Origin of the sequence: Paenibacillus sp. JMULE4 (assembly GCF_013337105.1) — a bacterium.
GTDB lineage: Bacteria > Bacillota > Bacilli > Paenibacillales > NBRC-103111 > Paenibacillus_G > Paenibacillus_G naphthalenovorans.
In genome coordinates, this window is the sequence record NZ_SGWF01000010.1 from 230686 (window position 1) to 461371 (window position 230686).

At 48.9% G+C, this 230686-nt stretch carries 226 protein-coding genes, 13 pseudogenes and 1 riboswitch (1 of these 240 cut by a window edge); of the genes and pseudogenes, 110 read left to right on the top strand and 129 right to left on the bottom strand.

From position 1 onward, the window contains the following. Both EXW96_RS03330 and EXW96_RS03335 read left to right on the top strand, forming a co-directional pair. Nucleotides 1-199, top strand: the 3' end of a protein-coding gene (locus EXW96_RS03330; RefSeq protein WP_027093557.1) for an IS1380 family transposase. Its footprint begins 1139 nt before the window's first position; 199 of the gene's 1338 nt are visible here — the last part of the coding sequence; the start codon falls outside the window, past its left edge; its stop codon occupies nucleotides 197-199. Nucleotides 200-475: 276 nt separating this feature from the next. Further along, the gene (locus EXW96_RS03335; RefSeq protein WP_174349874.1) at nucleotides 476-838 is read left to right on the top strand and encodes a hypothetical protein; all 363 of its coding nucleotides are present in this window, start codon (nucleotides 476-478) and stop codon (nucleotides 836-838) included. A gap of 72 nt (nucleotides 839-910) precedes the next feature. On the opposite strand, the gene EXW96_RS03340 is transcribed toward EXW96_RS03335, so the two are convergent. From EXW96_RS03340 to EXW96_RS03350, 3 genes are read right to left on the bottom strand one after another with little or no spacing between them, the layout of a single operon-like run. Continuing rightward, the gene (locus EXW96_RS03340) at nucleotides 911-1474 is read right to left on the bottom strand and encodes a class I SAM-dependent methyltransferase (RefSeq protein WP_174349875.1); all 564 of its coding nucleotides are present in this window, start codon (nucleotides 1472-1474) and stop codon (nucleotides 911-913) included. Between the two features lie 45 nt (nucleotides 1475-1519). Continuing rightward, the gene (locus tag EXW96_RS03345) at nucleotides 1520-2062 is read right to left on the bottom strand and encodes a glycosyltransferase (protein WP_174349876.1); all 543 of its coding nucleotides are present in this window, start codon (nucleotides 2060-2062) and stop codon (nucleotides 1520-1522) included. After that, complete coding sequence (locus tag EXW96_RS03350) at nucleotides 2020-2514, bottom strand: glycosyltransferase family 4 protein (protein WP_174349877.1); 495 nt, start codon at nucleotides 2512-2514, stop codon at nucleotides 2020-2022. The genes EXW96_RS03345 and EXW96_RS03350 overlap by 43 nt, the downstream gene beginning before the upstream one ends. A gap of 253 nt (nucleotides 2515-2767) precedes the next feature. Here EXW96_RS03350 and EXW96_RS27215 point away from each other — a divergent pair, with 253 nt between their 5' ends. Together EXW96_RS27215 and EXW96_RS03360 are read left to right on the top strand one after the other, a co-directional pair. Further along, nucleotides 2768-4273 (top strand): transposase, encoded by a 1506-nt coding sequence (locus EXW96_RS27215; RefSeq protein ID WP_254611197.1) that lies wholly within the window; start codon nucleotides 2768-2770, stop codon nucleotides 4271-4273. Between the two features lie 274 nt (nucleotides 4274-4547). Continuing rightward, a complete protein-coding gene (locus tag EXW96_RS03360; RefSeq protein ID WP_174349878.1) occupies nucleotides 4548-5405 on the top strand; it encodes a glycosyltransferase family 2 protein in 858 nt (285 codons plus the stop codon). A 120-nt stretch (nucleotides 5406-5525) separates the two neighbouring features. On the opposite strand, the gene EXW96_RS03365 is transcribed toward EXW96_RS03360, so the two are convergent. Continuing rightward, complete coding sequence (locus tag EXW96_RS03365; protein ID WP_174349879.1) at nucleotides 5526-6353, bottom strand: hypothetical protein; 828 nt, start codon at nucleotides 6351-6353, stop codon at nucleotides 5526-5528. Nucleotides 6354-6650: 297 nt separating this feature from the next. On the opposite strand from EXW96_RS03365, the gene EXW96_RS03370 reads away from it, so the two are divergent. The 4 genes from EXW96_RS03370 to EXW96_RS03385 are packed head-to-tail and all read left to right on the top strand — an operon-like array spanning nucleotide 6651 to nucleotide 10227. After that, the gene (locus EXW96_RS03370; protein WP_062408287.1) at nucleotides 6651-7619 is read left to right on the top strand and encodes a metal ABC transporter solute-binding protein, Zn/Mn family; all 969 of its coding nucleotides are present in this window, start codon (nucleotides 6651-6653) and stop codon (nucleotides 7617-7619) included. Nucleotides 7620-7643: 24 nt separating this feature from the next. After that, a complete protein-coding gene (locus EXW96_RS03375) occupies nucleotides 7644-8405 on the top strand; it encodes a metal ABC transporter ATP-binding protein (RefSeq protein ID WP_174349880.1) in 762 nt (253 codons plus the stop codon). 5 nt (nucleotides 8406-8410) lie between these two features. Further along, the gene (locus EXW96_RS03380) at nucleotides 8411-9340 is read left to right on the top strand and encodes a metal ABC transporter permease (RefSeq protein WP_174349881.1); all 930 of its coding nucleotides are present in this window, start codon (nucleotides 8411-8413) and stop codon (nucleotides 9338-9340) included. Further along, nucleotides 9337-10227 (top strand): metal ABC transporter permease, encoded by an 891-nt coding sequence (locus EXW96_RS03385; protein ID WP_174349882.1) that lies wholly within the window; start codon nucleotides 9337-9339, stop codon nucleotides 10225-10227. The genes EXW96_RS03380 and EXW96_RS03385 overlap by 4 nt, the downstream gene beginning before the upstream one ends. A gap of 61 nt (nucleotides 10228-10288) precedes the next feature. Here EXW96_RS03385 and EXW96_RS03390 read toward each other — a convergent pair whose 3' ends face one another. Then, complete coding sequence (locus EXW96_RS03390) at nucleotides 10289-10636, bottom strand: hypothetical protein (protein WP_054817263.1); 348 nt, start codon at nucleotides 10634-10636, stop codon at nucleotides 10289-10291. 213 nt (nucleotides 10637-10849) lie between these two features. Between EXW96_RS03390 and EXW96_RS03395 the strand changes: the two genes are divergently transcribed. The 3 genes from EXW96_RS03395 to EXW96_RS03405 are packed head-to-tail and all read left to right on the top strand — an operon-like array spanning nucleotide 10850 to nucleotide 14892. Then, nucleotides 10850-11392, top strand: a complete 543-nt coding sequence (locus EXW96_RS03395) for a GrpB family protein (RefSeq protein WP_054817264.1) — start codon at nucleotides 10850-10852, stop codon at nucleotides 11390-11392. Beyond that, entirely contained in the window at nucleotides 11389-13107 is a 1719-nt protein-coding gene (locus tag EXW96_RS03400; protein WP_174349883.1) for a stalk domain-containing protein, read from the top strand. Before EXW96_RS03395 ends, EXW96_RS03400 begins: the two co-directional genes overlap by 4 nt. A gap of 24 nt (nucleotides 13108-13131) precedes the next feature. Further along, nucleotides 13132-14892: a stalk domain-containing protein gene (locus EXW96_RS03405; protein WP_062408291.1), complete on the top strand. Its 1761-nt coding sequence runs from the start codon at nucleotides 13132-13134 to the stop codon at nucleotides 14890-14892. 131 nt (nucleotides 14893-15023) lie between these two features. On the opposite strand, the gene EXW96_RS03410 is transcribed toward EXW96_RS03405, so the two are convergent. After that, nucleotides 15024-16178 (bottom strand): glycosyltransferase family 4 protein, encoded by a 1155-nt coding sequence (locus EXW96_RS03410; RefSeq protein ID WP_309225004.1) that lies wholly within the window; start codon nucleotides 16176-16178, stop codon nucleotides 15024-15026. Between the two features lie 120 nt (nucleotides 16179-16298). Then, nucleotides 16299-17057 carry a cysteine hydrolase family protein gene (locus EXW96_RS03415; protein WP_082660732.1) on the bottom strand — a complete coding sequence of 253 codons (759 nt, stop codon included), beginning with the start codon at nucleotides 17055-17057 and terminating at the stop codon, nucleotides 16299-16301. A gap of 313 nt (nucleotides 17058-17370) precedes the next feature. After that, a riboswitch (cyclic di-AMP (ydaO/yuaA leader) is annotated at nucleotides 17371-17538 on the top strand. Between the two features lie 152 nt (nucleotides 17539-17690). Here EXW96_RS03415 and EXW96_RS03420 point away from each other — a divergent pair. From EXW96_RS03420 to EXW96_RS03430, 3 genes and pseudogenes are all read left to right on the top strand, one after another. Beyond that, nucleotides 17691-18086 (top strand): annotated as a pseudogene (locus tag EXW96_RS03420) (amino acid permease); the annotation flags it as partial. A gap of 17 nt (nucleotides 18087-18103) precedes the next feature. Further along, on the top strand, nucleotides 18104-19342 hold the full coding sequence (locus EXW96_RS03425) for a DUF445 domain-containing protein (RefSeq protein ID WP_174349884.1): 1239 nt from the start codon (nucleotides 18104-18106) through the stop codon (nucleotides 19340-19342). 189 nt (nucleotides 19343-19531) lie between these two features. Beyond that, a complete protein-coding gene (locus tag EXW96_RS03430) occupies nucleotides 19532-20626 on the top strand; it encodes an ABC transporter substrate-binding protein (RefSeq protein ID WP_174349885.1) in 1095 nt (364 codons plus the stop codon). 85 nt (nucleotides 20627-20711) lie between these two features. Here the strand turns inward: EXW96_RS03430 and EXW96_RS03435 are convergent, their stop codons facing one another. Next, the gene (locus EXW96_RS03435) at nucleotides 20712-21611 is read right to left on the bottom strand and encodes a LysR family transcriptional regulator (protein ID WP_174349886.1); all 900 of its coding nucleotides are present in this window, start codon (nucleotides 21609-21611) and stop codon (nucleotides 20712-20714) included. A gap of 401 nt (nucleotides 21612-22012) precedes the next feature. Then, nucleotides 22013-23257, bottom strand: coding sequence for an IS110 family RNA-guided transposase (locus tag EXW96_RS03440; protein ID WP_074730232.1), 1245 nt, complete (start codon nucleotides 23255-23257; stop codon nucleotides 22013-22015). 461 nt (nucleotides 23258-23718) lie between these two features. Here EXW96_RS03440 and EXW96_RS03445 point away from each other — a divergent pair, with 461 nt between their 5' ends. The 27 genes from EXW96_RS03445 (at nucleotide 23719) to EXW96_RS03570 (ending at nucleotide 50719) form a co-directional block, all read left to right on the top strand. After that, the gene (locus EXW96_RS03445; protein WP_212741239.1) at nucleotides 23719-25026 is read left to right on the top strand and encodes an FAD-dependent oxidoreductase; all 1308 of its coding nucleotides are present in this window, start codon (nucleotides 23719-23721) and stop codon (nucleotides 25024-25026) included. Nucleotides 25027-25094: 68 nt separating this feature from the next. Next, nucleotides 25095-26801 (top strand): dihydroxy-acid dehydratase, encoded by a 1707-nt coding sequence (ilvD, locus tag EXW96_RS03450; RefSeq protein ID WP_174349887.1) that lies wholly within the window; start codon nucleotides 25095-25097, stop codon nucleotides 26799-26801. Then, a complete protein-coding gene (locus tag EXW96_RS26900) occupies nucleotides 26798-27370 on the top strand; it encodes an aconitase X (RefSeq protein ID WP_217437233.1) in 573 nt (190 codons plus the stop codon). The genes ilvD and EXW96_RS26900 overlap by 4 nt, the downstream gene beginning before the upstream one ends. After that, entirely contained in the window at nucleotides 27297-28082 is a 786-nt protein-coding gene (locus tag EXW96_RS26905) for an aconitase X (RefSeq protein WP_217437234.1), read from the top strand. Before EXW96_RS26900 ends, EXW96_RS26905 begins: the two co-directional genes overlap by 74 nt. Before the next feature lie 10 nt (nucleotides 28083-28092). Then, nucleotides 28093-28503 (top strand): aconitase X swivel domain-containing protein, encoded by a 411-nt coding sequence (locus tag EXW96_RS03460; RefSeq protein WP_217437235.1) that lies wholly within the window; start codon nucleotides 28093-28095, stop codon nucleotides 28501-28503. A 28-nt stretch (nucleotides 28504-28531) separates the two neighbouring features. Further along, nucleotides 28532-29638, top strand: coding sequence for an ABC transporter substrate-binding protein (locus tag EXW96_RS03465; RefSeq protein ID WP_174349888.1), 1107 nt, complete (start codon nucleotides 28532-28534; stop codon nucleotides 29636-29638). Nucleotides 29639-29641: 3 nt separating this feature from the next. Continuing rightward, the gene (locus tag EXW96_RS03470) at nucleotides 29642-30421 is read left to right on the top strand and encodes an ABC transporter ATP-binding protein (protein ID WP_062408301.1); all 780 of its coding nucleotides are present in this window, start codon (nucleotides 29642-29644) and stop codon (nucleotides 30419-30421) included. A 1-nt stretch (nucleotide 30422) separates the two neighbouring features. Next, nucleotides 30423-31256, top strand: a complete 834-nt coding sequence (locus EXW96_RS03475; protein ID WP_174349889.1) for an ABC transporter permease — start codon at nucleotides 30423-30425, stop codon at nucleotides 31254-31256. Nucleotides 31257-31790: 534 nt separating this feature from the next. After that, on the top strand, nucleotides 31791-32459 hold the full coding sequence (locus tag EXW96_RS03480; protein ID WP_054817275.1) for a GntR family transcriptional regulator: 669 nt from the start codon (nucleotides 31791-31793) through the stop codon (nucleotides 32457-32459). A 6-nt stretch (nucleotides 32460-32465) separates the two neighbouring features. Next, nucleotides 32466-32963, top strand: coding sequence for an enolase C-terminal domain-like protein (locus tag EXW96_RS03485; protein WP_254611198.1), 498 nt, complete (start codon nucleotides 32466-32468; stop codon nucleotides 32961-32963). Between the two features lie 321 nt (nucleotides 32964-33284). Further along, nucleotides 33285-34028 (top strand): cysteine hydrolase family protein, encoded by a 744-nt coding sequence (locus tag EXW96_RS03490; RefSeq protein ID WP_062408303.1) that lies wholly within the window; start codon nucleotides 33285-33287, stop codon nucleotides 34026-34028. A 308-nt stretch (nucleotides 34029-34336) separates the two neighbouring features. Further along, nucleotides 34337-35029, top strand: coding sequence for a gluconate 2-dehydrogenase subunit 3 family protein (locus EXW96_RS03495; protein ID WP_171006051.1), 693 nt, complete (start codon nucleotides 34337-34339; stop codon nucleotides 35027-35029). 202 nt (nucleotides 35030-35231) lie between these two features. After that, nucleotides 35232-36896, top strand: coding sequence for a GMC family oxidoreductase (locus EXW96_RS03500; protein WP_174349891.1), 1665 nt, complete (start codon nucleotides 35232-35234; stop codon nucleotides 36894-36896). Between the two features lie 343 nt (nucleotides 36897-37239). Then, nucleotides 37240-37992: an N-acyl homoserine lactonase family protein gene (locus EXW96_RS03505; protein WP_174349892.1), complete on the top strand. Its 753-nt coding sequence runs from the start codon at nucleotides 37240-37242 to the stop codon at nucleotides 37990-37992. Nucleotides 37993-38071: 79 nt separating this feature from the next. Beyond that, nucleotides 38072-38509 (top strand): GlcG/HbpS family heme-binding protein, encoded by a 438-nt coding sequence (locus EXW96_RS03510; protein ID WP_062408306.1) that lies wholly within the window; start codon nucleotides 38072-38074, stop codon nucleotides 38507-38509. A gap of 157 nt (nucleotides 38510-38666) precedes the next feature. Further along, nucleotides 38667-38951 (top strand): ATP-binding cassette domain-containing protein, encoded by a 285-nt coding sequence (locus EXW96_RS03515; protein ID WP_217437236.1) that lies wholly within the window; start codon nucleotides 38667-38669, stop codon nucleotides 38949-38951. Continuing rightward, nucleotides 38930-40192, top strand: coding sequence for a sugar ABC transporter ATP-binding protein (locus tag EXW96_RS28230; RefSeq protein ID WP_309225022.1), 1263 nt, complete (start codon nucleotides 38930-38932; stop codon nucleotides 40190-40192). Before EXW96_RS03515 ends, EXW96_RS28230 begins: the two co-directional genes overlap by 22 nt. Beyond that, complete coding sequence (locus EXW96_RS03525) at nucleotides 40189-41184, top strand: ABC transporter permease (protein ID WP_174349894.1); 996 nt, start codon at nucleotides 40189-40191, stop codon at nucleotides 41182-41184. Before EXW96_RS28230 ends, EXW96_RS03525 begins: the two co-directional genes overlap by 4 nt. Before the next feature lie 50 nt (nucleotides 41185-41234). Continuing rightward, the gene (locus tag EXW96_RS03530) at nucleotides 41235-42242 is read left to right on the top strand and encodes an ABC transporter permease (protein WP_174349895.1); all 1008 of its coding nucleotides are present in this window, start codon (nucleotides 41235-41237) and stop codon (nucleotides 42240-42242) included. 110 nt (nucleotides 42243-42352) lie between these two features. Next, nucleotides 42353-43465 (top strand): sugar ABC transporter substrate-binding protein, encoded by a 1113-nt coding sequence (locus EXW96_RS03535; RefSeq protein WP_062408310.1) that lies wholly within the window; start codon nucleotides 42353-42355, stop codon nucleotides 43463-43465. A gap of 320 nt (nucleotides 43466-43785) precedes the next feature. Further along, the gene (locus EXW96_RS03540; RefSeq protein WP_335338490.1) at nucleotides 43786-43977 is read left to right on the top strand and encodes an FCD domain-containing protein; all 192 of its coding nucleotides are present in this window, start codon (nucleotides 43786-43788) and stop codon (nucleotides 43975-43977) included. 27 nt (nucleotides 43978-44004) lie between these two features. Continuing rightward, the gene (locus tag EXW96_RS03545; protein WP_174349896.1) at nucleotides 44005-45180 is read left to right on the top strand and encodes a mandelate racemase/muconate lactonizing enzyme family protein; all 1176 of its coding nucleotides are present in this window, start codon (nucleotides 44005-44007) and stop codon (nucleotides 45178-45180) included. Nucleotides 45181-45304: 124 nt separating this feature from the next. Next, the gene (locus EXW96_RS03550; protein WP_062408303.1) at nucleotides 45305-46048 is read left to right on the top strand and encodes a cysteine hydrolase family protein; all 744 of its coding nucleotides are present in this window, start codon (nucleotides 45305-45307) and stop codon (nucleotides 46046-46048) included. 88 nt (nucleotides 46049-46136) lie between these two features. Beyond that, the gene (locus EXW96_RS03555; RefSeq protein WP_054818554.1) at nucleotides 46137-46679 is read left to right on the top strand and encodes a type 1 glutamine amidotransferase domain-containing protein; all 543 of its coding nucleotides are present in this window, start codon (nucleotides 46137-46139) and stop codon (nucleotides 46677-46679) included. Nucleotides 46680-46870: 191 nt separating this feature from the next. Beyond that, a complete protein-coding gene (locus EXW96_RS03560) occupies nucleotides 46871-48541 on the top strand; it encodes a GMC family oxidoreductase (protein WP_074729904.1) in 1671 nt (556 codons plus the stop codon). A gap of 19 nt (nucleotides 48542-48560) precedes the next feature. Beyond that, complete coding sequence (locus EXW96_RS03565) at nucleotides 48561-49301, top strand: gluconate 2-dehydrogenase subunit 3 family protein (RefSeq protein WP_174349897.1); 741 nt, start codon at nucleotides 48561-48563, stop codon at nucleotides 49299-49301. A gap of 203 nt (nucleotides 49302-49504) precedes the next feature. Next, nucleotides 49505-50719: an IS256 family transposase gene (locus tag EXW96_RS03570; protein WP_127607660.1), complete on the top strand. Its 1215-nt coding sequence runs from the start codon at nucleotides 49505-49507 to the stop codon at nucleotides 50717-50719. Nucleotides 50720-50880: 161 nt separating this feature from the next. Here the strand turns inward: EXW96_RS03570 and EXW96_RS03575 are convergent, their stop codons facing one another. The 6 genes from EXW96_RS03575 to EXW96_RS03600 are packed head-to-tail and all read right to left on the bottom strand — an operon-like array spanning nucleotide 50881 to nucleotide 55337. Then, nucleotides 50881-51519 carry an ABC transporter ATP-binding protein gene (locus EXW96_RS03575; protein ID WP_074729906.1) on the bottom strand — a complete coding sequence of 213 codons (639 nt, stop codon included), beginning with the start codon at nucleotides 51517-51519 and terminating at the stop codon, nucleotides 50881-50883. Between the two features lie 17 nt (nucleotides 51520-51536). Next, a complete protein-coding gene (locus EXW96_RS03580; RefSeq protein ID WP_174349898.1) occupies nucleotides 51537-53021 on the bottom strand; it encodes a hypothetical protein in 1485 nt (494 codons plus the stop codon). Further along, nucleotides 53018-53800 (bottom strand): ABC transporter permease, encoded by a 783-nt coding sequence (locus EXW96_RS03585; protein WP_174349899.1) that lies wholly within the window; start codon nucleotides 53798-53800, stop codon nucleotides 53018-53020. Before EXW96_RS03585 ends, EXW96_RS03580 begins: the two co-directional genes overlap by 4 nt. 46 nt (nucleotides 53801-53846) lie before the next feature. Next, a complete protein-coding gene (locus EXW96_RS28750) occupies nucleotides 53847-53951 on the bottom strand; it encodes a hypothetical protein (RefSeq protein ID WP_483874531.1) in 105 nt (34 codons plus the stop codon). Further along, nucleotides 53951-54844 carry an anti sigma factor C-terminal domain-containing protein gene (locus EXW96_RS03595; RefSeq protein ID WP_174349901.1) on the bottom strand — a complete coding sequence of 298 codons (894 nt, stop codon included), beginning with the start codon at nucleotides 54842-54844 and terminating at the stop codon, nucleotides 53951-53953. Before EXW96_RS03595 ends, EXW96_RS28750 begins: the two co-directional genes overlap by 1 nt. Continuing rightward, nucleotides 54837-55337, bottom strand: a complete 501-nt coding sequence (locus EXW96_RS03600) for an RNA polymerase sigma factor (protein ID WP_062408318.1) — start codon at nucleotides 55335-55337, stop codon at nucleotides 54837-54839. Before EXW96_RS03600 ends, EXW96_RS03595 begins: the two co-directional genes overlap by 8 nt. A 329-nt stretch (nucleotides 55338-55666) precedes the next feature. On the opposite strand from EXW96_RS03600, the gene EXW96_RS03605 reads away from it, so the two are divergent. The 12 genes and pseudogenes from EXW96_RS03605 to arsC all read left to right on the top strand — a co-directional run bounded on the left by EXW96_RS03605 (nucleotide 55667) and on the right by arsC (nucleotide 64968). Further along, nucleotides 55667-57007 carry an ISLre2 family transposase gene (locus EXW96_RS03605; RefSeq protein WP_174349902.1) on the top strand — a complete coding sequence of 447 codons (1341 nt, stop codon included), beginning with the start codon at nucleotides 55667-55669 and terminating at the stop codon, nucleotides 57005-57007. Nucleotides 57008-57135: 128 nt separating this feature from the next. After that, nucleotides 57136-57225: pseudogene (locus EXW96_RS28455) on the top strand (His/Gly/Thr/Pro-type tRNA ligase C-terminal domain-containing protein); the annotation flags it as partial. A 186-nt stretch (nucleotides 57226-57411) separates the two neighbouring features. Next, nucleotides 57412-58143: a response regulator gene (locus tag EXW96_RS03615; RefSeq protein ID WP_174349904.1), complete on the top strand. Its 732-nt coding sequence runs from the start codon at nucleotides 57412-57414 to the stop codon at nucleotides 58141-58143. Continuing rightward, nucleotides 58140-59221 (top strand): annotated as a pseudogene (locus tag EXW96_RS03620) (sensor histidine kinase). Before EXW96_RS03615 ends, EXW96_RS03620 begins: the two are co-directional and overlap by 4 nt. A 129-nt stretch (nucleotides 59222-59350) precedes the next feature. Next, nucleotides 59351-60667: a cell wall-binding repeat-containing protein gene (locus EXW96_RS03625; RefSeq protein ID WP_174349905.1), complete on the top strand. Its 1317-nt coding sequence runs from the start codon at nucleotides 59351-59353 to the stop codon at nucleotides 60665-60667. 187 nt (nucleotides 60668-60854) lie between these two features. Further along, nucleotides 60855-60989, top strand: a pseudogene (locus EXW96_RS28460) (IS110 family transposase); the annotation flags it as partial. A 27-nt stretch (nucleotides 60990-61016) separates the two neighbouring features. After that, nucleotides 61017-61109: a hypothetical protein gene (locus EXW96_RS28465; protein ID WP_375256438.1), complete on the top strand. Its 93-nt coding sequence runs from the start codon at nucleotides 61017-61019 to the stop codon at nucleotides 61107-61109. Nucleotides 61110-61255: 146 nt separating this feature from the next. Beyond that, nucleotides 61256-62410, top strand: a pseudogene (locus EXW96_RS03640) (transposase). 66 nt (nucleotides 62411-62476) lie between these two features. Continuing rightward, the gene (locus EXW96_RS03645; protein WP_174349906.1) at nucleotides 62477-62614 is read left to right on the top strand and encodes a hypothetical protein; all 138 of its coding nucleotides are present in this window, start codon (nucleotides 62477-62479) and stop codon (nucleotides 62612-62614) included. 260 nt (nucleotides 62615-62874) lie between these two features. Next, nucleotides 62875-63189: an ArsR/SmtB family transcription factor gene (locus tag EXW96_RS03650; protein ID WP_074729217.1), complete on the top strand. Its 315-nt coding sequence runs from the start codon at nucleotides 62875-62877 to the stop codon at nucleotides 63187-63189. Further along, nucleotides 63180-64511, top strand: a complete 1332-nt coding sequence (locus EXW96_RS03655) for an arsenic transporter (protein WP_217437238.1) — start codon at nucleotides 63180-63182, stop codon at nucleotides 64509-64511. Before EXW96_RS03650 ends, EXW96_RS03655 begins: the two co-directional genes overlap by 10 nt. A gap of 31 nt (nucleotides 64512-64542) precedes the next feature. Further along, nucleotides 64543-64968, top strand: coding sequence for an arsenate reductase (thioredoxin) (gene arsC, locus EXW96_RS03660; protein WP_174349907.1), 426 nt, complete (start codon nucleotides 64543-64545; stop codon nucleotides 64966-64968). A 230-nt stretch (nucleotides 64969-65198) separates the two neighbouring features. Here arsC and EXW96_RS03665 read toward each other — a convergent pair whose 3' ends face one another. After that, entirely contained in the window at nucleotides 65199-65816 is a 618-nt protein-coding gene (locus tag EXW96_RS03665) for an RraA family protein (protein WP_074729221.1), read from the bottom strand. Between the two features lie 562 nt (nucleotides 65817-66378). On the opposite strand from EXW96_RS03665, the pseudogene EXW96_RS03670 reads away from it, so the two are divergent. Both EXW96_RS03670 and prpF read left to right on the top strand, forming a co-directional pair. Continuing rightward, nucleotides 66379-66666: pseudogene (locus EXW96_RS03670) on the top strand (hypothetical protein); the annotation flags it as partial. A gap of 22 nt (nucleotides 66667-66688) precedes the next feature. Continuing rightward, on the top strand, nucleotides 66689-67858 hold the full coding sequence (prpF, locus tag EXW96_RS03675; protein ID WP_174349908.1) for a 2-methylaconitate cis-trans isomerase PrpF: 1170 nt from the start codon (nucleotides 66689-66691) through the stop codon (nucleotides 67856-67858). A 93-nt stretch (nucleotides 67859-67951) separates the two neighbouring features. Here prpF and EXW96_RS03680 read toward each other — a convergent pair whose 3' ends face one another. Together EXW96_RS03680 and EXW96_RS03685 are read right to left on the bottom strand one after the other, a co-directional pair. Then, nucleotides 67952-69022, bottom strand: a complete 1071-nt coding sequence (locus tag EXW96_RS03680; protein WP_174349909.1) for a sensor histidine kinase — start codon at nucleotides 69020-69022, stop codon at nucleotides 67952-67954. Beyond that, nucleotides 69019-69711: a response regulator transcription factor gene (locus EXW96_RS03685; protein ID WP_054818584.1), complete on the bottom strand. Its 693-nt coding sequence runs from the start codon at nucleotides 69709-69711 to the stop codon at nucleotides 69019-69021. Before EXW96_RS03685 ends, EXW96_RS03680 begins: the two co-directional genes overlap by 4 nt. Nucleotides 69712-69905: 194 nt before the next feature. Here EXW96_RS03685 and EXW96_RS03690 point away from each other — a divergent pair. From EXW96_RS03690 to EXW96_RS03700, 3 genes and pseudogenes are all read left to right on the top strand, one after another. Further along, nucleotides 69906-70580 (top strand): annotated as a pseudogene (locus EXW96_RS03690) (DJ-1/PfpI family protein); the annotation flags it as partial. A gap of 116 nt (nucleotides 70581-70696) precedes the next feature. Continuing rightward, entirely contained in the window at nucleotides 70697-71329 is a 633-nt protein-coding gene (locus EXW96_RS03695) for a DUF2306 domain-containing protein (RefSeq protein WP_174349911.1), read from the top strand. A 48-nt stretch (nucleotides 71330-71377) separates the two neighbouring features. Further along, nucleotides 71378-71599 (top strand): hypothetical protein, encoded by a 222-nt coding sequence (locus tag EXW96_RS03700; protein WP_174349912.1) that lies wholly within the window; start codon nucleotides 71378-71380, stop codon nucleotides 71597-71599. Nucleotides 71600-71658: 59 nt separating this feature from the next. Here EXW96_RS03700 and EXW96_RS03705 read toward each other — a convergent pair whose 3' ends face one another. Beyond that, nucleotides 71659-71868 (bottom strand): hypothetical protein, encoded by a 210-nt coding sequence (locus EXW96_RS03705; protein ID WP_145862507.1) that lies wholly within the window; start codon nucleotides 71866-71868, stop codon nucleotides 71659-71661. Between the two features lie 264 nt (nucleotides 71869-72132). On the opposite strand from EXW96_RS03705, the gene EXW96_RS03710 reads away from it, so the two are divergent. Then, nucleotides 72133-73191, top strand: a complete 1059-nt coding sequence (locus tag EXW96_RS03710) for a nitric oxide synthase oxygenase (protein WP_062408341.1) — start codon at nucleotides 72133-72135, stop codon at nucleotides 73189-73191. Between the two features lie 508 nt (nucleotides 73192-73699). Here EXW96_RS03710 and EXW96_RS03715 read toward each other — a convergent pair. Next, nucleotides 73700-74893 carry a transposase gene (locus EXW96_RS03715; protein WP_174350067.1) on the bottom strand — a complete coding sequence of 398 codons (1194 nt, stop codon included), beginning with the start codon at nucleotides 74891-74893 and terminating at the stop codon, nucleotides 73700-73702. 114 nt (nucleotides 74894-75007) lie between these two features. Here EXW96_RS03715 and EXW96_RS03720 point away from each other — a divergent pair, with 114 nt between their 5' ends. Then, nucleotides 75008-75292, top strand: coding sequence for a hypothetical protein (locus EXW96_RS03720; protein ID WP_174349913.1), 285 nt, complete (start codon nucleotides 75008-75010; stop codon nucleotides 75290-75292). Between the two features lie 228 nt (nucleotides 75293-75520). Here the strand turns inward: EXW96_RS03720 and EXW96_RS26915 are convergent, their stop codons facing one another. From EXW96_RS26915 to EXW96_RS03730, 3 genes are all read right to left on the bottom strand, one after another. Further along, a complete protein-coding gene (locus EXW96_RS26915; protein WP_217437239.1) occupies nucleotides 75521-75733 on the bottom strand; it encodes a hypothetical protein in 213 nt (70 codons plus the stop codon). Nucleotides 75734-75773: 40 nt separating this feature from the next. After that, nucleotides 75774-76160 carry a transposase gene (locus EXW96_RS26920; protein ID WP_217437240.1) on the bottom strand — a complete coding sequence of 129 codons (387 nt, stop codon included), beginning with the start codon at nucleotides 76158-76160 and terminating at the stop codon, nucleotides 75774-75776. 77 nt (nucleotides 76161-76237) lie between these two features. Continuing rightward, the gene (locus EXW96_RS03730) at nucleotides 76238-76642 is read right to left on the bottom strand and encodes an IS630 family transposase (RefSeq protein WP_309225024.1); all 405 of its coding nucleotides are present in this window, start codon (nucleotides 76640-76642) and stop codon (nucleotides 76238-76240) included. Nucleotides 76643-76800: 158 nt separating this feature from the next. Between EXW96_RS03730 and EXW96_RS03735 the strand changes: the two genes are divergently transcribed. The 3 genes from EXW96_RS03735 (at nucleotide 76801) to EXW96_RS03740 (ending at nucleotide 79130) form a co-directional block, all read left to right on the top strand. Beyond that, complete coding sequence (locus tag EXW96_RS03735) at nucleotides 76801-77148, top strand: hypothetical protein (RefSeq protein WP_254611199.1); 348 nt, start codon at nucleotides 76801-76803, stop codon at nucleotides 77146-77148. Nucleotides 77149-77364: 216 nt separating this feature from the next. Beyond that, complete coding sequence (locus tag EXW96_RS28015) at nucleotides 77365-77865, top strand: CBO0543 family protein (protein ID WP_301554599.1); 501 nt, start codon at nucleotides 77365-77367, stop codon at nucleotides 77863-77865. Between the two features lie 221 nt (nucleotides 77866-78086). Next, nucleotides 78087-79130 carry a YkvI family membrane protein gene (locus tag EXW96_RS03740; protein ID WP_174349915.1) on the top strand — a complete coding sequence of 348 codons (1044 nt, stop codon included), beginning with the start codon at nucleotides 78087-78089 and terminating at the stop codon, nucleotides 79128-79130. A 220-nt stretch (nucleotides 79131-79350) separates the two neighbouring features. Here the strand turns inward: EXW96_RS03740 and EXW96_RS28470 are convergent, their stop codons facing one another. The 3 genes from EXW96_RS28470 to EXW96_RS03750 all read right to left on the bottom strand — a co-directional run bounded on the left by EXW96_RS28470 (nucleotide 79351) and on the right by EXW96_RS03750 (nucleotide 80637). After that, on the bottom strand, nucleotides 79351-79602 hold the full coding sequence (locus EXW96_RS28470; RefSeq protein ID WP_375256434.1) for a DUF421 domain-containing protein: 252 nt from the start codon (nucleotides 79600-79602) through the stop codon (nucleotides 79351-79353). Continuing rightward, nucleotides 79496-79966: a phospholipase D-like domain-containing protein gene (locus tag EXW96_RS27235; protein WP_302621102.1), complete on the bottom strand. Its 471-nt coding sequence runs from the start codon at nucleotides 79964-79966 to the stop codon at nucleotides 79496-79498. The genes EXW96_RS28470 and EXW96_RS27235 overlap by 107 nt, the downstream gene beginning before the upstream one ends. 464 nt (nucleotides 79967-80430) lie before the next feature. Continuing rightward, complete coding sequence (locus tag EXW96_RS03750) at nucleotides 80431-80637, bottom strand: DUF1657 domain-containing protein (protein WP_007781230.1); 207 nt, start codon at nucleotides 80635-80637, stop codon at nucleotides 80431-80433. Between the two features lie 210 nt (nucleotides 80638-80847). Between EXW96_RS03750 and EXW96_RS03755 the strand changes: the two are divergent. The 4 genes and pseudogenes from EXW96_RS03755 to spoVAE all read left to right on the top strand — a co-directional run bounded on the left by EXW96_RS03755 (nucleotide 80848) and on the right by spoVAE (nucleotide 83598). Continuing rightward, nucleotides 80848-81706 (top strand): annotated as a pseudogene (locus EXW96_RS03755) (DUF421 domain-containing protein). Nucleotides 81707-81750: 44 nt separating this feature from the next. Further along, nucleotides 81751-82230 carry a stage V sporulation protein AC gene (gene spoVAC, locus EXW96_RS03760; RefSeq protein WP_005832062.1) on the top strand — a complete coding sequence of 160 codons (480 nt, stop codon included), beginning with the start codon at nucleotides 81751-81753 and terminating at the stop codon, nucleotides 82228-82230. Between the two features lies 1 nt (nucleotide 82231). Further along, the gene (gene spoVAD, locus EXW96_RS03765) at nucleotides 82232-83251 is read left to right on the top strand and encodes a stage V sporulation protein AD (protein ID WP_174349916.1); all 1020 of its coding nucleotides are present in this window, start codon (nucleotides 82232-82234) and stop codon (nucleotides 83249-83251) included. Further along, complete coding sequence (gene spoVAE, locus EXW96_RS03770) at nucleotides 83248-83598, top strand: stage V sporulation protein AE (protein WP_005832063.1); 351 nt, start codon at nucleotides 83248-83250, stop codon at nucleotides 83596-83598. The genes spoVAD and spoVAE overlap by 4 nt, the downstream gene beginning before the upstream one ends. 174 nt (nucleotides 83599-83772) lie before the next feature. Here spoVAE and EXW96_RS03775 read toward each other — a convergent pair whose 3' ends face one another. Continuing rightward, nucleotides 83773-83946 carry a hypothetical protein gene (locus EXW96_RS03775; RefSeq protein ID WP_153784608.1) on the bottom strand — a complete coding sequence of 58 codons (174 nt, stop codon included), beginning with the start codon at nucleotides 83944-83946 and terminating at the stop codon, nucleotides 83773-83775. 237 nt (nucleotides 83947-84183) lie between these two features. On the opposite strand from EXW96_RS03775, the gene EXW96_RS03780 reads away from it, so the two are divergent. The 9 genes from EXW96_RS03780 to EXW96_RS03820 all read left to right on the top strand — a co-directional run bounded on the left by EXW96_RS03780 (nucleotide 84184) and on the right by EXW96_RS03820 (nucleotide 91347). Then, entirely contained in the window at nucleotides 84184-84387 is a 204-nt protein-coding gene (locus EXW96_RS03780) for a hypothetical protein (RefSeq protein ID WP_023559066.1), read from the top strand. A gap of 827 nt (nucleotides 84388-85214) precedes the next feature. After that, complete coding sequence (locus tag EXW96_RS03785) at nucleotides 85215-85601, top strand: hypothetical protein (RefSeq protein ID WP_309225006.1); 387 nt, start codon at nucleotides 85215-85217, stop codon at nucleotides 85599-85601. Nucleotides 85602-85663: 62 nt separating this feature from the next. Then, nucleotides 85664-86200: a CBO0543 family protein gene (locus tag EXW96_RS28235; protein ID WP_254611200.1), complete on the top strand. Its 537-nt coding sequence runs from the start codon at nucleotides 85664-85666 to the stop codon at nucleotides 86198-86200. A gap of 127 nt (nucleotides 86201-86327) precedes the next feature. Next, nucleotides 86328-86534, top strand: coding sequence for a DUF1657 domain-containing protein (locus tag EXW96_RS03795; protein WP_029197844.1), 207 nt, complete (start codon nucleotides 86328-86330; stop codon nucleotides 86532-86534). Between the two features lie 79 nt (nucleotides 86535-86613). Continuing rightward, entirely contained in the window at nucleotides 86614-88128 is a 1515-nt protein-coding gene (locus EXW96_RS03800; RefSeq protein WP_174349917.1) for a phospholipase D-like domain-containing protein, read from the top strand. 163 nt (nucleotides 88129-88291) lie between these two features. After that, complete coding sequence (locus tag EXW96_RS03805; protein ID WP_174349918.1) at nucleotides 88292-88606, top strand: YunC family protein; 315 nt, start codon at nucleotides 88292-88294, stop codon at nucleotides 88604-88606. A 37-nt stretch (nucleotides 88607-88643) separates the two neighbouring features. Next, nucleotides 88644-89570, top strand: coding sequence for a dipicolinate synthase subunit DpsA (gene dpsA, locus EXW96_RS03810; RefSeq protein ID WP_174349919.1), 927 nt, complete (start codon nucleotides 88644-88646; stop codon nucleotides 89568-89570). 365 nt (nucleotides 89571-89935) lie between these two features. Further along, nucleotides 89936-90091, top strand: coding sequence for a hypothetical protein (locus EXW96_RS27240; RefSeq protein WP_254611201.1), 156 nt, complete (start codon nucleotides 89936-89938; stop codon nucleotides 90089-90091). Nucleotides 90092-90372: 281 nt separating this feature from the next. Further along, nucleotides 90373-91347 carry a tyrosine-type recombinase/integrase gene (locus EXW96_RS03820; RefSeq protein ID WP_174349920.1) on the top strand — a complete coding sequence of 325 codons (975 nt, stop codon included), beginning with the start codon at nucleotides 90373-90375 and terminating at the stop codon, nucleotides 91345-91347. Nucleotides 91348-92188: 841 nt separating this feature from the next. Here EXW96_RS03820 and EXW96_RS03825 read toward each other — a convergent pair. Together EXW96_RS03825 and EXW96_RS03830 are read right to left on the bottom strand one after the other, a co-directional pair. Continuing rightward, nucleotides 92189-92734, bottom strand: a complete 546-nt coding sequence (locus EXW96_RS03825) for a MerR family transcriptional regulator (RefSeq protein WP_254611241.1) — start codon at nucleotides 92732-92734, stop codon at nucleotides 92189-92191. 206 nt (nucleotides 92735-92940) lie between these two features. Continuing rightward, nucleotides 92941-93699 (bottom strand): SDR family NAD(P)-dependent oxidoreductase, encoded by a 759-nt coding sequence (locus tag EXW96_RS03830; protein ID WP_062408343.1) that lies wholly within the window; start codon nucleotides 93697-93699, stop codon nucleotides 92941-92943. A 214-nt stretch (nucleotides 93700-93913) separates the two neighbouring features. Between EXW96_RS03830 and EXW96_RS03835 the strand changes: the two are divergent. Together EXW96_RS03835 and EXW96_RS03840 are read left to right on the top strand one after the other, a co-directional pair. Then, a pseudogene (locus EXW96_RS03835) lies at nucleotides 93914-94057 on the top strand (IS110 family transposase); the annotation flags it as partial. A gap of 250 nt (nucleotides 94058-94307) precedes the next feature. Next, nucleotides 94308-95951, top strand: a complete 1644-nt coding sequence (locus EXW96_RS03840; protein ID WP_174349922.1) for an S-layer homology domain-containing protein — start codon at nucleotides 94308-94310, stop codon at nucleotides 95949-95951. An 80-nt stretch (nucleotides 95952-96031) separates the two neighbouring features. Here the strand turns inward: EXW96_RS03840 and EXW96_RS03845 are convergent, their stop codons facing one another. The 4 genes from EXW96_RS03845 to EXW96_RS03860 are packed head-to-tail and all read right to left on the bottom strand — an operon-like array spanning nucleotide 96032 to nucleotide 99401. Beyond that, complete coding sequence (locus EXW96_RS03845; RefSeq protein WP_174349923.1) at nucleotides 96032-96505, bottom strand: hypothetical protein; 474 nt, start codon at nucleotides 96503-96505, stop codon at nucleotides 96032-96034. A 33-nt stretch (nucleotides 96506-96538) separates the two neighbouring features. Then, nucleotides 96539-97066 (bottom strand): NAD(P)H-dependent oxidoreductase, encoded by a 528-nt coding sequence (locus EXW96_RS03850; RefSeq protein ID WP_174349924.1) that lies wholly within the window; start codon nucleotides 97064-97066, stop codon nucleotides 96539-96541. Nucleotides 97067-97110: 44 nt separating this feature from the next. Beyond that, nucleotides 97111-98739 carry a DHA2 family efflux MFS transporter permease subunit gene (locus tag EXW96_RS03855; protein ID WP_174349925.1) on the bottom strand — a complete coding sequence of 543 codons (1629 nt, stop codon included), beginning with the start codon at nucleotides 98737-98739 and terminating at the stop codon, nucleotides 97111-97113. Then, complete coding sequence (locus EXW96_RS03860) at nucleotides 98715-99401, bottom strand: HlyD family secretion protein (RefSeq protein WP_174349926.1); 687 nt, start codon at nucleotides 99399-99401, stop codon at nucleotides 98715-98717. The genes EXW96_RS03855 and EXW96_RS03860 overlap by 25 nt, the downstream gene beginning before the upstream one ends. A 164-nt stretch (nucleotides 99402-99565) precedes the next feature. On the opposite strand from EXW96_RS03860, the gene EXW96_RS03865 reads away from it, so the two are divergent. Both EXW96_RS03865 and EXW96_RS03870 read left to right on the top strand, forming a co-directional pair. Then, the gene (locus EXW96_RS03865) at nucleotides 99566-100045 is read left to right on the top strand and encodes a MarR family transcriptional regulator (RefSeq protein WP_254611202.1); all 480 of its coding nucleotides are present in this window, start codon (nucleotides 99566-99568) and stop codon (nucleotides 100043-100045) included. Between the two features lie 51 nt (nucleotides 100046-100096). Further along, on the top strand, nucleotides 100097-100726 hold the full coding sequence (locus tag EXW96_RS03870; RefSeq protein WP_062408349.1) for a TraX family protein: 630 nt from the start codon (nucleotides 100097-100099) through the stop codon (nucleotides 100724-100726). A gap of 69 nt (nucleotides 100727-100795) precedes the next feature. Here the strand turns inward: EXW96_RS03870 and EXW96_RS03875 are convergent, their stop codons facing one another. From EXW96_RS03875 to EXW96_RS28245, 4 genes are all read right to left on the bottom strand, one after another. After that, the gene (locus EXW96_RS03875) at nucleotides 100796-101041 is read right to left on the bottom strand and encodes a hypothetical protein (RefSeq protein ID WP_062408350.1); all 246 of its coding nucleotides are present in this window, start codon (nucleotides 101039-101041) and stop codon (nucleotides 100796-100798) included. 35 nt (nucleotides 101042-101076) lie between these two features. Continuing rightward, nucleotides 101077-102261 (bottom strand): hypothetical protein, encoded by a 1185-nt coding sequence (locus tag EXW96_RS03880; protein ID WP_254611203.1) that lies wholly within the window; start codon nucleotides 102259-102261, stop codon nucleotides 101077-101079. Between the two features lie 63 nt (nucleotides 102262-102324). After that, a complete protein-coding gene (locus EXW96_RS28240; protein ID WP_309225009.1) occupies nucleotides 102325-102561 on the bottom strand; it encodes a translation initiation factor in 237 nt (78 codons plus the stop codon). Then, a complete protein-coding gene (locus tag EXW96_RS28245) occupies nucleotides 102549-102773 on the bottom strand; it encodes a hypothetical protein (protein WP_309225011.1) in 225 nt (74 codons plus the stop codon). The genes EXW96_RS28240 and EXW96_RS28245 overlap by 13 nt, the downstream gene beginning before the upstream one ends. A 69-nt stretch (nucleotides 102774-102842) precedes the next feature. On the opposite strand from EXW96_RS28245, the gene EXW96_RS03890 reads away from it, so the two are divergent. After that, nucleotides 102843-103154, top strand: coding sequence for a hypothetical protein (locus EXW96_RS03890; RefSeq protein ID WP_054818597.1), 312 nt, complete (start codon nucleotides 102843-102845; stop codon nucleotides 103152-103154). Nucleotides 103155-103313: 159 nt separating this feature from the next. Here the strand turns inward: EXW96_RS03890 and EXW96_RS03895 are convergent, their stop codons facing one another. The 3 genes from EXW96_RS03895 to EXW96_RS03905 all read right to left on the bottom strand — a co-directional run bounded on the left by EXW96_RS03895 (nucleotide 103314) and on the right by EXW96_RS03905 (nucleotide 107818). Further along, nucleotides 103314-105170: a sensor histidine kinase gene (locus EXW96_RS03895; RefSeq protein WP_137671086.1), complete on the bottom strand. Its 1857-nt coding sequence runs from the start codon at nucleotides 105168-105170 to the stop codon at nucleotides 103314-103316. Beyond that, nucleotides 105163-106689, bottom strand: coding sequence for a response regulator (locus EXW96_RS03900; RefSeq protein WP_160327354.1), 1527 nt, complete (start codon nucleotides 106687-106689; stop codon nucleotides 105163-105165). The genes EXW96_RS03895 and EXW96_RS03900 overlap by 8 nt, the downstream gene beginning before the upstream one ends. Before the next feature lie 163 nt (nucleotides 106690-106852). Then, the gene (locus EXW96_RS03905) at nucleotides 106853-107818 is read right to left on the bottom strand and encodes a sugar phosphate isomerase/epimerase family protein (protein ID WP_174349927.1); all 966 of its coding nucleotides are present in this window, start codon (nucleotides 107816-107818) and stop codon (nucleotides 106853-106855) included. Nucleotides 107819-108226: 408 nt separating this feature from the next. Here EXW96_RS03905 and EXW96_RS03910 point away from each other — a divergent pair, with 408 nt between their 5' ends. Further along, on the top strand, nucleotides 108227-109465 hold the full coding sequence (locus EXW96_RS03910; RefSeq protein WP_174349928.1) for an IS110 family RNA-guided transposase: 1239 nt from the start codon (nucleotides 108227-108229) through the stop codon (nucleotides 109463-109465). Between the two features lie 203 nt (nucleotides 109466-109668). Here the strand turns inward: EXW96_RS03910 and EXW96_RS03915 are convergent, their stop codons facing one another. The 5 genes from EXW96_RS03915 to EXW96_RS03935 form a co-directional block, all read right to left on the bottom strand. Further along, complete coding sequence (locus EXW96_RS03915) at nucleotides 109669-109962, bottom strand: hypothetical protein (protein ID WP_254611204.1); 294 nt, start codon at nucleotides 109960-109962, stop codon at nucleotides 109669-109671. 13 nt (nucleotides 109963-109975) lie between these two features. After that, a complete protein-coding gene (locus EXW96_RS03920) occupies nucleotides 109976-110818 on the bottom strand; it encodes a carbohydrate ABC transporter permease (RefSeq protein WP_254611205.1) in 843 nt (280 codons plus the stop codon). Continuing rightward, nucleotides 110815-111759: a carbohydrate ABC transporter permease gene (locus EXW96_RS03925; RefSeq protein ID WP_062410911.1), complete on the bottom strand. Its 945-nt coding sequence runs from the start codon at nucleotides 111757-111759 to the stop codon at nucleotides 110815-110817. Before EXW96_RS03925 ends, EXW96_RS03920 begins: the two co-directional genes overlap by 4 nt. Nucleotides 111760-111815: 56 nt before the next feature. Beyond that, on the bottom strand, nucleotides 111816-113087 hold the full coding sequence (locus tag EXW96_RS03930) for an ABC transporter substrate-binding protein (protein ID WP_174349929.1): 1272 nt from the start codon (nucleotides 113085-113087) through the stop codon (nucleotides 111816-111818). Between the two features lie 127 nt (nucleotides 113088-113214). Then, entirely contained in the window at nucleotides 113215-114135 is a 921-nt protein-coding gene (locus EXW96_RS03935; RefSeq protein WP_254611243.1) for a Gfo/Idh/MocA family protein, read from the bottom strand. 288 nt (nucleotides 114136-114423) lie between these two features. On the opposite strand from EXW96_RS03935, the gene xerS reads away from it, so the two are divergent. Further along, nucleotides 114424-115509 carry a tyrosine recombinase XerS gene (gene xerS, locus EXW96_RS03940; RefSeq protein WP_054819846.1) on the top strand — a complete coding sequence of 362 codons (1086 nt, stop codon included), beginning with the start codon at nucleotides 114424-114426 and terminating at the stop codon, nucleotides 115507-115509. A 30-nt stretch (nucleotides 115510-115539) separates the two neighbouring features. On the opposite strand, the gene EXW96_RS03945 is transcribed toward xerS, so the two are convergent. Then, nucleotides 115540-116811 (bottom strand): Stk1 family PASTA domain-containing Ser/Thr kinase, encoded by a 1272-nt coding sequence (locus EXW96_RS03945; protein ID WP_174349931.1) that lies wholly within the window; start codon nucleotides 116809-116811, stop codon nucleotides 115540-115542. Between the two features lie 201 nt (nucleotides 116812-117012). Further along, nucleotides 117013-118542, bottom strand: a complete 1530-nt coding sequence (locus tag EXW96_RS03950) for a bifunctional ADP-dependent NAD(P)H-hydrate dehydratase/NAD(P)H-hydrate epimerase (RefSeq protein WP_062408360.1) — start codon at nucleotides 118540-118542, stop codon at nucleotides 117013-117015. Nucleotides 118543-118729: 187 nt separating this feature from the next. On the opposite strand from EXW96_RS03950, the gene EXW96_RS03955 reads away from it, so the two are divergent. Then, entirely contained in the window at nucleotides 118730-118921 is a 192-nt protein-coding gene (locus EXW96_RS03955) for a hypothetical protein (protein ID WP_054819842.1), read from the top strand. A 127-nt stretch (nucleotides 118922-119048) separates the two neighbouring features. Beyond that, nucleotides 119049-119990, top strand: a complete 942-nt coding sequence (locus EXW96_RS03960) for an aldo/keto reductase family protein (protein ID WP_074729257.1) — start codon at nucleotides 119049-119051, stop codon at nucleotides 119988-119990. An 80-nt stretch (nucleotides 119991-120070) separates the two neighbouring features. Here the strand turns inward: EXW96_RS03960 and EXW96_RS03965 are convergent, their stop codons facing one another. Beyond that, nucleotides 120071-120751 (bottom strand): SOS response-associated peptidase, encoded by a 681-nt coding sequence (locus EXW96_RS03965; protein ID WP_062408362.1) that lies wholly within the window; start codon nucleotides 120749-120751, stop codon nucleotides 120071-120073. Nucleotides 120752-120944: 193 nt separating this feature from the next. Here EXW96_RS03965 and EXW96_RS03970 point away from each other — a divergent pair, with 193 nt between their 5' ends. Continuing rightward, nucleotides 120945-121814, top strand: a complete 870-nt coding sequence (locus EXW96_RS03970) for an aldose epimerase family protein (RefSeq protein ID WP_062408363.1) — start codon at nucleotides 120945-120947, stop codon at nucleotides 121812-121814. Between the two features lie 194 nt (nucleotides 121815-122008). Here EXW96_RS03970 and EXW96_RS03975 read toward each other — a convergent pair whose 3' ends face one another. Then, the gene (locus EXW96_RS03975) at nucleotides 122009-122677 is read right to left on the bottom strand and encodes an NUDIX hydrolase (RefSeq protein WP_054819839.1); all 669 of its coding nucleotides are present in this window, start codon (nucleotides 122675-122677) and stop codon (nucleotides 122009-122011) included. A gap of 118 nt (nucleotides 122678-122795) precedes the next feature. Between EXW96_RS03975 and EXW96_RS03980 the strand changes: the two genes are divergently transcribed. Next, nucleotides 122796-123053, top strand: coding sequence for a DUF2533 family protein (locus EXW96_RS03980; protein ID WP_054819838.1), 258 nt, complete (start codon nucleotides 122796-122798; stop codon nucleotides 123051-123053). A gap of 70 nt (nucleotides 123054-123123) precedes the next feature. Here EXW96_RS03980 and EXW96_RS03985 read toward each other — a convergent pair whose 3' ends face one another. Then, the gene (locus tag EXW96_RS03985; protein ID WP_217437241.1) at nucleotides 123124-123813 is read right to left on the bottom strand and encodes a hypothetical protein; all 690 of its coding nucleotides are present in this window, start codon (nucleotides 123811-123813) and stop codon (nucleotides 123124-123126) included. Between EXW96_RS03985 and EXW96_RS03990 the strand changes: the two genes are divergently transcribed. Continuing rightward, on the top strand, nucleotides 123788-124357 hold the full coding sequence (locus tag EXW96_RS03990) for a hypothetical protein (protein WP_174349932.1): 570 nt from the start codon (nucleotides 123788-123790) through the stop codon (nucleotides 124355-124357). The two genes, EXW96_RS03985 and EXW96_RS03990, sit on opposite strands and share 26 nt — an antisense overlap. Here the strand turns inward: EXW96_RS03990 and EXW96_RS03995 are convergent. From EXW96_RS03995 to EXW96_RS04005, 3 genes are all read right to left on the bottom strand, one after another. After that, on the bottom strand, nucleotides 124354-125127 hold the full coding sequence (locus tag EXW96_RS03995) for a (S)-benzoin forming benzil reductase (protein WP_137671092.1): 774 nt from the start codon (nucleotides 125125-125127) through the stop codon (nucleotides 124354-124356). The two genes, EXW96_RS03990 and EXW96_RS03995, sit on opposite strands and share 4 nt — an antisense overlap. A gap of 74 nt (nucleotides 125128-125201) precedes the next feature. Continuing rightward, nucleotides 125202-125726, bottom strand: coding sequence for an ADP-heptose synthase (locus EXW96_RS04000; protein WP_174349933.1), 525 nt, complete (start codon nucleotides 125724-125726; stop codon nucleotides 125202-125204). A 207-nt stretch (nucleotides 125727-125933) separates the two neighbouring features. After that, nucleotides 125934-126308 (bottom strand): helix-turn-helix domain-containing protein, encoded by a 375-nt coding sequence (locus EXW96_RS04005; RefSeq protein WP_174349934.1) that lies wholly within the window; start codon nucleotides 126306-126308, stop codon nucleotides 125934-125936. 359 nt (nucleotides 126309-126667) lie between these two features. On the opposite strand from EXW96_RS04005, the gene EXW96_RS04010 reads away from it, so the two are divergent. Both EXW96_RS04010 and EXW96_RS04015 read left to right on the top strand, forming a co-directional pair. After that, complete coding sequence (locus tag EXW96_RS04010; RefSeq protein WP_174349935.1) at nucleotides 126668-127594, top strand: DMT family transporter; 927 nt, start codon at nucleotides 126668-126670, stop codon at nucleotides 127592-127594. Beyond that, entirely contained in the window at nucleotides 127594-128508 is a 915-nt protein-coding gene (locus EXW96_RS04015; RefSeq protein ID WP_054819833.1) for a DMT family transporter, read from the top strand. Before EXW96_RS04010 ends, EXW96_RS04015 begins: the two co-directional genes overlap by 1 nt. A gap of 55 nt (nucleotides 128509-128563) precedes the next feature. On the opposite strand, the gene EXW96_RS04020 is transcribed toward EXW96_RS04015, so the two are convergent. The 13 genes from EXW96_RS04020 to EXW96_RS04080 form a co-directional block, all read right to left on the bottom strand. Further along, on the bottom strand, nucleotides 128564-129046 hold the full coding sequence (locus EXW96_RS04020) for a C40 family peptidase (RefSeq protein ID WP_062408370.1): 483 nt from the start codon (nucleotides 129044-129046) through the stop codon (nucleotides 128564-128566). Nucleotides 129047-129212: 166 nt separating this feature from the next. Then, nucleotides 129213-130574, bottom strand: coding sequence for a sensor histidine kinase (locus tag EXW96_RS04025; RefSeq protein ID WP_174349936.1), 1362 nt, complete (start codon nucleotides 130572-130574; stop codon nucleotides 129213-129215). Next, entirely contained in the window at nucleotides 130571-131260 is a 690-nt protein-coding gene (locus EXW96_RS04030) for a response regulator transcription factor (protein ID WP_174350069.1), read from the bottom strand. Before EXW96_RS04030 ends, EXW96_RS04025 begins: the two co-directional genes overlap by 4 nt. A gap of 100 nt (nucleotides 131261-131360) precedes the next feature. Continuing rightward, the gene (locus EXW96_RS04035) at nucleotides 131361-131909 is read right to left on the bottom strand and encodes a hypothetical protein (protein ID WP_254611206.1); all 549 of its coding nucleotides are present in this window, start codon (nucleotides 131907-131909) and stop codon (nucleotides 131361-131363) included. Beyond that, nucleotides 131909-132205, bottom strand: a complete 297-nt coding sequence (locus EXW96_RS04040; RefSeq protein ID WP_174349937.1) for a hypothetical protein — start codon at nucleotides 132203-132205, stop codon at nucleotides 131909-131911. The genes EXW96_RS04035 and EXW96_RS04040 overlap by 1 nt, the downstream gene beginning before the upstream one ends. 76 nt (nucleotides 132206-132281) lie before the next feature. Then, nucleotides 132282-134585 carry a thiamine pyrophosphate-dependent enzyme gene (locus EXW96_RS04045; protein ID WP_174349938.1) on the bottom strand — a complete coding sequence of 768 codons (2304 nt, stop codon included), beginning with the start codon at nucleotides 134583-134585 and terminating at the stop codon, nucleotides 132282-132284. Nucleotides 134586-134619: 34 nt separating this feature from the next. Continuing rightward, on the bottom strand, nucleotides 134620-135624 hold the full coding sequence (locus tag EXW96_RS04050; RefSeq protein WP_062408374.1) for a 2-oxoacid:acceptor oxidoreductase family protein: 1005 nt from the start codon (nucleotides 135622-135624) through the stop codon (nucleotides 134620-134622). A 396-nt stretch (nucleotides 135625-136020) separates the two neighbouring features. Next, on the bottom strand, nucleotides 136021-136389 hold the full coding sequence (gene uraH / locus EXW96_RS04055; protein ID WP_174349939.1) for a hydroxyisourate hydrolase: 369 nt from the start codon (nucleotides 136387-136389) through the stop codon (nucleotides 136021-136023). Next, entirely contained in the window at nucleotides 136386-137921 is a 1536-nt protein-coding gene (pucL, locus tag EXW96_RS04060) for a factor-independent urate hydroxylase (RefSeq protein ID WP_174349940.1), read from the bottom strand. The genes uraH and pucL overlap by 4 nt, the downstream gene beginning before the upstream one ends. Nucleotides 137922-138013: 92 nt before the next feature. Then, nucleotides 138014-139063 (bottom strand): ABC transporter substrate-binding protein, encoded by a 1050-nt coding sequence (locus EXW96_RS04065; RefSeq protein WP_137671096.1) that lies wholly within the window; start codon nucleotides 139061-139063, stop codon nucleotides 138014-138016. A gap of 27 nt (nucleotides 139064-139090) precedes the next feature. Next, a complete protein-coding gene (locus EXW96_RS04070) occupies nucleotides 139091-140437 on the bottom strand; it encodes an amidohydrolase family protein (protein WP_174349941.1) in 1347 nt (448 codons plus the stop codon). A 49-nt stretch (nucleotides 140438-140486) separates the two neighbouring features. After that, complete coding sequence (locus EXW96_RS04075; protein ID WP_137671097.1) at nucleotides 140487-141815, bottom strand: FAD-binding oxidoreductase; 1329 nt, start codon at nucleotides 141813-141815, stop codon at nucleotides 140487-140489. A 371-nt stretch (nucleotides 141816-142186) separates the two neighbouring features. Next, on the bottom strand, nucleotides 142187-143137 hold the full coding sequence (locus EXW96_RS04080; RefSeq protein WP_054820020.1) for a helix-turn-helix transcriptional regulator: 951 nt from the start codon (nucleotides 143135-143137) through the stop codon (nucleotides 142187-142189). 164 nt (nucleotides 143138-143301) lie between these two features. Between EXW96_RS04080 and modA the strand changes: the two genes are divergently transcribed. The 4 genes and pseudogenes from modA to EXW96_RS04095 all read left to right on the top strand — a co-directional run. Further along, nucleotides 143302-144153 carry a molybdate ABC transporter substrate-binding protein gene (gene modA / locus EXW96_RS04085; RefSeq protein WP_174349942.1) on the top strand — a complete coding sequence of 284 codons (852 nt, stop codon included), beginning with the start codon at nucleotides 143302-143304 and terminating at the stop codon, nucleotides 144151-144153. An 11-nt stretch (nucleotides 144154-144164) separates the two neighbouring features. Next, a complete protein-coding gene (modB, locus tag EXW96_RS04090; protein ID WP_373864992.1) occupies nucleotides 144165-144833 on the top strand; it encodes a molybdate ABC transporter permease subunit in 669 nt (222 codons plus the stop codon). Between the two features lie 133 nt (nucleotides 144834-144966). Further along, nucleotides 144967-145110: pseudogene (locus tag EXW96_RS28475) on the top strand (alcohol dehydrogenase catalytic domain-containing protein); the annotation flags it as partial. Continuing rightward, nucleotides 145111-145368: pseudogene (locus EXW96_RS04095) on the top strand (zinc-binding dehydrogenase); the annotation flags it as partial. A 24-nt stretch (nucleotides 145369-145392) separates the two neighbouring features. Here the strand turns inward: EXW96_RS04095 and EXW96_RS04100 are convergent. The 15 genes and pseudogenes from EXW96_RS04100 to EXW96_RS04175 all read right to left on the bottom strand — a co-directional run bounded on the left by EXW96_RS04100 (nucleotide 145393) and on the right by EXW96_RS04175 (nucleotide 160381). Next, nucleotides 145393-145905 (bottom strand): (2Fe-2S)-binding protein, encoded by a 513-nt coding sequence (locus tag EXW96_RS04100; RefSeq protein ID WP_174350071.1) that lies wholly within the window; start codon nucleotides 145903-145905, stop codon nucleotides 145393-145395. Nucleotides 145906-145910: 5 nt separating this feature from the next. Further along, nucleotides 145911-148199 (bottom strand): xanthine dehydrogenase subunit D, encoded by a 2289-nt coding sequence (gene pucD / locus EXW96_RS04105; protein ID WP_174350072.1) that lies wholly within the window; start codon nucleotides 148197-148199, stop codon nucleotides 145911-145913. Nucleotides 148200-148225: 26 nt separating this feature from the next. Continuing rightward, nucleotides 148226-149131, bottom strand: a complete 906-nt coding sequence (locus EXW96_RS04110) for an FAD binding domain-containing protein (protein ID WP_062408384.1) — start codon at nucleotides 149129-149131, stop codon at nucleotides 148226-148228. A 40-nt stretch (nucleotides 149132-149171) separates the two neighbouring features. Next, complete coding sequence (locus tag EXW96_RS04115) at nucleotides 149172-149372, bottom strand: hypothetical protein (RefSeq protein WP_174349943.1); 201 nt, start codon at nucleotides 149370-149372, stop codon at nucleotides 149172-149174. A 28-nt stretch (nucleotides 149373-149400) separates the two neighbouring features. Next, nucleotides 149401-150732, bottom strand: a complete 1332-nt coding sequence (locus EXW96_RS04120; protein ID WP_174349944.1) for a 5'-deoxyadenosine deaminase — start codon at nucleotides 150730-150732, stop codon at nucleotides 149401-149403. Nucleotides 150733-150762: 30 nt separating this feature from the next. Further along, entirely contained in the window at nucleotides 150763-152349 is a 1587-nt protein-coding gene (locus tag EXW96_RS04125; RefSeq protein WP_062408387.1) for a PucR family transcriptional regulator, read from the bottom strand. A 199-nt stretch (nucleotides 152350-152548) separates the two neighbouring features. Then, on the bottom strand, nucleotides 152549-152854 hold the full coding sequence (locus EXW96_RS04130; RefSeq protein WP_174349945.1) for a hypothetical protein: 306 nt from the start codon (nucleotides 152852-152854) through the stop codon (nucleotides 152549-152551). Between the two features lie 71 nt (nucleotides 152855-152925). Then, nucleotides 152926-154209: an efflux RND transporter periplasmic adaptor subunit gene (locus tag EXW96_RS04135; RefSeq protein ID WP_074729703.1), complete on the bottom strand. Its 1284-nt coding sequence runs from the start codon at nucleotides 154207-154209 to the stop codon at nucleotides 152926-152928. A 1-nt stretch (nucleotide 154210) separates the two neighbouring features. Then, on the bottom strand, nucleotides 154211-154873 hold the full coding sequence (locus EXW96_RS04140; protein ID WP_174349946.1) for an HlyD family secretion protein: 663 nt from the start codon (nucleotides 154871-154873) through the stop codon (nucleotides 154211-154213). A gap of 70 nt (nucleotides 154874-154943) precedes the next feature. Further along, nucleotides 154944-156520, bottom strand: a pseudogene (locus EXW96_RS04145) (DHA2 family efflux MFS transporter permease subunit). A 49-nt stretch (nucleotides 156521-156569) separates the two neighbouring features. Beyond that, on the bottom strand, nucleotides 156570-157448 hold the full coding sequence (locus EXW96_RS04155) for a TetR/AcrR family transcriptional regulator (RefSeq protein WP_174349949.1): 879 nt from the start codon (nucleotides 157446-157448) through the stop codon (nucleotides 156570-156572). A 256-nt stretch (nucleotides 157449-157704) separates the two neighbouring features. Beyond that, on the bottom strand, nucleotides 157705-157944 hold the full coding sequence (locus EXW96_RS04160; protein WP_054820207.1) for a YkuS family protein: 240 nt from the start codon (nucleotides 157942-157944) through the stop codon (nucleotides 157705-157707). Nucleotides 157945-158079: 135 nt separating this feature from the next. Continuing rightward, nucleotides 158080-158463, bottom strand: a complete 384-nt coding sequence (locus EXW96_RS04165; protein ID WP_062408392.1) for a hypothetical protein — start codon at nucleotides 158461-158463, stop codon at nucleotides 158080-158082. Nucleotides 158464-158662: 199 nt separating this feature from the next. After that, on the bottom strand, nucleotides 158663-159091 hold the full coding sequence (locus EXW96_RS04170; RefSeq protein ID WP_062408393.1) for a GNAT family N-acetyltransferase: 429 nt from the start codon (nucleotides 159089-159091) through the stop codon (nucleotides 158663-158665). A 78-nt stretch (nucleotides 159092-159169) separates the two neighbouring features. Continuing rightward, complete coding sequence (locus tag EXW96_RS04175) at nucleotides 159170-160381, bottom strand: MFS transporter (RefSeq protein WP_174349950.1); 1212 nt, start codon at nucleotides 160379-160381, stop codon at nucleotides 159170-159172. Nucleotides 160382-160507: 126 nt separating this feature from the next. On the opposite strand from EXW96_RS04175, the gene EXW96_RS04180 reads away from it, so the two are divergent. After that, complete coding sequence (locus EXW96_RS04180; RefSeq protein ID WP_174349951.1) at nucleotides 160508-161383, top strand: LysR family transcriptional regulator; 876 nt, start codon at nucleotides 160508-160510, stop codon at nucleotides 161381-161383. 50 nt (nucleotides 161384-161433) lie between these two features. Here the strand turns inward: EXW96_RS04180 and EXW96_RS04185 are convergent, their stop codons facing one another. The 7 genes from EXW96_RS04185 to EXW96_RS04215 form a co-directional block, all read right to left on the bottom strand. Then, nucleotides 161434-162492, bottom strand: coding sequence for a tartrate dehydrogenase (locus EXW96_RS04185; RefSeq protein WP_174349952.1), 1059 nt, complete (start codon nucleotides 162490-162492; stop codon nucleotides 161434-161436). 20 nt (nucleotides 162493-162512) lie between these two features. Continuing rightward, on the bottom strand, nucleotides 162513-163196 hold the full coding sequence (locus EXW96_RS04190) for a haloacid dehalogenase type II (protein ID WP_062408397.1): 684 nt from the start codon (nucleotides 163194-163196) through the stop codon (nucleotides 162513-162515). A 109-nt stretch (nucleotides 163197-163305) separates the two neighbouring features. Then, the gene (locus EXW96_RS04195) at nucleotides 163306-163989 is read right to left on the bottom strand and encodes a GntR family transcriptional regulator (RefSeq protein ID WP_062408398.1); all 684 of its coding nucleotides are present in this window, start codon (nucleotides 163987-163989) and stop codon (nucleotides 163306-163308) included. Between the two features lie 115 nt (nucleotides 163990-164104). Continuing rightward, nucleotides 164105-166198 (bottom strand): methyl-accepting chemotaxis protein, encoded by a 2094-nt coding sequence (locus EXW96_RS04200; RefSeq protein ID WP_174349953.1) that lies wholly within the window; start codon nucleotides 166196-166198, stop codon nucleotides 164105-164107. 129 nt (nucleotides 166199-166327) lie between these two features. Beyond that, nucleotides 166328-167848 carry a tripartite tricarboxylate transporter permease gene (locus EXW96_RS04205; protein WP_174349954.1) on the bottom strand — a complete coding sequence of 507 codons (1521 nt, stop codon included), beginning with the start codon at nucleotides 167846-167848 and terminating at the stop codon, nucleotides 166328-166330. Between the two features lie 21 nt (nucleotides 167849-167869). Continuing rightward, entirely contained in the window at nucleotides 167870-168316 is a 447-nt protein-coding gene (locus EXW96_RS04210; RefSeq protein ID WP_062408399.1) for a tripartite tricarboxylate transporter TctB family protein, read from the bottom strand. 97 nt (nucleotides 168317-168413) lie between these two features. Further along, nucleotides 168414-169451, bottom strand: coding sequence for a tripartite tricarboxylate transporter substrate binding protein (locus EXW96_RS04215; protein ID WP_174349955.1), 1038 nt, complete (start codon nucleotides 169449-169451; stop codon nucleotides 168414-168416). 354 nt (nucleotides 169452-169805) lie between these two features. On the opposite strand from EXW96_RS04215, the gene EXW96_RS04220 reads away from it, so the two are divergent. The 4 genes from EXW96_RS04220 (at nucleotide 169806) to uraA (ending at nucleotide 174881) form a co-directional block, all read left to right on the top strand. After that, on the top strand, nucleotides 169806-171290 hold the full coding sequence (locus tag EXW96_RS04220) for a spore germination protein (protein WP_174349956.1): 1485 nt from the start codon (nucleotides 169806-169808) through the stop codon (nucleotides 171288-171290). A 4-nt stretch (nucleotides 171291-171294) separates the two neighbouring features. Next, nucleotides 171295-172410 carry a GerAB/ArcD/ProY family transporter gene (locus EXW96_RS04225; protein ID WP_174349957.1) on the top strand — a complete coding sequence of 372 codons (1116 nt, stop codon included), beginning with the start codon at nucleotides 171295-171297 and terminating at the stop codon, nucleotides 172408-172410. Between the two features lie 2 nt (nucleotides 172411-172412). Beyond that, the gene (locus EXW96_RS04230) at nucleotides 172413-173489 is read left to right on the top strand and encodes a Ger(x)C family spore germination protein (RefSeq protein WP_254611207.1); all 1077 of its coding nucleotides are present in this window, start codon (nucleotides 172413-172415) and stop codon (nucleotides 173487-173489) included. Between the two features lie 111 nt (nucleotides 173490-173600). Then, nucleotides 173601-174881 (top strand): uracil permease, encoded by a 1281-nt coding sequence (gene uraA / locus EXW96_RS04235; RefSeq protein ID WP_174349958.1) that lies wholly within the window; start codon nucleotides 173601-173603, stop codon nucleotides 174879-174881. 69 nt (nucleotides 174882-174950) lie between these two features. Here uraA and EXW96_RS04240 read toward each other — a convergent pair whose 3' ends face one another. From EXW96_RS04240 to EXW96_RS04270, 7 genes are all read right to left on the bottom strand, one after another. After that, nucleotides 174951-175346, bottom strand: a complete 396-nt coding sequence (locus EXW96_RS04240; RefSeq protein ID WP_174349959.1) for a hypothetical protein — start codon at nucleotides 175344-175346, stop codon at nucleotides 174951-174953. A gap of 296 nt (nucleotides 175347-175642) precedes the next feature. Then, entirely contained in the window at nucleotides 175643-176368 is a 726-nt protein-coding gene (locus tag EXW96_RS04245) for a response regulator (protein ID WP_254611208.1), read from the bottom strand. A gap of 6 nt (nucleotides 176369-176374) precedes the next feature. Beyond that, nucleotides 176375-178000, bottom strand: coding sequence for an ATP-binding protein (locus tag EXW96_RS04250; protein WP_174349960.1), 1626 nt, complete (start codon nucleotides 177998-178000; stop codon nucleotides 176375-176377). 121 nt (nucleotides 178001-178121) lie between these two features. After that, nucleotides 178122-179648 (bottom strand): tripartite tricarboxylate transporter permease, encoded by a 1527-nt coding sequence (locus EXW96_RS04255; protein ID WP_062408406.1) that lies wholly within the window; start codon nucleotides 179646-179648, stop codon nucleotides 178122-178124. Nucleotides 179649-179679: 31 nt separating this feature from the next. Beyond that, nucleotides 179680-180144 (bottom strand): tripartite tricarboxylate transporter TctB family protein, encoded by a 465-nt coding sequence (locus EXW96_RS04260; RefSeq protein WP_137669665.1) that lies wholly within the window; start codon nucleotides 180142-180144, stop codon nucleotides 179680-179682. A gap of 97 nt (nucleotides 180145-180241) precedes the next feature. Next, a complete protein-coding gene (locus EXW96_RS04265; RefSeq protein WP_174350075.1) occupies nucleotides 180242-181291 on the bottom strand; it encodes a tripartite tricarboxylate transporter substrate binding protein in 1050 nt (349 codons plus the stop codon). A gap of 191 nt (nucleotides 181292-181482) precedes the next feature. Continuing rightward, nucleotides 181483-182403, bottom strand: coding sequence for an MATE family efflux transporter (locus EXW96_RS04270; RefSeq protein ID WP_217437243.1), 921 nt, complete (start codon nucleotides 182401-182403; stop codon nucleotides 181483-181485). A 177-nt stretch (nucleotides 182404-182580) separates the two neighbouring features. Here EXW96_RS04270 and EXW96_RS27245 point away from each other — a divergent pair, with 177 nt between their 5' ends. Next, nucleotides 182581-184086, top strand: a complete 1506-nt coding sequence (locus EXW96_RS27245) for a transposase (protein WP_203237022.1) — start codon at nucleotides 182581-182583, stop codon at nucleotides 184084-184086. Between the two features lie 59 nt (nucleotides 184087-184145). On the opposite strand, the gene EXW96_RS04280 is transcribed toward EXW96_RS27245, so the two are convergent. Continuing rightward, a complete protein-coding gene (locus EXW96_RS04280) occupies nucleotides 184146-185663 on the bottom strand; it encodes a flotillin lipid rafts scaffold protein FloT (protein WP_074729696.1) in 1518 nt (505 codons plus the stop codon). Nucleotides 185664-185676: 13 nt separating this feature from the next. Further along, on the bottom strand, nucleotides 185677-186213 hold the full coding sequence (locus EXW96_RS04285) for an NfeD family protein (RefSeq protein WP_062408635.1): 537 nt from the start codon (nucleotides 186211-186213) through the stop codon (nucleotides 185677-185679). Nucleotides 186214-186545: 332 nt separating this feature from the next. Here EXW96_RS04285 and EXW96_RS04290 point away from each other — a divergent pair, with 332 nt between their 5' ends. Then, a complete protein-coding gene (locus EXW96_RS04290) occupies nucleotides 186546-187529 on the top strand; it encodes a YpdA family putative bacillithiol disulfide reductase (protein WP_174349961.1) in 984 nt (327 codons plus the stop codon). Between the two features lie 63 nt (nucleotides 187530-187592). Here the strand turns inward: EXW96_RS04290 and EXW96_RS04295 are convergent, their stop codons facing one another. From EXW96_RS04295 to EXW96_RS04305, 3 genes are all read right to left on the bottom strand, one after another. Beyond that, on the bottom strand, nucleotides 187593-188324 hold the full coding sequence (locus EXW96_RS04295; RefSeq protein WP_062408636.1) for a phosphonate ABC transporter ATP-binding protein: 732 nt from the start codon (nucleotides 188322-188324) through the stop codon (nucleotides 187593-187595). A gap of 78 nt (nucleotides 188325-188402) precedes the next feature. Beyond that, nucleotides 188403-188885 (bottom strand): DinB family protein, encoded by a 483-nt coding sequence (locus EXW96_RS04300; protein WP_074729695.1) that lies wholly within the window; start codon nucleotides 188883-188885, stop codon nucleotides 188403-188405. Nucleotides 188886-189006: 121 nt separating this feature from the next. Further along, on the bottom strand, nucleotides 189007-189153 hold the full coding sequence (locus EXW96_RS04305) for a hypothetical protein (RefSeq protein ID WP_174349962.1): 147 nt from the start codon (nucleotides 189151-189153) through the stop codon (nucleotides 189007-189009). A 186-nt stretch (nucleotides 189154-189339) separates the two neighbouring features. Here EXW96_RS04305 and EXW96_RS04310 point away from each other — a divergent pair, with 186 nt between their 5' ends. The 3 genes from EXW96_RS04310 (at nucleotide 189340) to EXW96_RS04320 (ending at nucleotide 191197) form a co-directional block, all read left to right on the top strand. Further along, nucleotides 189340-189510 (top strand): aspartyl-phosphate phosphatase Spo0E family protein, encoded by a 171-nt coding sequence (locus EXW96_RS04310; protein WP_074729694.1) that lies wholly within the window; start codon nucleotides 189340-189342, stop codon nucleotides 189508-189510. A 185-nt stretch (nucleotides 189511-189695) separates the two neighbouring features. Continuing rightward, a complete protein-coding gene (locus EXW96_RS04315) occupies nucleotides 189696-189881 on the top strand; it encodes a hypothetical protein (RefSeq protein ID WP_054818404.1) in 186 nt (61 codons plus the stop codon). 131 nt (nucleotides 189882-190012) lie between these two features. Continuing rightward, complete coding sequence (locus EXW96_RS04320; RefSeq protein ID WP_174349963.1) at nucleotides 190013-191197, top strand: M20 family metallopeptidase; 1185 nt, start codon at nucleotides 190013-190015, stop codon at nucleotides 191195-191197. A gap of 83 nt (nucleotides 191198-191280) precedes the next feature. Here the strand turns inward: EXW96_RS04320 and EXW96_RS04325 are convergent, their stop codons facing one another. From EXW96_RS04325 to EXW96_RS04340, 5 genes are all read right to left on the bottom strand, one after another. Then, complete coding sequence (locus tag EXW96_RS04325; RefSeq protein WP_054818402.1) at nucleotides 191281-192003, bottom strand: amino acid ABC transporter ATP-binding protein; 723 nt, start codon at nucleotides 192001-192003, stop codon at nucleotides 191281-191283. Continuing rightward, nucleotides 191996-192676, bottom strand: coding sequence for an amino acid ABC transporter permease (locus EXW96_RS04330; RefSeq protein WP_174349964.1), 681 nt, complete (start codon nucleotides 192674-192676; stop codon nucleotides 191996-191998). The genes EXW96_RS04325 and EXW96_RS04330 overlap by 8 nt, the downstream gene beginning before the upstream one ends. A 105-nt stretch (nucleotides 192677-192781) precedes the next feature. Then, on the bottom strand, nucleotides 192782-193399 hold the full coding sequence (locus tag EXW96_RS04335) for a transporter substrate-binding domain-containing protein (protein WP_309225026.1): 618 nt from the start codon (nucleotides 193397-193399) through the stop codon (nucleotides 192782-192784). Continuing rightward, nucleotides 193375-193638: a hypothetical protein gene (locus EXW96_RS27250; RefSeq protein WP_254611209.1), complete on the bottom strand. Its 264-nt coding sequence runs from the start codon at nucleotides 193636-193638 to the stop codon at nucleotides 193375-193377. Before EXW96_RS27250 ends, EXW96_RS04335 begins: the two co-directional genes overlap by 25 nt. Before the next feature lie 200 nt (nucleotides 193639-193838). Further along, entirely contained in the window at nucleotides 193839-194300 is a 462-nt protein-coding gene (locus EXW96_RS04340) for a protein-tyrosine phosphatase family protein (RefSeq protein WP_171005798.1), read from the bottom strand. A 210-nt stretch (nucleotides 194301-194510) separates the two neighbouring features. Between EXW96_RS04340 and EXW96_RS04345 the strand changes: the two are divergent. Continuing rightward, nucleotides 194511-194870: pseudogene (locus EXW96_RS04345) on the top strand (YheC/YheD family protein); the annotation flags it as partial. A 19-nt stretch (nucleotides 194871-194889) separates the two neighbouring features. Here EXW96_RS04345 and EXW96_RS04350 read toward each other — a convergent pair. The 3 genes from EXW96_RS04350 to EXW96_RS04360 form a co-directional block, all read right to left on the bottom strand. Continuing rightward, nucleotides 194890-195723: an alpha/beta hydrolase family protein gene (locus tag EXW96_RS04350; protein WP_174349966.1), complete on the bottom strand. Its 834-nt coding sequence runs from the start codon at nucleotides 195721-195723 to the stop codon at nucleotides 194890-194892. A 156-nt stretch (nucleotides 195724-195879) separates the two neighbouring features. Next, nucleotides 195880-196335, bottom strand: coding sequence for a Fur family transcriptional regulator (locus EXW96_RS04355; protein WP_054818399.1), 456 nt, complete (start codon nucleotides 196333-196335; stop codon nucleotides 195880-195882). A 66-nt stretch (nucleotides 196336-196401) separates the two neighbouring features. Further along, nucleotides 196402-197406 (bottom strand): CobW family GTP-binding protein, encoded by a 1005-nt coding sequence (locus EXW96_RS04360; RefSeq protein ID WP_174349967.1) that lies wholly within the window; start codon nucleotides 197404-197406, stop codon nucleotides 196402-196404. Between the two features lie 214 nt (nucleotides 197407-197620). Here EXW96_RS04360 and EXW96_RS04365 point away from each other — a divergent pair, with 214 nt between their 5' ends. Then, nucleotides 197621-199006, top strand: coding sequence for an N-acyl-D-glucosamine 2-epimerase (locus tag EXW96_RS04365; protein ID WP_174349968.1), 1386 nt, complete (start codon nucleotides 197621-197623; stop codon nucleotides 199004-199006). Between the two features lie 115 nt (nucleotides 199007-199121). Continuing rightward, complete coding sequence (gene trhA, locus EXW96_RS04370; protein WP_054818397.1) at nucleotides 199122-199757, top strand: PAQR family membrane homeostasis protein TrhA; 636 nt, start codon at nucleotides 199122-199124, stop codon at nucleotides 199755-199757. 56 nt (nucleotides 199758-199813) lie between these two features. Here the strand turns inward: trhA and EXW96_RS28480 are convergent, their stop codons facing one another. From EXW96_RS28480 to EXW96_RS04385, 3 genes are all read right to left on the bottom strand, one after another. Beyond that, nucleotides 199814-200215: a DUF4395 family protein gene (locus EXW96_RS28480; protein ID WP_483874530.1), complete on the bottom strand. Its 402-nt coding sequence runs from the start codon at nucleotides 200213-200215 to the stop codon at nucleotides 199814-199816. 37 nt (nucleotides 200216-200252) lie between these two features. Further along, on the bottom strand, nucleotides 200253-202403 hold the full coding sequence (locus EXW96_RS04380) for a DNA topoisomerase III (RefSeq protein WP_174349969.1): 2151 nt from the start codon (nucleotides 202401-202403) through the stop codon (nucleotides 200253-200255). Between the two features lie 82 nt (nucleotides 202404-202485). After that, a complete protein-coding gene (locus tag EXW96_RS04385; protein ID WP_174349970.1) occupies nucleotides 202486-203088 on the bottom strand; it encodes a YkoP family protein in 603 nt (200 codons plus the stop codon). Nucleotides 203089-203545: 457 nt separating this feature from the next. Here EXW96_RS04385 and EXW96_RS04390 point away from each other — a divergent pair, with 457 nt between their 5' ends. Beyond that, the gene (locus EXW96_RS04390; RefSeq protein WP_174349971.1) at nucleotides 203546-204658 is read left to right on the top strand and encodes an MGDG synthase family glycosyltransferase; all 1113 of its coding nucleotides are present in this window, start codon (nucleotides 203546-203548) and stop codon (nucleotides 204656-204658) included. A gap of 160 nt (nucleotides 204659-204818) precedes the next feature. On the opposite strand, the gene EXW96_RS04395 is transcribed toward EXW96_RS04390, so the two are convergent. The 5 genes from EXW96_RS04395 to EXW96_RS04415 all read right to left on the bottom strand — a co-directional run bounded on the left by EXW96_RS04395 (nucleotide 204819) and on the right by EXW96_RS04415 (nucleotide 216762). Further along, complete coding sequence (locus tag EXW96_RS04395; protein ID WP_174349972.1) at nucleotides 204819-205676, bottom strand: metallophosphoesterase; 858 nt, start codon at nucleotides 205674-205676, stop codon at nucleotides 204819-204821. A gap of 285 nt (nucleotides 205677-205961) precedes the next feature. Next, nucleotides 205962-206534 carry a YkoP family protein gene (locus tag EXW96_RS04400; protein WP_254611210.1) on the bottom strand — a complete coding sequence of 191 codons (573 nt, stop codon included), beginning with the start codon at nucleotides 206532-206534 and terminating at the stop codon, nucleotides 205962-205964. Between the two features lie 537 nt (nucleotides 206535-207071). After that, on the bottom strand, nucleotides 207072-207299 hold the full coding sequence (locus EXW96_RS04405; protein ID WP_062408650.1) for a hypothetical protein: 228 nt from the start codon (nucleotides 207297-207299) through the stop codon (nucleotides 207072-207074). Between the two features lie 43 nt (nucleotides 207300-207342). Then, nucleotides 207343-208227 (bottom strand): UTP--glucose-1-phosphate uridylyltransferase GalU, encoded by an 885-nt coding sequence (galU, locus tag EXW96_RS04410; RefSeq protein ID WP_054818392.1) that lies wholly within the window; start codon nucleotides 208225-208227, stop codon nucleotides 207343-207345. Nucleotides 208228-208347: 120 nt separating this feature from the next. Beyond that, the gene (locus tag EXW96_RS04415; protein ID WP_174349974.1) at nucleotides 208348-216762 is read right to left on the bottom strand and encodes a glycoside hydrolase family 94 protein; all 8415 of its coding nucleotides are present in this window, start codon (nucleotides 216760-216762) and stop codon (nucleotides 208348-208350) included. A 363-nt stretch (nucleotides 216763-217125) separates the two neighbouring features. Here EXW96_RS04415 and EXW96_RS04420 point away from each other — a divergent pair, with 363 nt between their 5' ends. After that, nucleotides 217126-217986: an alpha/beta fold hydrolase gene (locus EXW96_RS04420; protein WP_137669680.1), complete on the top strand. Its 861-nt coding sequence runs from the start codon at nucleotides 217126-217128 to the stop codon at nucleotides 217984-217986. Between the two features lie 2 nt (nucleotides 217987-217988). Here EXW96_RS04420 and EXW96_RS04425 read toward each other — a convergent pair whose 3' ends face one another. The 10 genes from EXW96_RS04425 to EXW96_RS04465 form a co-directional block, all read right to left on the bottom strand. Further along, nucleotides 217989-218738: a sulfite exporter TauE/SafE family protein gene (locus tag EXW96_RS04425; protein WP_174349975.1), complete on the bottom strand. Its 750-nt coding sequence runs from the start codon at nucleotides 218736-218738 to the stop codon at nucleotides 217989-217991. Nucleotides 218739-218800: 62 nt separating this feature from the next. Further along, nucleotides 218801-219148, bottom strand: coding sequence for an XdhC family protein (locus EXW96_RS04430; RefSeq protein WP_174349976.1), 348 nt, complete (start codon nucleotides 219146-219148; stop codon nucleotides 218801-218803). Between the two features lie 129 nt (nucleotides 219149-219277). Continuing rightward, nucleotides 219278-219931 (bottom strand): RraA family protein, encoded by a 654-nt coding sequence (locus EXW96_RS04435; protein ID WP_174349977.1) that lies wholly within the window; start codon nucleotides 219929-219931, stop codon nucleotides 219278-219280. After that, the gene (locus EXW96_RS04440) at nucleotides 219932-220423 is read right to left on the bottom strand and encodes a (2Fe-2S)-binding protein (protein WP_054818381.1); all 492 of its coding nucleotides are present in this window, start codon (nucleotides 220421-220423) and stop codon (nucleotides 219932-219934) included. A gap of 18 nt (nucleotides 220424-220441) precedes the next feature. Then, nucleotides 220442-222502 (bottom strand): xanthine dehydrogenase family protein molybdopterin-binding subunit, encoded by a 2061-nt coding sequence (locus EXW96_RS04445; protein ID WP_217437244.1) that lies wholly within the window; start codon nucleotides 222500-222502, stop codon nucleotides 220442-220444. Continuing rightward, nucleotides 222432-222803, bottom strand: a complete 372-nt coding sequence (locus tag EXW96_RS26925; protein WP_254611249.1) for a hypothetical protein — start codon at nucleotides 222801-222803, stop codon at nucleotides 222432-222434. The genes EXW96_RS04445 and EXW96_RS26925 overlap by 71 nt, the downstream gene beginning before the upstream one ends. Nucleotides 222804-222808: 5 nt before the next feature. Further along, the gene (locus EXW96_RS04450; protein ID WP_174349978.1) at nucleotides 222809-223681 is read right to left on the bottom strand and encodes an FAD binding domain-containing protein; all 873 of its coding nucleotides are present in this window, start codon (nucleotides 223679-223681) and stop codon (nucleotides 222809-222811) included. A 28-nt stretch (nucleotides 223682-223709) separates the two neighbouring features. Then, a complete protein-coding gene (locus tag EXW96_RS04455; RefSeq protein ID WP_174349979.1) occupies nucleotides 223710-224171 on the bottom strand; it encodes an SRPBCC family protein in 462 nt (153 codons plus the stop codon). A 16-nt stretch (nucleotides 224172-224187) separates the two neighbouring features. Next, entirely contained in the window at nucleotides 224188-224892 is a 705-nt protein-coding gene (locus EXW96_RS04460; RefSeq protein ID WP_174349980.1) for a cyclase family protein, read from the bottom strand. An 82-nt stretch (nucleotides 224893-224974) separates the two neighbouring features. Next, nucleotides 224975-225784: an IclR family transcriptional regulator gene (locus EXW96_RS04465; RefSeq protein WP_074726914.1), complete on the bottom strand. Its 810-nt coding sequence runs from the start codon at nucleotides 225782-225784 to the stop codon at nucleotides 224975-224977. Nucleotides 225785-226075: 291 nt separating this feature from the next. On the opposite strand from EXW96_RS04465, the gene EXW96_RS04470 reads away from it, so the two are divergent. Beyond that, nucleotides 226076-226999 carry a S66 peptidase family protein gene (locus EXW96_RS04470; RefSeq protein ID WP_062410927.1) on the top strand — a complete coding sequence of 308 codons (924 nt, stop codon included), beginning with the start codon at nucleotides 226076-226078 and terminating at the stop codon, nucleotides 226997-226999. A 137-nt stretch (nucleotides 227000-227136) separates the two neighbouring features. Here EXW96_RS04470 and fumC read toward each other — a convergent pair whose 3' ends face one another. From fumC to EXW96_RS04485, 3 genes are all read right to left on the bottom strand, one after another. Then, a complete protein-coding gene (fumC, locus tag EXW96_RS04475) occupies nucleotides 227137-228525 on the bottom strand; it encodes a class II fumarate hydratase (protein WP_062408661.1) in 1389 nt (462 codons plus the stop codon). A gap of 198 nt (nucleotides 228526-228723) precedes the next feature. Beyond that, the gene (locus EXW96_RS04480; protein ID WP_074726913.1) at nucleotides 228724-229935 is read right to left on the bottom strand and encodes a CynX/NimT family MFS transporter; all 1212 of its coding nucleotides are present in this window, start codon (nucleotides 229933-229935) and stop codon (nucleotides 228724-228726) included. A 7-nt stretch (nucleotides 229936-229942) separates the two neighbouring features. Continuing rightward, a complete protein-coding gene (locus tag EXW96_RS04485; RefSeq protein WP_137669687.1) occupies nucleotides 229943-230638 on the bottom strand; it encodes a FadR/GntR family transcriptional regulator in 696 nt (231 codons plus the stop codon). Nucleotides 230639-230686 lie beyond the last annotated feature (48 nt).

A 230686-nucleotide genomic window follows, 5' to 3' on the forward strand; every position in this document is an offset into this window, starting at 1 on the left:
CATGGGGCAGGAAAGCTTGCGCCAAGACGATGCTCCGATTCGGGGAGGCGTACAACGTCGCCGCATCCGCACCGTGATTCAAAACATCGTGTACATCGCGGCTAGAGTCAGCCGACACGCTCGTCAAACGATTTTCAATTTTGGGCGATACAGTCCCTGGTTTCAGACCGTACGACGAGTGTACCAAGCGTTTGCCTGAATCCATTTTTCGCCATCCAGACCAACCCAAACTGCTCTTCCCTGTTCCGGCCTTACCGTAAACAGCAAGGCTTATTGAGCATGCCTTGCTTGATGGATTCTGTCATTTGTAGATTTGTTTTCATCACGAATCTTTAGCTGATGGGGGGATTTCCGATTACTTTTTTCCATATACTGCCCTCTCTGGCGGAGTGGACTTAAGTTTGTCACGGATTCAGGGCATAGAGAAACGGGGCTTCTTTTTGAAAAAGGAAGCAGCGTAGAGCTGGCGGAGCAATTGCTTGAATTAATGAACAATCCATCGCTGCGCCAACAATTGGGAGGTCATGCGCAAACATGGGGGATGACGCAATGGAACAACCGCAATATACTAACGAAAACGATCGACATCTATCATCGCGCGTTAGAGCAAATCCAAACCATACAGCCAACGACGGACACGATTCCAGAAGGGGAATATGGTCTGATCCGCCAACCGGGTATTCACCGGGATGATGTGGAAAGCATATTCAGGTTTGAGGTCGATATCCTTTTTTATACCCGGATTTGGAAAGAGCTCTTGCTGTATTTGCCCCGCGATTACTCGATACCGGATACCGCCGTCATGAAAACATTAGCCAACACTGGTTTGCCCGAATGACAGTACATCGTATCGCAATATGCCATCAGCATCAAAAATGACCCGGTTCAACCCCGGGTCATTTCCTATTTTTTAAAGCTTTCGCAGAACTAATAAGCTGTCATATATCATTACATACTCAAAATGTTCAGGCTTACAAAGTTCATTCACTGCATGGAGGACGCCTGGCCAATAATCGCAATAATCATGGAAAACGACCAATCCGCCCTGTACAACTCTGGGGGTATAATGAATAATGTCTTTTTTCACAGCAGCATATTCGTGGTCCCCATCAATAAATATCGCCGCTATGGATTTGGGGCAATCATCTAAAGCATGTTCACTATGCTTCTTTATGGGAATAATGACATGTTCAAGCCCATGATGCTTAACATTATCCCAAAAATACTGAAAAGGGGGGACAACAAACGGGTCAATCGCATAGATCGGGCGTTTCTTAGAACTGATGAACGAACTTCCGAGAGCTAATGCAATGGTACTCTTTCCTTTAAATGATCCGATCTCGACGATATCTCCGGACAGATGGTCAACGGACGGAGGCAAGTGTAATAATGCAAGCTGCTCATATGCTGTCAGCCACCCCTCGATACTGTCTACGATGGATAAAAGCTCTTTGATGCTTTTGATGGATTTCATATTTCATTGAGCCTCCTTATTGCAAACCGGCAGCCAAAGGATCGGTTATAAAGAATCGATTTGCTCCTTCAGCTTTTTCGCAATTCCTTCCCAGCTGTATGTTTGGTTTACATAGCTCTGCCCATGGAGGGCGATTTTTTCCAGTAAAGCTTTATTTCCTGATATTCGGTTTAAAGTCATTGCAAAATTCTCCTTTTCAGCATGGAGATAATGTGTTCCCTGGACGAGATGTAAACCTCTTACACCCACTTGGGTAGAAACCAATGGAATTCCGGCAGACAAAAATTCCAATGTTTTTATATTTGTCCCAGTACCAAAAGATGCGGGATTAATAGCGATATTCACTTCGGAAAATAGCTGTAATTTTTCTTTTTCATCAATTTGACCCAATAGGTTTATATTTTTCTTATCCACATGGGAAAAATCATCACCACATGGACCGGCGATGATAAAATCCATATGTCCGCACAGGTCTGCCAATTGAGAAATAATAAAATGTACAATCTCAATATTCGGTTGATGCATACTCCCGATAAAAAAGGCTGTTACCCTTGCATTGCCGGTCCGCTTCTTTTTCTTGGCTTCCATGCTCCGGGATGAATTCCATTTGGCGCAATTTTGATTTTGGAAGGATCGGATGAAAAGGCCTTGATAAAGCCGTCTCTTTCCTGTTCCGACGTTGCGAAAACCAGCGTGGCCTGCCGAACCAGTGTTTCTTCCAGCCGGGTTACGAGTTTAATATAGTCATGAGAACGCGCTCTATACCAAACATGCTTTGCAAATTCGGATTCGAGGTTATGGCTGTTGTATATCCTCGGTTTGTGATCCGAACCGAAATGAACGTCATGTTTCAGTAAGAAAGGGGAGTCATGAATGATGATATCCGCGGTTGGATAAAGGCGATGATAGTAGTGGAGGAATGTACGTGCAGGTTCGTCGATGAGGGCACAACACAGAGCGGCATGAGTAGAGAATTCCGGTCCTGTACCTTCAGACTTCAATTGTTCGGTAATCCGATAATGAGCATCTTCCACAGGCATTCTGAACTCTCTAAACGTATCGGAGTAATGGATAACCTCCACCTTGGGTGTAAATTTCTGGGATAATAATGTAATATCTATGATCTATGCAGTTCGTGTCATTAACTGGTAAACGGTGGTTTTTGCTGCACAAATGTCACTAATTTCTCGAAATTAGGACGAAAAACCACTTGACATTTTGGAAACACCCCCATAATCGCGAAGGATACCTCTATTTGCAGGGTATATCTTCTAGATTATAGGTGGTTTGCCAATGTCAGCGTTACAAAAACTGAGATTTACTGAGCTCAATCATAGTGAATGCGCGGGAGCCCCCGTCCTAAAAAGTTTGTGGGATCGTTTTGACTTCTCTCTGCTGCTCTCCCAATCCGGCATGATGAAGCGTAGTGGAACACCGTCTTGGCTCCTTTGCTTCCTTTATGTCGTCGGTCTCGTTTCCAATTGTTCATCCGTTGTTCAAATGGCACAGTTAGCCGACAAGGATGCCTTGCTGAAAGTCATGTTCCAGCCCTGGAAGCTCACTCAGTATACGTTGAGCCGCTTCTTCACGACTAGCTTTGCCTGGATGACCTTTGGAAAAAAGCGTGTCGAGCGATTGCAGCAAGATACCCTGACCCGACTCTCCGATGGGGATGTGGTCAATCTCGATGATACGCATAGTGCGCATCCCTACGCCAAACAACTTCCGTTTCTCAGCTGGCTCTACGACCATTCCACAAAAACATATGCATGGGCGATGAATCTTGTGGTCCTGCAAGCTGTCCTAAAAAGCGGATTGGAATATCCGTTGTTTTACCGCGTGTGGCATAAGCCGGAAACGAAGGGTGAGGGTCTTACGAAGCTGGATCTGGCCAGACAGATGCTTTTGATGCTGCGTGAATCCGTCACATGCCGACTGTGGGTGGCGATGGACCGGTGGTATCTGTGCAAGAAATTTTTCGTATTCCTAGAAGAAAACAACTTTGATTGGGTAACCAAGGCCAAGCGCAACACCGCTTTATTCCGTAAAGTCATTGAACCCGGTACCCGTCGAGAACGCTTCGTGCCGCTGACTCCGGTCATGCTCATCCGCGAAGTGTTCAAGGATTTGACTCGTCAAGCGACATCCGGATTGAGTTCCATTTCCATTCCGGGTATTTACATGAAGCGCCCTTACACCACTATAAATCGAAAAGGAAAGCAAGTGACCAAACAACGATTTGTACCGATCGCCGCTGTTGTCGCCATGCGATTAAAGGAAGATGAACAACCCGATTCGAATCCCGTCCAGACAGAAGAGGAAGAGTCCCCTGCCACTTACAGAGGCGCGTACTTGCTCATCAGTAACCGCTTTGATGCGCCGGAGCAAGCATTGCAGACCTACGTAAAACGCTGGCGGATCGAAGTGTTCTTTCGTGCAGCCAAGCAGGAACTGGCTTTTGAAAAGTGCCATGCCCAATCCGAAGCGCATCACCATGCTCATTTCGAGCTATTGTTCGCCGCTGAGACATTATTAGCCGTTGCGCTTTTCGAACTGAACAAAGAAAAAACGAGTGATGAAGGCTACACCCACGGCGAAATGGTTCGTGGCCTCTTCCACACTCGTTGTCAGGTTCGCGTGAAAAACCACAAGGGCATTCAGCGAATCTCTATTGATTGTGACATACAAGTGCGGCAATTTGCAAGACTAATTGAATTGTTTTGGCCAGAGCATTATTTAATGCTTCTTTGGGTTACACCCAGACCAGAACTTTACCAGGTCTTACCACGAACTGCATAGGTCATGTAATATCATAGCATTGGCTTAATTGATGGTAAATGTGAAAATATCGAAGCACGCCGCCGGTATCCGGAGGGAAAATGGTGGGGAAATGATTCATCACCAACAGGTTTCTCAATGAGCACACCTCGCAATGCATGTCGTTTATTCCTTGTTTAAGGCTGGCATACCAGGCATGGTTAATGGAATTAGGCATCGATTGGCGGGTTGTTACGTCTCCTTCCACTCATTTATTTCATATCATATTACACATCAAAGAAAAGGTGAGGATGGCATGGGTCCAACAACACAATCCATCGAACGGTTATTCAAAAGTATAGTTGCCATTAAATCTGCTGAGGATGAAAAAAAGAGTATATCAGAGCTTTTGGATATTCCGGATTACGGCAAATGTTTCTTGATGGGGTTAAGAGACAGATTTTCAAAAGGCCCTATGGAAGGTGTTACGATGATCACTTGTACGAATAAACCGGATTTTATAGGTAATATATTTCAGAATTATCAAAATCAATGTTGGAGCATCAAAGAGCTCATTATCATCTTAAACCGGGATGATATGGACGTCCATAGGTGGAAGAGAAGGGCCAAGAGATATGATCATGTATCCGTTTACCAATTGCCTCAAGAAGCCTCTTTGGGATATTGTTACAATTTTGCCGTAGAAAAGGCCCGTTATGATTATATTGCCACCTTTGATGACGATGATTTTTATGCTCCGCATTATTTGACCGATCTGATGCATGCCTTTCAATACACGGATGCCGATATTGTCGGGAAGCTCACCTATTATTTATATCTGGAAACCAAACAAATCCTTGCCATCCGGAACAGATTTCAAGAATATAAATATTTGGATGCCGATTCATTCTTAGATGGCGGGAAAAAAATCGTAAAAAGAAAAGTGTATGATCACGTTCGGAATCGGGATGTTTCCATTAACGAGGATGTATATTTTTGTCAAGACAGCATGGAAAAAGGGTTTAAAATCTTTTCGGCAGATAAGTATAATCTGGTTTATCTGAGAAGAAGCAATAAAGATAGCCATACATGGAAAGAAGATGACGATACCCTTTTAGGCTGGTGTTCCGTTGCCGCACGCACCAAACGCTATAAATCCAGAGTCATTATATAAACGCCGGTTCAACTTGAATCCCGATATGACAGGCCGCCGAGGGGAGCCCTTATACAGTCTGTCATATTGGGATTTTTATCGTAAAAACGATCCCTGGTTTATCTGAAGACTAAGGCCGCTTCAGCATGATTGCGAATGATTTCCCAAGATCTCATTCACCTTGCTTATATATTGATCCGGCACGGTCATCCCCGTCGTTTTCAGCTTCCCATCCTCGGTTACATTGTGGTGGTAACTGAGAATATATGGATGAAGCTGATCAGCCCAGCCTTGATAAGCCCCATTAATATGAATGTTAAATTCAGCAGGCAGCAATTGTACGTCTGCTTTTAGATCTGCCAAAGCCATGGAGAGCGCGAATTGATCCGTGTAGTATTTGTGTTGGGCAAACCTGGACCATTGCTCGTTAGAATGAAACGTGTCGGTAATCAAGTTGGCATAATGCAGCCATGCATTTCTTAGATTGCGTACATCCTTTCTTGGGATGAAAAGGACCGCGCTGTTGGCATGAACGGCCATTTCATCATTTGGCATGGCCAGACCAAAATAACCATACATATATTTCCATTCATTGATATCGAGCGGATCGAGTAACGAATCGCAGCGACGGATCGTATCTGCAGAAATTTCTGCAGAAAAATCCCGGGTTACGGCAGTATCACAGTCCAGCGCCACCATAACATCATAGTCGTCCTCGATTTCAAGCATTCTAATTTTGTTGCAGTGCCGTTGTAAATTGCTGTGGTAGGGTTTCACGATATGGATATGAACGCCCATCTTGTCCAGCTCATGAGAAATGGACTGATCCGCCTCATCAACGAAACAGGCTGCTAATTTTGCTTTTGCTAATTCTCCTCCAAAGGTTTTAATCGTTTTAAATAACGTGAGCATTCTAAAGTGAAATAGGCGATTATTTTCTCCGACACAAGCAATTAACCATTTTGGCAATGTTATTCCTCCCCGTTTGCCTCCAAAGGGAAGCAGGTCTTTGATTTCTTTCGGATGTGTTTAATCCAATGTATTGGCTTTACCACCATCATATGCGATAGTGGCTCGAAATCATTGGGTGTGTTCGATTTTTAAAGCGAAAATTTCTCCATCGTTCATATGACCATGTAAATTTTAACAAATATATTGCACAAAGGCAAAAATATTGTGTATACTCTATATTGTCGACTTAGGGCAATTTAATTGCCTGAATAAAAAAGTTTGTCCTACATAAACATTTGAGGGAGTGGATGAAACATGAATTCGGTACGAAGATTTCGCAAATCATTGGCGAAGCTGGCTTTTGTAGTGACCGTGCTTGCGGCAGTGGTCGTTCTGAATGCTTGCGGAGCCAAAGAGACCACGACAGACGAAGCCTCTTCCGGGGGAAAAGTGAAGGCGACGACTACGATCGGCATGATTACGGACATCGTTAAAAACGTCGGAGGAGAACATGTGGAAGTTACGGGAATCATGAAGGCGGGTGTGGATCCCCATCTGTACAAGGCATCCGAAGGAGACATTGGCAAGCTGGATCAAGCACAAATCATTTTCTATAACGGCCTGCATCTGGAAGGGAAAATGGTTGAGATTTTCGAAAAGATGGCCAAGGATAAGCCGACGGTTGCGGTGTCGAAAAACATCCCGGTTTCAAAGCTCAGAGCGGGCGACCCGGAGCAAGGAACCGAGCACGATCCGCACATCTGGTTCAATGTCCGGCATTGGATGACCGCTGCAGAGACGGTTCGTGACGAACTGGTCAAGTTCGATCCGGCCCATGCTGACGCATACAAGAAAAACACAGAAGAATATTTGGCGAAGCTTAAGGAGCTGGATGCCTATGCCAAGGAACAAATCGCGTCCATTCCCGAGGGGCAGCGTGTGCTCGTGACGGCTCACGATGCGTTCGGTTATTTCGGCGATGCCTATTCGATCAAAGTGATGGGCCTGCAGGGGATCAGCACCGCTTCGGAAGCCGGAACCAAAGATGTGACCGAATTGCGGGACTATCTGGTCAATAACAAAATCAAAGCGGTCTTCATCGAATCGAGCGTACCGCGCAAAGCGATCGACGCCGTCATTCAGGGCGCGAAGGAAAAAGGCCACACGATTGTGATCGGCGGGGAACTGTTCTCCGACGCCATGGGTGAGGAGGGAACGCCGGAGGGAACCTATATCGGCATGGTTCGGCATAACGTCGATACGATCGTGAAAGCTTTGAAATAAACAAATAGGAGGAGAAGCAGCAATATGAGACATTCGCCTTTGGTGGTAAGCAACATGTCCGTCGCTTATCAGAAAAAGCCGGTTCTTCGCAATGTAACGTTCGAAGCGCCGGAAGGAAAGCTGATCGGCATCGTCGGTCCGAACGGGGCGGGGAAATCGACGCTGATCAAAGCGGCGCTCGGTCTGATTCCCCGGCTTGCCGGAGACGTGACGATTTACGGCAAACCCTATAAAGATCAAAGGATGCTGGTCGGCTATGTACCGCAGCGGGAATCGGTAGATTGGGATTTTCCGACGAATGCGCTGGATGTCGTGATGATGGGAAGATACGGGCATCTGGGGTGGTTTAAACGTCCCGGTGCGGAGGAAAAACGGATTGCGCTCGAATGTTTGGCCAAGGTTGGGATGACCGATTACGCCGACCGGCAAATCAGCCAGCTCTCCGGCGGACAGCAGCAGCGGATCTTCCTGGCGAGGGCGCTCGCGCAGGATGCGCAGCTGTACTTTATGGATGAACCGTTCGTCGGAGTGGATGCCGCTACCGAGAAAGCGATTATTACGCTGCTTGGCGAGTTGAAGCGGCAGGGGAAGACGGTTCTTGTCGTCCACCACGACCTGGCTACAGTCAAAGAATATTTCGACTGGGTCATGCTGCTTAACGTTCATATAATCGAGTTCGGTCCGACGGAAACGGTCTTCACCAAGCCTAATCTGCAGCGGACGTATGGCGGCAAGTTAACCATTTTGGATCGCGATGACGAACCGATACTGATCCAATCGAGGTGACAGGAATGAACAGTTGGTTGAACATGTTTGCCGATCCGAACACCACATGGATTCTGCTGGGGTGCATGCTTTTGGGCCTGGGCAGCGGCATCATCGGCAGTTTCGCCTATTTGCGCAAGCAATCGCTCATGGGCGACGCGCTGGCGCATGCGGCTTTGCCGGGCGTATGCATCGCCTTTATGCTGACCGGTTCGAAATCGATTTTCGGCTTCCTGATCGGGGCGGCGGTCGCCGGCGTGGTTGCCACGCTCGCGATCGGCTTCATGACCCGCTACACACGCATCAAACAGGACTCGGCCATCGCGGCGGTTTTGTCCGTATTTTTCGGTTTCGGCATCATGCTGTTGACTGAAATTCAGCACAGCGGCAGCGGCAATCAGAGCGGACTGGACAAATTCTTGTTTGGGCAGGCGGCCACGATGGTATTATCCGACGTATATACGATGACGATCATCTCTGTTCTGCTCATCGGTATGTGCACGCTTCTGTTTAAGGAGTTTAAGTTGATCAGCTTCGATCCGGGATTCGCCAGAGGACTCGGCTTGCCCGTCGGGCTGCTCGATCAGGCCATTATGGTTATGATCGTCGTAGCCGTTGTTGCCGGAATTCAAGCGGTCGGCGTCGTTCTGATGGCTGCGCTGCTCATTACTCCGGCGGTGTCGGCCCGTTATTGGACAGAAAAGCTCGGCGTAATGATGTGCTTGGCCGGCGTGTTCGGATCGGTTTCCGGTTTGGTCGGCACATGGATCAGCACGGCAGGCGCCAATTTGCCGACGGGACCGCTCAGCGTCCTTTGCGCGACCGGATTGTTTATCGTATCGGTTGTTTTTGCTCCCCGAAGAGGGATGCTTTCGAAACTGCTGACCCGTCTTGCGGTGAAACGGAGGATGATGATCGAAAGTCCGATCACAGTCCGGGAGGGGGAATCGGCGTGAATACGTTGTATGTCATTCTGACCAGCGTATTGGTGGCGAGCGCTTGCGGTGTCGTCGGCTGCTTTCTTGTGCTGCGCAAAATGGCGATGATCGGCGATGCCATCAGCCATTCGGTTTTGCCCGGCATCGTCATCGCTTTTCTCATCAGCGGAAGCCGGGATTCCGTGGCGATGATGCTCGGAGCTGCCGCACTCGGGCTGCTGACCGTATTCCTGATCCAGATGTTCCAACAGAGCGGCGTGCAATCGGACGCCTCCATCGGAGTGGTATTTACGGCATTATTTGCGGTAGGTATCATGTTGGTGAGCTTGTACACACGCAATATCGATCTGGATCTCGACTGTGTTCTCTACGGAGAAATCGCCTATGTCCCCTGGAATACGATCGAGCTGTTGGGCGTCGACATCGGACCCAAAGCCGTCTGGCTGGTCGGTTTGGCTCTGGTGCTCAATGTGGCTGTCATCGGATTGTTTTACAAGCAGTTCAAGGTGTGCTCGTTCGATCCGGGACTCGCTGCGGCAGTCGGCATTCCGGTAGCGTTGTTCCATTACTTGCTGATGGGGCTCGTCTCGGTGACGACGGTCGCCTCCTTCGAGAGCGTCGGGGCCATCCTTGTGGTCGGCATGCTCGTCGTACCGCCATTGGCCGCTTATTTGATAACGGAAGTGCTGAGCCGGATGATCGTATACAGCGTTCTGATTGGCTCGGCCAGTGCGGTTGCGGGGTACTACTTGGCCAAATGGCTGGACGCTTCCATCGCGGCCAGCATGATTACGGTAGCGGGCGCGTTCCTGCTGCTTGCGATCCTGTTTTCGCCTACCCACGGGGTGGTGCCAAGAATCCTTCGCCAAAAACACCGGCTGCAGCAAGCAAACTCTGAGATATAACACGAACCCCCGTATCGAAAGATGCGGGGGTTCGTGTTTTGCGGCGGCCATTGCATTGCTTTTATTTGATTTTGGCAATAGCAAAACCGGCAAGGACAAGAGAAAGGCCTATCCATGTTTTCCAAGTCGGTATTTCTTTCAATAAGATAAACCCGATCAATAGGGAGATGAGGATTTCGAGGCCTTTGGATGCGACAAGCACGTAAGAAAGGTTTCCTATGGCCTTGTAGCCAAATTTAATGCCATACCCGATACACAGATTAATGAACAGGAACAGAGGGAGCACAAGCAATTGATACTTTAAAGTAGCCCAAAAATGCGGATCGATATGTTTGCTTTGATAACCATAGATAAAATTGACGCTGAATAATCCAGTTAAGAGTAAAAGCCCGCTGTATAAATAATACATTGTGAACCTCCTTGATTGGGATGAAGAAGAAGCCCGGCCTCATCTTTACTGTACCCAACAAAATTGCATTTATACAAAAAACACATGTTATGTAAAATAATGCCACAATTTCTTGCCCCTTGTTAAAAAAATGTAACGATTGCCGCCGCAATAAACCAAATTCATGGTACAATCTAGTGGGACTAATACAGAGAACATGGGATGGAGGCGTATATGCGGAAAACAGATATCGTTGCGTGGACTGAACGTTGGAACGAAATGTACCGTTCGGAATCGGAAAAAATCAAACGCATATTCATAGACGAAATGATAGACATCTATCATATCGGGAGTACATCCGTTCCGCAAATAGGATATGCTAAACCGATTATTGATATATTGGTAATCGTCAGAGATATTCATAAGGTCGACTTGTACAATCATGAAATGGCTGCGATCGGATACGCCTGCAGGGGCGAGCAAGGAATTGCCGGAAGACGCTATTTTACAAAGGGAGGGGATGCCAGAACCCATCATGTACATATATACGGGAATGGAAATATACATATTGATAGACATCTGAATTTTAAAGAATACTTACTTGCACACCCGGAAGTCGCGAAAAAATACGGTGAGCTAAAAAGAACATTGGCTGAAGCGTTTCCGGATAATGTACATAAATATCAAGAAGGCAAGGAATCATGGGTTGCGCAAATCGTGGAGCAATCCATGAAATGGGTTTTGAAGCAAAACACGAAAGGAGAAATAGGTTCTTGAACAAGAAACACCTGCTATCATTGACTCTGATCTTAGCGCTTTTGGCGGCCCGGGAGCATCCGGCGTCAGCTCAAGTATCCGGCACCAAGCTGCATTTGCAGCTGCAGGATGAGCAATTATCCGCGGCGGTCAACGGTTCGGCCGTATCTTTAGAGACGGCGGCTCGGATCGTGGACGGAAGCTTCTACATCCCGGTTCGTTGGGCTGCGCAGCAGCTTGGACTGGAGTTGAAGTGGAACGAGGAGCGCAGGACGGCGGGACTTACCACGCCAAGCGCCTATTTGGAGTGGGACTTGGTGCGCCAGACGGTCCGTGTCAACGGAGCTTCGATGCCTTTGAAGGAGACAGCCTTTATAAGTGATGGAGCACTGCTGGTCAAGCTGAGCTGGATCGCGCCCTACTTGCAAGTGCAATATGCATTTCAACCGGATCCCGGCCGTGTGGACATCGTCTACGTGCAGCCGACGGATACCGCCTATCGGGAATCGGGCTACTCCGAGGACACCTTGCCGAATTCACGTCCCATCGCTGTATTTACTACCGATAAGCCGTCTTATCGGCTCGGCGAGCCGGTTTCTTATATTGATTTGAGCTATGACCCCGACGCCGAAGGGCTTCCGGAATATCGATGGACCGGCAACCAGCCGGCCTTCTTTGAACCGGGGATCTACTCCGTTACCTTGCAGGTGCGCGACGGGAACGGGAATTGGAGCGAGCCTGCAGTCCAGAGCGTGAAGGTGATCGATGAGCCCTATTTAAGCGCATCGGAATTTCCCTGGTATACCCGGCCGGCAGGCAGCGTCATCAAGGATGAAGCCGAACAATGGAATCGTGCGCTATCCGGTGCCCCTCAGCTACCGGCTATGGTGACGAAGTCCACGGAGAGAAAGCGAATTATCAGCGGGGAAAGTCAAATCATTCGAAATCCGGGACTCATTGGGAAGCAATCCGTAAACGGTAAAGCACGCCTATTTATGCACCACAGCAACGGAATGGAGGAAAAGGTGCAGTTCGCAGCGGTCATACATAATCCGGACCCAAGCCAGACTCGAACGGTACATATCACGCGTGAAGGACTGCTTCAGCCGACCCTCTTGCATCGGGCTAATACCAAAGAAGCGGCGGTCAATTATATGACCCAGCCGGCCTTGAAGGAAAGCATCGAGGTGAAACCGGGGGAAACGGCGGTATTAAAACAGGTCGCTCTTGAGCCGGGGCAGGGCTTTGCTGCGATTCAGGACATCGAGGCGGACGGTCTGGCGGAAATCAGCTTTGTCGTCATGAAGGCGGACAAAACCGAAACCATGCAACCTTATGACTCCTATTTCGGAGCAGGTGCCGTCGGGACCGTTAATGATGCAGCTGATATACGTCTTGACGCGGATATCGACGGGAAGAGCTTGCCGGTGTTGTCCAAATGGACGCCGGACACCCCTCAGACCTCCAACAGAGGTACGGTGTATTCCTTGTACTTGTACCAACCGCATCAAGCCGTCATTGCCTTTCGGGCGAAGGATGGCTATGTCGACGGCATCTTAAAAGTAAATGGCCGGGTGCTGGCTTTGCCTCAAGGCGGCCTCACGGATCAGGACGGCATTTTTGTGGTTTACCGGCCGGAGGGCAGGGAGTCCGAAGTACATATCGAATGGTTGGCCGCTCCCGGCAGCACGTCTCCGGTCGAATGGATTTTTTATCCTTTGAAAGATAATAAGTAAACATAGAAAGGAATTCATGCGCTGATGCAACCATTACGTCAACTGTGGCTGACATTTGCTGCCGCTATCGCGATAGGGGTCGTGAGCGGACAAGCCTCGGCTGCCCCGGAGGACAGTCACTTGATCCTTTATCCCGGCAGTACGGCAGTTTATATCAACGGATCGAAAACGCAGGCTCAAGCGGCAACGCTTGAACTCGACGGAAGGATTTACTTGCCTGCCGCAGAGCTGAACAACTGGTTTGGCATTCCGGTGAAGTGGGACGGAGACAGGCAGGCGGTGCAAATCACGACGCCGAAGGCTTATCTGGAGTACTCGCTTGCCGACCGGACGGTTCTTGAGAACGGTACAGGCCGCAAGTGGGGCACCGATGCCGAGCTTCAGGGAAATCGGCTGTACATTGAAATGGCCGCGCTGCAGCAATATATTGCTTTTCATGGCAAGGTCGATCATGAGCTGAAACGGGTCGAGCTGCGCTATGTCAAGCCGGAGGCGAACCGGACGCGGTTTACCAACGATGCGGCGCCGAATGTCAAGCCTGTTGCCAAATTCACCGTGGACAAGGAAGCGTACCGGATCGGCGAACCGATTCATTACAGCAATCTCAGCTATGATCCGAAGGGAACGGAACTAAGAGACATTCAATGGATCGGTAATGCGCAGGCGATTTTCACTCCGGGACTGTACAAGGTTTCTCTCACGGTAAAAGACAGCCTTGGCAATGTCAGCGATACGTATTCCCGCAATATACTCGTCAAGAACGAGCCTTACTTGGATGCGTTTGAGCACAAGGTATATTACGCGCCTGTTGGGACCTACGTCCGGGAGGAAGAAGCGGTGCTTCGCAAATATTTGCGCGGCATCCCGCAGATTCCCAAGCAGGAGCAGAAGCCTGCGGACCGTCCTCTGATTGTGAGCGACAGTCCGGAGACGTTTACGGAGAAAGGCTTTTTGTACCAGGAGAAAGTCAACGGGAAAGCCCGGTTGTATGCAACCCATGTCAACGGTACGGATCGAAAAATGAAATTTGCCATCATTGTACGAAATAGCGATCCTGTCCGCAGTGTTACGATCAAGACGACCAATCAAGGGGAGGTGTACCCTTCGATCTACGCTAACCTGATGGGCAATGAACCGACGATTGAGTTTCTGCAAGGGAAAAGGGCTGTGGAAACGATGGTGCTCAGGCCGTACGAAACGGCTTATTATAAAGTCATGCCTGATTTCTACCCTGGACAAGGGATGAATGTGCTCTATGATGTAGAGACGGACGGTGAGGTGTATTTTTCTTTCGCAGCGATGGAGCAGGAGGATGGGCTCGATACGATCGGCGTATTCCCGAGATTGGCTTATAAAGGGAATGTCCGAGGGACGTTCAGCGGTTCGGAAGTGCAATGGAACATCGATGCTTCCTCGATCCGGAGGCCTTCGAGCTTCGCGATCGGCGACGGCACGTCGGATCAATTTGTGACCGGAACGGACTTCTTCAGCCAGAAGCCTGCGCTCAATCTGGGCAACTACGGGGTGGTTTACAAAATCCATATCGATGCTCCGCCGAAAATGTCCGTGCTGATTCTTCCGCGCGGCGGCGTGTTTAGAGGTCCGTTCCTGGTGAATGGCAAAATCGTTCAAGCCCCGCCGTCGGGCGTCATGATGGATTATCAGGGATATACGATCATTGCCAGGACGAATGGGACCGAACCGTCGCTGGATCTGGAATTTTCTCCGGCCTCGGGATCGGCATTCCCGATCGACGTCATTTTTTATCCGCTTAATCGTAAATAAAACAAGGGTACCGCCTCTAAACGGTGATAAAGGAGTGCCGACCTCGGGTCAGCGCTCCTTTTTTAGTCGAATATACAGACCGCGGGAGGTCCGTGAGATTTCCGCATATCGTTTTCTTATCTCCCCTATAATCAAGCGGAAAAGGTTTTTCGTTTTGTGGGGTCAGCGTTCAGGATTTCAATGTATCGGAGGAGGAGATCGTCAAAAATAGCTTCCCACGATTGGGAAAGGGCGTAAAGCCTGCTTTCCTGGCCAAAATCCCATAACCGGTCCGGATATTCCAGCATAGATGTAATCGCATTTGCGAAAGCATCGGAATTACGGGGAGGACATAACAGGCCGGTTTTGCCGTGTTGAATGATTTCCTGTACCCCGCCAGCTTTGGCTCCGATGACGGGAGTGCCTGATGCCATAGATTCCAGTACCACATTGCCAAAGGTTTCGGTGCCGGAAGGGAATACGAACAAGTCGGCCGACGCATACAGTTCGGCTAGATTCTCTCCTTTCATATAACCGGTAAAAGTAACATTCGATGGGGCTTCCGCTTTCAAATCTTTCAACAGCGGGCCGTCGCCGACCAACAGCCAGCGGACATTGCCGCTAACATAAGCGGGTAATTTCTTCATCGTTTCAAGCAAAATGTCCAAATCCTTCTCAGGTGCCAAACGGCCAACATATAGGAAAATATAACGTTCGTCGATCTTATATTTTTCGCGGATCAATCCGGTTTTTTTATCGGGGTTGAAAAGACGGCAGTCCACTCCGCGCTTCCATAAGGCCACGTCTCGAATTCCATGTTCTTCCAATTTTTCGGCCGTTTCAACGGACGGAACAAAGGTGGCCAGACACGATTGGTGGAACCAGCGGATATAGCGCCATAACAGGGAAGAGGCGAATTGCAGGTGATAATAATTCAGATAGCGGTCAAAGTGCGTATGGTAAGAGGCAACGTGAGGAATAGCATATTTTCTCCCATAATAAAGTCCGCAAAGCCCTATATTAAAGGGCGTGGCGATATGGATCAGGTCGGGTTGAAATTGCTGGAGCTGGCTGTGGATCGTGAAATAATTGGGAAGCGCAATCCGGCATTCCGGATAGAGGATGAAGGGGAGGCTGCTAAAAGACAGGATATTGCTTGTGAAAAAATCCTCCTCCGTGCATTTGGGCACAAAAATCCGGAGTGAAATATTTCGTTTTTCCAGATGTTCGACCAGTCTTTTTAACGTCAATGCAACCCCGTTCATTTGGGGCCAAAAGGTGTCGGAGAATAAAGCAATTCGCATCATACCCCTCCTCAACAATTGGATATAGGTTTAAAATACCTCATATTTATCAATCCATTGTCAGAGGAATATTAATTCGGAGTTAAATTAGCTGCGGGATATGGCAGCCTCCAAACTGGAGGCTTATCTTTGAATGGATTTCATTTTCTCTATAGTCTCCCTGGTTGACCATGAAGCGTTGGCAATCATGCGAAAATTGGTTTTTGCAGCCTTATCCCCATCCAAGCCGTTTATTTTTGCGGAAGCTGTGGCATCGTGAACCACGGCCACTTCAAATCCTTGTTCAATGAGTTCGCGCATATGAGATTCAATGCACAGATTTCCGGACATACCTGCAAGAATGACGCGGGTTATTCCCTGTTTTCGCAGCTGCAAAACCAAGTCGTTGGCTTCGGGTCCGAAAATTTTATGCGGACTGGTGATAATGGTTTGTCCATCTTCTAGATAAGGCTTATATTTATCCAGAAAGTCGGCACCCGAACCTTGAAAGCCTTCAAGCGATAATGGACCTTTTCGCTGATACATTTTGATATCGTGCATCACATGTTCCATAGCACCCCCAAATAACCATTTTTGGTCATAGGGATAATAGTAATGAGGGGACACAAATACTTTAAACTTATTCTTTTTTGCTGTTTTTAATAATAATTCAATGTTCTCAATCGTGTGATTTTCAGCAACGCTGTCTTTCACTAAATTCCATGCTGCACCTTTCGGGCTTAAAAAGTCATTTTGCGGATCTGTGATCACCAAAGCGGTATGGCTTTGATCCACCTGCATTCCCGGCGATGAAAATGGTGCGGTTTGTGCTGCTGCAACACCATAAAGATCAACAAAGACAAGAAACGAAAACACAAAGGAACACTGCAGTATTTTTCTCATGAGGATTCCCCTTTCATGGGTATACTTGGTATACGCACCCTATTATGTGCTTTATTCCATGGCTTATTCAAATTCAGCTGGGAACAAAAAGGAATGGGAAAACAACTCCAATCCATTGGTTTTCAAGCATCCGCAACAGCCCGCAAACGCAAAAATCCTGAAATATAAAGAAAATCCATGAGATTTGAAGTAAAACAAAGAAAGCGATCTATAAAAGCGTCTCATTTACAAAGCAATTTATATCTAGCAAAGGTTTTATCCGATTTCTTGCTTTGCAATGTTGTCCTGTAAGGTGTAAGATTCAACCATTGAACATATCACCTTGCTGAATTTCCAAACAGGAAAACGGGGGAACCAATAAGGACATATATTTGGATGTCCATGGGGTGAATCGTGCAGGAACATGTTTATTCCGCACGTAGGGCTGCTCTCATAGCCCGAATCCGACAGCTAACCTCGTAAGCGTTGTATGAGAGAGGAGTTGAACGTGCTGTCTGCTGATAGGCAAACACAGAGCTCAAGCCTCTGTGTTTTTTTGTTGTCTAAAAACGGGATAGGTTGGAGGATGATTGATTAACAACACATTTGGAAACCATAAGTAAAGTTTCTTCCTGGAGATTTAAGGGTTTTTTTGTTGTGATGATCTTGTTTACAAAACTCCTTAATAACTACCTGAACATATCGGACGAACTGCGAATCGACATGGATGAGGAAAAACCAGTGATAAAAGGCAGCACGATCGTCGTTCCCGTAGCCGGCATTACCCGGGTGGTTATGAATTCGCTCAGCTATGCCAAGTCTCTAACCAATCATGTTGTCGCCGTATATGTCGGATTTGACGATGAGGATATCGCACGGATGGAGAAGAAATGGGAAACGGATCATATTACCATATTAATTCCGCAATTCATTACCAGGCATTGGTGGCATTATTTCCTCCATAATCAGACCGGGTTACTGTTAAGGGCTTACTTATTCAATCATAAAGACGTCGTGATCGCTACAGTGCCTTACCATCTCCATAAATAACCGGAAGGAGGCCGCAGATGAACTCAAGATATTTGGCCGGACTGTCATTGGCCTTTATGACCGGCGGCTTTTTAATCACTTTATTTCTTCAGGAGACTCCTTTGGTTGCTCTGTTGAAAGGCGGCTTTGAAGCCGGTTTGGTCGGCGGCATTGCGGATTGGTTTGCCGTGACCGCTCTTTTCCGTCATCCTTTCGGCATACCGGTGCCGCATACATCCTTACTCCTTAAGAATAGGGACAAAATTATCCAATCCTTGATTTTGGCGTTGGAAAATGAGCTGCTCAACAAACAAAGCATCGAAAACAAACTCCGGCAGCTCCAGCTTTTGCAGCTCGCTTCATCCTCTCTGGCTAAGCTGCTTGGCAAACGGAAGGTACGGGTAGGCCTATTGGATCTGTTGATCCGATGGGTTTACCGGTTGCCGCTCGAGAAAGCGATTCCTTATCTTCAGTCGGAAATAGCCGCTGCGATCCGAAGAGCGGATGTGGGATCTGCAGCCGATGCCATCCTGACGAAGGTGATCGAGAACAGATTCGACGAAAAGGCGTTGAATTACGTCCTGCATAAAGCATCCGACTGGGCGAAACGTCCGGATACCGGGATGATGTTGGGAAAGTTCGCAAGCGAAAAGCTCTCCGAAGTAAAAGCGGGGGGCTTAACGGGGTTTGCTTTACAGGCATTTGTCGGCTTCATGGATGAAGAAAAGCTTGGCAGCTTCCTCCAAAACTTGATGCTTTCAGGAATTCGGGGTCTCCAACATACAGATAATGCTTTCCGGAAGACCCTTGTTCAGGAAATCCGCATCCAACTGTCTCAACTAGCGGATAACGAGTTGCTTGTAGCGAATATGAAGGAATGGATCGTAAACCAATTGGAAGGAGCTCGCGGCGCTGTCTTCCTGCATGAGCGTTTGAGTGAAATCCGCAATCAATGGCTGGACAAGCTGGAGGAAGACCGTTTGAAGGGCAGCAGGGCGGTAATTACTGCTTACCGCTGGATCGTGCGCAATTTCAATCCCGAACAGGATTCGATGGCCGTTTGGGAAAATCGCTTGTTAGCTTACTTGATTGAATGGGTGGAAGCGAATCATTATCGCATCGGTCAACTCGTGAAAGAAAATTTGGATCAAATGGATGATGTAGCCTTGGTACGCATGCTGGAACACAAAGTCGGAAAGGACCTGCAGTGGATTCGGGTGAACGGAGCGCTGTGCGGTTTTGCGGTTGGCATCGTACTTTCGCTGATCCAGTTATAGAATATCTTCGGCGGCAGGCGTATTGAACGAGTCAGACTCCTGATGCGCAACTATGGTCCGATACGCCGCGCTTTTTTTGTCACCTTTTATCGATGTTAGCAATAACCGCTATCGTTAATAACGATTGAATGGATCCCAAGCATAAGCTACAGTAAATTTATTAAAGCGCTTTCATTAGGGGGTGGTGGTATGGGTAAGGTTTATCATGTGAAAAAAGGGTCCATATCGGCAGTTGCTGTTCTCTTGCTTCTAGTGACAATGTTTTTCGGTTGCGGGAACAGGGAGGAAGTCCAGGGAACCTCGACAGAACCGGCCAAACCAGAGCCGGCTAAAGCCGAACCGGTTTCTTTGAACATGGGCATGCTTAAGTTTACAAGCAATTCGCCTCTGTTTATCGCTTTGGAAAAAGGGTTCTTTAAAGAAGAGAACCTGGAAGTTCATGTGAAATGGTTCGAATCCTCCAATGCCGTCAATGTGGCTGTAGTATCGGGCGATTTGGACGTAGGCGGGGTCGGTTTTACCGCAGATTTGTACAACATGATGGCGGCCGGACAAAAAGTGACTATTGTATCCGACAAAGGAAGGGAACAGAAGGGCTACCCTTTCTCCGCAGTCATCGTGCATAAAGATTCTCCTTACCGGTCGGTGGAGGAATTGAAGGGAAAAAAAGCCGCTGTCACTACGATAGGCAGTACCAACCATTACATGCTGGGGCGTGTATTGGAGAAGTATGGATTGACCACAAAGGACGTTCAGTGGGTGCCGATGAACACCACTAGCGGTGTCATGGAAACCTTAAGGGGCAAGAACGCCGATGCCGTCATCCTTAGTGAGCCCTATGCTTCGATAGCGATCAATCAGGGCTACGGCAGGGTGCTTGCGTGGGTGGCGGATGAAATCGACTATCAATCGTCGGGAATATTCTTTTCGCCGAAATTCATGACGAACAAGGATGCGGGCATCCGTTTTTTAAAGGCATATATCAAAGGAGCGCGTTACTATTACGATGCAGTGCTGACTCAAAAAGACGGCAAAAGGGTAAAAGGAGGGAATTATGACGAAGTGATCAAGATCGTGGCCAAATATACGGGGCAGAAGGAAGATCTTATTATGGGCTCATTGTCGTTCATTGACCCTGACGGCAGGATGAACGTGGACGATATCAAGACGCAGATCGACTGGTATGCCAAGGAAAAGCTGATCACCAAAGCCGTGGATACGAAGGAAATCATTAACACTGAAATGCTGGATGAAGCATTGAAGCTGGTGGGAAATAAACCATGAGAATCGACGTCTACTCTATTGAACATTGCCGGGGACTGTTGTCCCCCGGCAATGGTGAAACTTATTTCGACGGGCCGCAGCACGCTCACCACGAATTTAAAGTCCGGCTCATTTCCTTTAGGGTAAAGTCCCGGAAGAGACTGGCAGCCAAAGGCGGCCGTGTGGATTTTGGAATGGCCAGACCGCTTTGTCGTTCAAACATTTGTCTAATAGGCACAATAGAATTGTTAGGGTTGGACATGCAGCGGGCAACGCGGTATCCCATGAGCGCCACCCCAACGCCATCTTCCGCAAAACTTCGTACGATCTCGACATCGTTGGTATCAAAAATAACATTAGGCTCGAACCCTGCATCGTTACATGCATGAATCAAGGTATTACGAAACCAGGCATTCGTTTTTATCATCAAAAACTTTTCTCGTGATAAATCGCTCAGATCGACAAACGATTCATTGGCAAGCGGATGTTGGGAGGAAATAAGCATTACAATATGATCATTCATCAAGGGAAAGAAATCGATTTCAAAATGATTGGGAAAAGGCGAGTTAATAAAAGCAACATTGACCTTTTTTTCGCGTAACCCCTTCAGCAAATCATCCGTATTGGCCGTATGTATTTCAAAATCAATACCCGGATAAGTTCTAAAAAAGCTGGTAATAATTTTGTTCAAACCCAAACACGCCATATTAGGAAACACACCAATTTTGATGCTCCCCTTATCAAAACTTATATACTTCTGAATCGTTTCCCTGGATTGTTGAATCTCCGATACGATTCGCTGCGCATGAACAAGGAAATCCTCGCCGGCAGGGGTTAGTCGCACCGAACGGGAATAGCGTATGAATAATTTGACTCCCAATTCATCCTCAAGTTTCTTGATCTGCTGCGACAAAGTTGACTGGGATACGCATATTTCCAGTGAGGCGGTAGAAAAATTGCGGTATTTTTCAACGGCCAGAAAATATTCCAACTGATGAATTTCCATCTCGGTCACCCCTTATCGCAATTTGGGATATACGATTACGAGCACAATGCGCGGCCTATCTGATAAGGCCTCCCTGGGCCGGCTCTTTTCACAATGATAAATACCATTTATGGTAGCTTATACTATGTATACTAATTGAACCTATCTGTTTTGACAATATTTTGTATAAGAAAAACAGATTGATACAAAGGGATGGTTTTTGATAAATTCTCACTATCCCTTAGGAACAAAAAGTCCAGCGGTAATATGTCAAGTCCCTGATTCGTGGAAATTGGAAATTATTTTGGCCCAAAACGCGATGACTCAGGGAAAAAGGCAACACCAAACTAAACCCAGTCGAAAATCGAGTTAATTACCAGATTTTAACTGGGAATCCGTGAAGGACTTTGGCAAAGGAGGCGTTAATCCTTCGCAGTTGTCACCTTCCTTCCAGGCGTGTAGAGTTGGCCGTTGCGTAGCAGCACATCGACCAGACGCACAAGTTTTCTTGCCGTTAAGACGAGGGCGCGTTTGTGTTGATGCTTAGGCACTTCAACGTACTTCTTCCGGTAATACTCGCCGAATTCCGGTTCGCGGTTTTTCACCGAGTTGGCAGCTTCAACAAGGTAATAACGAAGGAATCGGTTGCCGGAACGAATGCGTTTGGTATCTTCGGCCTCAAAGCCCCCGGACTGATGTTTACGCCATGTCAGGCCTGCATATTTAGCTACGGCGGCCTGATCGCTAAAGCGTTCGATGTCGCCGATCTCCGCCAGAATGCCGGCGGCGTACACCCGGTCGATGCCCGGAATGGAGCGCAGGCACTGAGCGCCGGGGATGCCAGCCAGAATGCGTTCGATCGCCTTGTCCAGCTCTTTCAGTTGGCTCTGAATACTCCGGATGGCCTGTATGGAAGTGCCGAGAACCAGATCAATGGAATCCTCTACGACCTTTGAAAGGCGGTAGGACGCTCGTGCAGCCTTCTGGATGCAGCGGGCGACATGCTCCGGGTCAGGGAAACGGTTCTTTCCCTTCTCCTTGAGATAGTCGGCCAAGTCGGCGACTTCCATGTCGGCAATCTCATCGAGGCTGAACTTTTCCGAGAGCATCTCCATGATGGCGTGGCCGAAAACGGAGCTGTCGACTTCGGAACGAAACGCATTGCATTTGTAGAACAGATTCTGCAGGAAGTACTGCTTCTCGCGTGTCAGGTTGTGAACCAGATGGTACCGCATGCGCGTCAGGCGCTGAAGCGCGATGTACTGCTCCTGCATGACGATGGTCGTCGTGAGACGGCCGAAGCGCAGGCGTTCGGCGATGATCCAGGCATCGATCCGATCGGTCTTGTCCATATCCGCGTAGGCTTCCCGGAACTTGTTGATAAGCTTCGGGTTGATCGTGAACACCTTGGTTTTCCGCTCTTGAAGCGAGGCATCCTCATGCAGGTACATAGCCGGATGCCAGCTATAGACCGAGGTTGCTTCAAGGCCGATATGGATTTCGGAAGCCGGCAGCTTGTCCGCAGCAGCCACGATGCGGTCGCGCAGATGCGAGGCACCGTGTAGATTGTTTTCTACCTTGAGCGTTTCAAGCGTATCGCCTTCCGGATTCATGAAACACGCTTCCAGTTCTTCTGAACTGACGTCAATACCGACAAATAATTTCAAGGGTGATCCCTCCCTTCTGGATTCGGGATTTAGGGAATTGGACTCTTCGGGATGCCCCCAGCGCGCTCGCCGATCAGTCACCCTCGCATATGAGAACTTCCTTCGGTCCATGAGCTGCCTCGAAGCTGCTATCTTCGAGCATGGGTTGCCGAAGGGGACAGCCAGCGGGTAAGAAGTTCAAACGAGTGCTGGGGAAACAGACTTTAGATGTAGTCGAACTACAGGAGTGAGACGAATTTCCCCAAATGACCCTAAGCTCATTGTCTGGGAACATCACGAAAAGTCCAAGACCCTAATTGTATTTTTTAAAGTTGTCAAAGAGCGGTTTTCTCTCTGGACCCCGACTTCCGCTCCTTGCCCTTCGGGCTGCGGTGCGGGTCGGCTACGTCCACCATAGTTTCACTGCAGATTAACTGGAAATTCTTCAAAAAGAAGATTCTAAACATACTATACGAGGAGTGATGATGGTGAATCATTCGGAATTTAGAACGGATACACGCGTGATTCGAAAAGGTACCGGAAGTTCTTTGCGGGAATTGAAAGCGGATACCTGTATCGTGGGAGCAGGTATCGCCGGCGTTTCAGCTGCTCTGGAGGCAGCACGTCTGGGACACCACGTTGCCTTGGTTGACAGCTTGCCTGCTCTGGGGGGCCAAGCGGTAAACTCGATCATCGGTGCCTTTTGCGGTCTGTTTGCCAACGGCCGCGACGGCTACCAATTGACCCATGGCATCGCCGACGACATTCTCCGTGATCTGGGCACCGCGGGGGCGCTGCATTATCGCAAAAACGGATTTTGGACAACAGTTGTGTATGATGAGGTAGCCTTGTCCCGTTGGATTGAAAATGCAGTATATTCTGCGGGAATCACATTGATTCTTGGCGCCGTCTTACGGGGAGTGAGCAATGAAGACAGACGCATACGTTATATTGATCTTGCCACGCGTTATGGTGACGTACGCCTGACTGCAAACGCTTTCGTTGATGCGACGGGGGATGCGGCTCTGGCTTGGCATGCGGGACTTCCATGCCGTGAGCCGGAGAAGGGTACGGTTTACGGTTCCCATATGGTGGTCGTTGAAGGAATCAACGAAGAAAAGTATCCGGAAAGAGAAGAAATTTCAAGACGGCTTAAGGAACGGGCCGGGGATTACGGGCTAATACGCAGGGATGGTTTCGCCTTTGCCTTCCCGGGACGCGGTACGGCGCTTGTGAACATGACACATGTGGAGACACCGTTGGAACCTGTGGCGGCAGCTGCGAAAGCTATCGAAGGAAAGGCTCAGGCTGATAAAACCGTGCAATTTTTAAAGCGTGAATTTCCTGAAGCTTTCGGCAATGCCCGCGTGCGCAGTTACGGGCTTCCCGGGATTCGCCAAACGCGCTGGATCGTCGGGAGGCAGCAGCTCACGATCGACGATGTGCGCACAGGCAGGCGTTTCCCGGATGCCATTGCACGAACGGGATGGGCTCTTGAGCTTCATGACCGGCTGGAAGGCTACGCTTGGGAGGCATTTTCTGAGGACCATGTTCATTACGTGCCAATGGGGAGTTTGACACCACCCGACGTTGACAATCTGGTCGCGGTTGGCCGCTGCATCGACGGGGATCTTGCCGCTTTATCCAGCGTTCGGGTAATGGGACCTTGTATTGCAATGGGTGCTGCAGCGGCACACGCGCTAGACCTTGCGGGCACAGGCAGCGTGCATCAAATCGACAACGCTGCTTTGCAAGAGCGGGTAAAGGATAACGTGATACGAACCGATTGAATAAGCGCAGCAGAACCAATGGGGCTGAGCCATTTTCTTAATATAGTAAGCAAAGGGGAAGCTATCCTATGAAAAAGAAGCTGAGGAGTACTTTTGAGCCTGGAAGTGCAAGATGGGCATTAAGGCGGGCAGAATGGGGAGTGCTCGGTGTCACAGAGGAGGACATGGAAAAGCCGAAGATTGCAATTGTGAACTCCTCTTCCGATCTGGCGGCCTGCTTTGCCCATCTTGACGGTATTGCTGCGAAGATGAAAGAAGCCATCCGCTCCGCTGGCGGAGTCCCGTTTGAGGTACGCACGGCGGCGCCCGTCGATTTCGTCACTAGCGCGGGCCACAGAGGCGGTTATATTCTTTCTGCCCGGGATTTAATCGTAAACGACATAGAGGTCGCAGTGGAAGGGGCGATGTTGGACGGCATGGTTTGCCTGGTGTCATGCGACAAAACGGTGCCGGGGCAGTTGATGGCGGCAGGACGGCTTAACATTCCAACCATCGTAGTCGCTTGCGGTTATCAGCCGAGCGGACGATATCGGGGCGAACATATGGATATTGAGGATCTTTGGATAAATGCCGTACATCGGGAAACCGGACGAAATCAGATAACAGTATCGGAGCTGAACGAGATGAGTGAGAACGCCATTCTTGGACCTGGAGTATGTGCAGGAATGGGAACTGCAAATACCATGCATATCGTTTGCGAGGCTCTAGGGATGGCTCTCCCCGGAAGCACACCTGTATTAGCCAATAGTCCGAAGATGTGGAACACGGTGCGGCAAGCTGGCGAAAGAATTGTGCAAATGGTATGGGACGACGACTTGAAGCCCCGCGATATCCTCACACCGGAAGCCTTTGCAAATGCTGTGATGGTGGTGCTGTCGGTGAGCGGTTCGATCAATTCGGTAAAGCATCTTCAGGCATTGGCCAAAGAAGCTCAGTGCGAAGTGGATGTTTACCGTTTGTTCGAACAGTATGCCGATAACATTCCGCTTCTGAGCGCCATCCGCCCCAACGGTGAGCATACGATCGAGGAGTTTGAGGCTTCCGGCGGCGCAAGAGCGGTAATGAAGCAGCTTGAACGGTTTCTTTGCAAAAACGCAATGACGGTAACGGGCCAAACCGTGGAAGAAAACCTCCGTAATGCAGTGGTGGCCAACGAGAAAATTATCCGTCCGGTGGATAGAGCGCTCGCCGAAAGGCCCTCTATTGTACTTGTACGGGGATCTCTCTCGCCGGACACCGGAATCGTCAAGCTCGCGGTTGCCGATGATCGAAAACTTCAGTTTACCGGTCCGGCGATCGTGTTCAATTCAACTCAGGAAGCTGTCGACGCCGTGAACAAAGACGAGGTCAAACCGGGTCAAGTGGTCGTACTCAGAGGGCTCGGCCCCAAAGGTACTCCTGGGATGGGAGTGGTCACCGCCCTGGTCTTCGCTCTTGATGGAAAGGGGTTAGGAGAACAGGTGGCGCTAGTGCATGACGGACAGCAATCGGGATTGTCCAACAAGGGAATCGTGGTTGCCGAAGTTTCCCCTGAGGCGGCCGATGGCGGGCCAATGTCGCTTGTGGAAAATGGAGATATGATCTCGATCGATGTGGAAAAGCGATTCGTCAATCTCGATGTGCCGGAAAGTGAGCTTGCGGTGAGGCGTTCGCGCCTGGAGAACAAACCCGTGACGGACGAACGCGGATGGCTTGCAATCTATCGGCGCTTAGTCCAGCCATTGCCCCAGAGTGGCGGCATTCTCGCAGATCATAGAATGGAGGCCATAAAATGAAACTGACCGATGACGAAAAAGCAATGCTTGATGGCAAGGAAGGCCCGGCCAAACAGAAGGCGATGGACTTACTCGTCCGTTACGGGAACGCTTTGGGAGCGGAGAGGCTGGTCGACACCAACAACGTGTGCGGTACGGTAGTGGCGACAAATCCCTTTATGCGGGAATTTGCGGCCAAAGCAGGAGGCTTTGATGCGGTATTCTCCGAGTTCAACCTGGATAGTTCAGAGGTCGTCGAAATTCCTATGGTCAAGGCCCACACCTGCCAGCTTATTCAGTCTTTTGATCAGGATCTCTGGGAAATCCAGGGAATTTCCCGAGATCGTTACGAGTTAAGTCAAAAAAATGAGGCCTTTAGCGCCGGGATCGGCGTACAACTGATGAGTACCTGTACGCCATATCAGGTTGGGAATGTGCCGGTTAAGGGCGAGCATTGCGCATGGATGGAATCCTCCGCGGTTGTGTACATTAACTCGGTGCTGGGGGCTCGCTCCAATGTGGAAGGACGAGAAAAGCACCGGAGCCGCCATGCTAACCGGAAAGATCCCGTATTGGGGCTATCATCTTGACGAAAATCGCCTGGGTACGGATTTGGTGGAAGTCGAATGGGATGTCCAAAGCATGATGGATTGGGGACTCCTGGGTTACTACATTGGCGAGGTGGTGGGGGAACGGATTCCGGTCTTAAGCGGTGTCCGGCATGTACCGAATCTTTACCGGATCAAGCATTTCGGGGCGTCGGCCGCATCATCGGGCGGAGTCGAGCTGTTCCACATCCCCGGAATAACGGCAGAAGCCAATTCGCTGGAGGAGGCTTTCGGAAAAAAGAAGCCAAAGTTCAGCTTCAAGTTTGGGAAGGCGGAAAGGCAAAAAGCATACGAACATTTAAATCACTCGGCAAAGGATAAAGAAGTAGATTTTATTATGCTTGGCTGTCCACACGCGTCGATTGAACAAATTTGGGAAATCTGCAAGCTGTTGAATGGCAAACGCGTAAACCGCGATACGATGCTATGGATTTTCACGCCGAGATCCATTAAGCAGTTGGCCGACCGAAACGGGTATACCAAAATCATAAGCGACGCCGGAGGGGTCTTGATGAGCGATTCTTGTCCGGCTGTAGGGCAACTGCTGCCCAAGGGAACAAAGGTGGTTGCCACGGATTCAGCCAAGCAGGCACACTATTTGCCGGCGATCATGGGGGTTCAAACTTGGTTCGGGTTCCTGGAAGACTGCATCAATGCTGCAATAACGGGCAAATGGAGCGGTGAATTAAGATGAAAAAATTATTTTGCGTGGAAGAAAAGTTGTAGGCGGGTGCGCGGAAGGTGAAGCCCTTGTCACCAAAGATACGATATCCGGCTGGGGTGGACTCAATCCGCTGACGGGTACGATTACCGAATTGCGGCATGAACTGTACGGCCAAAGCTTTAAAGATAAAGTGCTTGTATTTCCCGGAGCCAAAGGGTCGTCGGGATGGTCCGTCAGTTTTCATACCGCCCGGCTCGCGGGTGCGGCACCCAAGGCCATGATTTTCAACGTCGTAACGACAAAGGTAGCCTTGGGAGCGGTGGTAACCCGGGCGCCAGCGGTTACCGATCTCGATCAAGATCCGCTCACGATTATCGAAACCGGTGATTGGATCAAGGTGGATGCCGATAACGGCATTGTAGAAATAACAAAATTGGCTAATCCTTCATAACCATTATCCTGAGCTGGAGGTTTGAACCATGAAAAAGGTGTCCGTATCGCTGCTGTTTGTCGTAGTTCTTCTATCGACTGTACTGTTGGGTTGCGCGAAAAACGGGGCCGTGAAAGGGAACGCCTCAGAATCCGGGACGGATAAATCACAAACCGGCAAAGCTGAATCGGCCAATACGGCGCCTCCTAAATCGGAAACGCTTTCTTTAAGCGTGGGTATGCTGAAATATACGACGAATGCGCCGCTGTATATTGCAATGGAAAAAGGTTTTTTTAAAGACGAAAACATAAATGCGGAATTTAAATTTTTTGATGCGTCCAAGGATGTCAACGTGGGTGTGGCGTCAGGCAGTGTGGACGTAGGGGCGAGCGGTCTTTCCGCGGATTTGTACAATATGATCGCTTCGGGTCAAAGGATTGTTATCGTGGCTAATAAAGGCAGCGAACAGAAAGGATATTCTTATGGCGGTGTAGTGGTGCATAAAGATTCTACGATCCGTACGGTGGAGGATTTGAAGGGGAAGAAGATCGGCGTCACGTCGATTGGCAGCACCAATCATTACAATATGGGACGTATTCTGGAGAAGCACGGTCTGAACACCAAGGATGTTCAGTGGGTATCCATGAACTCCGTGAGCAGTCTCATGGAAACATTGAGAAGCAAGAATATGGACGTCGTTGTACTGAGCGAACCGACCGCTTCGATTACGGTGAACGAAGGCTTCGGAAAAGTGTTGACATGGGTTTCGGATGAGATAAACCCTGAATCGGCCGCGATTTTTTATTCGCCGAAATTTGCGGTTAACAAAGAGGCAGGCGTACGCTTTCTCAAAGCCTATATCAAAGGAGCGCGTTACTATTACGATGCTGTACTTACGCAAAAGGACGGCAAGTTGGTGAAGGGGGAGAATTTTGACGAAGTAACGAAGATCGTCGCCAAGTATACGGATCAACAGGAGGACGTGATTAAGGGAACCTTCTCATTTATAGCTCCTGACGGTAAGCTGAACGTTGACGATATTAAGGCGCAAATCGATTGGTATGTTAAAGAGAAATTCGTGACGAAGGTCATCGATGTGAACGATTTCGTTAACACCGGAATGTTGGATGAAGCGTTGAAGTTGGTGGGGGAATAAACTATGAGAATCGTTGTCGAAAATGTGGAGAAACGCTTTGGCGATCCGCGCAAGCGGGAGTTGACCGCCCTGAAAAACATCAACTTTACCATAGCGGAGCAGGAGTTTGTGGTGCTTGTGGGCCCGAGCGGATGCGGGAAATCTACTCTATTGAACATTGTGGGGGGACTGTTGTCCCCCAGCGATGGTGAAGTATATTTCGACGGGCTGCAGGGGGATAAGGTTCCGAGAATCGGGATTGTGTTTCAGGAAATCGCTTTATTCCCCTGGAGAAGCGTATACGAAAATGTGGTGTTCGGCCTGCAGGAGCTGGGTGCAAGCAAAGAGGAGCTGCAGGAGAAAGGCAGGCATTATATTGAAATGGTAGGCCTGACCGGGTTTGAGTCTGCTTATCCGAAGCAGCTGTCCGGAGGCATGAGACAGCGTGCCGGGATTGCCAGGGCGTTGTCCGTTGAGCCGGATCTTCTGCTGATGGATGAACCTTTCTCGGCACTTGACGCGCAGACGCGGACGATTATGCAAGAAGAGCTGCTGGCCATTTGGAACCGTACCAAACTCAGCACGCTTTATGTCACCCACAACATCCCGGAGGCTGTTTATTTAGCGGATAGGGTCATTGTCATGTCAAGACATCCTGGGCAAATCAAGAGCATTATCCGCATCGATCTGCCAAAAGCCGGACGCAATCAGGAGGAATACCGCATGGAATTTGACCGTTATGTGGATCAAATCTGGCAGCTCATCCGTCATGATGCGCAAGAAGCGCTGAAGGATGGTGAATAATATGGAGCAAGCACAAGCGCAAACAAAAGCAAGCAAACCAGCAGTTCCGGCTCGACGGCAAATGATTCGCAACCGGGTAGCCTTTCTGGAGAACCGGACCCCGGCTTATGCTTCGGCGCTCGGGATCGTCGGCATTGTGCTCATGTGGGAGGCGCTTTGCCGTACGGGCGTGGTGCCGGAGTTGTTTTTGCCCTCGCCTTCGGCAATTGTTACAGTTGGATGGGGAATGCTGATGACGGGGGAAATCCTTGAAAATGTGTTGGCAAGCTTATTCCGGATTGCAGCGGGTTATGCCCTAGGGTCATTTGCCGGTATTGTCATCGGGCTATTGCTCGGTTTCTTCCGTTGGGTAGATTCGGTGTTAACGCCGGTCGTTTATTCGATATACCCGATTCCGAAGATCGCCCTGCTGCCCTTGTTTATTCTGTGGCTGGGCATCGGCGAAATGCCCAAGCTGACGATTATCGCGCTGGGCGTCTTCTTTCCCGTAGTGATCAACACGTATGCCGGCGTGAAAAACGTTGACCCGATACTAATCAAAGCGGCGGTAACGTTCGGTTCAAATCATTTAAGTGTCATCCGCAAGGTCACTCTGCCTGCGTCATTGCCCACCATTTTTGCAGGGTTAAAGCTGGCTGCGGGAAATTCCCTCCTGTTGCTCGTTGCAGCGGAAATGATCGCGGCGGATAAAGGGATAGGTTCGATGATTCTGCATTATGGCAATCTGATGATGACGACGAATTTGATGGTTGGAGTCTTGCTTCTTTCCCTGCTTGGCCTGGTGTTTAACCGATCGTTGGAACGGTTGGAGCGCAAACTGCTGCCTTGGAAATAACCTCCTGTAAAGGATAACATGTCATTGGGGAAGGTTTTCGATGAAAACTGATCGTCTGGACTAGTATTTGAAAAGGAAAAAAACGGGAGACAGGGAAAACCGGTCTCCCATTTTTGTTCAATGACCTTTGCGGGAATTTTTGTGGCAAGAACATCAAAGGGGGGGATTGTTGAGACATCATTGTTTGTGTCATTGGACTTGTATGATGTCGGGGACAAACAACATAAATACATTAAGATCCGCGCGCTGCGCGGCTTTTTCAGATTAAGGATATCTTTTTGTCCTTAGTGTCTGCATAATCCGCTTTTAGAAAAAGTTGTTGATTATTTTGGAAAGGTGTGTTAAATTGAAATCGTCAAGAGATATTGTATACAATTATATATAATTAATGTCATTAAAACAGATATTACAGTATACAATTTGAAAATGGATCGAATGATATTTCGTCAACATTGGTTAAAATGAAGAATTTAGAACATAATTGTATACATGAGTTGAAATTCAAATGGAGTGTGTAAAGTGAAGAGAGAAGCAATGGCTAACAAAGATCAGGGCAATTCGAGGTTTAGTGTGGTCTATGAAACATTAAAGAAAAAGATTGTGGAAGGCGATTTGCCTTCGAATACACCCTTGGTCGAGGAAAAACTGGCCAAGGAATATCAGGTGAGCAGGACGCCCATCAGGGAAGCGATCAGGCATCTGGTCCAGGATGGTTTGGTCGAGTTTTTTCCAAGAAGAGGGGCCTTGGTTAAAGAAATAACGGTAAAAGATCTTGAGGAAATTTTTACTGTAAGAGAAGCGCTTGAAGGGATTAGCGCCAGAATTGCGGCAAGTGTGATCAATGAACAAAAGATAGCCTTGTTGCAAGAGACGCTGGAAAAGGCCGATCAAGAACTTGAAAGCGGAAACAAGGAGCAGTCATTTGAGTTGGGAAACCAGTTGCATGAGATTGTCCTTGACGTGGCGGGCAACCAGAAGGTTTTGACGATCGTTTCCGATTTTAAAAACCAAATTCAGAGATTTCATTATTTTTCCAACCATATTCCCGGAAGATTGGAATTATCCAATAAGGAACATTGGGAAATATTTGAGGCTATTCAAGCCAGAGATGGTGAGCTTGCGGAGCGCAGAATGAGAAAACATGTGAGAGGAACCAAAGAATCCATCCTATTTGCAGTGAAAAATAATATTAAAACCATATGAAATGGAATGCCCCCCCAACTCTGTATCGTAAAAGTGGAAACGGACGATGGGCTTGTGAGGTGGGGGGAGGGATATGGTCCTCCCGAACCCGTGGTGTCGGAGGACCGAGCGGGTTACCGCGAGGTCAGATCTTCAACAAGCATTGCCATTGCGGGAGGTGAGTGCGAGTTTACTGGTGTGGATATAGCCCAACCGGATATTTGCGTTTCTGGAGGTTTTTCCGAATGGATGAAAATACAGGCACTGGCCTCCAGCTTCGGCGTAACGGTTATCCCCCATGTATGGGGGTCGGGAATCGCCCTGGCAGCGGCGCTTCATGTATTGGCATCGATCCCGCCAAGTCCGCATACGGCACATCCCGTTCCGCTGCAAAATAAACCGATCGTCGAGTACGATCGAAACCCTAATCCCCTCAGAGATGAACTTTTAACAACACCGCTCACCTTGCAAAAGAAAAACTGCCGGTTCCCCATAATCCCGGACTGGGAATTGAAGTCAATTTAGATGTGGTATCAATCGTTGTCACCTTGAAATGAAAGGGCTTACAATCCAAACTATTTTTTTTAAAGCGGATTCTTGTGAACCATGTCTGACGGTGAGAACAAGCAAACGGCCATGAAGCCCTGATCAAGGCATCCTGGCTCGCCGTCCGTCGGCGGTCCGCAAGGCGGCTGTAGAGCATCGTCCCGATGCGGAAGAATGTGAAACCGTAGAGCATTTTAAGGAGGTGGAAGTCATGTAACCGCAAGGAATGACCACGTCCATAACGGGAAGTAAGGCTCGAACTCAACTCTAAATTTCTAAAATTCAGGAGGAGGAATTCGCATGTCGTCTTTGAAATTCACGCTGGAAAATATTGATAAGGTCATTGACAGAAGTGTTATGGTTGCGCCGGAGATCGATCCGAAGCGCGCGACGTTGCTCGTAATGGATATGCAGCCCGTATGCACCGATCCCGATGGTGCGCTGGCCATTCCCAGCGTGGGGGGCGCCCCGAGCGGAAAGGACACGGTCGAACCGGTCGAGCGGGTCGTCAAGCGGTTCCGTGAAGAAGGCAGTCCGGTCATCTGGTCTCAGTGGGGCCTGAGTCCTGAGGGTCTGGATAAGGGTATCTGCGCTTTGAAATGGCCGGCCTTGAATCCGGGCACGCCGGAGTCGGCCGCAAGCTGGGGGAACCCTCAGACAGACCATTTTGCAGGCGAGCTGGAACCCCGGGAAGGCGAACCGGTCTTGCGGAGAAGCCGCTTCAGCGTCTTCGTGGGCACGCAGCTTGAAGAATACCTGCGGGAGCTGGGAACGGAGTTTCTGGTGATCGCCGGGATCACCTCGGCGAACTGCGTCCACGCCACCACGATCGACGCATGGAACAGAACTTACAAGGTTATCGTGCTGGCAGACTGCACGACCGCGGTCCCTAGTCCCCATACGCACGATGTGCCTCTGGGGTACGGGCAGCACTGGGAAGCGCTGCGGAATATCCAAATGAACTACGGCGACGTGATCACAAGCGGGGAGCTCTTCGAAAGGCTGGAAGCTGCCAAGAAGCCCGGCAAATACCAGAGAGCGTAATGCTCACCCGGACGGGGAACGGCAACGGTCTTATGGTTTGATAATGAAAGTTGATAAAATCGTCAAGTACCTGGAACGGGCGTCGATGAGCAGCAGCGTCTAAGCTGGTACGCAGGACGGCGCACGTGGCTGCGATGAACCGAGACGAGGACTGGTACCAAGCAGTGGGCGCAGCTGTGAAATAACAGTTGAAGATTGACCGAAGATGATCACCATCACCGGCGAAATCGATGGGGGCGCAGCGAGAACCATCCCTTTCGCGGGGATGGTGACACAAGTAACTCTAGCATTTGGAGGGAGGAGTTAGCGTGTCGTCTTTGTCTTTTCCCGAGGAGGAACTAGGAAATACAAATGTTGGACCAACGAAGGAGCCACAGGAACAATTCGCCCCGCTCAAGCCGCGTCTAGGCGGTTTTGTGAAGCTGATCGAGTTCACGGAGGTGCAAGTGGCGGTCCTGAATGCGGCGGCTGATCGAATCATTCCCGGCGGCGAGGGGTTTCCTTGGCCCAGCGAAGTCGGGATAGTGCGCTTTATCGCGCGCTACATCACGCCGAGCGGCGAGGAGCCTAAATGGTTTCCTTTCGCCGGGGAGGATAACTTCAAGGCAGAATTGGATAAGCTCGGCGGAGACTTTCTCCAGGCAGACGCGGCCATGCAGGTCGAAATTCTCAAACGTATCGAGCAGGAGTCGCCAACCTTCTTCTCGCAGTTCAGAGATCTGGTCTACTATGGGTACTACTCGCGGCCCGAGGTCACGAAGGCAATAAACGAGAATCTCGAGGCAGGCCGTGATTACCGGAGCTCTCCGCAGCCCTACGGCTATTTGGACGTGATCGAACCGTGGGATGAATCGTTGTTCTCGCAAGTAAAAGGCTCGTATATCCGGACAGAAGATGTCAAGTATGTGAACGTCCGGACTCCGGATCAGCCGGGAGCTGCAGGGGGCAAGCCACCATCAAGTGAGGAGCATTCCAAGCCTTCCTGTAATGAAGAAAAATAGATACCGGGTTGCATTGGCCCCTAATGAAAACAAGCATGAGACGCATGTCATCCTTGGCCGTGAGCGGATAGAACCCTTCTGGCTCCAGCCTGCCGATTTTGCCAAGGTAAAGGCCATCCCGTTTGTTGAGGTTAATCCGTCGTTATGAAATGGTGAGTAGAACGAGCATGTCGGAATAAATGACTCTGGAGGAGGGATCAAAATGGCGAAACATGTAGAAACGAACGTGCTGGTAATCGGCGCGGGCGCGGCCGGTGGCGCAGTCAGCAAACGGCTGAGCGACGCAGGGATCAAAGTCATGTGCCTGGAGCAGGGCGATTGGGTACACCCGCTCGACCACCCGCATTTCCACCACGAATGGGAGATCGAGAGGAAACGAGGTTGGGATTTCGACCCGAACAAGCGCAGGCTTCCGGAGGACTATCCGACCACGGGCAACGCAACTCCGTATGTATTTAACGCTGTTGGCGGCTCAACCAGACACTTCGCGGGCGCTTGGCCGCGTTTCAAACCGGTTGACTTTCGTAAGGGGACGGAGCACGGGCTGGAAGGAACGATCGACTGGCCAATCAGCTACGAGGAACTGGAGCCGTTCTACAATATCAATGACGCGGAGCTCGGGGTGGCGCGTGTAGTCGGCGACCTGGGGAATCCCAAAAAGCTGAAGGGATATGGTCCTCCTATCCCCCCGGGAAAGCTCGGCTTGAAGATGGCAAAGGCGTTTGGGAAACTCGGGTGGCACTGGTGGCCGGCAGACTACGCTATCCTGACCCGGCATAAAGACGGCCGTCTCCCCTGCAATGCGTGCGGACCCTGCTTAAGCGGGTGCCCGCGCGGCTCGATCGGCTCTACTGATGTCACTTACTGGCCCAAGGCCATCCGAAACGGTGTCGATCTGCGCACCAACGCGCGGGTTGAGCGGATTAACGTTGGCAAAGACGGGCGTGCTACTGGCGCGACTTACATCAACCGGATCACCGGCGAGCGGCACGAGGTTCGTGCCGACATCGTCGTGATGTGTGCGAATGCCGTCGGTACCCCCCGCTTGCTCCTGATGTCCGCCCAGAACGGACACCCGGACGGTTTGGCGAACAGCAACGGACTTGTAGGCACGCACCTCATGTTCCACAGCTGGGCTTTCGAAGATTTTTGGTTCGACGAACCCATAGAAGATTTCAAGGGCCCCGAACCAGCGTCCCTGTACAGTCAGGAGTTCTACGACACGAATCCAAATCATAACTTTGTCAACGGATTCTCATTTCAAGTCGGGCGGGCAAACGGTTCAGCCTATACGGCGATGGGAACGACGAGTGGTTATCTTGCGCCGTGGGGGGCGGATCACCGGAAATTTTTCAACGAACACTTTGGTCGGCATGTGCTTGTCTATGTGCAGGGAGAGGATCTCCCGGTAAAAACAAACAGGGTCACGCTGGACCCCAAAGTCACCGATTCAAGCGGGCTTCCCGCGCCGCACTTGCACTACAAGCTGCCCGAAAACGACGCTCGACTCATCGAGTTCGGCAGGCAAAGGGCGCGCGAGGCTGCCGAGGCCGCCGGCGGCCTAACCGATTCAAGCAGTACGGGGGTTACAGGCGTTACGAAACCACCGCCAGGATGGCACATTATGGGCACCTGCCGGATGGGAAATACGCCGGAAGATTCGGTAACCAACAAATACAATCAGACCTGGGACGTACCTAACCTGTTCATCGTCGACGCCAGTTCGCTGCCGACCAGCGCCGCCGTCAATCCGACCAGTACCTTGCAGGCGCTTGCCGTCCGCTGCGCCGAGTACATCAAGAGGCGTCATTCCCACATCCTGTCGCAGAAGGTCACACCCGGCAATGCGGATGCACCGGGTTTTTGAACTAGCGCGAGTCAGTACCGTGTTCGAAAAGGTTCGATCATAGCTTAACGTCATTGGCAACGGTGAGAGTTTAGCGGGTATAGGGAAAGCGAGGTTCTCGGCAGAGTACTTCTCGACAGTCGGTCCATGCTCACTGAATAACTCGCCCTCGCCCTCCTGCTGTCGGGTTGACACGTACGGTGACCGGGCGGGAAGAGCGGATGAAAGACCCGTGAGCACGCCTTCTGAGCGTCCGGGTTTGGTAGAGCCGGCAGCCGACGCGGAAGAGAATTTTACCGACTCGTTAGCCGAGGCCGATACTCGTAAAAGGGTCGCAAAACAGCAGAAAGGGTGAACAGAGCTCATGTACACCGTGACCATCTTGAACAACGGGGAGTGGGTCGCGCCGGGAACCGTGATCTACCTGCACGCCTTCGGTCGACACGATCCGGTCAAGATCGTGCAAAATTTCTTTCTTGTCCAAGGCAGAGGACACACGATTCTCATCGATACCGGCATAGACAATTTAGAAGGCTACCTGACCGAAGAGCAAATAAGGCGCTGCGTTTCCGCTCCAAGCCGTACGACGGAAGCGCTGCTGCGACAAGCCGGCGTGGCGCCAGAGGACGTGGATACGCTGATCCTGACGCATTTGCATTTTGACCATTACATCAATGCCCGCCTTTTCCCGAATGCTCGCATCATCCTCAACCGTCGCGAGTGGCTCTATGTTCTTATGCCCGAAAACAAGCGTTACGCTCCCCGGGTTGGTTTCCCGCGCGAGGCGTTCGGCTGGCTGGCGAACGAGGCGTGGGAGCGCCTTGAGCTAGTCGACGGCGAAGTGGAGGTACTGCCGGGCATCCGGGTGATCTGGACCGGCGGCCACAGCCCCGGCCACCAGATGGTGACCGTCGAGACCGCTCAGGGAATCGTCATCATCCCCGGCGACGAAATCTATATGTACGAGAACCTCGAAGCCGACATTCCCATCGGTTACTACTATAACTTCGAAAATGTGGTTGCCGCTATGGATCTGATACGCAGGATGGACGCGATCGTGCTGCCGGCCCACGACCCTAAGGTACACGAGCTTTATCCGTCCTCGCAGATCGGGTAAACTAATGCATTCTCATTTACTACCTATCAAATGGCTTTGATCTTTTTAATCTATAACCATAACGAAAGGATTGAAATCGATGTCCATACCGAAAAAAACGATTTTGCCGCAAGAAGTAGTGAGTAAAATGTTAAATTATGCCATGGACAAAGCGAAAGAGCTGGATATACAAATATGCGTTGCTATTCTGGATGACGGCGGGAATTTAGCAGGATACATAAAAATGGATGGAGCCCAGCTTATTCCCAGTCAACTTGCCCAAAACAAAGCTTATACAGCCGTTGGCTTTGGCATCCCTACAGCGGATTGGTACCCGATCATTAAAGACACCCCTTCATTATTGCATGGACTTGTACACGCCGACAGAATGACGATTTTTGGAGGGGGCTGCCCCATATATATCGAGGAGCAATTGGTAGGGGGGATTGGAGTTTCGGGCGGTACGGCAGATCAAGACGCCGAATGTGCGCAAGCGGCGCTCCTGGCCATCGAAGAGCTTGAAATGAGTACCCCTTAAATTTTATTTCAATATTGTTTTTGGTGCAGCAAAAAAAGAGTCTTGGCCTTATTCTTGTCCCAATAAGACTGGGACTCTTTTAGATGAAAGAAGATGAACTTTTGTTATGCTTAACAGCTTCAGCTGCCCGGGAATTTATAGGAACGGAGGATCGCAAATGGGAGTAGCAGATGATGGCGTGCTTATTTCGATGACCGGAATTACCAAGGAATTTCCCGGTGTGAAGGCGCTTGAAAACGTTTCGCTCGAAGTGCGAAAGGGCGAAGTGCTGGCGCTGGTAGGAGAAAATGGTGCCGGCAAGTCTACTTTGATAAAGATTTTATCGGGTTTATATCGCAAGGATAGCGGGGAAATCCGGGTTCGGGGGAAATCTGTAGAAATAAAGATGCCAGACATGCTCAAGAACTTGGGATTAGTACCATATTTCAAGAGCCGACGCTAGCCCCTCATTTAACTGCAGTGGAGAATGTATATCTCGGACGGGAAATTTATAACTCGTATCTCGGCGGTGCAGTGGAAATTCTAAATGAAAAAGAAATGTACCGGGAAACGGAGAAGCTTTACCGGAATTTCTTTTCTACCGTAGAGGATTTGAAAAGGCCGGTAGCCGAGCTTGGCGCTCTGAAAAATCGCGTTATCGAGATTACGAAAGCACTTTCTGTCAAGGCCTCTGTCGTCATTATGGATGAACCAACAGCTGCTCTTGCCGAACACGAACGCGAAGTTTTATTCGACTTTATTCGTGCCCTAAAGGAACAAGGCGTATCGATCATTTATGTATCCCATCATCTCAAAGAGCTGTTCTTGCTGGCCGACCGCTTTCATGTCATGCGTGACGGAAGGCACATAGCAACAGTGAATGCCGAAGAGACTGATGTTGACCGGCTCGTTTCCATGATGGTAGGGCGTGAGATATCGAATTTCATTGCAAAAGAAACCGTTCCAATCGGCAAAGAAGTTTTGCGAGTGACAGATGTAAACCAGCCAGGGGTTTTAAAAAATATCCGTTTCCATGTGAAAGAAGGAGAAATTGTAGGGATAGCCGGGCTTGCCGGTTCAGGACGAACGGAAACCGTACGGGCAGTTGCAGGTGCTGATCCAATCCGTTCAGGAACCATAGAAGTCAATGGGAAACCCATTCGAATTCAGTCTCCGCGTGATGCCATTCGTGCCGGTATCGGCTTGCTCCCGGAAAACCGGAAATTGCATGGGGCGTTAATCGAAATGTCAGTCAGCAAAAATATAACCATCGCTTCGATGAAACAAATTCTTTCAAAAAAGTTTATTTTAAAGAAAAAAGCAGAATTAGATATCGCATCGGATTATGTAAAACGTTTAGGCATTAAGACCCCTTCTGTGCATCAAAACGTAAGGTTCTTAAGTGGCGGCAACCAGCAAAAAGTCATTCTGGCTAAATGGCTCTTCACCAAGCCCAAAGTGTTGATTTTTGACGAACCGACGGTAGGAATTGATGTAGGCGCAAAGGTCGAGGTTTATCATTTAATGGCAGAGTTTGTACGTAATGGGGGAGGAATACTGATGGTTTCCTCCGACCTGCCTGAGCTTATGGGACTCTCCGACCGGATCTATGTAATGCATAAAGGAGAATTTGTACATGAATTTTCACGTGAGGAAGCTACAGAGGAGAACATAATGTACTACGCTTCAGGAGGACATAAATGATGATGAATCCTAAAATTTTAACCCATTCCTATAAAGCAGCTCATTCTAAAAATCGTTTTTTTATCCTTATGACACGCGACGGGGTTGGCGTATCCGTTATCCTCGTCCTGTTATTTCTGTTTTTGGCCGTGACGGCGCCAAACTTCCTGACGGTCGGAAATTTATTAAACGTATTGGTGCAATCGTTATTCGTTATGCTGGTTGCTTTTGGAACCGTATTTGTGCTTTCAACGGGCGGCATTGATTTATCTGTCGGGTCGGTGCTTGGACTCGCTGGCGGAGTTACCGGTTGGTTAATGATGAGTGGCTCAACCATGTGGATCGCCATCCCGGCAGGATTATTTGTAGGTTTACTCATTGGGACCATCAATGGGCTCATCATCACTAAATTGGGGGTTTCGGCCTTTTTGGTGACCTTTGCCATGCTATATATCGCACGGGGACTGTTATTCCTGCTCACGAAAGATGAACCCATTCGTAATTTTGTCACTCCGGAGTTTGCCTTTCTTGCTCAAGGAAAAGTGCTGGGAATTCCGATGCCGGTTTTGATCACATTGGTCATTTTTCTGGTATTGTATTTTATCTTCAAATCTACCAGTTACGGACGCCTTGTTATAGCCACAGGCTCCAATACAGAAGCAGCACGCTTATCCGGTGTGTCCACGGATAGAATCAAAATCAGTGTGTATGCCATTTCGGGATTGCTCGCAGCAGCAGCCGGTATCCTTCTGACTTCACGTCTAACGTCTGTGCAGCCATTAATGGGCTCAGAATATGAGCTGAATGCGATCGCTGCAGCCGTCATTGGCGGCACAAGTTTGTTTGGCGGCAAGGCAAGTGTGGTTGGGGTGGCGATTGGCGCTTTAATCCTTGGACTTGTATCCAACGGTTTGGATCTTCTTTCCGTGAACCAGTTTTATCGTTTAATCATTACCGGGCTGATCATTATTATTGCAGTAACGATTGAACGTTATTTAGCCGCCAAAAACTGATATGAGCCATACCGTCGAAAATAAAGATACGTCAAGAGGAGGGTGTGACATTGGAAAATAAGGGTTTGGAAATGATGGGCAGGCAACACGCCTTCGGGTTTTCCCTAAAAATCGACCGGCATCTCCTGGGCCTCTTCATAGTCCTGGGAGTAATCATAATAGCGATGTCGTTTTTCTCGGAAAAATTTTTAACTCATACGAATCTTTTCAACGTGCTGCAGCAGGCTTCATTCGTCATGATATTGGCTTTTGGCATGACCTTTGTCCTTTCAACGGGCGGTATTGATTTATCGGTTGGATCTATATGCGGTATATGCGGTGGAATGGCTGCATGGTTGCTTAAACAGGATGTTCATGTTGTCATAGCGGTTGCAATGGCCTTAATCCTTGGGGTATTTATTGGTGCCGTAAACGGGCTTACCATTACTAAATTAAATATATCTCCTTTTATGGCTACGTTAGCCATGATGATTATTCTGCGAGGTATCTTATACGTTTGGACTGGAGCCATTCCTTTCCGTTCATATATGACCAACGGTTTTCAATTTCTTGGCTCGGGACGCATTTTTGGCGTGCAGTTTCCTGTGATTATAGCGATTGTTCTGCTTATCGCGCTCCTAATCGTATATCGGAAAATGAAATTTGGCCGCCATATTCTGGCTCTGGGAAGCAGTGAAGAGGCGGTTCGTATATCGGGCATCAAGGTCGATAGGCTGCGCATTAAGGTCTATGCACTATCCGGGCTTACCGCCTCAATAGCAGGTGTTCTTCTGGCTTCGCGTCTTACCACGGTAAATCCTGAAATGGGCAAGGGCTACGAGTTGGAGGCTATTGCTGCTGCGATCATCGGAGGAACGGCAATAGCCGGCGGGAAAGGAACCTTAATCGGAACTGCGCTCGGGGCCATTATTTTATTTATGATCAAAAATGCCATGAATCTTAACAATGTGAATCCGTATTGGGAGACCATAGTTATAGGCTTCATTATTCTTCTTGCCGTATCCGTACCGATTTTGGCCGGTTACTTCAAAGACAAAGTGAAAGCTGAAAGGGGGTGAGACAAAGAGACAAAAAACGTTTAATCCTTGATATTTCTTAGAAGGTGAGCGGGGACGTGTGAAGCTGTACAGAAAAAATTCCATTAAAATGAAGGAGGCAGGTCTATCTTATGTCGTTCAAAAAATTGAGATGGAGTATTTTATTTTTATCTTTATTTGCCATTTTGACAGTGTCAGGTTGCGACAATTCTTCTGCGCCTCAAGAGAATTACAGTCTGCCATCTGGCAGCGTTTATCAGTGGGGAGACAGCCATTTTGAACAATTTGTGAGAGAAGCAGCAAACGGGACTACACTTAAAATCGGATTTTCACCGCCGGCCGCTTCCGAGCATTATGACATTTTTGAACATGCCGCCAATACGATGATGAATGAATTAAGTGACCGATTTGGTGTGAAATTCGAGTTTCAGATGGCAGCACCGGGTAATTTTCAGTCGGTAGAGTCGCAAGTGGCAACCATCGAAAACTGGACGTCACTAGGATTTGATGCCATATTTGTTTGTACTACCGGTGATTTTGATTCTATGAACGCCGTCTATGAGAAGGCGATGAAACAGGGAACCATGATTTATTTGTTTAATATGCCGGCTGAAATGTGGGATGAAAACGATTTGAAGGCGGTCTCGGTAATCAGTTACAACAATCATTACCAGGCAGGGTATCTTGTAGGTCAATATGCAGCTGAAAAGTTAGGCGGAAAAGGCGATATTTTGTTGGTATGGGGTTTACCCGGTTACTTTGCTACTTCACGTAAAAATGGTTTCTTGGAGGCGATTTCAAAGTATCCCGATATGAAAATCGTAGGAGAACAACGCGGTGATTACGTTCGGGACAAAGGGATGCAGGCTGCCGAGAACCTGCTGCAAGCACATTCGAATGTCGATTTAATCTATGGAGAGAATGAGGAAATGGCTCTGGGCGCCGTGCAGGCCGTCGAAGGACGCGGTCTAAAGCTGTGGGATGGCAAGGAAGGCATTATGGTTATCGGTGCGGACGGCCTGAAGTCCGGTTTTGAGTCGATCCGTCAAGGGAAGCTGACAGCTACTGTTGATGTCGGTACGGTTGATATGGGGCGTGAATTAATTAAATCTGTTTTTATGCACCAAGTTCTGGGCTTCTCTATTGATAAGATTCAGAATGTTCCGACGGTTATTGTTGATAAAGATAATGTGGATATGAGAGAAGCTTATGTAGACTGGGCGCTTGGCACAAAACGTAAATAAACGGATTGGTGGGCAGCGACTAAAATGACGTCCCAAGTGAAGAATGATTCACTTGGGATCGTTCCGCCACCAAACAAACGGCTTTTACTTCATGCCTGCCCGTAATCAGAACCCTATTGCTAAATTTTGAAAAAGATGTTGATTAATTTTAAAAGCTGTGTTAAATTGGAAGCGTTGACATGATTGTATACAATGAAATCCAATTTGAGTCATGAAAACGAATATTGCAGTATACACTTTGAATATGAACCATACGATATTCAGTAAATGTCGAATTATATAACGAATTTCAACATCATTGTATACATAATATTATGATTATGTTAAGCGCCGGAATTGCGGCAAGTGTAATGAATGATCAAACGATAGACTTGCTGCAGGAGGCACTGGAGAAGGCCGCTCAAGAACCTGAAAGCGGAAACAAGGAGCAGTCCTTTGAGTTGGGAAACCAATTGCATGAGCTAGTCCTTGACGTGGCGGGCAACCAGAAGGTTTTGGGAAATATGGAATGAACCCCCAACTTTGTGAGGAGGAACGATATGAAAATAAAAAGTATCCAAACGTATATATTGCGAACGCCGTTGGGTAATGAACGTTTTTACTCTTCCCAGTGCTCTTTTCCGGAGAGAAACAGTTTCATCGTAAAAGTAGAGACGGACGATGGGCTCGTGGGGTGGGGGGAGGGAGGGCAATACGGTCCTCCCGAACCCGTCGCAGCTGTTGTTAAACACGTCTTGGCACCCAAATTAATCAATCAAGAGCTGCAAAATCCGATGAAAATTTGGGAACAGCATTATGCAGATACGCGGGATTTCGGACAAAAAGGAACGTATATTGAAGCGTTAAGCGCAATAGATATCGCTTTATGGGATATCTATGGCCAGATGCTGCATCAACCGGTACATAACTTGATTGGAGGCCCGTTTCGGAAAAGCATAACGGCCTATGCCACAGGCTGCTACTACAGAGGCGAGGATGTTCTCAATTACAAGGCATCACTGCCCAAATTGGCTGAAGAAGCTCGTTCTTACGTGGACGCGGGATTTCAGATTTTAAAAATGAAAGTAGGCTTGTTCTCCATAGAAGAGGATATAGAGCGGGTGAGAACCATTAGAGAGGCCATCGGGCCCGACACTTGCCTATTGGTGGATTGCAACCATGCCTATAATGTTTTTACGGCAGTGAAAATGGCGAAGGAACTTGAAAAATTTAATGTCAGGTGGTTGGAAGAACCCGTGGTGCCGGAGGACCGGGCGGGTTACCGCGAGGTCAGATCTTCAACAAGCATTGCCATTGCAGGAGGTGAGTGCGAGTTTACCCGATTTGGTTTCCGGGATTTATTTGTAGGGGGCTGTGTAGATATAGCCCAACCGGATATTTGCGTTTCCGGAGGTTTTTCCGAATGGATGAAAATACAGGCACTGGCCTCCAGCTTTGGCGTAACGGTCATCCCCCATGTATGGGGGTCGGGAATCGCCCTGGCAGCGGCGCTTCATGTATTGGCATCGATCCCGCCAAGTCCGCATACGGCACATCCCGTTCCGCTGCAAAATGAACCGATCGTCGAGTATGATCGAAACCCTAATCCTCTCCGAGATGAACTTTTAACAACACCGATCACCTTGCAAAAAGGAAAACTGCCGGTTCCCCATAATCCCGGACTGGGAATTGAAGTCAATTTAGATGCGGTATCAAAATATGGCAGCGAATTTTAAAAAGAGAATGTGAAACCGTAGAGCATTTTAAGGGGGTGGAAGTCATGTAACCGCAAGGAATGACCACGTCCATAACGGGAAGTAAGGCTCGAACCAACTCTAAAATTCAGAAGGAGGAATTCGCATGTCGTCTTTGAAATTCACGCTGGAAAATATTGATAAGGTCATTGACAGGAGTGTTATGGTTGCGCCGGAGATCGATCCGAAGCGCGCGACGTTGCTCGTAATGGATATGCAGCCCGTATGCACCGATCCCGATGGTGCGCTGGCCATTCCCAGCGTGGGGGGCGCCCCGAGCGGAAAGGACACGGTCGAACCGGTCGAGCGGGTCGTCAAGCGGTTCCGTGAAGAAGGCAGTCCGGTCATCTGGTCTCAGTGGGGCCTGAGTCCTGAGGGTCTGGATAAGGGCATCTGCGCTTTGAAATGGCCGGCCTTGAATCCGGGCACGCCGGAGTCGGCCGCAAGCTGGGGGAACCCTCAGACAGACCATTTTGCAGGCGAACTGGAACCCCGGGAAGGCGAACCGGTCTTGCGGAGAAGCCGCTTCAGCGTCTTCGTGGGCACGCAGCTTGAAGAATACCTGCGGGAGCTGGGAACGGAGTTTCTGGTGATCGCCGGGATCACCTCGGCGAACTGCGTCCACGCCACCACGATCGACGCATGGAACAGAACTTACAAGGTTATCGTGCTGGCAGACTGCACGACCGCGGTCCCTAGTCCCCATACGCACGATGTGCCTCTGGGGTACGGGCAGCACTGGGAAGCGCTGCGGAATATCCAAATGAACTACGGCGACGTGATCACAAGCGGGGAGCTCTTCGAAAGGCTGGAAGCTGCCAAGAAGCCCGGCAAATACCAGAGAGCGTAATGCTCACCCGGACGGGGAACGGCAACGGCCTGCTTGGGGGCGTGCTAGATGAATTGATAATGAAAGTGAATGGAAGGGAGCGAAAGCTATGAGGTTAAACGGCAGGCGCGTTGCGCTGCTGATCGAGGATGATTACCAGGAGCTGGAGGCGTGGTATCCGGTACTCCGGCTGCAAGAGGAGGGTGCGACGGTCGTCATCGTCGGATCGGGCAGGAAATCTACTTATCACAGCAAGCTCGGCTATCCAATCACAGCGGACCGGTCCGCGGATGAGGTCAAGGCGGATGAGTTCGATGCGGTGGTGATTCCCGGCGGGTTCGCCCCGGATCACATGCGGCTCTCCCGGCCGATGGTGAATCTCGTCCGCAAGGCGTACGAGTCCGGGAAGCTGACGGCGGCGATCTGCCATGGCGGATGGATGCTCGCGTCGGCGGGTGCGGTGCGCGGGCGGCGGGTGACGGGCTATCTGCCGATTCGCGACGACGTGGTCAACGCCGGGGGCGAGTGGGTAGATGCAGAGGTCGTATGCGACGGGAACGTGATTACGTCCCGAACGCCTGAGGACCTGCCGGCCTTCGCCCGGGAAATCGTCAAGTACCTGGAACGGGCGTCGGTGAGCAGCAGCTTCTAAGCTGGTACGCAGGACGGCGCACGTGGCTGCGATGAACCGATGGACGAGGACTGGTACCGCCATCCGTCCGAGGCAGTGGGCGCAGCTGTGAAACAGTTGAATGATCACCATCACCCGCGAAATCGATGGGGGCGCAGCGAGAACCATCCCTTTCGCGGGAACGAATTCGTCTGCAAAGGGGAAGATAGGATATGACGTATGTGAAGAAGCCCGAACCGGTCGACGTGTGTATCGTGGGGGCAGGTGCAACCGGCGCCACGACCGCTAAGGTTCTGGCAGAAGCAGGATTGAAAGTCGTGGTGTTGGAGAAAGGTCCCCGGATGAAGCCGGAGAACTTCTCGGGTGACGAACTTAAGTATGTTAACCGGAACTACCTTTGGCCGGACCCGAAGATCAGCCCGAGGACCGTGCGGCCGGATGAACACACGAAAGCGAAACGGTTCCAGTTTTCTCCTACGCCGCAGATGGTCGGCGGTGGTACGGTGCATTGGGCCGGATGGGTCCCGCGTCCGTTGGAATGCGACTTTAAAATGCACACTTTGCATGGCGATATTGAAGGCGCCAGCCTTGCGGATTGGCCGATCACCTATGATGATCTCGAGCCCTACCTCACCAAGGTCGAGTGGGAGTTCGGTATCTCCGGCCTTGCTGAAGCAAACAAGTATGAACCGCGCCGGAGCAAAGGATATCCTACCCCGCCGCTGCCACCGACGAGGTTTGGGAAGAAATTCTACGAGGGGAGCAAGAAGCTCGGGATCAATGCGTTCCCGATTCCACATGCCATCATCACGAAACCCCATAAGGGGAGGACTCCGACGAACTGGACGGGATTCTGGAATCAGTACGGCGACCCGGGAACCACTCGGTCGAGCACATTGACTACCTTTATCCCCGAAGCTCTGGCGACGGGACGGTGCGATCTGCGAACCGGATGCTACATCCGTGAAATCACCCTGCATAAAGACGGTCGTGCCAAAGGGGTAATCTACTTCGATTCGGAAGGGCGCGAGGTCGAACAGGAGGCCGGCATCGTGGTTTTGTGCCCTGGTGCCATAGAATCGGCACGGCTGCTGCTGCTGTCCAAGTCCAACCTGTTTCCGGACGGCTTGGCGAACAGCAGCGGACTGGTCGGAAAGAACGCCACCTTCCACGAATACGCGTTCGCGACCGGCCTCTTCGACAAAGAAGTGCACGATCCTCTTTACGGGTTTGCCGGTCACTACATCAGCGGAGGCTCGATGCAGTTCTACGAGACCGATGAGAAGAGAGGGCACATCGGCGGTTGTATCCTCGCTGCGTCGCAAGTAGGACACCCGATCAACTGGGTTTTCCCGGGCAGGCCGGAGTGGGGGATGGCCATGAAGGATGCGGACCGCGACTTCTACAACTACTCCATGAAGATCGGGATTATCCTTCAGGATCTGCCTCAAGAATCCAACCGAGTGGACCTGGACCCCGAGGTCAAGGATGCTTGGGGAATGCCGGTTGCGCGGATTACGTACAAACCGCACTCGAACGATATTCGCATGGCAAAATGGATGATCAACAAAAACGCGGAGATCCTTGAAGCTGCAGGGGCGTCGAAAACCATCAAAGTCATTCCCGAAAACTCGTTGACCGGCAACACTTGCCACCAGCATGGTACCGCGCGGATGGGCAATGATCCCTCCAAGAGCGTGCTCAACAAGTGGTGCCAAGCCCACGATGTCGAGAACCTCTACATCCTGGACGGGAGCAGCTTCCCAACGTCCCTGGGGGTTAACCCGACGCTCACGATGATGGCTAACGCCTGGCGGTGCTCCGAGTATATCGCCGAAATCCATGCCAAAGGCCGCCAGAAACGGCAAGCCGCCGGGTTATAACATAGAGGAGGTAGGTTTCATGACAAGCAAAGCAGATTGGCCCGTCATGGGGTCTCCAGTGGATCACGAATCCAACAAGCCCTTGTTCTTCGAGCAGCATGAGTGGGAGACGATCGAAGCCGCGACTGCCCGGATCATCCCAACTGACCACGACCCCGGCGCTCGGGAGGCTGGCGTGGTCCGCTTCATCGACCATTACCTTTCGGGCATTGAATACATCTATGCAGCTGCCGACGGAAGCGGATTTCTGATGCTGGAGGGCAAAGAGGCCGATGCCTGGCGGGAGCGTATCGCCGAAATGCAGGAGAACTACCGTCAGGGGATCCGGAAACTGGACGAAATCTCCCGCGAGAAGTTCGGCGCCGCTTTCAAGGACTTGAGCGACGACCGGCAGGATGAGGTTCTGGTGGCCCTTTCTGGGAGGCCGAAGCCGCAGCCCATTTCCCTCACTACGGAAGGGGACCACAGTACCTTTCTTCAGGGCTCGTTCGACGAGGGCATGGACTTCTTCAGTGCTTTGGTGCTCCACACCCGGCAGGGGTTTTATTGCGACCCGGTCTACGGGGGCAACAAGGATCATGTCAACTGGAAGGTCATCGGGTTCCCAGGCCCTAAATCCTTGGCCGACACCAACACCTGCAAGTACAGCGTCCAGGAGTACTACGTCGAAGATTACGACTGGGCCGATCTGATCCCTTACCTGAAAGAGAGGGAGAATTCAGCAAAAGGCGAAGAAGAAAAGCAAGGAGAGCAGCAATGAAGCTTCCTGTTGAAACAGCCTTTCAGATGGGGTGGCACTAGAGTGGCCGTTGCGCGGGTATGGCAGCGAGCCGGGAAATGAGAAGCCACTCGGGAGAAGAGTGGCTTCCTCTATTTCAGTGGGACTGTAAAATATTTTGTGTAAACTCTCAAACCTAAATCTATTACAATGGAGATTAACGAAAGGTTGAGGGAGAACACATCATGAAATTACTACCAAAAGATCAACTGCGCCAATTCATCAAAGACAATAACTTGAAAACCGTCGAAGACGTACAGAAAACGTTGAAGGAACTCTTTGCGGAGACACTTCAGGAAATGTTGGAAGCCGAACTGGAAACGGAACTCGGCTACGCCAAGCATGATATAAAGAATAAGGAGACTCGCAATAGCCGCAACGGACATAGCAAGAAAACAGTAACGTCGGAGTATGGTGAGGTCGAAATTGAAGTCCCACGTGATCGACTCGGCGAATTTGAACCGATGGTTGTCAAGAAGCATCAGACACAGGTCACCGGCATCGAGGATCAGATCATATCCATGTACTCCAAAGGAATGAGCACAAGAGATATCCAGGATCATCTAAACCAGTTGTACGGCATCGACGTCTCCCCAACACTCATTTCCAATGTAACGGCTAAAATTATGCCGCTTATCAAAGAATGGCAGAATCGCCCTTTACAAAATGTCTATTCCGTCGTCTTCATGGACGCCATTCACTTCAAAGTGAAGCAGGACGGGCAAATTATCAACAAAGCCGCTTACATGGTCGTAGGCATTGATTTAGAGGGTTACAAGGATGTACTAGGCATTTGGATTGGCGAGAACGAGTCCGCGAAGTTCTGGCTGAGTGTTCTAACCGATCTGAGGAATCGCGGCGTCCAAGACATTCTCATCATCTGCGTCGATAATCTGAAAGGATTTAGCGATGCCATTGCCGCATGCTACCCGCAGACAGAGATTCAGAAGTGTATCATCCATCAAATCCGCAATTCAATCAAATACGTATCCTACAAAGATTTGAAGAAGGTTACTGCCGCGCTACGCCCGATTTATACCGCTCCAACGGAGGAAGCTGCTTTGCAGGAATTGGAACAATTTGAGGCGGTTTGGGGCAAGCAATATCCACTGATCATACGTTCATGGCGAAACAATTGGGATGAACTCGCAACGTTTTTTAAATACTCGCCAGAACTGCGTAAATTAATCTACACGACGAATATGATTGAAAGCTACCACCGCCAGCTTCGTAAAGTCACAAAAGGAAAAAGTATTTTTCCGAACGATGAATCGCTGCTCAAGATGCTGTATCTTGCGACAATGGACGTTCTTCGCAAGTGGACAGGTCGTGTTCAAAACTGGGGACAAATCTTGCTGCAACTCACGGTGCACTTCCCTGACCGCGTACATGTCCGCTAAAGGACTTTACATGGAGAGGCGGGCATGATAGGCTGGTTAGCCACGCGATACCGACTTTCCAGTATCGCCCAATCGCGAAAAGTCATGCCCGCTGGAGGCTCCATGTCAAGTCCGGCACCAAACTTTGGCATAACCGAGTTTACACAAAATTCTTGACAGACTCATTTCAGTTGTTCTAAAGTACAATTTCTCACTCTAAACACATGCTCACAAAGAAGCTCTATATCTTCGTTATGATGGCTGGTTAAGATAATGGTTTTCCCTTCTTGATTTAAACTTTTTAGCAGATTCCTAATATTTTCTACACTATCCACGTCTAACCCGTTAAATGGTTCATCCAGAAGCAAGACATCCTGGTCTTCCATGATCGCCTGTGCAATAGCTAATTTTTGCTTCATTCCAAGGGAATAATGTTTAACCTTTTGTTTTAAAGTGTATTGAAGTCCTACCATTTCCAACGTTTCTTTGATCTTCTCATCAGATATTTTATTTTGTATAGCAGCCAGATACTTCAGGTTTTCAAACCCGGTTTTATCACCTAAGTATCCAGGCTTATCAATGAGGATTCCAAAGTTCTCAGGAAACCTTTTATTTTTCCCAAGCTCTATTCCATTGACCAAAACACTTCCCTGGTCGGGGAAAACAAAACCGCACATCATTTTAAAAAGCACAGATTTCCCGGAACCATTGTGGCCCACAATTCCATATATTTTTCCTTTTTCAAAAGACACGGATACATTCTCAAATAAAGATAATCCTTTGAATGATTTGCTTACATTTCTTAATTCTATTCCATTCATCACTTTCACCTTTCTTTTTATAGGGTATAGTCTTTCTTGTTTAACAGAAATAATAAAATGAAGATTTCAGCCGCAACAAAAGCTGCTAACTGAGCTGACGTTAAATAGATTGAAGAGCTTTCAAGGAGATAACCCATGCTATTTAACCCCATCGGAATGATATTGTGGATTCGAAAGCCCGGCAGCATAAAAATCGTCAGCACTAACATAGTAATAAAGCTTTTTAAGACATCTTTTGTAACAAAAGAGATGAGGATGACTAAAAGCACATAAAAAAGCAGCTGCAAAAACCCGTTAACCATAAAATGATACAGAATTTGGTATACATTCTCCGGAACGGTAAGAGAATATCCTTTTAGCATCGCTATGAACATGGTTACAGCAAGCAGTGCCAGCAATAATAGGATGATTGATTTTAATATTTTGGGGAACCAACTTAAAAACCACTTGTTCATAAAGTGATATCTTATCATGGTATAAAAACTCATTTCCGATAGATGCTGCTGCAATAACAATTGAACAAGATAAACCGCCCCTAAGAAAACGACTACGTAATAAGTAAAGGAGAGAAGGCTAAACCTTTCATTGGTCGTTCCCATAAATGTGCCTATAAAAATGTCCCAAATGGACAAACCCTCATTTGCGTATTTGCCTGTATTCAACCATATCCCCATTAAGCAGAGTAATCCATAAATGAATATTGGCGATTTTTTTATTGCATATTGTTTTATGCTGCTGTGATTTAAATCGATCTTGTTGGCAATAAAGACTAACATCAGCAGAGTTAAGGCGATGATCCCAAAAGGCGCGATTATACTATGAAAAGAAAGTACCCCGTGAAATAAACTCAAATAGTTTACAACGGAAAACCATTTCATGGAGGATGGCAAAACTTTAAAGCCAATAATACCCCATAGGAACAGCAGTACATTCAAAATATGCAGGATGGACTGCTTCCTATATATTGTAAAAAGGATGCACAGCATAAGCTGAATCGTGATGAGTGTAAACATAAACAAAACAATTTGTAACAATGCTGCGATAAATGGTGTTGCAAAATGTAATTGCAAATGATAAAGAATGTCATTACCAGCTACATTCATTGTGCCAACATCGCTCCAATTCATTGAAAACGGCGTATTTATTGAAGTGATGAGCAAAGATCCAATGAGTATAGCCATAAAGAAAATATTAATAAAGAGCAGTTCCCATAACTTTTTAGAAATCCACTTCCTATATGAGCCCAACCGTATAAGCATCGTGTATTCAAATGTATTATTGATATAAAGCGTAGATACGAACACAATGAGTGGGAAAAAATAATACAGGATAAAGTATGGATGACTTGCCGGTATCAATACATAATCCCAAAAGTTAGCGGAAACGTTGTATTCCTGCTCGAAAAGCGGCATCGACAGTCTGTCACTTAAGGAATATAGGATAATCGGGATAGCAGCAAACAACCATTTCCATGAAATTAATTTCACTTGAACTTTCATCATTCATCAGCCCAAACGATCTGCTTCGTTTTTATCAGAGTTAGCAAAATAACGATGACTAGAATCAAAGCTGTCAAAGGAACAAATACTGTCCAGATCGGCTGAGGAGTTATTCCAAATGGAAAAACGGTATAAATCGGTGAAAATTTTTCTAATCCGGATATCCCGGTAACATAGTGCCCAACAAACCACCACAAAAATGGAATGGATAAAGCAACGAACTTGTTATTAATGTATATTGAAAGCAAATAACCCATCGTTACATAAAGTGCCCCATGGATGGCAACCCATAGTGAATACACTGCGCCATAAAGAAAAAAGGATTTTTCAGCTAAAAATTCAAACGTTCCGACCCGAACACGTTCGAAATATTCTGTTGTATACTGGATCATATTAAAAAGCGGGTCTACATATTGAATGAATAAAAAGGGAATAAATATCATCAGGAAAGCGACAACAAAAGCCACAATAGCACTTGCAAGTCCCTTTGCAACAACATAATCGGATAAATCAGTCCTTGGCTGTACATAGGAAAGGAAATGATCTTTCTTTTCCTTGGCATAGGAGCTCGCAAGCAGTGGAACTAACAATGCCGGAAATAATAACGAGATGGCCGAGGTCTCAAATAACCGGGAATGTACCTCCATAGGTCTAAAAAAGACGTATACGCCGTTGATTAAAGGTAAACCGACGAGAAGCGGCAAAAATATAAAAGCCAGGCTAATCATTACAACCTTAATCGATAACCTTTTTTTAAGTTCGATGGCTAATAAATGTTTCAACGTATTCACTTTCCTTTCTGCAGCCATGTTTGCTTTTCAAAATAGATCAAAATTGATCTACTGTAGCGCCCAATACGGCTGCTCTGATAAATGGTTGATCTTTAAGCGTAAGAAGGCTTTCTCTAGTCCCTGTCACTACGGCTCCAATAATTAAACCGTCTTTTTTGTTTTTTCTATGGCGTTATAGATCCTTTGATATTCAGAAATATAATAATCCTTTTGTTCTATAGCCATTTTGACGAATCGGATAAAATCCTCTTCGCTTTGTTTTTGTGCCGGATCATTGGCGGTTAAACCATCTCTATAACGATCAAACCCGTAACTGGTTTCCGCTCTTAACGGTTGTTGATCGTCATGAAATCCTGCCAATTCTTCAGCATCCATCGTATTAACCCAATACCAGGTCACATGAACTTCATCCGGCAATAAGCGCTCCACTTCCTCCAAGGCATACGATTTATCGAAAGATAATCCGATTTCAATGTATTTGTCATTTGGAATAGCCGGAAGTACCGTCAAATCGTTAATCATCGATGTATACGGAAGAGAGGGATGATAAAACAGCAGTTCCCGTTCTCCGGTTTCTTTGTTGAAAACCCTGCTTGTACCATTGGATTCATAGATTTGTACATCTTCATGGCTGCCGAACCTTTTCGACATCGTTCCAAAAATGGAGTATTCCATATTCACGGTACCCCAGGGGATGATCCGGTCTTCCATTTTTTTAACTAACATGTATTCCATCTCACCTTTAAACAAACGTGGCTGAAATTGCGCACTTATAATATAGGTGTTCGGTCCTGAAATTTTTTTCAAATGTTCTCTGCTTGCCAGCGCATGATAGCCTTGTTCATTTAAAGTATTTCGAATGATAATGTACCCAATGAACAGGAGAATGGCCGCTGCAAAAAAAACTACCGTTGAAGTTATAGCCGTTCGAAGCAGGCTTTTTCGCTGCGCTTTCTTCACGATCGTTTGCAGTTTCTGTGTATCGAACGGTTCGTCCGCTGCGTCAGAGTGATCGTTGTAATGTTCGTTACTCATGGTAGTACCTCCCAAATCTTTTTTTAAAGTGCTGTCTGGCTCTTGCCAAATACGTCTTCACCTTTTCTTCTTTCATATCCAATAAACTTGCGATTTCCTTGTACGATAAATCCAAATCATATTTGAGCAGCAGAAGGTGCTTGTATATATCGCTCATTTGCTGCAGTACTTCATAAATCTTTTTCTTTTCTTCTTGAGCAAGCAGCATGTCCTCAATCAGTTTTTGGTTGGCCGTTAAATTTTCTTCCAATTCGATATGGCTTATTTTTTTCGTTTTCCTTCTCAGATCGTAAAATTGATTCGTCGCGACTTTAAACATCCATGAAGAAAATTTATCCGGTGGAATGGTTTCGATATAAAGGATTGCTTTGTAAAAAGAATCTTGAACGATGTCTTTTGCATCCTCCGGGTTCGCTCCGATTTTCACAAGATAATGATATATCTTGTTCATGACCATTTTGATGACTTCTTCATTGAATCCTTGAACCACCATCCTCATCCTTTCGTTATTACAACGAATCAGAGCTTAAAATGTAAACAAGGGGAGCAAAAAAATAAATTTCATGTCCTATCCAGTATTTCCAACGGGCATTTTCTTTACAACTATAAATCTATAAGAGGGAAGGATGGAGGTTAAATAAATGGGGAAGGTCTGTGGAATGTGGGAAGCGAAGACGTGACTGTCCTAAAGGTACAAATGAGTTGTCAGTTAGTGTAAAATCTCCGTGGGTGTAGGAATTGGAAAAAGCGAACATAGAAAAAGAGCTTCTCCCTTGGTAAAGTGAGTTTGCCGAAACACGCACCAAGAAGGAGGAAGCTCCTGTGAGCCACTTTACCACAATAATGCCGACGATGAAAGAGCTTGAGCAATGGATATTTCGGAAAATGCAGGAGGAGTTCGCCAGTGCCATGAAAAAGGTGCTGGAGATGCTGGATCAGCAGATCCTGGAGCAACGAGATCGTGAGCGTTACCGAGTGAAAGATGAGCGAGAAGCAAGTGTCAATACCGTGTTTGGGAACATACGCTTCAAGCGGAGATTGTACCATGACCGACAGAGCGGCAAGTATGTGTATTTGATGGATCGAATGCTTCAATTCGAAGGGCGCGGGAAAGTAAGTCCGCATTTGGAAGAGACGGCTATTGTATTCGCAAGCCAAGGTCCGTCCTACCGCGACAGCGCGAAACGGCTGGAGCAACTGTTAGGGTACAGCGTGCTAAGCCATCAGGCCATTCGAGAGATGTTACTGGTTCATGCAGAGCGGGAAATGCACGCTGTAGAACGACGCGCGGCGCGCGTGTTGTTTGTGGAAGTGGATGGCCTGTACACGAAACTGCAGCGGAGCAAGAGGCGTGGAATGGAAAACGCGATTGCCGTTGTACACGAAGGCTGGGAGAAAAACGGCAAGCGTGTGGAACTGAAGAACAAGCAATATTATTTGCATACGACCAGCGGTGACTTTTGGGAAGGATTCGGGGACTTTTTGGTGGAGCGATACGAGATTGATGAAAATACATGGCTTGTCGTCAATGGAGACGGAGCGGCGTGGATAGGGGAAAGCGAATCGTATTTTCATCAATGCTTGTACATGCTGGATCGATTCCACGTAGCCCGCGATTTGAAACGATTTGTCGGTCATCTGCCGAGCGTATGGGAGGCCGTAAGACAATCCCTTGCCAAGCAAGATGCAGCCGCATTGATGACGGCTGTGGAAGGCGTGACGGAGCAAGAGATTGCGGCAGAATACCGAAAGGATTGGAAGCAGTACAAGAGCTATCTGAAGCGGCACCAGAAACATTTGGATGACTACCGAAAAACGCTTCAAGCCAAAGGAATCGACACGAGCGCCATGCGTCCCATGGGAAGCGCAGAGTCCCAGATGAGGGTATTTGCCAAGCGAACGAAGCGAGGCGGCTACAGCTGGAGTGAGCGGGGTGTCAGGGCGATGTTGCGAACCATGATGAGAAGCAGGGAAGCCCATGTCGTCCAGATTTCGAAGCAAAGGCATGAGAAAAAGCAGCTAGCGAAGCAAGTTAACATGCGGCAATTGATGAGAAATGTAACGCGGCAGGTGAAAGGCTGCGTAACGGGGATGATCCGGCTTTTACAAGGGCCAAAGCAAAGCAGCACAACTGGAATGGCCCTCAAAGGGCTTAGAGGATAAACATACAAATTTTGTAAAATACAAACGGATTAAAGGATGAAGAAGGCAAAACGCTTTCAAGACAAGGGGGGCTTTTAGAAATCGTAATTCAATGCCTAAGTTGGGTGCCCACACTAGCTTGACACTGACAGGTCGACGGGAGTAACGAAAAATTGGGCTACAAAATCCGCGAGGCTCAGTTGGAGAAAATTCCTATTATGCTGATACTCGGTGAAAACACAGATCTGCAAAGAAATTCGCGAAAAAAAGTGACGGCTGGCGCGCTGTTTCACACGAAAATAGGATGAGCAGGGAACAAGGTTATTATCAAAATATAAGCGAATGGAAAGAATTGTTGGAAGCCTACATCATTTCTTCACAAGTCAGTGGTAAAGTAATCAAAGAAACGTGTTTGGAGGATGGTCATGAAAACGATTTTGGTGGTGGATGACGAGGAGAAAATTCGCGATGTCATGGTGTCCTATCTTAACAAGGAAGGGTTTAAAACATTAGAAGCGGCAACCGGAAAAGAGGCATTGTATACTCTGCAAAACCTGCCGGTCGATCTCGTCATACTCGATCTCATGCTGCCGGATATGGAGGGGGAGCTTGTATGCCAAACCATACGTCAAAACCATTCCGTTCCAATTCTCATGCTTACCGCCAAAGTGTCGGAAAACAATCGAATCAAAGGCTTGTCCATTGGCGCCGATGATTATGTGACCAAGCCTTTCGATCCGCGCGAGGTCGTGGCCAGGGTCCGGGCGATCCTGCGCCGAACGGATGACCGTCATTTGCTTGCTGACCGCATAGCCTTCAACAATGGCCATTTGGTGATCGATTCGCTGAAACGAATCGTCCTTCGCAATGGAGAACCGGTGAATTTAACGCCGAACGAATACTCGCTGCTCCTTGCTTTGGCCAAATATCCGCAGCGGCATTTTTCACGTGAGGAATTGGCAGATAAAGTGCTCGGTTATGAATTCGAAGGCGATATTCGGACCATTGACCAGCATGTTAAAATATACGCCACAAAATGGAGCCGGATCCGAAAACCCCAAAATATACGCCACAAAATGGAGCCGGATCCGAAAAACCCCCGATATATCGTTACAGTTTATGGTTACGGTTATCGCTTTTCAGGTGGTGCCCGATGAATAAGCGATTGCACACCCGTCTGGCGATGCTGATCATTGCAATAGCGACGGGCATTTTATTGATTTCGACGGTCAGCATTATTTGGGGAACCCATTATCATATTTCCATGTATCAGGCACAGGCTGCAGGCGGGCATCATGATTTTCCGCAGCTGGGTTATCACTTGGAACAGGCGCTCATTCAATCGATCTTGTGGACGTTTGCCGGTTCCATCGTCCTTTCGGTTTTGATCGGTTTTATACAGCGAAACGTATTTCGGCCCCCCTTGTCGACATGAAACGGGTCGCGGAACGGATGTCGGACGGCCAGCTGGACGCCAGGGTGAAACTCGACGGCAAGGACGAGCTTGCGGAATTGGGCAGTTCGCTAAACAAACTGGCCGAGCAATTGCACAAACAAGAGCAACTTCGGGTCACCATGACCGAAGACATCGCGCATGAACTTCGAACGCCGCTCGCCACTTTAAAAAGCCATATGCGGGCGTTTGAAGACGGCGTTTGGGAACCGACTCCGGAACGCATCCATTCCTGCTACGAGGAGATTGAACGGTTGACGGACATGGTAGCAGAACTGGAAGACCTGACCCATATGGAATCTCAGGCATTTCATTTGGAACGAAAAGAAGAGCCTCTGGTTTCCATGATTGCCAAAGGGGTGGACTTGGTTTCCGTCGCTTATCTTGAAAAAAAGATTAAGCTTTCGTTTAGCTGCAGTCCGGACATCCGGATTGTTGCGGACCGCAAACGCATGATTCAGGTGTTGGTCAATCTGCTTGGCAATGCCCTCAAATACACTCCGGAGAGCGGGGAAGTGCGAATTGAAGCTGTAGAGGAGGAACAACACGTACTTATTGCCGTTCAGGATTCGGGCAGCGGTATTGCGCGGGAGGATTTGCCGTATATTTTCGAGCGGTTTTACCGGGGGGACAAGTCGCGAAACCGGAAAACCGGCGGCAGCGGTTTGGGGTTAACCATCGTAAAGAAGCTGGTTAACGCTCACGGGGGACAGATTTGGGCGGAAAGCAGTCAGGGGACCACGTTTTATATCCGAATTCCTAAAGTAAGCCGTTCTTTTTAACCGGCAAATCATCATTCTTCACAAGATCTTCAAAAGCGGTGGTTATTCTTATTGCAGCGGATTGGTTTGGACATTAGCGGGCACAATCTCGCAAAATGAAAAACCATAAAGACAGGAAGGTGGAGTGTAATGAACAAAACAATGAAAGTCGGAATTGTTTCCGTGGTTACGGCCTTGGCCTTAACGGGATGCTTCCATGCTACGGATTCTTCCCCGCAGCACGAGGGGCATAACATGGGGAATGCGGAGCAGCAGGCCGGTTCCGGACAAAGTCAACCGGTCTTGGCGGTTAACATGCCGTGGGTGGGATCGAAAAACACGACACGCATCAATACGAGTGATCCCGCGGAGGCGGCCGTGCTGGTTTCGCGAACGTTGTGGATGGCTACCGGCGACGAGAACAGACCGGGCGGTGTCGTGCTCGCGAATCCGGACGATTGGCAAACGGCGCTTGTCAGTGCGAATCTGATTCATCATCCGAATAACGGCCCAGTGCTTTTCGTGGATAAAGACGGGATTCCCGAAGTCACCTTGAACGAGTTGAAGCGGTTAAAGCCTGCAGGTGTGCCCATGAACAACGGTATCCAGGTCATTCTGGTCGGCGATCTCGATCCAAAGGTAGAGGAACAGGTGAAGGAGCTTGGGCTGAAAACGGACAAGATTGCAGGCGGAAATCATGCGGCGGTGGCCAAAGCGGTTGATGCCTATTATGCGAATGTCACTAAAGAGAATCCTCCTTCAGTGATCGTGGGTTCGAAGGATAGCCAGGAATATACCATGCCTGCCGTAAACTGGATCGCCCATATGCCGGAACCGCTGCTTTATGTCACAAAAGACGAAATTCCGCAGGAAACCGTCGATGCTTTAAAGACGCGGGGAGGCAAAGCAAACATCTATATCCTTGGACCGGAATCGGTGGTATCGGCCAGTGTGGAAACCCAATTGGGGCAATTCGGAAGGGTCGTCCGGATCGCCGGGAAAGATCCTTACGAAAATGCCGTTGCCTTCGCGAAATACAAAGATCCCGTTACGGATTTTGGGTGGGGAATGACAACACCGGGACACAACTTCTCTTTCGTGAGCAAGGATTCCCCGGCTTTGGCCCTGGCTGCCGCACCGTTCTCCCATTTGGGCAAACATGCGCCGATGCTTTGGACGGATAAGGACAGCATGCCGGAGGCCGTCATGTCCTATGTCATGTCGATTCAGCCGAAGTATAAGAGGACTCCTGCGGAAGGACCTTACAATCATGCCTGGTTAACAGGGGGCGAAGACGTGCTGAGCGCCGCGGCACAAGGGGAAATAGATGCCATGCTGGAGATCGTCTCCGAATCCGGAGCAGGCCATGGAGGACATGGCAGCGGCAATGCCCATGCGGGAACGCAGCCTGATACGGGTGGAGGAAACGGACACGATATGGGCAGCATGCCTGGAATGAAGCATTGAATAAAAGCAGCTTGAAACGGCGAAAATACGCAATCGATAAGAAAACATAACGCCTTTTACATGCTATGATATAAGGAGCCATTCCTGTAATGAATGAATTCGAGGTTTGAATGAAAAAAGCGCCTCCTGTATGCTGGGTCTCGGAATGATGCACATTCACTGCCCTAATTGAAGGAGGACGCTCTACATGAAGTATAAGCAATCCAAAAAGCAGAATCAACGCATTCTACAAATTACCGAATCGACCCTTGTGGTCGGAGCCGACATTGCCAAGAAAACGCATGTCGCCCGAGCCGTCGATTACCGCGGAATCGAGCTCGGAGTCTTAGCGAAATCCAATGCGGAGTTTGTGAACAGAACGAAGCGTATTGTTGCCGAATTAGGCAAGGAAATCGCAACCCCCGATGAAGCAAGAAAGATTTTGAAATTAACCAAGAATTAGTTCTTTGAATTTTCTTATGTGAGCCTTTTGCAGTAATTTGAGGCCTTGAACCGTAAGGATTTTCAGACATAAAAAAGGGACTTCACCCCAACTTGGAGAAGTTTTCAAGTGACCAAACCCGAAAACAACCAAGGGAGGAAGTCACTTTGTATATTCTCCAAGTATGCCTGTTTTCCTTCGAAGAACTATTAAAAATACAACCCAAGGAGCGATTGCCCATCTTATTCAGCTCTCTCGATCTGAGGCCGTATGCCAAGGAATTGAGGAGCCGTTCACCCCGAGGCGCTGACGGATACTGCAGACAAGGTATTCTACGAGCACTCTTGGCTGCGCCACTTGAAGGAATCGATACCTTTACGGGATTGCATCATCGTTTGGATACGGATCTCCGGTTTTGTTATCAGTGTGGTCTTCCGCTGGATCGGGAAGCTCCCTCTATATCCACATTAAGCCGAGTTTTCGCGGAACTGACGAAAAAGGGCTTGGCAAAACAGCTTTTTGAGGATTTGGTCACACGCTGTCAACAGGAAGGCATCCTGGATGGCAGTAACGTCGCCATTGACAGCGCCGCTCTCCGTGCTTACGAGAAAAAGCAACCCAAACGCAAAAGCGCGCAAACGGGCAATTGCAAACTGGGGCGCAAAATTAGATTCCTTCGGTAATAAAATCACATGGTTTGGTTACAAAATTCATCTGGCGGTCGATACGAAAAGTGAATTGCCGATCGCCTTGGAAGTAACGCCGGCGCACGTCAATGATGGAGAAATGGCGCCGAGCCTAATCGAGAAAGCAGCGTCCAGGACGAGCACGCGCTTTTTCGTACTCGATGCGGGCTACGACCAAATGAAAGTTTATGAGGCCGCCCGCAACGTCAATGCACAAGCCATCATTCCCCTTAATCTTAGGGGGGAGAAGGAACCGTCTGCTGGCATGACCTCGAACGGAACACCGTGCTGTTCCATGGGCTATGCGATGACATACTGGGGAAACGACGCGATATGCTTAAATTTCGCTGCCCGCATGCCACGGGTAAAGTCGACTGTCCGCTTGGCATGGCTGCCTGCTCGTCATCAAATTATGGAATGGTCGTCAAAGTCAATGCCAAGGATGATCTCCGGCGATACAGTGTTCCTCATCGGGATACAAAGCGTTGGAAGGAACTTTACGACGAACGCACCAGCGTAGAACGCTGCAACTCCCGATTGAAAACCTATTTGACGGCAGACGCCGCACACGTCCGGGGCATTCAGAAATTCACAACTCATCAGTATTTGAATGCTATTGTGGATCGGCTACACTAAGTTGGACAGAAAAAATAAGGGCTTGTAGAGCTTGGTGATACCATTCGCGAGAGCGAACTGAAGGTATTGAAGCAGCTCAGGCCCGGGATGCGGACAGAGCGGATTCAGGGAGTGGGACACATGATTTACAAGGAAGCTCCCGCGTTGACGGCCGAATACATCATTTCGTTTATAGAAGGGCTGGACATTGCGGCAGCACAGTAACGAAAAGGGCGAGATGGTTTCAAACAAATTGGGAGAGGTGTTTGCATTACAATTCAACGTCAAGAATCTGTTCCGATTCCTGATTTAGGCCAAGAATGTAGTCCGCTGAAGTTCAGTTATGGTAAGGGGGATTTAAACTCATTGCTGATTCGGTAGGGGGTAAATGATAAACTTCTTTACAATCTTTTTAAAATATAATCAATTGATTATATAATTGAATTATTATATATTTATTTTATCATTCTTATTGGAGGTTCTCTATGGAACAAATAAATGAAATGTCGGAAAGCTTTAAAATGCTCGGAGACAAAACACGGTTAACGATCATGGCTTTATTGAAAGAGCGGCCGCTTTGTGTATGCGACATCGTTGATTTGTTGGAAACGTCTCAACCGAATGCAAGCCAGCATTTGCGCAAACTAAAATCAGCCGGGCTTGTCAACGAAACACGTAAAGGCCAATGGGTTTATTATTCATTAAATATTGATGATAAACCATATATTCAGACAATTTTAGAATATATCCCGTCATTAAAACTAAAGATCGATCAGAAGAAAAACGACTGTTGCGAATAAGTGGGGGACAACATGGCGATCATCGCATTTCTCATTTTTTATTTACCTTGACGTTGGTCATCTGGCAGCCGCGGGGACTGAATATCGGCTGGTCGGCGAGTGCCGGAGCTATTCTCGCTTTATTGTTCGGGGTGGTCAGCTTTACGGACGTGGGCACCGTAACCGGTATCGTATGGAATGCAACATTGGCCTTTGTGGCTATCATTTTAATCTCGCTGATTCTTGATGAAATTGGTTTTTTCGAGTGGGCAGCCTTACATATGGCACGGCTAGCACGCGGAAACGGACTCCTTATGTTTGTTTTTATCATTCTGTTGGGATCGGCGGTCGCTGCCTTGTTTGCCAATGACGGTGCAGCCCTGATTATCACGCCGATTGTGCTTGCAATGGTTCGGGCATTGAAATTTGATGAAAGGATGATTTTGCCGTTTATTATGGCCAGCGGTTTTATTGCCGATACAGCATCTTTGCCGCTTGTCATCAGTAACTTAGTCAATATCGTATCCGCGGATTATTTCAACATCGGTTTTGCCGAATACGCCAGCCGTATGATCGTTCCGAATTTCTTTTCTATCATCGCAAGCCTCGTTGTGCTCTATCTGTATTTCCATAAAAGCATCCCGGTAAACTATAATCTGACCTCATTGAGAAGACCGGAGGAAGCCATTAAAGATCCGCGGCTATTTAAACTATTTTGGGTCATTTTAGCCGCACTGCTCGTCGCTTATTTCGTCAGCGAATTTTTCTCGCTCCCTGTATCCTTGATTGCAGGCATCGCTGCGATTGCGTTTTTGTTTGCTGCGAGAAAAAGCCCTGCAATCCATACATGGAAACTGGTGAAGAATGCTCCTTGGGCAGTTGTGGTCTTCTCCGTCGGTATGTATGTAGTCGTATATGGCCTTCGAAATGCCGGACTTACCGATGCGCTCGGCAGTGTCATTCAAACGGTCTCAGACCAAGGACTTTTTGCGGCTACCGTAGGTACGGGCTTTATTGCCGCAATCCTGTCCTCCATTATGAACAACATGCCAACAGTCATGATTAACGCGCTGGCGATCCAGGGCACTCAAACCGGCGGATTTATTCGTGAGGCGCTCATCTATGCGAATGTGATCGGTTCGGATTTAGGTCCGAAAATCACACCGATCGGCTCATTGGCTACGCTGCTTTGGCTGCATGTGCTTTCTACGAAAAACGTAAAAATTAGTTGGGGTTATTATTTTAAAATCGGCATTCTGCTAACCGTACCTACATTGTTCATTACGCTTACCGGTCTTTATATATGGCTGTATGTTCTGCAGCATCTGCAGATGAATGCATGAATAGTTCAATTTAAAAGGGAGATTGTTCATCATGGAGAAAAAACCGTTAGTTTACTTTTTGTGTACCGGCAATTCCTGCAGAAGCCAGATGGCGGATGGCTTTTTAAAAGCATTAGGTGGTGATAATTACGAAGTAAAAAGCGCAGGGCTTGAAGCGCATGGGGTAAATCCTCGGGCAGTACAAGTAATGAAGGAAGCCGGTGTGGATATTAGTCACAATACCTCGGACGTGATCGATCCCGATATTTTGAATCGGGCCGACTATGTCATTACCTTGTGCGGCCACGCCGATGAGCATTGCCCCGTAATCTCCAACAAGAACGTTACAAAATGGCACTGGGGGTTTGATGATCCGGCAAAAGCTGTTGGAACGGAAGATGAAATAATGAGCCAATTCCGTACTGTTCGCGATTCCATTAAAAGCCGGATTGAGCGGTTCGTCAAAGAAGGGGAATGAGCCGAATTCGAATGGAGGATATGGAGGTGGAAGGGGAACTTGATACGATAATCATTGGAGGCGGATAGGCGGCAAAGCTATATTGTTTCCGCCGTTACATAACCTGAGCGGATCGTGCAGGGAATCGGGCGAATGAGGGAATGAAGCCCAACATTTACGGTAGAGGATAGAGACAAAAATAAAAGCTGATTTCCGCATAGGAGATCAGCTTTTCTCTTTGCCCATAAGTCTTACTTGGAGAGTATTGAATCAAGATGCTTTCTTATTGCTTCCTGATCCCCGGAAACAAGCTCTTCTCGCTCTTGATCCTTTTTCAACTTATCCAAAGCTTTATGGAGAATCGTTGTTTCTATGTCCTTAGGGACAACGACAACCCCGTCCACATCCCCGACAATGATATCACCGGGTTGGATCGAAACCCCGCCGCAAGAGATAGGTACGTTAATTTCCCCTCCTCCCGCTTTGCCGCTCGCAGCAACCGTGGTCCCTTTGCAAAAGACCGGATAATTCAGCTCCCTGATCCCATGAATATCGCGGATGACTCCGTCAACAACGATACCTTTTATTCCTAAGGTTTGTGCCATGCCCACGACAAAGTCGCCGGCCACTGCACGGTACGTATCTCCTTTAGCATCGATGACAAGAATATCATCGGGTTTAGCTTCGGATATTGCCCGAAGTACAGCGTGATTGTCTCCGACAGGCATTTTAACTGTAAAAGCTCTGCCCGCAACTCTATACTGCTCCTTTAAAGGTTTAATGCCGGGATCCAGGTTATTCATTCCTTGCAAAGCATCGGATATACAAGTGGTCGGAATTTCTTGAAACAAGCTCACAATATCCTTCATCTATGTTCCTCCGTTCTTAACATGAGTAGCTGCCTATTAACATTTAATCATAGAAGTATAATGAATTAAAAATACTAATTTTGCATGGTTAGACATAACCAACTTGCATATCTGATTCGTTCAGCTATAGTATGTTATTTATAGATTGGAAGAGGGGGCTAAGACATTGGAGGAACAAGATTGGCTCATATTTCCGCCGGGAGAAAGTAAAAAGCATGGATCGCCAAGTGTCCGGAACCTTAAGGATCCGCGTCTCCAATTACTTTTCAAAATATAAACTTCCGGGCATTTTGAAGCAGTTAAATTGAAATATCCGATGGTAGAGTTTCAAGTCTTTAAAGCAGCGCTGGATAATTGGTGGATGGATAACTATTCTGAACCGCCTTTTATCGGAATAAAAGTGGATAAAGTCGACACGTGCAGAGAAATGATTATCAACGGGTTAGGATATGCCATCGTGCCGAGCTCATTGTAGCTAAGGATGCGGAGATCAATAAAGTAGACATCACAGACAAAGAGGGAAACCGCATCATAAGACAAACCTGGATGTTATACTATAATGAAGCGCTTCCATCGCAGCAATCTCGCTCTAATGGGCGTACTTCCTCTTCAGTTTAAAGAAGGGGAAACTGCTAAAGAAGAATATCAAATCCTCATTTTCGAAGACATCAAGCCGCGGCAGCTTGTTAAAGTAACGGCAGCGGACGAGGATGGAACGCAAAAAACGTTTGAAGCGGCGGTAAGATTCGATAGTGAAGTCGAGATTGATTACTATCGCCACGGTGGAGTGTTGCAGATGGTGCTGCGAAATAAACTGGCGTTGAGTCAAAAAGAAGAGAGGCAAAGATAAAGGAAATGGAGGTACAACGGTCATGAGTAAATGGGGAAAACAAATCAAAATCCCGGCAATATATATGCGTGGCGGAACAAGCAAGGGGGTGTTTTTCGTACCGGATGATTTACCGGCCGATCCAACTGAGCGTGATGGAGTATTATTACGTATTATAGGTAGTCCGGATCCGTATGGTCAGCAGATTGATGGTATGGGCGGGGCTACATCGAGTACGAGCAAGGTCGTCATTATCAGTAAAAGTAATCGGCCGGGATGTGATGTAGATTATTTATTCGGACAGGTTGCCATCGGACAACCGTTGGTGGACTGGAGCGGGAACTGTGGAAATCTTACTGCGGCTGTAGGGCCTTTTGCCATACATAGAGGCCTGGTAGACACTCCGCGGGATGGAGTGGCTGCAATAAATATCTGGCAAGCAAATATCGGCAAGAAGATTATTGCTCATGTCCCGATGAAGGATGGAGAGGTGCAAGAGTTGGGTGATTTCGAGCTGGATGGTGTCACTTTCCCCGCAGCGGAAATTAAATTGGAATTTCTAGATCCGGGTGCGGGCGATGGGGATGAGGAGGGAGGAGCCATGTTCCCTACAGGAAATCCAATAGATGTACTTCCGGTACCAGGTGTGGGAGAGGTGGAGGTCACCTTAATGAATGCCGGAAACCCTGCTATCTTTGTCTCGGCATCATCCTTGGGATTAACGGGAACGGAGCTGCAGCAGGATATCAACGGTAATGCGGAGCTTCTTGCCCGCTTTGAAGCGATTCGGGCTCATGGAGCTGTGGCCATGGGTCTGGCCGATAACGTCGAATATGTCATGACGAAGCGTCAGCACACGCCGAAAATCGCATTTTTCGGAGAACCGGCGAGCTACACGGCGTCCGACGGAAAAGAAGTGCGAGCGGAGGGGATTGATATTTTGGCACGCATTCTTTCCATGGGTAAACTTCATCATGCCATGACCGGTACGGGTGCTGTTGCGATCGCCGCTGCAGCTGCAATTCCGGGAACGATTGTCAGTAAGATTTTAGGTGACACCAAGTCAGCACTTTGTTTTGGTCACCCCTCCGGTACCTTAACGGCAGGTGCTGATGCCGCACAAGAGGAAACAGGCTGGATCGTGAAAAAAGTGGTCATGAGCCGCAGTGCTCGAAGACTCATGGAGGGATCCGTGCTGATCCCTTCTAAATAGTAAAATTGCTGGGACGATGAACGATAAGCGAAGGATACCGAATATTTGCTGGCAGCCTTCGCTTGCTTCCTTGGTTATTTGGAGCCGGTCTTCCTATCGGTTAGCGACAGGAATCCAGCCTGAGAGGATGGCTCCTCCCTCCGGGTGGTTGCTTGCAGCAAGCTCGCCTCCATGCCGGCGGATGATTCGCTGGGATATGGTCAGCCCCAATCCGGCTCCTCCCGTCGCACGATTTCTCGATTGCTCTCCCCGATAAAGAGGCTCAAAGATACGTTTGAGCTCATCCTGCGCAAAGCCCGGCCCTGAATCTTGGATCGTGAACGCTGCCCGATCTCCCTGCTGGCGGCACTGAACGAGAATGCGGCCATGAGCAGGCGTGTGCCGCACGGCATTATCCAATAAATTGCTCAACGCGCGCTCCATTAAGTGCGAATCTGCTCGAATCAAACAATCATCCGGCGCATAATGGGCGACGATCGAGATGTGCTTCTTCTGCGCTTGCGGCTCCAGGCTGTCAATCGATTTCTGAACAATTTCGTTAAAACCTGCTGTGTTCTTGCTTAACTCCGTTTCCAGGTACTCCAACTTCGTAAAGGTGAAAAGATCCTCGACCAACCGGTCCAATTGCGCCGATTTCTCCTTGCAAACATCCACATACTTTGCGATTTGTTCCGGTGTTTGCGCAATGCCTTGCTCAACCCCGTCCAAATAACCGCGCAAGGCAAATAACGGTGTCCGCAAGTCATGTGCGACAGCAGCGATAACGAATCTCCGTTCCTCCTCCAGCTCCGCTTGCTTCCGGTGCGAGCTTAGCAGACCGTTCACCATGACTTCGAATCCCTCTCGAACCTCGGCAATCTCTTTGATGGTCGATGGGGGCAGCTGAACGTCCCAATCGCCTTCGGCAATTTGCCGAGCTGCCTGGCTCATTTTCTCAAGGGGCATAAGAAGGAGCCTTCGCATGCGAATGCCTACAATAAAGAAAGCGAGCAGCAGCCCTGCAAACGCAGCCACAATGGGAACCGCATAGGAATCCGGCCGGCCCGCTCCAATATGCAGCGATTGGGTCGTGATGAAGTGAGCTGCCACAAAGAAAACCCATGGCAGCAGCAGAAGGAGCACCAAGCTGAACAAGGCATAGGTACGAATACGAAGCTTCCTCATGTTATACGCCCCTCGAAGCGATAACCAACGCCCCATACGTTGGTTAAATATTGCGGCTGATCCGGATCCAGCTCGATCTTCTCGCGAAGACGACTCAGATGGACGCGAATCGTATGCTTATCGCCGATGCCATCCCAGAATTTCGCGAGCAATTGATCATAGGTAAACACCTGTCTCGGATGCTCCGCAAACAATCGCAGCAGCTCATATTCCTTCGGCGTGAGCGAGACTCTCCTTCTATCGACGAACACTTCTCTAGTAGACAAATCGAGCTTAAGACGGCCATAATCCAACACCTTGGCCGCACTTGCTTGCTGGTTGCCGGCGCGTCGCAGAACAGCCTTTACGCGGGCAACGATCTCGCCGGGTGAAGCGGTTTTGACGATATAGTCATCGCCGCCAAGTGTCAGCCCGCGAATCTTGTCTACATCATCGCTGCGGGCACTCAAGAACAGGATCGGAACAGGGCTTTCCGTCCGAACGCGCCGGCAGAAATCAAATCCGTTTTGTCCCGGCATCATAACGTCCAGGATGATGCAATGAACCGTGTTCTGTTGAAACGCTGTCCATGCTTGCGCCGCGTCATTAGCCATTACGACCTGAAAATGATCATTCTCCAAAAAGTCTCTCAATAGTTCAACGATGCTCCGGTCATCGTCCACGACCAAGATCGTAGGTCTTTCATTCATATCGATCCCGCCTTCATTCCGAGGATTGATCCTTTCCGAATATATATAAGTGTATCATCTCTTCCGCCAAAAAAACGAGTTCCGCGCATATTGTGACGGTTTGTTTATGGTTTTGTTACCTTTTTGGTGCTACGTTTGAGAGATTCTTTTGGTATTCTACCTATCAGTGGAGTGAATAAAAGGAGGTTATATGGATGTTGACTGTACAAATCGTGCTGTTCGATGGCTTCGATCTTCTGGATGCTATTGCACCTTACGAAGTATTTTGCGCGGCCGGAATGGTTGCCGATCATGCGTTGTGTGTGGAATTCGTCACTGCAGAAGGGCCAAGGCTCGTCCCGAGTGGCGTAAACGGGTTAAAAATTGAAGCGGCCGGCAGGCTGAGCCCATACCGAAAGGGCATCATTCTCGTGCCTGGCGCGTCCGGTGAGATAGAAGGAGACAGCCCAAATTCCATTCCTGCCATTCTTGCCCGTGCCGTGAACACGGAACTGACCGGAATACTTAAGCAAGCACTCGGGCATCCGGATATCGTAGTGGCTACCGTATGCGGGGGTTCCTTGGTGCTGGCCATGGGAGGACTGCTGGAAGGAAGGCCGGCGGTAACGAATTACTTGGGAATGGATGTGCTTGGGGCGACCGGTGCGATACCTGTTCCGGCTCGCGTAGTCGATGACGGCAACCTTGTTACCGGAGGCGATGTAACCTCGGGGCTGGATATCGCGCTCCATCTCGTAGAGCGGGAGCTGGGGCCTCGGATTGCACATGCAGTAGAGCAATTGTTCGAATTTGAACGGAGAGGAACGGTCTGGCGTAACATCGGTATCCCCCCGCGTAAGGGATCGGCGGTCCGTGACCCAAACGCCGCGATGGATCTTGCACGCCTTCAAGGCACATCGGTGAATGACATTATGACCGGTATAGCCAAAACCGATGTATTGCCGGCCTCCAAATTAACAGGGAAGCGAATATAAGGGGTAAAAGCATGAACAGACGCCAAACCTTCTACAAGCTGATCGCGTGCGTTAGTATGATTTACATCCTTTATGTCTTGGTCAACAATTTCGTTGTCGATCCGGGTGCCGAGACGTTTTTAAGTCATAAAGCAGGTCTGGAGTATGAGCTTAAACCTCGGATCTGGCTAATGGTCATGTATATTCATGCAGGTTTCGCCTGTATTGCGATGGGCTCGGGTCTCATCAATTGTTCAAGGCGCAGCTATGAGAAGTACCGTGGTTTTCATCGCGTGAACGGCTGCGTCTATGTTTCGTCCGTGCTTATTGCCGTGCTGACATCCGGATACATGGCGCCCTATGCCACGGGAGGAAAAATAAGCAGTATAGGCTTTAATGTTCTCAATATTCTCTGGCTGGTCATAACGGCAACTGCTCTTGTCCACATCTTTAAAAAACGGATTCTTCAGCATCGTCGGTGGATGATTCGAAGCTATGCCTTTTGCTATACGAATATGCTGATCCATCTGCTCACCTTTGTGTTTCACCAGATCATCGGCTTCGCTTACGTGACCAGCTACACGATTGGATTATACGGCTCGATGGTGCTGCTGATGATTGCTCCGGAAGTGCTTTTTCGAGTGAAAAAACCTAAGTGCGCATAGGCCTGCTCGATTCAAAAATTCAAAAATGAAAATGGGGGCGGTCAGCCTGTGGATTTTGGTTATATCGAAACGGTTGCCGCTTTATATGTGTTCAACGGACTTGCCGCCATGCTGATCGTAGGCGGTCAAAACATTATCCATTCGCTCAAGACAGAGGTTTTCCCTACCCGAATGCGTTCGACCTTCGTCGGTTGGGGGCTTGGCGTCGGCCGCATCGGTTCTATTCTCGGACCGACAATAGGCGGTTATTTATTGGCTTTGAACTTTTGAATTCAAAACCTACTTCATTTTGTTCAGTATCCCATTGATTTTAGTTTTCCTGATCATACTTACGTTTCCCAAGCACGTGGAGGAATCAGAAGGGGACAAGCAGGAATATCTCCCCAATACAGCGGAACAAATTCATTCAAGCATCTAAGAGTCATGCCGTCAAAAAGGCAGCCTAACCCAATTTTGAGAACGTGTCTTTTTAAAATTGGCAGGTGCAGGTTGAGAGGAATGATCTGCTTAAGCTGGTCCCGCTTGTCCTTTTGACTCACGTACCAGGCCTCCATGTGTTGGCAGATCATAATGCCATAAAGTTTACATAATAATTATTATGTAAACATTGAATGTGAATGTACCACAACATTGTAGAGCGATGTCGATCGGATTCCAACATTAGACTAAGAGAATAAATATTAGACTGGCAAAGTGTATTAGGCTAACGGGCAGAAGAGCTCAATAGTAAATGGGTATAATTTGGAGTATACTATACAGTGGAAAAGTATATCTACCGGCGGACTTGAAAGGAACATTTCAGCATGGAACTATACGAAGAATCAAGAAAATTCATTATCACTTGCTATGAGGAACTCGGAAAGGGGATAGACGAAACTCACGAAAGAATATCGGAAATATGGAACATGATCAAACAGGATGGAACCTATGAGCATTCATTTGAGGAATTGGAACACGGGGCTAGAATGGCTTGGAGAAATAGCAATCGATGTATAGGACGATTATTTTGGCAGTCACTCAAAGTGTTTGACGAAAGAAGTCGACAAACCGCTGAGGAAGTTGTGACTGCTCTTTATCGCCATATTGAATATGCAACGAACGTAGGAAAAATCAGGCCAACCATCACAGTGTTCGACCCTAAGATTCGGATCTGGAATCACCAACTCATTCGCTACGCCGGTTATGAAACAGATCAAGGTATCGTGGGCGATCCACATTCAGTGCGTTTTACACGTATTTGTGAGGAGTTAGGATGGCGAGGTAAACGAACGGCATTTGATGTGTTACCATTAGTTATTCAAGTAAATGGGGAAAAGCCTGTATGGTTCCCTATTCCTGACGACTTAGTAATGGAAGTCGATATTCGTCATCCGGATTTACCTCAATTCATTGAATTAGGACTCAAGTGGTACGCTGTTCCAATGATTTCAGACATGGCATTAGAAATAGGCGGCATTACCTATTCAGCAGCACCGTTCAATGGTTGGTATATGGAAACAGAGATCGGTGCACGTAATTTCGCCGATACTCAGCGGTACAACATGTTACCCAAGGTGGCTCATTTAATGGGGCTTAATACCAAAACGGACACATCCTTGTGGAAGGACAGGGCACTGATCGAGTTAAACATCGCTGTGTTGCACTCTTTCAATGAACAAGGTGTCACCATTGTCGATCACCACACTGCAGCGAAACAATTTCAACTTTTTGAGCAGATCGAATCTGACGAAGGACGAAATCTTACTGGGGATTGGTCATGGCTAATACCTCCGGTTTCACCGGCAACGACACACATTTTCCACAGTCATTACGATGATACAATCACTAAACCCAATTTCTTTCGGCAATCCACCCTTTTTTGACAAGCAATTAGACATTCATCCTTTATTATCAGACAATTTATTTTATAGACAAAATCTACCAATTATAGATAATGGGTGAGGATACTGTTGAGCACATTAAAAGGATCAATATTCAGATCGAACATAGATTGGTTGGATTTGTCTCAGGCATTCCATTCAATATTCCTTTTTTTGTAGAATTATATATAAAACTAAGGAAAGAAGTCGTTGTCATTATCTTGTTAATGCCAAGTGCAGTAAGAAATAATAGAGGGGGTGTGGTATAAATTAGGGAGAGCAGAAGAAAGTCAGTTCGAGTTCCGGTAAATATGTGAAGGACATGAAAATATCTTACCCAAAAAAAGCTGGCCAAATTGGTCGACTTTTTTTGTTTGAGCATTTTGCATAATTCCTCTTTTTGAGAATCGACAACAGATTTTCGTAGACAGTTATGGGTTTAAGTATCGTGAGGCAACAGCATTTTCGAAAAATGGGCAGACCTGCAGAATTTTCGTCTATGCCGAAAAATTTAAGCTGCGGCTTTGCTTGAATGCTTAACCATGGCTAGTGCAGAAGCCAGCAATACAATGGCGTTAAGGTACTGGTGCGTTGTGACTTTCCGAATTCCCCAAACGTGCATCGCATCGGCAGTTAGATAGGTTTTCAAGCGGGAATTGCATCGTTCCACGCTAGTTCTTTCGTTGTACAGTTCTTTCCAACGCTTGCTCTCCCGATGCGGTGTGGAGTAGCGGCGCAGATCACTGGTTGTATCCACCTTAACGACCATCCCATAATTGGAAGACGAACAAGCGGCCATTCCGAGCGGGCAGTCTACCTTGCCTGTAGCATGGGGACAGCGGAATTTCAGAACATCGCCATCCGCTCCCCAATAGGTCATCGGAAAACCCATGGAGCAGCAAGGCGTTCCGTTTGATGTCATGCCGGCAGGCGGCTCTTTCTCATTGCGAAGATTCATCGGGATGATCGCCTGTGCTTTCAAATTCCGGGCTGCCTCATAGTTTTTTAGTTGGTCGTACCCAGCATCGAGGACAAAGAAGCTGACTTTGGTTTTTGCCGCGACTTGTTCCATCAGATCTGGCGCCATATCGCCGTCATGGACATGAGCCGGTGTCACGGCGAGCGCCATCGGCAGTTCGCTTTTGGTATCGACGGCGAGATGAAGCTTGTAGCCAAACCACTTCACCTTATTGCCGAAGGAGTCGAACTTGGCACCCCAGTTTGCATTGCCTGTGAGCTCGCTTTTACGTTTCGGCTGTTTCTTCTCGTAGGCATGGATCGCGGCACTATCGATGGCCACATGACTTCCATCGACGATGCCTTCTTGCTTGCAGCGTGTGACCAGATCCTCAAAAAGTCGCTTGGCCAGGTCTTTGCTCGTAAGCTCGGCAAAGACGCGGCTCAACGTTGCCACGGAAGGAGCTTTCCGATCAAGCCGAAGTCCGCATTGATAGCGAAAACGAAGATCCATATCCAGCCGACGATGTAGGCCAGTGAACGTACTGATATTCTCAAGCGGAGCTGCAAGCAAAGCCCGAAGAATTCCTTGTCTGCAGTGACCGTCAGCGCCACGGGGTGAACGGCTTCTCAGTTCTTTGGCGTAAGGACGTAGGTCAAGAGCGCTGAAAAAGATAGGCAATCGTTCTTTGGATTCAAGTTTTTGCAGTTCCTCGAAGGAAAACAGACTTTCTTGGAGAATATACAAGGTGACTTCCTCCATTCTTGAAGTTTTGGGTTTGGTCACCGAAAAACTTCTCCAAGTTGGGGTGAAGTCCCTTTTTTATGTTCAGAAATCCTTGTGCCATAAGGGCTCAGATTTTTGCAAAATGCTCATCCAGAAATTATGGAAAACGAAACTCCGGTTTTTGCTTTTTCTTTTCCGGAAGCACCTGATCTTTCTGTATCATTTATTTCTAGACCGGATGAAGAAGAATTGAACTGGTTACTACAAGCCAGTAACATCATTTGTCCTTATCCAACAATAAGAAAACGCAGAAAAAAGCCGACAGAAATTTCACATCATCCTTTACGCCTTGCAATGGAAAAAATAAATGAAGCGGACCGAGCTTATATGGAGAAAAATAAAAAATTTAAGTCAATTTAAATGTGTCTTAAGTCTGTCTGTCAAAAAATAAGGATTCTTTGTGGTTTTCTGATAAAATAGAGCAGCGGTACGATGTCAAGCCCCTAAGATAACATAACTTTTGCCAGCTGCTTAATTTTTAGGGGTGACCCGAAAATAGGCAACACCAAGCTAGACCCACCCTACCTAGAAAATTAAAGATATTTCCATCAAAACTAGGAACTGGTGGATAAGTAAAATGAAGTTATGTCAAGCATTTTGTCGGATCACCTCTTGAGGTTCGTAGAGTCGGTTGGTTCGCATCAGATAATCGACCAACCGCACTAATTTACGAGCTGTAAGCGCAAGGGCACGTTTTTCGGCGTATTTCGCCGGCTCCGCTTTTTTGAGGTTGTAGTACTGCGCAAATACTGTGTCGTGCACCTGGACACTCTTTGCGGCTTCGGTGAAGTAGTACTTCAACTAACGGTTGCCGGACTTAATAAGCCGAGATTCAACGCCTTTAAAAATTACCGGACTGGTTTTCCGTCCATGCGAGTCCGCCGTACTTGGCTAGTTTCATATGGTTTGGAAAACGCTGAATGTCTCCGATCTCTGAAAGGATGCCAGCTGCGAAAATGGGGCCGATTCCGGGTACAGACGTGAGGGTCTGTGGAATGGTCACCAAATTTTCTTCGATCGCCTTTTGTAGCGATTTGGGCTGCTCTTGAAGAGAACGGATGATTCGAATGTTCGAAGCCATCGCAAAGTTAACGGCATCAGCCATGGCCTTAATCAAGCGGTAGGAAGAACGCGCCGCTTTCTGCAAAGCCTGAACCACTTCTTTCGGGTTCTCAAAGCGATTCTTGCCACACTCGATGATGAAGGCCGTTAGGTCTTCGACAGACATGTTAACGACGTCCTCGACGCTACGGAAATTGCTCGATGACGGCCAGACTAGTAGAACGTTCCTAAAGTATCGTTAGATTACGAAACCGACCCATCCAAACCATATTTCCAACGAAACGGAACCGGATTGGCGTTCACTTCCTGCAGGTATTGTTCAATGCGTTCCTTCAATTCTTCTTTTGATTGAACACGAATATGCCGCAGCGCCTGTTTGGTCATTTTAGCGAAGAACACTTCGATGATGTTGAGCCATGAACCATGTTTAGGCGTAAATATAAACTCGAACCGCCCAGGCACGGTCTCCAAATATGCCCTGGTTTCCTTCGAAGTATGGGAGGAGTGGTTATCCAAAATAATTTGGATTCGTAATCCCGGTTCGTAGGTGCTGTCCAACTTTTTGAGGAAGTTCACAAATTCCTTGCTGCGATGGCGATCTTCTACTGAACCGACCACTTTACCTGTAACCAGATCGATGCCTGCCAGTCAGCTAAGCGTACCGTACCGCTTGTACTCCGGGTCACGTCCGATCGTCGGGTGTTCGCTAGGAACGGGCGGCAAATCTTCTGCCGTGTTGCCGATCGCTTGAATGCCGGCCGAGGACGCATATAATGACGTGATCCAACTTTGAGGAGTGATGAATTATGTCCATCGCGGCTCAAACAAGTACAAAGAGTTTACCTCCCTTTTCCATATGGGGAGTTCATGCATCTGTCGCCGAAAGACCGGTTGTGTGGGGCAAACTCGTGATGTGTGCTTTGCCGGACCAACAAATTCAAGGCACCATCCAATTCCGCGGAACACCGATTCCGATTGAAGGAAGCTGGAATGAAAGCGCTCAGCAGATCGTGTTTCATTACTCCTACGCCGCTTACTCCGGCCATTTAACCATGTATGACGATGTCCAGATTCAACTTCGGCATCTGATTCTCACCGGACGCCTGCAGATGCTCCCCCCTCTTTACAGGCGGGCGAATATGGAACCTGAGTAGCGACAACTGATATAAGCTTGGCGGGTTATAGCGGCTATGTCCCACCGCAACCGCCTTCAACTTCTTTGCCGCCGGTTGGCGTATTTGTAACGTCGAATATACTGTATGAAATGATCGGTACCCGGATAACGGAAAGGGGTGGCATCGGTGGACGAAAATTAGATTCATCATGTAATCGAACAAGCCTATCAATTGATTGTCTAAGTACACCGCAACATGACTGACATTTGGCGCACTCACGTACTATTTACGCGGCAATGGTGGTTGGGAGTAGGTTTATCGATATGCCCCTGGCTATTTTGGATCGGATTTCGGGATAAGAGAGCTACGGGACAGTTTCTCCTATCCGGGTTTATGATGATTATCGTGTCGTCGTGGCTGGACCAGCTTGGGATTGCCATGGGACTTTGGCATTATCACTGGGAAGTCATACCATTCATGCCCGCTAATTTTCCATGGAATTTTTCACTTCTTCCCGTCACGGTTATGTTCTTACACCAGTACAAGTCTGGCATACATCCGTTGTTCAAAGCTCTCCTATTTGGGGGATTTTCCGCTTTTGTGGCCGAGCCGGTCTCACAAATGGCCGATTTATACCACCCCGTTCACTGGAAACATACATATTCGTTTCCTATCTATGTGGGGCTATATCTGCTGGCTTCGAGCATCGCCAAGCGGGGCGTTGATTGCACAGATTCATCCTCGGTAGATAAATAAAGGCCAAAACCATAAGTTTACCGATTCCAAAAATCATGCCCAGATTCATGAGCTGCATATTTACCATGTCATTGTTAAAGACTCAAGTTTGTTAATTGATGATCTACCGGACCACTATCGATTCTCGTCATAACGGCTGACAACGAGTTCCTTTTGGAATAAGCATTTTTTTTAAGCATAGAATTTAATGATTCTATTCTCTACCAGGACATGGGTGAAATATGAAGAAAAATACAAATATGATAATACAAATCGCCGCAACATATACGGGAACCGTGGTGGGAGCCGGATTTGCTTCAGGACAGTCGATTATGCAGTTTTTCACGGTATACGGAGCCTATGGGGTATTAGGCATTTTATGCAGCACCTTTCTTTTTGTGTGGATCGGCACTAAAATGATGATTCTAGCTCACCATATCAAAGCATTTTCATATCAGGAGTTTAATGTTTATCTGTTTGGCAAGATTTTCGGCAAAGTCGCAAATGCCTTGACTTTTATTATTCTATTTGGGGTAACGGCCGTGATGCTTTCAGGAACCGGTACCATTTTCGAAGAACAACTCCGTCTACCCTATCAACTGGGTATTATCATCAGCATCGTTTTGTGTTATCTGGTGATGACGAAGGAAATCAGCGGAATTATGTTCGTAAACTCGTTAGTTGTTCCCATGATGCTTTTTTTCACTATTCTCCTTGTCGTAAAGGTTGTCAGAATAGACAATATTTTTGATATAGTCGGTTGGCAGAACCAACAACTGTACAATTTGAAGTGGTTCGTGAGTCCGTTTGTGTATGCAGGATTGAATTTTGCTTTTATTCTAGCCGTTATGGTTCCTCTGGGGAGTGAGGTGGATGACGAAAGCGCATTAAAATGGGGAGGGTTTTGGGGAGGCATTGGTCTTGGTTTTATGCTTCTTGTCAGCCATTTTGCAATGAGCTCAAAGATGCCCGAGATTCTTCAATACGATATTCCGATGGCCGAGATTATTCGAGATTTCGGGCGGTTTTTTCATGTATTGTTTTTGCTCGTAATCTATGGAGAAATATTCACCACATTGATAGGCAATGTTTTCGGAATTTCTCGTCAAATCCAAAGTCTATTTAATCTTCCTAAAAGTTGGTTAGTTCTTGGCATATTACTTGCTAGTTTTTTGATTAGTCAAGCCGGTTTCACCTCCTTACTTACTTATCTTTATCCGCTATTTGGGTATATGGGTTTGATACTTCTTATTTTTTTAGCAGCTCAACGGATGCCCAGGGACTAAGTCTCCATATTTTTATAAGTTGATTCGGCACGAAATCCAACTATTGGGTAATTATGCTACTATCGGAATTAAGGCACAGGGTTCCATCGATCCAACTTCTTATTTCCAAGACTTTTGGCCTGCCGTCTTAATAGCTAACATAAATGACCTCCATAAGAATAAAGAATACAGCATAGGGTAGACAGTTGCATGTCATATAGAGTATTTCCAACGACTTCACCTAAAAAATAGCTGAAATGAAGTCAAACGGTGTTACTTGACTAAATTGGTTTTTCCCTAACATCTTTGTAATGATGGACAATCCTACAAAATCTAGCAAGAACTCAATTGAGAATTGAAGAAACAACTTTTCATTTCCTCTTTCATCAAATGATTGGTGAAAGCAAGCACGCCGTTTGATCGAGAATCCGCTGCAAATGCGTGCGTTGAGGCGGGACTTCCATCCGTAAGGGAATGGAGTCCGCAAGATCATGCTCGAATTGTTCCGCCAGTTTTCGTGCTACTTCAGAACTGTACACAACTTCGCACACTTCATAATTCAGACGGTAGCTTCTTAAATCAAAATTTGAGGAGCCTATCTCGGCAATTTCTCCGTCAATGATCATTAACTTCGCATGCAACACGCCTTTATTGTAGAGGTAGATATGAACCCCGGCTTCCAAAAGTTCTCCATAGTAGGTCCGACTTGCAGCTCCAACGATGATCGATACCACGTGGCGGGGAACTAAGCGCACTCGGACACCGCGAACCAAAGCTGCTTTAATCGCCATAATAATGTCTGCATCTGGCACAAAGTAAGGCGCGATATTCCAGTGGGCGTCGAAGACTGCTTGCAGTTCGTTTGCAGGTTAACCCACTATTCGAATATGGGTGTCGCGTCAAAAGCCGACATTCGACTTTAATCCGGTATATTCATCCCCGATATTGATGCCTCCAGTAAAAGCTTCCTGACCATCGAATACAACAATCTTACAATGATTTCGGCAACTCCAATAGGACAGCGCCCAAGGGAAGCGAATGGGGAAAAAAGATCGGCATTCAATTCCAACCTTCATCATTTGGCGGCCGTAGCCATGGGCGTGCGTTGGGCCGAGGGGGAACTTGGATACTGTCAACTTTAGCAGTGGCGATGGGGGCGGCAGTGTTTAGGTTTATCCAAGGTTAGCTGTCTAAACAAAAGAATATTAGCGAAAAGAGATCAAACCCTACTCAACTTGTAGGGTTTGATCTCTTTTCTAATCTGTTCACCGATGAAAACAGACAAGCCATGTCCTCAATATTCATGGTTTGTCTGTTTTTCTTAAAACCCCTTATATTGAGGCTCTTCATTTTCCAACTGTTGTACGCGGCTTTCTACTTGCTGCACGATTTGTTGGGTTTGTTGGGCCGCATTCGTAAAGAGCGATTTTGCTTCTTGATTTTGTGTTTCCAAAGCAAATTGTTCCAGACTCGCCTGAGCACTTTTTAAAGATGCTACGCACGTTTTCACTTGAGAAGCAACTGTCACGGAATGTCACCTCCTTTACCTTAGGATAGGATAATGTTTCACGGGTAATAGGAATAGATGCTTGCATTCTCCCAATACCGAAATTATTATTTCCGTCTCGCAACAAAAGCATACGTTAGAAAAATTTTCAGATGGAAATGCATGAAAATAATGGAATAGGGACATATTAACCTTTGTCGATTAATGTGATTGGAAAGGAATGGTAATATTATGCCGGATTGGGTAGAAATCGCTTTGCGAACGTTATTGGCTATGGGGGTTCTTTTTGTCCTAACGAAGATATTGGGTAAACGACAGGTATCACAGCTTTCATTGTTTGAGTATATCACCGGCATCACGATCGGCAACCTTGCAGCTTACGTTTCGTTGGATCTGGAGTCCAATTGGTATCTGGGCTTGGTTTCGATGACTATTTGGACCGTTGTTTCTTTAGGGATTGAACTTTTACAGCTGAAAAGCAAAACGGCAAGAGACCTATTCGACGGCAAAGCAACAGTACTCATTAAGGACGGCAAGATCATGGAGGATAACCTAAAAAAGAAAGGATTACCACGGATGAACTTATGAAACAGCTTCGAAAAAAAATGTGTTCAAAGCTGCCGATGTTGAATTCGCCATCATGGAGTCAAGCGGTGACGTTAGCGTTCTTTTAACCAAGGAAAATCAACCGTTTACGCCTAAACACCTGGGGATAAATGTCGGGCCAGAACAAGAACCTCAATCGGTCATTATGGATGGAAAAATAATGGACGAACCGCTTGCCACGATAGGTCTAAACAGGAAATGGCTGGATACGGAACTGGAGAAATTAGGTGTTTCGATTGATAACGTATTTCTTGGACAGGTGGATTCCTATGGCCAGCTATACGTTGATTTATTTGATGATCAGATCAAAGTACCGAAACCCCAGAAAAAAGCCGCGTTGCTTGCAACATTGAAAAAGTGTGAAGCGGATCTCGAAATGTTTGGCTTATCTACCAAAGAACAAAATACAAAGCAGATGTACGAGCAATGTTCAAAAGCGTTAGAAAAGATTATTGATGAAGTTAAACCATTGCTGATTCGTTAACAATTCGCCAATTATACGTCAGCTGAAATTCGAGGAGGATGTTCATGGCAAATAATATAAAGAAAAATTTAACGCGGGTACAACAGGAATATAAAGAATTGGCGCAAAGCGTCGAACCTCCGAGGCCCATACTCAAAAACTTCATTCGTGCGTTTATAGCTGGCGGGGCCATTTGTTTGGTTGGACAAGCCATCCAGGAAATGTTTGTGCATTGGGGCGGCTTTGATGAGAAAAAAGCTGGAGACCCTACCGTGGCGGTTATGATACTCCTTTCTGTCATTCTGACCAGCATGGGGGTGTACGATAAGTTTGCCCAATGGGCTGGTGCAGGTTCCGCAGTGCCTGTGACGGGATTTGCGAATTCGATGGCATCCGCTGCGATTGAACATCAGAGTGAAGGTATGGTGCTCGGTGTTGGCGGTAAAATGTTTAAACTGGCTGGACCGGTTATTGTATTTGGTACAGTCGCCGCCTTTGCGGTAGGAATTGTACATTTGCTGATCAAAGGCGGGGGAGGCTCTTAATATGTTAAAGGGACACCAGAGTTGGCTATTTGAGAACAAGCCGTTCATCCGATCAACAGCAACGGTAGTGGGTCCATTTGAAGGAAGAGGCCCGCTGGCCAAAGATTTTGACATTGTCCATGGAGAATCCATGATGGGACAAAAGAGCTGGGAGAAAGCAGAAAAGGCATTGATTGAAGAAGCGGCAAAACTGGCTATTGAAAATGCGGGGTTGACAAAGGAACAAGTACAGTTTTACATAGGCGGGGATTTGATGAATCAAATCATTAGCAGCAGTTTTGCCGCGCGAACATTATCGATCCCTTACCTCGGTGTGTTTGGCGCTTGTTCAACCTCGATGGAAAGTCTGGCATTAGCAGCTAACCTTGTAAATTCCGGTTCGGCGAAATTTGTGTTGGCGGGGACATGCAGCCATGATTCCAGTGCGGAGAAACAGTTCCGATATCCGACCGAGTACGGTTCGCAAAAACCGCCAACCGCTCAATATACGGTAACCGGGGCCGGTGCTGCCATCGTATCCATGGAAGGTGACGGACCGGTTGTTACATCTGCCACCATTGGCCGGGTTATCGATATGGGCATTAAAGATCCGTTTAATATGGGCGCAGCGATGGCTCCTGCAGCGGTAGACACCATTGAGGCGCATGTTCGAGATTTGGGAATTGAACCGGGTTATTACGATTTGATCGTTACCGGCGATCTTGCGAAAGTCGGATATGAAATCGCCTGTAAATTGTTTAAGAAACATAACTTTCCCATCGAACAAACCGAATATTCCGATTGCGGGATGATGATTTACGATTATGAAACCCAAATGGTTCAAGCCGGAGCAAGCGGCTGCGGTTGTTCGGCAGTTGTTACCTATGGACATTTGCTAAATCGGATGCGAAGAGGTGAACTGAAACGAATCCTCGTTGTCGCTACGGGGGCGCTGCTATCCCCGATTTCATTTCAACAAGGGGAAAGCATTCCTTGTATCGCTCATGCCGTATCCATAGAGGCAAGGAGGGAGATATTATGATTTTTCTTTGGGCTTTTTTGGTGGGAGGTGCAATCTGTGTTTTCGGACAATTTTGTTTTGATGTCTTGAAACTTACACCGGCCCACACCATGACCCTGCTTGTTGTATTGGGCGCGATTGTCGACGGAATTGGATGGTATGATCCGCTGATTGAATTTGCCGGGGCAGGAGCATCGGTCCCGATTACAAGCTTTGGTAACGCGCTTGTCCATGGTGCGCTTCAAGAACTAAAGAGCAATGGCTGGATTGGGATCATCACCGGAATTTTCGAAGTGACCAGTGCCGGAATATCCGCAGCGATTATTTTTTCGTTTCTCGCTGCATTGTTCGTAAAACCCAAAGGATAATACGGGGCCCAATCCGAATTTCGTTGGCTAAAATACACTGTAACGGTCGGTCAGGGCGATCCCTAACCGGCCGGTTTTGATTATGAGAAACATTTACTTGTTCCAATCTGTACGGAATGTCCCCATCGATAATCTCAAAGGTTACGTTGACCAAGCTATAAAAGCCATATACTGTCAGACGCTATTTATTTCGGTTCCTATATTCTCCATCACTTCTTTGGTTCGCTCCATTAAACTCGGCTCGGTTGGAACATTTTCACTTGCTTTTCCATCCAAGATTATTGGAGATTTGTTACTTGTCGTTTTGATTCGCTGTTTAAATTGTGATTTAAGTTCGCTTTTTTCCATACTTTCTCCTTTTCATTCGCCATTTTCAGAATATGCAACTGATATTATTCCGATTTTCATATCCTTTATGCATCATAGGAGTCAGGTCCCCAAAAGGCTGTGTTTCCGCCTGCATATAGACAACCAACCCGATAAAATGACCGGAAACCGGGCGGATGCCGTTGTCGCTTCTATGCGTCTGCCATAGACTAATGCTGTAAGTTCAACTTTACCTAACCCAAGGAGGAATGTTTTCAAATGCAGTTTATCAAACAGGCAATGCCCATGTATACGCATGACCAGGCCGCTTATGTCAGGCAAATGTACGATTGGCACATGAAAATGGCTCAGTATCACGAACAATTACGTACCTTTCATCTGGAAAGGGCGAAACAATTTCAAAAGCTCTCCGAAGAAAAAGCGAAAACGTCAGAAATATCCAGCGACACCAGCGCCGCTTAAAGGCGAACCGACATGGAGCGATGTGATGAATTGGCAGCATTCCGAATCAAAATCTGGGACCGCTATGTAACCCTTCGTTCCCAATATGGAACCCGGATGCCCTTGTCTTTCGACCAGTTCTGGTATGACTTTTTGGTCAGGCACATGCTATCCGACTGTGGCGTAGAGCAAGTATATGAGGACTTCTGCAACAACTGGGAGAATCGGTGTGTGAAAAATGTTTGCGATTCGAGCCATCGGTAGAATGCCTGCGAAATAGGACCAAATGGCCGGCAGTTGCCCAAAATGGGTTGCTCCGGCCTTTGATATTTGTATGCAGGGGACAAGGGTAGATGGGATCAAATCCAAGCGGACTTTCACGATGCGGATAACTGCATAGGATGATTCGTTTCTGGACAACTTAAATGCTTTTTGCATAAATTTGGAAAGGCGGTTGCCTGCATGTTACCAACATTCAGTACAAGCATTAAAAACTGGACTACCTCTGCCCCAAGACAACCAAATCGATGTAAAAATTGCATCTGGGGCAACTGGGATGGGTTGAAACAATTTTGTTCGAAACCTGTCTGCATTAAGAAACAACCAGTATATCTGCATTAAGAAACAACCAGTATAAGAGAAAGTCCATCTTCTTTTACTTGATCATGTTCGGTTATCTGCAAAGAATTCTTGCCCAGTGACTGGCATTTTTTCCGAGGACGCATATAATGACGTGATCTAACTTTGAGGAGTGATGAATCATGTCCGTTGCGGCTCAAACAAGTACAAAGAGTTTACCTCCCTTTTCCATATGGGGAGTTCATGCATCTGTCGCCGGAAGACCGGTTGTGTGGGGCAAACTAGTGATGCGTGTTTTGCAGGACCAGCAAATTCAAGGCACCATCCAATTTCGCGGAACGCCGATTCCGATTGAAGGAAGTTGGAATGAAAGCACGCAGCAGATCATGTTTCATTCCCCCTACGCCGCCTACTCCGGCCAATTAACCATCTATGACGATGTCAAGATTCAACTTCGGCATTTGGTTCTCACCGGACGTCTGCGGATGCTACCCTCTTCTTTACAGGCGGGCGAATATGGAACCTGGGTAGCGACAACTGATATAAGCTTGGCGGGGTATAGCGGCTATATCCCACCGCAACCGCCTTCAACTTCGCTGCCGCCGGTCGGCGTATTTGTAACGTCGAATATACTGTATGGAAACTCGCGTATATAAAACAGGCACATATCGGATGAAAAATGATCGGTAAGCGGATAACGGAAAGGGGTGGCATATCGGTGGACGAAAATCAGATTCATCATGCAATCGAACAAGCCTATCAATTGATTGTTGAAGCACACCGCAACATGACTGACATTTGGCGCACTCACGTACTGTTTACGCGGCAATGGTGGTTTGGAGTAGGTTTATCGATATGCCCCTGGCTATTTTGGATCGGATTTCGGGATAAGAGAGCTACGGGACAGTTTCTCCTATCCGGGCTTACGATGATTATCGTGTCATCGTGGCTGGACCAGCTTGGGATTGCCATGGGACTTTTGCATTATCACTGGGAAGGCATACCGTTCATGCCGGCCAATTTTCCATGGAATTTTTCACTTCTTCCCGTCACGGTTATGTTCTTACACCAGTACAAGTCTGGCATACATCCGTTGTTCAAAGCTCTCCTATTTGGGGGATTTTCCGCTTTTGTGGCCGAGCCGGTCTCACAAATGGCCGATTTATACCACCCGTTCACTGGAAACATACCTATTCTTTTCCTATCTATGTTGGGCTGTACTTGCTGGCTTCAAGCATTGCCAAGAAGGGCATAGATTTCGGTAAGTCTTTTCAGAAAGACTCTAACCCCTGACAATAGCCAATCATCAAATTTTACCATTCATTATTTTTCTGACGGGTTGACATATTACATATGGATGCCATTTCAGGAGGTGATTCAACATGACGGTAGCTTCTCAAGTGAAAACAGCTGTAGCTTCATTAAAAAGCGCACAGGCCAGCTTTGAACAGTTTGCGTTAAATACACAAAACCAGCAGGCCAAAACCACGTTCACAAATGCAGCGCAACAGACACAAAACATCATTGACCAGGTCACTCCACGGTTACAACAAATTGAACAGGAAGAACCGCAGTATAAAGGGTTCTAAAAAAGGCCATGCCGATCTTTTCTCGGCATGGCTGTCCCTTTATTCCCTCGTAGATGACTGGATTGGGAGGCTGATTTTCTTGGCATGGATAGCAGGATTATGGCTAGTAAATACGGCACTGTTGATCATTATTGCGGTTCGGGAGGTGCGCCGCCCCGCCAAAGCGTTGACTTGGATATCAGTCGGACTTGTATTACCGATTATCGGATTCGTTTGTTACCTGTTCGTCACGAATCCTGTGAAAATGCAGAGGGACAAGCTCGTTTCTTCGCACAATAGCCCGATATCATTACCCCCAGAATATGGTCACTCCGCATTTGTTATCGCTCGGGCTTTGCAACCTTTGTCTGTCAGTGGCCTTCGTACCGGTTACGTCCAAATCCTCACGAACGGGATGGAAACCTACGGAAAACTCCTTCAATCAATTCAGGCCGCACAAAAGTCAATCGATCTGGAATATTACATATACCGGAATGACCATATCGGTAAACGTATCACAGATGTGCTGATTGACCGGGCTTTATCCGGTGTGAACATTCGTTTTATAAGGGATGGCTGGGGAAGCCGGTCGTTTCTCAAACATGTGATTCGCCGGATGATAGAAGCAGGCATTGAATGCAGGACCATCTTTCCCTTGCGATTCCCCTGGGTACTATCCAACTTGACATACCGGGATCATTGCAAGATCGTCATCGTCGACGGAAAGGAAGCCTTCATGGGAGGAATCAACGTTGGGGACGAGTATACCGGAATGAAGCCGGATGTCGGTTTTTGGCGCGACACTCATATGCGGTTAACCGGCGAAACAGCGGATGATGTGAAAGCCGTTTTTGAGGCTCACTGGAAAATGGCGTCACCGGACATGCTCCATTCAACGAGAAAGGCAAAATTTATCCCTGAATCGGCTCAACTTTCTGACGATAAAGCCATTCATCCATTTCCATCCGGCAAAACAGAACGAGGATACGGATGGGAATGGGGATCGGAGCTGGGAACGATGGAAGGCACCCACATGGGAAAAGCTTCCCCATCCAAGGATTCGCATAACGTCTATATACAGATATTCGAAGGCAATCCCGGGCTGCCTACTCCGGTCATTCGGGAAATGCATTTCATCTGCCTGACGCAGGCGACCCGAACCATCGACGTGACCAACCCTTATTTTATACCCGATGCGGATATCATTATGGCCATCAAAACAGCCGCAGCGCGTGGCGTTCGAGTGAGATTACTGGTGCCGCGCCAAGTGATTCCTAAAGTTGCAGGAGCTGCAAGCCGTACGTATTATGGCGAACTCGTGGAAGCAGGGATCGATGTGTATCAGTACAACAAAGGGGTGCTGCACGCGAAAGTCATGATTATCGATGGCGAGATTGCCGAAGTGGGTTCTTCCAACTACGATCTCCGTAGTTACCGTTTAAACTACGAAGTGTGTGCAGTGATGTATCATACCGATGTGGCCCGGGAGCTTACGGAACAATTCGAACGGGATCTCGCCGAGGCGACTCCTTATCGTTTGGAAGATCATGTGCATCGTTCTTCTTCCAAGCGCATGCTTGATCAAGCAGCGCGTTTGTTATCTCCTTTGTTATAAATTTCAAAAATTACATGGAATTGAATCGAAGTCCAATTACACATGTATATGGCGAAAGGGGAGAAGGCTTCCAACGAATACAAGTAATATCGAATTTGGGCAACAGTCTATGGTGCAAATATCACGCCCGGCATATAGTGTAAAAAAAGGAGCTGCATCATAGATGATCATGATGAAACCGATTGAAGTGGAAGGTCATCAAGTTATAAGTATCGAGGTCGCCCTGCCCCAAACAACACTTCTTGCCATCACAACCGATCACGGATATATCATGTGCGGCGCGCTGGATATCCGTTTGTTAAATGAGAAATTAAAAGATCGCCGAATTGTCGCAGGACGCGCAACCGGGGTACGAACAATAGAGCAACTGTTGGATGCCCCGCTCGATATGGTAACCATAGAGGCAGAATTACGCGGAATTTGCCCTGGAATGAAAGGAGCAGATGCGCTTTTAAAGATGGTAAACGAGGTCAGGTAATTGTTGAGTCCATACTTAAGGAAAGTAGGGGGATTTTTTGTTAACGGGTCTGCATATTGTCTTCCTTGGAGGCGATGCCCGGCATCTTGAAATCATTCGGTCATTTACTGACCTGGATGCAAATGTTGCGGTAATCGGTTATGAAGATTTGCACGAACAACTTCATGAAGTTCAGCATTCCAAGCTTACGAGGGAGGTGCTTCGCAAAGCTGACGTATTGATATTACCGGTTGTCGGTACAGACGACCATGGCCGAGTAGAGTCTTCATTTTCATCTGAAACGTTATTGCTGAACAAGGAATATATGTCTTGCTTGCCGAAACACGCAAAAGTCTGTACTGGCATAGCCAAGTCTTACTTGAGGAACCTTTGCGCGGAACTAGAGATCGATCTGATAGAATTATTTAGCAGGGACGATGTTGCCATATACAATTCCATTCCCACTGCGGAGGGCGCCTTAATGATGGCCATTCAACAGACGGAAATTACCATACATGGTTCGCGTTGTATGGTGCTGGGTTTGGGGAGAATCGGTCTTACGTTAGCCGGTATGCTTCAGCGCCTGGGTGCACACGTCAAAGCGGGGGTGCAGAAACCGGAGCAGTTTGCACGTGCATGGGAGATGGGGATTGAGCCGTTTCATACGAAAGATTTGTACGATGAAGGCGTAAATGTGGATATTATTTTTAACACGGTTCCGGAGCAAATCCTTACTTCTCGTGTGTTGACCCGTATTCCGCATCACGCTATTATTATTGATTTGGCTTCCAAACCAGGTGGAACCGATTTTCGTTTTGCCGAAAAACGTGGAATCAAGGCCTTGTTGGCACCAAGTTTACCGGGATTGGTCGCGCCAAGAACGGCTGGACGTATATTGGCGAGAACGTTATGTCAATTGATCCTGGACGAACGGAGTCAAAATCGAGAGCAATTGGATATACTTGCTTTTTCTTCCGGGTTATGAGATCGCGAACGCTGTAAAACGAATTATTTAGAGAGACATCATTACTTGTTTATACCGGCACTTTGCCGGTCTCCGTCTATTTCCGTACGAATCGGATAATGAAGCGCGTGGTGGAACGGCTCTTTCGTAGATCAGAAGTCGGTTTCCAAGGCTAGAGTTCGGAGAACTCCAAGTTAAGCTGGTCTCAGTAGCCCCCGGAGAAGAATTCCCTGAACACTCGGCATTACAATCGATCGTAGGGGAAGTTTGGCAGGATAAAAAGAATTACTCGGGAGTACTCGTGCAAGAGAGGTTAGATGGCAAATTGCGATCCATGAATGATCACCTATGTATACCCGCAGCTAAAAGGGGAATGTTTTGTTCTAATGGCCGATATCCAAGATTTTCAACAGTACGTGCAAATTCAATGTGAGAAAGAAAGAAGGGAAACCATTAGGCATATGGCGGCGGGCACAGCCAATATCATCCTGAATCCTTTAACGGTAATCAAAGGAACGCCTCAACTTCTGGAAAAAGTTTGAAGGAGCATGTTTTCATTTTGCAATTTGCGGCATCTCCAAAGAAAAATGACAAGATAGTGTTATCATAAATTCGATCTAATGAGACTTCTTTTTGTCAAAGAAAACAATGATATATATCGTCACGAATGATAACAGTTTAATGTCATTAGACACCATACGATAAATCCGCACAAGCCAACTCCAAAAGTAAGAGAAAAACAAATATACTTCACAAAATAACCGTTTCGTGAAGTATTAAATTAATGTTATAATTTGGACGAAGAGGGGAGGGCGATGCGATTATGACAAAGCGCTGCATCGATGATTTAATAGATTCGTTTACGGTTTACCTTGAAATCAACAGGAACTATTCGAAGGGAACCGTTGAAAATTACAACCGCACGATGGTAAGGCTTGCTTCCTGGCTTAAAGAAACAAGAAACATTACATACATCGAAGATATAACGGCTAATGACCTTCAATTATTTTTAGGTACATTAAAACATCCCAAACACACAACGAATACGAATAAAAGGCATCCAAAATTGGGCACCGTTTTTGCAGCCACGACGAGAGCACGCATCATTTCCTCAATAAAACAGTTTTTTAAATGGGCTGTTAAACAACAATACCTTCGATATGATGTTTCCCAGTATATAGAGAACCTTAAACTCGGTGAACGGCTTCCTAAAAGCCTTTCTCTACAGGATGCCATGACATTTGAACAATACGCCGCGAAGCGCAAATTTAAAGAAAGAGACTCATTAATCACTACGCTGTTTTTATTGCTCGGACTTCGGGTCTCTGAGCTTGTAAGTATTGATCTCAAGCATTTTAACGAAGATGACGGATCGCTAACAGTCATTGGCAAGGGGAATAAAGAAAGAAAACTCGTGATGACACCGAAAATTATTCGGGCCCTGGAGAATTATAAGCCAGTTCGGCAAATGATCCTACAAAAACGCAATAGAATTGATGAACCAGCGTTGTTTATTTCGGAAAAACGAGGGCAGCGGCTAACAAGAAGAGCTGTGGGATTAATCATCGAGGAAATTGCAAAAGATGCCGGTGTTCGAGCAAATAATTATAAAGTAACGCCTCATAAGCTGCGCCATACTTGCGCAACCGTTCTATATAACGACGGTGAGGGAGCTGATTTGTTGGCAATTGCTGATCTATTGGGCCACGCGGACCCCAAAACAGCCACGATTTATACAAAAGTGAATATAGAGAAAATGCGAAAAATCGTGACATCAAACCCTTTGGAATTAACCTAAATTGGATCATGGCATGTTTGTGTCACTAGCGGCATAAAAGGAGATGTTTGTGTCACTGAGAGTATTTCCATTCAGAACTTTGTAAGGAGATGTTTGTGTCAAAAATCCATCCGAATTTGGGCTTTAAGGTGATGTTTGTGTCAAAAATAAGGGTATGTTTGTGTCATTAGACAGATATATGAAAGCATGCCATACAAGGGGCCTAATCGATTTATAGATATATGTACAAAATACGGGTTTTGTGAAAAAGTATAACTGACAATATCGACATTCCAAATAATATCTCTGATCAATATTTTTCTTCTGTAATAAATGACATGTCTGACAATCCTGTTTTTATACAGAGACCAACCCCAGCCGAAAAACTCGTTATTAGTTATTTCTGCGCGAATCGTATTCACACCGGCTCTCCAGCGAACCGGAACACTGGCAATATTAGATCGAATGCATCCATCACTTTCTGGAGGATTCCATCTCCAATCCCCTTGGTAGACTAGACTTCTTCTTCATTGACCCATTGTTTGGTCGCTATTTAGTGACACAGACATCCCCTTAAAATTAGATTCTTGCTCTTCCTTTTCATCCGATGCTTTAATCAAGAAAATGGAAAATAGATTTCGCTTGTATTTGCTTGGCAATTCATATCTCATTTATAGCGGTTTCTTTTTTGTTTTAGAAAATGATTTATTTTGGTACGTCGGAATAAAGCAAATTTGAAAGCAGCCCAATAAAAGCAAGATATGCCGGGGGCTATCCGCTGATAGAGCGAATAACCCCGGCACGCTTTTGAACCGCCGGCATGCGGATTTTATTGTAAGTGAAATTACGGCGCATCGGCTTCCTACCTGGTTTTGAACAAGCGTTGAAAAAATCCGGGCTTGCCCCGGCCGGTTCGTTTTGGTGCCTCAACGGCAACCGCCACTTCAAACTGGGAACGAAGATGTTCCGTGAGATGCCGCTCGCGCATTTTTAAGGAGTCCTCAATATACCGCTGCTGCTGTTCCATCACTTTCGATTGCTCGTCCAGCTTTTGAATCAGCATCTGAAGCAGCCCGTTTTGGTCCGTAACCTTTTCCGCAAGGTCCTCAACTTGTTTTTCGAAATTCGATTTGGCCTCCGGTGTTTTATCCATGTTTACGCTGCCCTCAAGCCATTCACGCACCTGGTTGTAGGTCCAGCCTTCGGTTTGAATTTTTTCTTTAATCGCCAGCAAATCGGAAATGTTCTTTTGCGTAAAACGACGGTGTCCGCGAGAGGTACGCTCCACTTGCAAATTAAATTCTTTTTGGTAAACACGGATTAAATCGTCCGACAGCTCCGTCATTTCAGCAACTTGTTTGGTACTGTAGAAGGCTTCAACAGAAATTTCGTTTTCAGATTCCAGCATCGATTGCACAATACTCCCTCCCTATTAAAAACTCGCAACACCTAATCCAGATTTCAACTCTACTTCTTTCATTGTAGATTCAAAGAGATGAATTTACAGTCGAAATCAGGGTGTCGGATATTCAAAAATAGTGAGGAAAAGCATTTTTGTTTTGTATTATATCCGTTGAATTTTGACGATTGTTGTTGGAGCGTTACCGATACGGTTTATACTGCTGTCCATCCTCCGTCGACCATGACCGTATGGCCTGTGACCAAATCAGATGCAGAACTGGCGAGATAAATGACCGTGCCCAGAAGATCCTCCGGTTTTCCGATCCTTTGAATAGGTTGACGCCGAAGGTAATCCTCTTTAAATGTCTCTTGTGCAAATAAAGACTCAGTTAACGGCGTTAATAAATATGTTGGACCGATAGCATTGACATTAATGCCGAATTCAGCCCATTCGGCTGCCAGGGTACGGGTCAAATTGATCACCCCTGCTTTGCTTGCGGTGTACGAGGACCGTTCGGCGGAGCCGATCATCCCGTTAATGGATGCGATGTTGATGATCTTCCCGCTTCCTTGCCGGATCATGACTTTGCCCGCGGCTTGGCAGCAAAAGAAAACGCCCTTCAGGTTGACGTCCATTACTCTGTCCCATTCTTCTTCTGTCACCTCTACAGCCTTTTTCCTGATGATCACTCCGGCATTATTCACAAGTACATCGATTCTCCCAAAATAATCACAGGCTTGCTCGATCATCTTCCCGATCCCGCCCACGTCCGTTACATCCAGTTCAACGACCAGGGCTCGCCTGCCCGCGCTGCGGATTTGCCTGGCAGTCTCATTGGCGGTTTCCAATCTCTCCGGAAGTTCAGTAATGACCAGATCAGCTCCGGCCTGGGCAAGTCCCAGAGCTATACTTCTGCCAATGCCGGAACCGCTTCCAGTAACGATGACCACTTTGTTGTCAAGGTTAAACATGGGAATGTCCTCCTGTCCAGCTAATGAATTTAGCAGTCTGAATATGGAACAAACAACAGGTGAAATATCTATATTGTCTACTAAAACCGCTTTCATGTCTAACAAAAAAAGCTGTCCCGAAAAAATAAAGTATTAGACATCCATGCCGCTGACGCGGCACCCGGTGGTTGTTGCACCAGCCCTTCAATCTAACATGCCGTAAGGAGTTTCTTGAATGGACGTCGTTTACATCCATGTGTGCGGGCTTGACGTTCACAAAAAGAACATCGTCGCCTGCATCATCACACCGGAAGGCAAAGAAATCCGAACGTTTGAAACCATGACCGACGACCTGATCCTACTCGTCGATTGGGTCAGGATGACAAAAGCTTGATTGATTTATCCTCAGCCAGTCTTAATGGTCAATCGATTAAACTTAACATAAATAATATTATGTAAACAATGAAGCGGCCATCCTTGGCAAGCTGCTGTTCAAGCGGCTGTTAATTTATTTCCAGATGACTTTGGTATTCTTGCCAATGTATAATGAAATCGTTGTACTCATTCCCAACTTTATCACGCTTTTCCACCCGGTTTTCGCAGATTGAATGATGAAGGAGGCCTTTCTAATGAATAAAAGCTTCAAAATTTTGGCGTGTTCGACAATGGCTTTTGCCATGCTGACTTCCGCAGCCCTGGCCAATCCGGTAGAAAATAAGTCGGCCGTTGCCGTTGCTAACGCAAAAGTCTCTAATGCTTTCAATGATTTATCCAATATTGATCCGGTTTTGAAAGCAAAGATAGATTCGCTGCTGTCTAAAGGGATATTTGAAGGAGTTTCGGATGATACCTTCGGGATTCATCTAAACATGACTCGTGCCCAGTTTGCGAAAGTGGCTGCACTGGTCTTCGATTTGGATGTTGATTACAGCATCACTACCTCCAGCTTTGCGGATGTGAAAGCCGACGATCCGCAACATGGCTGGGCGATCCCGTACATAGAAGCCGCTAAGAAGGCCGGGCTGATCGATGGGATGACGGATACGGAATTTGCTCCGGGAAATGATGTGACGATAGGCCAGCTGGATAAGGTTTTCGTCGCCGGTTTGGGTAAGCCGGTGAACGTGACAGGCAGTCCCTGGTATGAGGATGCTGTAAGGCAAGCTCAGGCTTTGGGCATTCACCCGCCCGGCAAAGACGGCCGTGCTGCGGCTTCCCGTGCCGATCTGGTTACAGCCGCTTATGCCGGTTATGAAGCGTTCCATAAGCAGGAGGATAACGCAACTCCGGCAGCGATTGTTTCCGTCAAATCGGTTGACAATAAGACCGTGCAAGTGATACTGAACCAGCCGGTGGATCCTTCCAAGGTCGCCTTTTTCCTTACCAAGGATACCCAGCAATTCTCTACAACAACCAAGTGGTCCAACGACCATAAATCAGCGGATTTAACCGTTAACGATGCTGAGCTAACCGCCGGCGAGTACACGATTAGAGTAACCGGTCTGGACAAACCGCTCACAGCGACGTTAACCGTTTCCGGAACGATAAGCACCAATGATCCCCATGTATCTATCATTAATCCCGGCACTATCGCCAACGTGATCGATAGCGGATTAACGAGTGCGGCTACCGGGCTCAACGGCTTTGTCACAAGGACGGTAGCCGAAGACCCGACCCTCAGCAAATTTGCCAAGGAAATCAAATTTAATGTGACCAATGCGGCTGGAGACGCCGTAGCGATTCCAGGCATCATCGAGACGATCACCTCGTCCGATCCCAATGTGGTCAAAGTCGGTCGCTCGAATGACAACCGCGGCTATGTTCTGGGCAATAAAGCGGGAACGGCGACCGTGAATATCGTTTACAAGACCAATAAAGGCGAAAGCAAAGTCGCATCGGTAACCGTAAACGTAAAAGACGAGGTCGTGGCCGCAAGTCAGGTTGAAGCCGATGCGAGAGCCTATCAAAGAATGACGGTATCGGATAACGTATATTCCGCCGAATTTAACGCGTTTACTGCGATGAACCTTAAAGTATACGACAACTACGGCATCAAGTACCAGAAAGATGAAGTTCAGAAGTATAATTTTGCCCTCGCTGTAGTGCTTATCGCGGATCATATTGTTGGAGATCTGGACAAAGGCGATACAGGCACGGTGACGGTAGATCCGGATGGGACGGTTCATGTCGTCGGAAACGTCACGCAATTTGATATAACCGCGCATTTACCGAACAACAAGAGTGCAACTACAGAAATTCGACTTCTCCCATAATAACAGCCAAAAGACGCAGCATAGCAAGTGTACAAAAAGGCCCGAATGGCTCATCCGAATGAGCTTTCGGGCCTTTCCTGTTATGGTTTTTCCGATCTGTCGTTCATCATCGAACGCAGCGCGGCGCGAAAATCGTCATCTTTCATTGCCGTATGATCCGAATCCTTTTTTGAGCTTTCGCGTTGGTCCGGCTGCCGAAATTTTTGAAGCGCCTGCCGGTAATCCCGATCGGCCATTTTCCCGTCATCCGGAGCGCGCCGCGTTTGCCCGGAATCCGTGCTTTCAAGCACCGAAGAATCGTCAGTGACGGATATTCCTTCTGATTGGGGCTCCATGCTTTCCGTTTTGGCCGCCGGCCGGGCATGCTTTGGTGCTGCCGCGGATGCGCTCGCGTCATCTGACGATTCCGGTTTCGCCAAATCTTCTTCAGGACGGACTATGGGATATTGCCGCTCGCTTCTTTTAGGGGTCGAAGAGAGCGAACGAAGATTATAAACAATGAGAATCACGATAAGGATCAGGCCGCCGGCAATGCTCAATATGGGAACAATCACCGCCTCTCCCCCTTTCCACACTGATGTCCCTCACTACACATGAATGAATTTTTTGGTCACCTGAGCGACGCGTTCTCCCAATGCTCTTCCGAGCGCTTTTCCCTGCTCGCTTATGAGCTCATCCTTATCGATCGGACAAGTGATGCCGACGCCATAATAAGAACCGTACAGGGCATTCTCGGAAATATTGCCGGGAAGACCTACGATAATCATCCCATGATGCAGCATGGGAGTCATTAAACTGACCATGGTGGACTCCAACCCGCCATGCTGTGTTGCCGTCGTACAGAATACCGCCCCGATTTTATTGATCAGCTTGCCGTTCGCCCAGAGATGCCCGAGCTTATCGATCCAGGCTTTTAACCCCGAACTAATCGTTCCGAAATGCCCGGGACACCCCCAAATGATGGCGTCCATATCGGCGAGATCGTAGACACTGGCCGAATGGACATGGTGGATATGCACCTCCGCCTGAGCCTCTCTCGAGGCCCCTTCAGCGATGGATCGGGCCAAAGCTTCCGTATGTCCGCCTTCACTATCGTATACAATGTAAATTTTCATTTAACCGCCTCCGCTTCACGAGACTTTCAAGAATTAACCATACGTTAACCTTGCCGGGTTTGACCAGGAGCCGGAAGCATAATGACCTCCGTACTCACTGCCTCTTCCCTTTCCGCAGTCTTTTTATCTTTTCGCACATCCTTCAGAAATACACACAGCAGCAGGGCGGCGGCCGAAATGATGGAGGTCCAGAAAAAGGCATCGTTGATCCCCATAACCGTGGAATGCATCTGGGCTTGTCCAGCGAGCTGGGAAATGGCTTGGACTTGTGCCTGTTCCAGCGGCAGGTGCGACGAATCGACTATCTTGTGAACCAGCGAATTAAACGAATCCATAAAGGCTGGATTGGTTGTATCCATCCGGTTCGTATACGAAGCAAAATGGAAAGTCGACCGGTTGGTGAAAATCGTCGTAATCCAGCTTGTGCCAATCGAGCCGCTAATTTGACGCAGCGTATTGGACATGGCTGTACCGTGGTTGTTCAGTACCTTCGGCAGCTGGTTCATCCCTGCGGTCATAATCGGCATCATCAACAACGACATCCCAAAGAAACGAAGCATATACAGAATCATAATAAAGTTATACGTCGATTCCATTGTCAGCTTAGTAAATTCAAATGTGGTGACGGTCGTAATGATCATGCCGATGATCGCAAGCGGCCGCGGGCCGACTTTATCGAATAAAGCTCCGGACACCGGCGACATGACCATCATGACCAGCGCACCCGGAAGCATAAGAAGTCCGGATTCCATAGGCGTAAAGCCTCTTAAGTTTTGCAAGTATATGGGAAGCAGAATCATCCCTGCGAACATGCTGGCTGTCAGAAGCACACTGATGACGGTGGATAACGAAAACATGCTGTATTTAAACACGCGCATATCCAGCATAGGCGTATCGGACTGCATTTGCTGCAGTACAAAGATGAAGATCAAAGCCAAACCGATAACAAGATAAGCCAGGACTGCGATATCCGTCCAGCCTTTCGTTCCCGCTTCCGTCAAGCCGTACAAAAGCAATCCAACTCCGGTTAAAGAGGTAAAGGTGCCGAAATAATCCAGCTTTATTTTTTTCGGTTCTTCGATATTGTTTAGCGTAAAAAAGGCAATGATAAGAACCAGCACCCCTAGAGGTATCATCCCCGAAAAAAGTAGATGCCAGTCATAATTTTGCACCACCCAACCGGATAATGTCGGGCCGACCGCCGGAGCGAACATCATAGCCAGCCCGAAAAGCCCCATGCCCTTGCCTCGCATCTCCGGAGGGAAGATATACAGGATCACACTCATGACAAGAGGGGAAAGCACTCCCCCGCCAACGGCCTGAATCAGACGACCGGCCAGCATGAGCGGAAAATTCGGGGCCAGGCTGCATATCAGAGCTCCGAGCGTAAAACAGAACATGGCGATCAAAAACAACAAACGAACTCCGAACCTTTCGATTAAGAATGCGGATAAAGGGATTAAAATCCCGTTTACCAGCATATAGCCGGTTAAAAGCCACTGAATCGTATTCGTCGTTACACCGAAATCCGCTGTCATATGTGGAAGAGCAACGTTTAATAACGTCTGGTTCAAAATCGCCAGGAACAAACCCAGCATCAACACGGTCAACAGCGGGATGTGCCGGGAAATACCGTCGCCGCTGCTCTTCACGGCTGAGTTTTGAGCAGCCATATCGCTCCTCCTTTCCAAATCATTACATTATTTTTGGTAATCTTCACTTCAGCATTCATCCCTGGAAGTACATTGTCCGAGTAGTTGCTGATCGATATCTTAATCTGCACTTTTTGTGTTACTTTCGTGTAGTTGCCGCTTGTATTGCTCACGGGAAGCAGCGAAAATACGGAATTCGTTGCCCGTCCGATCTCCTCTACCTTGCCTTTTAACGTATTGCTCGAATCACCGTCAACCGTTACCTCGACGTCCGAACCGATTTGAATATCTTTCACGTCGGTTTCGTCAATATTGGCTACGATATACAGCTTCTTCATATCGATGAGCTGGGCTAAGGTTTGGCCGGGTTGAACCATTTGGCCTTCTTTGGCCTGGTTTTTCACAATAGTGCCTTCGAGCGCCGGACTTACATTGACCGTCTTGGTTCCGTCACTCACTTGGCCCACAACTTTGGCTTTTGCGACCACGTCCCCTTCTTTCCCGTCCCAGTTAGTCAAGGTTCCTGCAGCCGGTGCGGACAGATTTATGATATCTCCTGCGACGCGCGCATCCTCTGTCTTAATATATTGTGAGCTTTGAAGATAGTAATAGAAACCTCCCATAATCAAAGCAACGATGACGATAATGCCAATCAGATTGGCTGCAAACAAACGACCTTTCATAGGTTTTCTCCCTCCATACTTTAATATATAAATTACTTTGTAACAAAGTATTTTAGAACAAAATAAATTTATCATAATAAAAAAAGAATACAAATAGTAAAGTAATCCTGTATACTTAACTTATGTCATTTCATCGGGAAAGAAATTGGGGATGAATAAGGAAAATGGGAATGCGAGATGGAAAAAAAGATATGACCGCGCAAATCGAAGCCATGGATCATTTTAATGAAACGTTCTTGAGATATAAAATGAAATTGCTGGATGCCCATCATAAAGACCCGCAGCTTCGTATGAATGGCACCAAATATCATATACTGATAACGATATACCAGCGCCAAAGCTGTATGGTAACGGATATTTCGCGGCATTTGCATTTGTCTTCGGGAGCTACTACGATTTCGCTGAATCAGTTGGAAAAGGACAATCTGATTGAGCGGCTGCGGAGCAATGAGGACCGGCGCACAGTCATGGTTACCCTCACTCCCAATGGAAAAAGGTTTATTGAAACGGTGCTGGACGTCCGAAACCGGCTGCTGGCCGAGATGATTGAGCCGCTTTCTTCGGAAGAACAAGATCAATTATTTCATATTATCGCTAAGATATCCCGACAGCTGGCCAAGAAGATCGCTTCCCATGAGGTGTAAAAGATATCCTAAACGCTTGGCCCGGGAACCAAAGTTGAAGGTGATACTATCATGCTGCAGCTTATTGCTATGACCACGATGCTGATTGACCATGTCGGGTACATTTTTTTTCCTCATACGGATCTGTTCCGCATTATCGGACGCATTGCCTTTCCGCTCTACTGCTGGTTTCTGGTCCAAGGCTATCTTCACACGAGCAGCCTGAAAAACTATATGCGGAGGCTGTTCTGGCTGGCCTGCTTGTCGCAGATTCCGTATTCCCTGGCATTCGATGATTGGGAATTAAATGTGATCTTTACTCTTTTGCTGTCGATCGTTGGCTTATATGCAGCGGATCGCATCAAGGATGAGAAATATAAAGCCCTGCTGATGGCCGGAGTACTGCTTGCCGCCCTGCTGATACCTATGGATTATGGGCTTTATGGGGTGCTGCTTGTTTTTCTTTACCGGTATTTTACCGGGTGGAAATTGATCGTCTATCATACGGCACTGAACATGATGTTTATCGCCGTATATGGAACGGGCGCCTGGATTCAATTATTTAGCCTGCTGGGGACTTTTCTGTTTGCTTATCCTATCCCTAATTACCAGATATCCATTAAAAAATGGTTGTACCGCAGCTTCTATCCGGCGCATTTGTTCCTCCTGTTTATCCTCTATCTCTGGATGGAGCAATCCTAGACTCTCTCCTGCCTAAAGCAAAAACGGGTCGAAGAGCAGCAGCTCTTTAACCCGTTTTTGTTCATCTATTCATTGCTCTTCCTTATCTTTGGATTCGTTGACCAACCGGTCATATTTGGCATATCGATCATCCACTTCCGAGGCCATTTGCCGAAACCTTCTGGTCTCTTCAAGCACCGGATCAATCTGTGCCTGAATGCGGATCTCGGTTTTGATCGGCAGCCGTTTGCGTGCGGCCTCCTTCGTATCCTCCTGCTCCATTTGGCCTTCCGTCAGTTTTTGCGCCAATTCTTCCTCCAGCTTTCTGGAATTCATGGTTCTTCATCCCCTTTCGCCTTGTGTCAGATTCATCAAAGTCTTTTTATATCCTGTCCATACGAAAGAGCTGCTATAAGGCGGAGCCTGTTGAGCGGTTCAGCAGGAACGGGTCGGACTGTTTTTCCAGCCGGTGAAGCAGGACATATACCGTTGCCAGCTCCAATGGCGCCGCGATGGCGGCAGCCAGACCGGCCAGTCCTCCGTTCAGATGAGGAATCGTAAAAACGAACAAAATCAATAAAGCGACGGAGAACAGCACAGATACCATTTTGCTCGCCATAATCGGTTTGGTTTTCCCCAGCAGCATGCATTTCCCGGCTAAAAAATCGATCCAGGGAAACAGCAAACTCTGTATGGACAATAATTTCAACAGCATCTGAATTTCCTGCAGCAACGGCCCGTGCACGCCAAGAACACCTTCCAACAGCCATCTTCCCCCTGCATCCGATGAGATCGTCAGGAGAAAAGCGGGCATTTAAAGCCGCTTGAATCGACGGATTCAATAAAACAAGAACCATCAAAGAATACAGCAAGGGCAAATAAAAAGGAAGCAAATGCCGCGCCAGCTCAATGCTTTGATGGTCCCCTCGCTCCGGAAGGCGTTTTTTGAGGGCGGATCCTTCCCAGACGGAGACCATGCATTCGATGATCACGCCGACCATAAAAATGACAGCCCCGTATCTTCCGTCATCGGTCCAGCCGTTCCGGATAAAATACCAGGACATCCCGAACATAACGGCGACCCGTACCGCCATGCCTACGGTCATCCATCCCGTGCGCAGCTGGTTGATGATCACTCCCTGATATAAACAGCGGAACGCCGTAAAGAGATACAGCAGCGCAAGCACCTGATAAACCTGCACCGTAGGGTGAATGAGATGTTCCTTTACTCCAAACACATAGCGGAACAACAGCTGCCCTGCCGGAGTACAGGCAATGATCAGGCTCAGAAGGACAAGGATCCCCGAAGTGACGGCAGTCAACCGCGCAACCGCCCGAAAAGAAGTGCGGTCTCTCGCATATTTGCTTGATACCTGCCGGATGATCGTCATAGGCAGATCGATCAGAAAAGATAAACTTAATGCGACTGCGTAGCTGCTTATCGTTACATCAGGCTGTTCGGAGCGAGCCAGGACGCCGTTGACAATGACATGCGTCAAAGCGGCCAATAACAATGAAGTGCCCAATGGAACATAAAACAAAACGATCCGAAGCACGTGTTCCCATCTCCATCCCCAATTATTATTGATCAATCAAGCTGTGGGCTGTCGTGCTCTCCTTCAGACCGGATCGCTTACCGCTGATCTGAATCGCCGTTTTTTACGGCCTGCCGTGCTGAGATCCCGCAGTATATCCTCTAAAAGCGCTTTTCCCCTCCCCTCTTCTTTCCCTTGCGCCCAGACAACGAACATCACCGAATCGCCGGATTTCAGGATTTTCTGTGCCTGCTGCAATTTGGTCTCGTAGTCGTGCTCTTCAATCCCGGGTGTAAGACGAATCTCCTTCAGCTTGGGCACGCGATCCTGCTTCCGGGCTGCTGTGCCTCCTGCCTGGCCGCTCCTGCACCGATCAGCCTGCATGGCGGAGGACTGGTCATGAATGAGGTGCATACCAAATCAACCTTGAGTTTTTGGGCCATGGCCAGAGCTTTTTTCGTCGGGACGATACCCAGGTCTTCCCCGTTTGGTCCTGTGAGGTGAACCTCGGAGGCTTTATTTTTTTCGTTCATGATCATTGTCAGCGCACCTGAACTTTCTCTATAATGAACCCATATTACCGTGTAAAAGGAGATTTTTCAATGAGTCAAAACGAACTTGAGCAACAAATCATTCGCAACTACCAGCGCGACGAGCAAATGATGATTCTTGTGTTTGCCCAGTGGTGCGTTAATCATGATCTCGATCCGGCCGCATTGTACCGCCGTGCCTATCCGCAGCAAGACGCTAATCCTTCGCTGCAGCAGGCGATCGCATTGACCGTGCCTAAAGAAGAGGCCGGCGAAATTGCCGATGAAACCCTGCTGGGCGTCTTGTCGCTTTTCGGTAATGATGAACTCGCCATGGTCGTCACTGAGGAAATTCAAAAGCGTCCGCGCGTCGCCAAAAAATAAGACCCAACCGATCGTCGGCAGAGCTTAAACGCGCCGCCCAATTCCATTTGTTCTCCTATCCGGGCTTGTCATTTCCGCATGCAAATAGCGCAAACCAAAAGTCTGTCAGGCCCGGTACCGGAACAGATTTTTGGTTTGCAAAGTGGTAAATGAAATCCATCAGATTTTCATGGCTTGTTTCTTGATCCGAATTTGAACACTCGTTCCTTCTCCCGCTTCTCCGGATGAACGAATGATCATCCGATAGGAGCAGCCATATAGCATTTTGAGGCGGGAATCCACGTTTTTCATCCCGTATCCGGAAGAGGAAATAATCTCCTCCTCCAGAACGTCGCCATTCAACAATTCTCGTTGTTTATTCAACTGCTCCACCGTCATCCCCACTCCGTTATCGGAGACATCGACGACGACCTCATCTTCTTCGAGATAACCCGTGATCAGGAGCAGACCCTTCTTTCTCAAACGCCGCATCCCATGGACAATCGCATTTTCGACAAGGGGCTGCATCACCAATTTACCGATCGTATATTGGGCTGCTTCATCAGCCAAATGAAGGGTAAAATCGAAGCGTTCTTCAAACCTGATTTTTTGAATTTGCAGATAGACGCGCACCATTTCAAACTCTTCGGCCAAGGTTATGGTTTCCCGGCCCTGGCTTAAAATCATGCGGAACAGCTTGGACAAGCCGCTGACCATCTCGCTGATTTTGGGCTGTTCATTCTCCTGAGCGAGCCAATGAATCGAATCCAGTGTGTTGTATAAAAAATGAGGATTGATCTGATATTCGAGAACTCTGAGCTCAAACAGCCTTTTTAAGCGCTGCTGCTCTTTCAAATTCGTCATCAATTCCTCGATTTCGGACGCCATCAGATTGAATTGATCTCCGATGATGCGGATCTCGTCGTTTCCCTTGAGCGAGATTCGCGTTCCCCACATGTTTTGACCGAATTTACGCATGGCCTTAATCAGCTGCCTGAGCCGTTGAGACAGTATTTTCGTCGCCCACAAGGATACGATCAATGCAAGAAATAGAAAAATCACATAACCGTAAATCAGTTTATTCCGAATTTCTTTCGTTTCTTTATGGATAAATTCCTTGTCAAGCCCGACAAAAAGATAGTCCTGCTGGTCCATCCGCATGAGAACGGTTCTCCATATGCGGCCGTTTAGGCGAACTTCCGTCAGCTTGGATGCGATATCCCCCGCTGCTTGATCGATCAGAGGGCCGGTGCCGCCCTGGATTTTCTTATTGTCGTATACCATCCACCCGTTTTCCGATGCATGGATCATGCCGAAAATCATTTGGCCGTAATAATTGTAGGTCTCAAAGGAGCTGCGAACGGCGTCCAAAGAAAGATTCACAATAACGTAACCGATCATCTCGGTCGGCTGCGTTACGCCATAGATTTTACGCGCGATGGTGATCATATCCTTGTTTTTGATTAATGCATCGCTGACGCTCCATGCCAAACCGGACTGCTCTGCCGAGATCACCGTCTTAAACAGCTCGGAACGCTCCAAATCTTCAGGATAGATCCGGTAATTTTCGGACGTATTCAAATATACTTCTCCGTTCATATCGATGATGGCGATGGAAAAAATATTGTTCCAAACCAACCGGGATCTGGACAGCAGGTTCCTCATGGTGTGCTCGTTGGCGTATCTCTCCTGTAGACGCACATTTTCATCAAGCGGGCGGCCGGCATCTCCCTCCTCCATGGTTTTCTTGGCCGAGGCTAATATCCTCTGCACGTCGGGGTCAATCAGAATCTGGTTCGTCAAAGTGGTCACATCGTTAAAAATAGCCCGTATTTCTCTGCTTGCCGCATGCTCCAGCACATACAGCGTATTGTTCATTTCCGCCTCTTTTTGTTCTATCTGATCGGACATCAATTGGGCGATGACAGCAATCAACAGCAGATTCGGAACCGAAATGATGAGGATGAGCTTAATGAAAATTTTACTGTTGAGTGTGGTGTACCATCGAGAGAGATGCCTGAACAGCGGTTTAAGCATAGGAACCGGATTCCTCTTTGTAGTCTGATGGATTTTTACCGACCCATTTCTTGAAGTAGCTGCTGAAATAAAGGGGGTTCTCGTAGCCGACCTTCTCCGCAATTTCGGATATTTTCAGATCGGTGTTGTTTAACAGCTGCTTGGCTTTTTCCATACGCGTCTTTGCCAGGTACTGCATGCAGGAAAAACCGGTTTGTTTGCGGAACGTTTGCGTCAAATAATTGGGATGAAGCGAAACGACATCGGCAAGAGATTGAAGAGTAAGCGAATAATCGTGGTAATGCTGTTCTATGTACGCGGCTACCTTGTCAACAACATCCGAGGCTGCGCCGGTTTTCGTCACCGTACCGCGGCTGATCACGCAAGCTTCCAGCCACCGCTGCATTCGTTTGGCCGCTACAGCCATGGAGTGCCGGTGCAACTGCGGCAATGCGGGGCACTGCAGTCCCAGTTCCTGAAACAGTTTTTCCACGGAGACCGCAAGCTTATAAAAGCCTTGCAGCGCATGAGCGTCCCCCGCATTGCCCGCCATGAGCATCCGAAGAAATTGCCGCGCTGATAAAAGCGCCTCTTCCGTTCTGCCCGTGCCAAGCGCCATGCGGAATTTTTGCTCCTCCTCCAACGGATAGGAAGGTTCCCCCAAGGAATGGGCTTCCAATAGATCATAGGCTTGACTTACGGATTGCGGAATCCGGACAATGCCGCGAACAACCGTTCCCACGGCTGTGGCCACAGGAATGCCAAGCACCTTGTCGGCCAGAAGAGCAAAATTCTGAATGCTGTCGCATGAATTTGAGTCCGCAGGCTGAATGCCGAACACCAGCGTTCGTTCATCCTTAATCAAGACAAAGCCTTTGACGTCTCCGAGGACGGTTTCGCCAAACAGATGCTTGGTTCCGGTGCAGTACAGCAGCAAATCCCGCTGCGACAGCTCCGGCTCGCTTTTCTTCAGCCGGACGACGCCGCCGAAATACTCCCCATCGAGTGGAAAGTTAAAGCAGTCGGCATTCTCCTTTAGTTCCGCCATGGAAAGGAGCTTGCCTTCCAGCAAATCCGATAGAAGCTTCTCCCGCACATAGCTCTCTGTGTTGGCTCGTGACGGTTTGCCCGCGTGCTGTTGAGAGGCAAAGCGCAAACGCGCCTTCATGATGTCCTCTCGGATCGCGCATAAGATGCCATGCAGCTCTGCCGGCTGCACAGGCTTAGTAATATACCGGCATACCTTTAAATCTATGGCTTTTTGCGCCAGTCTGAAATCTTCATGACCGGACAATATCGCGCAGGGAATACCCGGATAACGTCTGTTCACCTGTTCGATCAATTCGATGCCGTCCATAAACTGCATATAAATATCCGTGATGATCAAATCGGGCAAAACCTTGGCTGTCTCGAGCCATTGCAAGGCCGTTTCCCCATCGTCTGCCGTACTCAATACGCGGAATCCATCGTTCAGCTGGGCAATGGCCCTCTCTATCCCTTTTCTGATTGCCTGTTCGTCTTCGACCACTAGAATGTTCATTTCAGACATACTCCCCTCCATTGTCAAAGACGGCGCAGCAATGGGCCAATCCCTTTCTCATTGCTGCGCCGTGCGTATGTCTGCCTGTACAGCAAACCAGGATCCTGCTTGTTTATTATCGGACATAATCTATACTATACAGGAAACGGGCAATAATAAATCATTAATTTGCCCAATACATTTCTCCAGTTGTCTCCGTAATCAGCACTTCTTCAAGAAAGCGGACCGCTTTGATAAAGCCTTCTTGTACGGACATGAGCCCGTCTTCGTGTTCGATGCTGATCGCTCCGGTATAGCCCACCAGCCTCAGGGTACTGATGATCGCTTTCCAGGTGTCGGCTCCGTGCCCGTAGCCTACCGTCCGGAAGGCCCACGAACGGGCGGATATATCCTTATATGACTTCGTATCCAGCACGCCATTGAGTGCGGTACGATTAGGGAAGATTGCCGTATCCTTGGCATGAAAATGATAGATCCGGTCCTGGAGCACCAAGATGGACGATACCGGATCCATGCCCTGCCAGAACAGATGGCTGGGGTCAAAGTTCACGCCGACCTGCTCTCCCCCGATATCGCAAAGCCGTAATGCGGTTTCCGTGTTGTACACCGCAAATCCGGGATGAGGCTCAACGGCAACCTTGACGCCGTGCTCACGGATAAACGAGCTCATCTCTTTCCAATACGGGGTCACCTTTTCCCGCCACTGCCACTCTACGATTTCCGCAAATTCGGTAGGCCAAGGGCACGTAATCCAAACGGGGCGCTGCGAGGTTTCCGATTCGCCCGGGCATCCGGAGAAGTTGACGACCGTATTGACACCGAGCCGCTGGGCCAGCCTAATCGTGTTTTGAAAATCGCGATGATGCTCCTCGGCAACGATTTTGTTGGGATGAAGGGGATTTCCGTGGCAGCTCAGCGAGCTGATTTCCAGCTTGTATCGGTCAAGCAATTGGCGGAAGCGCTCAATTTCTCCCGGGTTATTCAGCAATTCCTCCGGCTTGCAGTGATGGTTGCCCACATAGCCGCCGGTTGCGATTTCCACGGTTTGAACTCCGCATTCGGCTGCATAAGCGAGAGCCTCTTCCAATGTTTTTCGTCTAAACAAGGTAAGGAAAACGCCTAATTTCATCGTATACTCTCCCTCGTATCATATTTGTTGTAAAGCTTTGAAGGCCAATTTCCAGTTCCCCAGGGAACTGGCGACCGCTTTCAAAATTTCCAGCGTTGGCTCTTTGAAAATTGAATTGGGACTGGACTTTTCGAGATGCTTCCAGACAATAATTCTTAGGGTTATTCGGGGAAATCCTTCTCTCTCCTGTAGCATCGACTACTCTTAAAGTCTGCTTCCTCGGCTCTCGCTTGAACTTCTAACCCGCTGGCTGTCCCCTTCGGCAACCCATGCTCGAAGATAGCAGCTTCGAGGCAGCTCATGGACCGAAGTGAGTTCTCATATGCGAGGGTGATTGAACGGCGAGTGCGCTGGGGGCATCCCGAAAGGTCCAGTCCCTGAATCCCATAAAGAAAGGAGGAATCCCACGTGAAGTTGTTTGTCGGGATTGACGTGAGTTCGCAAGATTTAAAGGTGTGCATCATGGATGCTGGCGGCGATACCCTCCAAGCGTTCACGGTGCTCAACAACTACCACGGTGCCTGCCACCTGCGGGATCAGATCCTTGCCCAAGCCGACCGCATCAAGCCATCGGAGATTCACATCGGTCTGGAATCAACATCGGTTTACAGTTGGCACCCCGCCATGTTCCTGCATGAGGACAAGCTTCTCAGCGAGCGGCATACGAAGGTATTTACCATTAATCCGAAGCTCATTAGCAAGTTCAAGGAAGCCTATGTGGACCTCGATAAGAACGACCGCATCGATGCCTGGATTATTGCAGACAGGCTGCGTTTTGGAAGGCTGCCGATGACCGTTGTCGCCCAAGAGCAGTACATCGCTCTTCAAAGACTGACCCGCATGCGGTTTCACCTCGTCCACAACCTGACACGAGAGAAGCAGTACTTTCTCCAGCACCTGTTCTACAAGTGCAGTGCGTTCTCCGCGGAGGTGGAGAGCTCCGCCTTCGGCCATGCCATCACTGAATTGCTCCTTGAGAAATACAGCCTGGATGAGATCAGCTCGATGGATGTGGCGGATTTAGCCGACTACCTCAAGGATAAGGGCCGTAATCGATTCCCTGATCCGGAGGGTGTAGCGAGGTGCATCCAGAAAGCCGCGCGTGCTTCCTATCGTCTCTCAAAAGTCGTCGAGGACTCCATCGATATCATCCTGGGCACTTCTATCGAAGCCATTCGAAGTACGCAGAAGCAAATCAAGGAGCTCGACAAGGCGATTGAACGCATTATCGCCGGCTTACCCGGTGAAAACGTCCTGAAGACGATCCCCGGTATCGGCCCGATCTACAGCGCTGGTATTATCGCCGAAATCGGTGACATCCATCGCTTTGACGATCAAGCCGCTCTGGCGAAGTACGCTGGGCTTACTTGGCGAAAGAATCAGTCTGGCAAGTTTGAAGCCGAAGAAACGTCCCGTATTAAATCCGGCAACCGGTTTCTGCGTTATTACCTGGTTGAAGCTGCCAACTTGGTAAAGAACCGCGACGCAGAATTCGGAGAGTACTACCGGAAAAAATACAACGAAGTCACGAAGCACCAACACAAACGCGCCCTCGTCTTAACCGCAAGAAAACTTGTGCGTCTGGTCGATGTGCTGCTACGCAACGACCAAGTCTACACGCCGCGGAGGAAGGTGACTAACGCCTAAAGCTTCTCACCTACTTTCTGCGAAGCCCATTGGGAATTCCCAGTAAAATCGAGGTATATCCTGGAAAAAACGCTCGATTTTACTCAGGGTTTATTTCGTGATGCCATTTTTCCTGACTCAAAGCGATTTTCCATCAAAAGAATTTCCAATTACCGCGAATCAGGAACTTGACATCTTACCGCTGGACTTCGGACACTACCGTTTTAATTGATGCTGTCGATGCGAACCCAGCTTTTCTTCGTCGAGGAGGTTTCAACGGCCTCCAGAACGATTTGATTTTTAACCCCGTCTTCAAAATTGGGAGCGGGCCGATAGCCTTTGGCAATCCCGTTCATCAGCTCATGCACCAGGTTGATAAACGTATGCTCATATCCGATAATATGCGCTGCAGGCCAATAAGCTCCGGCATAGGGGTGATGCTCTTCCGTGCAGTTGATCAGCCTGTACCCCTGTAATCCCGGCTCGTCGTCGGCAAAATACACTTCAAGATTGTTCATATCGATGATCGTACTAATCCTTCATGGACCCGCTGGTCAAACCGCTGACAATAGATTGCTGCAGAGTGATAAAAATCAGGATGATCGGCAGCGCGGCGATGGTCGCTGCGGCCATGAGGTTATTCCACTCGGTTCCGTATTCCCCGATGAATTTATATAATCCCATGGTCAGCGGACGAATGGTTTCATTGGTCGTCAGCGTCAGGGCAAAAATAAAGTCTCCCCACCCCCACAGAAAGCAGAATGCGCCAACCGTCAGCAATCCAGGCTTTACAAGCGGCAGAATGATCCGCCAAAAGGCGCTGAATTTGCCGCTGCCGTCAATCAATGCGGCTTCTTCAAGCCCCGAGGGAAGCGCCAGAAAATAAGGCCGCAGCACGAGGATCGCAAAAGGCAGCGAATGCGTCGTGTTTGCCACGATCAAAGCGGGGAAGCTGTTGATCAGCTGCATTTTGGAAAAAGCGATAAACAAAGGCATCGCGAGCATAATGGTCGGCAGCATTTGGGTCGCCAGGAGCAGAATTAGGATCGCGGCCTTTCCCCACATGCGCAGGCGGGCCAAACCGTAGGCCGCCGGGGCGGCCAGGATCAGCGTGAGCAGCATCGTGCCCGATGCAATGATAAAGCTGTTGCCGATATACCCCAGCATGGAACGATTGGATACAAAATTATCGGTATAGGCGGCAAAAGTGAGCTCATGAGGGAACATATGAGGCGGGTTGGCAAACAATTCCCCCATCGGCTTAAGCGACGTAATGATCATCCAGTACACCGGAAACAAAAACAGCAGGGTGGCCGCAGCTCCGATGACCGTAAGCGCGTATTCTTGTTTGCGGTATTTGGCATGCGCGCTCAATGATGTTCCTCCTTTCGCATCATCCGCAGATACACAGCCGACAAAGCCATCAGCACAAAAAACATGATGCTGGATACCGCGGCGCCCAAACTAAATTCAAAGTTGATGAAGGCCAACCGGTACGCATAAAGAGGAAATACGGTAGATGCGTTAACGGGACCTCCTCCGGTCATAATGAAGATCAGGTCAAATACTTTGAAGGTGTAAATCAGCCCGAGCATGAGCAGCACCAGAATCGTAGGCCTCATGAGCGGCAAGGTAATGTCGCGGAACTGACGCCAGCGCCCCGCGCCGTCGATCCTGGCTGCTTCGTAGAGATGATCCGGCAGGGATTGCAGCCCGGCGAGCAGAATGATCATATTAAACGGTACGCCGATCCAGATATTCGCGAGAATCGTGCCATATAATGCGGTTTTTTCCTCCGTGAGCCAGAATCGGTGACTGTCGATCATGCCGAACAACTGCATTAGATAATTCATCACGCCGTGGTCGCCGGCCAGCATCCATTTGAATAAGGTCGCTGTAATGACAATCGGCATCATCCAGGCTAACAGCATCAGCGAACGCATCATACCGCGTCCCGGAAACCGGAGATTGAAAAATAAGGCCAATGCAAAACCGATCCCGAATTGGAAAACGATGCTCAGCACCGTGAAAATGGCTGAATTTTTAAATGAAACGGCAAACACTTCATCCTGAAAAATCGTTTTGTAATTTAGCAGCCCGACAAAATCGTGTTCGCCTCTCAAATTCATCAAGGTGACATTCTGAAAGCTGATCAGTAAATTGTACAAAATCGGAAACACAAGAAAGATGACCATAAACAATACGCCGGGCAGTACAAATACATAATTGGCCAGGCGGTTCCATAAGCTGCGCAAGCTTCTTCGGGAAGCATCCGGCACACGTTCGGTTGAAGCAGGTGACAATTCTCTCTCCATGATCTCCCCCATTCCCTGTGCAAGAATGAAGCCGTCCGGCTCCACCCCCTTACCTGTTATTGAAGAAGCGGTTTGATTTTGGCATCTGTTTCCTTCACCGCGTCTTCCGGCGACTTCACTCCCGTTAACACCTGCTGAATCATCTCCTGTATCGCATCTGAGATTTTCGGATAGTTCGGTCCGTACGCCCGTGCCTTAGCGACATTCATGCCGTCGGCGAATATTTTGAAATACCTGTCGCCTTGCCAATAAGGATCCTGTATGAAATCCCTGCGGCTTGGCAGTCTGCCCGCCGCCTTCAGGAAATTTTTCAAATATTCTCCCTGGTTGGCGAACTTCACAATATCCCAAGCGATATCCTTATGCTTCGACGTCGAGGTAATCGCCCAGTTTTCCCCGCCGAGAATCGTGCCACCTTGTTTGTTCACAGGAAGCGGGACGATATCCCATTGAAATTTGGCCTCCTTTTTCAAAACCGGAATTTGCCATGTCCCATTGACCATCATGGCCGTATTTCCTGCAGCAAACTGCAGCATTGAGGCCTGCTGATCTTGTCCAAGAATTTCCTTCGACATGGCGCCGCTGTCAAGCAGCTCTTTCCAAAGCTTAATCGCCTCCACCGTTCCCGGACTGTTGAACTGGGTCACATCCGAACCGGATTGCCACACAAAAGGCAGGAACTGAAACGTTCCCTGTTCGGTCCGCACAGCGGAAACGCTCATGCCGTAAACGCCTTGCTTCGTCAGCTTCTTGGCGGCATCCAGCAGTTCATTCCAATCGGCCGGAGGCTTCACGCCCGCCTGTTCCAGCATGTCGACGTTGTAATAGAGCGCAAGGTTATTGCTGCTGTTCGGAACGCCGTAATTTTTATCCTTGTAGACCGTCGAGGACCACGGGCCGTCAAAGTACTGGTCGGCTTGCCCCCACTCCTTGACTTCCGCCGTGATATCGGCCAGGACTCCCGCTGCGGCGAACGCCTGATGATCCGGGTTGTCAATCCATACGATGTCAGGAAGCTGTCCTGCGGCGGAGCCTAACAGCAGCTTATTTTTCAAATCGCCGAACGGAACGTAAGTGCGTTCGATTTTCACATGAGGATTCGCTTTCTGGTAATCGTCGATGACCTTGGTTAATGCTTCGACCATCTCATCGGAACTCATATAATCCCACCAAGTAATCTTCACCGTCTCGCCGGGTTTGTTAGTTTGTCCGTTAGGCGCTGTTGTCCCTGAAGGGGCAGTCGATCCATCCCCGGTTGAGCCGGGATTGCATGCGGTGGTGAGTCCCAAAACCGATACGATGGCCGCCAGCCTGATTTTTTTCCACATGGATAACGATCCCTCCCATACCTGTTATCGTTTTAAGTCCCGCAAAAGACTGAAATCGGCCAGACGAACCGGCATTCCGCTTTTCGCCGACTGAATCGCCGCACAGGTCATCTCGAAGCTGCGAATATTATCCTGAATAGGCGTTGCCGGAATACGGGATTGCCGAACCGCCGTTACACAAATCATCGAGAGACGACGCTCGGTCTCCCAGCTTTGCAGGGATTTGATCAATGACACGGCATACGGCGTTCTCGGGAGCCTCCCCTGTCCAAAGCGTGATTTCATCATTGATCATCTCGATCGCCCCGTGATCTCCGACAATGCGAATGTCCCCGTTCCAGCTCGTTTCCTTTCCCCGGGAAACCCAGCTTCCAAAATAGTGCACCTGAATTCCCCTTTCCAGCTGCATGACCACACTGGCGGACGGATTGCCGCTGAACCAGCTCCATGAAGGCCGGAAGCTATGCGCCAGGATCTCTTCCGCTTCCGCCTCGAGCAAAAACCGGATGATATCAAAATGATGAATGGCCATATCCTCCAATAAAATTTCGGAATAGTTATCCCGCCACCCGCCGAATTTCATGGCCTTTCGGAATTCATATTCCACATAACCGACAGATCCGATCACTCCCTCGTTCAGAAGCTGTTTTACGGTTTGAACAGGGGCTCTCCACCGGTAATTTTGGCTTACCGCAATCTGTTTGTTGTACCTTCGGCTGATTTCAAGCAGTTCTATCGCTTCCTCGTACGTATGGGTCATCGGTTTTTCCATCAATACATGAAGCCCCGCCTCCAACGCTTGAGCGGCTAGAGCTTTGTGTGTCTGCGGCGGGGTAACGATTAATGCGATATCCGCTTTGATCTCCCGGAAGCCGTCTTCCGGCTGATGGAACAATCGCTCTTGCGGCAAACCGGTGATTTGAGCCGCTTGGGCCAGATTGTCCGGCATGATGTCAACCACCGCAGCTAACTCCGCCGCCCGGCAGTCCTTCACAATTTGGAGCCACGATTGTCCGAATCCTCCGGCTCCGATTTGAATCATCCGCATGATGCCCACGCAGGAGACCTCCTTTTTTTTATTCGAGATAAGCGCTTACATGAAAACTATATCGAATCATCGGGAATCCATGAATCCAAAATATTAAGGCAGCATATATAAATATTTAATATCTTAGCACTTAGCAGCGAAGGAACGGCTCATCGGCACTAAGTCGGATTGCTTTGAACCCCTCTCCCCTTGATGTTATGATAATAGGACAAGTAAGAACATGAATTTTGTTTACATAATAATCATTATGTAAACCATAATAACCCGCTGCCAGAGGTGAGACGCTTCATGAATATCATTAAAATCAAAGACCGCAACGAGCTGGACAAAAAGGTACCCTTGATGCCGTGGTATGTGGAAAAATTTATTAACTATAAATTACCTGACCTTTCACCATCCTCGCTGCTGGAATATGTACGGGACTATGAGACGTTTTTTTCCTGGCTGATGGCGGAGGGACTTACTTCTGCTTCATCTATTCGGGAGATTCCGATTGAAGATTTGGAAAGGCTCCATATGGACAGTATCGATAATTTCAAAATGTTTCTGTCCTCCCGTAAAGAGAATGCCAACGGAAAAACAACCATTTCCCGCAAGCTTTCTTCTCTCCGTTCGCTTTTTCATTATTTGAGTCAAATTGCGGAGGATGAGAATTTCTATCCTTTATTGAAACGGAATGTCATGGCGAAGGTGGAAATCAAGCGGACGCACAAGCCGAAGGATTCCGCGGCTAAACTCGAAGGCAAGCTGCTTCAGGAGGCGGAAATCGCGGAATTTATCAGGTATGTCCAGCAAGGATACGGACAGGATGTCGCCAAAAACAAGCAGGCTCTCTATTTTTACGAATTGAACAAAATCCGCGATGCGTGCATCATCAGTTTAATTCTGAATTCCGGACTGCGGGTATCCGAAGTGGTCAATCTGAATGTGGACGACATCGACCTGAAAAAAAAGCTGACCTATGTTTACCGCAAAGGGAAAAATGACGATACGTTCAAAACGCCGGTTTATTTCCGTCAGGAAGCGATCGACGATCTCACAAAGTATATGGAACTGCGCCAGACGCAGTACAAAGCGCCGAAACGCGAAAAAGCCCTCTTCCTTGCCGTGGCGAACGGCAAAAAAGAAGGCGAACGAATGACGAAGCGCGCCATTCAGGAAATGGTGATTAAATATGCCAAACGTTTCGGGAAACCGTATTTGTCCGTGCACAAGCTGCGCCATTCCTTTGCGACGGATTACTATTTGCGCAATGATTTATACAAGACACAGGAGCAGCTCGGCCATGCATCCCCCGAAACGACTCAAATTTATGCGCATTTGACAGACAAAACGATGGCCGAAGCCATCGATAAAAGGCCCGACGGCGCTTAATCTCCGGCACTGTATGAGTGGATTAAACCGTTAATTGCCTCTGCTGACCCAAAAGGTGATGCGCTCCCCTTTATTCACTTTGCGACCGGGCTCCAAGTCCTGCTTAAACACCGTTTCGGCAGGACTCTCATTCGGCTCTATGAAGAATTGGTATCGAAGACCTGAAGCCAGAGCCTGCTTCTCCGCTTGTTGTTTAGTAAGACCGATAAGGTTAGGCACAAATACAGGACCGTCGGAGGAAGGCGGCTCTTGCGCTGCCTCGGGAGGTTCCGCCGACGTTTCCTGCTCATCCTCTGTCTGCGTTGACTTTTCCCGCTCATGCTCTGGCTCAGGTTCAGATTCGGTAGGAGCCGGAGACGTATTTAATGCAGCATCCCTTTGATTCGATTGACCCGCAATCGTAGGATCCTGTTTATCCGGTCCGCCCAGGCCGAATAGAAAAATGAGGAACAGTATGGAGAATCCTGCCACTGCGGCTCCAATCATCAGCTTGGCGCTTGCGCGCCACAAAAAACCTCTTTGGCGCGGCTCTTGTTCTTCGTCTTCCTCCATGTCGTCGGGTTCTTCATATTCATTCGGGAACGACTCTTCCATCGGCTGCGTTTGTTTAGTCCAAGGCTCCTGCGCTGCATTCTGCAAGCTAAGAATAAAGGAAGACAGCGTATTTTGACCGTTCCATGCTCTTCTCCAGGTCATCATGAACATTTCACGGTAGCTCTCCGGCATGTCTTTGAGCGCGGAGCGCAGCGAATGCTCGGCAGCTTGCAGCGAATCCGGCAGCGTTTCGGAACGGGTCATCAGCTGATAGAGCAGACCGGCCAAGCCCTGAACCCCCCGCTCCGCAGGCTCCCCTTTTTCCCAATAGTTGATCATTTGCAGTTGTCCGTCGTCGCCGATCCATATATTGCTCGAAAGGACGGAGAAACCGGAAATCCCGTGCTCCATCGCATCCTGTAATCCTTTACCAAGCTCAAATACCATAGCGATGATCTCGCGGGTGGAAAAGGAATGATGCTTCAAACCTTGGATCAGCGGTTTGCCGGCAAACGTTTTTAGCGCTGCAAAAATACGCTGGTTCTCAATGCCTACGTCGAGAATATGAAGAAACCGGCTGTCGTTGAACATGGCCACTTGTTGGAGCAGCTGAAGATATGCCTGTTTATGCTTTTCCCCCCGGCTTTCCACGACAAAAATGATGATTTCTCTATTTAAGGACAAGTCATTTCCACTGTATAAGATACCGCTCCGCATCGGAACGATCGGCTTCAGAAGCTCGTAACGTCGGTTGATGCGTTTCTCCATGAAAACCTCCTGCAAAAAAATAATATTTCAGTTAAAAACACGAATGGTTCTTCATCGAACGGGTTTCGATCAATCAAAAACTGTTCTTATAATCATTCGGATAAAATGCCGATTTTCAGAGGTATGCTCATGATTATCACTTATTAATTAATGTCATAAATGATTTATATGGTTTATTTTTAGATTAATTAATGATTGAAACTATAAATTTTCGACAATGTCGCCGGCAATTAACGACGCCGAATGACAGCGTCTTTGCACCGCACGATCTCCCGCAGCTCCATGCAAGTAAACACCCAGAGCCGAGGCCTGAGCAGCTGTATATCCTTGCGCCAGCAAGCCGCTGATCAGCCCTGCAAGCACGTCGCCTGAGCCGCCTGTGGCCATACCCGCATTGCCGGTAGGGTTTACGTAGACTGTGCCGTCCGGCGTCGCTACGACGGTCCGGGCTCCTTTAAGCACGAGAGTAACATGGTACTGAACCGCATAGTTTCTCGCGCAAGAAATACGGTCCTGCTGGACTTCCGGGACGGATCGTCCGCATAGCCTTGCCATTTCTCCGGGATGCGGCGTAAGCACAACCGGGGATTTCCTCCGGCTCCACGAATCAAAATCGGCCGCCGCCGCGATCATATTCAATCCATCCGCATCAATCACGAGCGGGCATGCCGTTTCCTCCCAAATCCTGCGCACAAACCGGTCATCCTGCGCAAACCGTCCTGTGCCCGGACCGAACAGCATCGCGTTCTTTTTTTGTGCCATCGCAATAAGCTCCTTGGGATCGGCGGCCCTCCAATCCCCATGCTGTTCATCCGCAACCCCCTGAAGCATGACTTCAGGGAGATGGCCGAGCAACGGCTCCACCATACTCATCGGAAGCGCCCACGAAACAAGTCCCGCGCCGCTGCGCAGCGCCGCTTTGGCGGACAGCAGTCCTGCACCGGCCATTGCCCGGCTGCCTGCGGCTACCAGCACATGACCGAAAGTTCCTTTATGTGTATCTGACTGCCGGTGCCGATACTCGTTTAAAGCGAGCTTTGCCGATAGAAGCGGCTCCTGTATAAGATAGGTATTAACGTTCATCCGATCTGCTATTCCCTGCGGAATTCCGATGGATCGTACAATCACGGTGCCCGCCTGGCGGACGCCGGGATACTGCTCTAACCCGCGTTTGGTAAACGCCAGAGCGACCGTACGATCGGCACGTATGCATGGCGTGTGGATTTGCCCCGTATCTGCGTCAAGACCGCTTGGAATATCGATCGAGATCACCGGGCGTCCGGATCGGTTGACTTCCTCTATCAGCTTGGCGTAAACGCCGCGGGGCGCTCCCCTGCTTCCTGTTCCGAGAAGGGCGTCGACCACCGCGTCATATAATTCCCAGTTTATTCGTTCTTGCTCGCTATATATATAATGGGGCAGCCCCCATTTGTGTGCAATTTGACTTTGAAGCGCCGCTTCTCCTTGAAACCGGTCCGGAGATTCGGCATAGATGAGGTGCACCTGATAACCTGCTTCGCTCAAATGGCGGCCTGCGACGATCCCGTCCCCGCCGTTGTTGCCCTTACCTGTAAGGATGGCGATGCGTCCGGGACGTCCTTCCAAAAAGGAAATGACCTCTTCCGACACCGCCCGGCCCGCGTTTTCCATAAGAACCATGGCAGGCATTCCGATGTGATCGATGGCATAACGGTCAATCCGTCTCATTTCTTCCGAGGTAACGATATGCATGGGGTGAATCGCTCCTTATCGCAGCTTATCTCTGCAATTATAACACACCGTGGAAACCGCCGCATTCGGCCCTTAATTAGTTTACATAATAAATAATATGTAAACTAATTTATTCCTTCTTCCATCCGTTCACTCCATCTGCTACCATGGAGCTTGTAAAACATGATGAACCAAGGTGGGACATGCGATGAGAACAGAAGATCAAATCAGGAGAAAGCTGAATGAGTTTGTTATGCAAAGGAAGTCCCTTCAAAGCCGTCTCCAGGCTGCAGCGGATGACGCCAAGCCGGCGCTCCAATCCGAGCTGAATCATCTTGAGGATCAAATCATGCTGCTCGAATGGGTATTGAACAAGCCGGTCGGAAGCTATCATATGTGAATCACCGGATTTACCGTCCTACTTACCCGAAAGTAACTAATACACACCTATTTCACTACTTATCATCTTCATTTCATTCGTATATAATGGCATTGTTATAAAAATATGCGGTCAGGAGGTACGAAGAATGAAGTATCGGAAATTGGGTAGAAGCGGATTGAAAGTGAGCGAAATCAGTTTGGGCAGCTGGATGACGTACGGAGGATACGTGGAAAATGAAAAAGCGGTCCGTTCCATCGAGCAAGCCTACGATTTGGGCATAAACTTCTTCGATACGGCCAATGTATATGAACGCGGCGAAGCAGAGAAAGTAGTGGGACGAGTCCTCAAAGCGTACCCCCGGGAATCGTATGTGCTGGCCACCAAAGTGTTCTGGCCCATGGGTGAAGGACCGAATGACCGCGGCTTGTCGCGCAAACATGTGATAGAACAGTGCCATGCCAGCTTGAAGCGCCTCGGTGTCGATTATGTTGACCTTTACTACTGCCACCGGTACGACCCGGAAACGCCGCTGGAAGAAACGCTGCGAGCGCTGGACGATCTGGTGACCCAAGGAAAAGTGCTCTATGTGGGCGTCAGTGAATGGACTGCGGCGCAAATGGTCGAAGCGCTCGGTATAGCAGATAAATATTTACTTGACCGAATCATCGTCAATCAACCGGTATACAACATGTTTAACCGTTATATCGAAAAAGAAATCATCCCTACAGGCCTGGAAAAAGGGATCAGTCAAGTGGTCTTCTCCCCTCTTGCACAAGGACTGCTCACAGGTAAATATCGTCGGGGCCAAGCGATCCCCGCAGACAGCCGTGCAGCAAGCAAAGGCTGGGAGGAAGGCCGCATTCAAGAAAATCAGCTGCTGAAAGTGGAGCAGCTGGAGTCTGTTGCCGCCGAGCTTGGCATCAAGGTTTCACAGCTGGCTTTGGCCTGGATCCTCAGGCAGGACAATGTGGCGAGCGCTCTGGTCGGAGCGAGCCGTCCGGAGCAAGTCGTGGAGAATTGCGGCGCTTCCGATGTCGTGCTTACGCAGGATGTGCTTGATCGGATAGAAACCATTTTGCAGGATTAGGAATGTCCGTCAGGAAACCAGCCTTACTGAACCGGTTAGCATATTCCGGCCGATAAGGCTGGTTTTTACAAGTCCGCATGTTATTTCTTGATCATCATGGCGTATTTGGCCGGAGGCTCTTCAAGCAACTCCTCCGCCCCTTCATCGCCCGGAAGGCTTCGAGTCGGTTCAAGGTAAGCCTGCATGTCATCGGGTGCATAAGGCTTGAGCAGACTTTGCAGATAGTCCGGCTCTCCGTTCATAGCGGGATCAAGCCATGCATCGATATCACGCTCATTTAAAATGGCGGGCATCCGTTCGTCGTATTCATAAACGAGCCGGTTCGATACCGAAGTGATGACCGTGCACGTACGATACTCGCCTCCCCGGGCGTCTTTCCAAACTTCATACAATCCGGCCATGCCGAACGCACGTTTGTCGTTCATTTCAATCCGGACCGGCTGCCTGGCTTTCCCTTTCCGCTTCCATACATAAAAACCGTTGCCTGGAATGACACAGCGCTGGTTGGAAAACATTTTGCGGTAGGCCGGCTTCTCGTGAATCACGGCACTGTCGGCGTTAACGGCATCCTTGGCCCAGAACGGGACGAGTCCCCAGCGGTGCTCCTCCAGCTTCCGCCCCTCCCGCTCGGCGATAATGACGGAAACAGGTTGAGTCGGTACGTTGCGGAAGCGCGGTTGATAGGGAAACATCACTTGACCGATTTGAAAACGATGCGACAGCTCCGAAAGGTCTGTAGTTAATAGGAAACGATGGCACATGAAGAACACCTCTTATGGGTTTTAGTTCCAGTATCTTCATGTATAAGAAAATTATGCGGCGCGGCCGCAACGGGTTGGCGAGTTCAACGCTTCAATCCGAGTTGAGCCCCGTTCATGACAGAATAAATGGATGAATTTGGGCAAATTAAATAAAGGGTAAAATACACTGCGTCATTTGAGAGGAGGAACAGCGATGTCTGTTTACGAAATCCGTACCTATACGGATACTTACCCCATCTATGAATTAATCGAAACGAACACCCGTTCGTGGTTCAAGATCGCCCCTGAGCGGGGCGGGATCGTAATCAGCTACGGAACCAACGGCGAAGAGCTTCTGTATTTGGACAAAGCGACCTTCGACGACCCGAACGCCAATATTCGCGGCGGGATTCCGGTGCTGTTTCCCATTTCCGGACAGCTTACGGACGGTGCTTATGAATGGAATGGAAAGCGGTATACGATGAAAAATCACGGGGTGGCGCGCACCCATCCCTGGCAGATCGAGCAGACGAGCACGCAAGACGGCGCCGCTATCACTTTGACGTTAAAAAGCAGCGAAAGCACGCGGGATTCGTATCCCTTTGATTTTGAGCTGAGGTTCACGTACCGGTTAAAAAACGGAAAATTAACAATTGAGCAGGAATACCGTAACGAATCGGACGAAGCTATGCCGATGTATCCCGGCTTTCATCCGTACTTTGCGGCCACCCGCAAAGCCATTGCTTACGAAACCGACGCGAGCCGTTACTATGATTATAATGACGGAACGGAGAAGCCCTATGAGGGAAAAGCGATCGATTTGGACCGACTGCCGGAATCTGTCGTATTCTTGAATCCCCAAAAGCGGGAAATTACGTTCAGCCCGACGGAGGATCGCCGCATCCGCATGACCTATGGAGACGACTTTAAGTATGTGGTCTTGTGGTCCGTGGCCGGCAAAGATTTCGTCTGCGTTGAGCCCTGGATGGCCAAGACGGATGAGCTGAATCGGAAGCAGGAGCTGGTTCTCGTTCCTCCGAGGGGAACCCACAAAACCTTCCTGACCATTGAACGCAATCAGTGATTAACCAGGGGCAGGTTGGGGTGGTCATCCGCATGACGCATGCCGGCTTAGGCAGGCTCCCGCCTGCCCTCTGCCGCCCGTTTAGTCAAGGATTAGATAGGATTCGAGGCTAACTAACGCGGTTTTGTCGAAAATATCAGATAATTTGAAATTATTTATCGACTCGTGCGCTTGCCCGGGAAATGAATCCTTGTTTATTTCCCTGCCTCCGGGGAAATTTCCTGCCGGTGCTTCTCAATGGCCTGCAGCAGCAATTTGTAATAAGCTTCCGGGTGCGGTACGAAATCTTTCCGGCTAACCGTTCGTTCCACGGATTGCATCCGGCCCCTCTTCCGCGGGTCAGGCGACACGCCTTGAACGGTTGCCTCAAAGTCCGGTTCCGATGCCAGCTGGCGTACGTCGGCAAGACGAATACGATACAAGCCCGTGACTTCCTCCTCCTGCAGTCGGTAGTCCGTCAAAGGCCGGCTGCACGGGTAAAGAAATACATGACAAAACTCACGGTCTATGAGCTTTTCGGAAATGCGGTCTTCCTCCGGGAAAATACCGCACGAAAACAGCTTTTCAAACGGTACGCTTAAACCGAGCTCCTCTTCGAGCTCACGGACACCATCCTCCACCCTTTCTCCGGCGAGCAAATGTCCCGCGCATGAAATATCGAGCAAGCCCGGAAACGTCTCTTTATCCGGATGCCGTTCTTGAAACAACAACGCCCCCTCCCCTTCCGCATCGTCCCATATCCAGCACTGGAAGGTTTGATGCCATAAGCCTTTGGCGTGTGCTTCCGCACGTGTTGCCGTTCCAATAAGATTCATCGTTTCATCAAAAATATCCAAACGTTCACCGGACTTGTTTGCGTTCATATCGGTTCGTTCCCTTTCCGTCTGATGCGGCGCCTGGACAGAGGATTGCCATGACGCTTTATCCTATAGTAAGATGAAAACGATTATAACGTAATGATAGAAGGAGCTGCAATGATCAATGAACGTCCATGAAGCCATTACCAACCATACCCGGAAGCAGCATGCCCACCTTGAGCGGTTTATCGAGCTGGAGAATGAACGGGAACGCGCCATTGAACAAGCGGTTGCGCAGTGTGCCGCAGGTCTGCCTTTCAGCGTAGAGCCGATCAACGCGGTAACGGCCCTTATTAACAGCCATGCTCAAAAAGGGATCTCCCCTACCCGGATCTTCGTGACCGAAGAAATGGTACGTGAATTCGTGAAGCGCAAAGGCTAAAATATACCGGAAACATAACGCCGGGGGCGAGTACGTAATTGGGTATCCGCGTTTAGCGATATGTTGATGATCAGGGCCATCCGCCCCGTTCATACATTTCATTCATATCCATCGCGAATTGAAGCAAATGTTCAAGAAGAGCCCCCATGTCGTCCATGTGACTCTCGTCAATTTTGCTTGCTGAGGTGAGCTTGATCCGATAGCTGCCATGAAGGACCTTGCTGTCGGATTCAAGAGATGGCGGAAACAGCTCTTCCAGCCGCTCATATCGAATGAGCCATCCCTGCCCCCACAAGCTCGATACATATTCATGGATGTCCCGCAAGTGCTCCGAGAGCTCGGCCGGCATATCCAGTTGAAGCTCCAGCCCGGCTCCCGGGCGCTCCCCCGCTGCATGAAGTCCGCGCAGCTCCCCGGCAAAATCCGTTAATCCGCTATGTAGTGCAATGGTTGTCATAAAGCCGTCTCTGCCGCACTGCAGTACAAATTTCATCCGAAATGTTCGCCCCATCTTCGCCAAATCGACCAAATCTTCTCTTCCGACGACCCTGATCTTTCCTTCGGCGTCCAGATCGTATAAATGGCCTTCCAATACAACCTTTAAATTATCGTATATGGTTGGATCAAACAAAACCGTAAGCACCTCTCTTTTTTTCCGGCTTTTATGGAATAAATAGCTGCATTCTGTTGAAACTAGAATCGTTCCTATCCTGTCCTCAAAGGAGAGATTTTGCTTGAAACGCATAGCATCCCTGTTCATTACCGCATGCATCCTGCTCATTTGGCCTGCCTTTCCGTCTGCCGCGCAACCGGATTTGAGCAAGCTGCGGTTGCCCCACAAAAAGGTCGGTTCATACCAGGAGCTGATCCGTTCCGCAGACGTGATCGTATTCGGCCGCTTCGGCACCCGTACGGCTTCCTATCCTACCGGTGTCCCGATAGGATCGGGCCAGCTGGTCAATTATGTCCAGCCGCTGCGCGTGCTGCAAACCCTCAAAGGCCCGGCACAGCCATCGGTCTCCGTGCTGACAGACGGCGTTGAGCCGCTGCCGAAGCCATCGGATCCATTGAATCTTACTTACACCGGACCGTTGGCTGAAGGGGAATACCTATGTTTTCTGCAAAAGGTGCCCGGTACGAACCTATATTCGCTTATCGGCCCATGGCAGGGCCTGTACCCGGTACGGGACGGTAAACTGATTTCCTTACATGAAGGCGGATTTCAACACTTCATGGGATTAACGGTCCCGAATGTGAAGAAGGTGGTGGATGATGTCGCAGCACAGCGCACCGGCGTGAATTAACGCGCCGGACCGGAATAGTTGCGGACATCAATCACGTCCCCCTGGCCAAAGCCTCCTTTATCCAGTATGGATATAATCCGCTCGGCAGCTTCATCCGGCAAATATAATTTCCCGGATGCTTTCAACCCGATGAAACGGCCCACTTCCGGAAAACGTTGGGGGGCAGTCTTGCGAATTTGTTCCTGCATTCTGGTCTCGACAACGCCCGGCGCTATGGAAACCAGCTTTACCGCACCTGGGCCGTCCCCTTGCTCTTGTCCCGCGCACCGCGTCATCATATCGATCCCCGCTTTGGCCGTACAATAGGCACTCCAGCCGGAATACGGTTTTTTCCCCGCGCCGGAAGAGATGTTTACCACGGTTTTGGAAACGGTAACCGGCCAGGAGCCTGTCGCCCGGATAAACGCCGAAGTCAGCAGCATCGGAGCCAGCAGATTGATATGCAGATGGTCCGTCAGCTCCTCTGATCCGGCTTGTTCCAGCGGCATGATCGGATTCAGTACCCCTGCATTGTTTACCAAGGTGACGCTGGAAAGCTGCGATACATCGATCATGCCCATGATCCGTTCCATGAACGGCACAAGGTTTGGCGTCTCCCTTAAATCACAAAGATACTCCGTCAGAATAGCCCCCTTTTCTTTGGCATATTCGGTCAATGACTCATTAAGCGTCCGGGAGACCGATATCACCGAACGACCGGAGGCTAACAAACGTTTAGCCAGCGCTTCCCCAAGTCCGGAAGTGGTGCCGGTAATGATATACAATTGCATGGCGGCTTGATCTTTCCTTTCCTTAAGTATAGAAACACAAAAAATCCCCTTTTCGGGGATGCTGGCAATAACCGTTACGGCTTCATCCAATCGTCCGCCGTAATCCCGTCTTCCACTGCGAATTCGAAGTCGTACACATCGTAAACCTGTACCGGAATTTCGGCTTCAATGATTTTTTCCATCAGCTCAATTTGATCCGTCAGCACGGGTGCCTTTTCACGCAAAGAAGTAAGAACAATCTCCGTTTCGATCGGATCCAGGGCCTCGCCGTACTGCGCATTCTCAATCGAGTGAACGACGATAAAGGTCACCCGCTCGTTCACCGGAATCGGCGGACTGCTGCGCCAAGGCGCCTGAAGCGCGCGTTCGAGCTTTTTCTTATTAAACGGATCGTCAAAAAAGGCAATCAGCTCTCCGATTTTCTCTTTCACATGCGCATCGTCATCCGCCTCCGGCATCACCGGCTCCTTGCTGTCTTTCATTTCATATAGCTCCAATATACTTGAGTATGGGATTAAATATTCCACCGGCCGAGACGGTACCATTAACTCGCCGTAAATGGCTACCAGGACCGCTTCGATGACAAAGCGTCGGGACATGCTGCATTCCCCCTTTCTGTATGCATCCGTACGTTCTTGTCCCCTCCTTAATGTGATATCATAAATAGTTGGAAAAGTCCAATGAGGATGAACCCCATAAAGCCCCGTGCTTCATAATGGAAGCCGCGGGGCTTAGCGATTTGTCATGGATGAACCTGTTGTTTTCGGCGTTGTCGTGCTGCACCAGCGGGAGTTCGGAAGCAGCTCCTATTCATGATTACGGATGTTATTCTGAGGCGACGTACCTACAATCGATTTAAAAACACGGATAAAATGCGATTGATCGTAATAGCCTAATTCCGAGGATAGTTCAAGCCAATCCGGAGGGTCGCCTTGTTCCATCCGCTCCGCAGCATCATGCAGCCGATAGCGCCGGATGACCCACTTGGGGCTTACCCCCACATACCGATCAAATAATCGTTGGAGCGTTCGTTTATGCAGACCGGTTTGCCGCACCGCATCTTCCACTTTGATCAGGGTTCGGTCCTCCCGAATCGCGCTCACAATGTCATTGACCAGCCCAACGTTCGGATCCGGCTCAGGCAGCCGCTCGAATATAAACGATTCCACGAGATTTATCATTCGCTGCGCATCATCACGCTCAAGGATTTCCTCTTCCAACGGTTTGCTGTTTAGGCCAAATACATTCTGAAAGCCGACGGAGCTATGAAGACACCAAATCACATTGCCCATGATATTGAGCAATATTAAGACATACGCTGAAACGGGCAAGACAATTGACTTTGGATTTTAATATTTAATGTTATTCATCTTCTAATGCCGCCTGATTATGGTGGCATTTTTCGTTTTTGCTTAAATTTAGGATCGATCTTTTCATATTTATAGAAGGAAGTGCTAGTGAGAATGAGCTGAATGGTGATATAATAGAAAAACGTTTTTCTGAAAAAGGATCGTCGTCTGAGAAAGGAGCTGAACTTCGAATGGTGAAAACCTTGTGGAAATCGCCATACATACTGCTTATCATCGCGACTTGCTTTTGGGGCGGTAATTTTGTTGTAGGCAAAACGCTCGTAACCGAGGTTCCGCCTTTTTTGCTGGCGCTAATGCGGTGGATCTTGGCCCTGCTCGTGATCCTCCCGTTCTGGGGGGCGGAATGCTGGAGATACCGCAAGCAGATTATGCAAAAATGGCGGATGACGCTGTTCCTTTCGCTCACAGGTATTGCCGGGTTCAATACATTAACCTATATTGCCGTACAATACACAGGCTCCATTAATGCATCGCTGATGAATGCGGCGACGCCTATGATGATCGTCGTCATTTCGTTGTTCATGCTGAAGGAACGAATTAACTGGAGCGTGCTTCCCGCGATTCTGCTCTCCCTGTTCGGCGTAATCTGGATCATTTCGCGCGGCAGTTGGTCGGCGATCGCAGGCCTCTCTTTTAACCAAGGCGATTTGTGGATGCTGGCTGCCATAGGTTGTTGGGCGCTCTACTCCGTAGGCATGAAAAAGTTTGCAGGCGAGCTGCCTGTGCATGCTTTGTTCGTGGCCACGCTGGTGATGTCATTGATCGTCCTTGTTCCTAGCTCGGTTGCAGAATGGATGATCCGCGGTTCCGAGATCGAGTGGACGGCCGGGCTTGTCTCCGGCGTGGTATTTATCGGTATTTTTCCTTCCCTGTTATCCTTTACGGCATGGAATGCGGCGATCGCCATGATTGGTCCGTCGCGCTGCTCCGGCTTTTTGAACCTGATTCCGCTGTTCAGTGCGATCTTTGCTACGTTTTTCGCCGGAGAATCAATTCGTGCGTACCATCTGATCGGAGCCGTATTGATTATTACCGGTGTGTACTTTATGAACCGTCGGTTAAAACCGTCGTCTAAACGAATGGAGATTACAGCCTGATGAATGCCAAACCGAATGTACCTATGGCTTTACCGCTGCTGCTGCTCATCGGTATCGTGGCTATTTCTTTTTCGTCTATATTCGTGCGGTGGTCGAACGCGCCGGTATCCGTCACCGCTATGTACCGGCTCGTCCTAACTACTCTGCTCATGCTTCCTTTCTTATGGAAATATCGTGAAGAGATTCGCCGAATCTCGATTCGGGATTGGTTGGGGCTGGCTTTATCGGGGCTTGCGCTTGGGCTGCACTTTTTATTGTGGATGGGCTCGCTTAAGCTGACAACGGTAGCAAGCTCCACGGCCATTCTCGCCCTGGAGCCGGTTTTCGTCCTGATCGGAGCCTGCCTCTTTTTGAAGCAGCGGACCAACACGTTTGCAGTGATCAGCATGCTGATCGCAATCACCGGAGCCATCCTGATCGGCTACGGTGATTGGGGACTCACCGGGCCGGCACTGCTTGGAGATCTGCTTTCACTTCTCGGCACCATCGCCGTCGCCATACATATGCTTATGGGCAAAAGCCTGTTGAACCGGGTTCCCGCTTTTCTCTACAGCTTCTTCGTGTTTGCCTTTGCTGCGGCGGTTCTTGCCGTCTACAATCTGGGACTTGGATTTAGCTTTACGGACTACGATGCGAAGGAATGGGGAATTTTCCTGCTGATGGCTGTCGTCCCCACCTTGTTCGGCCATTATCTGTTTAATTGGCTGCTCAAGTTTATGCGTCCGGAATCCGTATCGATGAGCGTACTCGGCGAGCCGCTCGGAGCTACCGTTCTTGCTTATCTGCTGCTGGGCGAAACTGTTACCTGGCTGCAGGCGGCCGCGGGAGTCCTGCTGCTGTTGGGCGTTTGGCTGTTTCTTCTTTCGAATGAAAAGCAGAACTCCCCTGAATTGCTTCATTCTCAAGTCAATTAAACAAAATGAAAACCTCCTTTGTCCGCAGACAAAAGGAGGTTTCAGTCGTTTCCGATTAAGAAACGCGACGCGCGGTCGTGTAATTTTTCTTCCACCAACCACTATTCAGATCGGAGATCGTCACTCCGGGCTTGCCATATGTGTGTATAAATTTACCATTGCCAATGTAAATTCCGACGTGGTGGATCGGTTTATAGAAGAAGACGAGATCGCCTGGCTTCAACTGGCTTTTCGGCACATACTTGCCGACCTTGGATTGGGCTTTGGAAGTACGCGGGAGCGTAATTCCATGCTTTGCAAACACGGTCTTCACAAAGGAAGAGCAGTCAAAAGTTCGGGTTTGGCCCATCTTTGCACCAAACTCGTAAGGCGTACCCAGATATTTTTGGCTTGTGGAAATAATGCTCTGTGCTTTCGATGCGGATACAGCTTCAACGGTATTTACAGGTCCAGCCAATATACCGGTCGTAAGCAGCGCAGCGCTTAAGCTGACTGACATCATAAGACGTCCCCAGCGTTTTCCCATCAGGTTGTTCATCTGTAACGTCCTCCTTGAGTAAGTTGTGGCTGCTTGGCCATAACCTACTATAGCACAGATGAAAACCAGGGATATTTTCCCAAAGTTAGGCGATTCCTTGCTATGACTGGCTTTAGGCTTGATTATTAGAATTCAATGAGAATTCTCTCATGGTCTGCTCAGATTATTACGCTTCCTTTTCCTTCTTTAGCAGAGTTATGGTAACGGTCATCCCCTTCCCTTCGTCGCTGTCCAGCCGGATCGTACCCTGGTTCTGTTCTACGATCCGTTTGGCGATCGCAAGTCCGAGGCCCGATCCTCCCGTGCCCCGTCCTCGCGCTTTATCCACTCGGTAAAAACGCTCGAACAGCTGACCAAGCTCCCGCCGCGGAACCCCGATCCCCTCGTCCTTCACTTGCAATATAACCGTATTGGCTTCTTCTTTGCACACGATCGTTATAGGCTTTTTACTGTATTTAATCGCATTATCCAGAAGAATAATCAGCAGCTGCTTGATTTTTTCCTCGTCTGCCATGCAATAAAGCTCCTTGGAGGCGGATTCCACCCTAATCTCCCGCTTGAACGCAAGGCTCAGCTGTTCGGCTGTCGCATCAATCAAAGGCTTCAAATTGATATTGCGCAGCCGGATCTCGGGTTGACGTTCGATCTCCGCCATATGCAGCAGGGAGTCGATCAGACCTTTCAGACGGACGGTTTCCGAATGAATGGCGTCCAACGCTTCTTGACGAAGGGTCGGATCTTCTCCTCCCCACCGCCGAAGCAAAGACGTATAGCTTTCAATGACGGTCAGCGGCGTTCTCAGTTCATGGGAGGCATCGGAAACGAATTGTTTTTGCTTCAGGTCGTTTTCCTGCAGACTAAGGATCATTTGGTTGAAGGTTTTGCCCAGTCTTCCAAGCTCGTCATTTTTTGTTGTAAATTGTGAGCTTAGTTGAATGAACTGGCCCTTACTGCGGACGGTGTTCATCGTCTCGAGCAGCTTCCGGATCGGCCGTATGATGACCCGGGTGTAAAATACCCCTCCTACCAATGAAAACAGGAGGACGCTAACCGTGGTCACCATGAGCCCGGTAGCCAAGATTTCCATAAAATCTCCCAAGACGTCGAGCGCCTTTCCCAATTCCAGCAGCCCGATTTGAACGCCATTCTCTATAATAGGTACTTGTATGAACAACAACTGGTCAAGGCCGTTTTCAACGGTAAAATGGTAATCAGTCCGATAAACCGGCGGATGGGTTGCCAGCTGTTCGTTGGAAACGCTTTGGGCAGCGATGGCACCGGTTGGAGTGATAATCCGAATAAGTGAATCGGGGTCTTGAAACTCTTTGAGAAGATGTGGATTCGACCAATTTTCCGGAATTTTTATTTCAGGATTGCGGAGAATGATTTGCGCCTTGTTCCAAAGAAGCTCCACCTCGGCATCTGTGATTTTCTTCAGAATATAAAAATAAATAAAGTAATTAAAAAACAGCACGATCAGCAGTATCCAGGCTCCGGTCATCAAAATCAATCTTGTGCGGAGACTCATGGCTCAGGCACCGTCAATTCGTATCCGATGCCTCGCGCTGTTCGAATCAGCTTAGGCTGGTAGCCTTTATCGATTTTTTGGCGCAGATAGCGGATATATACGTCTACAATGTTCGTATCCCCGACAAAATCATATCCCCAGACATCGGACAAGATTTGCTCCCGGCTGACTACATATCCTTTGTGCTCGATCAAATATTGAAGAAGATCAAATTCCTTTGGGGTAAGCTCAATGGTGTTGCCGCCGCGCGTGACCTTACGCGCCGCCAGGTCCACCTGCAAATCATCGACTTCCAGCACATTGCCCGAAGGCTTGGGATGACTTGTCATCTGAATGAGATTGCGGATTCGGGCAAGCAGTTCTTCGATGGCGAACGGTTTGGTGACATAATCATTCGCGCCTTGTTCAAAACCGCTGACAACATCCGGTGTGGCGTCTCTGGCCGTCAACAAAATAACGGGAACGCTCTGATCCGCCTGACGGATCCGTCGCAGCACCTCCAGCCCGTTCCACTCGGGAAGCATCACATCCAGCAGGATGAGGCTCCAGGAGTCTTCCAAAGCCAGTTTTACTCCTTCCTTGCCATCAAATGCGGTACCGACCCGGTATCCCTCATGCTCCAACTCCAGTCTCAATACCCGCGATATATGCTCATCATCTTCAATAATAAGAATGGAATCGGCCATACGTTCTCCATTGTTCTCGTCGTTTGGTTTCATCATGTCCAAGCGGTTCATTCTTTATTCCGCTCCGGCAAAAAAAGAGCAATGATCCGCCTTTTAGCGGTCATTGCTCTTTTCCTGCGGATTCGGCCCGTTCACTGCCGAAAGCCATGATGACATGCTGAATTTTTTGCAGGCGAATATATTCGTTATTTTTCAAATCCGTTCGAAAATAAGCAAACATATAAGCGCCTTCCAGGAACGACAGGCCGGGATAACAGATTAAATCCGAGTTGGTATAGGGATTATCGAGAATAATCTGCCATTCTCCATCCCGTTGATCTGCCGGGACGGTTTCAAGAACCGTTTGCTTATAGGTGACGATAAGCTCATATTCATCCCAAATCTGCGCCCAAGCGGGACTGAATAGCTGCGGCTGCGGAAAAAGCTTCTTGGCCAATGTTACCAGACGGCGCATGTTCGCCATGTCGTTATCCTCGCAACGCTTCAACCGTTCGCGAAATCCATCGATAAACAGCCGAAATGACGTAAATCCGCCCTTTCGAATGGTGTCCTGAAAGGTGTTCAGTTCAGTCTCCGTAGCTGCGGCTTCAAATAAATCAAAAAGATTCGTATTCATCAGTTTTTTATTCCCCGTTCTTTGCGTCATCATTAGGCATCCCATGCGGAATGGACGGTCATATTCCCTTCCGGATCTAAACAAAGCCTGCGGGAAGGATCATTTTTCAGCTTTACATTAAAAAGCTTTAATCGGCCTTCGTTAACAGGCAGAAGCTGCCACAAGTCAAGATCGTCACGGCCGATCATGGATAAGAAATCATCCCTTTCCCGTTTTGCCGCGCTCTCGTCATCCCAATGCTTGGCGCCGTAATAATCCAGATCATAGTTGTTTTTTTGAATGCAGGCTGCAATCTCGCCGGATTGGGTATGCCGAAGGACATATAGCAACGGACATCCCTCCATATTTATGGGATAAAAAGAAAAGCGCAAGCTCAATGAAGAGTTTGCGCCCTGAGCATGTGCCTTACAAGTAAGGATTTTCGTGCTTCGCCTTCAGACGGCTCCAGCGGCGTTCCACTTCGTTCTCGAACGATTGAAGCGCTTCGGCGTATTCGGGCTTGGTCAGGTGCTTCGTTTTGCCCATATTTTTGAGCCACTCGCCAACCGGAATCCGCTTGTTTTTCTCTTCCGGGTTGTACGTAATCGTCGTCACTCCGTTCTCTACTTCGTAGAGAGGGAAGAAACAGGAATTCACGGCCTGATCGATCAGCGTTTGACCGATTTGTTCCTCAGACAGCCAGTTGAGCGGACAGGTGATCAGGATTTTGCCGTACACCAATCCTTCATTCTGCGCATAATATTGCGCCTTAGCCGCTTTCTTCAGCAGATCCTGCGGATTGGCTTCCGAACCGGTAAATACATAAGGAATATTGGTCGCCGCCATAATTTGCGGAGTATCCTTATGGTGGAACAGCTTGCCTCCTTGATGCTTGCCGACATTGGACGTAGACGTCCGATGTCCCAGTGGTGTCGAGTAGGACAGCTGAGCTCCCGTATTCATGTATCCTTCATTATCGTATTCAAGAATGATCATTTTATGATTGCGCAGCGCGGCGCCGATCGCAGGTCCCATCCCGATATCCATACCGCCGTCCCCGGTGATCATAACGAATGTAAAATCGTCCGGAAGATTCAAATACTCCAGCTCGCCGCGGCGTTTACGCTCCCAGAACATTTCCACCACGCCGGACAGCGTTGCCGCACCGCTCTGGAACAGGTTGTGGATATACGTCGCTTTGTGGGAGGAATAAGGATATCCTGTCGTAACAACCATCGCGCAGCCCGTATGGAACAAGGCTACGATATCGCCTTCAATCCCTTTGAAAAACAGTTCGAGACCGGAGAAAATACCGCATCCCGGACAGGCCCCATGGCCGGGAGCAAGACGCTTGGGCTTTTTCGTCAGCTGACGGATCGGAGGCACTTTGACTTTGAGTTGTCCCGTTTCTTCGTCTTTGCTGACGGTAATCAGGCCCGTTTTGAGATCCTCATACTTCATCGGCTCAAGAACACGTCTGGGTTTGTTGTTAGGATCGCCGGGCGTATGTCCGTAATAATCGAACGGCACGTCGACACGGCCCTTCTTCACCGCCTCGATGGCGAGCTCGAAGAACGCATGGCCGTCTTCGGCATAGAAATCTTTGCCGCCGAGTCCGTATATACGGCTGATGACCATCGTATCGCGGTTGCCGTGCGTGAAAAGCGCCGCCCTGATCTCCAGCGACATATTGCCGCCGTAAGCTCCGTAGGAATCGGCGCGGTCGCCGACCGTCACGGCTTTGACGTTTTTAAGCGCCTCTGCTATTTGCTTCTGCGGGAACGGGCGAATCATGTTCGGTGCAATCGACCCCGCTTTGATGCCTTGGGCGCGCAGCTGGTCGACAACGTCTTTAATAATTTCCGACGACGAGTTCATCAGGAACACGGCCACTTCCGCGTCTTCCATCCGGTAAAGGTCGAGGATCGGGTAATCGCGGCCCGTCAAGATTCTGTATTCTTTTCGGATACGGTCGAATACCTCTCCTGCTCTGTACATCGCCTCGGATTGCTGGTAACAGTTATTGATGTAGTCCGGCTCGTTCATGTAAGGCCCGACGGTAATCGGATTATTCCGGTCAAGCACGTGCGGGAACTGCTTCGGCTGCTCCCCGATAAAGGCATGAACATCGCTCTTATGTGCGAAGGTTTGTACGCGGCGCTTCTGGTGAGAAGTAAAGTAACCGTCGGAGGCTACGATAACCGGAAGACGGACATCCGGATCTTCCGCCAGCTTGATTGCCATGATATTCATATCGTAAACGGCTTGCGGATCGCGGCACATCAGGATCGGCCAGCCGGTATTCAGCGCGTAGTACAAATCGGAATGGTCGCCGTGTATGTTCAAGGGTCCCGATACGGAACGGCAAACCAGATTCATCACCATCGGAAAACGCGTTCCGGATTGAACCGGCATCTGCTCCAGCATGTATAGATAGCCGTTAGCGCTGGTTGCATTGAATACGCGTCCGCCTGCGGTGGAGGCCCCGTAGCAAATCCCCGCGGACCCATGCTCTCCGTCTGCCGGAATGAGTTTGATGTCATGCTGGCCGTTAGCCTTCATCAAGTCAAGGAATTGTGCTACTTCGGTGGACGGGGAAATGGGAAAGTACCCCATCACATGATAGTTGATCTGGTGAGCGGCATAAGCGGCCATTTCGTTACCGGACTCATATACCATCCGCTGCTCTACCGTTCCTTGGCTGACCTCTTTATTGATTTCAATTGCCATATGCTTTCACCTCTCCCTGTTTATCGTAAGCTTGTCAGTTCGCCAAGACGAAACGATGCGGAACGCGATGCGCTTCAGCGTAGCCATCCGTCTCGCGATTCGCCGAGAGCGCTTCTGTCGGACAGGCAACAACGCACTTCAGACAGCCTTTGCAGTATTGGTAATCAATGCCTTGAAGGAACATTTGCGGACGGCCCTTCTTGTCGGGCAGTTCGTCCCAGACGAAGCAAAAGTCGGGACAGGCGGTATCGCAGGCCGCACAGTGAATGCATTTGTCCTCGTCAAAATGAGGCATCATTCCGTTCCGGGAAATACTCAGATCCTTCAAAATACTGTTGCCGGGATTGGTGACCATTCCGCCGATCGATTGCGTGGCATAGCCCAGCACCGGGATATCCCAACGCGTAGGCTTCGGCATTTCCGTCCCTTCCGGCAATGCGAAGGTTTGAAACTGCACCTCGTCGTAGCCGCGCTGGAATGTTCTAAGAGCCGGCTCCACCGCGCCAGGGTATTTTTTCTCTAGGGATTTGCGAATAATCCCCTTCATATGCTCGAAATCAAGGAATTCGCAGAGCCGGAACAAGCCGCCCAGCATCGCCATGTTAACGCGGTTTTTCTCCTCCAGCGCAATGCCGGTGGCATCGACCACGGCAACCGTACCGCCGATCAGCTTCATTTTCTCCTTCAATGCTTCGGGAGTCTTGGAGGAATTGACCAAAACCACGCTGTCTTGATAAATGCCGCTGACCACATTCACGGTTTTGGATAAATTTTCATGAAACACACCTACTACGTGCGGACGTTCAACCGGCGTGGTGTCGCGAATGTTCGTCTCCATATCGCAAAAACGAATATGCGCTTTAACTGGCGATCCTTTTTTCTCGGAACCGTAAGAAGAAAAACTGACGCCGTTAAAACCGCTTCCAACAACGCCTGCTTCTGCCAGCATCTTGCCCGCCAGATTCGCGCCCAGACCGCCGATGGATTCGAGCCGAATTTCAAAGAAGCCGAGTTCGTTCGTTTTCGGTAGAACCCTCATGAGTTCAACTCCCCTCGTAAAATTGAAAAGGTTTACAATTCCTACGAAAACAGTATATCAGTTTCTATTCTTCTCGCATAGAGTTTCCGGCAATTTTGTAAGCGTTTTTTGAAGAAAATCTAACATGAATACCAACAAAATTTCCATATATTACAATTATGAACCGCCGGTTTTATTGGTTACAGAGCAATTCGTCCCATTTTTTATGAAAAATGAGCTGGAAATGAGGTTTTATATGAAACTATCTGTTATGAAACAGCATAACGCTGTTATAAAACATTACAAAGATGGTCATTCTTATGCGATCGGGACCTATGCCAAAACGTAATAACGCCCAACCGTTCGCAGCTTCGGTCGGGCGTTTATTTTTAAACTTTTCTTCAGGCTTATCATTCATCAACTGCCGCGATACGTGCTGTATCCGCCTGGCGCGACCAGCAGCGGCACGTGATAATGCTTATCGGGATCTTGAACACCGAAGCGGATCGGCACCTCGCCCAGAAACGGCTCGCCGGCATCGAATGCCGCAGTGCCCAGGTCAACGAAATAATCCCCCACGGCAAAAACAAGCTCATACTTTCCTGCGGTCAACTCTTCGCCTTCAAGCAGCGGTGCGTCCGGGCGGCCGTCGGTATTGGTCATGATCTTACGTATCCGCTCTTTGGTTCCGTTTGCTGTTATCCGCCATAGCTCCAGCTTCATGCCCCCGGCCGGACGTCCGGAAGAAATATCCAGCACATGCGTCGTCAAGCATCCGCCCTTCACGCTGTAACTCCCTTCTGTTCGCCCGCTGCCGTCCCGGCGTGCGCTTCTGTCAAATCGGCTTGTGTCATCGTGAAGCCCTGGAAGCCGTAAGGCGGCCTCGGTTCCGTGTATACGCGTCCTTCCGAGCCGGAGATTTCTTCGACGACCGTTTCCCACGTGCGGTTGTTTGATTCGAAGCGAACCTCCGACAGCTGTGGAAACCGGGACAAGATCCGAAGTCCGATATGATAAATTAGATGCTGGATCGACGGACTGTTTTGTTCGTGGAAAACGGTATGCGCAATATCGCGAATTTGCTCTGAAGCGACATAGCTTTCTTCTCCCGGCGAGATGACATCCTCAACCTTCCCGTACTTCCACACGATGTTGAGCCAAATGAACAGAGGCCGGTCATGCGATTCCGGCAAGGTCGTATATTCATCCCGGACAAAACCGGCAAACGAACTCCCTTTCACTTTAATCAACTGAAGGTCGGAGACACCGCACTGATGGCCGGTCACCACAATCCCTTCACCCGAGCGTTCTACGGTCAAAGCCGCCGAGGAATGATCGTTGTGCGAACGCCGGTACACCAATCCGCTTTCAATAAGATCTCCTTGAGGCCCCGGCACGGGCAGCGTCTCGAAGGGAATCCGATCCGCACGGATTCGAATGGTAGTCATCTGGGGATATTTCGATAAAAAGATACGGCTAATATGCAGCAGGAAGCCTTCAACCGTACAGCCATCGTAATCTGCCGCATGGCGGAGGATCAGATTTTTCATCGAATCGGTGGCAACGACGAGTGAATTATCCCCTTCCGTGAATGAAGGCAGAAACGCATCGCCTTGCACCGCAATGTTCACATTGAGCGCAAAGATGACGTTATCGCTGCCGATAAAACCGGACTCCGGAATCCGCCTGACCGCCTGGAGCGGTTTGGCAAAGGTACGGTAAACCAGCACATCTCCTTTCCCGTAATACATGGTGCGCCCGGTTTCGTTCGGTTTTATCATCATATTCGCATTCCCCTTTCCGGAACATGAGACGGTATCCTCTTCGATCCGATCGTTTAAGCGAAAGAGGGCGATTTTGCTTACCTCTCTCCATGCGATTTCGTATTCTTCTTCTGTCGTGCCCTTGAGACGGGCTTGCATAGCTGCCAGGATCGAATGCTTGTTATGTCCTCGAACGGCCATAATAAAAGGAAATCCGAACTTGCCTACATATGCTTCGTTGCATGAGGAAAACTCCGCATACTCAGCTTCTGTCAAGCCGGTTAACCCTGCCCCTTGCTGCTCCTTCACTGACGTTTCGCTCATACTCAGCTTACCCGCCAAATCCGGGTGAGCCCGCAGCAGCGCAAGTCGTTCCTTCGGACTGGCGGAACGTACAGCCTCCAGCATCGCATCGTGCAGGTGCTTCACGCTGGAGAACGGACGTGCGGCATAGACTGTCTCCGCTATCCACGGGGAGTGCTCAAACACCCATCCGATCGTCTCGACGAACGCGTGTTTCTCCATGTTGTTCAGTGCGTTCAGCCTAATTTTCATGTCACCGACACCTGCTTCCACTGTCGAATCTCAACTGCTCCATTACGGCCTTCCGAATTTCCTTCTTTTAGATGAAAAGGTACATGCACGACTTACTTTTTAGGCAAAAATTCGGTAGTAAAGACTTTGCTAACATCGAGCGGCGACTTCAGAAGCCCCAGATCGGCCAACTGCTTGTTCAGCGTTTCCCAACGTTCCATAGACATATAGCCTACACCGTGTGTGGCGGCATCTCCTTCAAAGACGAGAGGCTGCAGCGCCGTCGCGCTGTATTCCAATTTTTCCAGCGGAGTGTCCGGATTTTTCTCCTGGATGAACGGGTTGATTTCCGTATAATGGTCTTTGTAGTAATTCCACCCTTTCACCGTCGCTTCGACGAAGGCCTTCACCGCCTCGGGGTTTTCTTTCATAAAGCTTTCGGTGGTATACATGATGTTGCCGTAAGGCGCATAGCCGAAGTCTGCGTTCAGCAGCACCTCCACTTCAACCCCCTCCTGCTTCATGGCAAAAGGCTCGGAGGTCACATATACCTGTGTGGCGGATTCTTTATCGTTCACAAAGTTGGCCAATTGCCCCGTATATTTCAACTCCTGAACTTTATCGAGATGGAACGCCTTTTTCATGTATTCCCAATAAGCGACGCCGCTGCCGACATAAACTTTGCGGCCGTTCAGCTGCTCCATGCTTTTGATGTTCCGATCTTTGTGCACCATGATCCCCTGGGGATTTTTCTGGAAGGTTCCCAGAATCGCGACCAGAGGGAGGCCGTTTTCTCTTGCAAACAGCACTTCATCGGCCTGCCCCATGCCGAACTGCGCTTTCCCGGAAGCGACAATCTGCGTTGCCGAGATGCCCGGACCTCCGGATTGGATCGTCATGTCCAAACCTGCCTCTTTATAGAAGCCTTTGATTAGGGCCGTGTAATTGCCGCCGTGCTCCGATTGGGCAAACCAGTTCGTCACCTGGGTAACGGCAACCGGCTGCTTTTCTGCATCGGACGGAGCTCCTGGTTTCGGATCGGCCGAAGCCGGCTGCGTTTCCGATTGGGCGCCGCAGCCGCTAAGTACGGCACCGGCAATAAGCAAACCGGCGAATACGGCAGTAACCTGGCGTTTGGACCATGATAAATTCCATTTTTTCATATATATACCCCCCATCATTCATATCGTTTACCCTTGAATTAATGAAGCCAATCGATCGAGTACATTCGATCCCCAAGTCTCTGTTTGCGCTGAAGCATACACCCATCTTCCGCCCCGGTAAACGGCGCGTCCGGAAGGCTGTTCCGTCAGCAGCTCATGAGCGGACCGCGCATCCAGAACAACAAAATCGGCGGAGGCTCCGGCGAAGATCCCGTATGCTCCAAGCCCCAGAATGGAAGCGGGGGTTTCGGTAACCATCCGCAAAAGCGCAAGCTGATCCGCAGGGCTGCCCAGATGTGCGGCATAGCCGGTGATCAAGGCGATTTGCAGTAAATCCCCCTTGCCGAAAGGATGGAACGGATCCTGGATGTTGTCGGAGGCCGCCGCCAACGCAATACCGGCATTCAGCAGCTCCTTCACCCGCGTCGTTCCCCGGCGGATTAATCCTTGATCTCCGCGTCCCTGCAGGTACAGGTTGACTGCCGGAAGCGTAACGGCGCCAAGCCTCGCATCTGCCATCCGCTCGATCAACTGCCCGGCACGTGCCTGATCTATCGCGGACAGGGAGCATAAATGGCCTACCGTTACCCGCCCTTGATAACCGTACTCTATCGTTTTCTCCGCAATATAAGCGATCGTTTGAATAGTCGGGTCATCGCTTTCATCCGCATGAAGATCGACGGGTTTTCCGTATTTTGCAGCCAGCGCAAAGATAAGATCCATATCCTCCTCCGGTGTCATCGAGAGGTGCGGCGCTCCGCCGACCCCGTCCATGCCCAGCTTTAACGCTTCTTCGATCATTTCCATTTCCTCTTTGGTCAGCTTGTCGTAAGGACACATCGGGTAAAATTGCATCTGCAGCACACCCTGCAGCTCCTCTTTGACTTCAAGCGCGGCATGCACAGCACGAAAAGCGGTCTCCCGTCCTGCCTTGACAGGAAAATCCAGATGACTGCGAAGCGCTGTAGTGCCGAAAGAAAGAGCCCGCAAAGCCGCTTTACGGATGCGGTTCTTAAGCTCTTCTTTGGTAAAGCTCTGAACGGCGGCCCTGTAATTCGTTATCGCCTCGTGAAGCGTTCCGGAACGATTGCCTACTTTGGCGAGGGAATAGGCCTTATCCAGATGCATATGGGCATCCACCATGCCCGGAATCAGCACCCTGCCCTGCAAATCCAGCGCACAGTCCGATCCGGCGTTAAACGGTTTCGAGAACCATTCATCCATAGGCAGGAAAGGGTCCGCGCAAGGAATCGTTCCCTGCTGCTGCAAAGCAATCGAAGTCCAGCTTCCGTCCGAAGCTTTCAATTCATACAGGCCGTTTTCATCCAGCAACGGAAGCCGTGCGTTAATCAAATGAAGTTCGGATGAATTCATTCGCCGCTCCTCTCTGTTCCCTTATTTTCGATGATCTCCTCCTTTCCGCTTACGGTTCATAAACAATTTTTCCGGGATTCAGCAATCCCAGGGGGTCGTTCTCGCGTTTTTTCCGCTGCATGGCTCCCACTTCACCGCGTCCCCCGCTGTCGAGCACCCAAGTATGGGGATCAAAAATGTTCACGCCGTTGGCCTCAAAAAAACGGATGATTTCATATAATCTCTCTTCGCTTTTAAATCTGATAAGGGGAAGCGATGCCAGGCTTAACCGGCCTCCGTTCTTCACCCATTCAAAATGCAGCAGCACCTCGTCGCCGAATTCATCTTTTATCAGCCGGATTTGCTCCAAATAACGGTCGGCTGCAAAGCCGGCCTGAAGATAAGTGATCGCCGGATCCATCTTCAGCGCCCAAAGCGTCGTATGATTCCAAGTAAAATCGGAAAGACCGATTGTCTTGCGATACTGCTCCGCTTCGATGATATGCCCGACGCGCCCGCCCATGCTTTGGGCCAGCCCGGAAACAGCCGTCAGCGTGCCGTTGGCGATTTCCAGAAACACGGCCGCCGCCCCGGGTTCCAATACTTTTTTGAGCGGTACAAAATACGCGGGAATCGGCCACTCCATCGGGCTGATTAAACGTTTGGGAATCGCTTCTTCTTTGGCAAGCGCTTCGCCGAACTGCACCGCCGACGCTATATCGTTAAAATGAATAACGGTCTGCATCCACTCCGTTTTCGGGGCCGATGCGATGGTAAGCTCCGTGACGATCCCCGTCGTTCCATAGTTGTGAATGTATGGATACAGGTCCTGTCCTTGGACAACCAACCGTCTTGGAACTTCTTCCATTGTATAAACGCCCGCCTCCAGTACGTTGCCGTCCCACAGGTTGCCCCATGTGATCGAGCCGATGCCGCCGGAACCGCCGCAGACAAATCCGCCGACCGTCGCCTTCATGAAGGTGCTTGGATAGATGCGCAGTTCCTGTCCCCTCTCCCTCAGATGCTTCTCCAGCGAGCCGAGTCGTACACCGCATTGCACGCGGACGTATCCGTCGCCAACTTCCAGGATTTCATCCAGCTGACTCATATCCATCACAATACCGCCTTCCAGAGGAACCGCCTGGCCGTAATTGCCCGTGCCCGCCCCTCGAACTGTAACCGGTATGCGGTGCCGGTAGGCAAAGGACAATACCGCCGATACCTCGCGCTCATCCTTCGGGATGACGATGCCGTCGGCGATTTTTTCCTTCAACTGACGTTCGAGCACCGGCGAATACCAATAATAGTCCTTGGACAAACGTTCTTTGGACTCCGTATCGAGCAACAGACGCGCTTCCCCAAGCAAACCGATCATTTCTTTCTCCCATTCGACAGCCATGCTTGATTCGCTCCTCTCGGCTTCAATGTTTTCATGCGCCTGATACGACCCGTACCCGTTCACTGATTTCATTCGTCGTGCGGTACCATCAGCGTGGGTTTGCCGATATCTCTTTCTCGCTCAGCACCTCCATTTGTTGTTATTGTATTAGATGGGTTATGGATGGTAAATAGAATATGAGTGTTTTTGTAATAATACATAACATTATAGTGCAGTTTTGTGCGTCATACCATAATCACATGTTATATATAATTACATATATATGCCATATTTAGAGGTCAAAAGACTTAGTTTCAATAAAATAAGCCAGATTTTCCTTATTGCGGAAAACCCGGCTTCCATTGATTGGTTCATTATATCAGCTTATTCGCTTATGTTTCGAGCAGGATTCGACCTGTCAAAGACAAGTCGTACCCGTGAATGGTGCGCAGTTCATTCTGAAATGCATCGGACTGCAAAATGTAAATGAAGGATTCGATCCATTCCCGATTCTCAGGCTTTTTCATCATAACGAGATCGTACCGTTCTTGAATTAAGGGGATAAACTGGACATTGCCGACAATGGAAGCGGCTTTTTCGATTCCTATGCCGACATCCGCCTCCCCGGAAGCCACTTTTCCGGCTACCCCTAAATGATTGGATTCCTCTTTATGATACCCGTTGAGCCGGTCCGGCGGAATGCCGTGAAGACGAAGCTGTTCGTCAAGCAGAACACGTGCTCCCGAACCCTTTTCACGATTGATGAGCCGTAAGCCCGGCCGCTTTAGATCGCTCCAACTGCCAAGATTGTGCGGATTGCCCTGCTGGACATAAAATCCGGCCCATCGCGAAAGCAAATTCACCACCAGATAGGACGAGCCGACGAGCAATTTACGGATATAGGGGAGATTATACTCTCCCGTATCGCCATCCAACAGATGCGTACTGACGATGTCCGATTCGCCCCGGTACATGGAAATCAGGCTGTCGAGGCTTCCGACATAGGCACGCAATGGCCGTACGCCGGGGATATTCCTCTCTATATGCTTGGCCAGAATATCCAGGCTGATGTCCTGCCCGGTGATAACGACAGCGCGCGTTCCGTTATGGGAAGCCGATAGCGCGGGTCTTGCAGAAACTTCAGCCAGTGCCGGCTTTTCGGCGGCCTTGATGCTTTTGCTTCTTTGCTTATACGCTTCGAGGTCGGCCGCATCCACCCGCATCTGCTTGCCAACCCGGTAAGAGGGCAGCTCCCCTTTTTTTATCAGATCGTATACCGTGAGTTTGGATATCTTCAATAGCTTAGCGATTTCCTCGGTCGTGTAGGATTGTTCGTTAGACATCCTAATCCTCCCTGCTCATTGTCATTGCCGCTCATTCGTCCGACTTTATTTTATCACATCCGGACATAAAAAGATTCTTATACAGGTTTACAATGTAAAAACTCTATATACAATATAATTATTTATGTTATATTATATCTAATTATAATTTAGGAGGCGAAATAATGTTTGGAAGTGTTAAAAGAAATATGATCTTATTATTTATCTCTGTAATAATGTTTGCGTTTGCAGGTTGCGGAACGGAGCAAAAACCGGCCGCTAACGCCGGTAACAGTGTACAGGCCCCGAATTCGAACCAAACCGGTCAGCAGTCTGTGGAAACTGTGGAATTGACCGTTTCTGCGGCAGCAAGCCTGACCGATGCGCTCAAGGAAATCCAGAAGGCTTACGAAACCAAGAATACAAATATCAAATTGAACTTTAACTTCGGCGCATCCGGGGCTTTACAACAGCAGATTGAGCAAGGGGCTCCGGCAGATTTATTCCTTTCCGCTGCGCCCAAGAACATGCAGGCGCTCGTTGACAAACAGCTGATCGATACGAATAAACAAAAGAATTTGTTGAACAACGAACTGGTCGTCGTCACTCCGGCAGATGGGAAAACGGAGGTTAAAAGTATAGCGGATTTAGCGAAAGCGGAAGTAAAACATGTGGCGATCGGCATTCCGGAAAGCGTCCCGGCCGGAAACTATGCCAAAGAAGCGCTTACTAACGCCAAACTGTGGGATACGCTGCAGTCCAAAACCGTACAAGGAAAAGACGTGCGACAAGTGCTTCAATATGTGGAAACCGGGAACGCCGAAGCCGGATTTGTATATAAAACGGACGCTTTGACTTCAAAGCAGGTCACCATCGCTTTTGCCGTCGATCCGACTACCTACACTCCCGTCGAGTATCCGATAGGAATTGTCAAAGCGACGAAGTATAGTAAAGAAGCTGAAGATTTATTTACATACCTGCAATCGAAAGAAGCGCTGGATGTATTCGTCAAATACGGATTTTCCATACCAAAGTGATCGTGATGGGCATGAGTTGGAGTTGGAACGAATATTGGTCCCCGATAGGATTATCACTGCAAGTGGCCATGCTATCCAGTATAGTGGTTGCTGTGTTAGGTGTGGGTGCTGCCTGGTGGATGTCCCGGCGATCGTTTAAAGGAAAGACGCTTCTCGAAACGGCATTTATGCTGCCGCTTGTCCTTCCGCCAACCGTAGTCGGTTTTTTGCTCTTGGTTATGCTTGGCCGAAAAAGCTGGATCGGACGTTTCTTCGAATGGTTGTTCGATGCGCCGGTCGTCTTTTCCTGGTGGGCAGCCGTGGTCGCTTCGATCGTGGTAGCTTTTCCGCTCGTCTATCAAACGATGAAGACAGGCTATGCTTCCGTCGACCGGGATTTGGAGGATGCGGGGCGTTCCATCGGAGCAAGCGAATGGCAAGTGTTCAGGTACATCACACTTCCATTAACCTTTCGTTCATTAGTCACCGCCTATATCCTTGGCTTCGCGCGGGGCCTCGGCGAATTCGGGGCAACCTTGATGATTGCCGGGAATATTCCCGGCAAAACCCAAACCATCCCTACTGCGATTTATGTTGCGGTCGATGCGGGCAATACGGCGATGGCGTGGGCCTGGACAGGTGCTATTATTCTCATTTCCTTTATTATGCTGCTGTTTACCGGTCGCATTTCAAAAAAATGATCATCGCGATGTTAAATATTTCATTCCAAATACGCTGAAATCATTTCCTTTCAAACATCCTGTGATATATTTTAAATGCAAGAAAACGTTGCCATTTGAAATCATGGAGGATGGTGTCTATGTTAGCGAATGAGCGGGAATTTGTCACACCGACCTGATTGTTCGAGATCAGTATTATCCTGTTCCGCTTCCCGCCGTACTAGGCCATGAGGGCTCGGGTATTGTGGAAAGCGTAGGCAATGGCGTATCCAGCGTACAGCCTGGAACCTATACAATTAATCCCAAGACTGTAAATACGGTCGAAGAGATTCGGAAAATCACCGGTAAGGGGGCAAATTATTCGATAGAAACCACAAGCAGGCCTGAGGTACTGCGTCAAGCGGTGGATTGCCTCGCTACGTTGGGAACGGCCGTTGTCATCGGGGCTCCGGCTCTCCATATATCTTATAGCCAAAAATCAACAGGGCTGCCTTCCAAGGCAGCTCCGTCCATTACGCCATACGCCACAATGTCTGACCCAAAGGACAAACCGTAACATTTCTTCGCACTATGCCCATGCTTATACTTCACGGTCCACATTCCTCGCACCTTGCCTGTTAAGTTCGGACAGCTTTTCTACCGCCCGAATGATCGGTCCATAGCCGGTACAACGACATAAATTGCCCGACAGGGATTCTTCAATTTCCGAACGATTCGGGCAAGGATTCGCTTTTAAGAGCCCTTTGACGGACATCAGCATACCCGAAGTGCAGTAACCGCATTGAAAAGCGCCTTCCTCCAGAAACGCCTGCTGCACCGGATCGCGCTCCGGTCCTTGCAGCCCTTCAATAGTCACCAGCTCTCTGCCTGCGCATTGATAGGCCATCAACAAACAGCTGTTGACCGGGTTGCCGTCCAAAAGCACCATACAAGCTCCGCATCGCCCGATTCCGCAGGCCATTTTCGTCCCCGTCAGGCGCAGTTCATCCCGGAGAATGTCGAGCAATTTTCTCGTGGGAGGCATATGCTCCAGGACGACAGGCTTCCCGTTGATCGTGCAGCTCCATGCTCCGGCATTGGCATCTACAATCATCCGCTTCACGCTCCATTCAAGAAATCGGCGTTTCCAATGAGCTGCTCCGGAGAGATCGGCAGCTTCTCCACCCACACACCGACGGCCTGCCGAACGGCAGAAATAATCGCCGGGGCCAAAGCCACCGTTCCTATTTCGCCTACTCCGCGAGGTCCGTAGGGATCGTCTTCCGGAAGCTCTTCAATGGCATCCAGGCTAAAGCGCCCGGGCATATCGTATACGGTCGGAATCAAGTACGTATCCAAATTCCGGGTGACATAATGTCCCGATGACATAACCGCATCCTCCATTAGCGTAAATCCAATGGCCATGCTGCTCCCGCCCTCTATCTGTCCCGCATAGCCCATGGGATTCACAACCGGTCCCGCTGCTACCGCATGATACTGATCGACGATCCGGACACGGCCTGTCAGCGTATTGACCTCCACTTCGACAGCGGCACCGGCGTAAGTGTAAAGGAAATGGCCGCCCATGACGGCGTCCGGCGTTGTCGGAAAATGAATTTGACTTAAAGTCTCGATCGGTTTCGCTGCCTTTTCGGCCAACTCCCTGTAAGTTATGACGGGCGAATGGCGGTCCGACTCGCTTCCAAGCGCCTGCCTTCTCCATATGCCTCCCGGTCCTGTTTCCAGCTCCGAGGGATGAATGTTCAGTATGGCCGATGCCTCGGACAGCAGCTTGCCGATAAAGACCGGCTTCATTTTTTGCAGGGCCAGCCACATCATCGTGGTTGTGCGGGATGCAGTGCTGGAACCGCTGTGCGGCACACGACCCGTATCTCCGATAACAAGCGACAAATCCTCCGCAAGACAGCCGAAATGTTCCGTCAGCATGATCTCCAGAGTTCCCAGCAGCCCCTGCCCGAATTCCTCGTAGCCGAAGGCGGCCTCGATTTTCCCTTCCGGATTCAACGATAGCCTGCCTCCTCCGAAATCCGGCAAACCAAAACCGAGCCCCGATCCATGCATGGCGATGGCTGCGCCTACTCCCCGTCGAATCCAGGGCACCCGATCATCCTTCGCGTTTGCTTTTCTTCTGCGCCAAACGTCGCTTTGTTCGACCGAGGCCCATACTTGGCCGGCTCCTTCAGTCGCTACGATCTTCTGTTCCATCGGACCGGGATCGTCCGCCTTGCGGAGATTGATCCGGCGCAGCTCCCAAGGGTCCATCCCCAGCTTTTCGGCAAGCCGGTCCATCTGAGCCTCCAACGCATAAATCACTTGATTTCCCCCGAAGCCCCGAAATTCTCCGGATACCCCGTTGTTCGTATAAACAGACAGCCCTTCCACGTCAACGTTGGGAATACGGTAAGGTCCCATGGTATGCTCGGTGGCGAAATTCAGTACGGCCGGTCCTAGAGTCGCATAGGCGCCGGTGTCCGCGATCATTCGCACCTGATGAGCTGCCAACCGGCCTTCGCCGTCCACGCCGGTGCGCATGGTAATCTTCATCGGATGACGCTTCAACCCTGCACGAACGGACTCGAAGCGCTCCTGATGAATCTTGACAGGCCGGCCGCTCTTTAATGCGAGCAGCGCTCCGAACGGCTGAATGTTAAGCTCATCCTTCCCGCCAAATGATCCTCCGATCGGACTGGAAACGACCCGAATCCCGGATTCCGGCATCGCCAAAATTCTTGACAGCTGCATCCGGTCCTTATAACCGTGCTGCGTCGGTGCGTACACCGTCAATCTTCCGTCCTCCCCAGGAACGAATAATCCGCCTTCCGTTTCCATGTACGTATGCATTTGTCTCGGCGTGTAATAAGTATGTTCCACCACATGCGCACAGCGGGTGAATGCTTCCGATACTTCACCACGCCGATATGAGGTTCGGTGCAGAACGTTTCCTGACGGATGAAGCTTCGGAGCATCCGGACGCAGTGCGGCTTCAGGATTATCCAGCACCGGTAAAGGTTCATAACCCACTTCGATCATCCGCAGCGCCTGCTCCGCAATCTCGAGGCTGTCCGCTGCTACGGCAACTAAAGCATCCCCTATATATCGGACCCGATCCTCACAAAGCACAGGCTGATCAGGGATGGCTATTCCAAAACGGTTCATGCCGGGAACGTCTCTGTACGTAATAACCGCATGAACGCCTGGAAGCCGTTCGGCTTCCTCCGTTCGAATGAAAAGCACCCGGGCATGAGCGTGCCGGCTTCGCAATATTTTGCCGTAAAGCATCCCCGGCTTATGCATATCCGTCAAATATATGCATTTTCCCGTCACCTTATCCGCTCCGTCCGGCCGGATCTTCCAGCGTGTTCCCGCATTTGGTTTGTTCAACAGCACGTCATTCCCTCCCCGGCAATTCGGATTTAACGTTTGGCCGTCATCTGCTTCCACAGCTCCGACACGATCAGATTGGCTGCGGCTGTCCGCCGGTATTCCGCAGCAGCGAATGGATCGGCGAAGCCGCTCCATTCCGATTTCACTAAATCATGCGCTTGTTTCAGAAGCGATTCCGTGAGCGGCCGTCCTGTCAGCAGCGCTTCCGTGTACGGCAGACGACAGGCCGTAGAAGAGCCTCCTCCTGCAGCTAACTTTAATTCAGACAAGCTTCCGTCTTGATGCAAAATCCCCGTGCCGGCAACCGTAACAAGAGAAGGAGCAAAGGCCTCCCGTCGCGCAGCTTTATGATAAAATTCCATGACGCCAGTATCGCTTCCCTTAACCGGCACGGGCTGCAGGACAATCTCCGCCAAGATGCGTTTGTCCTCTCCGGCCTTACCTTTCCGCCGTCCGGCCAACCAGGATTCCAGCCGTTCCGCTACAATTCCCTTGCCGTTAAACCAACTCAGGATGGCGTCGTTAACTAATAACGCAGGAATGGCATCACCGATACCGGAAGCCACGTTGCCTCCCAGCGTTCCTATATTCCGCACGGAAGGTGCGGCAATCAACCTGCACGCTTCAGCGAGCAGCCGGGATTCCGCTTGTTTTCCGCACGCTGCCAACCGAACCAAACTGCCAATTCTGAGCTTGACTCCATCTCCTCTATTCTCCAGTACGCGCAAGCCTTGCAGTTCGGATATGCCCTCCAAGCTGATCAAATGCATGGGCATCTCGGTCTGTCCGGACTCCCACTGTGTCCTTAACAGCGACCCGCCGGATACGAAAGTGCTTGCCGCCTGCAGATTTTGGCGCAATTCCCATGCTTCTCTCAAACCGGAGGGCTGCCAAACCCTCGGTTCGGAAGGATGAATGCGGTTGCCGATCGCCATGGCCAATCCCTCCCGATGTTCAGATCGAGTGCGTGGTATTTCAAATCTTCCTAGAGCAAAGCATTCGGCCGCAATGCTGTCGGTGATTTCTTCCGGACCTGCCGTTACCGATATCCAAGCCGACCGGATCATGCAAATGATCCGGAGCAGATTTACGGCAAGCGTGTCCCTCGGTTTCGATCACCGTGGCAAGCACCGTCTTTCGCCTGGTTTGGAACAACACCTCCAGCAATCCGTGCATCTCCATGTCACCATACCTTATGATCCGTCTATATCCGCTTCAGCAGCCTTTCGATACACCGATCGGCCTCTTGCAGTACCACCTTCTTATCTACGGCAAGCAGCTGCTTTCCTTGCATCACGATCTTTCCGTCAATGATTACCGTATCCACGTCGCCGCGGGTTGCCGAATACACGATACGAGAATACGGATCGGCATCATACGATGGATACGCATGAAAATCGTTGAGATCCAACAGGATCAGATCGGCTTTTTTCCCCGGCTCGATACTGCCGATCTCGCCTTCCATCCCGAGCACCTCCGCCCCGCCCATCGTCGCCATCCGAAGCACATTCTTCGCCCCCATAGCGGCCGGTCCGTAATTCGTTTTATGAATCAGCGCAGCAAGGCGCATTTCTTGAAACATGTCGAGATGATTATTGCAGGCGGCCCCGTCCGCTCCCAGACCGACATGGGTATGCTGAGACAATAAATCCGGCACATCCGCAATGCCGGAGACCAGCTTCAGATTGGAGCCCGGACAATGCGTCACTTTCACGCCGCGTTGGCGGATAATCCGCTTTTCTTCTTCATCGAGCCAGATGCAGTGGGCCAATATCAGCCTGGGCGTAGCCAGCCCGATATGATCGAGGTACACGACATTGCGCATGCCTCTCTCCCGCTCGACCTGCTCAATCTCGCCTCTGTTTTCAGAAGCATGAGTATGGATCTTTACGTCGTACTGCTCCGACAGATCCCTGACTTCCGTCAGCAGACGCTCCGTGCAGGATACTACAAAACGCGGGCAAAATGCATACCGAATCCGTCCGCCTTCTGCTCCGTTCCATTTCTGCAGCAGATCTACGCTTTCCAGGATCGATTGATCCGTCCGCTCAAGTAAAGCGGACGGCACATCCGCGCCGCAATCCATCATGACTTTGCCGGCTACGGCGCGAATGCCGCTTTCTGCCATAGCGCGAAAAGCAAAATCCGTATGGCGAACCGTCTCCATATCAAGAATGGTGGTTGTTCCGCTGCGAATCAGCTCTCCAATGCCAAGCAAAGCCGAATAGTAGACCGATTCTTCGTCATGCGCAGCCTCCAGAGGCCAAATTCTCTTCTTCAGCCAATCCAGCAGCTCCATGTCATCGGCCCGCCCCCGGAACAGCGTCTGGCATAAATGAATGTGCGTTTGCACAAATCCCGGCAGCAGCACGCGCCCTTTGCCCGCAATGATATGATCGGCTTGCTTTTCCAACGAGCTCAGATCAGGTGCGGCATGAACGATCCGGTCATTCTCAATCCAAACATCCCCGGAATATACTTCTTCTTGACTGTTCATGGTAATGATTTGAGCTTGCTTGATGAGCAGTTTAGACATGGATGTCCTCCTTGCGTCTGGGTAACGCCTTTAGGAATTCAGCATTTGCCGAAAGACGAACACAAGCTTCAGCCGGAGCAAATCGCTTATGCTTTTATAATCGACGCCCAACAATTCGCCGATCTTCTCCAACCTATATGCCGCGGTGTTGCGATGAATGTAAAGCTGTTTGGCGGTTTCATTCATTTGCCCGTCATTGTCTATAAAGACCTCGAGCGTGTGCAGCATCTCCCGCGCATACTCGGGATCCTTGACCAGCAGCGCTTGAAGCACTTCATCGCAATACAGTTGCATTTTCCGGTCGGGCACATGCTGAAATAAATAGGCAAGCTCCACCGTTTCGAATTGAATGACCGGATCGCGAATTCCGAGACGTTCTGCAATCTGCTGCGTGTCCTGACATTCCTGAAACGCCTTCAGCAAAGACTCCGGCTTGCATTTTCTGCCGCTCACCGACAGCCGGGGCCTGCGTGTGGCGTCCGCCGCTCCGAGCAGGCCTTGTAATCCTTTGGCAAGAAGGGCCGGGAGCGTCCCGTTCCCGGAAAATGAATCCGCGGAAAAAATCGAGAACTCCCCCTCTCCTATGCGAAAATGGATCACCTGTTTGTTTTTCAGCTCAGGATGGAATTTAAGCTCTTCGCGAAGGTCGCGAAGCCATTTGGAGCGGTCGCTTTCCGGGATCTCCGGCGGCACCGCTGCCAGCACACACTGATACGATCCTTCGAAAAGCTTGATCCCAAGGCGTTCCGCCCCTTCTGTAAGCGCCTCAATGGTGCCGTTCCCTTTTAAATAGCGCGACAATAAGTACCCGAGGTCATTTTGCACGGATTGATCGACAAATTCTTTGTACACGAAACTCATTTGGTAAGAGATGATTTCTGCCGCCTGGTGAAAAAGACCTTCCTCTACCTTCATCAATTGAGGTTCTGTAGGATAAAACAGCACGTAACCGATACCTTCTTCTTTATCCGTCAAAGGAATGCGGAAATGTCTGCCGTTCTCCGAGTAAACCCATTGGCTGCGGTCTTTCCAAGGCCACCCCTGCAGAAGCTGCGCTTCACTCATCGAGGTTGAATTAAAGACCAGATGACCGCGTGAAGCGACCACAGCCATCGGATACCCGATAATCCCCAGTATCGCATGAAAAAAGTTGCTGAGATGGTCGGGTTTGAGGGCGAACTGCATAAGCTTTTTTTGCTTCTCGAGGACCGAATGAAGCACCTTGGTATTGCGCTGCAATTCGGCGTAAAATAACCCTTTCATCTGATCGGAGAACGTGAATTGATAAGGAAGCTCTATGAGAGGAAATTCCAGACGGTCCGCCTCGTCAAGGATGGATTCGGGAACATCGGACCAAAACCGGCCCAGCTTGATCCCGAGCCCCGCGGAACCCCGCTGGTCCAGCTTGCGCAGCAGTTGGATGCCCTCGTCAATGTCGTCTTTAATGAGGTATGCGGTCGTAAACAACATTTCGCCGTCTTTTATCCAATCAGTGATGTCCGGGGCGTCCATCACATTGACGGATTTCACGATTCTTGACGTACCGGTTTTTCCTGCAATCAGCCTTCCTTTAGACAAAGGAAAAATCGACAACGCCTGTTCGACGGTAAGATGCATAGGTACTCCCCTCCCAGGAAATGACCTCGGATATTCGTGCGGCTGGATCCATTGCGGAATTCGGAATAAATATATGTTATATTATATAACATTATACAAAGCAAAACACCAAAATTCAATGAATTTATGTTATTAAATATAACATAAATAAAAAATCCGCCCCTCGCGAGGTCGGATTTCGTGTGGAATTGAAGTCGGATTATTGCTTGAATACGCCAAGCAGACGTTTACCTTCTGCACCTGTCTCTGTGGTAAACACTTCGTAGATGCGAACGGATAACGGGTAACCAAACTGCTCGGAATTGCCGCTGAAGGTAAAGTTGTTTTCTCCGTTTACAATCCGGTTCGAACCGATGAAAGGAGCGGTTGCCGTTCCGAGTGTAACGGCCGTCTGTGCGCTGACGGCGGGTTCTGAAGCCTCGGCCGCAAAAGCGGAGTAACCGGTGCTTATCATCGAGGCGGTAATTACAACAGATGCTACGGTTTTCTTCAGCTTGTGTTTCACTTGGGTTTCCTCCTGTCAAGTCTGATGTCGGTTATTTCTGCCTTTTTCTTCCGTTATAGCTCTCATTGCTGCTATTCAACCACAACTTTAGTGCCATCGGACAAGCTTGCCGGCGGTGAGATCACAATTTTGTCTTCATGATGGAATAAGGAGCTGTTTTCAACAAAAACCCAATCCTTATTTTTATCCTCAGTTGTAACTGCGATCTCCCGGACCTGATCTCCATCCAGCTTATACACAAGTTTTTTTCCGTCTTTTTCAATAATGGAGTCTCTCGGTATTTCTACACGTTTAGCAGCATCGGCGGTAAAGTTCACTGTAACCACGTTACCTGCGCGGAGAAGATTTTCCGGATTCGGGACGGTTAACCTTACCGTAAACGTGTTATTGTTAGGATCGGAAACCGGACTAACGAAGGAAACCGTTCCTTGAATTTTTTTATCCGGTAAGCTCGCGACTTGAATATCGATGGAGTCCCCTTCCTTGATCTGGTTCACCTCTGACTCCGGAACACTCACCTCGACTTTGGCAGGATCCAAACTAACCAGCTGCAGAAGGGAGGCACCGGAAGGCATGGCGGTGAAAGCCATCTCACCGGCTTTTGCATATTTCTTCACCACAATACCGTCGATCGGAGAAACAATAGAGGCATTCCTCAGCATTAAATTGGCCGAATCAAGATCCGCTTGTGCAGCTGCAACCTGGGCTCTAAGCTGGTCTATCGTACTGGCCGCAGCTCCGGCCTTTAATAAGTCCAGCTTCGCCTGGGCACTCCTCGCATTGGCTACCGCTGCATCGTAGGCTGATTTTGCCGTTTTATAGTTGGTTGTCGCTAACTCCAATTCATCCTTCGTGATGTTGCCCATATCATAATGGTTTTTGGCTTGATTATACGTAATTTGAATTTGGTCAAAAGCCGCTTTCGATTGATCAACCAAAGCATGGGCAGCATCCAGTGCACCTTGGACTGCACGGATATCCTCTTGCCTGGCTCCCTCAAGCGTATTAGCGAGCTGGGCTTGTGCTGCATCGAGACCGGCCTGGGCTTTTCTCACCTGCACTTCTAATTCGCTTGTCTCCAGCTGCACAAGCAAATCGCCTTTTTTCACTTTTGCCCCTTCCTCTACCAAAATGGAAGCGATTCTTCCAGGCTGCTTGGAATAGATCTCTACCGTTTCATTCACAACAACCTTACCGATGAGTCCACGTTCGACAGATGACAATGTAATCGTCTTAACCGAAGGAATCTGCTGTTCGGAGGCATTAGCAGGCAGATCGGTGCCGCAGCCTGTAAAGACCATCGTCGAAGCGGCAAGAACGGATAATATGGTGATCGTACGAAACCTTTTGTTCATCTCAGTTCTCCCCCTTAATATGTATCTTCACTTCAGCGCTCATGCCCGGAGACAGGTTCAACCCTCGCTGATCGTCTATCGATATTTTGACCCCGATCCGCTGGGTCACCTTTGTAAAATTACCGCTTGTGCTTGTCGTAGGAAGAAGAGAGAACGTTGACGCCGTGGCGTTCCCGATCTCATAGACTTTTCCAGTAAGCGTATGGCTCGGGAATGAATCAATGGAGAATTCAACATATTGGCCGAGCTTGATCTTTTCGATTTCCGTCTCTTCAATATTGGCGGAAACATAAAGTGCTTTTTTATCCACAATCATCGCTACGGATTGGCCCGGTGTGACGACCTCGCCCGGTTTTGCCGAGGTATGAATTACCGTACCGCTAACCGGAGAGCGAAGTGATGCTTGATCCAGTAACGTGCTGGATAAGTTCGTTATGTCCTGCTGACCTACGATTTGATCCGCAACAACCGTATCTCCTTGTTTGATCATCAGTGTGTTTAGCTTCCCTGAAATTTTAGGCATGACACGATAGATCTCTCCTGCTAATCGCGCATCTTCCGTTTTCACATAATGAACCGATTGATACCAAAAATAAGATCCAATGCCTGCCCCTGAACCTATGATGACGATAATGATCAATATTAAGATCAGTTTTCTTTTCATGTTTCTCCCCCCAAGATTTCAAACGATAGATATGGTTCTGTATGGTCAATAAGCTCGGATGAACTCAACCTTAGTGAATCATGATGTCATCCCCGCCTTCACGGGACGATTTGTTTTTCATTAGAAATACGAGAGGGATGCAAATCGCTCCCAAGATCACAAGAAGAAAAAACGTATCCGTGAAGCCCCGTACTAACGCTTCTTTCTGAATCGTTTGACCCAGTACGCCAAGGAATCCGCCCTGCGAGGCAGCCGTATCCGCCCCCAGCATCATATAGTTATGTACAATATGGCCTTGGAATACTGCAAATGCCGGCGACGTTTCTGATATCTGCTCCGTTATCGCTGCTCCGTATTGTGTTGTCCGATGCGACATAAAGGTCCCCAAAAGAGCAATCCCAAAGGAGGATGACACACTGCGCAGGATGTTGGAGAGCGAAGACGCGCTGCCCATCAGCTCGTTAGACATCGTATTTAATCCCGCAGCAATAATGGGCATCATGCATAAACCGATTCCCAGCCCTCGAATAACAAGGTATACGTTCAATTCATAGTTGGAGATGTCACCCGTAATAAAATGCAATTTGTAAGTACCAAAGGTTAATAGCGCCAGACCAGTTACTCCAAAAGGAATGACTCCAATCCGGTTTGATAGCGCACCGACAAGCGGCATCATCAAGGCGGTGGCAATGGCTTGAGGCATCAGCTGTACTCCCGTTTGAGACGGCGTTAGCCCCCCGACATTCTGGTACCATATCGGAAGGATATACGCTCCTCCTTGAATCGCAATAAACACCAGGGAAGAGATAAGGATACTGACGGTAAAATCCTTATTTTTAAATAATCGTAAATTGATGACCGGGTCTTTCTTCCCCGTCTCAACCCACAGCAGCAGCATGAAGCTGGAAACCGATATCCATATGAGCGTAACGATGTATAGGGATGTCCACCCCTCTGCTTCACCCTTTTTGATGATCAGCAGCAATGAACAAAAAAAGATACTCGAGAGAATAATGCCCGGAAAATCAAATTTCAAATGCGATTGTTTGGGTGTTTCTTTAATGAGAAAAAAAGCGATCAATAAGGATAAGAGGCCTATCGGAATATTAATATAAAACAAGATGCTCCAATGCATATGCTCTACGACGTAGCCTCCAATCGTTGGCCCCAGGGAAGGAGCAGCCATGGCAGAGATCCCCCAAATCCCCATCGCGATAGGCACCTTGGAGCGATCCATAATCTGATAAAGCATGGCCATGCCTACCGGCATGATGATTCCTCCGCCTAAGCCCTGAAGGACTCGAAATACGATAAGGCTGGTATCATTCCACGCCATCCCGCACATGGCTGAAGTCATTATGAAAGCCGAAACCGAAATCATAAGTATTTTTTATAACCGAAGCGGTCTGCCAAGAATCCTCCGAGCGGGATGACCACGGCTGTAGCCAAAGTATATCCGGTAACCACCCACTCCATATCATCTATTGTTGAATTCAATAAGCTGGTCATTTTGGGTATAGCGACATTGATTACGCTATGGTCCAACATTTCGAGAAACGTTGCAAAAATAATGGAGAATAAAGCAATCCACTGCTTGATGCCACCCTTTTCCTTATCCGGCGATGGCTCAGATGTATTGGTAGTCATACATGTCCCCTCTTATATTACATATTTTGTAAAGTTAGCGTGCCCTCTCTTAGTCAAAAAGAAGTCTTTCGAGACGGTTACACAACTCCGATAAGGGTTTATGTTCTCTTAAATAATTTAGTAATGACTTCTTGATCACGGTTCTTGGACGATTACGATTCGCTTCTTCCTTCAGATAAGCAATCGCTTCTATCACTTCCTTTTTAGACTGAGGTTCGATGTTAAGAGACGCTGCCTTGCTCTCTATCATCCTATACAATTCCAAGATTTGGTTCTCTTTATCCACAGGACTGTACTCAACAAATTCTATTTTTTTTCTTAGTTCACAAGTAATCACGGGCTCGATACGGCTTTCATGAAAATACTGAATGAAGATATCGAGGATATTTGAAATCAGCTTGGATACAACTGGAATAGCGTTTTGTTGAGTATGAATGATTTGAAAGGCATATTCCCGCATAAAGGAGTGATAGGCTAATACGATATCCCAAACGAAGGGATCGATCTCTTCACCATAGGCAGACAGCAGCATTTTTTTCGTTAAATGCATGATTTGTTTTTCAAATATGACGATGGAGGAATTCGTTTTGACTAGACTTGCAGAGCTCACATCATGGGGAGAGATCACGGATAAGAAGAAATGCCTTTGCTCAAAAATATGTTCCAGTGTGAGCTGACAATGCTTCTCGATCTTTTCTTTTGCAGTCATATTCGCCAGCAGAATGACATAGTCCGCCATTTCCTGCATGGAATCGATAAATTGAGTCAAGACTTCGCTGAGAAGTACATCCTTGGATTCGAACATTTTATAAAAGGAGCCCTTGGCTACACCGGCTTCCTTGGCGATCTCATCTACCGTGGTTGCTGCAAGCCCCTTCTCGGAAAATAACCGGCTCGCTGCATCAATGATTTCTTGGCGCTTTGGCATGCTTCAACCTCCTGGATATTCACTCAAAGAACTAATGAGTTCATTGTGAACACTAAAGTTTAAACATCTTTTACTGATTATACATTGGACATTTTTTCCTCGTCAATACTAAAGAGTCTCTTTTGAACTCATAAGTTTACAGTTTAAAGCCTTTGTTCATTGATTTTTCAATAATTGATAGATAACGTTAGGTCCCGAATAGTTATCCAAACAAAAAAACCCGCTGGCAGCGGGCGTAAGGAATGGTATAGACGATCTAGCTCAAGCTTTGGTTTACTCTTTGTACAATTTCATCGGCTGTCATGCCTCGGGCGTTAATCACCGACGCTTGAGTAACGGTTTCACTGATTCCCATCACGTTCTTATCCTGACCGGAAATGACGCAGCAATCGCAATTTTGCAAATTTCCGCTGTCTATGGAAACAACCTCGTGCCCGTTTTGCTGCAGGGCATTCTTTACATCCTCCAAGCTGTTCTCAACCGCAATTTTTGCCATGGCTTTTCTTCCCTCCTTTTCCATGATGTAGTTTACCCTGGAAGTTTCCTTTTTTATACCAGCTATTTTAGGGAGATGGGATAATCTTTATTGATGACAATCGGATCGTATACGCGCTGTAAAGAAATCGTGTACTTATCCTGCTTGGAGGCAGGGATGTAAAGATCCAGGTATGGACTGCTGCTTTCGCTTGTAATTGCTGTTCACTTTCTCCATTAATTGATCGTTTTGGGAAATTTGATCGTTATACTCTTTTATGAAGAAATACACGCCTTCCAGCCGGTCTTGATGAGGGGCTCCTTTTTTCACTTTCAAGTGAAGATACCCGTCATGATATCGAGCCTTCTCAATGACGATGTCCTTATTCTTATATCGAACCGTTAAGGGGAACGTTCCATTCATTGAAAGCTCAAAGCTGCCGCTGGGTTCTCTCTCTGAGACTTGTACCGTTCCTATGTGCAGGTACAGCTCCTTTACCTCGGTGTCAAAGAACACGGATGAGGAAAATGGCAGCTGCATCTTTCCGTCTTCCATCATCAATCCAGGACCGGAAGAAGTGTTGTTCGTTGTCTCAGTCCAATATGCTTCGCCTCACTTTAAATGTTTCTATTCATATAGGCGTAACCGAGCGCCATTCGGTTCAATCCTGACCAAAGAAAAACAGCTGCAATGAGCAGCTGCGAATTAACCCTATTTTTTACTCTAAGCGGCATCTTGTTCACTCATCCGATTCCACTTCATACACACATTGAAATCGTTCAACGCCGGGGAATTTTTCCCCCAGGCTTCTGATGGAAAAACCGATATTCCTATAGAACTCCACCGATTCTTCATCGGTTTCCGCTTGAATTTCCCGCGGTTTTTTGAGCTCGATCAGCTCCAATATTTGTCCTCTGCCATAGCCTTGCCCGCGATATTCCGGATGAACAGCGAGATGCTTCACTTCCAGAAGCCCATTCGGATGCGCAATAAACCCGACAAGGCCAATCATTTGGCCATCCTCTTCATATCCATACAGCTCGCGGCTGTCCTCTTTCGCATAGGCGTTCAGTTCCTTTTCCAACAAACCGGAGTCGGGAAAGACCGAATACGAGAGCAGTTCCTGTATATTTTTTTCGCCGAGCCTATGTTTAATATCCACTAGCATTGAAAGTCACTCCGTTACCGTTTCAAAATAAGGATTGCACTCTTCTATTAAATCATAGTTTCCGGCGTTGTCCAATTTTTATTTCGTTGTGATCATCCCGTTTACCCGAACCAGACTTCGGCTTTCCTCCGCATAGAGCTTTCTGGTCAGGAAGAAGGTCAAGATAAAGACCAGCATTCCGCCTCCGACCACTCCGGGCCAACGGTTTAGATGCCAAAACCAGCCCAAATAAAAACTTCCCAGGCCGCCGCCCAAATAATAAAAGAATAAGTACAGACTGGCCGCGCTTGCTTTGGCAAAGGCCGCCCGGGAATTTACCCAGCTTGCCGAGGCGGAATGGGAAAAGAAAAATCCGAAGCACTGCAGAACCAGGCCGATCAGGATAACCGGAAGCCAACCGACAAGCGTAAGCAGAAGACCCGAGGCAAAGATCAGGATACCTGCCATCATACAGCGGCTTTTGCCCCAGCGGTCGGACAATCTTCCGGACACCGCGGAACCCAGGCTGCCGGCCGCATAGGCCAGAAAGAGCATGCCCAGCTGGGAAGGACTCAGATGAAAGGGCTCCTCGCTAAGCAGGAAAGTAAGATAATTAAACGAACCGATAAACACCAAAAAATGCAGGCCTCCGATCAGCATTCCGATGCTCAGCGTCGGGTTTTTCAGATGATTGATCATAGCCAACGCGGCACTGCGCCATTGCAGAGGCGAAGGCTTAAAATTGCGGGAACGGGGAAGCAAGAACACAAACGCGACAAATAAAGCCACCGACAAGAATCCTATCATGGCAAAGGACGAGCGCCATCCCCAATACTCTGCGATCACTCCGCTCAAAATCCTTCCGCTCATTCCTCCAAGGCTGTTCGCCGCGATATAAAGACCCATGGAAACACTTAATGCTTTGGGTGAAAATTCTTCACTCATATAGGCCATCGCCAAAGCCGGAAGCCCTGCAAGAAACAAGCCCTGTACGGCGCGCAGGATGAGGAGAACCGAGTAATCGCTGACGTAGGCCGTCAGAACCGTGGAGACGACCCCTCCTGCCATGCACCAGACCATGATCGGTTTTCTTCCAACCGCATCGGATACGGGCCCGTAAATCAGTAAAGCCACACTGATACAAAATACCACCACCGAAAGCGATAAGCTTGACATAAATTCGCTTAATCCAAATTCAACAACGAATAAGGGCAACAGCGGCTGCGTCAAATAAACGATCGCAAATACCAGGAAGGACCCCAGGCTTAGCGCCGTCGTAGCTCTCCAATATTCTCCTGTACCATAATTCATCAACGAAAACTCCTTTACATGACTGTTCTACAGATGATACCATGATGACATACTATTAATAAATATATTAATTTCATCATTTCCATAACTATTGGGAATAGTGTATTCCGCAAAGGAGAGCCATGGATGGATTTTAAAAAACTGCAGTATTTTGTAGAGATTGCGAATTCCGGCAGTTTTACCAAAGCTGCCGAGAAGCTGCTGGTTGCCCAGCCGGCGATCAGCAAATCGATTCATAAACTGGAGGAGGAATTGCAGCTCACCCTGTTCGACCGTTCGGAAAAGGCGGTGGCTCTAACCCCGGAAGGCCGCGCGCTGCTTATTCACGCCCGGGCCATTCTCAGCCGTGTAGAAGAAGCCCGTAAAGAAATGGAGGAATTAAGAGGACTCGAGAAAGGGGAAATCCGCATCGGTCTCCCCTCCATGTTTGGCAGTTATTATTTTCCCCAGATCATTAAGGAATTTAAAAAGAAGTATCCTGCTCTCACCATCAGCGTAGTAGAAGCAGGAACGCTGGAAGTTCAAAAGCTGTTGGATCGTAAAGAGGTGGACATTGGAATTAGTGTTCTCGGCGACCACCAGCAGGAGCATCACGAGGTCATCCCTTTGTTAAGGGAGGAAATGGTGGTTTGTCTGCCGGCCGGTCATCCTCTGGCGGAGCGTTCGTCCTTGCGCCTTCAGGAGATTTTGAGCGAGCCCCTGGTTTTATTCAAAGAAGGTTATCTCCAGCGTGAATTGATTATGGAAGCAAGCCGACATGCCGCGAGCCCACCGAATATCACCTTCTCAACCAATCAATTGTCCCTGATCAAATCCCTGGTATCCGAGGGCTTTGGAATCACTTTGTTTTTGCGTATGGTCATTAAGCACGACGATCAATCTCTGGTTCCCGTCTCACTCGATCCGCCGGTATATCTGCATTTGGGGGCTTCATGGAACAAGGATACGTACTTATCGAAAGCATGCCAAACCTTTATGAACTTTCTCAAGCAGTGGTTATAAAGGCGAAAAATAAAAACAGAAGCACCAGCTGTGCCTCTGTTTTTTACGGTTTACAATGTCTTAAGCCGGCGGCAAATTTCCTGAACCACTTCGGTCGTCGACGATGTGCCCCCGATATCCGGAGTTTTGATGCCATCCTGAATGACGCTTTCCATAACTTCAAGCATTTTGCGTCCGGCCTCGACTTCGCCCAAGTGATCCAGCATCATCTTCGCCGTCCAGATTTGACCTATGGGGTTAGCAATCCCCTTGCCGACAATATCGGGTGCGGAACCGTGTACGGGCTCGAACATGGATGGATATTTCCCGTTGATGTTAATATTGGCTGCCGGCGCGATGCCGATGCTACCCATGATGGCCGCTCCCAGATCGGTGAGAATATCCCCGAACAGATTGCTTGCGACAATGACATCGAACGTGTGCGGGCGGGTGACAAAGAATGCCGCCAAGGCATCAATATGGCAGGATGACGTCTCGATGCCGGGATAATCCTTCCTTACTTCGTTAAACACGTCGTCCCAGAACAGCATCGAATGCACGATGCCATTGGATTTGGTTGCGCTGGTGACACGGCCTTTTCTTTGCTCAGCCAATTTGAAGCCGTACCGAATGGCCCGTTCCGTTCCTTTTCTGGTAAAGACGGCGCCTTGAATGGCTACCTCGTCCTCTCCTTTATGAATCCGTCCGCCGATCTCACTGTATTCTCCCTCGCTGTTTTCCCTCACCACGATCAGATCGAAATCGTTCGGAGAGTGTAAGGGGGATTGAATTCCCTTTATATATTTGGCGGGGCGGATATTGATGACCTGCTCGAATTCACGGCGGATTTTGATCAACAACCCCCAAAGAGACACGTGATCCGGAACCCTCTGCGGATCCCCCACCGCTCCGAGAAATACGGCAGTATAATTTTGCAGGATTTGAATCCCGTTATCAGGCATCATTTTCCCGTGCTCCAAGTAATAATCGCAGCTCCATGGATAGCTTGTAAAATTAAATTTCAAGCCCCCGTGAACTTCCGCTACCGTGTTTAACACTTCCAACGACGCGGGGACAACCTCCTTGCCGATGCCGTCGCCTGGAATCACCGCTATATCGTATATGTTCATGTGTTATCTCCTCCAGTTCCCTACTTGGGGCTTATCATTTGAAGCAGCCCCGTTAAATCAGCCATTTCATAATCCGGGCTGTAACGGGGGTCAAGCGTATAATCATTCAGCCGGTTGGACCAGGCGCAGGTAAGCCCCGCTGATTTGGCTCCCATCACATCAAACACCGAGCCCGCAACATGCAATAATTCCCTTCTATCCAATCCGAGACGGGTAAACGGAAGCTGATAAATTTTGGGGCTTGGTTTATATGCTTCGGCCTGATCGGAAGAAAAAATGTAATCAAAATGAATGCCGATCTCCTCTTGAAGCGCTTGCAGCATCGCTTCCGTTCCGTTGGACAAAATGGCGATGGCGTAGCCTCTGTTTTGGATTTCGGACAGGACCTCCGCCGCCTCCGGCCAAAGGCGCAGTCTCGTCCAAGCCAGTAACAATCGTTCTCTCGCTTCATCGGCCAGCTGAATGCCGAAACGCTTGGCCGTGTAGTCCAATGCGCGGAGGGTGATGGTATCATAGCTTAAATATCCCGTATCCAACGAATTGTTAAGCAATAAATAATCCCACTGCCGGGTACGCCACGTCCGAAAAAACGCCGTCGTATCAAGCTTATTTGAACCAATTTCCTTTGTGAGCTCGGGAATCAGACTCCCTTCAATATTAGCCAAAGCCGAGTATACATCGAAAGAAATCAACCGATAGGACATTGATTTATCCTCCTCTCTCTAAATTTGTAGACTGTCGACAGTAAACAATTATAGTATAACAGATCCGATTTGATTTATGAATCTTTTTTTGAATCGGATCGTGTTTTTTTTAAAGCGGTCCGCCGGAATGCCCGAGAACTTGAATCAAATGCTGATAATCGGCCGTCAAGTGGCGTATCATGGCGCTTGACGCTTCTTCTTCGTTACGCTGCTTCATATACTCATAGATTTCCGCGTGCTGGTTATAAATCGTCCAATCGCGGGCTTCGCCCTGGAAATTCATGATCCGGTATAGAAACATCAAGGATCTCAAGTCGTTTAATTGTTTTTGTAAACGGTCATTCCGGCTGAACCGGATAATCAGATGATGGTATTGTTCGTTTAACCGGATCACTTCGTCCTTATCGTATCCATGGGGCTGTTCAATTTTTGATTTGGTTAACCTCAGCGTCTCTTCGATCTGCTTCAATTCCTCATCCGTCGCTTTTTGAACAGCCACACGGACAGCAAGCGCCTCAAGCGCCATACGGCATTGATAAATATCCTCAACGTCCTTTACCGTCGGCTTATAAACGATGATCCGCGATTTGTCGTCAATGATGACCAACCCTTCTTTTTCCAGGGCCCGGATCGCTTCCCGGATCGGACTTCTGCTGACATTCATTTCCTTGGCCAGCCTGGACTCCACAATTCGGTCTCCCGGTTTGTATATACCGTCAAAAATCATTTTTTTGATCGCATGGTACAGTTGATCATAATAGGGCATGGGCTTCTCGACGGAATAGGACTCCATTCATTTCACCTTCTTTTTCTGTCGGCATCAGTATAGGTATAAATGTAATGAATGCCCTCAACGAAGTCAATGTCTGAATCCCATGAACCTCCCGGCTTCGCATGCTCAGGAGCCCTTAAACCCGGAATTTCGTTAAAGCCGCCTCCAATGAATCGGACAAGCTCTCAAGCTTCTCGGACAACCTGACGAGTTCCTCGCTGATATGGGTCTGCCCATGACTGAGTGATGCGACCTCCTCCGTCGTTGCCGACGACTGCTCTGCTACAGCACTGACATTATGAATCGCAGCGCTGAGCGCGTATTGCGATTCATCCAGTCGGTTGATCGATAAAGATACGTCCGTCAGCTTCTGAACAAAGCCGTCCATGTGCTCCTGCACCTGATTGAACAGCGTATCCGCTTCCTTGACGGATGCGATCTGTTCTTGGAACAACGGATAAGCGGTCGACAGCACCGATACCGTCTCATCGATTTCGCTTTGAATCGTCTCGATGATCTGCCCTACCACGTCGATGGATTGTTTGGATTGATCCGCCAGCTTGCGGATTTCGTCAGCCACGACCATGAATCCCTTGCCTGCGGCTCCGGCTCTTGCCGCTTCAATCGCAGCATTGAGCGACAAGATGTTGGTTTGCTTGGTTACATTATGTAATACATCCAATATTTTTCGAATGGAACGCGTGCTTTCCTTTAAATGATCCACTTTTTCAATCAGGGAACGAGTCATTTGTTCGGTAGAGTTCGTCTTGGAGATCAGCTCGACCATATATTCCGTTCCTTGTTTACTAGCTTGCTGCACCTGTGTCGCTGAGTTGACCATATCTTTATTAACCTCAACAACCTGCTCCATTTGCTTGCCGATCGTTTGCATGATGTCGCTTCCGCGTTCGGCCTCGACCGCTAAGCTGCCAGCTCCACCGGCGATTTCTTCTGTAGCCACGGCAATTTCTTTGGCCGATGCCGCCGTTTTCCTGGCAGCCTCTGAAAGTTCGCTTGAGGTGGACAACACCTCTTGGGCGGAGCGATTCGTTTGCTGGACCAATAACGTGATTTGTTCCATCATCTGGTTAAAGCTTTGTGCAAGCTCGCCGATTTCATCCCGGCTGTTCACTGTACAGCGAACGACAAGATTTCCCCGTTCCCCTTCCTTCATCAGGTTTCGGAGTTCGACCAACGGACGGGCAATGATCCGAACAACCAGATACCCGATGCCGCAAGCCACCAATGCCGCAATCAATGTCATCAAAACCGTTATTCCGGAGATTTTTTTGGTTTCCGCCAACAATTCATTCATCGGAACGCTTCCAAGCGTATACCAGCCTGTTTTTGACGACTGCTGATATACAACGAGCTGACTTTCGCCCGACGGATCAACCACAATATCGGAATATTGAGCCTGATCCAAATTGACGGCCACCTTGGAACCGGAACCTACAAGCTCTTCATTAGGATCATACACCATTCGGTGATCCGGGCTGACAATCGCAGCGAATCCGGTTTCCCCCATCTTCACGTCATTCATTTCATTCTGAAATACGCTGTACTTGTATTCAAACAGCACTATCGCATGATCCTCACCGCCTGAAATATCCGGCAGGATACCGGCTAGCGCAAAGGATTTCACCCCTTGTGTTCCGAAAAAACCGTCGTTTCGGGTTTCCAGCCAAACCGGAACGCCCTCAGCGGCAGACGATACTTTTTTAAACCAATCCGTATCGGTAACCTCCGTATTCGGCGGGTTCCCTGTTGTAACGATCGCTTTTCCGTTCTTGTCAAGCAGACTGATGGCATACATCGTATCGGCGTTGGATAATGCGGATATCTGTGCTATGATTTGGCTGCCGATTTCCATCTGATCGAAAGAACCTTCAGGCGCCGAATAATACTTGAGAATGAGTAATTTTAAATCGCTGTCGGACAATGCCTGTTTGAAAATATCCTCAAACGAATTGTACAAAATATCGAGCTTGCGGCTGGTTTGAACAATCGTCTGTAACGACGCATCTGCTACCTTTTCCTGAATCACGTTTTTGGAAATAAAATAGGATGACGCTCCCATGGCGACAACCAAAACGACAACGCTGGCAAAAAAGATCAAAAACAATTTCATACCGACGGATTTCATCGGGTTTTTCTTCGTTATAACGAACGTCTGCTTACGGTTATTCCGATCCAATGAGATGAGGGAACTCCATGCTTTTTTGAACATTAGGCACCATCCTGTTTAACTCAAAAAAAATGGGAATTCAACCTTCTTGAGATGGTTAAATCAATTGGATAACCAAGTCCTTCAGGTAGTGAATTCCCTTTTTTTGAAGTTTATTATATTTGTGCAGATCTATCCGGAAATATCCACCTCAGAACCGACCGCGGCTTTTACCCGTTGTTTGGTACGCCGGATCAGGATCAGCGAAACAAAGAGAAGTACGAACGCCATGATCAGAATGGTCAACGATATCGGACGTGTAAAGAAAATGGAGAAATCGCCTGACGACATCGACATGGATTGAACAAAGGACTGCTCGAACATCGGCCCAAGAATAAAGCATAAGATCAGAGGAACCACCGGCCAACGGTATTTTTGCAAGAAGTATCCGACTGCGCCGAAAACTAATGCCATGAACACATCGAACAAACTGTTTCTTACCGTATACGCCCCAATAATACTTAATACGAGGATAACAGGAGCCATCACACCGTATGGTACGGTAGTCAGTTTTGCCCATAATCCAACTAACGGCAAATTGAGTACAAGCAGCATCACATTACCGATAAACATACTCGCGATAATCGTCCAAACGAAGCCTCCGCTTTGTTCGAACAAAACCGGCCCCGGCTGAAGTCCGTAGATCATCAAGCCGGCGAGCAGAACGGCAAGCGGCGGAGAACTGGGAATACCCAGAGCAAAAAGCGGGATAAAGCCGGAAGAGCTGGTCGCATTGTTGGCCGACTCCGGTGCTGCCACCCCTTCAATCGCCCCTTTGCCGAATTGTTCCGGGTGCTTGGACACTTTCTTTTCTACGTCATAAGCCAGAAAGGTCGTAACCGCAGTGGAGCATCCGGGTAATAAGCCGAGGACAAAACCGATAAATCCTCCCCGGAACATCGCTTTGTAACTTTTCTTCAGGTCCGCAAAACTCGGATATACGCTGCCGATTTTGCCCGGAGCAATGGCGCCGCTCCTTTCTTCCATCCCCTTAATGACCTCGGTGATGGCGAATAGCCCGATAATGACGCTGATCATATCAATGCCAGCCGATAACGTATCGCTTCCAAACGTAAACCGCATCTGACCTCCGGAAGGCCCCATTCCCCCCATGGAGAACAAATAACCGAAGAGTCCCATGATTAATCCCTTAATAATGGAATTGCCCGCCAAGTTTACAATGACCGTAAGCGCCAACAACATCAATGCAAAATATTCCGGCGGACCGAACTTTAACGCCTGGTCTGCAAGGATCGGAGCAAAGAAGACAAGTCCGATCACCCCCATGGTTCCGGCCACGAAAGAACCGATTGCAGCGATGCCGAGCGCCGGACCGCCTTTTCCCTGCTTGGCCAGCGGATAACCGTCCAAACAGGTCGGCACCGATGAAACCTCTCCTGGAATGTTAAGCAGAATCGCCGTCGTTGAGCCGCCATACATGGCTCCATAATAGATTCCCGCTAACATGATAATTCCTTCTACCGGGCCGAGCACCGTTGTTAAAGGCAGCAAAATGGCGATGGCGGAAGTAGGTCCGAGACCCGGCAGCATCCCGACTAACGTTCCTACAAGTGCGCCCAATATGGCCATCGCAAGGTTAAGGGGTGTAACCGCTTCTGCAAATCCGTGTAAAAGCATGTTTAATGCTTCCATTGTTCATGTTTCACCCCTTCTTTATATATTGAATATTCCCGTCGGGAATGGCATTCCGAGCCAAAAAATGAAAAGGAAATAAAAAATCGTAGTTAAAATCGTTGCGTAAATCGCCGATTTGGCCAAACTGAAAAAACCAAGCACTTTAAACAAACCGATAGAAACCAATAAAGTACTGATCACATAGCCCAAATATTGAATGGCAAACCAATAAGCGAACAATAAACCTAAGGCGAGAAGCATGCTTTTCATGATCACACGGTCCGGAAATTCTACCTTAAAGCTTTCACCCTTTACAAAGAAAACCAACAGCAGACCTAACAAGATTAATGCGCCGCCAACAATCCCCGGCATCGTATGATCCCCGACGAATGTATCCATTCGTGCCGGAAACAAGCGAATCGCTTCCGACATTGCGATGCTCCCGAATATAATGCTGATGATGCCCCCAACACGATCAGACAGCATGTACTCTCCCCCTTCTGTTTGGATTTGACCCGTTACCTTGCAATCTCCTCCTTCTGTCGGTTTACCAACAAAAGGAGGAGATTGTTTTTCCTATCGATTACTTGATGAGTCCCTTATCTTTTACAATTTTCGTGAAGAGTTCCGTTTCTTCTTTTACGTATTTTTCATAATCAGCAGCATTCAAATATGCGCCTTGAACGCTCATCGACTTCAGCTTTTCCTGAAACGCAGGATCCTGCTGCATTTTTTCAATGGTGGTTTCCCATTTCTTCACAACATAATCCGGAACGCCTTTCGGCATAGCAACCCCTACCCAGAACGATGCGGTGATTCCCTTTATCCCTTTTTCCTCCATAGTCGGAGCATCCGGGAAGAATTCGCTGCGTTTATCCGAGGCGATAGCCAGTATCTTCAGCTTGCCTGCCTTAACCAGATTATTGACTTCACTTACCCCTTGAACGCCAAGGGTGATGTGCCCGCCGGCAACCTTGGGAAGCGCATCGCCGGCGCCATTGGTGACGATCAGTTTAGCTTTGGAAAAATCTCCGCCGATGCTATCCAGCCACTGGATGACGCCGAAGGTTGCGATGGCCGTAGGACCATTGCTTGCAAAGGTAAGCTTGTCCGGATTTTTCTTGACCCAGTCATTCAGCTCTTCAATTGTGTTCCAGGGAGCGTCGGCCTTCACGACAAAAGCCAGCGGGTCATTGGTCGTTTTCGCAATAAACTGATAATCATCAATTGTGAACGGCAAGTTCGGAACACCTGCCAATAATCCCGTTACAGCGGAAACACTCTGAGTCACTACGGAATATCCGTCCTTCGATCCTTGCTTCAAAACCGCTTGAGTGCCTGTTGCACCGCCTGCACCCGGTTTGTTAACGACAATCACCGGCTGGCCCCATTCCTTGCTCAAATAATCACTCATGGCTCTTGCGAAAATATCCGTTCCGCCGCCAGCCGCAAAGGGTACGGTGATTTCAATTTGCTTCGTTGGGTATTTCGGTTCTTCTTTAACAGGCGCAGCAGCACTACCGCCCGAAGGGCCTTTCGAGGCTGGAGCCGAGCCGCACCCGGCTACAGCTACCGCCAATAAAGCCGTTGCCAGTATACCGCCAAACGATTTTTTCTTCACATGGAATTCCCCCTATACATTTTATAAAGAAAATCGCTTACAGTAAGCGTTTTCAGTTATAGACTCATCATAGTGGGATTAAAGAAAGAATACAATCTTTCGACCATATTGGTTCTTTTGGTCATTTTGGTCTTTGTGTCCTATTTGTTCAAAAACCGGTTCTCATTGGATTCTTTTCGAAATAACGACTTTCCATTTATAAAAAAATTAACGTTGGAAAATGAAAGGATTGCTCTATTCATTGATGCGTAATTTTTGTTTTGGATGAAATGAAGTCCAACGGTTCATAATAAATCCGGTAAATGAAATAATCTTCACATAAATGGATAGACAATAAATTCTTTAGGTGATGCTATGTTCAAATTTTGGAAAAGGTCTGCGGGCAGAAACGTTCATGAGCAACCTGACGATCTTCAGGAAACGGTTCTAACCATCGATGCCTTAAGACAAATGCTGGCTAACATGTATGATGCGGAATTCATTGAACGGCAAACAACCCGAGACCAGAAGGTAGATATTGTATACATAAGAACGTTGATCGACCAAGGGCGTTTGAATGAAGCCATTATCGAACCGATCTATCGTTGTTCCCAGGAGACGGTCTATGATTGTATTGCAGACATCAATGCGTCGGCTGTAGGTACGTTACTCGAGGCGCATAATCTGCTTTTACAAGGTTTCGTCCTTGTACATGATTCATCCATTAATCAATGGTGGTCTGTTCCTCTTCAGAATCCGTTAAGTCGAGCTATAGAACCTTCGGAGACGGAAACCATTATCTATGGTCCAAAAGATAGCTTCAGCGAACAAATAGAGCAAAATATCACCATGATTCGCAGACGCATGCCCATAGCAAAACTAAAGACAGAGATGTTTTCCATAGGTTATCTAAGTAAAACAAAGATCGTTATGATCTATGTTGAAGGATTGACCAATCCTGAATTTATTTCCACTACAAGAAGCAAATTATCCAATATCGATTTTGATTTGATCCTTGAGTCATCCAACGTGACCGCTTTCATGGATGATCATACGCACAGCGTCTTTCCGCAGTATATGCAAACCGACAGGCCGGATGCATGCGTTTATTCTTTAGGGCTTGGCAAATTGATTATCCTGGTAGACAATACACCGTTTGCGATTATCGCGCCCATTACTTTTTTTCATCTTTTTCAATCCCCCGAGGATTATATCAACCGCTGGATGGTGGCCAGCTTTTTTCGGTGCATCCGATATTTGAGCTTTTTTCTAGCCATCACATTGATCCCGCTCTATGTGGCGTTATCTACCCATCATTATCAGATGCTGCCGCTGCAAATTCTTTTCGTTCTGCTGGAGTCCAGAAGTAAATTGCCGTTTACACCCTTTTGGGAATCGTTTCTGATGCTGATCACCCTGGAGATCATCAAAGAGGCCAGCTTGCGGATGCCGACGAAATCGGGTCAGACCTTGGGAGTCATTGGAGGTATCGTGATAGGACAAGCCGCAGTACAAGCGGGATTCGCCAGTAAAGTGTTAATCGTGTTAGTCGGGATTTCGTCGATTGCTTCTTTTTTGGTTCCCAATTATCTGATGACCAAATCAAACACGCTCATCCAGTTTATTTTTCTTGTGCTTTCAGCTTTTCTCGGGATTTTTGGAATAGCGATAGGGTTGATCGCATTACTTATCCATCTGAATGGGCTTACTTCACTTAAACAACCTTACTTTTCACCTGTAGCTCCATTTCACGCGGGAGAATGGATGGATCTTTTTATTCGAGGGCCCTTGCCATTGATGAAAACCCGTCCTGATTCGTTGAAGCCTTTGGATAAACGGCGATATTGGCGGAGGAGATGATCATTTGAGGGAATTTTCCATATTTGAAAAATCGTCCGCCAATGGCGGTATATATGCCATGCTTATCGTAAACCGGTTGCAGCTGCTTTACTTTGCTTTAATGCTTCCCATGTATTTGATTCATTCCTATATGATTTGGGGGATCATTGTCATGGGGATATTATCACAAATCAATCTGACCCTTCTTTCCAAATGGTTCTCCTCGGATACGTCTCCAAAGGATTATCACGGCTTTGTTCAGCTTTTTGGCGAACGGACGGTTCGTATGTTTGCTTTGGTCGGCTGGGTTCTCATTCTAGTCAAAATTACGGTGATCACACTGAGTTATGTGGAAGTGATCCATTATTTCGTTTTCCCCTCTATGAACATATATTGGTTGATTTTATTTGCTTTTTCCATTAGCTGCTATTTAGCCGTTACGGGAATGGAAAAAGTAATACGATTTGTTGTGATCACTTTTCTAGCTTCATTTTCGATCATTTTATTTTTTGTTCCTTTTTTCATACCGCCGGTTGCTTCGCTTTACGATCTATATCCCCTCATACCGACAAACTGGTCCATGGACTCCTGGAAAGGCTTGTTGTTCATATGGTCGGCTTTGTCAGGTCCCGAATACTTGGTTTGTTTGCTTCCATGGCTGGACAAAGGCCCTAAGCTGTTTAGATATGTATTCGCCGCGAATGCGCTTTCCGTTCTGGAATATGTCATTATATTTGCAGCCGCTTTATTTTTTTATGGCTCCAATTATTTGAGCAAAAGTGAGTTTCCGGTAGTGAATATGATCCGTTATCTGGAATCCCCTGTGTTTGAGCGGATCGATATGATTTTTATTTCCTTTAACCTCTTTCATTTCGTATTCGTCGCTGCCATCTTTATTCTCTTTTTTTACGGAGCTACCCGAATCATGCTCGGGAAGCAGGATAAGCCGCCTACCCGAACGGGCTTTTATGCTAGTTGTATGTTCATTTGTCTATGTTTGCTCATCGCCAATGTGTCATTCTGGCAGGAAGGAATCGAGCATAGCATCGGACTCATCCTGGAGGTATGCTTGAGTGCATTATCCTACTTACTGGTTCCGGCCATCCTTGTGGTTGCCGGCAAATTAAAGGGGCGTATTTAAGTATGATGATGCGGATCAAGAGGTGTTTGCTAATAGCTCTGTTGTTCACAACGGGATGTTCACCGTTTGTAGAGAACAATACGATTGAAGAAATAGCCCCTGTGGTTTTTTGGTCTTTCAATGAAGGTGAAGAAGGAATGCTAAAAATCAGTACATTGGTTCCTCCGTTAATCAATGAAAAAAAGCGTCTGCTGAGTAAGCAGGTGAAACTGCTCAAGCAAGGGGAAAAGGAATTTAATTTAATTTATTATCGGGAGATTAAATCCGGTCAGCTTCGGATGGTATTAATCAATAAAAATCTTGCCAAAAAAGGAATTCTCACCCTTATAGATACATTGTTAAACGATCCCGATATTTCTCAACGCCTTTATGTGGCCGTAGTAGAGGGAAGTTTTGAAGACTACATCAAGGGCCAGATAAGCAAGCAAGCCGACCTTGATTTTTTTCTTTATCGCATGTTCAAGCATTACGAGGATAGGCATCAAGGTGAAATGAGCATCGTGAATTTACATGAATTCAAAAATCGACTGTACTCTCCCTACACGGATCCTTTCCTGCCTGTATTCAAGGTTGGTAAAGACAATTTCAAATATAAAGGAACAGCTTTTTTTCAAGAGGACAAGCTTGTAGGAAGCATCGACAAGCTATATGATCAAATTTTTCAATTGATCAGCAACGATTATTACCTCAAAAACCTTTCTATACCCGATTTAGCTGTAAGTATAGGTCAGGTTCGCTCCAAAACACAAATTCATTTTAATAAGGATTTCTCGGCCATGTCCATCCAGGTGAATCTGCAAGGAAGAATCAAAGAATACCGCGGGGACAAAAATATGTCTATAACGGAAGACTATTTGAGCCTTAATGAAGAGATAGAGACTTTTTTGGAAAAGCATACGATCATGTTTCTGAATCAATTACAAAAATGGAATGTTGACCCTATAGGGGTGGGGAAACTTACCCTTCGTCCCTTTTCCCGGCCTATAAGCAATAAAGAATGGTCTTCTTATTGGCCCAGAATGAAGATTAACGTCGAATATCGGATCGATTTTCAACCCATAAAGAGAATGAACCGCTAATTACAGCCTTGGAGTGCCAAGGTGCAAAAAAAGGATGGCATTTTGGCCGAAATTTGATAAGATAGTTGAGGTGTTTGTACATTAACCTGGACCGTCAAGGAGTGTATTGTTTTGAAGCAACCTAAAGAAATCGGGGTTCATGAGCGCCTGCCGCTGCTGCAGAGCTTGCCGCTCAGTCTCCAGCATTTATTCGCCATGTTCGGCGCAACCGTGCTTGTCCCCTTCCTGTTTGAAGTGGACCCGGCCACGATACTGCTGATGAACGGAATCGGAACATTGCTGTATCTTTGGCTTTGCAAAGGGAAAATACCGGCCTATCTCGGCTCCAGTTTTGCCTTTTTGTCTCCTGTATTTGCTATTTTGTCAGCGGGGCTGCCTTATGAAGCGGCTCTTGGAGGATTTATTGCATCCGGGATTATTTTCACCTTGGTTGCTTTATTAATCAGCAGAGTGGGAACCCGCTGGTTGGACATCGTTTTTCCGCCTGCAGCCATGGGTGCCATCGTCACCGTTATCGGACTGGAGCTGGTACCGGTAGCTGCCGAAATGGCAGGCTTCATCAAACCGGCTGACGTTGCGGAATGGTCGCCTGATCCTAAAGCGATCATCGTCTCTTCCTTCACATTGCTCATTACGATTGTAGGCTCCGTTGTATTCCGGGGCTTTCTGAAGATCATTCCGATTCTTGTCGGCATTATCTGCGGCTACATTCTCGCTTGGTTTATGGGCTTTGTTCAATTTGGAGCAGTTGCGGAAGCGGATATCGTTGCAGCGCCGCACTTTTATTTCCCGCAGTTTAACCTCTCGGCCATCATCATTATTGCACCGGCCGCGCTTGTCGTTATAGCAGAGCATATCGGGCATCTGATTGTGACCGGCAACATCGTCGGAAAAGACTTATCGAAAGACCCGGGACTGGATCGTTCCTTGCTCGGCAACGGGATTTCGACGATCCTCTCCGGCTTCGTCGGCTCCACGCCGAATACGACATACGGCGAGAACATCGGCGTTTTGGCCATATCCCGCGTATACTCTACTTGGGTGATTGGAGGAGCTGCGGTCATTGCCATTATTCTTTCGTTTTTCGGCAAGCTCACCGAAATCATCCGTACCATCCCCGTTCCGGTCATGGGCGGCGTATCTCTCCTCTTGTTCGGCGTCATCGCGGCCTCCGGAGTTCGAATGCTGGTCGAAACCAAAGTGGATTACTCCAAAGCCAGCAATCTGATTTTGACGAGCATTGTCCTTGTGATCGGAATCAGCGGAGCCACCCTGACGATCGGCAGTTTTTCGCTCAAAGGGATGGCGCTCGCGACTGTCCTGGCCATTCTGATCAGCCTCTTCTTTAAACTGCTGGAAAAGCTGAAGCTGATGAACGAGTCAAGCGAATAAATTCCGAATAAAGAAAATACCCTGCAGCGGCAGCCATGCCTTTGCAGGGTATTTGGTATTTAAACCATATTACGAGATGGGTTCCAATCCGCCGTACTTGGATATGGCTATCACCAAATCGTGCAGAATGGGCAGAATAAATTGGGACGAGCCCAGCTTGAAGATGCCGCTTCGGTTATGCAGCACCGCTTCTCTTACATACACCCGGTAATGCTGCATGCCTGACTGAGTATTTACGGTCTCGCTTCCGACAGACTTGCTGGTGCTTAGCCGAACCGGACGGGAGCCCGCAGGGAGTTCAAACGGAGTGATGCTGATGATATCCTCCAGCATAATATGGTAATTCGCATGAGGCTTTTGAAAAATCATTTCCTTGGTGGATACCGTTAGACCGAAATCGCGCTTCTTGTGGGATAGCTTCAGGTCGCCCTCGAGCGCCTTGATCTTAATAAAGTTTTCGTTCATCGTTCCTTCCTCCTCGTATTTCTGCTGCGGAATCGCCTGAACGTATGAATAAGATACTGGATAATGCCATGAAACTAGCATACCACAAAACGGGATGTTAGTACTAACCCCTGTGGACAGTTCCTTTCGGCAAAACGGGCGAACGGCTCGTTTTGCCGAAACGACTAGATCCCGACGTGCGCATTCTACGGCTGGTGCTGCGCGACATCAATGAACGGGACCGATCCCTTCAGCCGGCATACAATTGCTTTCCATTTTGACGAAAAAATAATTATTGTCCTAAATGATTAATGTAATTAATTTATAGACTTTCGATAGACTCGCTCCGGTCGCCCGACGTCTCCGTAGGACAGATCCGCTCTCAGCTTATTTTCGACAACCAAATGCTCAAGATATCGACGGGCGGTGGACCTGCTTACGCCAACCAGTTTTGCCGTTTGTTCAGCGGTTAAAGGTGCGTCGGCCTCGGCTATCGCTCCGATGATTTTATCCAGCGTAAGCTTGTCGATGCCTTTCGGAAGGGAAACGCCGACCACCTGTGCTTCTTTTTTCCCCGGGCCTTGAAGCAGGCGATCGATCTCGTCCTGACTGATATGGGCGTTTTTCCGCCGAAGCTGACGGATCGTATGGTAAAAGGTCTGGTAACGCAGCAGGGTTTCCCGCATCCGGTTAAACAGAACAGGCTTCATGATATAATCAAAAACGCCCCCACGGATCGCTTCCCGAACGGCATCTACTTCCTTGGCCGCGGTGATCATAATCACATCCGTTTGTCTGAATTCTTGTCCGATCATCCGGAGAAGCTCGAGTCCGTTTGTTTCGGGAAAATAAATATCGAGCAGCACCAGATCCGGCTCCAATACCTGCAGCATTTCTACCACCTGCGTCTCATCGGTAGCCATTCCGATGACGGAGAATCCCTCGACCTTCTCGACAAAGCGCCGGTTGATTTCCGCAATGCGTTCATCGTCCTCAATAATCAGGACTTGAATCGGAAACCGTCCCTCCATCTTATTCTCCATCCAAAATCACTCCTTCGTAACGAAAGCTGTGCCTGCGGGGACTGCATTGGGGTTCCGTTTAGGAATAACGACGAAAAAAATCGTTCCGTGATCTGCGGACGGCTCATGCTGTATCGTTCCTCCAAGCCTTTGCACAGCGTGCTTCACCAAGGAAAGTCCAATGCCCCTGTGCTCGCCCTCTTTGCTGGATACTCCCCTCTCAAATATGCTGTCGGACCAATGCGGCGGGATTCCCGGCCCGTTATCTTCACATTCGATCATTAAATCATCACCCAGATCGCTCAAAAATAGGGTGACTTTTTTCTCATCGTCGATCGAATGCTCAAGATGAGCTTCCATGGCATTGTCCGCCAGATTCCCGATGATGGTTACCAGCAGATCCTTGTCAATCCATCCGGGTACATCCCTGAAAGAACTCTCCCGGTCGATTTCAAATTGAATTTTCAACTCTTGCGCCCGGTTATATTTGCCGATGAGAAGTCCGCCAATGACCGGGTCGGGAATTTCACGCATGATGAACTGAATCAGGTTTTGATGGACGTCGGATTCTCTTGAGATCATCTCAACCGCCTCTTGATACGATTCGAGCTGAATCAAACCCGAGATGACATAAAGCTTATTGGAATATTCGTGCGTTTGCGCCCTCAGTCCTTCTGCAAATCGTTTGACCTGAGACAGCTCTTCAGCCAAACGAAACAATTCGGACTTATTCCGGAAGCTGGCCACAGCACCTATGACCTCCTGTTTCCGGTTGAAGACAGGAACTCTGTTGACTACAACCTCTTGTCCGTTGATCAGCATCATTTCGTCAAAATGGGATTGCCCCGTCCGGATGACCTCCAGCAGCCGGGTGGTCGGTACGACGTCCTGAATCGGTTTTCCCAGCAATTCTGCATCGTCCTTCAGACCAAGGATGTGCAGTGTCTGCTGGTTGGCCATGGTGATCCGCCCGCTGCTGTCTATCGCCAGCAGCGCCTCGCGGATCGATTCGAGTATCGCTTTCTTCTCCATATAAAGAGCGCCGATTTCTTCCGGCTCCAATCCGTGAATGGAACGGCGGACCCCTCTGGCGATCATCACCGCCCCAATTAGCGCAACCAGCAACGCGCCAATAGCGATGATAAAAATCTGTCGCTGGTAGACGTCATCCCATTGATTAATATCATCGATCATAAAACCGATAGAAACGATGCCGATCACATCTCCATTGTCGGAGTGAATCGGTACTTTGCCCCGCAGCGAAGGGCCAAGCGAGCCTTCGGCTTCAGAAATGATCGACATCCCCTGCAGCACCGGCCCGTTATCTCCCCCGACCATTTCCTTGCCGATCCGGTCGGGGTACGGATGGGAATAGCGTATTCCATCTCGGTTGCCGATGACGATGAATTCAGCCCCTGTTTTGGAGCGGATGTCCTCCGCTATCGGCTGAATGACGGATGACGGATCCGGCAAGTCAAAAGCATATCTGATTTCCGGAATCGAGGCCACCGATTCGGCTACCTTTAAGGCTCTTGTGCCGATTTGATCCTTCAACAAGGAAGTCACCATATATTCAATAACGACGCTTAAAAGAACAAGCACCGTGAACAGCAGCGAACAGATGAGTACGATGAGCTTGGTTTGCAGCCTCACTTTCGTTTCGTTCTCCCTCCGCAGATCATAATATTATTAGCATACAATATTCAGCCGATGAACGAAACAAATCCCCTCACTGATGTTAAAGTCAGTGAAGGGACGGAAAAGCAGAATACGATTATCCTTCTTCGTTGACAAGCACTTTTTTGCCGCGCATCTTGAGCAGCAGAGGAATCGTAATCCAAAGAAGCGCAAGCAGAAGGAATACCAGAGAAAGCGGCTTCTGCAGGAAAATCATAAAATCGCCATTGGAGCCCGTAAGCGCCCGCCGCATATTGTTCTCGATCATTGGACCGAGAACGAGACCCAGCACCAGCGGTGCCAACGGGAAGTCATTGCGGGACAGGCAATAACCGGCTAGTCCGCATCCGACCAAGAGCATCAAATCAAATACCGACGCTTGTACGGCATAGACACCGAACACCGAAATCGCGACGATGCCCGGAATCAAATACTTCGGCGGCGTTTCGATAATTTTTGCGAACACTCTAACCAGCGGCATGTTTAAAATAAGCAGCATGAGATTACCGATAAACATACTTGCGATCAGGCCCCAAGCCACTCCGGGATGCTCTTCAAACAGCAGAGGACCCGGCTGAACATTGTACATGATTAATGCGCCCATCAGAATGGCCGTCGTTCCGGACCCCGGAATGCCCAGCGTCAGCAGCGGAATCATTGCGCCTCCGGCAGCTGCGTTATTTGCCGTTTCCGGTGCAGCTACGCCTTCAATGGCGCCTTTGCCGAATTTCTCGGGATGTTTGCTTACCTTTTTCTCCATAATATAAGAGAAAAAGGATGCCAGTGTTGCGCCTGCGCCCGGCAATATGCCGATGAAAAAACCGAGCAGCGATGAACGGACCATGGGCATCGCACTGTCTTTCATGTCCTGTTTCGTCGGCAGGATACGGTTGATTTTGGCAAGGGTGCCATCATTGGACTCCCGTTCCAAAATCGTCTTGAACACTTCTCCCAGTGCGAAAAGCCCTACAGCCACGGTCAGAAATTCCAGACCTTGATATAACACCGGAAGTTCGAACGTAAAACGTGCCACACCGGATACATTGTCTATACCGATGGTTGCGAGCAATAGTCCGAGAATCGTCATGATCATGGCCTTGGTCATCGATTTTCCGGCTAAACCGCTAACTGCACATAAGCCAAGGATCATTAATGAGAAATATTCGGCAGGCCCGAATCGAATCGCAACCGCAGACAGCGGTTGTGCCAGGAAGATCAGACCGATCAATGCGAACATCCCTGCTACGAACGAACCGATCGCCGCGATGGCTAATGCGGCTCCGGCCCGGCCTTGTTTGGCCATTTGGTAACCGTCGATGGCGGTTACGACAGATGATGACTCCCCTGGCGTATTCAGCAGTATCGAGGTCGTCGATCCTCCGTACATCGCGCCGTAATATACGCCCGCCAAAAGGATGATCGAGCTTACTGCCGCTTCATCCGGAGGCATGCCTCCTGTAATCGACGAGGTGATAGGGATCAGCAGCGCTACGCCGCTCATCGGTCCGATGCCGGGCAGAACCCCTACCGATGTGCCGATAAGAACGCCAAAGAAAGCGAAGAGCAGATTGTGCCATGCAAAAGCAGTGATAAAGCCGTCCATTAAATATTGCATTGTGCTCATAATGTTTCCCTCCTAAGGTGCCGCTCTCCTGTTATAGTCCCAGCCAAGCAGGGAATCCCGGCAGCGTACCCTGAAGCACGACGACGAATAAATAATAAACCCCGCCTGAGCAAAGCGCTGATACAATGATGGCCGAAATCCACCGGTCGCGCTTCATTGTTTGGAACCCGATGAGTAAAAATAAGAATGTACTGATGACGTACCCGATATGTTCCATAGAAAGACCGTATAAAATCGTTGCGGATAATATAATACCGAAACGCTTATAGTCAAGCTTAGGCTTTAAAGAACGATCTTGGGCAGCCGGATATTTGACGGCTTCATAAATCAATCTTGCACTAAGCAGCATTAAAATAATGCCTAAAATTAACGGAAAAATAGATGGCCCGACGTTGCTTCCGTAGGCGCTGGAAGATATGGACCGGCTGCCCAAGGCAAACGCCGCGCCAATCGCTAGAAATACAATGCCTGCCGAGCGGTCAAACGTTTTGTTCATAGGTGTTTTCCTCCCCGCACCATCCAAAAGATCGAAGAAGAGAGCAGCCGTTGATCCAGGCTGTCTCATTCTTCTTATCGATGAATTTCTTTTCTTATTATTTCGCCATATCCAATGCGGTCAGCATCTCTTTAATAAGCGACTCCTGCTGATCCAGGAAGGCTTTAAAATCGCTGGAGTTTTTGTAGTCTTTTTCCCAGGTATTCGCTTGAAGCTCTTTATTCCAGGCTTCCGAATCGTTCAGTTCTTTCAGCTTTGCGTCCCAGTACGCAAGGGCATCCGGGCTCATCTCTTTCGGTCCGAAAATACCGCGCCAGATATTGAACTCCGCATCGATTCCCTGTTCTTTAAGCGTCGGAACATCTTTCAGAAGACCGCCCAGGCGTTCGGGAGAAGCAATGGCCAACACCCGGATTTTCCCGGCCTTCAGATATTCGCCTACACTGGAAGCATCGGTAGCGATGACGTCGGCGTTTTTACCCAGCAGCGCCGTCATGGCTTCTCCGCCTCCATCATAAGACACATATTTCACTTGTTTCGGATCGATACCGGATTTAAATGCGGGCAGTACGGCAACCAAATGGTCCATGGATCCCGGTGCGGAACCGCCGGCAATCGTCACCTTCGCCGGATCGGCCTTTAACGCATACATAACAGATTTCATATCCTGAAATTTGGAGTCGGCCGACACCACAATAGCTCCGTAGTCCTTCGTCAATTGAGCAAGCGGTGTAGTATCTTTATAGCCGAATGCGCTGTTGCCTTCCTTCTTCAAGTTGTTGATCAGGATCGGAGGAGAGCTGACGAACAGCTTGTGATTGTTTTTCACATCTTTGGTGGCATATTCCGCCATGAATACCGTTCCGCCGCCTCCCGGTTTGTTCTCCACCGTCATCGATTGGCCGATCATTTTGTTTTCGCCAAGCACTTTGACTATGGATCTCGCCGTCCTGTCCCAACCGCCGCCTGCGCCGGAAGGAGCCACCACGATGATCGGCTTTTCCGGATATTTCGATGCCGCGGGGGTTTTGGAACCACCTTCACTTGCTTGCGGCGTGCCCGAGCCGCTTCCGCATGCAGTCAAGCTAACGGCCATTACGCCAGCCAGTACCATTTTCCAGGAAAGACGAGACAGTGTTTTTAACATCATTTTTGAGGACCTCCCTGATATGCTTTTTCGATATGATAGCGCTTTCCATATTGCTTTGTCATTGTAGCATCAAGCGTTTTCATTCGTATAGCTTATGATCATAAGTTGAATAAACCCCATTTAGACCATTTTGTTCATTATGTTCACGATAAAAAAATCCTCCTGCCTTATACGCAAGAGGATGCTTATTACTCTATGGCCTTCTTCTTATCCAGCATGCTGGCGCTCTTCCAGTTTCCCCAAATATAGTAGCCTGCTGACAGCAGAATCCCTGCGAAAAATCCGATCGGAAAGCTCCACCACAGCGCATCCAATCCGTACTGTCGGCCAAGATAATAGGCCAGCGGGACGCGGATACACCACAGCGCCAGGAATGTCGTAATCAACGGAATCATCACCGCCCCTGTTGAACGGACGACACCTGAAAGGACGAAGGTAATCCCGAACAGAATAAAAGCCCACAGTGTGATATGATTAATATTCATCCCTATAGCTATCGCAGCCTCGTCCTGAAGGAACAGCTGCAGCGCTTGCCGGTTGAATACATAAATGAGCGCCACCAGCATCCCCGTCATCATAAAATTAAGCAGTATCCCCAATAACGTCGTCTTGTGCACCCGATCCCACTTGCCGGCACCGATATTTTGCGCGGCGAAAGCGGATACCGCACTACCGATAGCCATAGCGGGCATTTGGATATAGGTAGACAGCTGCATGGCGGCGCCAAACGCCGCCGTAGCCACAGAACCGAAGCTGTTGACCAGATTGACAATGGCAATGGCGCTGGTGGAAACGAACATCAACTGAAGACCCATGGGAACTCCCTTCTTCACCAGCGATCCAAGGATTTGGCTGTCGAACCGCAAGTAATGCCGATCGGCCCCGGTCAACCGCAGAAAATGCTTTTTGCGGTACAGATAAAAGAGCAATCCGCACAAGCTGACGAATTGAGCAATGACCGTGGCGGTCGCTGCGCCTGCTGTCTCCATACGGGGTATGGGACCTAACCCGAAAATAAAAAGCGGATTGAGCACGATATCCAGGAATACGGCAAGCAGTAAAAAATAGAATGGCGTTTTCGCATCCCCCGCCCCGCGTAATATCATCATGATATGATCTATGCAGTTCGTGTCATTAACTGGTAAACGGTGGTTTTTGCTGCACAAATGTCACTAATTTCTCGAAATTAGGACGAAAAACCACTTGACATTTTGGAAACACCCCCATAATCGCGAAGGATACCTCTATTTGCAGGGTATATCTTCTAGATTATAGGTGGTTTGCCAATGTCAGCGTTACAAAAACCGAGATTTACTGAGCTCAATCATAGTGAATGCGCGGGAGCCCCCGTCCTAAAAAGTTTGTGGGATCGTTTTGACTTCTCTCTGCTGCTCTCCCAATCCGGCATGATGAAGCGTAGTGGAACACCGTCTTGGCTCCTTTGCTTCCTTTATGTCGTCGGTCTCGTTTCCAATTGTTCATCCGTTGTTCAAATGGCACAGTTAGCCGACAAGGATGCCTTGCTGAAAGTCATGTTCCAGCCCTGGAAGCTCACTCAGTATACGTTGAGCCGCTTCTTCACGACTAGCTTTGCCTGGATGACCTTTGGAAAAAAGCGTGTCGAGCGATTGCAGCAAGATACCCTGACCCGACTCTCCGATGGGGATGTGGTCAATCTCGATGATACGCATAGTGCGCATCCCTACGCCAAACAACTTCCGTTTCTCAGCTGGCTCTACGACCATTCCACAAAAACATATGCATGGGCGATGAATCTTGTGGTCCTGCAAGCTGTCCTAAAAAGCGGATTGGAATATCCGTTGTTTTACCGCGTGTGGCATAAGCCGGAAACGAAGGGTGAGGGTCTTACGAAGCTGGATCTGGCCAGACAGATGCTTTTGATGCTGCGTGAATCCGTCACATGCCGACTGTGGGTGGCGATGGACCGGTGGTATCTGTGCAAGAAATTTTTCGTATTCCTAGAAGAAAACAACTTTGATTGGGTAACCAAGGCCAAGCGCAACACCGCTTTATTCCGTAAAGTCATTGAACCCGGTACCCGTCGAGAACGCTTCGTGCCGCTGACTCCGGTCATGCTCATCCGCGAAGTGTTCAAGGATTTGACTCGTCAAGCGACATCCGGATTGAGTTCCATTTCCATTCCGGGTATTTACATGAAGCGCCCTTACACCACTATAAATCGAAAAGGAAAGCAAGTGACCAAACAACGATTTGTACCGATCGCCGCTGTTGTCGCCATGCGATTAAAGGAAGATGAACAACCCGATTCGAATCCCGTCCAGACAGAAGAGGAAGAGTCCCCTGCCACTTACAGAGGCGCGTACTTGCTCATCAGTAACCGCTTTGATGCGCCGGAGCAAGCATTGCAGACCTACGTAAAACGCTGGCGGATCGAAGTGTTCTTTCGTGCAGCCAAGCAGGAACTGGCTTTTGAAAAGTGCCATGCCCAATCCGAAGCGCATCACCATGCTCATTTCGAGCTATTGTTCGCCGCTGAGACATTATTAGCCGTTGCGCTTTTCGAACTGAACAAAGAAAAAACGAGTGATGAAGGCTACACCCACGGGGAAATGGTTCGTGGCCTCTTCCACACTCGTTGTCAGGTTCGCGTGAAAAACCACAAGGGCATTCAGCGAATCTCTATTGATTGTGACATACAAGTGCGGCAATTTGCAAGACTAATTGAATTGTTTTGGCCAGAGCATTATTTAATGCTTCTTTGGGTTACACCCAGACCAGAACTTTACCAGGTCTTACCACGAACTGCATAGGTCATGATCATGATATGATACTGTTAATATATAGTAAAAAGTAATGCGCGTAAATCCGACTATGGTTGTGGTTTCGAATCCGGTACGGAGGCTGGAACGTCTTGGATGGCAGGAACGTTGGATTCCGTACGCTTCGTTAAGTGTTTGACCAAATTCTCCAAATCAATACCGCTTACGTTCTTCAGCATCTCCGGAGCGGTGGCCATCAGCTGCGTGACGTAGTTGCTGACGCGCGCCGCACCTTCGCCATTGCCTGTATCGACGACGGTGAGCTTGTCGATGGACTTCAACGGCTCCGCCACTTTTCCGGCAAGCTCCGGCAGCATCTTCACGATGATATCGAGTACGGCGGCTTCACCGAATTTCTCAAATGCCTGAGCAAGCTTCTCCTTCGCTTCCGCCTCGGCCAAACCGCGGAGCCGGATGACTTCCGCCTCAGCCGTACCTTTGGCCCGTTCGGCATCCGCCACAGCCAAACCTTCGAGCCGCTTCTGCTCAGCCATCGCCCGCGCTTCGGCTTCGATGCGGTATTGTCTCGCATCCGCTTCCGCCATTTGCTTGGCCTTTTCAGCTTCCGCAGCCTGAATCACTGCATAACGATCGGCATCCGCTTTTTTCTTCACTTCCGCATCATATTGCTTCTCGCGGCGCAAAATTTCTTTGCCTTCAAGATCAATTTCGCGTTCTTTCCGAACAAGCTCGACTCGCATCTGCTCCTCGACAACGCTTTGTCTGGCGCGGGCTTCCTGGATATGGTAGGCTTGATCCGCTTCCGCGCGTGCCGTATCCTGCTCCTTTTTAAATGAAGCCACCTTCAGCTCTTTTTCCTTTGAAGCTTCGGCAATGTTCGTATCTCGCAGCAGCTCCGCTTTCTGCCCTTCTTCCTCGGCACGCGCCTTTTGAATCCTGGCATCCCGCAGGGCTTCCGCTTCGGCAATTTCCGCATCGCGTTTGACCGCGGCGATTCTGGGCTTCCCGAGCGCATCGAGATAACCGTGCTTATCCCGTAAATCCTTAATGGTAAAGGAAACGATCTGGAGGCCCATTTTTTTCAAATCCTTGGCTGCTACGCTTTGAACCTCCTGCGCGAATTTGTCGCGGTTGCGGTACACTTCTTCAACCGTCATCGAGCCCAGAATGGCCCGCAGGTGCCCTTCCAGCACTTCCTGCGCTTCCACCTTCAACGCTTCCGTCGGCTTGCCCAAGAACTGCTCCGCCGCTGTTGCCACATCTTCGACGGATCCGCCGATTTTGATAATGGCAACGCCGTCGGCCATGACCGGAACGCCCTGCTCCGTGTAAACCTCCGGGGTGGAGACGTCCAATTTGTGTGATAAGAGCGAAACAAATTCGGCTTGCTGAAATACCGGAAGGATGAAAGACCCGCCGCCGCGAACAATTTTAATTTTGCGTCCGGAATCGTCCGTCAATACATTTTTGCTGCCGAGGAACGATCCGGTGACGATCATCGCCTCATCCGGACTTACCGTTTTGTACCGGGCCCAGAACGCAAGCCCCAGTACGACGATCACACCGACAACAATGATTGGAATTGTCAGAAGTTCAGTTAATACCATTCCCTTCTCTCCTTTACAACTTGGGTTCGTCCAGACGGGTCACAAACAGCGTGCCGTCTTTCACTTCCACCGTCACTACTCTGGCACCCGCCTCAATCGAGTTACCGTCAAAGCTTTCCGCAATCTGATTCGTAACGCCTCCGCCCATCTGCATCACAACCTCCCCGCAGCCTTGGGCCGGAATCGGCACCGACACCTCCCCGATCCTTCCGACCAAATCCTGCATGGAGAAAGCCAATGAATTCTCGGTGTTTTGCATTGGCTTGACGTATAAGAAAAAGATCAATGTCCCAGACAGAACGGCGGCCAGCAGAGATAGGAACAACACTGCAGCAGCTGCCAAAGGGGAATACTTCGTAAGCAAAATGCCCGAGCCACCGAGTACCGTCAAACCGCTAAACAGAACCATCGGTTGCAAGTAATGCAGCACGTCGCCGGACATCCAATCGAACATCCCGTCTATCGCGCTGCTCAGCAGGTCGCCGAACACAACCGTCACTAGCGCAAATAATACACCGGTAATAAGCAGTCCCCAATACAGCTCCAACATGATGCTCCCTCCAAACTTCAAACAAATGTGCACAATCAGTAATACGCAGCATACATCTAGAAAGTTGCATTTTTACCTCACAAATCCAAAATATGAACAAAATGCGACATGCCCCCGAAATCGCGAATCACGGGTTGAACCGGATCGGACGCAACGCCGCCTATAAGAGCGGTTGGGTGCTCTAAATAAGCGCAAAAAGGATCAAAGATGAGGTTGCCCGGCCCGGGAACACTGCTTGGTCAATGCAAACTGGAAACCGCTGGTCAAATCGGTTACTATGATAAGGGAACTGCTGTACATACCCTTAATTACAGGTAGGCGAGGTGTTTGTTGTGGAAGAAGTCGTTGTGATCGGGGCGGGTCCTTGCGGCTTGTCCGCCGCTGTTGAGCTGCAGAGAATCGGTCTGAATCCGCTCGTTATTGAGAAAGAATGCGTTGTGCATTCGATTTATTTATACCCTACTTATATGCAATTTTTCAGTACGCCGGAGCTGCTTGAAATCGGAGGGTATCCTTTCTCCACTCCGAATGACAAACCCTACCGGTTGGAAGCATTAAACTATTACCGGAACGTGGCCCAACGCAGTGAGCTGCGCATCCGCTCGTATGAGACGGTAACGGGAATCACCCGTCAAGCCGACGGCACCTTCGAGCTGACCGTACAGAACAAATTCGGCGCATCTGACAAAGTACAGACCCGTTATGTTGTCGTGGCCACCGGGTACTTCGATTCTCCGAATATGCTGGGCATTCCAGGCGAGGATTTGCCCCATGTCTCGCATTATTTCAGAGAAGCCCATCCTTATACCGGTACCCGGGTAGCCGTCATCGGCGGAAGCAACTCCGCGATCGACGCGGCTATGGAGCTGCTTCGCGCAGGAGCAAGCGTGACGGTCATTTACCGCGGGGAAACGTATTCCTCCGTCATTAAGCCTTGGGTTCTGCCCATATTCGAAAGTATGGTAAGCAAAGGCAAAATCCGGATGATGTTCCGTTCACGTGTAACGCACATTACGGAGACGACGATCACTGTGGTAACGGACGGGCAGGAGCAAACGCTGGACAATGACTTTGTGCTGGCCCTAACCGGCTTTCGGCCGGATCGAAGCCTGCTGACCAAAGCAGGCGCCGAATTAAACATGGAGGCGGGCGGCGTGCCGAAGCACGACCCGGACACGATGGAGACGACGGTACCTGGCCTGTACATTGCAGGAGTAGCGGCTTCCGGCTCCAATGCCAATGAAGTGTTCATCGAAACCGGACGTCTGCACGGCGGACGCATTGCCGCTCATATCGCTTCAAAGAAACAAACCTGAACATTGGAATCATTCCAAAGGTCGCCCCGGGCTTTAAGGACAGGCGGCCTTTTTTCCTTGCACTTATTTAAAAATAAGATCTTTTTCCCGCTGCGTCAGACGGCGTCCGGCGATATCGACAACTAGCTTTCCCCCCGACAATCCCCAAATCCTGGTGGCAAACTTCTCTGCGAGCTCAACTTGATGAAGGCTGCAGAAGACGAGAATCTTGTTTTTGCGGCAGATCGTCCGCAGATCCTCCAGTACGCGGCTTGCCGCCTCGGGGTCCAGCCCGGATACCGGCTCATCTGCAAAGATCACCCTTGCCCCTTTAATCAACGCTTTACAAATGGCTACCCGCTGCTTCTCCCCGCCGCTCAGCTTTTCAACAGGCTCGTGGGCTTTGTCAAGCAGTCCCACGCGATCCAAATAATCCATCGCTTCCATATGATCGTCTTCCGATACCGTATTGGTGAGAAAGCGCCACCATGATTTTTTGAACAGCAGCGCGGAAAGCACATTTTTAACAGCCGATTTTTTTTCATTCAAGCCCGGTTTTTCCTCCAGATATACCCACTGCTTGCGCAGCTGAAATTTCTCCCAGGCATTCAAACCGGTAATATCTTTACCATCATAAATATATTGGCCTTCATCCCATTTTTCCTTCAGCATCAGACACCGGAAAAAAGTGGTTTTGCCGCTTCCGCTGGCACCAAGCAGGGCGATCAAATCGCCTTCGTCCGCCTGAAAGCTGATACGCTGCAGTACGCGGTGATCGGGTGGGAAGGTTTTGCTCAAACTTCGTACAATGATCATCCGTCCGATTCTCCTTTACTCACATGAATCTCTAATACTATACCATGATCCCCGGCCCGAAAACCACCGCGCCTTCATTCAAGCTTCAGCCAGCCTTAAGTAATAGATGAAGTCCGTGGAAGCGCCGGACACACTCCAATGCCGCATCATCGATGCGATATTGCCTAAGTGATATGTACCATGATTCGATAAATGCTGAACGACTTCAAGAATCGAATTGGAGAATACTTCACCCTTTGAATTGGAATAAGTGATCCTGTCCCCGGCACTTACCCTCTGCAAAAATAGGCTGTAATCCGCCCGAAGCCGATCAAACCGCTGCTTCAGCTCTTCGATGGATGGTTGTTCGCTCCTTTCCATCGGATAAGGAATCTGCCGAAGTCGGGATAACCACAAACCGTCGACATCCGCCAAATGAGCCAGTGTTTCTCCAATCGTAGGAAATACACCGGGAACCGGCGTATACAGCACGTCCTCTTCCATTTGTTTTAAATACGCAAGCCAGGCATCGATCGCCCAAAAATGATAATCGATCAGCTTGCATGGCCAGTCATTATTCATCCTCTCAGCCTCCCTGACCTTTATCATAATCCATTCACGGAATATAATAAATCCTGAAAAAACGGGAAAAAGCCGCCCGCAGTTCGGACAGCTTTAGATTCATTCGGCGAACGGCTTTTTACTATTGAGGATTCGTTTCCTTTGGGACCTCATTCAGACTGGGCGGATGAGTGGCCGCTTTGTCCGGCTCTACGATCGTACCCTCTTGCGTAAATTTATTTTCTCTGAAATCAGGATTGTTTCTCTTATTGGCTTTCTTGTTTTCCATGTCCCGCATCACCTCCCATTTTAAGGTTATGATTTCATAATAATACTTTTTTATGCATATTTTGTTATTTGTCATAAAAATTTAACAAAGTTTTCGACAAAAAATTACAATTTTCACGCTAACCTCGTATTATAATACTCTAAGGAATAGCGGTATCTATCAATTATAGGATGTGATAGGACATTCATGGAAGAAGCTGAATTGAAACGCCGCATGGAACGAATGCAGCGCCAGCTTTATGTGCTGGTCGAGAAGACGGGAAGCTTTGTAGACCCCAAGGTCGTCGAGCTTAGCCAACAGATCGATTGCCTCGTTCTATCTATCCAACTCTTACGAATGAAGGACAAACTCCAATAAATCCGAGGCCGTTGAATGAAATCAATGAGCCTCTTTATTGTGCTTCGGCTTGATAAATATTACATGATATGTTATATTAAAAACAAGGAAAATCAAGGGTTTAAGCAATATACGCACCTTGTACCCCCCTGCTTGATGTACTCTCTTGATGCACCACTCAAATGATAATAAAGGAGCGATGCACCATGAATTACGATGCTCATCAACAACCGCAGGAGAAAAAGATTTCCGTTGAACTGACTTTGAATGAAGCTCTGGCTCTTACCGGCGTCCGATTCCGGGATAATCATAAGCTCGAGGTCAACGCCATGGCCAAGATCAAAAGACAGCTCGAAGAGCAAATCATCGACAGCCGCAGAAATGTTCAGTAATCGGCTTTGAAATGAAATCGTTAACAAGATCCCGATGCAAGCCCTTTGCATCAGGATCTTTTTGTTTTATTCCGCCCTCTTCATATATAATGGATTCACACTAGGGAATCAGTAAAGGAGCGACATCGTTTATGAAGCAGCAAATCGCGTCGGTCATCGACCGTTATAGTGAATCGTTTACCAGCCTGTCCAAATATATCGGAGAGCACCCGGAGCTCGGAAACGAGGAATGGGAAGCCTCGTCCCGGCTCAAGGAAGCACTGCGTGAGCATGGCTTCGAGATCCAATCTCCGGTCCTCGATCTCCCCACCGCCTTTATCGGCACGTACGTATCAGTCAAACCGGGCCCCACAATCGCTTTTCTGTGTGAATACGATGCGCTGCCAGAGCTTGGGCATGCTTGCGGGCATCACTTGATTGCCGTGATGGGACTGGCCGCGGCTGTCGGCTTAAAAGAGGTAATTGACGAGATCGGCGGCACGATCCGCGTCTATGGGACACCCGCAGAAGAAACGAAAGGCGCAAAGGTTCCCATGGCTGCCGCCGGGTTGTTCGATGATGTCGATATCGCCATGATGGCGCACCCTTATCATACATATGAGAAATCCGGCAGCTCGCTCGCCATGGACGCGATCCAATTCCAATACTTCGGTAAATCCGCTCATGCCGCGGCAAGTCCTTATGAAGGCATTAACGCGCTCGATGCGATTCTGCTGTTGTTTCAATCGATTGGGGCATTGCGTCAGCAGCTGCGAAGCCACGCCCGCATCCATGGCATCATTACCGAAGGGGGCAAGGCTCCGAATATTATTCCGGACTATGCGGCTGCACAATTTTACATCCGGTCCGCAAACCGACCCTATACCGATGAAGTGGTACAGAAGGTTCTTCACTGTGCCGAAGGAGCCGCCCTTCAAACCGGATGTACGATGAAATGGTCCAACTATGAATTTTCATATGATGAATTAATCACAAACCGCGTATTATCCGACCTGTTTACGAAAAATTTAACATCGATGGGCATTGCCGAGGACATGATCGAAACCGGCAAGGATCACGGTTCGCTTGACCTGGGCAATGTATCGCGCCATTGTCCGACCATTCATCCTTATGTGAAGGTAGTGGATGAACGCCACATGCTGCATACGAAAGAATTTCGCGATCTGGCGATGCTCCCGCGTGCCTTCGAGGGCATGCTGCTGGCTGCCAAGGTGCTGGCTTTTACCGCATATGATGTGATCGTCAATCCCGACCTGCTCCGTTCCATCCGGGAAGAATTTGAACGCAGCATTCGCAGCGGACACCAGGGGAGCTGACGGATTCATCATGAAACAAGAAAGAGGCAGATGAGCAGCTCCATTCACTCATTTGCCTCTGTTTGTGCGTTTAAATTCAAAATTCATAACACTTTTCTCAGGAATTCCTTCGTCCGCGGATGCTGTGGATTCGCGAACACTTCCACAGGCTTGCCCTGCTCGACGATTTTGCCGCCGTCCATAAAGATCAACCGTGTGCCAACCTCTCGGGCAAAGCCCATTTCGTGGGTGACGACAACCATGGTCATTCCCTCGGCAGCCAGCTCTTTCATAACATCGAGCACCTCGCCCACCATCTCCGGATCAAGCGCAGACGTAGGTTCGTCAAACAGCATTACCTTGGGGGACATGGCAAGCGCCCTGGCGATGGCGATCCGCTGCTTTTGACCGCCGGACAGCTGTCCCGGATAGCTGTCCGCTTTATCGGTTAAACCGATTCGCCTCAGCAGCTCCCGTGCGACCTTGTTCACTTCATCATTGCTCATCTTCTTCAGCTTTCGCGGAGCTAACGTAATGTTTTCCAGCACCGTCATATTCGGAAACAGGTTAAACTGCTGGAATACCATGCCCATCCGCTGACGCAGCAGATTGATATCATGCTTGCTGCGGAACAGCGAGGTGCCTTCGAATTCAATATCTCCGCCGGTCGGCTGTTCCAGCAAGTTCAAACAGCGTAAGAACGTGCTTTTGCCCGACCCGCTGGGGCCGATGACAACGACAACTTCGCCTTGGCCGATGTCGATATCGATACCGTTCAACACCCGGTTATTCCCGAAAGCCTTATGCAAATCCGTTACTTTAATCAGAGGTCCTCAGCCTCCTTTCAGCTAGTCCGAGCAGCTTGGACAACACAAAGGTCATCATAAAATAAACGATCGAAACAATGATTAACGGCTCAAACGGCTGGAACGTGTTGCCCTTCACTGTATCTGCGCTGTACATCAGTTCAGCCACCCCGATGACGGATACGATGGAAGAGTCTTTGATAATGGTAATGAATTCGTTGCCAAGCGCGGGCAGCACATTGCGGAACGCCTGGGGCAAAATAATATAGCGCATGGCCATCGCATGAGGCATCCCAAGCGAGCGGGCCGCCTCCATTTGACCTTTGTCAATCGCCTGAATCCCTGCACGAAACGTCTCCGCCACATAGGCGGCGCTGTTAAACGACAGGGCAAGGATGCATGCCGCCACGTCGGGAAAGGCCGACCCCAGCCAAGGAAGCTCGGGAAACTTGATTCCCAGCTTGGGCAAACCGTAATAAAACAAAAGCACCTGCACCAGCAGCGGCGTCCCGCGGATAAATTCAATATAGGACACGGAAAAAATCTTCAGCGGATAAATACGCGACATGCGCATGAGCGCGAGGCCAATACCAAGAATGACCCCGAAAATGACGGTAAAAAAGGACAATATCAATGTCATTTTGGCCCCGTTAATAAAAAACATATAGTACGTCGGCAAAAATGAAAAATCCATCCGTTCCCCTCCTTTTATTTATGTACGGCCTATAACCGAACAAAAACCCGCCGGAAAACGCTCCGCTCAGGTTTTTGTCCGATCATTTTCATAGACCAGGCCGAATTACTGTGCTTCCACCAGCTCATTCGCTTCGGCAACCATCTTATCAATCGATTTATCCTGAATCAGCCTGTCCAACGTTTGGTTCATCGCTTCCACAAGGTCGGATCTGCCCTTCTTGACGGCAATCGCAGAACCGCTGTCCTCAGAAGCCAGCTTGATATCCGAGATGACCAAATCCTTGTTCTTCGTCAGGTAAGCTTCAGCAACAGGCAGTTCCACTACAAGAGCATCAATTTTTTTGTTTTTCAATTCCATCATCAGGTCGGAAATTTTGCCAAGAGGCTTCACTTCAGAGCCTGGCATCTGTTCTTTCACGATCTTTTCCTGAGTCGCGCCTTTCTGGGCCCCCACTTTCATCCCCTTCAAGGATTCAATCGTATTGAATCGATCTTTATCCTCTGCACGAACGACAACCTTTTGGACAGCCGTATAATATATTTTGGTAAAATCAACAGCATTCATGCGCTCAGGAGACGGCGTCATCCCCGAAATCACAAAATCCACATTACCGGCTTGCAGCGCTGCCAGCAGTCCTTCGAATTTCATGTCTCTGATCTCCAGCTCAACTCCCAGATCCTTCGCAATCTCTTTGGCTATTTCGATGTCAAAGCCGACAATCTCATCTTTTTGTTAATCTCTTTATGAAATTCGTAAGGAGGATAATCGGCGCTGGTACCGACCACGATTTTGCCGGCTTGCTTAATTTTCTCCAACGTTGATTGCGTTTGCTGCGCGGTTTGGGATGAATGGTCTCCTCCGCCTGTTTGTTCCGTCGTCGCAGCAGGCTTTGTCCCGCAGGCAGTGATGATCAGCAGCAAGCTCATCAGCATAAGTGCAATCGCCTTATATTTTGACATTGGTCAATTCTCCTTTCTCATTAACTTCAACATTATATAATAGAGATTCCAGTTTTACAACATATCGAATGTTGATAATAGGATGTATTATTATGGAATATACCATAATCAATTGGAATACTATGGGATTTTATTCCTGTTCAAAATATAGAAAAAGCGGTATTCCCCATTTTCGGGAAATACCGCTTCTGATTTTCGTTTTATTCGGTTTTCGCATCATCCAGTTGAAAGATCTCAGCCACCGATTTCTTCAGCTTCTCATGAACCACGACTTCCGGACGGATGGCTTGAATCCGCGCCTCGGCATCATCCACCGAGTCGCTGAGTCCGAGGGCAAGAAGGGTGCCGATGGCTACGCTTCCGGCTCTGCTGCGTCCCGCCGCACAGTGAAACGCCACTTTTTTCCCCGCCTCGGCTTCCTTTACGATCGTATCAACGGCTTGTTTAAGAAACTTTTCCTGTCCCTCTTCTTTATCCACCAACGGGATATGGATTCTTACTACGCCTTCCTTATCCAGCTGCGCGTCAGGCGATTCTGCCCTCAGGTCGACAATGACCTCGCATTTTTCCTCTTCTATGAACGACTGCACATCCTGCTCTCCGCCGATGAATATTTTGTTATCCACCAAGGCCTGGTACGATTTTTTCGATTTTTCCGCCACAACCGCCACTCCCCTCACCTGATTTACTATGACTAAGTTTATCAAAGCATGCACAAATACACAATTTTTTTAACTACAGCACACATACACAGGAGGTGGTCGCTATGTATTCGTACAAAAAAAGTATAAAAGCAAGACGATCAAGGGAAAGCTCCGTGTGTGCCATGATTTGAGAGCCAATAAGGAGCTGAAGCCCCAGGTTCCTGGACTTGTACCGGATTTATGGCGAAGGTCGGCAGGAGAGACAACATCGTAACGAATTATTATCAAGGCGGAAAAATTTATACCATTGAACAATTGCTCAAGATGAAAGGCTTTTCTCCCGACCGAATTCGCACACGGACTCGCTCGTTAGCCCAAAAAACCGTCAAGATCGCCCGTACACTGAGCCAAAAACATGCGGGAATGCAGGAAGCGGGAATTGATTTTGCCTATGACTCCAAACAGCGCTTATGGGTGCTGGAGGTGAATTCAAACCACCCCCAATTTCATCCTTTAAAAAAACTCGATCCCGCAGCTTATCGCCGGATGGTCGCTTATGCCAGAAGCTACGGCAGACGCGACGATTAGGATGCTTGCATCGGATAAATCAAATCTCCCAATCGTTCCATTCGTTCTTGCGTTTATCGATCTGGAGCAGCCAATCCCGTGTTTTATGAATGACTTGCTCCTTCGCCTGACCGCCGCTGAAGGTATGATCCGCCTGAAAAATAACTTCTTTATCGCATTGTCCCTGACTGCGGAGCCAGAACAGTTTTTGGTATAAGAAGCAGTAATCGACCGGAATTACTTCGTCTGCAGTACCGTGGACAAGGAACACATCGCCGCTGAATTTACGCAGTTGCTCGAACGGTTGATGCTTGGCCAGCGATTCGAAGAATATAGGCTTCAGCGAGTAACCGAGGTAATCGGTTGAACCGTGCTTTACCGCTTCTTCGTATGCCTTTTTGCCGGTTATGCCTACAATGTCATTAAAAGGATAAGCAACGGGAGCCCAAAGAACAAGCGTTTTGACCCTTTTGTCCCGGGCAGCGGTCAGTATGGCGACGGCTCCACCCAGGCTATGCCCCAGAAGAATCACCTTTTGAGGATCTACGCAATCGATATCGAGCGCATAGTCAAGGACGGAGCGCGTTTGATCGATCATCGCATCGAGCCCGCCACTTCCATAATCGCCTGTGCTTTCACCGCAGCCCCCGTAGTCGAATCGGAGCACCATATATCCGTTTCGCGCATATTCCCTGGCCGCAAGCACGAATAACCGGTCTACTCCAATCCTGCTTCCGACAAAACCGTGAGCGATAATAATGATAGGGTACTTCTCATTTATAGAATAATTGCCGTTCCCATTCCCCGATACCGGGTAGTGAAGCGTGGCCGCGAGCTCCTGTTCCCCGCTTTGTATTGTAATATGATGTTCCATGATGACTTCCGCTCCTTTTACAAATTTCCTAAAATATATTATTCCGATGTTTTTAGTATGTTTTATCGCTATAATAGCACCCTGCCCGATATACTGTCAAACGAAAAAAACTCTGCCTTTGCGGACAGAGAAGTTTTCATGCTATTTGAGTAAAAGTTATTGCTGCTTCGCATTCACAGGTGTGCAGTCACCGCAGTATCCCAATATTTCAAACCGGTGATTGAGCACTTGAAAATCAGTCGGTACGCCATCCATCTGCTTCATTGGACAAAATTCAAAGGGAATCGTCCTCTCGCAGCTGATGCATATGAGATGATGATGGTGATGCGACTCGCATCTGGCGCGGAACTTCAATCCGTCGTTCAAATAAATTTGCTCCAGCACTCCCATCTCGGTTAACAGCCGGAGGTTGCGGTACACCGTATCAAAGCTCACTCCAGGATACTGCTGTCTCATATACTCATAGACATCCTTGGGAGCCAAATAACCTCTCGATTCGGCAAACAGACCGGCAAGACTTTTCCGCTGGTCGGTAATGCGCCAGCCCTTTGCCGACATTGCCTTTAAGATTTCTTCAATTGTGGTTTCCGTGTCATGCTCATGAATGGCCATAGCTACCTCTCCGTTTTGCGCCTGGATACTATTAATAATGCCTGAATACGCGCCGTGAGTCAAGATTCATCGGTTTTCGAGCGCGGTTAACTGCTCTGCCAGAGCGGTTTTGTCGAAATGCTCGCCAATGAACACGGCAACGTTCGGAACGTTTTCTTTTGGCGCGATTTTGATAAAATCCATCTCGCGGTACGCATACTGAAACAGGAATGGACTGGCCGTATCGGTAAACCATAGAACCCCTTTGCCCCGATAAATGTTGCGCGGCAGCCGGCCGACAAGCTCCTCAAAGCGTTCGCTATCAATCGGCCGGGTAAAATAATGGGTATATACCATGACATGGTCGTGGCTGTGATGGTGAGGCGGAGACCCTTCATGCCCGCAGACGGTGTCATGACGGTCATGGCCGTGATTTCCTTCACACCGGCAGGCCTGGGTCTCTTTATACCGATCCTTCACTCCGCCGTCCGGATGATCCAGCACAGTTAGATCCATCTCGCAGCGTACGGTCGGGATGATCGGAGCCACAGGGTTCAGCTCTCTAATGACGGCTTCCAGGCGCAAAAGCTCGGAAGGAGGAATGAGATCCGTTTTGTTCAAAATAACCCTTGTTGCGCAGCGAATTTGGTCGGCCATCAGCCGGTAGGTCCTTCCAGCCGGATTAATCGATCGTTCTGCAAGCTGGGCGGCGTCAACCACCGTAATCACCGATTGGAGCGCAACCTCCGTCAGCATGGAGGCATCCGTAATTCCGTCGAGCATTTCCATCGGGTTGGCCGCTCCGGTACTCTCCACGAATACGACATCCGGCTTATGGTCCTGAATCAACTGTTTAAGCTCCATTCCCAAATCCCCGCGAATTGTACAGCAGATACAACCGCCAAGCATCTCCGTCATAGGCACTTCCTCATCGACCATCATGCCGTCCAGATTAACATCCCCGAGCTCGTTCATCAGCACCGCCGGCTTTTTGCCGTTGAGCTTGAAGTAATCCAATGCCCGGGTAAGCAGCGTCGTCTTGCCGCTTCCAAGAAATCCGGTCAATATATGCACAGAAACAGGCTGCTTCATTATTCTTCACTCTGCCTTCGTTCTTGGTTTCGTTTCAAGGGTACATTGTACTCCCGCTGTCTTATACTGTCAATTTTACAACCTTAGTCTGGTTGTCCCGCCCATTCCGACCCGCTTCGTTTATCCTTCCTTTTTTATTCTAAATTGGAAACCGTACGCATAGAAGCGTACAATATAAGAAAAAAGGCGAGCGGAGAAAGAGGTGCAGTGAGGCATGCTTATCCGTACATATGATCCCCGAAAAAAATCTCAACCCCCCTCTGCCATCCATCAGTTGCAGCCTAGCATCCAAATTGATCCAACATTTGCTTATTATCTGGACAGATCCGAGGATAGCGTCGCGGCAGAGCTGGAGCTGGCCGGATTCCGGGCCGTACGTTATTTTGTAACAAACGAAACCCAGGTCAATGGACGCCTTATTGCCGCTTTGCGCAATCGGGGCCTGGAGGTGTGGGCCATGGTGCTTGGCAACGGAGCCTATGGAACCGGACACCTGCCCCCGGGTTGGAAGGATTGGCAGATGACGCTGCTGAAAAAAATAGATGACGGATTCCACCGGTTCTCCCTGTTCAGCCACCAGTATTTAGCTTGGAAAAAAAACGCCGTTTCCCGTCTCATCAGCCGGCATCCTTTCACCGGCTTCGAGGTGGCGGAACCCTATTTTCCGGAATGGAACGGTCTGGACAGCGGGGTTTACGGGGATGTCGGTCCTTTGGCCAGAGCCGCGTTCAAGAGGTTCAGCGGAGCTGAAATGCCTGACTTTCGTTACCCGGGCTCCCCCGCCTATTATAAAACCGACCGTGCCCGTTACCTGCTGTGGATGGAGTTTCGTGTACAGGCGGTCAACGGCTTCCTGAACGAGCTCATCAACGGCGCAGGCGGGGTGCGGGAAACCAATCCCGGGATACGGATAGCGACATGGTCCCTTGCTGTAAATGCGGGGGACGATTCCGTTCCAGCCCTTAGAGAATACCAGGGCATTGACGCCGCCGCTATGATCCGCACAGTGCGTCCGGACGTGCATATCCTTCAAACCCATTGGCCCGATTGGATGCGCGAACGGCTGAAGCCCGACTATATAAAGCATTACAAACCGTTTATGGACCATATCCGGGCTTCTCATGCTTCCATCCCGATCGGTGTGCAAACCGATATCGGTTCGCTTCGCCGGATGCGGCGCAGCCGTGCCTGGATGGAGCGTTTTGCGGCGGCCGCCGGAGCTCACGGGTATCAATTCTGGACCGCATACGAATACAGTATCGGGCTTCCGATGTATGAGGACAAACCTCAGCCGGTTCGCGCCCATCGTCCCGAACAAAGCATCGTCGTGCTGGAATTCAACAAACGCGTGGACGTACGGACGGCCTCCTGCGGCCAGCATTACCGTTATGTGAGCCATGGAAGCGAACCGGCAATCCCCGTGCGCGTGAACCAAGTCGACGGGCATCGGGTCGTTCTTTCTTCAGAGCAGTTCCCTGTCGAATCGTTTGAACTGCATATCACCGGGATCCGGGATACCCCCGAGCTATGGCTGCTCAAGAATGAGGCGGGCAATCAAACGCCGCAAGGGTGCCGGATCAAGATTCCCCGCTGCATTTGATCATTGGTCATTTGTTCCGTTTGGAGTTACAATGAAATCAAGGTCTCCTGCTTTGGCTAGACCGGCCTTGAACGAATCGGCGGAGACCCTATGTTCCGATGGGAGTGAAATGATAATGATCATCGATCCTTGGAAAGAAGAACGCGCCAACGCGGTAACCCACGGAATCGGAGCCGTCCTCAGCGTGGCGGCCCTTGTCCTGCTGCTGATCCATTCTTTACGCAATGGCAGCGTATGGCACATCGTCAGCTTTACCGTTTTCGGCGTTTCGCTGATTTTGCTTTACGTCTCCTCTACTTTGCTGCACAGCGCCCGCCAAGAGCGGTGGATCGACATCTTCTCGATCATGGACCACGCCGCCATATTCGTGCTGATTGCCGGCACGTATACCCCATTCCTGCTCGTGACGCTGCGTGGTCCGCTGGGTTGGAGCTTATTCGGGATCGTTTGGGGATTAGCACTCGCCGGGATTATTTTCAAGCTGTTTTTTGTCAAACGCTTCATTCTGCTCTCCACTCTATTTTATATCGCGATGGGCTGGCTTGTGATGTTCGCGTTTGGTCCGCTGCAAGAAGAGCTTGCTCAGGCGGGAATAGTATGGCTCGTTGCAGGGGGCTTGCTGTATACGCTGGGTACCATCTTTTATTTATGGAGAAAAATCCGCTATCATCATGCGATCTGGCATATATTCGTACTGGCCGGCAGCATCTGTCATTTCGTTACCGTTTATTTCTATGTTCTGCCCGAATAACAACAAACAGACCGGGAGGCCCGATCAGGCACTCTCCGGTCTGTTTGCATATCACTTCACTTTATCTGTTGCGGAGCTGCTTGAATTGGAAATATAAAAAACAGCCGACACAGAACCCGCAGATCGCGACAAATGCCGCCGCGGCTACCATTCCCGCAAAAAGATAGCCTACCCAACTGCCAGGCATCAGCCAGAAAGAAACCACAGACAAGGTCAATCGAATTGTTGAACCGCTGCAGCTCCGCGGCTTCCGTCTGAGCTCCGGCAATACGGCCGTGCAGCAGCGGCGCCGCCAGCTGTACAATCAGGTTTGCGCGTACGCCCTGCCATAAGCCGATCACTTGTATCGCCCATAACGCAGCGATTAGAAAGGGCTGTTGAAATATAATGGCGAGAACAACAAGTAAAACAATCCCCGTTTGATTCGCACGAACATAAGGAATAGGAATTTCTTTCATCTTGACCGATCCACCTTTCGTCTAACTGATTATGGAGTCACTTCAATTCAAAAGACACTTTCTGCTGCTCTTTGTTCCAAACCAGCGCTGCCTCGAACGTTCGATCTCCTTTTTTAAATCCTTTCAGCGAAGCCGTTTTCCCCGTCTTCAAAAATCTCTTGATTTGAGTTTCAGAAATGGTTTTGCCGAGCACCTTCTTGGAAAAGGAAAAATTACACTGGGGATAGGCCGAGCAGCCAAATAAACTTTTCTTGTCCACAACAGGCTTTTGGCATTTAGGGCACGGACCCAGGCCTTCGGAATCGGCTTCCGTATGTTTTAACGGTTTACCTTCTTCTAATTGCTGAGCCGTAAAGGTCCAGGTTCTCGCGTTTTCCAGAGCGTCTTGCACGATCTTTTGAGATAATTTTCTGACCTGCTCCATGAACGATTGGGGCGAAGCTTTGCCCTGTCCTATATCGTGGAGACGCTGCTCCCATTTCGCAGTCATTTCTGCTGAAGCGAGTATACTGTCACCAAGGGCCTCAACCAGCATCATACCTTTGTTTGTGGCATAAACCAAGTTTTTTTTAACTTCAATGTAGTTTCGTTCCTTCAGCACGGATATAATGCCTGCTCGGGTGGCTTCCGTCCCCAGACCTTCCGTTCGTTCAAGCACCTTTTCGAGCTCCGAATCTTCGAGATGCTTGCCTGCCGTTTTCATTAAAGTAATTAATTGACCTTCAGTATATCGTTTAGGCGCTTGTGTTTTACCCTCTTTCACCATCAGTTCTTCTACTGCTCCGGTATCCCCTTCGACCAGCGGAGGCAGGACTTCAAGTTCAGATTCTTCCCCCGAGTCATGTTCATACAGCACCGTTCGCCACCCTTCTTGAACAATTTGCCTCCCCTTCGTCAAGAACGTTTCCTGCCCGCCGACTAAAGTAGTTAGACGGGAATAATCGATAATCGCCTTATCATAATGGGCCGCGATGAGTCGTTTGACAATTAATTCATACAAGTTGCGCTCATCGTCCTTTAATCGGCTGGGCTGCGGAATGACCTCAGTAGGAATAATAGCATAGTGATCGCTGACCTTGGCGGCATTTACAAAGCGCTTATGATTGGCAATCGATTGTACAGGAAGCGGAAAATAGCTTTTGAACGAATCCAGCCGGCTTAGCCTGGCAAGTATATCAGGAAACTGCTTGGCCTCTTCCGGCGTTACATAGGCGGAATCCGACCGTGGATACGATATAAATCCATCCAAATACAACTGCTGCAATGCGTTTAAAGTTTTCTGAGGGGAATACTTGTATATTTGATTAGCCGCAGCCTGCAGAGATGACAAATTAAAGAACTGCGGCGGCTGAAATTCTTTTCGTTCTTTCACGAGATCAACGACACGGGCCTCTTTGCCCTTACAAAACTGTCTGACCAATTCCGCTTCTTCTTTAGTTGTAAACCTCGACTGCTCGCCTTTGAACCACGTTCCGTCATAACGTGCATCTTTCGTAACAAACTTGGCTTTCAGTTCCCAGAACGGTTCAGGCTTAAAGTTTCGAATTTCCTTCTCGCGCGCAACGATAAGAGCAAGTGTAGGGCTTTGTACACGCCCGGTGGAGAAAACCTCCCTGATGCCCCTCCGCTGAAACAGTAACGAGTATACCCTCGATCCGTTCATTCCGACAAGCCAATCCGCACAAGAGCGGCTTAGCGCTTCGTAGTATAACGGCCGGGTGGCTTCTTCACTCTTTAAGTTCATAAACCCCTGCTCTACCGCCTTCGGGGTCAATGAAGAGATCCACAGCCGTTTCATCGGCTTCTTGACGCCGCTTAATTGAACCGCAATACGGACGATATATTCCCCTTCCCTGCCGGCGTCCCCGGCATGAACGATTTCTTTAACATCCGGTCGAAGAAGCAGGCTTTTGATCACTTGAAATTGTTTGGCTTTGGAAGGAGCTACCCGATGCTTGAACTTCTCGGGGATGATCGGCAAAGAAGAGATGCTCCATCTTTTAAGGCCGGGATCATATGCTTCAGGAGGAACCAACTCACAGACATGACCGACAGCCCAAGTTACAAGCGCACCTTCGGGAAAAAACGGATTCGGGAATATTTCGATAAAGCCCTGCTGTTTTTTATGTTTAAAGGGTGAGGCCAGTTTGGCCCCTTGATCCGGTTTTTCGGCGATGATTAATTTCAATGAAGTTACAGCTCCTTGTATCGAACGTACAACTTATTATATCAAGAAAATTGAAAATTTGACTAACAAATAAAATAAATCATCAAGAACGGTTTATGTTGGATTTGAGCTCGCCGCTAGGCGTAAACAACACAAGTTTTTGTAATAGCGTATCCTTGGACATAAACAAGTAAGTGGGGACATGTTTTTTCATGTTTTTAAACGGATTCGTCACCGATAACAGATAGATCGGCATCAAACTTATCCATTTTGACCATTTGTACCCTGTGCTGGTTATGGGAAATGCTTCAAAACTTAATTTATCGTATCCCCGATTTAACATGGTAATCCCGATCAGCCCTTTGATATCATGGCATTTCGGATGGCTTCTAACATACAAGGCAAGGTCGGGCAGCGATCTTTCAATGCTCCGGTAAAGAAATCTTGCTTTTTGCAGTTCATTCCTCAAGGCCAGCATGTTCTTTAACAAAACAACATTATGTAAATGAATTTTCAGCAAGAGATCGCCCTTTTGAATCGTCGTTCCGTCGGCCAAAGATACCGGTCTGCCTTTGTACAACGTAAGCCGCACTCGAAACGCGCTGCTTTTCCGGTCGCCTCCGCCAATATATTTTAACCGGGTACAGGCATAATAGATGGGATCGAGAATATCCCAAACGGTCAGGGCTATTGACTTTAACCTCATGTCCTTATCCCCTTTGGAATGTTTTCATGGAAATGGTTATTTTGTCTTGTGAAAGGAATTTCATTGGTGGAAAAAATCAGTTTCTGCTTATACATGCTGCTCCGGATTAAGAAAACCTCTCACAAGGCCATTCATGAATGAGCGATCGCAGTGGTTACACATCTAAAATCAAACCCACTCTTATTTGTACGTCGGCTTCCAATAAAACACGGGCTTCCCTTAATCCGGAACGCACGTTTCCAAGCTTATGCTGTTCTTGAGATATAATGGGATATCTCGATAAAGTCCATGATTTGTATGTTGAAAGTCATCACCTTCATCTTCATCTCCATCCGTCGGTCTCCTCGCGAACATCATACAACCATGTATGTCAAAGGCCATGATGTAGTATCCTATTTACCGTATTATCCCCAGTTTGTATTTCGCATATTGCCGTTACTGATGGAGGAAATGAAGGATGAAAAAAATATTGGTTATGCCCTTTCTTTCGATATCTACCGGCCATCACCAGGTTGCAGAAGCTTTAATGGATCATATTCACGGAGTAATGCCTTCTGTCCAATGCAAAAAAGTGGATATTCTTCGATACAGCTATGGGAGGATGGAATCTGCCGTATCACAAATTTACATAAAATGGATTCATTCATTCCCGAATTTCTACAACTGGATATACAGAATGTCGGTATACCAACCGACGCGGCAACCGCAGCGTTACCGTATCTACGAGTGGCTTTTTCAGTATTTTGTTGAAAAGCTGGTTCGCGAGGAACAGCCTCATATGATCATTTGTACCCATGCTTTACCTTCTTATATTCTCAATCGTCTAAAGACCCGTCGTATAATCTCCGTACCGGTTATTAATGTATATACCGATTTTTTTATCAATAATCTGTGGGGATGCGGCAATATCGATTACCATTTCGTTCCCAACAAGGACCTAAAACAATCGCTCATGCAAAAAGGTGTCCCTGAGGAACGGATTTTTGTTACCGGTATACCGATTCACCCGAAAATTACTGAGAATCAAGAAAAATCGGTGTTCTCTTCCCAAATGACCGTATTAATTTCCGGCGGCAGCCTTGGTGCTGGCGTCATTCCTTCCCTTGTTCGCCAAATTGGAAAAAAGGGAAATATCCACTATAAAGTATTATGCGGTAAAAATAAGCATTTGCACGAATATCTGATAAATTTAAAGCATCCCCGTATTACTCCCTTACCCTATATCACATCAAGAGAAGAGATGGATGAATTGTACAATCAAATCGATGGCATCATTACCAAGCCGGGCGGAGTAACGGTCAGTGAATGCCTTTATAAAAGAATACCTATTTTTGTTTACCATGCGCTGCCTGGACAAGAAAAAATCAATCTGCAAAGCTTAAATCAGCAAGGGCTTATTGTCCAGGCCGACCATTGGAAGCACGAGGCGAATATGGAAGAACAATTGGGAAGTATATTAAGCTCCCGGGAACAATGTGATGGATTGCGCCGAAATGCAGATCATTATTACGATACAATTACGAATAGAAATATCTCGTTGTTATTGCAAAGCATATGCCAACTTCATTAGGGCATACAGCTAATTTCGAACTGGAACGGTATAATGTGCCCATCACTCCGCCGCGCAAATGATGGCTGTCATGGGAATGGACGACCTGCGCAATCTTATTCCATGTCGGGTAAATGATATGATACTCGCACAGGGACTAAAAAAGTACAAACTCCGATCGCTAGACTGCTTTCGGAGTTTGTACTTTTTCAATAGCCTGTAGAGATAAGTGATGAAATGTGATTTCCGGCCTGCTGCCAACCCGGATATTTAACCCTGTTTGCCCCAATCCTTCACTGATATAAAACGCTTTGCCCCGATAACGCTGCAAGCCTTTTACCATATTCATGCGAACCAGACGTCCCATCTTAATCAAATGGTAAGGCTTCGGCCACCAAATCTGGCCTCCATGAAAATGACCGGCCAGCAAATAATCAAAGTCATATTTCTCCATTATTAATACAATATTAGGGTCGTGCGTCAAAACCAACCGAAACCCTTGATTTACCTTCCGGAAGGACTGATCTAAATTACTTCTCTTCGTGCTGAAGTCGTCGATTCCGATAATGTGGACAGGTCTGCCGTCTACGTACAAAAGATCATTTTCATTTTGTAAAACTTGACACCCGTTATCCTCCAACACCTTCCGCAGCTTATCGAAATCATGATGCTTCAACACGTAATCATGATTGCCGAAAACAGCATAAATTCCATATTTCGGCTTCATTTTGTGCAAAACCTTTAAATATTCGGACAGCTTCGGAATACTTTTCACTTTGTCCAAATAATCCCCGGTCAATGCAATCAAATCCGGCTGGTCCCCGGATAATAGATCCGATAACCGGTCAGGCGATACCGAAATGTTCTCCATGTGCAAGTCCGAAAGATGCAGTACTTTCAAAATTTCATTACGAGAGACGTTCTTGTTTTCCGGCAACCGGATATGAGTCAGTTCTACCTGTTTCGTATTTTTATGTGCTTTATATAATAAACGGATGATCACTGCTATGATCAAAACCAACATGATATACCATTCCATTTCGAAACCCCCTTTTCTATATCTAACAGTATAGAAAATGAGCCGGACAATGTCATCGGTAATTAATGGCCGGTATTTTTGTCCCGGTATGACAGAGATGAGGCCTGGTACGATAACAAAAAAAGCCTTCCCCTTCCAGGGGAGGCAAGTGAGAAAAAGGTTATGAGGAAAAGTCTATTATGGGAAATAGAATTGCGCAACAATTCTGATTTCCAAAATTCAAGTATAACCCACCATATTTTGTGATGCAATGTAAAATAAAACCTATATATAGTACTTTTGGTTTCAGACGATCTTTTTGGGCTTATCATCAACTCCACATAATTTTTGTAAAAGCTGATCCTTTGACATAAACAAATAGGTCGGCACATGCTTTTTCAAGTTTTTAAACGGCTGCGATACCGATAGCAAGCAAATAGGCATCAAACTCATCCATTTTAAACATCTATATGCTGTGGAGGATATCGGGAATGCTTCAAATCCTAATTTCTCACAGCCCCGATTTAACATCGTAATGCCGATTAGCCCCTTGATATCTTGGGATTTAGGATGGTTTTTAACATACAGGGCAAGATCGGGTAACGAACTATCAATAAACCTGTACAGAAATCTTGCCTTTTTGATTTCATTTCTTAAGGGAAGCATGTCTCTTAATAGAACGACATTATGTAAATGAATTTTTAGTAAGATATCCCCCTTTTGAATCATCGTTCCGTCGGATAAAGTTATCGGTCTTCCTTGGTATAAGGTAAGCCTCACACGAAATGCACTGCTTTTCTCATTACCGCCGCCAATAGATCTTAATCGGGTACATGCATAATATATGGGATCAATGATATCCCAAATCGTCAAGGCCATTGACTTTAGCCACATGTAGTACATTTCCCCTTTGAAAATGTTTAATGTATGGAGTTATTTTTGCTTGCCATGACAAATTTCATCGATGGAAAATTCAGTTTATAGATGCTGTATCTTTGTTGAAATGGGCGAGAATAAAGCAAACAGGTCGGATACGAGTGCTTGTATAGCCTCGAATTCGACCTGTTTTTTTGTTAAAATCGTCCTTTTTCAATGGGAATGTCTCAAATTGGGTTTTGCAGTCTACTTTTGAGACAGCCCCGTTTTCCTGAAACGGTATTAAACCCGTTTTATTTCCTGTATATTTCGCCGCAGCGAAAACCGGCCGGCAAATCCGCGTATGCCATAATGGCCCCAAATGCAATTGACACATTTTTTAGGTTGTTTCGGTTTAATAATCATACTGTACTCCTCTTTAGTACTGACTGGTTAATTATTCCACTTTAACCCGCTTCTTTTTGTTTTACAAAATTGAAAAAGGGGTATCCCCGTCACCTCGGTGAATTTTGGGACAGCCCCGTTTAACCTTACGACTTTTTAATACAACCACATATTCGCGGCTGCCCCGACCAGACCCAAGCCTATGGCCCACCATCCCAAATTGTTGGCTTGACTAAAGACGGTGATCAAACCAAGAATTATCGCAGCACAACCAAACAGAACCGGTGAAAAGAAAAAAGCGATAATTCCTGCGATAATCCCAATCCATCCCATCCATAAAGCCGATGAATCCGTGTTATCTCTTTCCTTTTCCTTGGCCACCATTTATTCCACCTCCTCTGTTTAGTATTTCTATGATGCATTAAAATTATTTACTTGCCGATCCCTTGGACCGCTCAAGCCAAAAATGATGCAATTTATCATGCAAATCTTCACACCGCAAAGCCAATGACAAAGTAGCTTTTATATATCCCCATTTGTCCCCGATATCATGGCGGTCTCCCTCCAGAAGACGCGCATGCATGCCCTGCTTGAGGCAGAGAATCTTGAGAGCGTCCGTCAACTGGATTTCACCGCCTCGTCCCGGCCCTGTTTCCTCCAAAATATCGAAAATCTCCGGTTGAATGATATACCTTCCGACGATGGCCAAATTCGATGGCGCTTTATCCGTATCGGGCTTTTCGACCAAATCCTCCAATTCATAGATATGGTTATCGATCGGCATGCCCGCAATCACGCCATACTTGGACACTTCTTCAGGCAAAACGGGCTGTACGCCCACCACCGTCTTCCCATGGGTCTCAAACTGTTCCATCATCTGCCGAAGCGCCGGTTTCGTAGGGTTATCGATAATATCGTCACCCAGAAGAATGGCGAATGGCTCATTTCCGACAAAATTTCGGGAGCATAAGACCGCATGTCCGAGTCCGCGCTGCTCTTTTTGCCGTATGAAATGGATATCCGCCATTTTCGCGATCTCCAGCACTTCTTCATATTGAGACCATTTCCCCTGTTCTTTAAGGAAATACTCCAACTCCACATTGTGGTCGAAGTGGTCTTCAATGGCGCGTTTGTTTCGTCCTGTCACAATCAGAATATCCTGAATCCCAGAAGCAATGGCCTCTTCCACGATATATTGAATTGCAGGCTTGTTAATCAAAGGCAGCATTTCTTTGGGCTGGGATTTGGTTGCGGGTAAAAATCGGGTGCCGAAGCCTGCAGCCGGAATAATCGCTTTACGTATTTTATACATGTGGAAACTCCCTCCAACCGATCATGATGACAAGCGTACAGATTACTGCGGCCGTCCGGCGTAAAGCTGCGGCTTGCCTTCTTCATCCGCCGACGACCGCCCCATTCTTATACCTTGGCACTACAACGTCACAACCACATGGTGGACTTGCCCATCGTCACATAATTCAACGTAGTAACCGTCTTTTGCATCGTGCTCCTTAAGGGACATTTCTTGACCGTCCATCTGTAAAGCAGTCACACCGCCGGATTTATGCAGCGGATTATTGACGGTAATGAGAAAGCGCGTCCTGCCGAACCGGTAATGAACGGAATACTCCGGCCATTCACTGGGAATGCACGGGCTGATGTACAGCCGCGTCCCCCGTCGGCGAAGTCCGAGAATCCATTCAATTCCCGCCTGATACATCCACCCCGCGGCGCCGGTGTACCAAGTCCAGCCTGCATGTCCTTTGTGCGGATTCGCCGTATAAACGTCTGCCGACATCACGTAGGGTTCACCGGCGTACCTCCGCACTTCGTTTGACGTGCGCGTGTGGTTTAGCGGATTTAACAGGTGAAACAGCTCAAACGCCTTGTCCCCTTTCCCAAGCTGGCACCAGGCGATAATGCTCCAAATGACACCATGCGTATACTGCGCCCCGTTCTCGCGAATTCCTGGCGGATAGCCCTGAATGTAACCGGGACTAGGCTGCGTACGGTCAAAAGGCGGTGTCAGGAGACGGGCGACGGAAAGCTCCCGATCCACAAGCTCACGATCGAATGACTGCATCGCCTGCAGAGCCTTGTTCCTTGGCGCGGCTCCTGAAATGACCGACCATGACTGGGCAATAGCATCGATTCGGCATTCCTGATTGTGGATAGAACCGAGCCATTGCCCGGCATCGGTGAAGGCGCGGCGATACCATTGTCCATCCCAGGCATGCTCGTCGAGTGAAGGAATGAGCCGATCCCTTACATCCCGGTAACGTTGCGACCGTTCTGCGTCACCTCGCTCCCTGCAAAGATCCGTGAACCGGCCGAGAATGTCATAGAGAAACCAACCGAGCCATACACTCTCGCCGCGGCCTTCCGCCCCAACAAAATTCATCCCGTCATTCCAATCTCCGATTCCGATCAGCGGAAGCCCATGTTCGCCAAAGCGCTGCAAGGCCCTGTCGATGGCCCGCAAGCAGTGATCGAACAGGGTTCCGCTTTGTTCTGAAACGCGTGTCGGCTCGTATCGTTCATGTTCCCCTTCCCGCAAAAGCTCACTGTGAAGAAACGGAACTGCCTCTTCAAACAGGCTGTCATCCCCCGTATGCTCCACGTATCGCGAAGCCGCATACGGCAGCCATAGTAAATCGTCGGAGAATAACGTACGGATGCCGCGCTCCGTTTCTTCATGCCACCAGTGCTGCACATCGCCCTCCTCATATTGATGCGCAGCGTGCAGCAAAATTTGTGCACGCGTAAGGTCGGGACGGGTGTGCAGAAGCGCCAATGAATCCTGCAGCTGATCGCGAAAGCCGTATGCGCCTCCCGCTTGATAAAAGGCGGATCTGGCCCACATTCTGCAGCCGAGCGTCTGATAAAGCAGCCATCCGTTCAGCAGGACATCCATCTCGGGGGATGGCGTAGATACCGAAATCTGGTCCAGCACATCATCCCAGAATTCCCCTACAAGCGCTAATGACTGCTCGCTGACACGCGCTTGACGGTAGGTTTGCGCCAATTTCATGGCGGCATCGCGCGACTGATCGCAACCGAGAAGTATGTAAACTGTCCGTTCGGCATCAGGCTCCAGCGTAAGCTTGGTCTGCACCGCGCCGCAGGTATCATAAAGAGCTCCCGTTGTCTTGGACAACCGCTCGCGGCTGAGTGAAGCGGGATTTTCGTATGTGCCGTTGCGCCCGAGAAATTCATTGCGGTCTGCCGTCCAGGACAGATCAGCCGGTTCGACTGGAGCAGACTGCTGAACCTCTGATGCTGTATCCGGGGACTCCTCCGACGCTTCAGGCAGCAGATACATACCCAAAAAGGCCGTAGCATCGCGAAACGATTCCTGATATGCATTGCGAGCCAGGAGCATTTGGGCCGATTCGTCCCATTCCGAAACGATGAAGGAGGCGTTCGCCTGACGTTGTACACCCAGCACCCATTCAGCGTAATAGGTGACGGAAAGGCATCTTTTTTCGGAAGTTTTGTTTTGCAGCCGCAATTTGATGATTTTGACAGGATCATGAAGCGGAACAAAAACGGTCATTTCCTGCATGATACCGTATCTCTCGTGATGAAACCGCGTGAATCCCCGACCGTGCGAAACCGTATAGGATTGGTCCGGATTTGCGGCAGACGAAGGAACAGACCATATTTCACCGCTTTCTTCATCCCGCAAATAACAAACTTCACCAGGCGGGTCGAGCACAGGATCATTGAACCACGGGGTCAATTTGCACTCCCGGCTGTTTCTCCACCAGGTGTAACCCGTGCCAAGCTCCGAAACAAGGCAGCCGAAGCGAGGATTGGCGATGACATTGATCCATGGCGCCGGCAAATGATTACCGTTCTTGATCACGATCCGATACTCCCGCCCATCGGGTGAAAACCCGCCCCAGCCATTAAAGAACATCAAATCGCGCACGTCTTCCGTCGGCGGGCTGCCGAACCGGTTTAACGGCACTGTCGCTGCGAACGGGGCCGGCCAGGCTTTATCCTGACGCGGCAGCTTGATTTGCGCCTTCAGACTCGGACCGCCCGCACGCAGGATAAGACGGGCTGCGGCCAGCAGCAGCGTCCTGTCCACATCCGGCAGCTGGTCGGCATTAATAATGAACACTCCCCCATTCCCTGCGTTATACCGGTCCATCCCGTGTTCTACCGCACTGCGCAGCGCTTTCTGCAAATCCTGCTGGTATCCGCCTGCCGATTCATTCAGAATGACCAGGTCAAAAAATAACCCCAAGCGGCGCAAATACTCGTGTCCGATCAGAAGTTTGGCAATAAATTTCATATTGGCCCGATTCTCGATCCGTACAAGGATCATCGGACGGTCCCCGGACACGCCATGCGCCCAGAGGCCGGACTGCCCTTTGGCATTCGCCATGATTCTGTCCTTCCGTTCCTTCCTTAGCGGAGAAGTATACAGCACCTGTCCGGCAAAGGTTTGGAAGGCCGCCGCCTCGGCGGCCGTAATGTGCAGATGCCTAAGCTCGATTTGACTGCGATTCCACGCGAGCAGAAATGTTCGTTCCACCGCCTGGTTCTCCAGGAACCGGCGGACGATGCCGACCGCTTCCTCCTTGGAATCGGCAATCCCGGTAACAGCGAACAATTGAACCTGTTCACCGGGCTCGATGCTTACCTGACGCCGCATGATAAAGGCTGGGTCCGCCACAGAGCCCACCGTACCGCGAAGGCGGGAACGGATCCCCTGCGGCTGGGAGATGGAATGTCCGCGGCCGATAAAGCTGGCCCGGTCTGTCTCATATTCCGCCGGTCCGAGCGTTCGTCCTTCCGCCATGAGGGAATGCGCCGCCCATACAGCCTTCTCACTTTCCTGTCGGGGTCTTCTTCGGGCGAGAAGGCACTCGGAATCGCCCGCATATTCTGTTTCTATAAATAATTTGCTGAAAGCGGGATGCGCATCATCAGCTATAGGGGGGGCCAAGGCCAGCTCCGTAAACGTTGTGACCTCTATGATCTTGGCCTCATTCCCCGTGTTGGTCAGCGTCAATCGGCGAATTTCCGCATTCCATTCGGGCGATACGCAGACTTCAAGACGGGTCTGCACGTCTCCGTCTGTACGCATGAAGGTGGCCCGGTCAAGCGAGAATTGTATGCGTTGTTCGGATGACGGAACACGGCACGGTTGAAATGCCGGAGACCACACCGCATCACGGGCGACGTCACGGATATAGATATAGCTCCCCCAATCGTCCAATACCGGATCCTCCTGCCACCGCGAGACGGCCAGACCTTCATATCGGCTGAACCCGCCGCCACTGCCCGTCACGACGGTCATATAGGTTCCGTTGGACAGAACACACACCTCCGGCGTACGCGTATCTGCCGAGAGGTATTCCCGCTGCGCATCATTCTGCACCGGCCTTGTTTCAGGCATATATTCACGTGCCATTGCAGGGTGTCTAATGATTTTGGGATGCGCGGGTATCCGCTCCTGCAGCAGCAGCTCCGCCGCCTGCACGCGCTTGTCGCGGTGAAACCGCTCGTACATTTTTACCGGCAGCAGTATGTTCGCAAGGGCAAGCAAACTCATCCCTTGATGATGGGCCATAAAGCTGCGGATGACCATGCATGTCTCATTATTCGGCATCCGTTCGGACGTGAAATCGATCGCCTCATAATAGCCATATTTGCCGCGCGCGCCAAGCTCCTCCATTTTACGCAAATCTTTAAGCCCTTGACGTTTCGCAAAAGGCAGCGCCAGAATGGCGGCATACGGCGCCACGACCAAATCCTGTTCCAGGCCCCGCTTGAAGCCGAGACCGGGAACGCCGAACGCCCTGTATTGATAGTTCATCTGGTAATCAAAAGCGTAATAGCCGGATTCGGAAATGCCGAAGGGGACACCCCTTTCGTGCGCATAATCGATTTGCCGCTCCACGACGGCGCGGTAGGTGCTATCCCAGATGGTGTTCCGATAGGTGCGCATCATCAGCCAGGGCATCAAATATTCGAACATGGTTCCGGACCAGGAGAGCAGCGCGGTGCGCTTCCCGACTTTGGTCATGGTCCGTCCGAGCGCGCGCCAATGAGCTACAGACACCTGACCGAGGGCAATGGCAATAAAGCTGGCCTGTCTTGCCTCTGATGCCATCAGGTCATACAGAATCTTATCGCGTTCTTGGAGCGCGGCATGATACCCCAATGTCAATAGTTTGGTCTTGTGATCGTAAAGCGGACGAAAGTCTGTCTTCTCAATCAACAGCGCCATGCGTGAGATCAGATGTTGTCCGCGTGCCGGCCAATCCTCTGCCGATGCTTTGCGTCCGGAACCGTCTTTATTCCCCCCGACTCCCGCGTCTGCCGTTTCCGTGGTCTTGTCCGTCAGTTTACCCTGCAGTGAAGGCACCAAATCCTCGGCGAATGCCACATGGAACGCTTCTTCCGCTTGACCTTGACCCTTGGTATTCGACTCCGGCTTTTCGTTGAATGTAAAGTCATTTTTGAGCCACTCGGCCAACCCCTCTTTGACTGTCATTAAATAGCCGGCGAAGTTACCGGAATCCACCGTCGATACGTACAGAGGAGGCAGTGGTTCTAGAGTAGTCGTGTCGTACCAGTTATAAAGATGGCCGTTCCATTTATTCATGCGCTCCACCGTATCGATCGTACGCTCCAACCGCTCAATCAGCCCGGGCGTATCGATAAATCCGAAATCCCGTGCGGCGAGCGTGCAGGCAAGATAAAGCCCGATATTGGTGGGCGAAGTTCGATGTGCAATGCCATTGGGCGGCTCCAACTGCACGTTATCAGGCGGCAGCCAATGGTCCTTTGCGGTAACGTAGTCCTCGAAGAAGGTCCAAATCTGTTTGGCCAACGCCTTCAGTTCTTCCTCTTCTCCCGGTTCGAGCGTCAGCTCGGCCTGTTGGACGGGACGGTCCAACCAGTGGACGACAAGAGGAGCGAATAACCATACAGCACAGAGCGTCAAGCCTGTCCACCGTACCGCTGGAGCGCCGCTCGCCGCCGCTGCCAACGCAAAGACAAGCACCAATGCATATCCCGGGTACATCCCTAAAAGCACAATATGCCGCTTTCCGCGGTTGCGGCGTTCAATTTCCGCAGAGCTGACCCATTCAAGCAAACGACGCTTTGAAACGAATAGCCGGAACAAAGTTTTGCCGATCGCGTCTAGCAGCAGAACGCTTTGAAACGGCAGAGTCAACAGGGTAACCAAAACTTGCAAAGCCGTGGCAAGCAGGCTCCGGGGACGCCGAATAGTATGCCGCATTGCCACGAGTTGGCGGATCAGCGGCAAAAACAATGTAGCAAACCCAAAAACAAACCAGCGTTCCGGTGATCCGGGAAGGACGCCCGTACCTAACAGCAGAAGAGCGAACAGCGCCGGCGGAAATAGACTGCGCCGCAGGTTATCGATCATATGCCAGCGGGTAAGAGCGGATAGATCGACCGGCAAGCTCTTTCCCCGCCGGTCGGATGTGCGGGGAAAGAGCCATAAAAGCAATTGCCAATCCCCTCGCACCCATCGGTGCAGTCTTCTTTGATACGCGCTGAACGCGGCAGGCTGGTCATCGATCAATTCAATGTCCGACAGCAAGCCTGCCCGCAAAAAGCCGCCCTCCAACAAATCATGGCTAAGGACCCGGTTTTCAGGAATACGTTCGCATAGCACCTGCGCAAATGCACTGACATCGAATATCCCTTTACCCGTGAAAATCCCCTGCCCTAATCCGTCCTGATACGGATCGGAAACCGCAAACGCATAAGGATCGATTCCCGGATCGCCTGACCATAAATAAGCCAAGCGCGAACGCAAGGACGATTCGTGACTAATGCCGATTCGCGGCTGCAGTACGCCGTATCCCTCGACCACCCGTGTCCGCGAACGGTTCAGCCGCGGCTGGTTATATGGCAGATGCAGGGTACCGATCATCCGGTGGGCGCTGCCGATCGGAAGCTGTGTATCCGCGTCGAGTGTAATGATATAACGGATGCCCGGAAGAACCGAGGCATCCCCGACTACGAAGTCGTAGGTCGTATCTGTTCGCCCTTTTAGCAGTTCGACGAACTCTACCAGTTTGCCCCGCTTGCGCTCCCAGCCCATCCATACGCCCTCAGACGGGTTCCACAATCTGCGGCGTTGAAAAAGGTGAAACGTACTGCTTTCTTCCGTTTGGGAGTACGTGCGGTTCAAACTCTCAATACTTGTGCGGGCAGCTTCAAGAATGGCGGAATCCTGCGGAAGACTCTCGGCGTCGGCATCGGCAAAATCACCCAGAAGGGCGAAATGAAGATTTGGATCGCGGTTCGCCAGATAATGAAGCTCCAGCCGATCCGCCATTTCCCGCACTTGTTCGACGTTTGACCAGATCACCGGAATGACAACCATTGTAGTCGCCTCACTCGGAATTTCATGCGAGAAATCATAGCGAAGCAGCGGCCGCGGCTGCCTTGCGCACTCAATCATCCAGTGTGTTGCCGTTACGGCCCACTCACTCACGGGTATTGACAGCAAAAGCAAAACCGCCGCCCACCCGGTCAGCGTCAAGCTGAAGCCTCCTGCAATCCACAAAGCGAATCCGAGAAGTGCAACCAGGAACAGCCCTGTAAGAACGGTGAAATAAACGCCGGTAGCCCGTTGCAGCAGCCCTATATGCGACAAACGCCGGGGACTGCTGCATTGTTTCAGCGCGCGCTGGAGCTCTTTGACGCCGCTCGGTTCGAGCAGGTAATAAGCGATATACGCCGGACGAGGCATCACATCCGGACAAACCGCACTACCCGCGGCACTCTCCTTCTCCGCTATATGGGTGTTGGCTTGTTCTCGTTCCGCGCACGCCAGGTTATACTCTTGTGCCGCCAGCTCCACAGCCTGCTTGGCGATCAGATTCTCCGGCACATTAAAGCGGCAGGCCAGCCGCTCAACGCGTCCCCGCAGTACGCTGCGGCTTGAATCATCCAGCAATACATAGTCACCGGAGTTTTCTTGCCTCATGGTTTGTTCCACAAGGCAAATTTGCTCGAATGGTTCGTGCCAGTCGCAGCGTTCGATTTTTCTCAGACTGCTGATGGCATTGCCTATCGTCACTTGATATGCCGCCTGAAGCTGATACTCATAGGAGACGATACGATCCAGGCTGTCAGGACCGTTTTCCAAGTTGCACAACAGCCATTCACGTACGTGTGCCGAATCGTCCGTCCATTCACGCAGATGACTGACCAAATGGACGATCATCGGACCGGAGAGCGGCATCTCTTGGCCTGCTTGTTCAAGCGCAGCCTTAAGCGCATCGGGACTTACCTTCGACGGCTCAATTCGCTCCAGCAGCCTTTCGACGAGTGAACACACCTCATGCCGTTCGCGAATGAATTCCATCACTTCGGCCAATCGCCGGATCAAGGCAATTCTTGCGATAAGCGGGATCGCCCACGTTTCAGCAATGGTCAAAACGGATACTTCCTGATAAGAATTGATATAGGAAACAAAAGTGTCCATGTCCAGGTTTCCGTCCACGTGTTTCAGATAATCGGCGCAGATCGAAAGAATCCGTGGCTCGCCGGTCTTGCATAGATGCGGCAAACGCCGCAAAAAGCTTCCGGTGAGCTGGCTTTTAATGACTAACCCCTGTTCCTCAATGAACTCCGCGTGATCAAGGAACCATTCTTCCGCCGGCTGCGAACAACTTGCGCGACGTCCATGCATGGAGCGTATGAACGCAGTCAAATTTTCCATATCCGTAGTAAAATTCCGCCATATGCGCATCGCTAGGCGTCGCGTGATGTATGGTTCATGGGTTAGCGCAAGTTCATGAGCTTTTTGTCGGAGTTGTTCCGTATGTAGTAGATTCATACATCCTCCCAAAGAAAGTCAGAAATTAATGTTAAAGAAGTCATGTCTATAAGATCTGTTGACTCCGTAACGGTTAAGTTATAACAGTTAAAACATTCCCATTTATGCTGCAAATTATAAATTTCGCTTCGGAAGGATGTATATTTGGTATGTGTTGCCCTCTTCAATCCGGTCAATAATAAAACCTCCGGCACCACTATTTAAAGTGGTTCCGGAGGTTCTTCATTCATTTCGGGGACAGCGTTTTACGCAAGCTTACCCTCATCATCACAGGAATCTGTCCTGCGTATCGGATGCGGGAAAATCGCGCATATTAAGTTGGAAAACGAGTTGTGCATATTCGAAGGAATCGAGGAGTATCCCATGTCTAAACATATAGCTGATCATCTGTATGTTTCAAACATTCGGCAGCATGCCTTATATTGCCGTATCTGGATACCTGTTAACGCTAAAGCACTTATTATTTTTCTGCATGGGGCGGGACAGCACTCGGGACATTACTCCTGTATCGGCACGGAGTGTTTAAACCGGCGGGTCGCTCTCGCCGCGCCAGACCTGCGGGGTTTCGGACGTTCGGGGGGAAGACGGGGGCACATTCTTCGATTCCAGGAATACCTGGATGATCTGGAAGAACTGGTCTCCCGCTTGCAGAAGCAGTATTCGGGATTGCCGATCTATCTGTTCGGCCATAGTATGGGTGGTCTCATCGCCATACGTTATGTTCAACGGTTTCCCGGCAACATAGCCGGCGTTCTGTTGTCTTCCCCGGCCCTGGGAATTTATCCGCCTCCGTTCATCATCAGAAAATGCATTGAATTTTTTTCGGTCGTCGCTCCAACCCTGCCTCTTGACCTGATCAGGTGGAACGAAATCTTAAGAAGACTCAAATGCTTCCGGGCGAGTTTGCCCGATTGGACCTCCGACGCCATAAAAGAAGAACAGCTGCCGACCATCTGTTATACTCCGCGCTGGTGTACGGAAATGATGCATCACGGTAAAATGGCTATAACGGAAATCCAGAAATTTCATTTCCCGGCATTATGTCTGTACGATGTATACGATCCGGTAGTCAACGTCAAGCTTATTGAACATTTTTTTGAAATCATGCCCTCAAAAGATAAGACAAGTATCGTCTACCAGGACGGCGAGCATCAGCCTCTGCAAGGCAGCCGACAAAAAGAAGCGCTGGAGCAAATTTTTCAATGGTTAACTCCCCGTCTATAACCTCATAACATGGTTTGAATCGACTTGAATAATAAAGCCGACGCACTTAATGTCATCATGATCAGCACGGAATAACGAAACACTTGATCGGAGATTTTCTTTTGCAATGCAAAGGCTGCCGCAAGCGCCAACAGGGCCGGGACGATCGCCCCTATCGAATAATAAATGACCGGGCCATGGTAAAGCCCCAGTTTATAAACGGTCATAAGCTGTATAACATCAATCGTCACAAAAAAACTGTTGATCATAAACAAAAATTCGTCCCGGCTCATCTTCATCTGCAGCATATACATGCTGATGATCGGACCGCTGGCACCGGCGGCGCCCTGGGCGGTCCCAGCGATGAACCCTACCGCCGCATCCAGCCGTCTCCTCTGCTTGATCGCGGGAAAAACGGCGAAAAAAGAAGTGCCGACAAAAAGAAGAATGATGACACCCAGAACTGCCGACAGAATGGACGGATGGATGCGAACCAACGCATAGGAACCGACTGCGATGCCGCACATTCCAAACATCATCAAGGAAGCGGCGTTTTTGATCAAGCCCCAATTTTTCGGTGTTCTGATCAACATGATTATATCCGTTAGAAGTGCAGGCACGATGGTGATCGCAATGGCGGTTTGCAGATCAAACAAGAGCGTCAAAACCGGCGTGGCCACGACAGGAAGTCCCATGCCGCTGATGCCTTTGGCGAATCCTGCAACCAGCAGGGCCAACACCGCGATAAAAATTGCAATCGCTGATATCGTCAAAAAAATCACCCGGTTTTAGGCCATATTTTTTCATTGCAGCTCAGGTGCTTCATGATATAACACTATATTCCACAGATAGGTCTCATGCTTGCGCCGGCGGCAGTCCCCGGATTCCTCCGCTCCTCCGATGCCGCTAACCGGTTATCGTGAATGGCTCCCGGCTTATCACGCAAAAATTGAGGAGAGCGCCGGTTTCTGACGGCCAATAATTCCGCCGCTATACTGACCGCGACTTCTTCTGCCGTTTCTGCGCCTAAATCCAAACCGATCGGACTGTATATGACATCACGTAAGGATTCTAATCGTGTTGAATCGATCTTTACGATTTCATGCAGGATGCGTTCGGTTCTGCTTTTGGGTCCAAGAAACCCGATGTAGGATACCTGTTGAGAACAATACAGGCGAGCCATTATTTCATTAAATCCGGAAGCCACATATATAATTGCGGGATATAACTGACCAACGCAACGGCCTTATTCTAAAAGTCTTTCCTTTTTAATCCCAGGCACAAGGCCCTTTTCCCGCATGACGGAATCCAACTAGGCAGGAAGAGCCTGCCCCCTTGCAATCTCCTCCTTCCGTTTGATCTCCCGCTGTTCTGTTTGTTTCATCTTGTCAAGCACCGAAGACAGCCGTTCTCTCTGAATGATGACCACTCCATCGTCGTCCCCGACGACGAGATTCCCCGGGCGAACGACAACACCGCCGCAAGTCATCTCTCCATTGACAAGGCCGGGACCGTTTTTCTCTACGCTGACCGGAGCTGTGCCCCGGCAAAAAACGGGGAAATCGAGCCGCCGGATGGCGGCGCCGTCGCGAACGATCCCGTCTACGACCAGACCACCCAATGCCAGGGCCATCGCCGTATGCGTCATCAGCTCGCCCCAGACGGCCCTGCGCTGCCCGCCATTGGTATTGACGACCAGCACGTCTCCCGGCTGGGCCAGCTGCAGTGCTTTGTAGAGCATCAGATTGTCATTTGCAGGAAGATCGACCGTAACGGCACTGCCCCACACCCGTTTTCCGGAGCCGAGCGGCTTGATTCCAGGGTCCATAGCCCCTGTCCGATTTTGCGAATCCGTTACGTCCGTTGAGCTTGCATGCTGCAGTTGTTGGATTAAAGCGGCATCCGCCCTATCGAATGTTTCGATAAAGCCGAAACCGATCCCGCCAATGATGCTTGGTTCTTTCATTTAATGGGCTCCTTCCATTCTGTCCGCCTGAATCATCTGCGAGGCCGCCTGGATGGCTTGAATGATCTGCCCGTAGCTGGCACATCGGCATATATTTCCGGACATAAACTCTTTAATCTCATCCTCGGACGGATCGGGGTTTTCCTCCAGCAATTTTTTGGCCATCAGAATCATGCCGGGCGTACAATAACCGCATTGGAATGCCGTATGCTCCATAAAAGCTTCCTGCACCGGATGAAGCGCGTCCTCTGTTTCCAAGCCTTCAATCGTCACGATCTCTTCCCCGTCTGCGGCTGGCGCCATATAGAGGCAGCTGCTGACCGGATTTCCGGAAACGATGACGGTGCATACGCCGCACAGTCCGAGCGCGCAGGTTTCGCGGGCCCCCCCCAAGTGAAACCGGTTGCGCAGAACATCAAGCAGGCTCTCACCCGGAGAAACTGACGCGGAAACCTGTCTTCCGTTTAACTTAAAGCTGATTTGCTTGTTCAAGTTGATCGCTCCTTACGTTTAGATTTGCTGCTGTAATTCCGAGGTTCTTTGTTGCTGAACTTCCCTGATGGCCCGCAAGACTTTCTCCGGAGTCAACGGCATACTATTGACCCTGGCTCCTGTCGCCTGATAAAGAGCATTGGCGATCGCGGGCTGGACGCCGAAGGATGCCGTCTCGCCCACTCCCTTGGCACCGAACGGCCCCTCCGGATGGGGAACCTCCACGATGATCGTTTCTGATTTGCCCGGCAAATCTTTAAATGTAGGAACCTTGTAATCGGCCATGTTCGCATTGATCATTTGACCGTAATCGTATCGGCATTCTTCAAACAACGCCTGCCCGATCTGCATCACCATCGCACCATATAACTGCTGATGGACCTGGAATGGATTGATGGCCTTGCCGACATCGCCGGCCGACACCATGTGCAGAATATCGATTTTGCCCGTTTCGGTATCCACCTCGATTTCAACCGCCGTTCCTCCCGGAAACCAGAAAATGGCCACATCCTCCGATTGACCCGTTTCAGGATCGGGGCTTTGATAATGACTTTCAAATACATATTTTCCGATGATACAGCCCGCCGGCATATGAAAGATGTCTTTGATCGCCTCTTTTAACGTCATCGCCAGTTCGGGGCGTCCTGCAACATGCACCTTTTCATCCGCAAGAGACAAAAGCTCCGCGGACACATCATATTTTCCGGAAACATGAGCAAAAATTTGATCCCTGATGTCCTCGGCCGCTTTCAAAATCGCATTGCCCATATAAAACGTCGAGCGGCTTGCGGCAGTTATGGTATCGTAAGGCGTGACATCGGTATCGGGGTGTACTACGGTGACCTTTTCGAGAGGTAATCCAAGCACCTCGGCGGCGATTTGTCCCATCATGGTGTCCGAACCCTGCCCCATATCTACTGTGCTGCAGAATACCGATGCGCTGCCGTCGGCGAACAGGTTGACGATCGAGCCAGAAATCGACGGAGTTAATACGGCTTTTAGTCCAATCGCCGTTCCTTTGGCACGGATTTTGCTGCCGCTGCGATGTATGGCACCGGCCTGTTTTTCTTTATAAAATGCCGTCCATTCAATGCTTCTGTCCAATTCCTCAATAATTTGATCAAGACCGACCGAAGTCATTTTTTGCCCTGTGGCGTGGATTTTCCCCTCGGTCAGCACCTGCTTGCGGCGGAAATCGAGCGGGTCCCATCCCATTTTGGCCGCAATAATATCCATTTGCGATTCATATGCCCACACCAGCTGCGGTACGCCGAAGCCCCGGAAAGCCCCGGCAGGAACATTATTCGTATATACGCAGTAGGAGTCGATGCTCACGTTCGGTATATCGTATGGGCCTGCTGCGGTAAAGCCTGATTTTTGCGTAATCCGCGGGCCGATATCGGCATAAGCGCCCGTATCCCAGTACACCTGACAATCGCGGGCGACAATGCGTCCGTCGTTCGTGACGCCGGTACGCATCTTAAAGACCGTTGCATGCTTGGTCAGCGTAATAAATACTTCCTCCATCGTCAGCGCCAGTTTCACCGGTTTTTTCACGATCAGCGCCAGCACCGCAACCAAGGCTTCGATTTTGACATAAAGCTTGGTTCCGAAGCCTCCGCCCAAATAAGGGACTCGAACGCGAATCTGGCTTTCCGGCTTTTTCAATACATAAGCGACCTCACTGCGGATAAATGAAGGGCTTTGATTGGCCGTCCAAATATTCATCCTGCCGTTGGAATCCAGTTGGGCAACCGCCACGTGCTGCTCCATGGGAAGATGAACCGCCGCAGGCGTCCGGAACGTATCCTCAAAGATATGATCCGCTTCCGCGAAGCCTTTCTCCAGATCCCCGTGACGCAGCTTATAATGCAAGCAGACATTGCTCCCTTCCTTAGGCAGCAGATTTTTCAAATCCGCGAAGCTGCCGGCGGGCCTGATCACCTCATGAACGATCGGCGCTCCTTCTTTGGCCGCCTCAAGCACATCGAATACAGGCTCCAGTTCTTCATAATCTGCATTGGATATAGTTGACCGCATCGGCGGCAATGGCCGCAGTTTCGGCAATAACGGCAGCAACCGGATCACCTATGTAACATACCTTGTCGAATGCCAAAACCGGCTGATCGCGAAACGCAGGACCGTAATGCATATGGATGTCCATATTCTGCAAATCGGCGCCGGTTACGACCTTTATGACTCCGGGGATTTGCTCCGCTGCGCTGGTATCAATGCTTTTTATCCTTCCATGCGGCACCGTGCTTCGCAGCACCTTGATATGCAGCATGCCTGGAAGCTCCATGTTCATCACGTATTCGGCCTGGCCCGTAATCTTCCCTTTACTTTCGATCCGGCGATGAGATTGTCCTATAACCGGCATTCTGTTCACCCCTTCTGCCCTTCCGGCAATAATTGCTGTAACACCCTGCGGACATGGACCTTCAGCATTTCCTTCTTATACCAGGAACTTCCCCGTAAATCCTCGGAAGGCTCCACCGCATGAAAGGCCATTTCGGCTGCTTGCTCTATCCATGCTTCACTGCCTGGCTTGCCCAACAGCAGCTGCTCGACCGCCTCCAGCTTCGCAGGCACATCCGTTACGGCGCTGACCGCCATACGCACATCGCAAACGATTCCCTGCTCCTGCTGAATAAAAGCGGCGACCCCCAACGTAGGCCAGTCGTCGTTGGACAGTGTCGTATATTTGATGTAAGCCCCCTTCAACCCGGGGTCGGTCTTGGGTAAAAGCACTTCCGTGACCAGTTCGTCGGGCCGGACAGCCGTCACATAATAGCCTTGGAAAAAGTCAGCCAGCGGAATCCATCTGTCTCCCCTTACACTTTCCACTTTCACCTTGGCATCCAAGGCCAACAGGATCGGTGGCAAATCCAGATGGGCATCTCCGTGTGATAAATTGCCGCCAATACTGGCCACATAGCGGATTCTCGGGTTAGCCACATGATGAAGCGCTTTCGAAATGACCGGATAGTTTTGTTCGATGAATGGAGATGTCTCCATTTCCCGCAGCGTGGTCATCGCGCCGATCCGCAGGTTCCCATCATTATCCGGCCGAATGTAATTTAACTCACACCTCACCTTTTTCAAACTGATTAACCGTTCCGGTTGATAAATCCCCTGCTTGATGATCAACGAAAGCGCGGTTCCTCCGCTAACCACACGGGTCAGATCATCTCCCGACGCCAGCGCATGCTTCACATCCTCCAGCGTTTCCGGTTCCACCCATTCAACATTCAGCATCCTTTTCATCCTCCTCCCTCAATATCGGTTAATATTGCACTTCCGTAGGCTCCAGCGCCTGCCGGATATTCTCAGCGAACTGGCCGCCCATCTCCGCCGCTTTTGAGCGAAATGCGGATTGTCCCAGCGAGCCCAGCTTACCGGCCATGCTCATATCCATGATGTAATGAACCTGAGTAGCTCCTTCAGCCAGTGCGGTCAGATTCATTTGGGCTTTCATTTTCAGCTGTCCGACCAGCGACATCGGTTTCCCGTCCACCTCGGACACAAGCTGCTGTGGAGGCGTCATTTCCGTAATCCGAACATTCAGATGAAAACGGAGCTTCATAAAAGCGATTTGTACGGAAGCTACAGCCCGGTATATCCCGTTTCCCATATCCTTGACTTCCTCACAGCCTGGCAGGCATCGTGCCAGAGATTCGGTATCCATCAAAAAGTGCCATACCCTCTCCTGGTCCGCTTTAATTTCAAACTTGTCTTCAATGATCATTCCTTGAACCTCCCGTTTATGAATTCCAGGCCAGATCAAAAATAGCCGCTGCCCTTGTCGGGCCGGCAGTTCCGCCTCTAACCTTGAGCGGCAAGCCGATATAGATAAACCTCTTTCCTGCAAGCGCTTTCAAATCACCTAAGTTTTCCGTATTAAGCAGCCCCCTTTCGCGGCAAACGGTATGTGCGGGCTTCCATTCTTCTCCCTGATGGGGGCTGACATCGATACTGACCGCATCGATTCCGATATGAATCGCTCCCTGATTGGCAAGCCACTCCGCCGCTTCCCGGTCCAAGCCCGGATTTTTCTGATGATAATCGGGCCTGGGAAAATGACGTTCGTATGTACCGGTATAAATCAGTACGGTACCGCCAGGCGGTATGGTCAAATCGGCTTTACGGCAAGCATCCTGCAAGGCGTTCCTCGTAATAAAAGCAGAATCGGGGACATGGCTTACATCCAGACAAACCGCAGGTCCTATACATTTCTCCAGCGGGATTTGTTCAATCGATAGAGCATTCTTGTCCGGATCCATGTGTGTAAACGAATCCGTATGCGTTCCCGCATGCTCCGACATCAGCAGCGTATTGACGGCAAACGTCCATTTACCGTCCTCCTTCACGGTTAACTGTGTCATCGGAAAAATCACGGTGGGCTGATGACCCGGATAAACAGGCTGGCCTCTAAAAACCTCTTGCGACAGATCAACAATTCGCGGCAATGGGAACACTCCTTTTCGAAAATAATATTTCTTGCTGAAACTTAGTTTACTCTTCAGTCTAAAAAAATTTATAGACATGGTTTCAGGGCATCGTTATCTTTCCCGATTTATTAGGGCTATAGCCCAGATCAAATGACCTGAGAAGCGACGCATCAAATAAATCGACTTCTTCCCTGCAGATATGGACAAGCTCCTCGATCCGGCTTGCCGTCATTTTAAAGTGAGGCGCGGCGGTCACCAGCATAGCGACGACTTGTTCATCCAAAGTGATCGGTACAGAAACGGCAATGACATCTTGATTGATTTCCTGATCTGCGATGGCATAGCCCTTGGAGCGAACCTCCGCCAAATTCTTAAGAAGGGTGTCCAGATCGGTGATCGTGTGCTCCGTATATGCTTTTAGACCATTTTGGCTGATAATCGAGGTCACTTCCTGATCGGTCAAGCTCGCTAACCAAACCTTGCCGACAGCCGTTGCATGATATGGGGCTTTCTGGCCTAACATGGAAGCAACCCTTAAGGGATTGGTTCCCTCCGCCTTCTCGATGAAAAAGATGCCCTCCTTCTTCACCACCGCCAATTGAACCAGCTCGCCGGTTCGTTTGGCAATCCGTTCCAGCATCGGATAAAAAATATCATTGATCTCCAGAGCATTGATGTGGCGATAAGCCATGCTCAAGAAATAAAATGACAGCTTGTAGTAACGGGTTTTGCTGTCCCTTTCTACATACCCTCCCTCGAGCAGGGTGGTTAAAATCCGTGAAATGACACTTTTCGGAAGCTGTGTCCGGTTTTCCAATTCGGTCACGCTGACGCCGTTGACTTCACCCACCAAAATTTCCATGACTTGAAAAGTACGTTCCACTGCGGCCAAGGCGCTGTATGCGGTCATCCATGTTTCCTCCTGCCTAACCTAATGACTACTTCAGATGTAATCGATGTTCGTGGATACAATACCAAAACCCAATTACTTCCTGAAACTTAGTTTACTATGGTTTTTGCATTAATTCAATACATTTTTCATGTTTTTGCAGATTTATACAAATTGCTGACCTATGAATGAAACTTTCAGCGCTACTCGCGTATTGTTCGGCATAAACCTAAAGTTTTCGTTATGTAAACCGATGATTTCCATATAATTGTTATAGAAGACTCATATGCTCAGCGGGAGGAATGTATGCTTATGGCAATTCGGCCCCCAATATTAAAAAAAGGCGATACGATTGGAGTCGTGACATTGGGAAGTCCATTAGATGTAGAAGTCATTAATGCGCGGGTAGATACTCTGAAAAGTATGGGGTTTAATGTCGTACTGGGGGATTATGTCTATTCCCGGAACGGATTTCTTGCGGGCTCAGATCAGGAACGGGCCTCGGATTTGATGAAAATGTTTGAAAACCCGCAGGTCAATATGATTCTGCCGTCGCGGGGAGGAGTAGGAGTCGCCGGTATTCTTCCGTATCTTGATTATCATTTGATTCATAATAATCCAAAAATTATAACAGGCTACAGCGATATCACGATCTTGTTAAACGTGCTTTATCAACAAGCTAATTTAATCACCTTTCAAAGCCTTCTGCTGATTGATTTCAGACCCGATACGCCTGCATATAATTTCAACCAGTTTTTTTCCGCTACGTCTTCCTATTCTTCTTATCGGCTCATTCAAAATCCCCCGGGAATCCCCTTAATCAGCAAAGTGCAGGGCAATGTGACCGGTCCTCTCGTCGGAGGCAATCTGACATCGTTTGTCGGTACGTTGGGCACACCTTTTGAAATCGATACGAGGGGTAAAATTCTGCTCATAGAAGACACACACGAACCCACCAATACCATCTACAGATATTTGAACCATTTGAAACTGGCCGGAAAGTTCCGGGATTGCATCGGCATCGTTATGGGCGAATGCACCGGCTGTCAGTTCGCTTACGGCAAATCATACGAAGACCTGATCAACGAATTCATTGTCCCGCTGGGGAAACCCCTCATGACGAACCTTGCAACCGCGCATGGACCATATAAAGCGGCGCTCCCCATCGGCGCGATGGTGAATTTAAATACGTATAACCATACATTGGCCGTGCTTGAGCCTACGGTCAGCCTATAGACGCATCGGGCCTGCTTCCGTCGGGATGGCAGGCCAAATATCCGACGGGAATGGAGGCTCATCAATATCGGTAAAATAAGGATCTTAAACGAACATCCCCTAGCTTCAAAAGCATAGGGATGTTCGTCCAAGGTCATTTATTCCTTCGGATGAATCATATCCTCCGGGCGTACGATGGAGTCAAACTGCTCCGAGGTTAAATAACCGCTCCTTAAAGCTGCTTCCTTCAGAGTCAGGCCTTCCTTATGCGCAAGCTTGGCGATGGATGCGGCCTTCTCATACCCGATATGCGGGTTCAACGCGGTGACGAGCATCAGAGATTGCTCCAGATGACGGTCAATGACGGCGCGGTTAGGCTCAATACCAACAGCGCAATGGTCGTTGAATGAATTCATCGCATCCGACAGAAGCCGGACGGATTGCAAGAAATTGTGGATGATGACAGGCTTGAATACATTCAGTTCAAAATTCCCCTGACTTGCTGCAAATCCAATCACCGCATCATTGCCCATCACCTGGCAAACCACCATCGTGAGCGCCTCGCTCTGCGTAGGGTTCACCTTCCCGGGCATAATCGAGCTGCCCGGCTCGTTCTCGGGGATTTTGATCTCGCCGATTCCGCTTCGCGGACCGCTGGCCAGCCAGCGAACGTCGTTTGCGATTTTCATCAAATCCGCTGCCAGCGCCTTCAATGCTCCATGAGTGTATACGATTTGATCGTGGCTTGTCAGACCATGAAATTTATTGGCGGCGGAGACGAAGGTCCTGCCGGTCTCCCGTGATATTTCTGCCGCTACGGTTTCTCCGAATTTCGGATGCGCGTTCAAACCGGTGCCTACGGCTGTCCCGCCAATAGCCAGCTCCTTCATGGATTCTACGCTTTGGCGAATCATCCTCCCGGTGGTATCCAGCATCGCCCACCAGCCGCTGATTTCCTGCCCTAAAGTAAGCGGCGTAGCATCCTGCAGATGAGTTCGTCCGATTTTGACGATATCGGCGAAGGCTTCCATCTTGCTTCGCAGCGTCTCCTTCAGCTTGTCCAGAGCCGGCAGCAGCTGCTCCTCCACCGCCAACACTCCAGCGATATGCATTGCGGTCGGGAAGGTATCGTTAGAGCTTTGCGACCGGTTCACATCGTCATTGGGATGAATACGGATGCTGCTCCCCTTCTCTGCGAGCAGCTGCGTGGCCCGAGCGGCGATGACTTCATTGGCGTTCATATTTGACTGCGTACCGCTTCCGGTCTGCCAAACGACCAGCGGAAATTGGTCGTCCCACTTCCCGTCGATCACTTCGGCTGCCGCCGCCGTGATCGCTTCAGCCTTCTCCGGTTCAAGCTTGCCCAGCTTAAGATTTGCCTGTGCGGCCGCTTTTTTCAGCAGCGCAAAAGCGCGTACCACTTCTACAGGCATTCGTTCCGTTCCGATGCGGAAATTTTCACTGCTTCGCTGCGTCTGCGCCCCCCAAAGCTTGTCTGCGGGAACCTTGATTTCCCCCATCGTATCTCGTTCAATTCTGTATTCCATGTGGGCTACCTCCTTTGTTTAATGTCATTTTACCATAGATTACCCATTATTATGAAATATACATTGATAAAGTTTCGACAAAGGCTGAACACACCGGGGGCTTAACGGCGCATGGAAGAGGCTTGCCTTCCGTCAGGAGAGTAAAACACATGGCCGGGGATCGCAATGATCCCCGGCTCCGGATTTATCCTTTCATGGTTAAGACGATTCTTTGGAAGTCACATAGCCGCTGGCCGCTCCATAACCGGCAATCATCAGCATGACGGCAGAGGCCAACAAAAAGATCAACGGAAGGGTCCACCCATTCGTTACATCATGAAGCAAACCAAAAAGTGTCGGTCCCGTAGCCGCCATCAAGTACCCTACAGCTTGAGCCATGCCTGATAATTCGGCGGCTTGCTGCGAATCGCGCGTTCGAAGAACGAAGAACATCATAGCCAAACTAAATGCGGAACCTACTCCAATACCGAGCAGTATCATCCATAGTACGACCAAGGATAAATTGCCGCTAAGCAATCCGAGGCAGCCAATAATCAGTGAGATCCCGGTCATGATTACCAATTGGCGCTGATTCGAAAATCGGCTTGCCAGCACAGGAACGGCAAAGGTGAGCGGCAAAATGATAAATTGGAGCAGCGAAAGCATCCAACCCGCCGTTTCATTGCTCATTCCCCGTTGCTGAAGGATTTCCGGGAGCCACGCGACCATCATATAAAATACTAATGATTGCGATCCCATATAAATCGTCACGCTCCATGCCAGGCGTGAGCGCCATAACTGACCGCCCTTCTTGTTGACCTGGGCAATGGGGGTATGACGGCGATGACGCAGCTGCGGGAGCCAAATCAGAATCGCGGCAAAAGAAAGAAGCGCCCAGCATCCCAGTGCTGCGCCCCAACCCAATCCAAGTCCTCCGGTAATCGGTATGCTGATTCCTGAAGCGATGGCCCCGCATAAGTTCATGGAGACGGCATAAATGCCTGTCATGACTCCGATGCGTTCAGGGAACTCCCTTTTCACCAGGCTGGGTACAAGTACGTTGCATACCGAAATCGCAAGCCCCAACAATAAAGTACCCAGAAACAACATGCCAACTCCAGGAATCGACCGTATCAATATCCCTATGGTCAGAACAATCATCCCCGCAAGCAGGGTATGTTCAATGCCTATCTTGCGGGCAAATCGGGGTGCAAACGGAGAGAGCAGTGCAAAAGCAAGCAGCGGCAGGGTGGTCAAAGCACCGGCCAATGTATTCGAAATTCCTGTTGCGTTCCGAATCTCTCCAATGATCGGGCCGACGGCCGTAATCGGCGCACGGAGATTTGCAGCAACCAATATGATTCCTGCCAAAAGCATGGAAAAGCCTGCACGTGTTTGCAGGCGTTGATTCACTAATTCCTGTTGCAGCATAAAGCAGTTACTCCTCTCTATTGTCGCTTTGCAGCATGTGTCGGGAAGCTTCTATATAATCGCGAACAGCTTGCGCCGCACCATCGGGATTACCGTCTATGATGGCCTGGATCAGCTCGCGGTGTATCCTGGTATGATGCTCTAAAAGAACAGAATGATCCAGCACGCTGCCGATCGTTTCTCTCACACCTTCCGTGATATGTTCATACAATTCTTTGAGTACGCTGTTGTGGGCCGCACCAATAATGATCTTGTGAAGGTCCAGGTCAGCCTTTAAATAGGCGTCCGTGTCTTTCATCGCTGCCGCTGCGTCATATTCGTTCAAGCATCTGCTTAAAACCTCAATGTCCTCATCGGTACGCCGTAGGGCCGCTAAACGAGCGGCTTCCTGTTCCAGAGCGTACCGAACCTCCAGCGTCTCCACAATATTGGAACGGCGCAGGCGGCGCAGCAATACGGCGCCAAGACCGCTTGAAGAGCTTACATATGTACCGTCGCCTGGACGAACGATCAGAAGTCCTGTATGAACGAGCGCCTTCACAGCCTCCCGTACCGTATTCCTGCTTACTCCAAGCTGCTGAACAAGATCAGGCTCAGCCGGAATGCGTAATCCTACCGACCATTTACCCGTCTCAATAAGAAGCTCCATTTGAGCTACGACTTGTTCAACCAGTGTCGTTCGCGATGCCCGCTTGAGCCCCAATAGTCAACCCTCCAAACATCGGATGTTTAATTTTGATATTATAACGCT

Coding starts and splice junctions, on each gene's coding strand:
- EXW96_RS03805 (WP_174349918.1), top strand. CDS start 88,292: ATGATCATGATGAAACCGATTGAAGTGGAAGGTCATCAAGTTATAAGT.
- EXW96_RS26905 (WP_217437234.1), top strand. CDS start 27,297: ATGTGGAAGGACGAGAAAAGCACCGGAGCCGCCATGCTAACCGGAAAG.
- EXW96_RS04045 (WP_174349938.1), bottom strand. CDS start 134,585: ATGGCAATTGAAATCAATAAAGAGGTCAGCCAAGGAACGGTAGAGCAG.
- EXW96_RS03890 (WP_054818597.1), top strand. CDS start 102,843: ATGAGTCAAAACGAACTTGAGCAACAAATCATTCGCAACTACCAGCGC.
- EXW96_RS04240 (WP_174349959.1), bottom strand. CDS start 175,346: ATGAACGAAAACTTTATTAAGATCAAGGCGCTCGAGGGCGACCTGAAG.
- EXW96_RS03615 (WP_174349904.1), top strand. CDS start 57,412: ATGAAAACGATTTTGGTGGTGGATGACGAGGAGAAAATTCGCGATGTC.
- EXW96_RS04185 (WP_174349952.1), bottom strand. CDS start 162,492: ATGAACATATACGATATAGCGGTGATTCCAGGCGACGGCATCGGCAAG.
- EXW96_RS04390 (WP_174349971.1), top strand. CDS start 203,546: ATGAAAAAAATATTGGTTATGCCCTTTCTTTCGATATCTACCGGCCAT.
- EXW96_RS04295 (WP_062408636.1), bottom strand. CDS start 188,324: ATGATCATTGTACGAAGTTTGAGCAAAACCTTCCCACCCGATCACCGC.
- EXW96_RS03470 (WP_062408301.1), top strand. CDS start 29,642: ATGAGAATCGTTGTCGAAAATGTGGAGAAACGCTTTGGCGATCCGCGC.
- EXW96_RS04115 (WP_174349943.1), bottom strand. CDS start 149,372: ATGCACGGATTGCTGGAGGTGTTGTTCCAAACCAGGCGAAAGACGGTG.
- EXW96_RS03410 (WP_309225004.1), bottom strand. CDS start 16,178: ATGATGCGAATTGCTTTATTCTCCGACACCTTTTGGCCCCAAATGAAC.
- EXW96_RS04365 (WP_174349968.1), top strand. CDS start 197,621: ATGCTTATCCGTACATATGATCCCCGAAAAAAATCTCAACCCCCCTCT.
- EXW96_RS03415 (WP_082660732.1), bottom strand. CDS start 17,057: ATGAGAAAAATACTGCAGTGTTCCTTTGTGTTTTCGTTTCTTGTCTTT.
- EXW96_RS04175 (WP_174349950.1), bottom strand. CDS start 160,381: ATGAATTATGGTACAGGAGAATATTGGAGAGCTACGACGGCGCTAAGC.
- EXW96_RS04385 (WP_174349970.1), bottom strand. CDS start 203,088: ATGAGGTTAAAGTCAATAGCCCTGACCGTTTGGGATATTCTCGATCCC.
- EXW96_RS04160 (WP_054820207.1), bottom strand. CDS start 157,944: ATGGCAAAAATTGCGGTTGAGAACAGCTTGGAGGATGTAAAGAATGCC.
- EXW96_RS04470 (WP_062410927.1), top strand. CDS start 226,076: ATGGCAATTCGGCCCCCAATATTAAAAAAAGGCGATACGATTGGAGTC.
- EXW96_RS04005 (WP_174349934.1), bottom strand. CDS start 126,308: ATGATAAATCTCGTGGAATCGTTTATATTCGAGCGGCTGCCTGAGCCG.
- EXW96_RS03550 (WP_062408303.1), top strand. CDS start 45,305: ATGTCGTCTTTGAAATTCACGCTGGAAAATATTGATAAGGTCATTGAC.
- EXW96_RS04210 (WP_062408399.1), bottom strand. CDS start 168,316: ATGCTGTCTGATCGTGTTGGGGGCATCATCAGCATTATATTCGGGAGC.
- EXW96_RS04430 (WP_174349976.1), bottom strand. CDS start 219,148: ATGGCTCGCCTGTATTGTTCTCAACAGGTATCCTACATCGGGTTTCTT.
- EXW96_RS03905 (WP_174349927.1), bottom strand. CDS start 107,818: ATGAAATTAGGCGTTTTCCTTACCTTGTTTAGACGAAAAACATTGGAA.
- EXW96_RS03740 (WP_174349915.1), top strand. CDS start 78,087: ATGAAGAAAAATACAAATATGATAATACAAATCGCCGCAACATATACG.
- EXW96_RS04195 (WP_062408398.1), bottom strand. CDS start 163,989: ATGGAGTCCTATTCCGTCGAGAAGCCCATGCCCTATTATGATCAACTG.
- EXW96_RS03875 (WP_062408350.1), bottom strand. CDS start 101,041: ATGAATTCCAGAAAGCTGGAGGAAGAATTGGCGCAAAAACTGACGGAA.
- EXW96_RS03950 (WP_062408360.1), bottom strand. CDS start 118,542: ATGCATATCGTTACCTCGGAAGAAATGAGACGGATTGACCGTTATGCC.
- EXW96_RS04035 (WP_254611206.1), bottom strand. CDS start 131,909: ATGATGACGCAAAGAACGGGGAATAAAAAACTGATGAATACGAATCTT.
- EXW96_RS04405 (WP_062408650.1), bottom strand. CDS start 207,299: ATGGTGGCCAAGGAAAAGGAAAGAGATAACACGGATTCATCGGCTTTA.
- EXW96_RS03475 (WP_174349889.1), top strand. CDS start 30,423: ATGGAGCAAGCACAAGCGCAAACAAAAGCAAGCAAACCAGCAGTTCCG.
- EXW96_RS04050 (WP_062408374.1), bottom strand. CDS start 135,624: ATGAGGGTTCTACCGAAAACGAACGAACTCGGCTTCTTTGAAATTCGG.
- EXW96_RS04285 (WP_062408635.1), bottom strand. CDS start 186,213: ATGTTGGAGCTGTATTGGGGACTGCTTATTACCGGTGTATTATTTGCG.
- EXW96_RS04270 (WP_217437243.1), bottom strand. CDS start 182,403: ATGATGATATTACGCGGGGCGGGGGATGCGAAAACGCCATTCTATTTT.
- EXW96_RS04415 (WP_174349974.1), bottom strand. CDS start 216,762: ATGAATCTACTACATACGGAACAACTCCGACAAAAAGCTCATGAACTT.
- EXW96_RS04110 (WP_062408384.1), bottom strand. CDS start 149,131: ATGGCGATCGGCAACCGCATTCATCCTTCCGAACCGAGGGTTTGGCAG.
- EXW96_RS03600 (WP_062408318.1), bottom strand. CDS start 55,337: ATGGTGGTTCAAGGATTCAATGAAGAAGTCATCAAAATGGTCATGAAC.
- modB (WP_373864992.1), top strand. CDS start 144,165: ATGAGTTGGAGTTGGAACGAATATTGGTCCCCGATAGGATTATCACTG.
- EXW96_RS04120 (WP_174349944.1), bottom strand. CDS start 150,732: ATGTCTAAACTGCTCATCAAGCAAGCTCAAATCATTACCATGAACAGT.
- EXW96_RS04360 (WP_174349967.1), bottom strand. CDS start 197,406: ATGAAGCAGCCTGTTTCTGTGCATATATTGACCGGATTTCTTGGAAGC.
- EXW96_RS03830 (WP_062408343.1), bottom strand. CDS start 93,699: ATGTTTAACCTTGACAACAAAGTGGTCATCGTTACTGGAAGCGGTTCC.
- EXW96_RS04305 (WP_174349962.1), bottom strand. CDS start 189,153: ATGGAAAACAAGAAAGCCAATAAGAGAAACAATCCTGATTTCAGAGAA.
- EXW96_RS04330 (WP_174349964.1), bottom strand. CDS start 192,676: ATGGATTTTTCATTTTTGCCGACGTACTATATGTTTTTTATTAACGGG.
- EXW96_RS03580 (WP_174349898.1), bottom strand. CDS start 53,021: ATGATGAAAGTTCAAGTGAAATTAATTTCATGGAAATGGTTGTTTGCT.
- EXW96_RS26925 (WP_254611249.1), bottom strand. CDS start 222,803: ATGCCGGTTATAGGACAATCTCATCGCCGGATCGAAAGTAAAGGGAAG.
- EXW96_RS04320 (WP_174349963.1), top strand. CDS start 190,013: ATGAAGCAGCAAATCGCGTCGGTCATCGACCGTTATAGTGAATCGTTT.
- EXW96_RS03525 (WP_174349894.1), top strand. CDS start 40,189: ATGATGATGAATCCTAAAATTTTAACCCATTCCTATAAAGCAGCTCAT.
- EXW96_RS03680 (WP_174349909.1), bottom strand. CDS start 69,022: ATGAGGAAGCTTCGTATTCGTACCTATGCCTTGTTCAGCTTGGTGCTC.
- EXW96_RS03560 (WP_074729904.1), top strand. CDS start 46,871: ATGACGTATGTGAAGAAGCCCGAACCGGTCGACGTGTGTATCGTGGGG.
- EXW96_RS03780 (WP_023559066.1), top strand. CDS start 84,184: ATGCAGTTTATCAAACAGGCAATGCCCATGTATACGCATGACCAGGCC.
- EXW96_RS03535 (WP_062408310.1), top strand. CDS start 42,353: ATGTCGTTCAAAAAATTGAGATGGAGTATTTTATTTTTATCTTTATTT.
- EXW96_RS03895 (WP_137671086.1), bottom strand. CDS start 105,170: ATGCTTAAACCGCTGTTCAGGCATCTCTCTCGATGGTACACCACACTC.
- EXW96_RS04010 (WP_174349935.1), top strand. CDS start 126,668: ATGGTGAAAACCTTGTGGAAATCGCCATACATACTGCTTATCATCGCG.
- EXW96_RS03665 (WP_074729221.1), bottom strand. CDS start 65,816: ATGAAGGATATTGTGAGCTTGTTTCAAGAAATTCCGACCACTTGTATA.
- EXW96_RS03775 (WP_153784608.1), bottom strand. CDS start 83,946: ATGGAAAAAAGCGAACTTAAATCACAATTTAAACAGCGAATCAAAACG.
- EXW96_RS03515 (WP_217437236.1), top strand. CDS start 38,667: ATGGGAGTAGCAGATGATGGCGTGCTTATTTCGATGACCGGAATTACC.
- EXW96_RS03565 (WP_174349897.1), top strand. CDS start 48,561: ATGACAAGCAAAGCAGATTGGCCCGTCATGGGGTCTCCAGTGGATCAC.
- EXW96_RS04205 (WP_174349954.1), bottom strand. CDS start 167,848: ATGGAAGCATTAAACATGCTTTTACACGGATTTGCAGAAGCGGTTACA.
- fumC (WP_062408661.1), bottom strand. CDS start 228,525: ATGGAATACAGAATTGAACGAGATACGATGGGGGAAATCAAGGTTCCC.
- EXW96_RS03820 (WP_174349920.1), top strand. CDS start 90,373: ATGACAAAGCGCTGCATCGATGATTTAATAGATTCGTTTACGGTTTAC.
- EXW96_RS03850 (WP_174349924.1), bottom strand. CDS start 97,066: ATGAAAATTTACATTGTATACGATAGTGAAGGCGGACATACGGAAGCT.
- EXW96_RS03490 (WP_062408303.1), top strand. CDS start 33,285: ATGTCGTCTTTGAAATTCACGCTGGAAAATATTGATAAGGTCATTGAC.
- EXW96_RS03965 (WP_062408362.1), bottom strand. CDS start 120,751: ATGTGCCATCGTTTCCTATTAACTACAGACCTTTCGGAGCTGTCGCAT.
- EXW96_RS04355 (WP_054818399.1), bottom strand. CDS start 196,335: ATGGCCATTCATGAGCATGACACGGAAACCACAATTGAAGAAATCTTA.
- EXW96_RS03425 (WP_174349884.1), top strand. CDS start 18,104: ATGAACTCAAGATATTTGGCCGGACTGTCATTGGCCTTTATGACCGGC.
- EXW96_RS04155 (WP_174349949.1), bottom strand. CDS start 157,448: ATGCCAAAGCGCCAAGAAATCATTGATGCAGCGAGCCGGTTATTTTCC.
- EXW96_RS03975 (WP_054819839.1), bottom strand. CDS start 122,677: ATGAACGCAAACAAGTCCGGTGAACGTTTGGATATTTTTGATGAAACG.
- EXW96_RS04280 (WP_074729696.1), bottom strand. CDS start 185,663: ATGGTATTAACTGAACTTCTGACAATTCCAATCATTGTTGTCGGTGTG.
- EXW96_RS26920 (WP_217437240.1), bottom strand. CDS start 76,160: ATGTCTGTCGAAGACCTAACGGCCTTCATCATCGAGTGTGGCAAGAAT.
- EXW96_RS04065 (WP_137671096.1), bottom strand. CDS start 139,063: ATGAAAAAATGGAATTTATCATGGTCCAAACGCCAGGTTACTGCCGTA.
- EXW96_RS03840 (WP_174349922.1), top strand. CDS start 94,308: ATGAATAAAAGCTTCAAAATTTTGGCGTGTTCGACAATGGCTTTTGCC.
- EXW96_RS28470 (WP_375256434.1), bottom strand. CDS start 79,602: ATGATCTTGCGGACTCCATTCCCTTACGGATGGAAGTCCCGCCTCAAC.
- EXW96_RS03970 (WP_062408363.1), top strand. CDS start 120,945: ATGTCTGTTTACGAAATCCGTACCTATACGGATACTTACCCCATCTAT.
- EXW96_RS03445 (WP_212741239.1), top strand. CDS start 23,719: ATGATGGTGAATCATTCGGAATTTAGAACGGATACACGCGTGATTCGA.
- EXW96_RS04315 (WP_054818404.1), top strand. CDS start 189,696: ATGAATTACGATGCTCATCAACAACCGCAGGAGAAAAAGATTTCCGTT.
- EXW96_RS04455 (WP_174349979.1), bottom strand. CDS start 224,171: ATGATCATTGAAGACAAGTTTGAAATTAAAGCGGACCAGGAGAGGGTA.
- EXW96_RS04015 (WP_054819833.1), top strand. CDS start 127,594: ATGAATGCCAAACCGAATGTACCTATGGCTTTACCGCTGCTGCTGCTC.
- EXW96_RS03985 (WP_217437241.1), bottom strand. CDS start 123,813: ATGAACAGGGATGCTATGCGTTTCAAGCAAAATCTCTCCTTTGAGGAC.
- EXW96_RS04300 (WP_074729695.1), bottom strand. CDS start 188,885: ATGAATAATGACTGGCCATGCAAGCTGATCGATTATCATTTTTGGGCG.
- EXW96_RS04135 (WP_074729703.1), bottom strand. CDS start 154,209: ATGAACAAAAGGTTTCGTACGATCACCATATTATCCGTTCTTGCCGCT.
- EXW96_RS03650 (WP_074729217.1), top strand. CDS start 62,875: ATGGAACAAATAAATGAAATGTCGGAAAGCTTTAAAATGCTCGGAGAC.
- EXW96_RS03935 (WP_254611243.1), bottom strand. CDS start 114,135: ATGCGGATGATTCAAATCGGAGCCGGAGGATTCGGACAATCGTGGCTC.
- EXW96_RS03995 (WP_137671092.1), bottom strand. CDS start 125,127: ATGCAATTGTATATCATTACCGGCACCACTTCCGGACTTGGGGAAGCG.
- EXW96_RS03795 (WP_029197844.1), top strand. CDS start 86,328: ATGACGGTAGCTTCTCAAGTGAAAACAGCTGTAGCTTCATTAAAAAGC.
- EXW96_RS03540 (WP_335338490.1), top strand. CDS start 43,786: ATGTTAAGCGCCGGAATTGCGGCAAGTGTAATGAATGATCAAACGATA.
- EXW96_RS04125 (WP_062408387.1), bottom strand. CDS start 152,349: ATGCATCTTACCGTCGAACAGGCGTTGTCGATTTTTCCTTTGTCTAAA.
- EXW96_RS28480 (WP_483874530.1), bottom strand. CDS start 200,215: ATGAAAGAAATTCCTATTCCTTATGTTCGTGCGAATCAAACGGGGATT.
- EXW96_RS03480 (WP_054817275.1), top strand. CDS start 31,791: ATGGCTAACAAAGATCAGGGCAATTCGAGGTTTAGTGTGGTCTATGAA.
- EXW96_RS04465 (WP_074726914.1), bottom strand. CDS start 225,784: ATGACCGCATACAGCGCCTTGGCCGCAGTGGAACGTACTTTTCAAGTC.
- EXW96_RS04025 (WP_174349936.1), bottom strand. CDS start 130,574: ATGAGTCTCCGCACAAGATTGATTTTGATGACCGGAGCCTGGATACTG.
- EXW96_RS03900 (WP_160327354.1), bottom strand. CDS start 106,689: ATGAACATTCTAGTGGTCGAAGACGAACAGGCAATCAGAAAAGGGATA.
- EXW96_RS03955 (WP_054819842.1), top strand. CDS start 118,730: ATGAGAACAGAAGATCAAATCAGGAGAAAGCTGAATGAGTTTGTTATG.
- EXW96_RS04000 (WP_174349933.1), bottom strand. CDS start 125,726: ATGTCCCGACGCTTTGTCATCGAAGCGGTCCTGGTAGCCATTTACGGC.
- EXW96_RS04420 (WP_137669680.1), top strand. CDS start 217,126: ATGTCTAAACATATAGCTGATCATCTGTATGTTTCAAACATTCGGCAG.
- spoVAD (WP_174349916.1), top strand. CDS start 82,232: ATGTTAAAGGGACACCAGAGTTGGCTATTTGAGAACAAGCCGTTCATC.
- EXW96_RS03945 (WP_174349931.1), bottom strand. CDS start 116,811: ATGGAGAAACGCATCAACCGACGTTACGAGCTTCTGAAGCCGATCGTT.
- EXW96_RS04080 (WP_054820020.1), bottom strand. CDS start 143,137: ATGTCTAACGAACAATCCTACACGACCGAGGAAATCGCTAAGCTATTG.
- EXW96_RS03695 (WP_174349911.1), top strand. CDS start 70,697: ATGAACAGACGCCAAACCTTCTACAAGCTGATCGCGTGCGTTAGTATG.
- EXW96_RS04450 (WP_174349978.1), bottom strand. CDS start 223,681: ATGCTGAATGTTGAATGGGTGGAACCGGAAACGCTGGAGGATGTGAAG.
- EXW96_RS04075 (WP_137671097.1), bottom strand. CDS start 141,815: ATGGCTGTCGAATGGGAGAAAGAAATGATCGGTTTGCTTGGGGAAGCG.
- EXW96_RS03915 (WP_254611204.1), bottom strand. CDS start 109,962: ATGAACAATCTTGAAGTGTATTTTGCCGACGACGAGCCGGGATTACAG.
- EXW96_RS03380 (WP_174349881.1), top strand. CDS start 8,411: ATGAACAGTTGGTTGAACATGTTTGCCGATCCGAACACCACATGGATT.
- EXW96_RS03500 (WP_174349891.1), top strand. CDS start 35,232: ATGGCGAAACATGTAGAAACGAACGTGCTGGTAATCGGCGCGGGCGCG.
- EXW96_RS03825 (WP_254611241.1), bottom strand. CDS start 92,734: ATGCTGGAATCTGAAAACGAAATTTCTGTTGAAGCCTTCTACAGTACC.
- modA (WP_174349942.1), top strand. CDS start 143,302: ATGTTTGGAAGTGTTAAAAGAAATATGATCTTATTATTTATCTCTGTA.
- EXW96_RS04020 (WP_062408370.1), bottom strand. CDS start 129,046: ATGAACAACCTGATGGGAAAACGCTGGGGACGTCTTATGATGTCAGTC.
- EXW96_RS03870 (WP_062408349.1), top strand. CDS start 100,097: ATGCTGCAGCTTATTGCTATGACCACGATGCTGATTGACCATGTCGGG.
- EXW96_RS03930 (WP_174349929.1), bottom strand. CDS start 113,087: ATGTGGAAAAAAATCAGGCTGGCGGCCATCGTATCGGTTTTGGGACTC.
- EXW96_RS03465 (WP_174349888.1), top strand. CDS start 28,532: ATGAAAAAGGTGTCCGTATCGCTGCTGTTTGTCGTAGTTCTTCTATCG.
- galU (WP_054818392.1), bottom strand. CDS start 208,227: ATGTATAAAATACGTAAAGCGATTATTCCGGCTGCAGGCTTCGGCACC.
- trhA (WP_054818397.1), top strand. CDS start 199,122: ATGATCATCGATCCTTGGAAAGAAGAACGCGCCAACGCGGTAACCCAC.
- EXW96_RS03575 (WP_074729906.1), bottom strand. CDS start 51,519: ATGAATGGAATAGAATTAAGAAATGTAAGCAAATCATTCAAAGGATTA.
- EXW96_RS04260 (WP_137669665.1), bottom strand. CDS start 180,144: ATGAACAAAACGTTTGACCGCTCGGCAGGCATTGTATTTCTAGCGATT.
- pucL (WP_174349940.1), bottom strand. CDS start 137,921: ATGAAAATTAGGCTGAACGCACTGAACAACATGGAGAAACACGCGTTC.
- EXW96_RS04350 (WP_174349966.1), bottom strand. CDS start 195,723: ATGGAACATCATATTACAATACAAAGCGGGGAACAGGAGCTCGCGGCC.
- EXW96_RS04070 (WP_174349941.1), bottom strand. CDS start 140,437: ATGAATTCATCCGAACTTCATTTGATTAACGCACGGCTTCCGTTGCTG.
- EXW96_RS03430 (WP_174349885.1), top strand. CDS start 19,532: ATGGGTAAGGTTTATCATGTGAAAAAAGGGTCCATATCGGCAGTTGCT.
- EXW96_RS03865 (WP_254611202.1), top strand. CDS start 99,566: ATGGGAATGCGAGATGGAAAAAAAGATATGACCGCGCAAATCGAAGCC.
- EXW96_RS03485 (WP_254611198.1), top strand. CDS start 32,466: ATGCCCCCCCAACTCTGTATCGTAAAAGTGGAAACGGACGATGGGCTT.
- EXW96_RS04310 (WP_074729694.1), top strand. CDS start 189,340: ATGGAAGAAGCTGAATTGAAACGCCGCATGGAACGAATGCAGCGCCAG.
- EXW96_RS04190 (WP_062408397.1), bottom strand. CDS start 163,196: ATGTCCTATCGGTTGATTTCTTTCGATGTATACTCGGCTTTGGCTAAT.
- EXW96_RS03350 (WP_174349877.1), bottom strand. CDS start 2,514: ATGCCTGTGGAAGATGCTCATTATCGGATTACCGAACAATTGAAGTCT.
- EXW96_RS04220 (WP_174349956.1), top strand. CDS start 169,806: ATGTTCAAATTTTGGAAAAGGTCTGCGGGCAGAAACGTTCATGAGCAA.
- EXW96_RS28015 (WP_301554599.1), top strand. CDS start 77,365: ATGACTGACATTTGGCGCACTCACGTACTATTTACGCGGCAATGGTGG.
- EXW96_RS04170 (WP_062408393.1), bottom strand. CDS start 159,091: ATGCTAGTGGATATTAAACATAGGCTCGGCGAAAAAAATATACAGGAA.
- EXW96_RS03345 (WP_174349876.1), bottom strand. CDS start 2,062: ATGGAAGCCAAGAAAAAGAAGCGGACCGGCAATGCAAGGGTAACAGCC.
- EXW96_RS04230 (WP_254611207.1), top strand. CDS start 172,413: ATGATGATGCGGATCAAGAGGTGTTTGCTAATAGCTCTGTTGTTCACA.
- EXW96_RS03710 (WP_062408341.1), top strand. CDS start 72,133: ATGGAACTATACGAAGAATCAAGAAAATTCATTATCACTTGCTATGAG.
- EXW96_RS03685 (WP_054818584.1), bottom strand. CDS start 69,711: ATGAATGAAAGACCTACGATCTTGGTCGTGGACGATGACCGGAGCATC.
- EXW96_RS03405 (WP_062408291.1), top strand. CDS start 13,132: ATGCAACCATTACGTCAACTGTGGCTGACATTTGCTGCCGCTATCGCG.
- spoVAE (WP_005832063.1), top strand. CDS start 83,248: ATGATTTTTCTTTGGGCTTTTTTGGTGGGAGGTGCAATCTGTGTTTTC.
- EXW96_RS03960 (WP_074729257.1), top strand. CDS start 119,049: ATGAAGTATCGGAAATTGGGTAGAAGCGGATTGAAAGTGAGCGAAATC.
- EXW96_RS03370 (WP_062408287.1), top strand. CDS start 6,651: ATGAATTCGGTACGAAGATTTCGCAAATCATTGGCGAAGCTGGCTTTT.
- EXW96_RS03735 (WP_254611199.1), top strand. CDS start 76,801: ATGTCCATCGCGGCTCAAACAAGTACAAAGAGTTTACCTCCCTTTTCC.
- spoVAC (WP_005832062.1), top strand. CDS start 81,751: ATGGCAAATAATATAAAGAAAAATTTAACGCGGGTACAACAGGAATAT.
- EXW96_RS04100 (WP_174350071.1), bottom strand. CDS start 145,905: ATGATTGTAGATGCCAATGCCGGAGCATGGAGCTGCACGATCAACGGG.
- ilvD (WP_174349887.1), top strand. CDS start 25,095: ATGAAAAAGAAGCTGAGGAGTACTTTTGAGCCTGGAAGTGCAAGATGG.
- EXW96_RS04265 (WP_174350075.1), bottom strand. CDS start 181,291: ATGTTAAAAACACTGTCTCGTCTTTCCTGGAAAATGGTACTGGCTGGC.
- EXW96_RS03435 (WP_174349886.1), bottom strand. CDS start 21,611: ATGGAAATTCATCAGTTGGAATATTTTCTGGCCGTTGAAAAATACCGC.
- EXW96_RS04400 (WP_254611210.1), bottom strand. CDS start 206,534: ATGGCCTTGACGATTTGGGATATCATTGATCCCATATATTATGCATGT.
- EXW96_RS28245 (WP_309225011.1), bottom strand. CDS start 102,773: ATGAACGAAAAAAATAAAGCCTCCGAGGTTCACCTCACAGGACCAAAC.
- EXW96_RS03510 (WP_062408306.1), top strand. CDS start 38,072: ATGTCCATACCGAAAAAAACGATTTTGCCGCAAGAAGTAGTGAGTAAA.
- EXW96_RS03595 (WP_174349901.1), bottom strand. CDS start 54,844: ATGAGTAACGAACATTACAACGATCACTCTGACGCAGCGGACGAACCG.
- EXW96_RS27250 (WP_254611209.1), bottom strand. CDS start 193,638: ATGTCAAAATATAAGGCGATTGCACTTATGCTGATGAGCTTGCTGCTG.
- arsC (WP_174349907.1), top strand. CDS start 64,543: ATGGAGAAAAAACCGTTAGTTTACTTTTTGTGTACCGGCAATTCCTGC.
- EXW96_RS04140 (WP_174349946.1), bottom strand. CDS start 154,873: ATGAAAAGAAAACTGATCTTAATATTGATCATTATCGTCATCATAGGT.
- EXW96_RS03505 (WP_174349892.1), top strand. CDS start 37,240: ATGTACACCGTGACCATCTTGAACAACGGGGAGTGGGTCGCGCCGGGA.
- EXW96_RS03570 (WP_127607660.1), top strand. CDS start 49,505: ATGAAATTACTACCAAAAGATCAACTGCGCCAATTCATCAAAGACAAT.
- EXW96_RS27215 (WP_254611197.1), top strand. CDS start 2,768: ATGTCAGCGTTACAAAAACTGAGATTTACTGAGCTCAATCATAGTGAA.
- EXW96_RS03340 (WP_174349875.1), bottom strand. CDS start 1,474: ATGAAATCCATCAAAAGCATCAAAGAGCTTTTATCCATCGTAGACAGT.
- EXW96_RS04435 (WP_174349977.1), bottom strand. CDS start 219,931: ATGAAAGAACCAAGCATCATTGGCGGGATCGGTTTCGGCTTTATCGAA.
- EXW96_RS03390 (WP_054817263.1), bottom strand. CDS start 10,636: ATGTATTATTTATACAGCGGGCTTTTACTCTTAACTGGATTATTCAGC.
- EXW96_RS04395 (WP_174349972.1), bottom strand. CDS start 205,676: ATGGAATGGTATATCATGTTGGTTTTGATCATAGCAGTGATCATCCGT.
- EXW96_RS26900 (WP_217437233.1), top strand. CDS start 26,798: ATGAAACTGACCGATGACGAAAAAGCAATGCTTGATGGCAAGGAAGGC.
- EXW96_RS03395 (WP_054817264.1), top strand. CDS start 10,850: ATGCGGAAAACAGATATCGTTGCGTGGACTGAACGTTGGAACGAAATG.
- xerS (WP_054819846.1), top strand. CDS start 114,424: ATGAATATCATTAAAATCAAAGACCGCAACGAGCTGGACAAAAAGGTA.
- EXW96_RS03545 (WP_174349896.1), top strand. CDS start 44,005: ATGAAAATAAAAAGTATCCAAACGTATATATTGCGAACGCCGTTGGGT.
- EXW96_RS04480 (WP_074726913.1), bottom strand. CDS start 229,935: ATGCTGCAACAGGAATTAGTGAATCAACGCCTGCAAACACGTGCAGGC.
- EXW96_RS04180 (WP_174349951.1), top strand. CDS start 160,508: ATGGATTTTAAAAAACTGCAGTATTTTGTAGAGATTGCGAATTCCGGC.
- EXW96_RS03360 (WP_174349878.1), top strand. CDS start 4,548: ATGGGTCCAACAACACAATCCATCGAACGGTTATTCAAAAGTATAGTT.
- EXW96_RS03980 (WP_054819838.1), top strand. CDS start 122,796: ATGAACGTCCATGAAGCCATTACCAACCATACCCGGAAGCAGCATGCC.
- EXW96_RS03625 (WP_174349905.1), top strand. CDS start 59,351: ATGAACAAAACAATGAAAGTCGGAATTGTTTCCGTGGTTACGGCCTTG.
- EXW96_RS03860 (WP_174349926.1), bottom strand. CDS start 99,401: ATGAAAGGTCGTTTGTTTGCAGCCAATCTGATTGGCATTATCGTCATC.
- prpF (WP_174349908.1), top strand. CDS start 66,689: ATGAGTAAATGGGGAAAACAAATCAAAATCCCGGCAATATATATGCGT.
- EXW96_RS03855 (WP_174349925.1), bottom strand. CDS start 98,739: ATGGCTGCTCAAAACTCAGCCGTGAAGAGCAGCGGCGACGGTATTTCC.
- EXW96_RS04245 (WP_254611208.1), bottom strand. CDS start 176,368: ATGGAGAATAAGATGGAGGGACGGTTTCCGATTCAAGTCCTGATTATT.
- EXW96_RS04200 (WP_174349953.1), bottom strand. CDS start 166,198: ATGTTCAAAAAAGCATGGAGTTCCCTCATCTCATTGGATCGGAATAAC.
- EXW96_RS04165 (WP_062408392.1), bottom strand. CDS start 158,463: ATGCAGCTGCCATTTTCCTCATCCGTGTTCTTTGACACCGAGGTAAAG.
- EXW96_RS03375 (WP_174349880.1), top strand. CDS start 7,644: ATGAGACATTCGCCTTTGGTGGTAAGCAACATGTCCGTCGCTTATCAG.
- EXW96_RS27240 (WP_254611201.1), top strand. CDS start 89,936: ATGGCCGATATCCAAGATTTTCAACAGTACGTGCAAATTCAATGTGAG.
- EXW96_RS03925 (WP_062410911.1), bottom strand. CDS start 111,759: ATGGAGAGAGAATTGTCACCTGCTTCAACCGAACGTGTGCCGGATGCT.
- EXW96_RS04255 (WP_062408406.1), bottom strand. CDS start 179,648: ATGAGCACAATGCAATATTTAATGGACGGCTTTATCACTGCTTTTGCA.
- EXW96_RS27245 (WP_203237022.1), top strand. CDS start 182,581: ATGTCAGCGTTACAAAAACCGAGATTTACTGAGCTCAATCATAGTGAA.
- EXW96_RS04030 (WP_174350069.1), bottom strand. CDS start 131,260: ATGGCCGATTCCATTCTTATTATTGAAGATGATGAGCATATATCGCGG.
- EXW96_RS03555 (WP_054818554.1), top strand. CDS start 46,137: ATGAGGTTAAACGGCAGGCGCGTTGCGCTGCTGATCGAGGATGATTAC.